The following is a 225,245-nucleotide window of genomic DNA, read 5'->3' on the forward strand; positions in this document are numbered from 1 at the left end:
TGGAGTGGGCGACCTCCTGCCCGCCGCCCCGCCACAACTTCGTGACCCTGCCCCGCATCCGTTCCGAGTCCCCGGCGTTCGACCTGCACCACCCCAACTCCGCAGCGCCCGAGCGGGAGTTGACCGCGCAGTGAGCGCCCACGACGAACGGGCCCTCGTCCAGGAGATCGAGGGCCACCTGCTGCTCGCCGCGACCCGGGAGGAGGGCCGCACGGCGGCGGCCCGCGTCGCCGCACACCTCGGCTGGCTCACCGACACCCAACGGGACGAGCTGGAGCGCCACTTCGAGGCGGAGTACCTCGCCCTGGCCCGCACCTCCTGGCACCGCACCGCCCACCGCGCAACGGAACTGCGACAGGCGTACGAGGCCCGCTACCGAATGCTCCGCCAGCGGCTCCTCGCCTGGTGCCTGCTCGCCGGCGCCCTGCCGGCGGCGGCGAGCCTGCTGCTGCTCGCCGCCGCCCGGTAGGGCCGCGTCGACGGGCGTCCCGTCACAGGCCCGCGGTGACGTTGGTGAACGTGCCGTCGGAGGGGTCGCCGGCTCCGTCAGCCGGTGCCGGTGAGGACCATGCGGAAGCGGGCTCTGCCGGAGAGCATCTTCCGGTAGGCCTCGTCCGCCTGGTCGAGGGGCACCGTCTCGGTCATCGGGCAGATGCCGTGCAGGGCGCTGAAGGCCATGGTGTCCTGCACGTCCTGCGCGGTGCCGGACGGGTGCCCGCGCACCACGCGGCCGCTCATCAGCAGCTGGGCCGGGTTGATGCCGAGCGGCGCGGTGTCGGCGCCGATGACCACCAGTTCCCCTCGGTGCGCCAGCCCGTCCACGGTCGCCGTGATGGCGTCGGAGTTGCCGGCGGTGGCCAGCACCACCTTGGCGCCGCCCAGGGACTGCAGCGCCTCGGCGACCGGCGTGCCGGAGGTGCTGTCGACGTAGTGGTGGGCGCCGAGCTGCTTGGCGAAGTCGGCCTTCTCGGCGCCGCGGGCGATCCCGACCGTCTCGAAGCCCATGGCGACCGCGTACTGCACCCCGAGGTGCCCGAGGCCCCCGAGACCCAGTACGGCGACGAGGTCTCCGGGCCGGGCGGAGCTGCGCCGCAGCCCGTTGTACGTGGTCACGCCGGCGCATGCCATGGGCCCGGCATCGCTCGCGGCCAGCGCGTCGGGGATCCGGGCCAGGGCGTCGGCGGGCGCGATCACCTGCTCGCCGAAGCCGCCGTCGTAGGCCCAGCCGGGCACCTTCAGGTTCCGGCACACGATGAAGTCGCCCTCCCGGCAGGGCCGGCAGTGGCCGCAGCTCCCGCCGAACCAGCCGACGGTCACCCGGTCGCCCACCTGCCGGCCGCGGCCCTCGGCACCCTCGCCCAGCTCCTCGATCCGCCCGGCGATCTCGTGCCCGGGGACCAGCGGGAACGACACGCCGGGCAGCGCCCCGCTCACGAACAGGGCGTCGCTGTGACAGATCCCGCACGCCTCCACGTCGATCCGCACGTGGCCGGGGCCGGCCGCGGCACCTCCCGCTCGGCCAGTTCGAACGTGCCGCCCGCTGCGGTCACCTGCGCGACTCGATACGTGCTCATGCGTTGCTCCGGAGAACGGGTGCGAAACAGTACGACACCCCCCGCACCAGCAGACCAGCTCCGGGCCGATCGCGCGCGCCGAACCCGCTCACCTGGCGCGACGTGCCCTGCTCAGGCTCCGGGACGCCAGCCCTGCGGGCGCAGGATGCCGAGGAGCTGACGGACGAGCTCGTCGACGACCTCGTCCAGGCTCGCGTCCACCCAGCCGGCGCTCCAGTCGTGCAGCAGGCCGTTGACGCTCCCGATGAAGGCCGTGGCCGCGAGCCGGTAGTCGCGCGGCGCCGCCTCTCCGCGCGCCGCGGCCGCGTCGGCCTCCGCGCGGATCAGGTCGACCCAGCGGGCCCGCCGGGCGAGCCGCTGCTCCTCCAGGCGGGGGCTGACCCCGATGATCTCCACGAAGGTGATCCGGATGCGGCGCGGGTCGCAGGTGACGTCCCGCGCGTAGGCGCGGAACAGCACGGCGACCCGTTCGGCCAGCGGCAGCCCCTCCGCCTCCGCGAGCGCGTCGAGCACCGCCCGCTCCGCCCAGCCGTTGACCTCCAGGTGCAGTGCGGCGAGGACGTCCTCGAGGGTGCGGAACTCCTCGTAGAACTGGCGGGTGGACAGGCCCGCGGCCTGGCTCAGCGCGGCGACGGTCGTCGCGCGGTAGCCGGGGCTGTCGCCGAACAGCTGGAGGGCGGCGGCCAGGAAGCGGCGGCGCCGCTCGGCCTGCCGCTCCTCGGCGGACCTGCCGCCGTAGCGGCCCGTCGGCGCCCTGAGCCTCCCCGTCACGCTTTCCCCCTCCGTCGCCCCACCGGTCTCCCAATCTTGTCGTGCACACATCTTGTCGAGAAGGCCACCCCCTCCTTACTTTTCAGTAAGTTCACTGTGAATGCACCCGTGTTCAGATTTCCCCGAGGAAGGAGAGCAGTCATGTCTGCCTCCAGATCCAGGCACCTTTGCTCCGTGGCCGCCGCCCTTGTCCTGACCGTCGCCGCCCCGGCGACGGCCGCCTCCGCCGCGTCCTCCGCGTCCGGGACCTCCGGTCTGCGGGAGGTGCTGTTCGTGGGCAACAACTGGGACGGCACCGCCGATGTCATCAAGTCCTCCGGAGACTTCGCAAAGATCGGCCGGATCAACGTCATCCCGGACAAGGACCAGCGGATGGCCGAGATCAACGCCGACCCGATCAAGTGGATCTACTTCCAGGCGATCCGCAACAGCGTCGGCGAGGGCCACGACCAGTTCGCCGACGACATGTACTCCACGCCGGACGGCAGGTCGGTGGTCGTCTCCCGGCCGAGCTTCGCGGACGTGGTCTCCATCGATCTGGCCACCGGAAAGATCAACTGGCGTTTCCCGGTGGCCGGTTACCGCGCCGACCACATGGCGGTCTCGCCGGACGGCACCCGCGTGGCCGTCTCCGCCTCGACGGCGAACACGGTGCACGTCCTGGACATCACCACAGGCAAGCAGCTCGGGTCGTTCGCGACCGGCGACAAGCCGCACGAGAACATCTTCACCAAGGACGGCAAGTACATCTGGAACATGTCCATCGGGGACGTCAACACCTCCCTGGACGACCCGGGCTGGGACTGGACCAAGGGCGACCGGCACATCACGGTCGTCGACGCGACGACGTACAAGCAGGTCAAGGTCATCGACATGCGGCAGCGGCTGGACGCGTTCGGTCTGAAGGACTTCTCCGACGCCGTCCGCCCGGCGGTCTTCTCCCCCGACGAGTCGAAGCTGTACTTCCAGGTGTCGTTCTTCAACGGCTTCCTCGAGTACGACGTCGCCGCCGACAAGATCACCCGGATGAAGACGCTGCCGAAGAACCCGGCGACCAGCGAGGACCGCACCACCTGGGTCAACGACTCGCGCCACCACGGCATCTCGATGAACCCCGAGGGCACCAAGCTGTGCGTCGCGGGCACCATGGACGACTACGCCACCGTGGTGGACCGCGCCGGCCTGCAGGAGGGTCCGCTGGTGCCGGCCTCCAAGCCGTACTGGGCCACGGTCAGCGGCGACGGCAAGGACTGCATCATCTCCGAGAGCGGCGCCGACCAGGTCACCGCGATCGACTTCGCCACCGGCAAGAAGGTCACGTCCGTCCCGGTGGGCGACCACCCGCAGCGCGTCCGGCTGGGGCATGTGCAGACCGACTGGACGGGCCCGTCGGGCAGTTGAGCGGTCGGGCAGTCGAGCCGTACGGCCTCCGGGAACGGTCCCCCGGAGGCCGTACTCCGGTTCAGAAGCGTGCCGCCGCCCACGCGGCCAGCTCGGACCCGGCCGCGCTCAGCAGGTCCGCGGAGGGTGCCGTGGCGCCGTTGGTCACCAGCGCGTAGTGCAGGACGCCGGAGTCGGTGTCGCTGAGCAGCAGCCGGCGGCTGCCGGTGCCGCCCGGCTCCGGAGCCACGCCGACCGGGGTCGAGGCGGAGTGGGCGGGCGGCCCGAAGACCGTGCCCAGGTCGGAGACGACGGTGGTCGCGGAGGTGGGGAACGAGGCCGGGAGGTGCAGGTCGGTCGGCGCGCCGCCGCTGCCGGAGCGCCACACCAGCAGCCCGTACTGCCCGGAGCCCACCAGGCGCGCCACGTTCGGCAGTGAGCTCGGCACCGGGTTCCAGGTCAGGGTGGTGGAGCCGTCGCGGGAGCGGTCCTCGTAGGTGAAGGCGAGGGGGGTGCCGGCGGTGGCGGCCGGGTAGATCCGGTCCAGCAGCCGCGCGTCCTGGCGCAGTGCGACCTTGCCCGAGCCGTCCAGGGCGACGGCGGACAGGTCCTCGTCGTTCCAGCCGTCGCCGCTGGTGAGGACCTTGTCGGGGTTGCCGTTCATCAGCTCGTGGTGACGGCCGTTGTAGAGGTCCCACTGCCACTGGGACCCGGACAGCACCGGACCGGAGGCGGCCGGGTTCGTCCACCAACGCGCGCCGGGAACACGGGAGTCGAGTGCCTGGTACATCGCCTTGAGGACCGTCGGCGCCTTGTCGGACACCGTGCCGGACAGGGGGTGCCCGAACTCGCTGACCATGGCCGCGGTTCCGGCGGCCGAGGCGCGGTCGCGGACGGCGCCGAAGTCGGAGGCGTACTGGCCGTCGGCCGCCTTGCCCCACATCAGGATGCCGGAGATGGCCTTCTGGTCGTAGAAGTGGGTGTTGAGGACATAGCCCGGGCCGAGCGTGCCCGCGTCCAGCAGGCCGCCCTCCTGCTTCTGGGTGGAGATGTTGGCGTTCCAGAAGAGGTTCGGCTCGACGAAGGCGGGCTTGTCCTGCCAGCCGGCGGCGTCCATGCGGGCACGGAACTTGACGTAGAACGGCCAGAGCAGGTCGCGTTCCCAGGTGCGTGAGGTCTGCCCGGAGTCGTAGCGGCCGGCGTACGGCTCGTTGTACGGGTCGAAGCCGACGACGCCCGCGAACTCGCTCTCGCCCAGGTGCTGCCGCAGGTAGGTCATAACGGACTGGGCGGTGGTGAGGAAGGCGTCCTGGACGCCGTGGGCGTTGTGCCAGAAGTCGTACTGGGCCTGCTGCACGGCCGCGTTCTGGGTGATGTTCTGGCCCCAGAACAGGCAGATGCCGCAGGACTCCTTGGGGTAGCTCCCGGCGTCCACGGCCCATGGGGGGGCGCCGTCCCCGGTGTACCAGCTTCCGCTGTTGAACAGGTAGCGGGAGTACAGGTCCTGGTGGAAGTCGGGGTAGACCCGGATGCCCGCGTCGAGAAAGGCGCGCATCTGCTCGGTGACGGCGGCCAGGTAGGCGGTGTCCACCTGACCGCGCGCGGGTTCGGCGTGCGCCCAGGAGAGCAGGAAGCGGACGGCGTTGCCGCCGCCGAGGGCGCGCAGCGCGGTCGCGGACTTCTGGGCGTCGGCGACCGAGGCGAAGGGCAGGCCGCCGTTCTCCTCCAGTTTGGTCTCGCCGGAGACGTTGTAGCCGCGCAGCACGACCTCGCGGCCCTGGCCGTCGAGGAAGCGGCCGCCGCGCACGGTGAGGGGGGTGTTGTCGAACCAGAGGGAGTCGGTGGGGGTGGCGGCGGTGGCGGGCCGGGCGCCCGCCACCGTCAGGAATCCGCAGAGGACGACCAGCGCGAGCAGCAATCGCGTCCTGATATTCGACATGTACACCACAGTCCGGCGATTTCCGGACAGCGTCAATACTTCTGACTCGCGAGTAAGTTGACTATGAGTCAGCTCAGTCGCCCCTGCGGCGCGTCACGTTCAGCAGGTACTCCTTCCGGTTGAGCGGGTTGTGGTCGGTGCGCGGCCGCTCGGGGACCGGGCCCCGGGTGACGGGCGCGTAGTGGTCGAAGGCGGTCTCCAGCTCGCCCTCGCCCCGGGTGAGCCCGGGCAGCCGCTGCTCCAGCTCATGGACCCGGGCGGCCGGCACGGCCCCCTCCAGGACACAGGCCGGGCCCTGCGCCGCGGTGGTCTCCGGTACGGCGCCCAGCCGGGCCAGCACCGGCAGCAGGGCGCCCAGGGTGTCCGCCGGGGCCTCGATGCGGAAGCGGTGCATCGGCTCGTGCACCCGGGTGCCCGCCCGGCGCAGCGCCTCGACCAGGACGAGCGGGGTCAGGCCGCGGAAGTCGTAGCCGGTGCTCGACATGCTCTTGTCGAAGCCCTGGTGGGCGTGGCTCTGCCGGGGCGAGTAGCCGGAGTGGGTCATGGTGACCGTGCAGTCGGGGATCGCCCAGCCGCGCAGCCCCTGGCCGAGGCTCTCGCGGACGGTGTCCTCGACGGCCTTGAAGAAGGCGTACGGCATGGAGCCCAGCTCCACCTCCAGGCGGAACGCGACGCCCGAGCCGGGCGGGGCCGGGTCGACCCGCAGACCGACGGTGGCGAGGAACGGGTTGGCGTCCTTCTTGTTGAACTCCACCGCCCGGCCGCTGCCGACGGGCCGTTCGATGCACAGGGTGGTGGTCTCCCGGAAGCCGACGTCCAGGCCGTAGTCGTCGGCGAGGGTGGCCTGGAGGACCTCCTTCTGCACCTCGCCGTAGAGGGAGACGGAGGTCTCGCCGCGCAGCTCGTCGTGGCGGACGCCGATCAGCGGGTCCTGCTCGGCGAGCTGGGTGAGCGCCAGGTGCAGGGAGCGCCGGTCGGTGCCGGGGCCGGGGACCACGACGGTCTCCAGGGTCGGCGGCGCGAAGTGGTGCTCGCAGGCCCTGCCCGGCGTGCCGAGCGCGTCGCCGACCCGGATGCCGCCGAGGCCCCACACCTTGGCGATGCGGCCCGCGCCGACGCTCTCCTGCCGGACGTCGGCGCCGTGGTCGAAGACGGCGAGCGCGGTGACCCTGCCCTCCTCGCGGCCGTCCCCGAACGGGATGCGGTCGCGCACGCGCAGGGTGCCGGTGAAGATCCGCGCGTAGGCGATCTTCTCCCCCGCGGGGCCCCGCTCCACCTTGAACACCGTGCCGGCCGGCGGGCCGTCCGGGTCGCCCTCGGCGGCGGGCAGCAGCCGTTCGATGCCGACGACCAGCTCGTCCACCCCGGCGCCGGTGAGGGCGGACCCGAAGTAGACCGGATGGACCAGGGCGCGGCGGGTCTGGGCGGCGAGGGCGGTGTGCAGGCGGTCGTCGCGGAGACGGCCGGCCACATAGGCGGCCAGCAGGTCGTCGTCGTGGTCCGCGAGCGCGTCGAGCGCCGCCGGGCCGAGCCCGGGGACGAAGCGGGCGTCGCGGGTGCCCAGCCCGGCCGCCGTCCCGGCCGGCACCAGCGGTACGGCCAGCCGGCGGGCCATCTCGGCCAGCAGGACGCGGTCCCGGGCGCCGCGCCGGTCGATCTTGTTGACGAAGACGAGGGTGGGGATGCGCAGCCGGCGCAGGGTGCGCATGAGGATCCGGGTCTGCGCCTGGACGCCCTCGACGGCCGAGACGACCAGGACGGCGCCGTCCAGCACGCCGAGGACCCGTTCCACCTCGGCGATGAAGTCCGGGTGACCGGGGGTGTCGATGAGGTTGACGGTCACCGTGTCGAGCGGGAACGACACGACGGCCGACTTGATGGTGATGCCGCGCTGCCGTTCCAGCGCGAGGGTGTCCGTCCGGGTGTTTCCGGCGTCCACGCTGCCGATCTCGTCGGTGACTCCGGCGGTGTGCAGCAGCCGTTCGGTCAGGCTGGTCTTACCTGCGTCGACGTGCGCGAGGATTCCCAGGTTGAGCAAGTGCACGAAGCGTCATGTCCTTGTGTGAGCGGGCGATTCCTTGCTGGATGGACATGAACGGTGCGCGCATGATCGCTCCTGGCTCTTTCCGGGGACTCGACCGGTGCAGTGCAGCAGAACGACGGCCGGCGCGCCAACGGATTAATGTTCAACTACCTGTCGCGGCAGGCGTGACCGAGGAGCGGACGATGCGTGAGATTCTCGCCGTGCTGGACCGGTGGTACGCCGCCCATGTGCCGTTCGCGCTGGCCACGGTGGTCGCGGTCAGCCGCAGCGCGCCCCGCGGGCCCGGCGCCGCGATGGCGGTCGGACCCGACGACGAGGTCGTCGGCAGCGTCTCCGGGGGCTGTGTGGAGGGCGCGGTGTTCGAGCTCGCCCTGGAGGTGCTCGCGAGCGGCGAGGCGCGGACGGCGACGTACGGCTACAGCGACGAGGACGCGTTCGCGGTGGGGCTGACCTGCGGCGGCGAGATCACCGTGCTGGTACGGCCGGTCACCCCGGCCCGGGATCCCGCCTTCGGGGCGGTCGCCGCCTCGGTGGCGGGCGGTGAGCCGGTCACCGTGGCGACCGTGGTGGACGGGCCGGCGCCGTGCGGGGCGACCCTGGCGGTGTGGCCGGGGGCGGCTGCCGGGGGGCTCGGCGCGCCGGGCCTGGACGCGGCGGTGGCCGCCGACGCGCGCGGGGAACTCGCCCTCGGAGCGACGGGTCTCAGGCACTACGGGCCGCACGGCGAGCGGCGCGAGGACGAGGTCGGCGTGTTCCTGCAGTCGTTCGCGCCGCCGCCGCGGATGCTGGTGTTCGGCGCGATCGACTACGCGGCCGCGGTGGCGCGCATCGGTGACTTCCTCGGCTACCGGGTGACCGTGTGCGACGCCCGCCCGGTGTTCGCCACGCCCCGGCGGTTTCCCGAGGGGGTCGAGGTCGTCGTGGACTGGCCGCACCGTTATCTGCGCGGGACGGAGACCGACGCGCGCACCGTCATCTGCGTGCTCACCCACGACCCGAAGTTCGACGTGCCGCTGCTGCGGGAGGCACTGCGGCGCCCGGCGGCGTACATCGGCGCGATGGGCAGCCGCCGCACCCACGAGGACCGGCTGCGCCGCCTGGCCGAGTCGGGCCTCACGCACCGCCAACTGGCCCGACTGCGCTCCCCCGTCGGCCTGGACCTCGGAGCCCGGACGCCCGAGGAGGTGGCGGTGTCGGTGGCGGCGGAGATCGTCGCCCTGCGCTGGGGAGGCAGCGGGGCGCCCCTGACGGAGACACACGGGGCGATTCACCCCCGGGGACGGTCCTGAGGGGCGGGGCGCGGGCATCTGCGGCGGCTGTGCCGGATGCCGGCCGCCGGCCCGCCCGGCCGTCTCCCGGGCGGCCCGTCCACGCCGACTGCTCACGGTCGTCGGCGCGGACGGTGCTCGGGCTGGGCCCTGTCATCCGCCTGGAAGCCTCCCGAGCCGGGCGCCGTCATCCGGGCGTAGAGTCCCCAGACGCCTCGCCCCACCCCTCGGCCACCGCCCTCCGCCATCCCCGACGGCAACCTCAGTCGGCCACCGCCCTCCGCCATCCCCGACGGCAACCCCAGTCGGCCACCGCCCCCAGCCGTCCCCGGCCAATCCCCTGGGCAGCCGCCCCCAGCCGTCCCCTGGCGAATCGACCTCCGCCAACCCCTCAGCCGTCCCCCGGGCGCCCCCCTGGGCCAACCCTCCAGCCCATCCTCGGACGCCGCCTCTCAGCCACCCCCGGCCGCCGCCCCAACCGTCCCCCGGGCTCCCCCCTGGGCCAACCCTCCAGCCCATCCTCGGACGCCGCCTCTCAGCCACCCCCGACCGCCGCCCCAACCCTCCCCCGGCCAATCCACTGGGCAGCCACCCCCAGCCGTCCCCTGGCGAATCGCCCTCCGCCAACCCCTCAGCCGTCCCCCGGGCTCCCCCCTGGGCAACCCTCCAGCCCATCCTCGGACGCCGCCTCTCAGCCACCCCCGACCGCCGCCCCAACCGTCTCCCCGGCGAATCGCCCTCGGCCAACCCCTCAGCCGTCCCCCGGCGCCCTCTCAGTCGCCGCCCCTCGACCACCCTCAGGCCGTCCCCGGAGCCCCCTCAGTCGCCGCCCCTCGACCAACCCCGGTCATCTCCCCCGGCCCCTCGGTCAACCACGTCGGCCGTCCCCCTCCGCCTCACACCCCCGTGGCCATCCGCCATGCCTCTCCCCTCCGCTCACACCCCCGTGCCCACCAGTGCGTGCAGATGCAGGTCGTGCCAGCCGTCTGTCTGGAGCTGGGCGCTGCGCAGGGTGCCCTCGTGGGAGAAGCCGGCCTTCTCGGCGACCCGGCAGGAGGCGGGGTTGGCGGTCGCGTGGTAGAGGCTCAGGCGGTGCAGGCCGAGGTCGTCCAGGGCCCACCGGGCAAGGCGCCGGGCCGCCGTGACGGCGATGCCGCTCCCCCGTGCCTCGGGCAGCACCCAGTAGACGACTTCCGCCGAGCCGCCCGCGAGGTCGACGTCGTTGAGGCCGGCGAGCCCGAGAGGCGCTCCGCCGGCCGGGGCGACGGCCCAGATGACGCCGGTCTCCGCGCGCCGGCGCGCGTGCAGGCGCTCGATCCGGGCGCGGGCCTCGTCCCGGCTGCTCACCGTGAAGAGGTTCCACCGGCTGATGGACGGGTCCTGCCCCGCGGCCAGCAGGGCGTCCGCGTCGGCGTCGTCCAGGCGCCAGGGCCGCAGCTCCAGCCCGCCGGTGAGGCCGAGTACGGGCTGGTGGCCCTCGGCGAGGCGGCCTGCGGGGACGACGTCGGGTATGCCGGAGCCGGAGATCATCCCGGCATCGTGCCACAGGCGCTATCGCCGGGGCAGGCGGTGCAGGGTCACCTCGGTGAGCGTGCCGTCGGTGAGGGTCGCCGTGAGGTAGGTGCAGTGGGGCTGTCGGCGGCGGTCGGTCGGGGAGCCGGGGTTGAGCAGGCGCAGCCCGCCGGGGGCGGTGGTGTCCCAGGGGATGTGGCTGTGGCCGAACACCAGCACGTCCAGGTCCGGGAAGCGGGCGGCGCAGCGCGCCTCGCGGCCCTGGGCGGGCCCGGTCTCGTGCACCACGCCGAACCGCAGGCCGCCCAGCTCGGCGTACGCCACCTCGGGGAGCCGGGCGCGCAGTTCGGGGCCGTCGTTGTTGCCGTACACCCCGACCAGCCGGCGGCTGCGGCTCTCCAGCAGATCGAGCGTCGCCGTGTCCACCCAGTCACCGGCGTGGAACACCACGTCCGCGCGCGGGAGTTCGGCGAGCAGCGCCTCCGGGAGCCGCTTGGCGCGCTTGGGCAGGTGGGTGTCGGACATCAGGAGCAGGCGCACTCCTCCAGCCTAGGCCGGTCAGGAGGCGAGCCGTCGGATGCCGCCGACGGCGCTGAGGACGGCGACGCCCGCGCCGACCGCCGTGGCCGCCGGGTGCCGGGCGAGGGTCTCCTGCCAGGAGCGGGCGTGGGCGCGGTCGTCGAAGGCCCCGTGGGCGCCGTGGTCGTCGGCGGGACCCCGGTCGACCGGCTCGAAGAGGTTGTCCAGGTCGGCGGGCGGGATCGCGTCGCTCTGCTGGGAGTCGTACCCGGTGCGGGCCAGGTAGCGGTCCAGCAGCGCGGGGAAGAAGCGGTTGGCCCAGATGGTGGCCATGGTGGTGGCGCCGACGTAGTACTGCTTGCGTCGCGGGTGGTCGGCCGCGTACGCCACGCCCCGCGCCGCCACCTCCGGCTGGTAGATCGGCGGCACCGGCATCGGGTGCTTGGACAGCCGGGAGCGCACCCAGTCGAACTGGGGGGTGTTGACCGCGGGCATCTGGGCGACCGTGACGTGCACGTTGCTGCCGCGGTGCAGAAGTTCCGTGCGCAGGGAGGAGGTGAAGCCGTTGATCGCGTGCTTGGCGCCGCAGTACGCCGACTGCAGCGGGATGGAGCGTTCGCCGAGCGCCGAGCCGACCTGGACGATCGTCCCCCGGTCCCGGGGCAGCATGCGCTTGAGGGCCGTGCGGGTGCCGTTGACGAAGCCCAGGTACGTCACCTCGGTGACCCGCTGGAACTCCTCGGCGGTGATCTCCTCGAACGGCGCGAACACCGTGGAGAACGCGCAGTTGATCCAGATGTCGATCGGCCCGAACTCCCGCTCGGCGACCTCGGCGACGGCCTCCACCTGGGCCGGGTCGGCCACGTCGGCGGGCTGCACCAGCGGGCGTCCGCCGAGGGCCGCGACCTCGTCGGCGGCCGCCCGCAGGCCGCCCTCCCCACGCGCGACCAGCACGACGTTCGCACCGCGGCGGCCGTACAGGCGGGCGGTGGCGCGGCCGATTCCGGCGCTGGCACCGGTGATGACGACGGTGGCGGGCATGTTCCTCTCCTCTTGGGACGTGTCGGCTTGCTCTTGTGGTGCTCGTGGTTGGTGGTGCTGGTGATTCCGTGGTTTCTCTTGGTTCTCGCTTCGCTGGTGCGGCCGGGCCTCAGGGCCTCCTGCGCAGCCGTAGCGCCGCGCCTGCCCCGGCCGCCGCGACGAGGGCCGCGGCGGAGGCGGTCGTCGTCCAGCGGGCGGTGCGGGTCGGCTCGGACGGGCGGGTGGCCAGGCGCTCCGGGTGGTCGCTGGGCAGGGTGCCGTCGAGCCCGAGCGCCAGGACCTCGGCGAGGTGCAGGGCGCGGCGGCCGGTGCCGCCCTCCTCGATCTGGGTACGGCAGCTGAAGCCGTCGGCGAGGACCAGGCTGTCGGGGGCGGCGCCCCGTACGGCGGGCAGTACGCCGTGCTCGGCGACGGCCATGGAGACCTCGTGGTGGCCGCGTTCGAAGCCGAAGTTGCCGGCCAGGCCGCAGCAGCCCTCGTCGAGGACCTCGGCGTCCAGGTGGGCGCGGCGCATCAGTTCGCGGTCGGCGTCGAACTTCATGATGGCGTGCTGGTGGCAGTGGGTCTGCACGGTCGCCTGCCGCGCGAGCTGCGGTGGCCGCCAGTCGTCGGGCGCGTGGTGGACCAGGTGCTCGGCGAAGGTGCGGAACTGTCCGGCGAGCCGCTGCACGTCCTGGTCGGCGGGCATCAGTTCGGGGGCGTCGGCCCGGAAGACGGCCGTGCAGGAGGGTTCGAGTCCGATCACCGGGGTGCCCGCCTCCAGGTAGGGCCGCAGCACGCCGAGGGTGCGGCGCAGCACCTTCTTCGCGACGGGCAGTTGACCGGTGGAGATCCAGGTCAGGCCGCAGCACACCGGCTTGGTGGGGACGGCCACGTGGAATCCGGCGTCCTCCAGGACCCGTACGGCGGAGATCGCGATGGACGGGTGGAAGTAGCTGCTGAAGGTGTCGGGCCACAGCACGACCGTGCGCGGGTCGGCCGGATCGGGCTCCTCGGTGCCGCGCTCCTGCCACCACTGGAGGAACGACTGCCCGGCGAACACCGGGGCGGAGCGGGCCTCGTCGATGCCGGCGAGGCGCTTGCCGAGGCGGGCGAGACCGGGCGCGTGGAGCGCGGAGTTGACCAGGGACGGAGCGACGCGGGACAGCCGCGCCCACACCGGGAGCCAGCCCATGGAGTAGTGCGCCATGGGGCGCATCCGGCCCTCGTAGTGATGGGACAGGAACTCCGCCTTGAGGGTCGCCATGTCGACCCCGGTCGGGCAGTCGGACTTGCAGCCCTTGCAGGCCAGGCACAGATCCAGCGCGTCGCGCACCTCGGTGGAGCGCCAGCCGTCCTTGACCGCCGAGTCCGCGTGCCCGTCGAGCATCTCGAACAGCAGCCGGGCCCGGCCCCGCGTCGAGTGCTCCTCCTCCATCGTGGCGCGGTACGAGGGGCACATCACGCCGCCGGAGTGGCCGCGGCAGTTGCCGATGCCGACGCAGCGCATCACCGCGCGGTTGAAGGAGTGCTCGTCCTCGGGGAACTGGAAGTGGGTCGCGGGGGTGTCCGGGGTCCAGCCGGGGCCGAGGCGGAGCTGGCCGTCCACGGGGTTGGGGTGGACGACCTTGCCGGGGTTCATCCGGTTGCCGGGGTCGAAGAGGGCCTTCAGCTCGCCGAAGGCGGTCACGAGCCGTTCGCCGAACATCCGGGTGAGCAGCTCGCCCCGCGACTGGCCGTCGCCGTGCTCGCCGGACAGGGAGCCGCCGTAGGAGGCGACGAGGTCGGCGGCGCGCTCCAGGAACCGCCGGAAGTCGGCGACGCCCTCGGCGGTCCTCAGCCCGAAGGGGATGCGGGTGTGCACACAGCCCTGCCCGAAGTGCCCGTACAGGGAGGGGTGGTCGTAGTCGAACTCCTGGAACAGGTTCTTCAGGTCGCGCAGATAGTCGCCGAGCCGCTCCGGCGGGACCGCGGAGTCCTCCCAGCCCTCCCAGGTCTCCCGGTCGTCCGGCGGGCGGGCGGTGACGCCGAGTCCGGCCTCGCGGGCCTTGAGCATCTTCTGCTCGCGCTCGGGGTCGTCGGAGAAGGTGACGTCGGCGTCCTTCTCGTGGCGGCCGACGGCGCGCAGCAGCGCGTGCGCCTGCTCGTCGACGTCCTCCTGGCTGTCGCCGCTGAACTGCACCATCAGCCAGCTGTCGCCCTCGGGCAGGACCTCGAGCGAGTCCAGGTAGGCGCCCTCCTCGCGCATCAGCTGAGCCATGCGCCCGTCCAGTGCCTCCAGTTGGCTCGGCGAGCAGTGCTCCAGCAGAGCGGACACGTCGTCGCCGGCCGCGCAGATGTCGTCGTAGCCGAGGACCAGCAGGGACTGGTACGGCGGCACCGGCACGAGGTCGAGTTCGGCGCGCAGGACGGTCACCAGGGTGCCCTCGCTGCCGACGAGCGCCCTGGCCACGTCGAAGCCGTTCTCGGGCAGCAGGGAGTCGAGGTTGTAGCCGGAGACGCGGCGCGGGATCTTCGGGTAGCCGCGGCGGATGTCGGCCAGGTACTCGGTGGCGATGCGGTCGAGGCCCGCGTACAGCTCGCCGAGCCGGCCGCCGCCCTCGATGATCCGGGCGCGTTCGCCGGGCGAGGTGGGGCCGACCCAGGCGCGTTGGCCGTCGTAGGTGAGGATCTCCAGGCGGCGTACGTTGTCGACGGTCTTGCCGTAGGCCTGGGCCGAGGAGCCGCAGGAGTTGTTGCCGATCATGCCACCGAGGGCGCAGTGGCTGTGCGTCGACGGCTTGGGCCCGAACTGCAGCTTGTGGACGGCGAGCCGGCGGTTGAGTTCGTCCAGGACGATGCCCGGTTCGACCACGCAGGTGCGCTGGTCGGGGTCGACGGACAGCAGCTTGGTGCAGTACTTGCTCCAGTCGATCACCACGGCCGTGTTGGTCGACTGGCCGGCGAGGCTGGTGCCGCCGCCCCGGGACAGCACCGGGGCGTCGAAGCGCGCGCACACGGACACGGCCCGCGCGCCCGCCTCCACCGTGCGGGGCACGACGACGCCGAGGGGGACCTGGCGGTAGTTGGAACCGTCCGTGGCGTAGGCGCCGCGGCTGCCCGCGTCGAAGCGGACCTCGCCGTCCACTTCGGCGCGCAGCGCCGCCTCCAGGCCGGACCTGTCCGGTGGGGTCATCTGCGCTCCCTGAGATCACCGACATCCTTGCTCTTCCAGGACCTGCGGGTACCCCTTCCTTGCTCTGTGCAACGGCGCCGAGGAGGGGAATTGCGGCCCCCGTAGACAGTTGAAACTGAACAGTTGCAACTGGACAGTTCCGGCTGCTGGTTCTAGGGTGGGCGCCATGCCCGAGATCTCCGAGTCCGCCGCCCGTGCGGCACGCGACCTGCGCGTGGTGTTCAGCCGGCTGCGGCGCCGTATCCGCGAGGTGGCGCAGGACGCCGATCTCACGCCGTCCCAGGAGTCGGCGCTGTCCCTGGTCGGCAAGCACGGTGCGGCCACGGCCAGCGCGCTGGCCGCCGAGGAGGGCGTACGGCCGCAGTCGATGGCGACGACGCTGGCCGCCCTGGAGCAGCACGGCCTGATCCGGCGCGCTCCCGACCCCGACGACGGCCGGCGCCAGCTGGTCACCCTCAGCGAGGCGGGCCGGGCCCGCGTCGAGGGCAACAAGCAGCTGCGCGAGGAATGGCTGGCCCGCGCCTTCGAGGACCGCTTCACCGAGGAGGAGCGGGCGGCCGTCCTGCGGGCGCTGGAGCTGATGGAACGGCTCTCGCGGCCGTGACCCGAGCGACTCCCCCACCGACGATTCCCTCGAAAGGCCTGACCGCATCATGGCGCTGACCACTCTCGACCCCCGTACCGCTCTCGTCGCGATCGACCTGCAGAACGGCATCGTGGGCATGCCCACCGAGCCGTACCCGGCGAAGGATGTCGTCTCGCGCACGGCCGAGCTCGCCGACGCGTTCCGCGCGCGCGGGCTGCCCGTGGTGCTGGTGCGGGTCTCCTTCGCGGCCGACTGGGCGGACGCCGTGCCCGGGCGCACCGAGCGCCAGGCGCGCGGACTCGCGTTCCCGGAGGGCTGGGACGTCCTGGTCGACGAGCTGTCCGGCCACCCCGGCGACATCCGTGTCACCAAGCACAACTGGAGCGCCTTCCACGGCACCGACCTCGACGTCCAGCTGCGCCGCCGCGGGGTCACCCAGATCGTGCTGACCGGCATCGCCACCAGCATCGGCGTGGAGTCCACCGCCCGCGACGCCTACGCCCACGGCTACCACGTCAGCCTGGCCACCGACGCCATGGCCGACAGCGACCCCGCGGCGCACGCGGGCAGCGTCGAGCGGATCTTCCCCCGGCTCGGCGAGTCCGGTACGACGACCGAGATCCTGGAACTGCTGGGCCCTACCCACTCCTGACGGACCGCGGCGGTCCCCGGACGGCACAACGGCCGCACCGGGGACCGCGTTAACATGCGGCCACGCGCACCGCGCCACCCAGGCTGCGGAAAGCGAACCAAGGGGGCTTGGAAACCGGATGCCGGTCAAGGTCAGCGTCGTCGTACCCGTCTACAACCCCGGGCCGTACATCGAGGACTGCATCGCCTCGCTGCTGCGGCAGTCGCTGCCCCCCGACGCGTACGAAGTGATCTTCGTCGACGACGGCTCCACCGACGCCACTCCCGCCCGCCTCGACGCGCTCGCCGCCGAGCATCCGCACATCAGGGTGGTCCACCAGGAGAACTCGGGCTGGTCGGGCAAGCCGCGCAACGTCGGCATCGAGGCCGCCCGGGGCGAGTACGTGATGTTCGTCGACAACGACGACCGGCTCGGCGACGAGGCCCTGGAACGGATGTACGCGTACGGCGTCGCGCACGGGGCCGACGTGGTCGTCGGGAAGATGGCGGGCAAGGGCCGCCCGGTGCCGGTGGAGCTGTTCCGCCGCAACCGCCCGCACGCCACGGTGGCGAACGCCCCGCTGATCGACAGCCTCACCCCGCACAAGATGGTCCGGCGCTCCTTCCTGGACCGCACCGGGCTGCGCTTCCCGGAGGGCCGGCGGCGCCTGGAGGACCACGTCTTCGTCACCGAGGCGTATCTGCGCGCCGACAACGTGTCCGTGCTCGCCGACTACGTCTGCTACTACCACGTGGCCCGAGAGGACGCCTCCAACGCCGGGTTCCAGCGCTTCGACCCGGTCGGCTACTTCAAGAACCTGCGCGAGGCCCTGGACGTCGTCGAGCGGTACACCGAGCCGGGCCCGCTGCGCGACCGGCTGCTGCGCCGCTGGCTGCGGGTGGAGATGGTCGAGCGGATGACCGGGCGCCGGCTGCTGGCGATGCCGGACGACTACCGGCGCGAGCTGTTCCGGGAGATGCACGCGGTGGTCGTGGAGCGCTTCGGCCCCGGCGTCGCCCCCGGGCTGCGCCCCGGCCAGCGGATCACCGCCGCGCTGATCCGGGAGGACCGCTACGAGGACCTCGTCGCCTACGCCGAGTGGGAGGCCGGTGTGCGGCCCCGGGCCACGCCGACGGGCGTCGACTGGCACGAGGGGGCGCTGCGCGTGCGGTTCGACGCCGAGTACCACGACACGGACGGTCCGCTGACGGTGGACCCGGCCGGCCCCCGTCCGCCCGCCGACGGCGCGCCCGCCGGCCCGGACGAGGCGGCCGCCTGGCTGGCCGGGGCCGCCGACGACGGTTTCGGGGACGCGACCTGCGACCTGGTGCTGCGCGACCGGGAGACCGGGGCGTCCTTCTTCCAGCCGGTCGAGGTCGCCCGGGAGCGGGTCCCGGCCGCGGACGGCCGGAACCGGCTGGTGCTGCGGGGCACGGCCACGGTCGACCCCGCCGTCGCGGCGGGCGGCGACCCGCTCTCCGGCGGACTGTGGGACGCCCACGTCCGGGTCGTGCTGGGCGGCTGGACGAAGGAGTGCCGCCTGGGTCCCGCCCCGGCGCCCGGCCCCGCCCTGCCGACCGCCGGGATCGTCGCGGGCCGCGTGGTGCTGCCGTACTGGACGAAACAGCACCGCAACCTGTCCCTGGACGTGGACCGGGCCGTGAAGTCCCTCGGCCTGCACCGGCTGACCCCGGCCGACGCGGCGGTCTCCGACAGCGAGGTGCTCACCGTCGCGCTGCCGCTGTACGTGGCGGACAGCACCGAGGTCACGCTGCGGCTGACCGGCACCGCCACCGGGCGGAGGCTCGACCGGGCGGCCGTCCTCACCCCCGTCGACGGCGCCCACGCGCTGCTGGAGGCGGCGGTGCCGCTGCGCGAGGTGCGCAACGCCGTCTGGCGCACGGAGCTGCGGCCGCCCGGTGACCGCGGTCTCGTGCTGCCGCTGCTGCTGACAGCGGGCCGGGCGGACGTCCAGGTGACCCGCGCGGCGCCGCGCGGACTGCTGCGCCGGCTGGCGGGCCGCGCCCGGCGTGCGCTCGCCACCGTGCTCGGACGGACCACGACGACCGGAAAGGCCTGAGACAATGCGGGAGTTGGAGATAGCCGGCGCCTGGGTGCTGGAGCCCAAGGTGTTCCCGGACGAGCGGGGCAGCTTCCACGAGTGGTACCGGGGAGCGGAGTTCCGCGAGGCCACCGGGTACGACCTGGCGCTCGCCCAGGCCAACTGCTCGGTGTCCCGGCGGGGCGTGCTGCGCGGCGTCCACTTCGCCGACGTACCGCCCGGGCAGGCCAAGTACGTCACCTGTGTGCGCGGTGCCGTGCTGGACGTGGTGGTGGACATCCGGGTCGGCTCCCCCACCTTCGGGCGGTGGGAGGCGGTGCGGCTGGACGACGACACCCGGCACGCGGTGTTCCTCGCCGAGGGCCTCGGGCACGCCTTCATGGCGCTGACCGACGACGCCACCGTGGTGTACCTGTGCTCGGCCGGCTACGCGCCGGGACGCGAGCACGGGGTGCACCCCCTCGACCCGGCGCTCGGCATCGCCTGGCCCGAGGGCATCGAGCCGGTGCTGTCGGAGAAGGACGCCGCGGCGCCCACGCTCGCCGAGGCGGAGCGGTCCGGGCTGCTGCCCACCCACGCGGACTGCTCCGCCCACTACGAGCGGCTGCGCGGCTGAACCCGCGCGGGTTCAGCGGCTGACGGCGTACGGGGCCACCGCGCGGCGCAGCGGCTCCCAGCCGCGTGCGCGCCCGGTGCCCCGGTTGCGGGCGGCGACCAGCGGCTTCCAGAAGCCGGCCGCCAGGAACTCCTCCGGCTTGACGGCCGTGGTGCGCTCCAGGACCGACTCGGGGACCTTCTGCGGGTCGGGCACCTCGAACTCCGCGACGACGTCGTCGTACCGGTCCTTCAGGACGGTGTTGTCCGGGTCGGCGCCGAACACCACCAGCTGTCCGGTGGGCGCGGTGTCGACCAGGACCAGCGACAGGTCGGGACGGTGCCGGCCGAGGATCTCGATCAGCTTGTAGACGTCGCCGGTCCAGGCGTTGGTGTGCCGGTCCCGGGCCGCCTCGTCGACGTTGCGCGGCAGCATGTCGTCGAAGACGACGACGCTCGCCCAGTCCGCGTGCTTCTCGATGTTGATGAAGTCCCGCAGCGCGTACTCGAAGAGGTGCATGCCGTCGATGAACGACAGGTCCAGGGTGGTGCGGCGCCAGTAGCCGAACGGGCTGCGGTTGCGGGCGAGGTTGCGCAGCGGGTGCCGACCGCCCCGGAGGTGGGCGAGGGGGTTCTCGCGGGCGAAGAAGTCGTCGCTGGTGGCCTTCGCGAGGTGCACGTCGCAGCGGATCTCCGTGACCACCTTGAACGCGGGGTCGATCGCGATGCTGGGCACCCGGGACAGCGTCAGGCTGCGGCCGTCGTTGACGCCGATCTCCAGGTAGTTGCGGTTCGCGGTGACCTTGTGGAGCTCCCGCAGGAACTCGTGCCGTTTCACTGGGACATCTCCTTGCGGATGTGAGGCAGTGCTTCGTACAGGGCGGAGCGCCAGTCCCTCGGGGGTGCCAGACCGGCCTCCCGCCAGCGGGCGTGCCCGAGGGCGCTGTAGGCGGGGCGGGGCGCGGGCCGCGGAAAGGAGCGGCTGTCGGTCGGGCGTACCCGGCCGGGGTCGGCGCCGGCCAGCCGGAACACCTCACGGGCCAGCTCGTACCAGCTCGCCTCGCCGGAGTTGGTGGCGTGCAGGACGCCGTGCGCCTCGGTGCTGCCGAGGGCGGCGATCCGGGCGGCCACGTCGGCGCTCCAGGTGGGCTGCCCGCGCTGGTCGTCGACGACGTCCACGGTGTCCCGGCGCATCTCCAGCTCCAGCATGGTGCGCACGAAGTTGCGGCCATGGGCGCCGTACAGCCAGGCGGTGCGCAGCACCAGCGCCGCGCCCGGGAGTTCGGCGAGGACGGCTTGCTCCCCGGCGAGTTTGGTGCGGCCGTAGGCGGTGCGCGGGGCGGGCGGGTGGTCCTCGGGGTAGGGGGTGGCGCGGGTCTCGCCGGAGAAGACGTAGTCGGTGGAGACGTGGATCAGGCGGGCGCCGCGTGCGGCGCAGGCGCGGGCCAGCAGCCGGGGGCCGTCGCCGTTGACACGCAGGGCGCGGGCCTCGTCGGTCTCGGCGTCGTCCACGGCCGTGTAGGCGGCGCAGTTGACGACGACGTCGGGGCGGTGGGTGTCGAACGCCCGCCGCACGGCGGTGGGTTCGGTGATGTCGAGCGTCGTCCGGTCCAGGCCGGTGACGTCCTCGCCGCGTCCCCGCAGTTCCTGGACGGTGTCGTGGCCGAGCATGCCGCCCGCGCCGGTGACCAGCCATCTCATCGCGCGCTCCGCCGCTTCAGGGGCTCCCACCAGTCCCGGTGGTCCCGGTACCAGGCGACCGTCTCGGCGAGCCCGGTGGCGAAGTCACGGCCGGGCCGGTAGCCCAGTTCGTCGCGGGCCTTGCTCCAGTCGACGGAGTAGCGCAGGTCGTGCCCCTTGCGGTCGGGCACGTACGCGACCCGGTCCCAGCCGGCCCCGCACGCCTCGAGCAGCAATCCGGTCAGTTCCTTGTTGCTCAGCTCGGTGCCGCCGCCGATGTTGTAGACCTCACCGGGGCGGCCCCCGGTGCGCACCAGCTCGATGCCCCGGCAGTGGTCGTCGACGTGCAGCCAGTCGCGGACGTTGCGCCCGTCGCCGTAGAGCGGGACCGTCAGGCCGTCGAGGAGGTTGGTGACGAAGAGCGGGATCACCTTCTCCGGGAACTGGTGCGGGCCGTAGTTGTTGGAGCAGCGGGTGACCCGGACGTCGAGGCCGTGGGTGCGGTGCTGGGCGAGGGCGAGCAGGTCGGAGGAGGCCTTCGAGGCGGAGTAGGGCGAGTTGGGCGCGAGGGGGTGGGTCTCGGGCCAGGAGCCGGACTCGATGGAGCCGTAGACCTCGTCGGTGGAGACGTGCACGAACGGGCCGACGCCGTGCCGCAGGGCCGCGTCCAGCAGGGTCTGGGTGCCGACGACATTGGTGCGGACGAACTCGCCGGCCCCGTCGATCGACCGGTCGACGTGCGACTCGGCGGCGAAGTGCACGACCTGGTCGGCGTCCGTCATCAGCTTGTCGACCAGGCCGGCGTCGCAGATGTCGCCGTGCACGAAGTCGAGCCGGGGATGGCTCGCGGGGAGGTTGGTGAGTGTGCCGGCGTAGGTCAGCCGGTCCAGCACGGTGATGCGGGGGGCGTCCGGTGAGTCGTCGGCGAGGAGCATGCGGACGTAGTGGGAGCCGATGAACCCGGCGGCGCCGGTGACGAGGAGATTCATGAACGGATCTGCACCTTGCTGTGGTCTCCGAGGACGAGGCGGTGGGCACTGGGAACTCCGGCCGCCGGGGTGACCTCGACGTGCCGGCCGATCAGCGAGGACTCGATCCGGCCCACCCCGGCGATCGAGGAGTCCCGCAGCACGATGGAGAACTCGAGTTCGCTGTCCGTGATCCGGCAGTTCTCCGCGATGGAGGTGAAGGGCCCGACGTAGGAGTCGGTGACGACCGTTCCGGCTCCGATGACGGCCGGTCCGACGATCCGGGAGCCCACGATCCGCGCGCCCTCCTCGACCACGACGCGGCCGACGGTCTCGGAGGTCTCGTCCACCTCGCCGTCGATGCGCCGCTGCATGCCTTCCAGGACGGTCCGGTTGACCTCCAGCATGTCGTCGACGTTGCCGGTGTCCTTCCAGTAGCCCTGGATGACCGTGGAGCGCACGTCGGCCCGGTGGTCGATGAGGTGCTGCAGGGCGTGGGTGATCTCCAGCTCGCCCCGCCAGGAGGGCCGGATGGCGCGTACGGCGCGGTGGACGGCGGGCGTGAACAGGTAGACGCCGACGAGCGCGAGGTCGCTCTTGGGGTGCTCGGGCTTCTCCTCCAGGCCGATCACCTGGCCGTCCGGGTCGAGTTCGGCGACGCCGAAGGCGCGCGGGTCGGGGACGCGGGTGAGCAGGATCTGGGCGTCGGGGCGGGTGGCGCGGAACTCCTCGACCAGGGTGCGGATGCCGCCGACGACGAAGTTGTCCCCGAGGTACATGACGAAGTCGTCGTCGCCGAGGAACTCGCGGGCGATCAGCACCGCGTGGGCGAGCCCGAGGGGGCGCTCCTGGGGTATGTAGGTGACGTCGAGGCCGAACTTGGAGCCGTCGCCGACGGCTTCCTCGATCTCCGCCGCGGTGTCGCCGACGATCATGCCGACCTCGGTGATGCCCGCGTCGGCGAGGGACTCCAAGCCGTAGAACAGCACGGGCTTGTTGGCCACCGGCACGAGCTGTTTCGCCGATGTGTGGGTGATCGGCCGCAGTCGGGTGCCGGAACCACCGGAGAGCACCAGAGCCTTCATTGGCCATACCTTAACGGCGATCGACCGGATCCGGCCCGGGTTTGTCATACCGGCTTGTTCATGCCGGTTTGTCACGCCGGTTCTTCACGGCGGCTCCGGGGTTCCGGCAGGCTCTGGTTCCCGGTTCACTCGCGGACGGTGTCGCTGTGCGGTTCCCCGCCGTTCAGTCCTCGCCCCGCACGATGTTGCCCTCCGGGTCCGCCCAGGCGTCCGGCTGGGCATCCCGGTCGAGTACGGCCGGCAGACAGGTGCGCATGCGCTTGCCCCGCCCTCGGGGAGCCTTCTCCCAGCCCGTCCCGGTGTGGGGCACGGCGGGCTTGTCGCTGGTCTGCGCGGTCACGGCGCTCATCTTCCTTCTGCTCCCCGGGGCCGGTCCGGCGGCTGCTGCGGCGCCTGTCGCGACCCGTGTCCGGTGTGTGCCTGCCCGGGTCCCCGCACCGCGGGGCACGCAAACCCGGGCACGGCGGGCGGGACCGCTCAGGTGCGGCCGCCGCCCCCGCCCCCGAAGGACCCGCTGGAACCGGGCGACCAGCGCGGGCGGCGCTGGTCGTCGGCCCGCTTGGTGCCGACGTTGCCGAGCTGGTGGGGGGTGAGCCGTTCGCTCTCGTCGGTGGCCCGGGGCACCTCGTGGGGCTCCCGGATCTCCTGGCTCTCGTGGACCGGGCCGGAGGGCGGCAGCTTCGGGTGCTCGTGGGGGCGGGGAGTCGCCGGTTCGCGCCCGCGCACCCGCATGCCCAGCCGGACCGCCCACACCAGGCCGGCGGTGATGGCGACGCCGGCGACGAGGATGAGGACGTATCCGAACACCTGACCGCCCGCGGCTGCTTCGTACATGGCAGTGTCCATGGTCGCCGGGTACCCGGGGGCACGCGGCGGATGCCTCACGGGCTCCGGTTCGGCCGATCGGCCGATCGGCGCAGCGGGCGGCGGGCCCGGGGTGGGCGTGCAGGGCGTGGCGCGGATGGGCCCGCGGCCGTACGGGGGTAGCGTCGCCCGCGATGACCGAAACACCCGACATGTCAGGGATCAGGGAGATCAGCGCCCGGTACACGACTCCTGCCCCACCGCCGGGCCGGGCCCTGCTGCGCTGGATCTCCACGACCGACCACAAGGTGATCGGGCGCCTCTACATGGTCACGGCGTTCTCCTTCTTCCTGCTGGCCGGGCTGCTGGCCATGGGCATGCGCGCCGAGCTGGCCCGGCCGGGGCTGCAGGTGCTGAGCAAGCACGGCTACGACCAGTTCGTCACCATCCACGGCACGATCATGATGCTGCTGTTCGCGACGCCGATGTTCGCCGGGTTCACCAACGCGGTCATGCCGCTGCAGATCGGCGCGCCGGACGTGGCCTTCCCGCGGCTGAACGCGCTGTCGTACTGGATGTACCTGTTCGGCGGGCTGATGGTGGTGTCCGGGTTCCTGGTTCCGGGCGGTGCGGCGGCCTTCGGCTGGTTCGCGTACGCGCCGCTGAACAGTGCCTACTACTCCCCCGGCGCGGGCGGTGACCTGTGGGTGATGGGGCTGGTGGTGACCGGTGTGTCGACGACGCTGGGCGCGGTCAACTTCATCGCGACCATCATGTGCCTGCGCGCGCCGGGCCTGACCATGTTCCGGATGCCGATCTTCACCTGGAACGTGCTGTTCACCTCGATCCTGGTCCTGCCGGCCTTCCCGGTGCTCGCGGCGGCCCTGCTGGCACTGGAGGCGGACAGGAAGTTCGGGGCACACGTGTTCGATGCGGCGAACGGCGGCGCGCTGCTGTGGCAGCACCTGTTCTGGTTCTTCGGGCATCCCGAGGTGTACATCGTGGCTCTGCCGTTCTTCGGGATCGTCTCGGAGATCCTGCCGGTGTTCTCCCGCAAGCCGCTCTGGGGCTATGTGCCGATGATCGGGGCGACGATCGCGATCACCATGCTGTCGGCGGTGGTGTGGGCGCACCACATGTTCGCGACCGGCGCGGTGCTGCTGCCGTTCTTCTCGATCATGTCGTTCCTGATCGCGGTGCCCACGGGCATCAAGTTCTTCGCGTGGATCGGGACGATGGTCAACGGGTCGCTGTCGTTCGAGACGCCGATGCTGTGGTCGATGGGCTTCCTGGTGTCGTTCCTGCTGGGCGGACTGAGCGGGGTGCTGATCGCCTCGCCGCCGCTGGACTTCCATCTGACCGACTCGTACTTCATCGTGGCGCACCTGCACTACGTGCTGTTCGGCACGGTGGTGTTCGCGATGTTCGCCGGGTTCTACTTCTGGTGGCCGAAGTTCACCGGGAAGATGCTCGACGAGCGGCTCGGCAAGGTGCACTTCTGGCTGCTGTTCCCCGCCTTCCAGCTGACCTTCCTGGTGCAGCACTGGCTCGGCGAGGAGGGCATGCCCCGCCGGTACGCGGACTACCTGCCCGCCGACGGCTTCACGCTGCTCAACACCCTGTCGTCGGTGGGCGCATTCCTGCTGGGCGCCTCCACCCTGCCGTTCCTCTACAACGTCTGGCGCACCCGCAGCAGGGGCGAGCGGGTCACCGAGGACGATCCGTGGGGGTGGGGGCGGGGTTTGGAGTGGGCGACGTCCTGCCCGCCGCCGCGGCACAACTTCGTGGCGCTGCCCCGGGTGCGGTCGGAATCGCCGGCCTTCGACCTGCACCATCCCGAGGTGGAGAGCCCGCCCGGGGAGGAGATCGTGCGATGAAGGCGGAAGCGATCCTGTTCGGCGGCGTGGCGCTGTTCTTCGCCGGGTCCGCCGCGCTGTACGGGGTGTGGTCGGGAGAGGAGGCGGGCACGGCCGCGCTGGTGGTCGCGTTCGCGATGGCGGCGCTGATCTCCTTCTTCTGCCTGATCCAGTACCGGCGCCGGGGCACCCGGGCCCAGGACCGCAGCGACGCGGAGATCGCGGACGCGGCCGGGCCCGTGGCGTTCTTCCCGGACGAGAGCGTGTGGCCGATCGTCACCGCGCTCGGTTTCGCGGTGACGGCCGGCGGCGTGGTCTACGGGCTGTGGCTGTTCCTCATCGGTCTGGCCGTTCTGGCGCGCGGGGTGTTCGGGATGGTGTTCCAGTTCGCGCACCGGTGAGCGGCCTGCGCGGGGCGCCCGGCCGGAACGACTCGACGGGCTCGTGATCGGTGTCGTAGCCGCCGGTGACGCTCTGTTTGATCTCGCCGGTGGGCACGCCCTCGGCGAGGCGCTCGTTCTCCGCCTCGGTCAGCGCCCGGCACACCCACCGGGTGACCAGGAAGGCCAGAAGGGGCGCCACGACGAACGCGACCCTCAGCACCCAGGTGATGGCGTTGACGGAGACGTGGAAGGTCTGGGCGAGGACGTCGTTGCCGCCGGCCAGCAGCAGGACGCCGTACCAGACCGTGCCCGCCACGCCGATGCCGGTGCGGACGGGGCGCTCGCGCGGCCGGTCGCACAGATGCTGCTCGCGCAGCCACTCCCCGGTCAGGCGCTGCTCGACGAACGGGTAGGCGTAGAGCACGGCGAACAGCAGGGCGGGCAGCACAACGGCCGGGAGCAGCGCGTTCCACATGAGGGTGTGCCCGGCGACGTTCGTCTCCCATGCCGGCATCAGCCGCAGCGAGCCCTCCAGGAAGCCGACGTACCAGTCGGGCTGGGAGGCGGTGGAGGCCTGGTCCGGGCGGTAGGGGCCGTACGTCCAGATCGGGTTGATCTGGGCGACGCCCGCGAGCAGCACCAGGACGCCGAAGACGGTGAGGGACAGGCCGACGGAGGAGGCGGTGAACTGCGGGAACAGGGGCTTGCCGACGACGTTGCGGTGGGTGCGGCCGGGGCCGCGCCACTGGGTGTGCTTGAGGTGGAACACCAGGAACAGGTGCACGGTGACCAGGGCGATGAGGGCGCCGGGCAGCAGCAGGATGTGCACCGGGTAGAGCCGGGTGATGATCTCGTGGCCCGGGTACTGGCCGCCGAAGACGAAGAAGGCGAGGTAGGTGCCCACCACCGGGATGGAGAGCATGATGCCCTGGGCGATGCGCAGCCCGGTCCCGGAGAGCAGGTCGTCGGGGAGCGAGTAGCCGGCGAAGCCCTCGGCGAGGGCGAGCGCGAAAAGGGTGACCCCGATGATCCAGTTGAGTTCGCGGGGGCGGCGGAAGGCGCCGGTGAAGAAGATCCGGAGCATGTGCAGGCCGATCGCGGCGACGAAGACCAGCGCGGCCCAGTGGTGGGTCTGGCGCATCAGCAGTCCGCCGCGCACGTCGAAGCTGATGCGCAGGGTGGAGTCGTAGGCCGCCGACACGCGGATGCCGCGCAGGGGGACGTAGGAGCCGTCGTAGACGACCTCGCCCATGTCCGGGCGGAAGAAGAAGGTCAGCCACACGCCGGTCAGGATCAGCAGGAGGAGGCTGTAGAGCGCGATCTCGCCCAGCAGGAAGGCCCAGTGCTCGGGGAACGCCTTGCGCAGCAGGGAGCCGGCCTCGGCGACCGGCAGCCGGGCGTCCAGGGTGTCGGCGGCCCTGGCGGCGCGGTGCCCCGCGGCGGAGCCGCCGTCGGCGGATGCCGCGTCCGGGTCACCCCGCCTCACGTGTCCTCCGGTCTCGCCGCCGCCCGTTCCACCTCGGACTCGATCTCGGCCCGGGGCCGCCCGGTCTCCTTGGCGTACTCGCTCACCGCCGTCTGCACGTCCCGGGCCAGGTCGCGCCAGGCGCGCAGGGCGGTCTCGTAGGTGCCCGACTGGGCGCCCGTCATCCGCCGATCGGCGGGCGGTCCGTAGGCGTCCCGCAGGTCCTCCACCGTGGTGTGGGCCGCGTCGGCCGCGCGCTGCTTCTGCACCAGTTCTTCGAAGGTGTGTGCCACATCAACCGACCCTAGGCACGGGCGCCCGGCCCCGCCTCTCCACACCGCCACGAAGCACCCGAGTGGAGGCCAAAGGACCGCTCCCACCTGCCCCGCCACGACGGCCACCGGACGACCCCGGCCACGCACCCCCGTCGGCGGCACACGAACGCGACCGCCGCCCGCCGGGCACCACCCGCAGGCCGCGCGCCACGGCCACCCACCGGCCCCACCGCACGCGCATGCCACGGACGAGCGGGCACCCGCCGCCGCCGCGAGGTGCGCGGGGGCGGCCGTCCGTCGGTCGGGAACCCACGGGGCGACCCGCCACGTCCGCACGGGCGGCCGGACGCGCCCCCCTCCCCCGCACAACTCCCGGCCGCCGCCCGCCGCGAAGCGCACTCAGGTGTGGGGGGTCAGTTCTGCCCAGACCTGTTTGCCGCCGCTGACCGGTACCGTTCCCCAGGCCGCCGACACCGCCTCGACCAGCAGGATTCCGCGGCCGCCGGTGGCCTCCCAGCCGATGTGGGTGGGCTTGAACGGGGTGCGGGGCGAGGCGTCGGCGACGGCGAGCCGCAGCCGGTGGTTGACCAGGCTGAGGTCGAGGCGGACCTGGCCGTCGGTGTGCACCAGGGCGTTGGTGACCAGCTCGGACACCACGAGCAGGGCCGCGTCGAGGGTGTCCTGCGGCACGCCCCAGGTGCGCAGGGTGCGCCGGGCGAAGCGGCGGGCGTGCCGGGCGGCCTCGGGCACCCGCCACACGGTCCAGCTCTCGCGCAGCGGCCGTACCGCCATACCGTCGTAGCGCACCAGCAGCAGCGCCACGTCGTCGCTGCGGTGCGCCCCGGTGAGCAGCGTGTCCGCGACCAGACCCAGGTGGCCGGGGTCGGCGGCGGCCAGCTCGCGGGCGAGGCGGTCCATGCCCACGTCGATGTCCTCGTCGGCGGACTCCACCAGCCCGTCGGTGGTGAGCGCGAGGACGGTGCCGGGCTGCAGCCGCAGCGGGGTCATCGGGAACTCGGCCCCGGTGAGCACGCCGAGCGGCGGACCGCCCTCGGTCGTGACGATCTCGGTGCTGCCGTCCGGATGGCGCAGCACCGGCGGCAGGTGCCCGGCGCGCACGCACCAGGCGGTGCCCTGCTCCATGTCCACGTCGACGTAGGCGCAGGTGGCGAAGAGGTCGGTCTCCATGTCGAGCAGCAGCCGGTTGGCGTGCGCGACGACGACGTCCGGCGCGTGGCCCTCGGCGGCGTACGCGCGCAGCGCGGTGCGCATCTGGCCCATGAGGGTGGCGGCGCCCGCGTTGTGGCCCTGCACGTCGCCGATGACGAAGGCCACGTGGTTGTCGGCGAGCTGGATCACGTCGTACCAGTCGCCGCCGACCTCGAGCCCGGCCGTGGTGGGCAGATAGCGGGCGACGGCGACCGCGCCGGGCAGCCGGGGCAGCCGGCGCGGCAGCAGGGTGCGCTGGAGCATGCCGACGAGTTCGTGCTCGGCGTCGAAGGCGTGGGCCCGGAGCAGCGCCTGTCCGGCGAGGGCCGCGCAGGCGGTGAGCAGGGCGCGCTCGTCGGGGGCGAACTCGTGCGGCTGGTCCCAGCCGATCAGGCAGGCCCCGGCCATGCGGCCGCCGGCGGGCAGCGGCAGCACGGCGAGGCCGCCGGGGCCGACCTCGGCGAGGGCGGGCTCCAGCGGGGTGCCGGCGGGCCAGATGCGGGAGCGGCCCTCGCGCAGGGCGGCACCGAGCGTGGGCATGGCGCGCACCGGCGCGTCGGGCCATTCGGTGCGCCACTCGCTGCGCCACAGCTCGGGCCACGCCTCGGGTTCGGGCGGGTCGAGGACGGTGACGACAAGGCGGTCGTTCTCCAGTTCGGCCAGGGCGATACGGTCGGCCCGCAGGGGTTTGCGCAGGGCGGCCACGACGGCCTGCCCGACGTCCTTGACGGTTCCGGCGGTGGCCAGGGCGGCGGCCAGGCGCTGGACGCGGGCCACGTCGGTGACGTCGGAGCGCAGCGTGGAGGCGTCGGCGACGGTGCCGACGAGCCGGGCCGGGCGGCCCTCCCCGCCGGGCAGCAGCCGGCCGCGCAGCCGCAGCCACTTGGGCGGGCCGGAGGGCTGCAGGATGCGGAACTCCAGTTCGCGGTCGCCGATGGACATGTGGTCGGCCTCGACCACCGACATCAGCGCGGGCAGGTCCTCGGGCACGGTGAGGCCGAGCAGCGTCTCCACCCGGCCGTCGAACTCCTCCCGGCCGATACCGAACAGCCGCAGGATGCCGTCGCCCACCTCGACCCGGCCGGTGTCCATGGCGAGGCTGAAGGCGTCGGGCGGCAGTTCCCCGGTGTCGGCGGCCGGGCCGGCCGGGGCGGGCACGTCGACCACCCGGGCGATCAGTTCCAGGCAGGCCCGGTCGTCGCTGCCGAAGCCGCCCGGGTGCTCGCTGACGGCGAGCAGGCAGCCGCGGCCGGGCGGGCCGAGCGGCAGGGCGGCCAGGGAGAAGTCCGGGGACGGCGTGCGGCGCGACTCGGGGCAGGCGGCCAGTTCCTGGGGGCTGCGCCACACCGCCCGCCCGGTGCGGTGCGCCTCGGCGACCGGGGAGCTGCTCGTCGCCGGGTAGCCGTCGCGCAGGCCGTACAGGGTGCGGGGCAGACCGGCCGACTCGGCCAGCCGCAGCACCCCGGGGTCGTCGCCGGGCGTGTACACCCCGGCGAACGCGGCTCCTGCGAACACGAGTGCCTGTTCCAGGACGCGGCGCAGCCGGTCGGGGGACGCGGGTGCGGCGGTCAGGGTCGCGAGGGCAACTTCGGCACGCTCCGTTCTCGTTCTGCGCACCGCAGCACCCTCACTGGCCACTTGGCCATTACAGCGCGTATGAGCCGCCCGCGCAGCCCCTGTGACGGCTCCGGGCGCGGCGCGGGGCCCCGCGGGCTCGAACGTTGCCGAACACATCTTTACGCGTGCGTTCCGCACGGTGTTCTCGTGACAGCCGTGACTGTCCGCACCCGTGCGCCTCCTGACAGTGTCGGGGTGGGCCACAGAGAGGGAGGGGCATGGACAAGCGGTACGAGGTGTACGCGCTCGCCGACGGGCACTTCTACGACACGCCCGACCGGCTCTCGGCGGACGGCGCCGAGCCGGCGCCGCTGTATCCGACGGCGCGCCGCACGGTTCCGGACGGCTGGCACGCGGCGCGCACCGGCGACTGGCTGACGCTGACCCCGCTGGGCGCGGACGGCGCGCCGCTGGAGTCGCCGGCCCAGGGCTGGAAGATCCACTCCTCGGCCACGGCGGACAACGCGGAGCGCATCGCGGGGATCGTGTGGGACTACTGCGTGCCGCGCCGCATTCCGTTCAAGTTCGTGCCCGGCCCGCACCTGCTGCACCTGCGGAACGCCAAGTACGCGGGCCGCGACACCAGCGGCAAGTTCGTCACCGTGTACCCGGCCGACGAGGAGCAGTTGCACCGGGTGCTGCGCGAACTCGGCGCGTTGCTCGAGGGGTTGGCGGGCCCGTACATCCTGACCGACCTGCGCTGGGGGGAGGGTCCGCTCTACGTCCGCTACGGCGCCTTCGCCCGCCGGTACGTCGTCGACGAGCGCGGCTCGCTGGTCCTGGCGGTGGCCGACGGCGAGGGGCGCCTGGTGCCGGACCGCAGGGACCCGTCGTTCCAGGTGCCGGAGTGGGTGACGCTGCCGGAGTTCCTCGAGCCGCACCTGCGGGCCCGCAACACCACGACGGTGGGCGACCTGCCGTACCGCATCGAGAAGGCGCTGCACTTCTCCAACGGCGGCGGGGTCTACGCCGGCACCGATCTGCGGGACGGGCGCCGGGTGGTGCTGAAGGAGGGGCGCCCGCACGCGGGGCTGGCCGCCGACGGGGCGGACGCGGTGGCCCGGCTGGAGCGGGAGAAGGCCGCCCTGGAGCGGGTCGCCGGCACCGGGGTGGTGCCCGAGGTGCGGGACTGGTTCACGCTGGGCGAGCACCGGTTCCTGGTGATGGACTTCCTGGAGGGCCGGACGCTCAACTCCTTCTTCGCCGAACGGCATCCGCTGCTCACCCCCGACCCCGACCCGGCGAAGGTGGCCGCGTACACCGCGTGGGCGCTGCGCATCCACCGGGCGGTGGAGCGCGCGGTGGAGGCGGTGCACGCGCGCGGGCTGGTCTTCAACGACCTGCACGTCTTCAACGTCATGGTCGCCCCTGACGAGGAGACGGTGCACCTCATCGACTTCGAGGCGGCCGCACCGGCGGCGGAGAACGGCCGGCAGACCGTCGCCCACCCCGGCTTCTTCGCCCCGCCGGACCGCAGGGGCAAGGACGTCGACCGGTACGCACTGGCCTGTCTGCGCCTGGCCCTGTTCCTGCCGGTGACCACGCTGTTCGTCGTGGACCGCGGGAAGGCCGCGCATCTGGCCGAGGTGATCGCCGAGCAGTTCCCGGACGTGCCGCGCGCCTTCCTGGACGAGGCGGTCGCCGAGATCACCCGGGACACCGCGGGCGGCCCGGCCCGGCGCGCGTCCGCGCCCCCGGTGGTGCCGGGCGACTGGCCCTACAGCCGGGACTCGATGGTCAAGGCGATCCTCGCCTCCGCGACTCCCGAGCGCGACGACCGGCTCTTCCCCGGCGACATCGCCCAGTTCTCCGACGGCGGCGGACTCGGCCTCGCGCACGGCGCCGCCGGAGTGCTCTACGCACTGGACGCCTGTGGCGCCGGCCGGTACGACGAGGGCGAACGCTGGCTGCTGCGCCACACCGTCCCGCCGCCCCCGGGCACCCCGCTCGGCCTGTACGACGGGCTCGCGGGCGTCGCCCTGGTCCTCGACCGGCTCGGCCACCGGCAGCGCGCCCTGGACCTGCTCGACGGCATCCTGCGGGAGAACTGGCACAGCCTGTCCTCCGACCTGCACGGCGGTCTCGCCGGACTGGGCCTGGTTCTGGACCACCTGGCGGCCACGACCGGCGAACCCCGGCTGCGCGAGTGCGCGGCGCAGGCCGCCGACATCCTCGTACGGCGTCTCGCCGAACCGGTCCCGGACACGACCCGGCGGCGGGCCGGGCTGCTGCGGGGCGCGAGCGGACCCGCGCTGTTCCTGCTGCGGCGCCACGCCGCGACGGGCGACGCCCGCATGGCCGTGGCCGCCGCCGAGGCACTCCGCCGGGACCTGGCCGCTTGCGTCGTGCAGGAGGCGGGCGGCGGCCTGGAGGTCGACGAGGGCTGGCGGACGCTGCCCTACCTCGGTGACGGCAGCGTGGGGATCGGGCTGGTCCTCGACGACTACCTGGCGCAGGCGGGTCCCGGCGGCGCGGCGTTCCGCGCGCTCGCCCGGGCGGCGGACGACGGCCGGGAGCCGGTGCTCCTCACGCACGCGGCCGACGCGGTACCGGAGTTCGAGCAGGCCCGCGCCGGTATCCTCACCGCCGCCACCTCCCGCTTCTACGCGCAGCCCGGCCTCTTCCAGGGTCGCGCCGGCATGGTCCTGCACCTGGCCCGCAGCGGCGCACCGGGCGCCGGGCGGGAGCGGCTGGAGCAGCAGATCGCCGGGCTCGGCTGGTTCGCGATGGCCTATCAGGGCCAACTCGCCTTCCCCGGGCACCAGATGATGCGGCTCTCCATGGACCTCGCCACCGGAACGGCAGGCTGCCTGCTCGCCCTCGCGGCGGCACTCGACGCCGAGGCCGGCGCTCACCTGCCCTTCCTCCCGCCGCCACCGGCGGCCCCCGCACGCGGCTCCGCGAACTGACGGAGTCGTGACTCAACCCCCGTCCCCAATCAAGGGAAAGGACAACATCACCATGGCACTTCTCGACCTGCAGACCCTCGAGTCCGACGAGCACACCCACACGGGCGCCAGCACCGCGAGCCTGCTGTCCTGCGTCTCGGCGGCGAGCGTTCTGCTCTGTCTCTGACCGAGCCGATGCGCTCACGGCTCCGGGCAGCCCTCTCCCTCGCGGGGAGGGGCTGTCCGGGGCCTTCCCGTTCGCTCCGACCGGGGCACCCCCATCCCGAGGCGAGGCCCGCTGCCGATGACGACTCGTTCCGACACCGCCCCCGAGGCCGTGGTGCCCCGCGGCCGTGACGCGCTGTCCCGGGCCGTGGTGCGGCACGGCGGGGTGCGCTGCGCCGTGCTGTGCGCCGTGAGCGCGGGTGCCACCGGCGCCGCGCTGCTGCTGCCCGCCGTGCTCGGCCGGACGCTGGACCTGCTGCTGGCGCGGGCCCCGGCGGGCCGCTGGGTGCTCGGCTGCGCGGGGCTGGTGCTGCTGCTGGCGGTGTTGGACGGCTGCGCGGGCGTCGTCACCGGGACGGTCGACGCGAGGTCCACGGCATGGCTGCGCCACCGGGTCGTCGGGCACGTGCTCGGCGTGGGCCCGCGCGCGGGCGCGCGGTTCGGCGCCGGGGATCTGGTGGCACGGCTGGTGGGCGGCGCGGCCCAGGCCGGGACCGCGCCGGGGGCGCGGGCCGCGCTGGTCGCGGCGCTGGCCGGGCCGGTGGGGGGTGTGGTGGCGCTCGGCCTCATCGATCCCTGGCTCGCCTCGGTGTTCCTGGCCGGGGCACCCGTGCTCGCGCTGCTGCTGCGGGCGTTCACCCGTGACACCTCGGCCTGTGCGGCCGACTACCAGCGGGTGCAGGGCCGTATCGCCGCCGCGCTCGCCGAGGCCGTCGGCGGCCACCGCACCGTCCGCGCGGCGGGCGCCGAGGAGCGGGAGACGGCACGTGTCCTCGCGCCGCTGCCCGAGCTGTCCCGGGCCGGGCACCGCATGTGGCGGGTGCAGGGCCGGGCCGCCGCGCAGGCGGTCACCGTGGCGCCGCTGCTGAATCTGGCCGTGGTCGCGGTGGCCGGGCTGCTGCTCGCCCGGCACCGGATCACGGTCGGCGAGGTGCTGGCCGCCTCCCGGTACGCGGTGCTCGCGGCCGGCGTCGGCGTGCTGGTCGGGCAGTTGGCGGCGCTCTCCCGGGCGCGCGCGGCGACCGGGCGGCTCGCCGAGGTGCTGGCCGAGCCGGCGCCCGCGTACGGCTCCCGGCCGCTGCCGCCCGGCCCCGGGCGGCTGGAGTTGCGGGGCGTGACGGCCCGGCGTGGCGGGCGGACCGTCCTGGACGGTGTCGACCTGGTCGTCCCCGGCGGCACGACCCTTGCCGTCGTCGGGCGGTCCGGCACCGGCAAGTCCCTGCTCGCTCAGGTGGCGGGCCGGCTGACCGACCCGGACGCGGGCGAGGTCCTCCTCGACGGCGTCCCGCTGCGCGAGCTCGGCCACGCCGATCTGCGTCGCGCGGTCGCCTACGCCTTCGAGCGGCCCGCCCTGCTCGGCGGCACCGTCGAGGGCACGATCGCGTTCGGTCTCGCCGCCCCCGCCGCCTCCCGCGTCCGGTCGGCCGCGCGCGCCGCGTGCGCCGACGCCTACGTCCGCCGGCTGCCCGACGGCTACGCCACCCGCTGTGCCGACGCGCCCCGCTCCGGCGGGGAGTCGCAGCGTCTGGGCCTGGCCCGCGCCTTCGCCCACGGCGGCCGGCTGCTGATCCTGGATGACGCCCTCTCCAGCCTGGACACGGTCACCGAGCACCAGATCACCGAGTCCCTGCTCGCCCCGGGCGCGGGCCCCACCCGCCTGCTCATCGCCCACCGCTCGGCCACCGCGGCCCGCGCCGACGCGGTCGCCTGGCTGGACGGCGGCCGCGTACGAGCGGTGGGCCGCCACGCCGACCTGTGGCGGGACCCCGAATACCGGGCGGTGTTCGGCGAAGCCCCCGAGCCCACGCCCCCGGCCGACAAGGAGGCCCGCCGGTGACACTGCGGATGCAGGCACCGCGGTTTCTGCGGGCCCGGTGGCGCATGCGGCCGGTGGGCCGCCACGCCGACCTGTGGCGGGACCCCGAATACCGGGCGGTGTTCGGCCAAGCTCCCGAGCCCACGCCCCCGGCCGACAAGGAGGCCCGCCGGTGACACTGCGAAGGCAGGGACCGCGGGCACGGCGGCCGGTGAGCCACGGCGGGACCCCGAGCGCCGGACGGTGCCCCGGGAAAGCGCCCCGAGCCCACGCCCCCGCCCAGAAGGAGGCCCGCCGGTGACACTGCGGAAGCAGGCGCTGCGGTTTCTGCGGGCCCGGTGGCGGGTGCTGCTGCGGCTCGGCGGCTGGTCGGTGCTGGAGGCGGGCCAGACCTTTCTGCTCGGTCACGCGCTCGCGCGGGCGCTGGACGCCGGGTTCCTGGCCGGCCGGACCGGCTCCGGGCTGCTGTGGCTGGGGGCGGCCGGACTGGCGGTGTGCGCGGGTGCGTACGGGACCGGGCGGGTGTACGGCGTGGTCGCCGCGCTGGTGGAGCCGGCCCGGGACCGGCTGGTGAAGCGGGTGGTCGCGCGCGGGGTGCGGGAGGCGGACGCCGGGACGCTGTCCGGGCTCACGCAGCAGGTGGAGCTCGCCCGGGACACCCTCGCCGGGCTCGTGCTGGTCTCCCGTTCCTTCCTGTTCACCACGGCCGGCGCACTGATCGGCCTGTTCTCGCTGTCCCCCGTCCTGCTGACGGTCGTCCTTCCGCCGCTGCTGGCCGGGGTGGGCCTGTTCGCGGCAACCCTGCCTCCACTGGCCCGGCGGCAGGAGGCCTTCCTCGCCGCCGACGAGGCGCTCGCCGAGGACCTGGGTGCGGTGTGCCCGGGGCTGCGGGACATCACGGCCGCCGGCGCCGAGGCCCAAGTGGCCGCCAGTACGGGGAAGTTGATCGCCGCAGAGGAGCGAGCGGCACGTGCCTCGGCTCGCTGGAGCGTGGCCCGGGTGGCCGCGCTGGCGGTGGGCGGCGAGTTGCCCGTGGTGCTGCTGCTCATCGCCGCGCCCCGGCTGCTCGACCACGGCGTCACCCCGGGCGCCCTGGTCGGCGCCCTCGCCTATGTCACGCAGTCCCTGCTCCCCGCCCTGCAGAACCTCATCCACGGCCTCGGCACCAGCGGCTCGCGGCTCACGGTGGTGCTGCGCCGCCTGTCCCCGCCGGCCACGCGGGCCGAGGCAGCCCCCAGCATGCCCGCAACCGCGCCCGCGCCGGCCCCGGCGTCCGCCCCCGCCCTCACCCTCTCCCGCGTCACCTTCGCCTACGGCCCCGCGAGCGAACCCGTCCTCGACGGGCTGAGCCTCACCGTGCCGGCGGGCACGCACCTCGCCGTCGTCGGCCCGAGCGGGATCGGCAAGTCGACGCTCACCGGGCTGGTCGCGGGGCTGCTGGAGCCGGCCCAGGGCGTGATCCGGGTGTACGGGCGGGACGTGCCCGGGCCGGAGGCGTCGGCCCTGCGGGTGCTGATCCCGCAGGAGGCATACGTCCATGGCGGCACCCTCGCCGAGAACCTGGGCCTCTTCCGCCGGGACCCGGTGCCCGAGGCGGAGCTGCTGGCCGCGGCGGAGGCGGTGGGGCTGAGCCCGCTGTTGGAGGCGCTGGGCGGGCCCGGCGGGCGGGTGGACCCGGCCGCGCTGTCGGCCGGCGAGCGGCAGCTCGTCGCGCTGGCCCGGGCCTGGCTGTCCCCCGCGCCGCTGGCCCTGCTCGACGAGGCGACCTGCCATCTCGACCCGGCGGCGGAGGCCCGGGCCGAGCGGGCCTTCGCGGCACGCCCCGGCGGCACCCTGGTGGTGGTCGCGCACCGCATCAGCTCCGCGCGCCGCGCCGACCGGGTGCTGGTGCTGGACGGGCCGCGCACCGCCTGCGGCACCCACGAGGAGCTGCTGCGGACCTCGGCCCTCTACCGGGACCTGGTCGGCGACTGGACGCCCCGGCCGGCCACGCCGGTGCGGTGAGCGGCGGTCACAGCCAGCCCTCGCCCCGGGAGATCCGGATCGCGTCGATGCGGTTGCGCGCCCCGGTCTTGCGGGTGATCGCCGCCATGTAGTTGCGCACCGTGCCGTGGGACAGGTGCAGGCGTCCGGCGATCTCCGCGACGGACGCCCCGTCGGCCGCCAAGGTCAGCACGCTCAGCTCGCGCCGGGTCAGCGGCATCTGCGCAGCCTTCAGGAAACCGAAGCCGAGCGAGGCATCGACGAAACGTTCCCTCTCGGCGACGGAGCGGATCGCGCGCACCAGACGGTCCGGTGAGCCGGCCTTGTCGACGAAGCCGAGCGCGCCCGCCTCGGCCGCCCGCTTCAGCAGGCCCGGCCTGCTGGCACTGGCGAGCACCACCAGCGCCGGCGGCCGGCCCCCGGTGCCGGGCGGGCACAGGTCGCCCAGTGGCGGCACCCCGGGCCCGTCACCTCGCTCCAGATCGGCCGCGCACACGTCCGGGCATAAGGAACGCACCCGTGCGGACGCGCCGCGCCACGGCGTGTCGTCCACGTGCAGACCGGGTTCCCGCCGCAGCCATTCGGCCAGTACCGATCTCACCAGACACGCGTCGTGCACCAGAAGTACCCGGATCACTGCCCGCCCCTCCCGTCGGCCGTCCGTCGCCGTGCATCGCCGTACCCCCGTCGGCCGGCCGCATCGCCGTGAGCCCCGTCAACAGGGTGTGCCGCCGTAGCCCCGCCACCGGGTGGTGAGCGCGTGCCCCATTCTTGGGCGCCGTCACCGCTCGCGGGCGCGAAGATCCGGCCATCAAGGTGCGCGGGGGCGCACACAGGGCGCCCGTACGCCGCCCCGCGCTTCCGGTGCGGGGGCATGGGACCGGCCGGACGGGGTATCCGTACGGTTTCGCCGCCACGGGACTCGTGCGCAGGTCAGCGGTGCCACCGGGCGCGCGGGAGCGGCCCTCGCCGTGCGCCGGGCGTCCCCACGAGGGAGCCTTGACCCCGGGATGCGACGCGCGGCCGTACGAGGAGGTGGTCGGCGTGTCAGACGGGGCAGGGTCCGGACAGGCGCCGGCGGCCGGCGCGGTGAGGGACGGCCTGCCGCTGCTGTCGCTGGCGCTGGCGGGCATGCTCGAGGAGGTGCACGCGCACTCCGGCGCGGTCTATCTGCTCCACCCCGAGGAGCCGGTCCTGGAGATGGCGGTGATGGCCGGCATGCCCCGGGCGTTCGCGGCACCCTGGGAGCGAGTGGGACTCAGCGCGCCGATCCCCGTCGCGGACGCGGCCCGGGAGCGGCGCCTGGTGTGGGTGGGCGGCGAGGAGGAGATGGCGCGCCGCTATCCGCGGATCGCGGTGGTGCTGCCGTACCCGTTCGCGCTGGCCGCGCTGCCGGTGGCGACGGCGGACACCGTGTACGGCGCCGTGTTCGTGACCTGGCCCGGCTCGCATCCGCCGGAGCTGTCGGACCGGGAGCGCGAGTGTCTGACGGCCGGCTGCGACCGGCTGGCGCTGCGGCTGGCGCGAGCCGCCAGGGAGAACCAGCCGCTGGGCCCCGAGGCCGACCTGCTGGCGGCGCCGGTGTCCGGCGTGTCGGGCACCCTGGGGTCGGTGGAGGCGGCGCGGATGGTGGCCCGGCTGCCCTACGGCCTGATCTCGCTGGACCTGCACGGCCGGATCGCCTTCGCCAACCCGGCTGCCGCCGAGCTGCTCGGCCGGCCCGCCGGGGAGCTGCTGGGCACGCTGCCGTGGGTGTCGGTGCCGTGGCTGAACGACCCGATGTACGAGGACCGGTACCGGGCCGCGCTGATCAGCCAGCACGTGACCTCGTTCGTGGCGCTGCGGCCGCCGGGCCAGTGGCTGTCGTTCCGGCTGTATCCGAGCACGACGGGGCTGAGCGTGCGGATCAGCCGGGCGCGGGCGGTGGCGGAGATGGGGCGGTCGGCGCCGCAGTCGGGGTCCGGGCCCTCGCGGCTGGTGACCATCTCGCAGGTGCTGAGCCTGGCCGGGGCGCTGACGGAGGCGGTGGGGGTGCAGGACGTGGTGCAGCTCGTCGCCGACGAGGTGGCCCCGGCGGTGGGCAGTCAGGGGCTGGTGATCCTCGGTTCCCGGGGCGGCCGGCTGCACGTGCTGGGGCACCGCGGGTATCCGGACCCGGAGCTGGTGGAGCGGTTCGACGGGCTGCCGCTGACCGAGCGCACGCCGGGTACGCATGCCCTGAACAGCGGGGTGCCGGCCTTCTTCGACTCGCGGGAGCAACTGGAGCGGCTGTATCCCGACCGGTTCTGGAACACGCCGTTCGCGGCCTGGGCGTATCTGCCGCTGATCGCGTCCGGGCGGCCGGTGGGCACGTGCGTGCTGGCCTACACGGAGCCGCATGTCTTCCCGGCCGACGAGCGGGCGGTGCTCACCAGCCTCGGCGGGCTGATCGCGCAGGCGCTGGAGCGGGCGCAGCTGTACGACGCCAAGCACGGGCTGGCGCAGGGGCTGCAGGAGTCGCTGCTGCCGCACTCGCTGGCGCCGCTGCCGGGCATCGAGGCGGCCGCCCGCTATCTGCCGGCGACTCAGGGGATGGAGATCGGCGGCGACTTCTACGACCTGGTGCCGAGCGGGCCGCTGGCGGCGGCGGTGATCGGGGACGTGCAGGGGCACAACGTGACGGCGGCGGCGCTGATGGGGCAGATCCGCACGGGAGTGCGGGCGTACACGACGGTGGGTCAGGCGCCGCAGGAGGTGATGCGCAGCACCAACCGGCTGCTCATCGACCTCGGCGCGGAGCTGTTCGCGAGCTGTCTGTACCTGCGGCTGGACCCGGCGCGGGGCCGGGCGGTGATGGCGCGCGCCGGGCACCCGCCGCCCCTGCTCCGCCGCCCGGACGGACGGGTGCGCGTCCTGGACCTGGCCGGTGGCCCCCTCCTGGGCATCGACGCGTCGGCCACGTACCCGACCACCGAGGTCTCCCTCGCCCCCGGCTCGGTCCTCGCCCTTTACACCGACGGCCTGGTGGAATCCCCCGGCATCGACATCGAGGATTCTTTGATCGACCTCGGCGCCCTCCTCGCGGAATCCGGCGACCAGCCCCTGGAAGCCCTCGCCGACGAACTCGTCCGCCACAGCGCGGCGGCCCGCGAGCGGGTGGACGACGTGGCGGTACTGCTGCTGCGGGCACGGGAGGAGGGGTGAGGTGCCGGGCCGGGACGGCGGATCGAGGGCAACGGCCGTGGTCCGGCCCTCCCGCCGGAGGGCCGGACCGTCCCTGCCGGCCGGAACCGCTGTGGGCCGGTCAGGGAGTCTCGGAGTGGGTGAACGCCGGGGAGCGGCCCGTCAGTTGGAGCCGTCGACCGAGGAGCCGTCGCCCGTGCCGGACTGGTCGCCCGTGCCCGCCTGGTCGCCGGCGCCGCTCTGGTCACCGGCCGTGGCGGACGGGTCGGCGGCGCCGCTCTGGTCACCCGCACCCGCCTGGTCACCCGCACCGGCACCCGACTGGTCGCCCGCGCCCGCCTGGTCACCCGCACCGGCACCCGACTGGTCGCCGGCACCCGCCTGGTCACCGGCGCCTGCGCCGGACTGGTCGCCGGCGCCGTTGCCTCCGTCGCCCAGGGTGGCGCCCGTGGCCTGGAGGGCGGCGGTGACCGGCTGGAAGAAGGTCTCGCCGCCGCTGGTGCAGTCGCCGCTGCCACCGGAGGTGAGGCCGACCGCGCCGCCGTCCTGGGTGAACAGCGAGCCGCCGCTGTCCCCGGCCTCGGCGCAGACGTTGGTCTGAATGAGGCCGTTGACGGTGTCGACGCCGTTCGGGTCGGTCTCGCTCTGGAAGTTGACGGTGGCGTCGAGGCCGGTCACCTGGCCGTTGTGGAGTCCGGTGGTGGAGCCCATCCGGAACACTGTCTCACCGACGGTGGCGTCCGCGGCCTGGGTGATCTGCACGGTCTGCCCGTTGCCGGCGTTGACCTCGCTCGGCGCCTGCGTGGTGGCGTCGTTGTACTTCACGAGGGAGAAGTCGCTGCCCGGGAAGGTGGCCTGGTCGACCGTGGCGATCGGCTGCCCGGTCTCGGAGTCGGACCAGTCCTTCGCGGCGACGCCGCAGTGACCGGCCGTCAGGAAGGCGGGGCTGCCGTCGGAGGCGGTGACGTTGAAGCCGAGGGAGCAGCGCACGCTGCCGCCCTGCACCTGGGAGAAGATGGCGTCGCCGCCGGAGACGAAGGTCTTGAAGGTACCGGCGGACTTCTTCAGCGTCGCCATGCCCGAGCCGAGGCCCTGCACCGTCGACTGCAGCCGGTTCCACTTGGCGCCGGTCACGGTGGAGTCGGCGCTGACCACGACCTTGTTGGTGCGCGGGTCGATGGCCCAGGCGGTGCCGGGGATGGTCGCCTTGGTCTTCAGCGTCTTCGCGGCGGCCTTGAGGTCGGCGGTGCTGTTCTTGACCTGGCGGACGGCCGCACCCGCCTTCTTCGCCTGCACGATCACATTGCTGTCACCGCTGACGACGTTCACGACCAGTTGCTGCCGCGAGCTGTCGTAGTACGACCCGGCGAGGGCGTCACCGAGCGCCTTCTGCAGCTGGGCGGCGAGGTCCGAGGCGTCCGCGGCCTTCAGGGTCTTCGCGGTGCCGGCGGCACCCGCGGCCTGGTCCTTGTCCTGGGACGCGTTGGCGTTGGGCAGCAGGAGGGCCGCCGCTCCGAGCGCCGCGACACCGCCCACCGCTATCGCGGCCTTGCGCTTGGGCATTCGCTTGTGACTCAACTTCTCGACCTCCTGGGTACGGGGGTCTGCCGCTGTCGGGCAGTCGTTGGGGGGCGCCTGGATGGCTGTAGGTACGGGAGGTTCAGGCGGTGCGTTCAATTCCGCTTGGCAACTTCCGCCGCACGACGGGGAATCGGCCAGGGGCGGTTCCTTTGCGCCAGAGTGCCGCCACGCCCCGCGGAACGCTCGACACGGTCAGCTACCGATCAGTAACGGTCGGTTCCCCACACGTACCGGAATCCTTGCTTCAGGGAATCTGCACATCGAATGCCCAAGCGGGTCACCGCCGCCCGCGGATCTGCACAACCGCGCGCCCCCCGGCACGCCTTTGGCGCCGAGTGCCGGATTTTCGCGGGCCCGGGCAAGGGTGCGGATGCGCCGATGCCGTGCGGCATGTGAAGGAGTCGCCGACATGCCGTGCGCACACCTGCACGGTTGCACCGGTGCGTGGACCAAATCGCCTGGTGAGAGGCCTGGTTGATTGGAAGCCCGCGCCGCGTGCGTGCTTTGATCCATCGCACCGCAGGGCTCGCCCCGGGGTCCCGGAGACGGGTGCCCGGCGCCCGCGGTCGCGGCCGTCCGTCTGTCCCCAGAGGGGGCCGCTCCCCCCTTGTGAATATCCATACGAAGGGAAGTTCCACCATGAACTCCACCCCCCAGGTCGAGACCGTCGAGATCTCGGACGCCGAGCTGGACAACGTCTCCGGCGGCCTCTCCCTGAACGCCCTCAACACCGTGACCGGTGCCGTCAACGGCGTCGCCCCGGTCTCCGGCCTGGCCGACACGGCCATCGGCACGGTCGAGGGTGTCACCGGCCTGAACACCCAGCCGGTCACCAACCTGGTCGCCGGTCTCTGATCGCACCGGCGTCGCCGACGAGTCCCGGAGCCGTCCCTCGGTTCCGGGACTCATCGATGCCCTGAACCACATGTGTCCGACCCCCAGGTGAGGGAAGTCCCGTGCAGTTCCGCCAACAGGCCCTCGCCAAGCTCCAGTCGCCGGAGGAGCTGGACCTTCCGGTGCGGCTCGCCCGCCCCCAGGGCTGGCTCGCGCTCGGGGTGACGGTCCTCGTGATGGCGGCCGCCTCCGTGTGGGCGGTGACCGGCTCGGTCGCCTCCACGGTCGACGCGCCCGCGATCCTCACGCACGACCAGGGCAGTTACGTGCTGCAGAGCCCCGTGGCCGGCCAGGTCACGACCGTGCTCGCCCGGCAGGGGCAACGGCTGCCGGCGGGGGCGCCCGTCCTCAAGGTGCGCACGGCGCAGGGCACTTCGGTGGTCCGCACGGTCGCCGCGGGCCGGGTCACCGCGCTCGCCGCCACCCTCGGGCAGATCGTGCAGACCGGCACGGACGTGGCCGCCGTGGAGAAGGCCGCCCACGCCACCGACCCGCTGTACGCGACGGTGTACGTCCCCGCCGAGAACGCCGCCGCCATCCCCGCGCACGCCGCCGTCGACCTGACCGTGTCCTCCGTACCCGCGCAGAAGTACGGCGTGCTGCGCGGCCGAGTGAAGTCGGTCGACCGCACCGCGCAGTCCGCCCGGTCGATCGCCGCGTTCCTCGGCGACAGCCAGCTCGGCGAGCAGTTCACCCGCAAGGGCCGCCCGGTGGCCGTCACCGTGGAGCTCGACCCGTCGACGGCCACGAAGAGCGGTTACCGGTGGTCCACCACCGACGGCCCGCCGTTCCGGCTCGACTCCATGACCCTCGCCTCCGCCTCGGTCCGGCTGGCCGGCCGGCGTCCCGTCGATTGGCTGCTGCCGTGAGCCCCACCGCACAGGAGACCCGCGGCCGCCGACGCGCCGCCCCCGCCAAGCGGCCGGTCCCCAAGTCCCGCACCGGCACGGTCCGTACGCCCACCGTGCTGCAGATGGAGGCCGTCGAGTGCGGCGCCGCCTCCCTCGCGATGGTCCTCGGCCACTACGGCCGGCACGTCCCGCTGGAGGAACTGCGCATCGCCTGCGGCGTCTCCCGCGACGGCTCGCGCGCCAGCAACCTGCTGAAGGCGGCCCGCAGCTACGGCCTGACCGCCAAGGGCATGCAGATGGACCTGGCCGCGCTCGCCGAGGTGCGGGCGCCCGCCGTCCTCTTCTGGGAGTTCAACCACTACGTCGTCTACGACGGCATGGGCCGCCGCTTCGGTCGCCGCGGGGTGTACGTCAACGACCCCGCCAAGGGCCGCCGGTTCGTGCCGATGGAGGAGTTCGACGGCAGCTTCACCGGGGTCGTGCTGGTGATGGAGCCCGGCGACGGTTTCACCCGGGGCGGCCGGAAGCCCGGCGTGCTCGGCGCGATGCCGGCCCGGCTGCGCGGCACCGCGGGCACCCTGCCCGCCGCCGTCCTGGCCAGCCTGCTGCTGGTGGCCGTCGGCGCGGCCGTGCCCGCGCTCAGCCGTACGTACATCGACATGTTCCTCATCGGCGGCCAGACCTCGCTGCTGGGCGTGCTGTTCGCGTCCATGGCGACCTGCGTGCTGCTGACCCTGGTGCTGACCTGGCTGCAGCAGGCCAACCTGCTGCACGGCCGGATCATCTCCTCCACCCTCTCCAGCGCCCGCTTCCTGCGCCATCTGCTACGACTGCCGGTCACCTTCTTCGCCCAGCGCTCCCCCGCCGACCTGGTGCAGCGGCTGCAGTCCAACGACCAGGTCGCCGAGACCCTGGCCCGTGACCTGGCGGCGGCGGGCGTGGACGCGATCGTGGTCGTGCTGTACGCCGTCCTGCTCTACACCTACGACCCGCAGCTCACGTTCCTCGGCATCGGCGTGGCCCTGCTCAACGTGGTCGCCATGCGGCTGGTCGTGCGGCTGCGCGCGACCCGCACCGCCAAGCTGCGCGCGGACACCGCGCGGCTCACCAACACGGCGTACACCGGCCTGCAGCTGATCGAGACCATGAAGGCGACCGGCGGCGAGGACGGCTACTTCCGCAAGTGGGCCGGGCAGCACGCCACCACGCTGGAGGAGCAGCAGCGCCTCGGGGTGCCGAGCGCCTGGCTCGGCGTGGTCGCGCCCACCCTCGCCACGTTCAACAGCGCGCTGATCCTGTGGATCGGCGGCCTGCGGGCGGTCGAGGGGCACCTCTCGGTCGGCCTGCTGGTCGCCTTCCAGGCGCTGGTCACCCGCTTCACCGCGCCGCTGACCCGGCTCAACGGCGTGGCGGGCCGGATCCAGGACTTCGCGGCCGACGTGGCTCGGCTGAAGGACGTCGAGAACTTCCAGGCCGACCCGCTCTACGCCCGCCCCGGCGCCGGAGATTCGACCCGCCGGCTGCACGGGCACGTCGAGCTGGAGAACGTCACCTTCGGCTACAGCCCGCTGGACCAGCCGCTGCTGACCGGCTTCGACCTGACGGTGGGTCCCGGGCAGCAGGTGGCGCTGGTCGGCGGCTCGGGCAGTGGCAAGTCGACGGTGTCCCGGCTGATCTCGGGCCTGTACGCGCCGTGGGACGGGGTGATCCGCATCGACGGCCGCCGCCTGGAGGACATCCCGCGCGGCGCGCTCGCCTCCTCCGTGTCCTTCGTGGACCAGGACGTGTTCCTCTTCGAGGGCTCGGTCCGCGACAACATCGCCCTGTGGGACCCGTCCATCCCGGACGAGGCCGTGGTGGAGGCGCTGAAGGACGCGGCGCTGTACGACGTGGTGATGCGCCGGCCCGGCGGCATCCACAGCAGGGTCGAGCAGGACGGCCGCAACTTCTCCGGTGGGCAGCGCCAACGGCTGGAGATCGCGAGGGCGCTGGTCCGCCGTCCGAGCATCCTCGTCCTCGACGAGGTGACCAGCGCGCTGGACGCGGAGACCGAGCTGGTCGTGATGGACAACCTGCGCCGGCGCGGCTGCGCCTGCGTGGTGATCGCCCACCGGCTGAGCACGGTCCGCGACAGCGACGAGATCGTCGTCCTGCAGCACGGCACGGTCGTCGAGCGCGGGCGGCACGAGGAGCTGGTGGCGCGCGGCGGCGCGTACGCCGCGCTGGTCAGGGAGCGGTGAGATGACGTCCGTACCGGAAGGCGACCTGGTCCTCGGGGCGCTCGGTTCGCTGGGCACGCGGGTGGACTGCGCCGGCTTCAACCGGCTGGACCTCGAGGATCCGCAGGTGCTGTGGCTGGTCGCGGCCGGTGCCCTGGACCTGTTCGCGGTGGACGCCGCGCAGCAGGGCCACTGGCACCACCTCGGCCGGCTGGAGGCGGGCACGCTGCTGCTCGGGCCGGTCGCCGGGCCCCAGCACACCCTGGTGGCGCGGCCGGTCCGGGACTGCGTGGTGCACCGCGTGGCGCTGCGCGAGCTGCATCAGCCGGCCCACACCCAGACCTGGTCCTACGACGCGTACGGCAACCCGCAGTACGTGCCACCCACGACCAGCCCCCTGGAGTACGCCGTCGCCCTGGGCGTCGGGCGCGGGCTGTCCGTGCTCTTCCAGGCGCCGATGGCCGAGGAGCGGCTCGCCGCGCCCGCCGACGACGACGTGTTCTGGATGCAGGTGCCACCGGGCAGCGTGCAGTACGGCTCCCTGTACGGCGCCGAGGCCGCCGCCGACCTGCTGATGGACCCCGCGCTGTGGCAGTCCCTGGTCGACCAGCAGTACCGGCTGCTGACCGCGCTGGACCGCTGGATCGAGCAGCTGGAGCGCACCCACGAGACACGTGCCGCCGCCGGTATCAAGGCCGGTGAGGCGGTGCGCGCCCAGGCCGACCAGACCCTGCTGGCCTCGATCGGCCGGCGCTCGGCGCGCCGTACGACGGCCGCCGACGCCGACGCCGGCTACGCGGCCTGCCGGCTGGTCGCCGAGGCGGCCGGGATCCGGCTGGCCGAGCCCGCGCAGAGCGGCACCGAGAGCGAACGCCTCGACCCGGTCGAGCGGGTGGCACTCGCCTCCCGCGTGCGCACCCGGGCGGTACGCCTGGAGGGCCGCTGGTGGCGGGAGGACGTGGGCCCGCTGGTCGGGCACCGGGCGCTGTCCGGGGCGCCGGTGGCGCTGCTGTGGCGGCGCGGCGGCTATGTGGCCGTGCACCCGGGCACCGGGCGGGAGACGCCGATCGAGAAGGCGAACGCGGAGGAGTTCGAGCCGCGCGCGGTGATGTTCTACCGGCCGCTGCCCGACAAGCGGCTGGGGCCGCTCGGACTGCTCCGCTTCAGCCTGCGCGGCACCCGCGGCGACCTGGTCAATCTGCTGCTGGCCGGGCTGGTGACGGTGGTGATCGGCGCGCTGGTGCCGGTCGCGACCGGCAAGGTGCTCGGCGAGTACGTGCCGCGGGCCGAGGAGGGCCTGATCGTCCAGGTGTGCCTGGCGGTGATGGTCAGCGGCGTGGTGGCGGCCGCGTTCACGCTGCTGGAGAACCTGACCATCCTGCGGCTGGAGGGCCGTATCGAGGCGGCGCTCCAGCCGGCCGTGTGGGACCGGTTGCTCAGGCTCCCGACCCGGTTCTTCACCCAGCGCTCCACCGGTGAACTGGCCAGCGCCGCCATGGGCATCAGCGCGATCCGGCGGCTGCTGGCCGGCGTCGGCCCGGTGGTCGCCCAGTCGGTCACCGTCGGCGCGATGAACCTCGGACTGCTGTTCTGGTACAGCGTGCCGATGGCGCTGGCGGCGATCGGCATGCTCGTCGTGATAGCGGGGGTGTTCCTGGGGCTCGGGCTGTGGCAGGTGCGCCGGCAGCGGCGGCTGGTGGTGCTCGGCAACAAGCTGAACAACCAGGCGTTCCAGACGCTGCGGGGCCTGCCGAAGCTGCGGGTGGCGGCGGCCGAGAACTACGCGTACGCCGCCTGGGCCCGGGAGTTCGCGCGCAGCCGGGAGCTCCAGCAGAAGGTGGGCCGCATCAAGAACCTCACCTCGGTGCTGGGCGCGGTCTACCTGCCGGTGTGCACGCTGCTGATGTTCATGCTGCTGGCGGGGCCGGCGAAGGGCGCGATGTCGGCGGCGGCCTTCCTGACCTTCAACACCTCGGTGACCATGGTGCTGACCTCGGTCACCCAGCTCACCGGGGCGTTCGTGTCGGCGGTGGCCGCGCTGCCGCTGTTCGAGGAGATCGGGCCGGTCCTGGACGCCACGCCCGAGGTGCGCACGGGCAGCACCCGCCCGGGGCCGCTGTCGGGCGCCCTGGAGGCACGCCGGCTGTCCTTCCGGTACGCCGACGACGGCCCGCTCGTCCTGGACGACGTGTCCTTCGCCGTCCGGCCGGGTGAGTTCGTGGCGGTCGTCGGCCCGAGCGGCTGCGGCAAGTCCACGCTGCTGCGCCTGCTCATCGGCTTCGACAAGCCGGTCTCCGGCAGTGTCCTGTACGACGGCCAGGACCTGGCGGCACTGGACCAGTCGGCGGTGCGCCGCCAGTGCGGTGTGGTGCTCCAGCACGCGCAGCCGTTCACCGGCTCTGTCCTGGACGTCATCTGCGGCACCGAGCCGTACACGCCGGAGGAGGCGATGGCGGCGGCCGAGATGGCGGGTCTCGCGGAGGACATCAGGCGGATGCCGATGGGGCTGCACACGATCGTGGCCGGCAACGGCGCGATCTCCGGCGGCCAGCGGCAGCGGCTGATGATCGCCCAGGCGCTGATCCGGCGCCCGCGCATCCTCTTCTTCGACGAGGCCACCAGCGCCCTGGACAACGACACCCAGCGCGTCGTCATCGAGAGCACCCGCAAGCTGAACGCGACCCGCGTCGTCATCGCCCACCGCCTGTCGACGGTGCTGGACGCGGACCGGGTGATCGTGATGGAGGACGGCAGGATCATCCAGCAGGGGCCGCCCGCGCAGCTCCTCGCGGACACGGGCGGCCGGCTGCACGAACTGGTGCGGCGGCAACTGGCGTAGGGAGCCGCGACACGGCCGCCGGGGCCGGCCGGGTTCCCCCGTTTACGGTGGGGGGCGGCGGAGAATCGGAATCCGTGCGAACTTCTGCGGGAGTGCCCCGGGGTGAGCGAGCGTCGACCGGCCGCCGGCGACGGATGCTGATCCTCAGCGCGAGCATGGGGGCCGGTCATGACGCCGTCGCCGCCGAACTGGCCCGGCGCGCCGAGGTCCACGGACTCGAGCCGCACCTCGCCGACGTCCTGGAGCTGCTGCCCCACGGCCTGGGCACGGGCCTGCGGCGCTTCTACCAGGCGTCGGTACGGCACGTCCCGTGGGTGTACGCCGGTCTGTACGGCGCGTTCATGCGCGGCGGCGCGGGGCCCCGGCCCAGTGGCGTGCCCCTGGCCCGGCTCGCCGGTGACCGGCTGACCGGCCTCGTGGACCGGCTCGGCGCCGATGTGGTGGTGTCCGTCTTCCACCTGGCCGCGCAGCTCACCGGCGATCTGAGGGCGCGGGGCGGGCTGCGGGTGCCCGCTTCCGTCTTCCTGCTCGACTTCGCGGTGCACCGGCAGTGGCTCCACCCGGGCAACGACCGCTACCTGTGCCTGACGGAGGCGGCGGCGCGCGAGGTCGGGCGCTCCCTGCCCACCCCGGTGGTGACGACCGGCCCGGTGGTGCCGCCCGGCTTCCTGGCGCCGGCCCCCGGAGCGGCTCACTGGCGGCAACGGTTCGCCGGGCACGCGCCCGGCCGGCCGCCGGTCCTGCTCTCCGCGGGCGCCTGGGGCGCGGCGTCCCGCCCGGCGGACACGGCCGGGCTGCTGCACGGCGCCGGTTATCTGCCGGTGCTGCTGTGCGGCCGCAACGAACGGCTCCTCGGCCGGATGTCCCGGGTGCCGGGTGCGCTGGCGCTGGGCTGGGTCGACGACGTGCCGGGGCTGATGGGCGCCGCGTACGCCCTGGTGGACAACGCCGCCGGGCAGACCGCCGTCCAGGCCCTCGGCGCGGGGCTTCCCGTGGTCGGCCACCGTCCCCTGCCCGGCCATGGTGCGGAGGGCGTCCGGCAGATGGCGGGCCTCGGCCTGTCGGAGTACGCCCCGGACGGCCCCGCCCTGCTGACGGCACTCGCCCGCCTCTCGGACTGCGGCCCGGAGCGCGCGGCCCGTGCGGCGCGGGGCCGCGCCCTGTTCCGAGGCGATGCGCTGGCCTGCGTGGCGGGACTCGCGGAGGGGGCCTCGTAGGACGCTGCGCCGGAGCGCGTGACCGCCCTGCACCTGACGGCCTCCGGTGGCCGACCGCACCCGCGGTGCACGGCTTGCCGCACCCGTACCGCCGACGGGCACGGCCGACTCGGCGGACAGCCGCCCTGCACCAGGGGCCGTCCGGCGAAGGCCCCGCTCCCCGGTGCGCGGCCCCTCCCCCACCGTGCCTCAGACGCCCAGCGGCTCCGGCGTCGGCCCGGCCGGCAGCACCGGCCCCGGGCCGTGTTCGCACAGGGGGCCGACCGTGAGGCCCGCCTCGTGGCAGCCGGCGACGATGCCGGGCAGGGCGGCGAGGGAGGCCCGCCAGCAGCCGGGGGCGGCGGCCCGGTCCGAGTCGTGCAGCAGGACGGTGCCGCCGCCGCGCAGGTCCGCCGCGACCCGGGCCCGTACGGAGGCCGCGGTGGCGTCGGGCGTCCAGTCCCGCCCCCACGCGGACCACAGCACCGGCCGCAGTCCGGCCCGGCGGGCGGCGATCCAGCGTCCCGAGGTGAGGATGCCGTACGGCGGCCGGTACCACAGGGGCCGCCGGCCGGCGGTGTCGTGGACGACGCGCACGGCGCGCCGTACCTCCGCCAGGTCACGGGCCGGGGCGGGACGCCACGGGCGGTCGTGGGTCCAGCCGTGCACCGCCGGTTCGTGCCCCCGCCGGACCAGTTCCCGGACCAGGTCGGGATGCCGGACCACCTCCGAGCCGAGCAGGAAGAACGTCGCCCTCACGCCCAGGCCGTCCAGCGCGTCGAGGAACAGCGGCGTCGACACGGGGTCCGGCCCGTCGTCGAAGGTCAGCGCGATGTGCCGGCGGTGACCGGTGCCGGAGAGCCGGGGGAACAGCAGGCGCCGTACGGTCGGCAGCCAGGTGGCCGCCGGTCCGATGTGCGCGCCGGCCGCGGTCAGCGGCAGCACGACGGCCGCGGTCCGCCATGGCCGGCCGGACGAGGACCCCATCGATGACTCGCCTCCTTGCTGAGACCGACACCTGCGTGGCACGAACGGAGCGCCGTCCGCTCACCCGAAGCGGGCGGCGAGCCGCCGGTAGAGTCCCGGCGCGGTCCCGCGCACCCGTGCGGGCAGCCGCAGCCAGCCGGGGACGTACACCTCGTCCCTGCCGTGCCGGACGGCGCTCCACACCGCGTCGGCCACCCGCTCGGGCGGCACGGCCCTGGGCCACGCCCGCCGGTAGGGGGCACCGCGCCGTTCGAAGAAGGGTGTGTCGACCACGCCCGGGACCACCAGGCTGACGCCCACGCCGGTGCCGCGCAGTTCGTACCGCAGGGCGTCGGCGAAGGCGGCCAGCGCGGCCTTCGCGGCGGAGTACACGGCCTCGCCGCGCACACCCACGCTGCCGGCGAGGGAGCCGATCAGCACCACGCGTCCGCCGCCGGCCGCGACCATGTGCGGCAGCAGGTCGCGCACCAGGTGCAGGGTGGCCAGCAGGTCGACGCCGACGACCTCGTCGATGCGGGAGCGGGGCATCGCGGTGAAGTCACCGGCCCAGCCGACGCCGGCCCCCGCCACCAGCAGACGGGGGCTGCCCACCTGCTCCAGGACGTGGCCGGTCAGCCGGCGGCCGGCGCCGGGGCGGCTGAGATCCGCGGGAAAGGCCGTGGCCGGCAACCGCGCGGCCATCTGCTCCAGCCGGGTGACGTCACGCCCGCTGAGCACCAGATGCCAGCCCCCCTCGGCGGCCAGCCGGCGGGCCACGGCCGCGCCGATGCCGGAGGAGGCACCCGTCACGAGGGCCGTGCGCCCGGGAACGGCCCGGGGCGCGGGGCCCGCTTCCGGGAGCGACGCCGTCCGGGGCAGACCGCGGCCGGGTGCTCCTGCGGGGCTGAGCGAAGAGGACGAAGCGGACATGGTCACCGACCTCACTGCGACGGTGGGCGCGGGCGGGTGACGTCCGGCGCCGTGGGTGCATGGAGTATCCATGGCGCCACAGGCTGAAACTCCGCGCACCCCGGGAAGCGGGCGTGCGGCCGCCCCGCGCCCGTCCCACCCTTCCAGAAAACGAAACGTTGCCGTTTCGCTCCAAGTCGTCTAGCCTCCAAGCGTACGAAACCGTTTCGTTTACGAGTTCGCCGGCGAACGTGAACGACTTCCCTGGAGTGGTTCCCATGTCCCAGAAGACCCTGGCCGAGGGCTCCCGCGCGGGGGCCGCCGAAAAGGCCGCCGCCGATGTCTCCGGCAAGCGCTGGTGGATCCTCGCGGTCATCGCCGTGGCCCAGCTGATGGTGGTGCTCGACGCCACCATCGTGAACATCGCCCTGCCCTCCGCCCAGGCCGACCTCGGCTTCTCCGACGGCAGCCGGCAGTGGATCGTGACCGCCTATGCGCTGGCGTTCGCCTCCCTGCTGCTGCTCGGCGGCCGCACAGCCGACCTGTTCGGCCGCAAGCCCGCCTTCCTCGCCGGCGTCGTCGGCTTCGCCGCGGCCTCCGCGCTCGGCGGTGCCGCGAACGGCTTCACCATGCTGGTCGCCGCACGCGCCCTGCAGGGTGCCTTCGGCGCGCTGCTCGCGCCGGCCGCCCTGTCGCTGCTCAACACGACGTTCACCGACGCCCGCGAGCGGGCCCGCGCGTTCAGCGTGTACGGAGCCATCGCCGGTGCCGGCGGCGCCGTCGGGCTGCTGCTCGGCGGTGTGCTGACCGACGCGCTGGACTGGCGCTGGACGCTCTACGTCAATGTGGCCATCGCCGTCGTCGCCTTCGCCGGCGGCTGGATCCTGCTGGGCAACCACCGCGACGCGGCGACCGCCAAGCTGGACGTGCCGGGCACGGTCCTGGTCGCCGCGGGTCTGTTCTCCCTGGTCTACGGCTTCTCCAACGCCGAGACGCACGACTGGGGTTCGCCGCTGACCTGGGGCTTCCTGCTCGCGGGCGGCCTGCTGCTGGCGGCCTTCGCCTGGTGGCAGACCCGCGCCGCGCACCCGCTGCTGCCGCTGCGCATTCTGCTCGACCGCGACCGCGGAGCCTCGTTCGTCGCGGTGCTGATCACCGGCGCGGGCATGTTCGGCGTCTTCCTCTTCCTGACCTACTACCTGCAGCTGAACCTCGGCTTCAGCCCGACGAGAACCGGTGTGGCGTTCCTGCCGATGGTCGGCGCCCTGATGGTCACCGCGCAGCTCGGCACCACCGTCCTGCTGCCGCGCATCGGCCCCAAGGCGGTGATCCCGCTCGGCTTCGCGATCGCCACGGCCGGTATGGCCTGGCTGACCGGCATCGGCCTGGGTTCGCACTACGCCGGTGATGTGCTGCCGCAGCTGATCGTGATCGGTGTGGGCCTCGGGCTGGTCATGCCGACCGCCATGCAGCTGGCCACCGGCGGGGTGGCGGCCGAGGACGCCGGTGTCGCCTCCGCGACCGTCAACGCCATGCAGCAGGTGGGCGGTTCGATCGGTACGGCGCTGCTGAACACCCTGGCCGCGAGCGCAGCCACCGACTACATCTCCGGCCGGGACGCCACCAGCAAGCTGGTGCGGGCCCAGGCGACGATCGAGAGCTACACCACCGCCTTCTGGTGGTCGGCGGGCTTCTTCGCCGCCGGCGCGGTCATCGCGTTCCTCCTTTACCGGCGCGGGGTGCCGCAGCAGGACGCCGGGGCCGCTCCGGTCGTCCACATGTGACCGACCCGCACCACCGAGCCGAAGGGGCCGCCGTCAGCAGGGAGACGGCGGCCCCTTCCCACTGTCCGTGCGGCACGCTTGAGATCGCTTGGGCGGGTAACCCGCGGTGGTCCGGACGACGACGGAAGGAGACGTCATGTCGGGCGCCGACGAGCGCGAGGAACGGCCCGAGACGGCCCTGGAGGAGGTGCTCCGGGAGATCGAGGACGCCGAGACGCACGAGGACCAGACGCACACGGAGGGCGAGGCGGGCGACGCCATCACCCCCAACACCGGGGCCCAGAAGCAGGCGGACGGCGAGTGAACGGCGACGGCCGCCCGCTGCGCCCACGGAACGCTCCGCCGGGACCCGGGCGGCCGGCGCCACCGGTGCCGTAGCACCGGCCTCGCTTCTCCTCCCGGCGGCGGAGCCCGGCCGCCCGAGGCCGGCATGCGCGCACGGCCGGGCCCGTTGCCTTCGCGCATCTGCGGGCGCCCCTCGCCCGCCGGCCGGTGACCTCGGTCGGCATCTCGCATGAGGTGCGGGCGGCCACGGGTGCTTTCGCCTCGGCTCCGGGTACCCGAGCCGCATGAACCACCACCTGCGAGGACCCGCGCTGCCCGCCGCGCGCGGGCCGCTCTCCGCTGCCGTCGCCGCGTATCTGCGCGGCACCGGCCCGCTGCCCCACCCCGCCGACGCCGAGGCGGCCGACCCCTACGGCGACGACCTCCAGCTCGCGCTGTACGTGTGCTACGAGCTGCACTACCGCGGCTTCGCGGGCGTGCCCCCCGAGCACGAGTGGGACCCGGAGCTGCTGCGGGTCCGGGGCGCGCTGGAGCGGCGGTTCCTGTCCGCGCTGCGCGCCGACACGCCCGGGCACGGCAGTGTCGACGACGCGCTCGGCGCCCTCCTGGTCGAGCCGGCCGAGGGCACGGGCGTCACGCACTTCCTGCGGGACGAGGGCGAGCTGTGGCAGCTGCGCGAGTACGCCGCGCAGCGCTCGCTGTACCACCTCAAGGAGGCCGACCCGCACGCCTGGGTGCTGCCGCGGCTGTGGGGCCGGGCGAAGGCGGCGATGGCGGCGGTGGAGTACGACGAGTTCGGCGGCGGTCGCGCCGAGCGGGTGCACGCCCGGCTGTTCGCGGACCTGATGACCGACCTCGGCCTGGACCCCACGTACGGGCGTCATCTCGACGCGGGCTGCGCCGAGATGCTCGCGGTCGTCAACCTGATGTCCCTGCTCGGGCTGCACCGTGAGCTGCGCGGGGCGCTGGTGGGTCACTTCGCCGACGTGGAGATCACCTCCTCCCCCGGATCCCGGCGGCTCGCCGAGGCGATGCGCCGCACCGGTGCCGGGCCGGCCGCGGAGTTCTTCTACGACGAGCACGTGGAGGCGGATGCGGTGCACGAGCAGGTGGTCCGGCACGAGGTGATCGGCGGGCTGCTCGAGGAGGAGCCGGAGCTGGCGGACGACATCGCGTTCGGCATCGACGCCACCGAGTTCCTGGAGGGCCGGCTGGCGCGGCACCTGCTCACCGAGTGGCGTGCGGGACGGTCGTCGCTGCACGCCCCGCTTGATGCCGTGATGACCCATACATCCTGAATGCCAGGGTACCCGCGCGATGTGATCGCTTTGGTGCTTCCGGGTGTCTACGCCCCTCAGGACGACACGGCTCTGCTGGCCGAGGCCCTCCGGGAGGAGGCGCCCCCGCCCGGCGCGCGCGTCCTGGACGTGGGCACCGGAAGCGGTGCGCTCGCGCTGGTGGCCGCCCGGTACGGCGCCGAGGTCACCGCGGTGGACGTGTCGCGGCGGGCGGTGTGGACCGCGCGGTTGAACGCGTGGCTGGCCCGGCTGCCGGTGCGGATCCGGCGCGGCAACCTCTTCGGCCCGGTGCGCGGCCGGTCGTACGACGTCATCCTCGCCAATCCGCCCTACGTCCCGGCGCCCGACGCGGGCCGCCGGCCGCACGGGCGGTCGCGGGCCTGGGACGCGGGCGGGGACGGGCGGCTGCTGCTGGACCGGATCTGCCGGGACGCGCCCCGGCTGCTGCGGCCCGGGGGTGTGCTGCTGGTCGTCCACTCGGCGCTGAGCGGTCCCGAGCGGAGCCTGGAACTGCTGCGCACGGCGGGCCTGAAGGCCGCGGTGGTCCGGCGGCGCTGGATCGCCTTCGGTCCGGTGCTGCGCTCCCGGGAGGGCTGGCTGCGGCAGCGCGGTCTGCTGTCGGCCGCCGACGACAAGGAAGAGCTGGTGGTCATCCGTGCCGAACGAGTTTGCTGACCGGCCGCGCCGGATCCGGATGCAGCGGCGGGGGCCGCTGCTCGTGGAGGGCCCCGTGGAGATCGAACTGGAGGACGGCACCACGGTGTCCTCCGACCGCTTCCGGGTCGCCCTGTGCACCTGCCGCCGCAGCCGCCGCTATCCCTGGTGCGACACGAGCCACCGCCGCAAGGCGTAGTTCGCTGGTTGAAACCGGTTGTTTTTCGCCGCTCCCCGGTCGGGCCCCCCACGGGCCTGTCCGGGGAGCGGCTGTGTGCCCGGGCCGGCGGGCGGCCCCACTCCGCCCGTCCGGTCCCGGTGCGAGATCGCAGATCCCCGCTGCAGGGGCCGCACTCCCCAGTTGCGAGCCTGATCCGGCGCTGCGGGGACCGTCTGCGATCCCGGTCCTAGAACGCGAAGACGCTGCTGTTCAGCGCGTCCTTCGCGCAGGAGTTGCCGAAGGTCTGTTCGTAGGAGACGCGCTTGCCCTGCCAGACGCCCTGGACCGTGACGACGACCGGGTCGTACAGCTTGGTGCACCAGACGTTGTCGCGGGGCTTGAAGGCGCCGAAGTCGCCACCGACGCCGCGCAGTTCGGCGCAGGCCTGGGCCGCGGCGGGGTGGGTGCCGGAGGCCGTCGGGGCGCAGTTCAGGGTGACGGCGCGCTCCGGAGTGGCCGTGGCCGCGTTGTCGCCGTGTCCGATGGTGAGGACCAGCGCCGAGGGGGCGTAGAGCGACGACGGGGCGGCGTCCGGTGCAGCGGCGGCGCCCCCGGTCAGGGGTCCGCAGACGGCGGCGGCCGAGAGGCCGAGGGTCGCTGCCCAGCGCGCGGTGTTCCGCATTGTGTGCATCCTTCCGCTCGAGAGACGAGCCGGCTCCGGCCGGTCGGCGCCGGAGCGGCGAGCGCCACTCTGCCGACTCCGCCGGGGAAACTCACATCGACCCCACGGCTTTCGGTAACCTTGCGTGTTGAATCAGTGGCGCGAAGTCACGGAATTTGAACAGGTCGGCCGTGCAACTGAGCGGTTCTTGATCGATTCAAGCGGCTGGATGGCCGAAAACCACCGCTTCGTTAATAGGCCTGAAACATTCCGCTCGTCGCGTTGCGAAGCACCGTGGCGGGCCCGCGGGACCCCGCGGAGGACCCCCGGCTACCCGTCGGTATGGTCGGGCCGCAGCGCGACGCGGCGCGACGACCGGTGGGAGGGACGGATGGCGAAGCACTGGGCCGACTTCCAGTACGAGATCTATCTGAACGGGATGACGGGTGTGGTCCCCCGGCTGCCCACCGACCTGACGCGGCTGGAGGAGCTGGCCGAGCACCGGCTCGGACCCGGCCCGGTGGGCTATGTGGCGGGGAGCGCGGGCGACGGCAGCACCGCGCGCGCCAACCGGGCGGCCCTCGCCCGGCACCGGATCGTGCCGCGCATGCTGCGCGACGTCCACGAGCGTGATCTGACGGTCGAGGTGCTGGGCCGGGTCCTGCCGGCGCCGCTGGCTCTGGCGCCGGTCGGCGTGCTGTCGATCATGCATCCGGACGCCGAGTGCGCGGCCGCCCGGGCCGCCGCCGCGCAGGGGGTGCCGTACATCCTGTCCTCGGCGTCCAGTACGCCCCTGGAGCAGGTCGCGGAGGCCATGGGGGACGCCGAGCGGTGGTTCCAGCTGTACTGGGGCAAGGACCGCGAGGTGACGCGGAGTTTCCTCGGCCGGGCGCGGGCGGCGGGGTTCTCGGTGCTGGTCGTCACCCTGGACACGCCGCTGCTGTCGTGGCGGCCGCGCGACCTGGACCAGGCGTACCTGCCGTTCCTGCGCGGGGTGGGCACCGCCAACTACTTCACCGATCCGGCGTTCCGGGCGGGTCTGGCCAAGCCGGTGCACGAGGACCCGAACGCGGCGGTGCTGCACTTCCTCGGCCTCTTCGGGGACGCGAGCCACACCTGGCCGGACCTGGCGTTCCTGCGCGAGCACTGGGACGGGCCGATCGTCCTCAAGGGCGTGCTGCACCCGGACGACGCCCGGCTCGCCGCGGACGCCGGGGTGGACGGGGTGGTGGTCTCCAACCACGGCGGCCGGCAGGTGGCGGGGTCCGTCGCGGCGGCCGACGCGCTGCCCCTGGTCGCCGACGCGGTCGGCGACCGGCTGACGGTGCTGTTCGACAGCGGGGTGCGCACGGGCGACGACGCGTTCAAGGCCCTCGCTCTCGGCGCCCGCGCGGTCCTGCTCGGCCGGCCCTACGTCTACGGCCTCGGCCTGGACGGGCAGCCCGGCGTGGAACACGTCGTCCGCTGCCTCCTCGCGGAACTCGACCTCACCCTCGCCCTCTCCGGCCACGCGACCCCCCACACCGTCAGCCGCTCCGACCTGCTGCCCGCCGAGGCCTGACCCCCGCCGCCGTCCGCGCCGCGGGGCCGAGGCCGGGGCCCGTTCTGCGCCCCGGCCAGGACGCCCCTACGTACCCTTGCCCGGGAGTCGGGCCGGGTGGGCGGAGGAGGTCTGGGTGCCCGCTATCGAGAGGGAGCCGGGGGTGGTGGGGGGTGGGTCGGTGAGCCAGCGCTGGGCGGTGGAGTGGTCGCGGACCTTGACGACGATGTCAGCGCCCGTGTCCTCGCCGGCCGAGGCGAGCGCGAGGGTGTCGTCCCAGCGGGGCAGCAACTCGCCCTGCACCGTGAAGTCGTAGCGCACGTCGTCGCCGCGCTTCGCGCCGGCGTCGGCACAGGTGCCGAGGATGACCACGCCCGCGTCGGCGTGCGAGTCCAGGCACAGGCCGGAGTCGGCCCCGCTGTGCAGCTGCCCGTCGGCGTCGTACGTCCACTGCTGGGAGGGCGCCGAGGAACAGGCGGCGAGGACCACGGCCGCGCCGGCCTCGGGGCTGCCCTTGACGTCCAGGCACAGCTCGGCGGCGGCGTTGCGCAGCCGGGTCGGCCGGCCGGCCGAGGGCAGGGCCGCGGTGCCCGGGGTCGTGGCGGAGACCGACGGCGACGGGCCTGCGGTGCCGGCGCCGGTGGAGGCGACCGGGGCCGTGCCGTCACCACCGTCCGGCAGCACACTGAGCACGAGCACGGTCGCGAGCAGCCCGGCCGAGGCCACGCCGACCCCGGTGAGCAGCGTCCGGGACGACCAGCCGGCGTCGGCCGCGCGGCGCACGGGCGCGGGCAGCGGGACCCGGGCCAGTGCACCCGGCTCGCCGCCGGCGCGCCGGCGGCCCCCGGTGCCGGCCGACCGGGAGAGCAGCCCGGGCCTTCCGCCGCCGCGGCTGCGGCCCCCGGAGCGCCGGGCAGCGGCGCGAGGGGTGGTGTCCGTTCGCCGGCGGCCCGGGCGCGACTCGAGGTAGCGGCGGGCGCCCCAGCCGAGGACCGCTTCGGCGAGCAGCACGCCCAGCCCTGCCTCGATCCGGCCCAGTTGCTCGGCGGCGTGCCGGCAGTAGGAGCAGCCGGCGAGGTGTTGCCGGACGTCCGGCAGCAGGGCGCCGCCCCGGCGGATCGGCACGTCCAGGAGGCGGTTGTAGTGCCGGCAGTCGGTACTGGGCGCCAGTTCCCGGTGGGCGCGGACACACCCTTCCCGGAATTTGTCGCGGGCCTGTTCGAGTGCGGCCGCCGCGCCGGCGGCGTCCATGCCGAGCAGCCCGGCCGGGATGTTTATCGGCTCGGCCTCGACCTCGACATGCCACAGCAACGCCTGTTCGAGCCGGGGAAGGCCATGGAATGAACGTTCGGAAAGAGCGCGGTTTTCCGGTATCAGGGTCTTCGCGTTGCGCATGCCGCGGCCCCCGGCGGGTTTCTGCAGTCCGGGCAGCACGACGGTTATCCGGTCCGTGGTGGACCAGTTCACGACCGTGTCCCGGACGGCCACCAGCAGCCGCGGCCGCAGCGCGTCCGCGGGCTCGCCGAGCGCGAGCCGGCCGAGGACCTGGTGGAAGGCGGTGGCGGTGACCATGTGCGCGAGGGGCCCGGGGGCGGCCAGGCAGATGACCGCGTAGTCCTGCGCCGGCTGCCAGTGCCGGGCCATCAGCAGGGCGGCGGACCGGGAGGCCTCCGCGTCCGAGCCGGCACGCAGGGGGCCGGTGAGGGACTCGTCGGACTCCCCTGGATCGCCGCCGGAGGGCGGGTAGGGAGGACGAGGAGGGTGGGGGGTGGGCACTGAGCGGATTCCTTTGGTGCGTGAATGGTGCGTTGGTGCCATTTCTGGGATGCGCGCGGGGAGCGGGAAATGTGGCGGTTCCGTACCGGCCCGGTTCCCCAACTGCCAAAGAAGCTCGGCGATTACCCCCCGCACGGGTGTTTCAACCCTTGCACAACTTCCACACATGCAACAAGGCGCTCGGGACACATCGACAGGTTTGAAAGAAAGTCAGAAAGCGGCCCTCCGGCCGGTTCCCCACGCCCTCTTTAGGTTTTCCGCGCGCCCCGTGTGAAGAGTGCGCACGCACCGGGCGGCCGCGCACGCTCCCGGGGTGCGCGGGGCGGTAGTGGACTGGGGTCCGGCCACCTCGGAAGGCCCCGCACAGGACGGCAGCTCTCCTGCGCGAAACCGGCCGCCGGCCCCGTTCCTCCTGCCCTCGGCCGGCGGCCCCGTCCGGAGGACTCCCCCGGCCGGCCGCCCCGGCTGCTTCCCCGCCGGCCGGGCGGTCAGAGCTGCCAGGAGCGGAGCCGGTCGGCCGCGCCGTACACGTCGGTCTTGCCGGAGATCAGGTCGCGGGCGAGGTCCACGAGCGCGCCGTAGGGCGGGTCGATGCCGACACCGCTGACGAACATGTAGGCGACGGCGGTCGCGCAGGCGAAGCGGGCGTTGGCGGCGGGCAGCGGCTTGAGCAGGGCCAGCGTGTGCAGCAGCGCGGCGGCCCGCCAGGCCGGGTCGGAGTCCACCCCGAGCCGGGGCGGGTCGACGCGGTGCCGGGCCACGGCGGCGACCAGCGCGGAGAAGTCGTCCACCGTGGGCTGGTCGGGGAGGAGCTCCTCGTGCCGCTGGAGCAGCCAGGGGACGTCGATATGGATGACGGAGGGCATCACTCAGGCGGCCTCGCCCTTGGCGGCGGGCTCGTCGTCGGGGAAGGCGGCCGCGAACTCCTCGGCGTGGGCGGTGAAGAAGCTCCGGAAGGCCTCGGCGCCCTCCTGCAGCGCCCGGTGCCGCGCGATGTCGGCGGCGGCGGCCTCCCGCACGAGGGCCTTCATCGACGTACCCCGCTCCTTGGCGATCTGCCGCAGGTCCTCTAGTTCGCGTTCGCTGAACTCCACGTTGAGAGCTGGCATGCCCTCACGGTACCGCGCGGGTACTCACGCGTAAATATCCGCAGGTCACCCGCCCATTCCTACGGTACCTACGGGGATGCGAGGCCGGGTCCGCGGCACCCGACACCAGCGGACGCGCCGCCCCAGATCCATCAGATATGAGCACAAAACGTGTCTTATTTCCTACATGCACACACCTTCGCGGCGTACTCTCCTCCGTGCTCCGATCGCTGCCGCCGGCGCGGGGCTGCTGGCTGCCTGCACCCGCGACGGCCCCCGTCCCTCCCCCGGCCCCGGGGCCACGACGACCGGCCAGGGCGGCTTCGTTCCCCCCGGCCCCAAGGGATATGTCGACCCGTCGGGCCCGGAGGTGCACGCCGCCGAGCGCCGGCGCGGCTCCGGGCGAGTGCACATGGCCCGGTTGACGGCCACCGAGTCCCTGGTGGACCTCGGCGGCCGGACCGTGCGCACGTGGACGTACCACGAGTCGGTGCCCGGCCCGCTGGTGCGCGTCACCGCCGGTGACGTCCTCAGCCTCACACTGGCCAACCGGCTGCCGGAGACCACCACGCTGCACTCCCACGGCGTGCGCCTGCGCTGCGACATGGACGGGGTGCCGGACCTCACCCAGCGCGGCATCGCGGCCGGGACCGACTTCACCTACCGGTTCACCGTCGCCCACCCCGGCACCTACTTCCTGCACTCCCACGTGGGAATGCAGCCGGACCGCGGCCTGTACGCCCCGCTCATCGTCGACGACCCGAAGGAGCCGCTCGCCTACGACAAGGAGTGGATCGTCCTCCTGGACGACTGGCTGGACGGCGTGCAGGGCTCCACCCCCGACCGGGTGCTCACCCAGCTGCTGCCGAAGGGCGGCTCCATGCAGATGACCGGCATGGCCATGGGACCCGAGCACGGCCGTCCGGACCCCGGCCGCACGGCGAGCCCGCACCCGACGGCCTCGCACCGGTCGGCCGGTCCGTCCCGGATCCTGCACGACTCCCACAGCCGTCTGCTGCACGGGGACGGCGGCAGCGTCGCCTATCCCTACTACCTCGTCAACGGCCGCCTGCCCGCCGCCCCCTCCACGTTCCGGTGCCGCCCCGGTGACCGGGTACGGCTGCGCATCATCAACGCCGGCTCCGAGACGGCCTTCCGGGTCGCGCTGGGCGGTCACACCATGACCGTCACGCACACCGACGGCTACCCGGTGAGACACCAGCGGACCGACGCCCTCCTCGTCGGCATGGCCGAGCGGTACGACGTGCTCGTCACCGCGAAGGACGGCGTCTTCCCGCTGGTCGCCCTCTCCGAGGGCAAGCCGGGCCGAGGTCTCGCCGTTCTGCGCACCGACAAGGGGCGGAGTCTTCCCGCTCCCGGCGTCCGCCCGGACGAACTCGACGGCCGGATCCTGCCCGCGCGCCGCCTCGTCCCGGACGACTCCGTGGCCCTGGACGACCGCAAGCCCGACAGGCAGCTGCGCATCAGGATCACCGGCAGCATGGAGAAGTACGACTGGGGCTTCGATCACCGTCCGTACGACGTGCGCCAACGCCACCCGGTCCGCGCCGGTGAGCGGGTACGGGTGACCATGATCAACGCGACCGACATGTGGCACCCCATCCACCTGCACGGCCACACCTTCGCCCTGACCGGGCTGGACGCGGTGGGGGCGCGCAAGGACACCTCCATCGTGCTCCCCCACCGCAAACTGGTCTTCGACTTCGACGCCGACAACCCCGGCCTGTGGATGCTGCACTGCCACAACCAGTACCACTCGGAGAGCGGCATGATGACCATCCTCGGGTACCGCAAGTGACCGGGGACGCCGAAGCCGGGCCCTACCCCTGGTCCGCCACGAAGGAGGCCATCCAGGCCAGCGCCGCGTTCCAGTTGACGGCCGTCTCGTTGGTGGACCAGGACTGGATGTCGTCGATGTAGCAGAACTGGCCCGTGCAGCCCTTGAGCCTGCTCTGCGCGTACGGGTCCTGGATGCTCGAGTTCGGTCCGCCGGCCAGCGTGCCCCGGGGCGGGTCCGGCAGGTTCGGGTCCAGCTCGTGGGCGTACCAACGGCTGTGCTGGTGGTGAGAACTGACCTCGCCGTAGCCGGTGACGTACGAGATGTTCAGCGCGTTGCGGCCGAGGACGTAGTCCATGGACTCGACGGCCCCGTCCCGGTACCTGGCCGCCCCGGTGAGGTCGTAGGCGGTGGCGATGACGTGCGCGTTGTTCAGGACCTGGGCGTTGGAGCCCCAGTCGTAGAGGTTGCCGTCGGGGGCGTACGGCATGCCGTAGGGCTGGGTGCCGGCGGTCGCGAGGTAGCGGTCGGCGGCCTTGATCACGGATCTGCGGACCTTGTCCCGGCCGGGCAGCTTGCTGGGCACGGTGGCGAGGTCGAGGCGGCCGGCCGCCGCCGTGCGGCCCCAGTCGAAGCCGAGGGGGCCGAAGATGTCGGCGGTGTGGACGGGTGAGGACAGGATGTGGTCGGCGAACTGCCGCTCCCCGGTGGTGAGGTACAGCTCCGCGGCCGCCCAGTAGAACTCGTCGGAGGCGTTGTCGTCGGGGTAGGCGCCGCCGCCGGTGCCGTCGTCCGGGTCGGGGTACAGCTCGGGGTGGGCCAGGGCGGCGGCCCAGGCCTTGCGGGCGGCCGTGAGGGCCCGGGCCGCGAACGCCCGGTCGTAGGGCCGGTACAGGCGGGCCGCCTGCGCGGCCGTCGCCGCCAGGTTCAGGGTGGCCTGGGTGGTCGGGGCGTGCAGCTCCCGCTTCTGCGGGTCGTCACTGGGCAGCAGCGGCAGGCCGGTCCACTGGGCGTCGTGCACCTTGCTGTGGGCCATGCCGGCCAGCGGCCGCCCGTCCGGCACCTGCATCTTCAGCAGGAACTCCAGCTCCCAGCGGGCCTCGTCGAGGACGTCGGGCACCTTGTTGCCGCTCTCGGGGAGGGCCAGGCTGCCGTCGCCGAGCCGCCCCGGCTCCCCGGTGCGGGCGAGCAGGGAGCGTTCGTAGGTGCTCAGCAGCTCCCAGGTAGAGATGCCGCCGTTGACGACGTACTTGCCGTGGTCGCCGGCGTCGTACCAGCCGCCGGTGACGTCCAGCGTGTAGTCGCACAGGCCCGGTTGGCACGGCACGTTCGCGTCGCCCTGGTTGGGGGCGGCGTCCAGGTGGCCGGCGGGCCTGCCGTAGCCGGGGCGCAGGTCGTCGCGGATCGCGATGCCGCTGCGCTGGGTGTAGTAGTACTTCAGCGAGTCCAGGCGCAGCTGCTCGTAGGCGCCGGTCCCGAGGGCGAAGGGGCGGCTGGTCTCGCCGTCGGCGACCAGGGTGTAGCCCGTGCCGCGGCCCCGGAAGGCGCCGAAGTCGATGGTGTGCACGTTCTGCCCGGAGGAGACGTCGGTGCCGCGCGGCACGGTCCGGCCGTGGGCGACCGTCCGGCCGGCGGCGTTCCTGAGCTGCCACGGCAGCGGCGTGGTGGCGTCCGTGACGAGGGTGGCGTTCTTGGGTCCGGCGGGCAGATAGCCGGCCTGGTTGACGCGGACCCGGGGGCCGGTGTCCGGCTCGTACACCTCGGGCGGGACGCCGCCGAGCAGCGACACGTCGTCCAGGCACAGCCGCCAGGGGTCGGCGGCGCCGCCCGCCTGGAAGGCGACCTGTGCCTGGGTGGTGTCGACGGGCGAGGTGAAGGTGTAGGCGTAGCTGTCCCCGGAGACGCTCAGCTCCGGGCTGACCTCGTACCAGGTGTCGTACGGCGCGGTCTGCAGCCCGACGATCGCCCGGACCACATGGCCCTGCGGGGAGCCGGAGGCCTTGAAGGAGAAGCGGTACGACTGCCCCTTCACCAGGGTCAGGTCGTTCTGCCCGACGGCCGCGTCCCAGCGGTTGGCGGTGCCGCCGGGCACGTCGGCGCACAGCCGCCCCTCGGACAGGCCCGCGGTCGTGTTGCCGGTCGTCCACCAGGGCTCGGTGGTGGTGTCGAAGGTGCCGTTCTTGACCTGTTCGACCTCGTCGGCCCCGGCGGGGGCGGCCGGCAGCGCGGTGAGCGCCGTGGCCAGCAGGGCGGTGAGGGACAGCACAGCGGTTCTGCGTCGTTTCACGTCTGGACTCCTCAGGGGGAGTTCGGGTGGCACTTCCTCGGCATGGGAGCGCTCCCAAGTGCGGACGCGCACCATGCTTGTTCCAAACATGACACCCCGTCAACGGTCCGGACGGGGATGCCTTGCGAGGCGTCCCCGTCCGGACCGCGCCGGACGCTCAGACGTCGAGCCGGCTGATGCGCACCGCCCCCCTGGCCTCGCCCGGGTGCGCGCTGGTGAGCGTCAGCCGCAGCCGCGAGCCGCGCACCGCGTCGAAGGTGATCACCGTGGGGCTGTCCGAGGCGGTGGCCCAGTCCACCGCGGCACCCGTCACCGGTACGTACCCGCGGCCGTCCCACACCGCCGCCTGCACGGCGGCGGGCAGGGTGTGCGTGCCGTCGACGGTGAACGAGACCGCCACCCGGTCGATGCCGCGCACCCGCCCGAAGTCGACGGACACCCAGTCCTCGGCGCGGGCCCCGCTGAAGGACGGCAGCAGGGCCGTGGCCGACTTGACGAAGGCGTTGGACCAGCCGGTGGCCGGGTCGCCGTCCAGCATCGCGGCCGGCAGGGTGTCCGGGCGGCCGGAGTAACTCGCGTCCGCGTACGGGTAGTGGGGCGGTGTCGGGTGGTCGGGCCGGAAGTCCGGCGCGGCGGTGGTGGCGGCGGAGCGCGTCGGGGTGGTGTGCACGCCGACCGTGCCCCGGCGCAGGCCGTCCGCCCTGGCGGTGACCTCGAGCGTGCCCGGCCTGGTACCGGCACGGACGATCGCGAGGGCCTTGCCGTGGAAGGCGGTGCGGGTGCTCGCCTGGTAGCGCTCGGCGCTCTCCTCGCGGCCGTTGTCGACCCCGGCCAGCGAGCCGCCGGTCACGTCGAACCGGATGAGGTGGTCCGCGTCGGGCACGACGACGCCGTGCGCGTCGACGACGTCGGCCGTGACGAACACCAGCGAACGGCCGTCGGCGGCGAGGGACCTGCGGTCGGCGGTCAGGCGCACGGCGTGCGGGGCGCCCGCGGTGCGCAGGACGTCGGTGGCGACCACCTTGCCGTCCCGCCGGGCCACCGCGCGCAGCTCGCCCGGCCGGTACGGCACCTTCCAGGTCAGGTGCAGCTTGCCCGCGCTGCCGTTGGGGCTGGTGTAGCTGCCCGGGTAGGGGCCGCCGGTGAAGGTCTTGTCGTCGCCGGTGGCCTCGGTGGTCTCCAGGTAGGTGCGGCCGTCGGTGGTCTTCTTGACGTCGAACTCCCTGACCCCGAGGGACTTCCCGTTGAGGAAGAGCTCGACCGAGGGCACGTTGGCGTAGGCCCAGACCTCGACCGTGTCGCCCTCCTGGTGGTTCCAGCTCATCGGCAGCAGATGGACCATGGGATCGCTCGTCCACTGGCTCTTGAACAGGTGGTACATGTCCTTCGGGAAGCCGGCCGTGTCGACCGCGCCGAAGAAGGACGCCTTCACCGGGAAGACGTCGTAGGGCGTCGGCTCGCCGATGTAGTCGATGCCGGACCACAGGAACTGCCCCGCGAACCACTTGCGGTCCCGGTCCTTCTTGTGACCGTACTCGCCGCTCATCGTCCAGGAGGCGAGGTTGTTGTCGTACGAGGAGACCTCCCGCCTGCCCGGTGTGTGGTTCTCCCCGGTGTTGAGGTGCTCGGGTTCCTGGTACGTGCCCCGGGTCGAGGTCTCGGAGGAGGACTCCGACTCGAAGAGGAACAGGTGCGGGTACGTGGCATGCAGGGCATCGACGGACTTGGCGGTGTTGTAGTTCAGGCCGAGGCCGTCGAGCTTGGCGAGCATCAGGTCGGCGGCGGACCCCGTCGCGGGCACCCCGTGGTACTTGTTGGAGCCGATGACCACCGGGCGGGTGGCGTCGGCCGCCTTGATGGCGCCGATGATCCGGTCGGCCATGGCGAGACCGGCGGTCGTGGTGGAGTCGGGGATCTCGTTGCCGATGGACCACAGGACGACGGCGGGCGAGTTGCGGGCGGCCAGCACCATCTCCGTGGCGTCCTTCTCGCACCACTCGTCGAAGAAGCGGCCGTAGTCGTACCTCGTCTTGCCGGTGCGCCAGCAGTCGAAGGCCTCCACCATCATCACGATGCCCAGTTCCTCGCAGACCTGGATCATCTGCGGGGAGGGCGGGTTGTGCGAGGTGCGGAAGGAGTTGACGCCCATCGACTTCATGAGGGTCATCTGCCGGCGCACCGCGTCGATGCTGACGGCCGCGCCGAGTGCGCCCTGGTCGTGGTGGAGGTCGACACCCTTGATCTTGGTGTGGGCGCCGTTGAGGGAGAAGCCCTCGTCCGGGTCGAAGCGGTAGGTGCGGATGCCGAACGGGGTGCGGCAGGTGTCGACGGTGCGGCCCCCGACGCGCAGCTCGGTGTGCAGGGTGTAGCGGTGCTCCGGGGTCGCGAAGTCCCACAGGCGGGGGTCGTCCACGGTCAGTTCGTGGGTCTCGGTGGCCTGCCCGGAGACGGCGACCGTGGTGGCCGTGCGGGCGGCCGTGCGGCCGTCGGGGCCGGTGATCCGGGAGACCACCCGCACGTCGGTGCCGGTGCCGGACTCGTTGACCACGGTCGTCGCGACCCGCACCAGCGCCCGGTCCGCGGAGACCTCCGGCGTGGTGACGTACGTCCCCCAGCGGGCCACGTGCACCGGCTCCGTGATCACCAGGCGGGCCTCGCGGTAGATGCCGCTGCCGGAGTACCAGCGGCTGCTCGGCAGCTGGTTGCGGACCTTGACGGCGAGGACGTTCTGGGTGCTGCCGTCGGTGTGCACGAAGTCGGTGAGGTCGAGGGCGAAGCCGGTGTAGCCGTAAGGGTGGCGGCCCGCCTGTGAGCCGTTGCAGTAGACGACGGAGTCCATGTAGACGCCGTCGAACTCCACCGAGACGCGCCGGCCGGCGCAGGCGGGCGGCAGCGTGAAGGAGAGCCGGTACCAGCCGAGGCCACCCGGGAAGAAGCCGGTGCCGCTGGTGGTGCCGTGCTCGGTCGTGGGGGTGTGCTCGATGCTCCAGTCGTGCGGGACGGCGACCTCGCGCCAGCCCGAGTCGTCGTACCCCGGCTCGGCGGCGTCCGCATAGGCGCCGGTGGGGTCGGTGATGCCGCCCGGGTCGACCAGCGCGAAGCGCCAGCCGTCCCGCAGCGGGACGGTGTGGCGCCCGGCCGGGGCGCCGGACGGACCTGCGGCCGGCGCGGCCGAGGCGTCCGGTGCGGCCAGGAGTGTTCCGGCCGCGGGCGCTGCCGTGGCTGCGACCAGAACCGATCTGCGCGTGACCGTCATGGCGACTCTCCCTCATCAGGGCCCATAAGTACTCACAACTGATCGTGAACAAACAGATTCTGACGGGCTGCCAGGCGCGATCGTCAAGGGTCCGGTACGGTCCGCCTGCCCGCGTCGCCACATCGGCCGGATTTCCCCCTTGACCGCGTTCGAGGGGCCGCCCGGCCACCGCCGGGGGCCGGGGTCCACGGAGGTGCGCGACGCACTACGCTGGACGCGAGTGGTGCCACCTGTTCACTGTGAGTGTGCGCTTGGGAGCGGCGACGATGAGCCGGGTCTATCCGTTCGACGACGCGGCGACGGCCCGGGCTGTCATCGACGACGACGGAACACTGCTGGAGTGGAGCGAGGGCGCGCGGCGCCTGCTCGGCCACCCGGCCGAGGCCGTGGTGGGCCGCCCGGCGGCCCGGCTGCTGGCCGGAGACGGCTTCCCGGAGGTGCCCGACGGCGTCCGCTGGGAGGGCACGCTGGGACTGCGCCACCGGGACGGCCGTACGGTCTCCGTGTGGCTGCTCGCCCACCGCAGGGCGCCGGGCGACGGCCACGGCTCCCACTGGCTGGTGGTCACCCCGCTGACCGGCCAGGATCCGGGCGTCGACGACGATCCGCTGAGCCGGGCGGGCCTGATCCAGTCGCCCTGCGCGGTGGCCGTGTACGACGACGCGCTGCGGCTGCGCCGGATGAACGCGGCGATGGCCGAGGTGATCGGCCTGCCCGAGGAGCGCGTCCGGGGCCTCAGACTCTCCGAGATCGGCGGCAAGCCGCAGAGCGAGGACCTGGAGCAGAGCATGCTGCAGGTCCTCACCTCGGGCAGGCCGCTGGACGTCCACACCTCCCTGCGCACCGGCGGCACGGAGCGCCGGCCGCGCGCCTGGCTGGCCCGGATGGCCCCCGTCACCGACGCCGAGGGCCGGGTGCGGGGCGTGTGCCTGGCCGCGCACGACGTCACCGACAACCACCGGGCCCGGGAGCGGCTGCAGCTCGTGAACGAGGCGAGCGTGCGCATCGGCTCCACCCTCGACGTCACCCGTACCGCGCAGGAGCTGGCCGACGTGTGCGTGCCCGCGCTGGCCGACTTCGTCACCATCGACCTGCTGGACCCGGAGGAGTACGGCGGCGAGCCCCCGGCGCGCATCACGGCGCCGGTCAATCTGCGCCGGGTCGCCCACCGGTCGATCCTGCCCGGCGTCCCGGAGGCGGTGGCCGAGCCGGGGCAGGTCGAGGTGTACCCGGGGTTCTCCCCGCAGGCCGACGCGCTGACCGCGGGCCGCACCATCCGGGCCACGACGGCCGCGGGCGACAGCGACCAGTGGCTGAACTGGAACGCCGCGCGCGGCGAGCGGGTGCGGGAGTTCGGCATCCACGCCTCGATGTCGGTGCCGATCCTGGCCCGCGGGCTGACCCTGGGCGTCGCGGTCCTCGCCCGGCACCGCCGCCCCGACCCGTTCACCACGGACGACATGCTGCTCGCCGAGGAGATCACCACCCGGGCCGCCGTCTGCATCGACAACGCCCGCCGCTACTCCCGCGAACGCGAGACCGCACTCGCGCTGCAGCGCAGCCTGCTGCCCCGCAACCTGCCGCGCACGGCCGCCGTGGAGGTCTCCTCGCGCTATCTCCCGGCGGCCCGGACGGGGGTGGGCGGCGACTGGTTCGACGTGATCCCGCTGTCCGGGATGCGGGTCGCCATGGTCGTCGGTGACGTCGTCGGGCACGGCATCCAGGCCTCGGCCACCATGGGCCGGCTGCGCACCGCCGTACGCACCCTGGCCGACATCGACCTGGCCCCGGACGAGCTGCTCACCCACCTCGACGACCTGGTGGTCCGGCTGTCGGAGGAATCCGGCGGCGACGGCGGCAGCCCCGGCGAGGTGGGCGCCACCTGCCTGTACGCCGTCTACGACCCGGTGTCCCGGCGGTGCACGCTGGCCCGGGCCGGGCACCCGCCGCCCGTGGTGCTGCCGCCGGGCGGCACGCCGCACCAGCTCGAGCTGCCGGCCGGTCCCCCGCTGGGCCTGGGCGGGCTGCCCTTCGAGTCGGCCGAGGTGGAGCTGACCGAGGGCACGGTCCTCGCCCTGTACACGGACGGTCTGGTGGCCTCCCGGGAACGCGGCGGGGACGCCGGCCGGGAGCTGCTGCACCGGGCGCTCGGCGGGGACGCGGGGCCACTGGAGGAGGCCTGCGACCGCGTGCTGCACGCGCTGCTGCCGCACGGCGGGGCCGCCGACGACGTGGCGCTGCTGCTGGCCCGGACCCGGGGCCTGCCCGCCTCCCAGGTCGCGACCTGGGACATCCCGGCCGACCCGGCGCTGGTCGCGCCGGTCCGCAAGCAGGTGGTGGAGCAGCTGGAGCGCTGGTCGCTGACCGGGGCCTCGTTCACGGCGGAGCTGGTGGTCAGCGAGCTGGTCACCAACGCCATCCGGTACGGCGCCCACCCGATCCGGCTGCGGCTGATCCACGGGGCGGCCGTGCTGATCGTGGAGGTGTCGGACACCAGCCACACCGCCCCGCACCTCAGGCGGGCCAAGACCTTCGACGAGGGCGGCCGCGGACTGCTGCTGGTCGCCCAGCTCACCCAGCGGTGGGGCAGCCGGCACACCGCGGAGGGCAAGACGATCTGGGCGGAGCTGACGGTCGCGGACGGTGGGCTGTAGGGCCGCTCGTCCGGATCCCGCAGGGGCCGGGTCAGTATCCGCGCAGCCAGGGGCGCACCTGCTTGCGGGCCTCGTGCAGGCGGGACTTGAGGGTGCCGAGGGGGATGCCGACGCGCTCGGCGACCTCGGCGTACTCGAGCTGGCAGATGTCCCGGTAGACCAGCGGCGCGACCAGGTGCGGGTGCTCGCGCTCCAGCCGGTCGAGGGCCTCCAGGAGGTCGATGCGGGAGCCGGCGATGACGCTGGTGGTGCGCGGGTCGATCTGCTCGGCGGGCTGGACGGCCACGGGCTGCTCGGCGGCGCGGCGCTTGAGCTCGCGGTACTTCTGCCGGCAGCAGTTGGCGACGACCGTGTAGAGCCAGGTGCTGAAGCGGCTGCGGCCCTCGAAGGCGGAGATGTGCCGGGCCACCTGGAGCAGCACGTCCTGGGCGGCCTCCTCGGCGTCCTCCCGGCACGGCAGGAAGCGCCCGCAGCGGCGCACGACCTCGGGCCGAATCACGCTCAGCAGCCGGTCCAGGGCGGCCCTGTCGCCCGTCGCGGCACGCCGCGCGAGCTCTTCGGCCGTCACCTCGTCCTGCACGTCAGGGTCCCCCTCGGAGTCGATCTCAGGGCAGGCATGATAGTCGTATGCACTCCCTGGAGCGGATCGGCCGCTACCGCCTCGAACGTCGCCTGGGCACCGGCGCCTTCGCCACGGTGTGGCTCGCCCACGACGACGAGCTCGACGCCCCGGTGGCGGTGAAGGTCCTCGCCGAGAACTGGGCGCACCGGCTCGACATCCGGGACCGGTTCCTGTCCGAGGCCCGGCTGCTGCGCCGGGCCGGCTCCAGCCGCGTGGTGCAGGTCTACGACATCGGGGAACTGCCCGACGGCAGGCCGTACTTCGTGATGGAGTACGCCGACGGCGGCACCCTGGCCGATCTGCTGGCGGCCGGCCCGCTGCCGGTGCCCCAGGCGCTGGTGCTGACGGCGCTGGCCGCGCGGAGCGCCGCCGCGCTGCACGAGGCGGGCATCGTGCACCGGGACATCAAACCGACCAACGTGCTGCTGCACACCGCGCCGGACGGCGAACGCCGGGTACTGCTGGCCGATCTGGGCCTGGCCAAGAGCCTGGCGCAGGCCTCGGTGCTCACCCTGGCCGCGGGCTCGGCGGGCTACCAGCCGCCGGAGCAGGCCGAGCCCGGCGAGGGCATCGACGCGCGCGCCGACGTCTACAGCCTGGGCGCGGTCGGCTACGAGCTGGTGACCGGGACCGTGCCCGGGCCGCCGGGGAAGGTCCTTCCGCCCGGGCGGCTCCGGCCCGACCTCGGGGAGCCGGTCGAGCGGGCGCTGCTGCGCGCCCTGGAGCCGGACCGGGAGCGGCGCTGGCCCGGCGCGCTGGCGTTCGCGGAGGAGCTGGACCGGCTCGTGGCGGCCTCCGGCGCGCGGCCGGAGCGGCGGCTCGACGGTGTGCGGGGCCGGCTCAACGGGGTGACGCTGGCCGTGGCGGCGCTGGTCACGGCGGCCGCCGCCGCGGTCACCGTGACGCTGGTCCTGAACCGGCCGAGCACGGCGGGCCCGGCCGTGGTGAAGGACTCCACCGGCCGGGTGGCGGTCCAGGTGCCGGCCGGCTGGGCGCGGGAGGTGCGCGACTCCGGCTGGGATCCGCACGCCCTCGGGCTGCCCGCCGGGCACGAGCCGGGTCTGGTGGTCGCCGACGACCTGGCGAACTGGTCCGATCTGAAGGCAGCCGTCGACGGCGTGTTCGTCGGGGTCGGCGAGCACGGCGACGTCACGGCCCGGGTGACCGCCCTCACCCACACCGGCTGCCACTACGCCGGCAGCCGGGCCTTCTCGAGCGGCGACTGGCGCGGCCGGATCCGGACCTGGAACTCCTGTCCGGACGGCGGCACGGTCACCGAGTCCGCGCTCGGTCCGGCGGACGGCGCGGCCGAGCCGCAGGTGTACGTACAGGTGCGCCAGCGTGGTGACGCCGGGGCCACCGAGGGCATACTGCGCTCACTGCGGGTCACGTGACCGACGTGCCCGGCGGCGGGTTCCGACGTTGCCCGAAAGGCAAATCGGGGAAAAGAACCCCGCGCGACCCGAACTTTTCCGGCGCCGGGGGCATCGGAGTGTGGTGACGGCGCAACCGGCGCCGACGGCACGCGCAGCGCTGCGTGCCCCGACCTTCCAGGAGTGTTGAGCGACATGGCGTACTCATCCCGGTCCGCGCAGCGCGGGGCCCTGCTCGCCGGCGCGGTCGCCGTACTGGGCCTCCTGGCCGGCTGCGGCGACCAGCACGACGTCCGGGTCGAGCCGGCGAAGACGGCCCCCGGTACGGCCGCTCCGGCGACCGAGACCGCGAAGGGCTCCTCCCCCACCCCCGGCACGACCACCCCGGCGCCGGCGGGCAAGCCGCCCGCCGCGGCGACGCCGAGCGCCTCCTCCGACGCGGGCACCGGCACCGGCGGGAAGACCAGCAGCGGCACCCGCTGCCACACCTCGGAGCTGCGCGCGTCCGTGGGGCGCAACGATCCGGGCGCGGGCCAGGAGAACTTCCCCGTCGTGCTCACCAACACGTCCGCCCGGACCTGCACCGTGCGCGGCTATCCGGGCGCGGCCTTCGTGAGCGCCTCCGGCAGCCAGCTCGGCCCGGACCCCGAGCGCGAGTCGGGCTCGCCGGTGACGGTCACGCTGAAGCCGGGGCAGAGCGCCTGGGCGGGACTGACCTTCTCCAACCCGCAGATCAGCGAGGCGAAGACGGCCACCCCGGCCGCCCTGCTGGTCACCCCGCCGAACGAGCGGGACCACCTGAAGGTGGCCTGGACGGCCGGTGCGGTGCCCGTCTCCGGGAACTCCTCCTCCGTCTTCCTGACGGTGCTGCGCCCCGGCACCGGCCCCTGACCGACCCCGTCCCGTGACCCCGCTGTCCGCCCCCGGGCAGCGGGGTTCGTCATGAGCCCGCCACAAGTGTCACAGGACGGCAACACGTCCCGGCCGCCGCGATCTTTCCCGATGCCGCCCTCATCGAACCCGTCGACCGCACAGCGAGCAGGCCCCGCGAAGGGGCCGTGACCAGGGAATCGGGGAGAAGATGAGCGGCATCTCACGCAGGCGTGTGCTGACGGCGGGGGCGGCGGCGGGCGCGCTGGGCGCCCTGTCCGCGTGCTCCTCCGGGACCGGACTGTCCGTCGACGGCAAGGTCGGCGACGGCCGGGGCACCGCGCAGGCCCGGCCGCTGAAGCTCATCGGCGACGGCTCCACCGCCGACACCGGCGCGCAGCCGCACCAGCCGAAGCCGGCGCGGCTGAAGCCCGGCCAGAAGCCGCCGCAGTTCGTGGTGTTCTCCTGGGACGGCGCGGGAGAGCTCAGCAACAGGCTGTTCTCCCGGTTCCGCAAGGTGGCCGCCGACCACGGCGCGAAGATGACGTTCTTCCTCAGCGGCATCTACACGCTGCCGGAGGCCAAGAAGAACCTCTACCGGCCGCCGCAGCACCCGGTCGGCGCGTCCGCGATCGGCTACCTCGCCGACCGGCACATCCACGCCACCCTCCAGCAGGTCCGCGCGGCCTGGCTGGAGGGCCACGAGATCGGCACCCACTTCAACGGGCACTTCTGCGGCGCGACCGGCGTGCGCAACTGGTCCCCGGCCGAGTGGCGCAGCGAGATCGAGCAGGCGGTGGACTTCGTGACGAAGTGGAAGACCAACACCGGCTTCACCGACCTCGAACCGCTCCCCTTCGACTACCGCAAGGAGCTGACCGGCGGCCGCACCCCCTGTCTGGAGGGCCAGGCCAACCTGCTGCCGACGGCCGCCGCGCTCGGCTGGACGTACGACGCCAGCTCCCCCGGCGGCCTGCAGATCTGGCCGGGCAAGGTGCAGGGCGGCAAGCTCTGGGACTTCCCGCTGCAGTCCATACCGTTCGCCGGCCACTCCTTCCAGGTGCTGTCGATGGACTACAACATGATGTTCAACCAGTCCGGCGGGAACCCCCTGGGCGACCACACCCGCTTCGACGCCTGGCGCACGCAGGCCCGGGACACCTATCTGGCCGGCTTCCGGCGCGCGTACGAGACGAACCGCGCCCCCTTCTTCATCGGCAACCACTTCGAGCGCTGGAACGGCGGCATCTACATGGACGCCGTCGAGGAGGCGATCGGGACGATGGCCGGCCACGACGACGTGCGGTTCGTGTCCTTCAAGCAGCTCGTCGCCTGGCTCGAGGCGCAGGACCCGGCGGTGCTGCGCACACTGCGCACGCTCACGCCGGGTCAGGCACCGGCGGGCGGCTGGGAGGAGTTCCTGGGCGCGGCGGGCACCCACTCCTCGTAGGGCGCTCAGGACCGTCTGCTTTCATGGGCGGGCCACACCTGCACGATTCTTAAGGAACCCGCACTGAACACCCCGCTCGCCGAGGCCCTGTCCGCCGTCCTGCTCGTCGCCGTGCTCGCCTGGGCCGTCGTACGGCCCTTCGGATGGCCGGAGGCCGTCATGGCCGTACCGGCCGCCGGTGTCGCCATCGCCACCGGGGCGATCTCCCTGGACCACGCCCGGGCCGAGGCGGCACGGCTGGGCCCGGTGGTGTGGTTCCTGGCGGCGGTGCTCGTGCTCGCCCATTTCTGCGACGTGGAGGGCCTGTTCCAGGCGTGCGGGGCATGGATGGCACGCTGGGCGGAGGGCCGGCCGGTACGGCTGCTGACGGCGGTGTTCGCGCTGGCGTCGGCGATCACGGCCGTCCTCAGCCTGGACGCCACCATCGTGCTGCTGACCCCCGTGGTCTTCGCCACGGCCGCGCGTACCGGCGTACGGCCCAAACCGCACGTCTACGCCTGCACGCATCTGTCCAACACGGCCTCGCTGCTGCTGCCGGTGTCCAATCTGACGAACCTGCTGGCGTTCGCGGCGAGCGGGCTGAGCTTCACCCGGTTCGCGGCGCTGATGGCGCTGCCGTGGCTGGTCGCGATCGGCGCCGAATACCTGGTGTTCCGTCGGTTCTTCGCCCGCGACCTCACGGCGGCGGCCCCGGTGGGCCAGGACACCGGACCGGCGCCGGAGCTGCCGCTGTTCGCGCTCGTGACGGTGGGGTGCACGCTGGCGGGGTTCGTGGTGGCGTCGGCGTTCGGGGTGGAGCCCGCCTGGGTCGCCACGGCGGGCGCGCTGGTGCTGGCCGGGCGGGCGCTGGTGCGGCGCAAGGCGACCCCGACGGCCGTCGTACGGGCGTCGGCACCGGCGTTCCTGGCGTTCGTGCTGGCGCTGGGCATCGTGGTCCGGGCGGTCGTGGACAACGGGCTCGCGGACGTCCTCGGGCAGGTGCTGCCGGGCGGCACCGGACTGCCGGCGCTGCTCGGCATCGCCGCGCTGGCCGCCGTGCTGGCGAACCTCATCAACAACCTGCCCGCGGTGCTGGTGCTGCTGCCGCTCGCCGCGCCCGCCGGTCCGGGTGCCGTACTCGCCGTGCTGCTCGGCGTGAACATCGGCCCGAACCTGACCTACGCCGGGTCGCTGGCCACCCTGCTGTGGCGGCGGATCGTGCACCAGCACGAGCACGGCGTGGACCTCGGGGAGTTCACCCGGCTCGGTCTGATCGCCGTGCCGTCCTCCCTCGCGGTCGCGGTGGTGGCACTGTGGGGATCGCTGCAGATGCTCTGACGGGGTGTCGTGAGGTCCGGGGAGGCCGACGGGATGCGCGTGATCGCCTGGCTCGTGGAGGGCACCTGGCCCGCCTGTGTGGACGCCGTGCGCGTGCATGCGCCCGCGGATGCCGAGGTGGTGCTGCTGCATGTGAGCGGCCCCGAGGTGCCCGGGGTTGCGCACGGCGCGTTCGCTGGGCTGCTGGGCCGGGGACACCCGGAGCGGGATCCGGGGGCCCGGCTCGAGGCGCTCGGCGGGAGTTCGGCGGCCGGGCTCCTCGCCGCGGCGGCCGAGCGGCTGGGCCGGCCCTGCGCCCGCGAGGAGCGCTCGGGCCGGGTGGAGCGGGAGGTGGTGGCCGCCGCGGAGGGGGCCGATCTGCTGGTGCTGGCCCGGGACGGCGACCGGTCGCGGCTCGGGCCGAAGAGCCTCGGTCCGGCGGCGCGGTTCGCCGTCGACCACGCGCCCTGCCCGGTCCTGCTGGTGTGGCCGGAGGCGGCCCCCGGCCTGGCGACGATGCCTCCCGCGCCGCCGCACCACGCCTGACGTCAGCGGTGCCGGCCTCCGTAGCCGCCGCCGTAGCCGCCGCCGTAGCCGCCGCCGTAGCCCCCACCGCCGTATCCGCCGCCCCAGTTGCAGTAGTCCGGGTGGGTCGTGCAGAAGTCGGTGCTGGGGTGGCCCGACGGCGTGGGGCCGGCCTCGGTCGCCGACGGGGTGGGGGTCGGGGACGGGGTCCGCGACGCCTTGGGCGCGGCCTTCACCGAGGGGAACGGCGTGGGCGACGGGGTGCTGTCGCTGTCCCAGTTGACGATCTGCATCTCCAGGTCGGGCTTGGCGGTGTCGACGGTCCAGCGCTGCGCGTTCGTGGTGGTGCGGTTCTTCAGCACGAGGGCGCCCGAGCCGTCGGTGGCGGCGGGGGTCAGCGCCAGGTCCTGGTCCGAGCGCGGAATGAGGGCGCCCTGCAGGGTGAAGTCGTACCGGATGCTGCGGGCGGCCTTCCCGGTGGCGCCGCAGGGCGCGAGCCGGACCGAGTAGCCGAGGCGCGAGTCCAGGCACAGGTCCGGCGCGGAGGCGTTGCGCAGCAGTCCGTCGGTCTCGTACGTCCACTGCTGGCTCGGTACGGCGGAGCAGGTGGCGAGTTCGGTCTCGGCGCCCTTGACGGCCTTCTTGCCGACCACGCCCACGCAGAGGCCGGAGGCGAGGTTGTGCAGCCGGCCGCGCAGCACCCCGTCGGCGGTGCGGCCGGCACCGGCCCAGGACGGTCCCCGTGTCGGGGAGTCCTTGCCCGGCGTCCGCGAGGGCGCGGCGCCGCCGGCCGGTGCCGGGTCGTCGCCGGAGCCGAGCACCGACCACAGGACCAGCGGCAGTACGACCAGTCCGCTGACGGTGGCGACGGCCAGGGCGAGGTTGCGCCGCCGCGCCCGCCGGGCGGCCCGCTGAGCGGAACGACGGGAGGTCCCGGGCGCGGTGGAGTCGGCGCCCGCGCCTCCCGGCCGCCCGTCGGCGCCCCGGGGGTTGCGCCTCGAACGTCCGGCGCCCGTGCCCGCGTCCGCACCTCGCGCGGCTCGCTTCCACCGCGCGGGGCCCTGCCCGGCGCCCGCCTCCCGTTCGCCTGTCGCCGACCGCGCGGAACCCGTGCCCGGGTCCGCGTCCCACGCGCCCGGCGCCGACGTCCCGGCACCCGCACCCGCCTCCGCACGGCGCGCGCCTCGCCTCGACCGAGCCGACCCGAGAGCCGCCTCGGCGTCCCAGGCGCCGGGCATGGACGGCCCGGCCCCCGTACCCGCCTCCGCGCCCGGCATCGGCGGCACGGCACCCGTGCCCGCGTCCCCGCCCCGCGTGCGCCTTCTCGAACCGGCCGCACCGGGGCCCGCCTCCGCGCCGGGCACGCCCGGCACGGCACCTGGACCCGCGTCCGCACCCCGCGTGCGCCTTCTCGGCCCCGGCGCCCCGCCGGTCGACGGCATGTCACCCGCGGGCGGTTGCGTCGGGCCCGTGGACGTGAACGGCTCACCGCCCGGCGGTGCCATGGGCGCCGGGGGCGCCGGGGGCGGCCCTGCGGGCTCCTCGGGGCGGGTCGCGCGGGACTCCACGTAGGCGCGGGCGCCCCAGCCGAGCACCGCCTCGGCGATGGCGAGGCCGAGCCCCGCGTTGAACTGGGCCAACTGGTCGGCGGTCTGGCTGCAGTGGCGGCAGCCCGACAGGTGCTGCTGCAGGTCCGGGTCGACATCGATGCCACCGCGCCGGAAGGTCACGTCCAGCATGCGCTGGTAGCGCCGGCACTCGGCTTCGGGGGCCAGTTCACGGTGGGCCTGAAGGCACTCCTCGCGCAGCCGTTCGACGGCGCGGCGGAGTTCGATCCGGGTGTCCTCCTCGTCCAGGCCCAGCAGCGCGGCGGGCACGGCGAGGGGCTCGGCCTCGACCTCGGCGTGCCACAGCACGGCCCGGGAGGACTGCGGCAGCCGCTGGAACGCGCGCGAGAGCAGCCGCCGGCCGGACGGCGGAAGCAGCCGGGCGGAGGCGCGCTGCCCGCTGCCGGAGTGGGAGCGCAGGCTGGGGTGGAGGAGTTCCTGGCGGCCGTCACCGTCCCACTCCGCGGCGATCCGCCGGACGGTGACCAGGAGATGGGGCCGCCAGGCGGCGGACGGTCCGGCCTGGCGGAGGGACTCGCCGAACAGCCGGGTGAAGGCGGCGGTGGTGAGCATGCCGGCGGCACGGGGACCGTCGGTGCACAGCCGGGCGTAGGCGAAGGCCGCTTCCCAGTGCCGGTCGAGGAGTTCACCGACCGGATGGAGGGCGGGCGCGGTTCCCGTCCACTTCTTCAGTTCGGCGCTCAGTTGCTCGTCCGAGACATCGAACCGGCGCGGGGTGGGGACGGAATCCGACGGACCTGCCTCATTCACGGCTGCATTCCTCCACACGCAACACTGAATTAGTCCATACCAAGGGGTATGGCACGGGATGCGGCACCTCGAACGTCCGCCTGGGGCAGCTCTTTTGAAGCGTGGGGGGCGAACGGGAGCGGCCTGTGGCGCATGCAGCGGGAAATGTAATGATCTGCACGCCGACAGCGCACACTTTTGCACAGCCCCCGCCGGGGAACAAGAGATCTTCTCAGTTTTAAACATCGCCTCCCGGGCGCTGCGTTTTGACATTCTGTCAATGCAGGCGATAGGCGTCCGGCGGCACTCCGTACCGCGCGCGGAAGACCCGGCACGGAGTTCGCCCCGCACGGATTGCACTGAGATCGCTCGCGCGGTGGACGTCAGTGCCCGCTGATCGCGTGCGGGGTGTAGGGCTGCTCCAGCTCCTCGATCTCCTTGGCGCTCAGCCGGAGTTCGACGGCGGCCACCGCGTCCTCGATGTGCTGTGGCTTGGCGGCCCCGACGATCGGCGCGGCCACCGTGTCCCGGTGCAGCAGCCAGGCCAGCGCCACCTGGGCGCGCGGGATGCCCCGGGCGCCGGCGATCCGGGTGACGGTCTCCACGATCGCGCGGTCGCCCTCCAGGTACAGCCGGCTGCCGAAGGTGTCGTTCGCGCTGCGCTCGGTCACGGTGCCCCAGTCCCGGGTGAGCCGGCCGCGGGCGAGCGGGCTCCACGGCAGCGTGCTCACGCCCTGGTCGGCGCAGAGCGGCAGCATCTCGCGCTCCTCCTCGCGGTAGAGCAGGTTGTAGTGGTTCTGCATGGAGACGAACCTGGTCCAGCCGTGCCGCTCGGCGGTGTACTGGGCCTTGGAGAACTCCCAGGCGTACATCGAACTCGCCCCGATGTAGCGCACCTTGCCCGCCTTGACCAGGTCGTGCAGCGCCTCCATCGTCTCCTCGACCGGCGTGTCGTGGTCGTAGCGGTGGATCTGGTAGAGGTCCACGTAGTCGGTGCCGAGGCGGCGCAGGCTGTGGTCGATCTCGGACAGGATGGCCTTGCGGGACAGGCCGCCGCCGTTGGGGCCGGGGCGCATCCGGCCGTGCACCTTGGTGGCCAGCACGATCTCGTCACGGTTGGCGAAGTCGCGCAGGGCCCGGCCGACGATCTCCTCGCTGGTGCCGTCGGAGTAGACGTTGGCGGTGTCGAAGAAGTTGATGCCGGCTTCGAGCGCCTGCCGGATCAGCGGGCGGGAGGCCGCCTCGTCGAGGGTCCACTCGTGGACGCCGCGGTCGGGCAGGCCGTAGGTCATGCAGCCCAGACAGATCCGCGACACGTCCAGGCCCGTCGAACCGAGCTTCACGTACTGCATCGTTGCTGCTCCCGCCTTCGACGACGATGGTCACTCAGGAGCGTACGTCCTGTTCCGCGGCCGTCCCGGCGACGACCGCGCGCGAGCGGTCGGATCTCGGGTCGTGCCACCGAGGGGTGTTGCCCGCGTCTCGGGCCCGGGGACTCTACACCGGCGGCATGCCGGGCTGCGGCTGACGTTCCAGCAGGTCGAGGGCGCTCGCCCAGGGGAACTCGGGCCGTGTGCCGTCCTCCAGGAGCGTCCCGGAGTACCGGGCGCCGAAGCGGACGCCCATGCCGCGCAGGCGGATCAGGCTGTCCTGGTAGGCGGGGTGGGCGGCCAGCGCGTCACCCACGCAGGGCAGCACGCCGACGGGGACGCCCAGCCCGGTGGCCTCGCACAGCGTGCCGAGAGCGAGGGTGTCGGCGATGCCGGCCGCCCACTTGTTGACGGTGTTGAAGGTGGCGGGGGCGACGACGACGGCGTCCGGCGGCGGGAACGGGCGCGGGTCGGCCGGGGACCGCCAGGCGGACCGTATCGGACGGCCCGTCCGTGTCCCGACGGCGGCGGCGTCGAAGAAGCCGTTCATGGCGACCGGCGTGGCGATCACGCCGACCTCCCAGTTCCGTTCCTGGGCCGCGGTGATCAGCTCGCCGACCCCGGCGGCGATCCCGGCCCCGCAGACGACGACGTAGAGGAAGGGCTTCCCGGCGTGTTCGGTCATCCGGGCACCCTACTGACGCGTCTGCGGCGGCCGGGCGCCGGCCTCAGGCCGGGGTCAGCCTGATGGCGCTCACCGGGCAGGCGCGGGCCGCCTCCCGGACCATGGGGTCGCCCGCGCCGTCCTCACGGCCGGGGATCAGGGTGCTGTAGCCGTCGTCGTCCTGGGTGAAGACCCCCGGCGCGGCGAGCGCGCACTGGCCCGCGCCGATGCAGACGTCCTTGTCGATGTCGATGTGCATGGCCTGAGCCTCTTACCAGGTCACGGGGAGTTCCAGCATCCCCTGGATCGTGTCGCCGGGTTTGAAGGGGATCTCCTGCGGCGGCGCGGCGAGCCGCAGACCGGGCAGCCGGCGCAGGAGGGTGCCGAGCGCGATCTCCAGTTCCGCCCGGGCCAGGTTCTGCCCCAGGCACTGGTGGATGCCGAAGCCGAAGGCGACGTGGTGGCGGGTGGGGCGGTGCAGGTCCAGGGTGTCGGGGTCGGCGTAGAGGGAGGTGTCCCGGTTGATGACCGAGGTCGCGAAGACGACGCCCTCGCCGGCCCGGATCGTGCCCCCGCCGGTCTCGATGTCCTCCAGGGCGACGCGCAGCAGACCGTCGGCGATCGACAGCATCCGCATCAGCTCCTCCACGGCGGCGGGCAGCAGTGCCGGGTCGGCGCGCAGCTCGGCCAGCCGGTCCGGATGCCGGAGCAGTGTGAAGGTGCCGAGGGAGATCATGTTGGCGGTCGTCTCGTGCCCGGCGACGAGCAGGATGACGGCCAGCGAGACCAGTTCCGTCCGGTCCAGGGCGCCCTCGCGCAGCTGGTGGTGCACGAGGTCGTCCAGGACGCCGTCGCCCGGCTCCGTCCGCCGGGCCTTGTCGTCGATCAGCCCACCGAGGTAGGTCTCCAGCCGCTCGCGCGCCTGTTCGGTGTCGGCTGCCGTGGGGCCGCGCAGCAGCCGGCGGGACTGCTCCTCGAAGAACTCGTGGTCGGCGTACGGCACTCCGAGCAGGCCGCAGATCACCATGGACGGCACGGGCAGGGCGAAGGCGGACACCAGCTCGGCCGGCGGGCCCTGCTCGGTCATCGCGTCCAGCAGCCCGTCGACGATCCGCTGGATCGTGGGCCTCATCCGGGTCGCGCGTTTCAGGGTGAAGGACGGGATCATCATCCGCCGCTGGGTCTGGTGCACCGGGTCGTCCTCGCCGAGCAGCGCCACCCGCCGGTCGCGGACGGCCGCGAAGCGGGCGGTGGGAGCGGGGAAGCCGGGGCGGCGGCGGTCGGTGGACAGGCGGGGGTCGGCGAGCAGCGCGCGGGCGGTGGCGTGGCCGGTGACCGCCCACACCTCGCGGCCGTCGTAGAGGGTGACGCGGGACAGGCCCCGCCCGTCGCGCAGCGGGTCGTATCCGGTGGGCGGGTGGTAGGGGCAGGTGCGGTCCTGCGGGAAGGCGACGGGGTCGGCCGGGGTCACCGGGCCGGTGGTGGCCGTCGGTTCCGTCGGGGCCGTCGGTTCCGTCAGTTCCGTCATGGAAAGACCTCGCAGACGAAGAGGTGCGTCGTACCGATCTTCATTAGATGCCCGAGGCACCTATGCGGCGACGTCAAGTTCGGCCAGATCGGCGATCGGCGTGATCTGGCCGACGACCGGGGGCACCAGGGGCGGGATCGCGCCGAAATCCGGTTGCCCGGACGAGGGCCGCAGCTCCAGGATCGGCCCATGTCACTCACTCATGCTCTCCTGCTGCCGACCACCGCCGCCACCGCCGTCCGTCCGGTGCGGGGTCAGCAGCAGCCCGGCCGTCCCCGAAGGCGCGATTCCGCGCGCCCGTGACGGCCGCGCTCGTCGCCGGCCTGCTGGCCGGCTACGGCATCGCCGTACCGGTCGGCGCGGTCGGGACCTACCTGGTCTCCCTCACCGCCCGCACCTCTCTGCGCACCGGCGCCGGGGCAGCGCTCGGCATCGCCACCGCCGACGGCCTCTACGCGCTGCTCGCCACCGTGGGCGGCTCCGCCCTCGCGGCGGCGCTGCGGCCGGTGCTGACCCCGCTGCGCTGGGCCTCCGCCCTGATCCTCGCCGTGCTCGCGGTGCGGGGCGCGGTCCTCGCCCTGCGCCAGTACCGCACCCACCGGCTCACCACCCGCGCCGAGCGGCCGGTTTCCGGCGCCGCACGCGCCTATCTCGGCCTCCTCGGGATCACGCTGCTCAACCCCGTCACGGTGATCTACTTCGCGGCCCTGGTGCTCGGCTCCAGCACGGCGCAGGCCGTACGACCGCTGGAGCAGACGGCGTTCGTCGCGGCGGCGTTCGCGGCCTCCGCGAGCTGGCAGCTGCTGCTCGCGGGCAGCGGCGCACTGCTCGGCCGCGCCCTCACCGGCCACCGGGGGCGGCTGCTGACCACGCTGCTGTCCAGCGGCGTGATCATGGTGCTCGCGGTGCGGATGACGGTGTCACCCGGGTGAGGCGGCGCGCCGCCCGCCCGGGGGAAGGCACGCGGGGTACGGATGATCCGGGCGGCCACCGGTGTTGTACCGGCCGCAACGTCAGCCTGATCGGACCGACGAAGGAGACGAACGTCCCATGCCACTTGAGGGCGAGTACGAGCCGAGCCCGACGCAGTGGGTGCGCGAGCAGGTCGAGCTGTACGAGAGTTCCGGCGGGACCGAGGGCACCACGCTGCGGGACACCGGGCTGCCGGTCGTCGTGCTGACCACCCTGGGTGCCCGCAGCGGGAAGATCCGCAAGACGCCGCTGATGCGGGTGGAGCACGCGGGCCGGTACGCCGTGGTCGCCTCGCAGGGCGGGGCGCCGAAGCACCCGGTCTGGTACTTCAACGTCAAGGCGCATCCCCGGGTCGAGCTGCAGGACGGGCCGGACAAGCGGGAGATGAGGGCCCGCGAGGTCACGGGTGCGGAGAAGGCCGAGTGGTGGGAGCGGGCCGTGGCCGCGTATCCGCCGTACGCCGAGTACCAGGAGAAGACCTCGCGGCAGATCCCGGTGTTCGTCCTGGAGCCCGAAGAGAGCTGATCCGGCCGGGCGTCGGATCCTTTCTGGAAAAATCTGCGCCGCCCGCGCATGAACCGGGCGGCGGGCGGGCACTGGTGCGTCAGGCCCCGCCGCGTTCCCCCGTCGCGGCGGGGCTTTCGTGTGCCTCGCCCGCGGGCCGGTCGGTCACATCGAGGAAGATCTGGTCGGTGTCGGGGAACATGCGGGCGATGGACCGTTTGATGCGGACGGCGACCTCCTCCACCCGCTCGCTGTCCAGGCCCGGCATCAGGTCGATGCGGGCGGCCACCAGCGTGGAGTTCAGACCCATCTTCATCGTGAGCAGCGCGACCACGCTGTCGATCTCCGGCTGGGCGCGCAGCAGGGCCCGGATCCGGCCGCTGAGCTCGGCGTCGGCGGCCTCGCCGATGAGCTGGTCGCGGGCGTCGCGGCCGAGCCGGTAGGCGACGTAGACCAGCAGCACGCCGATCGCCAGCGAGGCCGACGCCTCCCAGACGACCTGTCCGGTCACCATGTGCAGGGCCATGCCGATGAGGGCCAGGGTCACCCCGAGCACCGCGGTGCCGTCCTCGGCGACCACGGTGCGCAGCGCCGGGTCGCGCAGGGCGCTCAGCCCGCCGCCCTGCCGGCGCACCTGGTGCAGCGCCCGCAGCAGCGAGCCCGCCTCGGCGAGCAGGGCCACGCCCAGCACGATCAGGCCCGCCACATAGCCGCTGAACGTCTCCTCGGTGCCGCTGCTCAGCGCCTCGAAGCCCTGGAAGAAGGAGAAGCAGCCGCCCATCACGAAGATGCCGACGGCCGCGAGCAGGGACCAGAAGAACCGCTCCTTGCCGTAGCCGAAGGGGTGGCGCCGGTCGGCGGGGCGGCTGCTGCGGCGCAGCGCGGCCAGCAGGAAGACCTCGTTGAGGCTGTCGGCGACCGAGTGCGCGGCCTCCGACAGCAGCGCGGGCGACCCCGCGAACACCCCTCCGACGGCCTTGGCTACGGCGATCACCAGGTTCGCGGCCAGCGCCACGAGCACGGTGACCCGGGTGTGCCGGTCGGCCCCGGCGCCCCCCTTCGCCCCCGCCTCCGGCCCTGCCCCTGCCCCTGCCCGCTCACGGCCGCCCGGGCCGGCGGGCCCGGTGTCCGGCGGCCCCGCGTGCGTCTGTGCTGTCCTGCTGGTGCTGTCCTCGGCTGTCTGTCGTCGTGTCGGGCTCACCCTCGCCGACTGCCCCGGCCGGGGCCGATCACACGGTGCCGGCAGCGTGAAACGGGGAACGCGTCCCCGTGCAGGATCCGGTGCGCAAGGAGGAGAGACATGGGCGGCGACGGCAACCGCGCGTACGGCCACAAGACGTTCTCCCGGTCCCGCAGCCACTTCCGGGACCGGATCACCGCCGACGGCCGGGACGGCTGGCCGGTGGAGGCCGGACGGTACCGACTGGTGGTCTCCCGGGCCTGTCCGTGGGCGAGCCGTGCCGTGGTCTCGCGCCGGCTGCTGGGCCTGGAGGAGGCGCTGCCGATGGCGGTGGCCGATCCGATCCAGGACGACCGGAGCTGGCGGTTCACCCTGGACCCCGGCGGCCGGGACCCGGTGCTCGGCATCCGGTATCTCGCCGAGGCCTACGACCGGCGGGAGACGGATTACCCCGGCGGGGTGAGCGTGCCCGCGGTGGTGGACGTGCCGAGCGGCCGCCTGGTCACCAACGACTACCAGCAGCTCACCCTGGACCTGGCCACCGAGTGGACGGCCCTGCACCGCCCGGGTGCGCCCGATCTCTATCCGGCCGGTCGGCGTGAGGAGATCGACGAGGTGATGGCGGGGGTCTACGAGGACGTGAACAACGGCGTGTACCGGGCCGGGTTCGCCACGCGGCAGGAGGAGTACGAGCAGGCGTGCACGGCGGTGTTCCGGCGGCTGGAGCTGCTGGCCGAGCGGCTCGCGGGGCAGCGCTACCTGGTCGGCGACACGATTACCGAGGCGGACATCCGGCTGTTCACCACGCTGGTCCGGTTCGACGCGGTCTACCACGGCCACTTCAAGTGCAACCGGTGGAAGCTGGCGGAGAACCCGGTGCTGTGGGCGTACGCCCGGGACCTGTTCCAGACTCCCGGGTTCGGCGACACGGTCGACTTCGACCACATCAAGCGGCACTACTACCAGGTCCACACCGGCATCAACCCGACCGGCATCGTGCCGCTCGGGCCGGATGCGGGCGGCTGGCTCGCGCCGCACGGACGGGAGGAGCTCGGCGGCCGCCCGTTCGGGGACGGCACCGCGCCCGGTCCGGTGCCGCCGGGCGAACGGGTGGCAGCCGCGGGCCGCCCCGCATGAGGGCCGCTTGACGAGGAACAAGTCACCCATGGCGAAGAACAAGACGAAGAAGAAGAAGAAGCTCCCGCTCGCCTACCAGCCGGTCGGCTTCGTGCTCAGCTGGGCGAGCGGCGCGCTGGCGGGCATGGCCTTCCGCAAGGCGTGGAAGACCATCCGGCACGAGGACGACGCGCCGGACGCGCTGGACCCGGACCGCGGCTGGGGCGAGATCCTGCTCGCGGCAGCGGTCCAGGGTGCCATCTTCGCGGTCGTGCGCAGCGCCGTGGACCGTACGGGCGCGAAGGCGATCGCACGGTCCACGGGCCAGTGGCCGGTCGCCGACAAGGGCGGCCGGGACTGACGAGGCCCGTTCAGCCCTGCTTCGGTGCCGTCGGAGGGACGAGGCGCAGGGTGAAGGAGTGACCGGCGGGGTCGGCGTACCCGCGTTCCTCGTACGGCCCCGCCGGGTCCCGGGTCTCGATCGGCCTGCCGCCGAGGCCGACGATACGGCGCTCGGCCTCGTCCAAGTCCTCGACCAGGAAATCCAGATGGGCCTGGAGGGAGTTCTCGGGCCGGGGCCAGCTGGGCGGCGTGGCGTTGACGTCCCGGCGGAAGGCGAGCCGGACTCCGTCGGCGCCGCGGATCTCCACCAGGTTGGCGGAGGCGTCGATCTGCTCGCCCTCGAGCAACTGGAGGTAGAACTCGGCGAGTTTCTCGGGCTCCGCGCAGTCGAGCACCACGACGCCCGCTGTGACCAGTGGCATGTTTCCTCCCGGGGGATGTCCTTGCCTGTGCGGATATCCCCGTACCGGGGAATCAGTCGGCGACCAGCCACGCTCCGTCGCGCATCAACTCCCGTCCGTCCAGCTCGTTCGCCTCGCGCCAGGCCTGGACGCGCCGCGGGGTGATGGTGAAGTAGACGTAAGGGGTGGCCAGTTGGCGCGGATCGAAGCCGGTCTTTGCGGCGAAGACCTCGGCGTCCTCCTCGGGGAGGTCCGCGGCCGTCACGGCGCGGGCGGTGCCCTCGATCATGACGACGTCCCGGGTCGGCCCGAGGCCCAGGCGCGCGGTGCCGGTGGCCAGCAGATTGCGGCCGGTGCGGCTCGCGGCGGGGGTGGCGATCAGCAGGGCGGTGCCGTCCCAGACGTAGGACAGCGGGACGAGATGGGGGGCGCCGCCGTCCTCGCCCGCGGTGGCGACCCAGACGTCCACGTCGTGCTCCAGCCGGTGGAGGGTGTCCTTCTTGCGCTGCTCGGCGCTGCGGGCGGACTGCGGGCTCATGGGTGTACGGCCTCCTCGGGATCGGTTCCACGGGCATGACACGCGAACGGCGTCCAGTGTGACGGCAGGTCTTCGCTCCCCGCACGGAGGTGATCGAGGTGTGTCCTCGCAGGGGCGCCGTGCTTGTCACCGGTGCGCAATTCCCGGCCCCACAACTGTCCGCGGGTGATGAGCCGCCGCGGGTTACCCGCGGGTATCGTCACCGGCGTGCCGAAGAGAGCCGCAGCGGTGGGTGTCGACAAGGGCGGCCCGTTCAAGGCGTTGCCCGCCGAACTCCCCGACCGCCTCAGACCGTATGTCCCCGAGATCACCGAGGAGGTCGTCCGCGCGATCGGGACCGGGATCCCGGAGTACGCGCGCCCGATGGACGACACGTACATGCAGGGCGTGCACCGGGGTGTGGACCACGCGCTGCGCGGGTTGCTGGAGCGGATGACCCAGCCGGACACCGACTGGGAGCCGGTGAAGGAGACGTACGAGCGCATCGGGCGCGGGGAGGCCGAGGAGGGCCGCAGCCTCGACTCGTTCCAGTCGGCGCTGCGGCTCGGCGCGCGGGTGACCTGGCGCCGGGTCAACGCGCTGGTGGACGAGGGACTGCTGCCCCGCCATGTGCTGGGCGCCTTCGGTGAGGCGCTGTTCCTGCACCTGGACGGGATGGCGGCCGCGACGACCGCCGGGTACACCGAGGCGCGGCTGCACGCGGCCGGTGAACTCCAGCAGCGCAGGGCCCGGTTGGTGGACCTGCTGACCGCCGATCCGCCGGCCCCGGCGGGGGTGGTCGCCGACCTCGCGCACGCCGCGCGCTGGACGGTGCCGCGCGCGGTGGCGGTGGTGGCCGTGGACCTGGGGCCCGGTGCGGCGCCGATCGTGCCGCCCGAGTTCCTCACCCGGTTCGAGATGCAGCCGGCGCTGCTGGTGGTGCCCGACCCGGAGGGTCCGGGCCGGGCCAGGGCGGTGGCCGGGGCGCTGCAGGGGCTGCGCGCGGCGATGGGGCCCGCGGTGGCGCCGGCCCAGGGCGCGCGCTCCCTGCGCTGGGCCACGGAGGCGCTGGAACTCGTACGGCGCGGCGTGCTGCCCGGCACGGACCCGTCCGGCGGGGTGGTGCGCTGCCAGGACCACCTGTCGACGCTGCTGCTCCTGCGCGACGACGCGCTGCTGGACGCGATGGCTGAGCGGTGGCTGCGCCCGCTGGACCAGGTGCGCCCGCCGCAGCGGGAGCGGCTGGCGGAGACCCTGCTGAGCTGGCTGCGGTCCGGCCGGGGAGTGGCCGAGGTCGCTACCCGGCTCGCGGTGCATCCGCAGACCGTGCGCTACCGGATGCGGCAACTCGACGAGCTGTTCGGCGAGTTGCTGCACGACCCGGCGGCCCGCTTCGAGATGCAACTGGCGTTACGGGCGCGGGAGCTGCGCCGGGGGCTGGGGGCACCGGAGTGACCTCATGGACAGGTGTCCAGCTATCATGGACACCTGTCGAAGAAGGGGAGGGGTCACGATCATGGAGCTCGTGGCGGAGGTGCTGGTCGGGCTGGTGGCCGCGCTGCACGCGTACATCCTGGTGCTGGAGATGTTCCTGTGGCAGAAGAAGCCGGGACGGGGGCTGCACGGGTTCGGCCCGCAGATGGCCCGGGAGACCGCGCCGATGGCCGCCAATCAGGGCCTGTACAACGGCTTTCTGGCGGCGGGCCTGGTGTGGGGGCTCGTCGCGGCGGACCCGACGGGGTTCGCCGCGCAGGTGTTCTTCCTGTCGTGCGTGGTGGTGGCGGGCGTGTTCGGCGCGGTCACGGCCAACCGGCGCATCCTGTTCGCCCAGGCACTGCCGGGTGCGCTCGCCCTGGCCGCCGTCCTCGCCGCACGGTGATGGGGGCGCCCCGGATGGACCCACGGGCCGCGCGCACCCGCGCCCGGCTGCGCGCGGCCCTGCTCGCGGAGTGCGCCGAGCGCCCGCTGGAGGAGGTGGGCGTGGCTGCGCTGGTGCGCCGGGCGGGGGTCGCGCGGGCCACCTTCTACGTGCACTACGAGGGGCTGGAGGCGCTGGCGGTCGACGCCTGCGCGGACGTCGTACGGCAGGCGGTGGACGCTCTGCACGCCTGGCGGGGCCGGCCCGACCCGGTGCACGCGCCGCCCGCGCTGCACGCGTTCTTCGCGGGCCTCGCCCCGCACGCGGCCCTGTACCGCTCGCTGCTCGCGCCGGGCGGCGGCGGCCCGCTCGGTCGGGTGCTGCACCGGGACCTGCGCGCCCGCAGCCTGGCCGAGCGGGAGCTGGCGGGCGCGGCGGACGCCCCGCTGGTCGCCTCGGCGGTGGCGGCCACCTTCGCCGGGGTCCTCGCGGACTGGCTGCACGGGCTGCTGCAGGCCACGCCCGGCGAAGTCGCCGACCAGGTCTGGCAGTTGCTGGTCGCGCTGCACCGCAGCCGGTGAGCCGTCAGCCGCAGCCGACGCCGCGCCTGGTCAGCGGCCACGCCTCCACTCCGTCGACGGTGCGCACGTAGGCCGTCTCCCGGTCCTTGGTCAGCCACAGGTGCCAGTCGCCGTAGTGGTAGCCGGTGTCGCGGGCGCCGGCGGGTATCGGCACGTCGCCGCGGTACGGAGCCCGGAGCAGATCGTCGCGGCCGAGCACGCCCTCGGGATCGCGGACGTAGGTGCGGCCGTCCACGCCGAGGAAGTGGGTCGACTGCCAGCCACAGTGTTCGGGACCGACCGAGCTGCTGATGCTGCCGACCGGAACCCGCCTGCCGTGGGCGTCCTGCCAGATCTCCCACTCCAGCGAGTCGGTGAAGCCCTTGGGGAGTTCGGCCGGGTCGCAGGAGGCACTCGTCTCCGGCCCCCAGCCCGGCCGGTCCTTCTGGTCCTTGGCCACGACGACCGCGACCTTCGTACGGCCACCCACGTCGAAGGAGTACAGCACCCGGTCCTTCTCCCGGCGCTCGGCACGGTAGCCGTAGTCGGGGTCCTGGGGCTGGAACATGTCGAAGTAGAGGTCCAGCCCCTCCTCGGGCGTGCCCCCGCCGTCGGAGGCGCTCCAGCCGTCGGGCCCGGCGCCTTCGAAGATCTCCCCGTCGCACTCCAGGGCCCGGCCGGCCGCCCCCGAGGCCAGGCGCAGGGCCCGCGGGCCGCTCCCGTCCACGAGCTTCACGGGAACGTACAGCGGACCGCTGTACGGGGAGGCCGGCGGGGTGCCGCGCACCACCAGGTCCGGCCGGACCCCGTCGTCGCACCCTGCCACCGCCATGGCCGCCAGTGCCGTCACCGCCACAAGTCCTCCGCGCACGTCCCCGCTCCTCAGCCCCGGCCGTCCTGTCCGTGCTCCTACGACGCCGTCGCCGGGCGGAACGTTCAGCGGGCCTGCTGGAACGTGCGCCGGTAGGTCTGCGGGGACACACCGATCGAGGCGTGCAGGTGCTGCCGCAGCGAGGCGCCGGTCGCGAAGCCGACCTCGGCGGCGATCCGGTCCACGGGCAGGTCGCTGGCCTCCAGCAGGTGCCGGGCGCGGGCGACGCGCTGCTGGATCAGCCAGCGGCCGGGGCTGAGCCCGACCTCGTCGTTGAACCGGCGGGCGAAGGTGCGCAGGCTCATCCGGGCGTGCTGGGCGAGGTCGGTCAGGGTGAGCGGCTCGTCCAGGCGCTCCAGGGCCCATGCGCGGGTCCCGGCCGTGCTCGCGGCGCCGCTCTCGGGGACCGGCTGCTCGATGTACTGGGCCTGGCCGCCCTCCCGGAACGGCGGGACGACACAGCAGCGGGCGACGAAGTTGGCGAGGTCGCTGCCGTGGTCGCTGCGGACGAGGTGCAGGCAGATGTCGACGCCGGCGGCGGCCCCGGCCGAGGTGAGGATCCGGCCGTCCTCGACGAACAGCACGTCGGGGTCCAGGTCCACGTGCGGGAACCGGCGGCGGAACAGGTCGACGACGTGCCAGTGCGTGGTGGCCCGGCGGCCGTCGAGGAGTCCGGCCTCGGCCAGGACGAAGGCCGCGGTGCAGATGGAGACGATCCGCGCGTCCGGGCGGATGCGGGCGAGGGCCGCGGCGACCTCGTCGGGAAGGACGTCGGGGATCCGGGCGGTCGGCACGGAGGCGACGATCACCGTGTCGGCCGTTTCCAGGATCTCCGGTCCGTGCTCGACAGTGATGCTGAAGTCCGCGTTGGTGCGCACCGGGCCGCCGTCGACGGTGCAGGTCAGCACCTCGTAGTGACCGCCGGCCGCGCCGAGGATGCGGCTGGGGATACCCAGTTCGAAGGGGTAGACGCCGTCGAGAGCCAGGACGGCCACCCGCTCGGGGGCCGCCGTGCCGGCGGTGTCCGCTGTGCCACGCATGGCACGATCCTATCGGATGTTGGCCTTCATGCCATTTCCCGGCCGGGCGGGCCCGGGCAGGCTGGGTGACCATGAGCGATGTGAACACGATGCGTGCCATCAGCCAGGACGTCCTCGGCGGGCCCGAGGTCCTGAAGGAAGTACGGCTGGAGCGGCCCGCGCCGCGAGCGAACGAGGTACTGGTCCGGGTGCGGGCCGCCGGCGTCAACCCGACCGACTGGAAGCACCGGGCGACCGGCGGCTTCCTGGGCGAGCCCCCGTTCGTCCTCGGCTGGGACGTCTCCGGCGAGGTCGCCGCGACCGGGATCGGCGTGGCCGCCTTCCGGCCCGGCGACGAGGTCTTCGGCATGGTGCCCTACCCCTACGGCCACGGCTCGCACGCCGAGTACGTGACCGTCCCGGCCCGCGCCCTGACGCACAAGCCGGCCTCGATCGACCACACCCAGGCGGGCGCCCTGCCGCTCGTGTCCCTCACGGCGTGGCAGGCGCTGACCGAGCACGCCGGACTCCGGGCCGGGCAGCGGGTGCTGATCCACGCGGCGGCCGGCGGGGTCGGGCACGTGGCCGTGCAGATCGCCAAGGCGCTCGGGGCGTACGTGATCGGTACGGCGAGCGCGGGCAAGCACGACTTCCTGCGTGAGATCGGCGTGGACGAGCCGGTCGACTACCGGTCCACCGACTTCACCGAGGCGGTGCGGGACGTCGACGTGGTCCTGGACACGCTGGGCGGAGAGACCTCGGTGCGGTCGCTGCGGGTGCTGCGGCCGGGCGGGGTCGTGGTGTCGATCCTGCCGGTCGGCGGCGAGGACTTCCCCGAGGAGGCCGAACGGCTCGGGGTGCGGGCGGTGCGGATGCTGGTGGACGCCGACCGGTCCGGGATGGAGCAGGTCGCCCGGATGGCGGAGTCCGGGCAGCTCAGGGCGACGATCGCGGGAACCTTCCCGCTGGCCGATGCCGCCAAGGCGCACGAGCTGGGCGACACCGGCCGCACGACGGGCAAGCTGGTCCTGCTGGTGGACTGACGGGCTCAGAACGTGAGCACGGGCTTGATCGCCTTGCCCGTGGTCATGTCCCGCACCGCCCGGTCGATCTCCTCGAACGGGTAGGTGCTGATGAGGCGGTGCAGCGGGAGCCGGCCGTCCCGGACCAGCTGGACCAGGGCCGGGACGAAGGTCCGGGTCTCGCTGTCGCCGAGGGTCAGGCCGGTGATCCGCTTGCCGGCCAGCAACCCGTTGACGTCCAGCGCGACCTCGGTGCCGAACGGCGGGGCGCCCACGACGACCAGGGTGCCGCGGGCGGCGAGCGCGTCGACGCCCTGACGCAGCACGGTGACGTTGCCGGTGGTCTCCACGATGCCGTCGGCGCCCCGGCCGCCGGTGATCCGGGCGAGCGCGTCGGCGAGGCTCTCCGCACCCGCGTCGACGGTGTGCGTGGCGCCCAGTTCCCGCGCCAGCTCCAGGCGTTCGGCGACCCGGTCGACGGCGACGATCGTGGTGGCCGGGGTGAGGGCGGCGGCCATCACGGCGCTCAGGCCGACCGCGCCGGCGCCCAGCACGACGACCGTGCTGCCGGTGCCGGGTTCGAGCACCTTCCACACGGCGCCGGCGCCGGTCTGGACGCCGCAGCCGAGCGGTGCGAGGGAGCTGAGCGGCACGTCCGGGTCGACCCGGACCAGGCTGCGCTCGTCGACGAGGGCCCGCTCGGCGAACGAGGACTGGCCGAAGAAGTGGCCGCCGAGCGGGGTGCCGTCCCGGCTGACGGTGGCGGTGCCGTCGGCGCGCCGCCCGCCGATCAGATTGAGCGGCAGCCAGGTCGCGCAGTACGCGGGGTGTCCGCCGCGGCAGTTGCCGCAGTCCCCGCAGGAGGTGAAGGACAGCACCACATGGTCGCCGGGGGCGATCCCGGTCACCTGGGAGCCGACGGCCTCGACGACGCCGGCGCCCTCGTGCCCGAGCACGCCCGGCAGCGGGAAGGGCAGGGCGCCGCTCGCGACGCTGAGGTCGGTGTGGCACAGACCGGCCGCGGCCAGCCGGACGACCGCCTCGTGCGGCCCGGGGTCGGCGAGCTCGACGGCACTGAGGGTGAAGGGCGCCCCGCCGGACTCGACGACGGCGGCGCGGGTGGGGATGGGCATCACGGGGCTCCTGGGCCGGTGGTCTTCGGGACCGGGCCGGCGGCGGGCGAGGGAGCCTCGCGGCCGGCCCGGCAGGGTGCGACGGCGCTCAGTCGAGCGAGACGACGACGGACTTGACCTTGGTGTAGGCGGCCAGCGCCTCGGGGCCGTACTCGCGGCCGAAGCCGGAGTTCTTGACGCCGCCGAAGGGCACCGCGGGGTCGAGCATCGCCCAGTCGTTGATCCAGACGATGCCGGCCTGGAGGCGGGCGGCGATGCGGTGGGCGCGGGCGAGGTTGCCGGTCTGGACCCCCGAGGCGAGGCCGTACGGGGTGGAGTTGGCGAGGGCGACGGCCTCGTCCTCGGAGTCGAAGGGCTGCACGGTCAGGACGGGTCCGAAGATCTCCTCCTGGATCACCCGGGAGTCGTTCGGCAGGTCGGCCAGCACGGTGGGCCGATAGTAGAAGCCGCCGTTCAGCTCGAGGCGTTCGCCACCGCAGACCACGCGGCCGCCGTCCTTGCGGGCCAGTTCGACGTACTCCTCGACCTTGCGCAGATGCCGCTCCCCCGCCATCGGGCCGACGACGGTGGCCGCGTCGCGCGGGTCGCCGACCGGGACGCCGGGGACGGCCTCGGCGAGGATGCCGAGCAGGCTGGCGTAGACCGGGCGGGCGACCAGCAGGCGGGGGCCGCCCATGCAGAACTGGCCGGTGTTGAAGACGAAGCCCTTGATGATCGCGCCGACCGCCTTCTCCAGGTCGGCGTCCTCGAAGACGATGTGGGCGGCGTTGCCGCCGAGTTCCACGGTGACGGGCTTGAGGTCCTGGCCGGCGGCGGCCGCGACGTGCCGGCCGACGGCGGTCGACCCGGTGAAGGCGACCTTGTCCACGCCCGGGTGGCCGAGCAGGGCCTCCCCGGCCACCGGGCCGGAGCCGGTGACGACGTTCACGACACCCTCGGGGACACCGGCCTCGGTCAGCAGCCGGGCCATGTACAGCGCGCTGAGCGGGGTCTCATCGGCGGGCTTGTGGACGACGGTGTTGCCGGCCGCGAGGGCGGGGCCGAGCTTGGAACCGGCCAGGATCAGCGGGAAGTTGAACGGCGTGATGGCGGCGACCACGCCGAGCGGCTCGCGCCGGGTGTAGGCGAGGGCGTTGAGGGGGGTGTCGCGGGTGGCGCCGTCGAGGGTGAAGGCGAGGGAGGCGTAGTACTCGTAGTCGTTGGCGGCGTTGGTGACGTCGACGGCCCGGCACAGGGTGATCGGCTTGCCGACGTCGAGGCTCTCCAGGGCGGCCAGTTCCTCGGCGTTCTCCCGGATCAGCTGGGCGACGCGGTGCAGGACGCGGCCGCGCTCCCGGCCGCTCGGGCCGGACCACTCCCCCGCGTCGTAGGTCTCCCGGGCGGCGCGCACCGCGGCGTCGACGTCGGCGGCGGTCGCCTCGGCAACGGTGGTGACCGGCTGTCCGGTGGACGGGTCGATCACCTCCCGGCGGCCGCCGTCGGCGGCCTCGCGCCATCGTCCGCCGATGAACAGCTGTCCCGGACCGGTGTCGGCCGTGGTCGTCATTGCCCACTCCCCAGCGTAGGTCGCCAAGTTTTCAATAAACAGGAATCCTGTTGGTCCGCAGTGTGGTTTCAGACAGGATTCCTGTCAATGGTCTAGGGTGGGCGCATGGTCGGCACAAGGACAGGCCCGTCACTGCTGTACATGGTCAAGCAGGTGGAACTCGTCGTGCGCGCCCGGCTCGACGAGCTGGTCAAGCCCGCCGGGATCACGGCGCTGCAGTACACGGCACTCACGGTGCTGGAGCGGCACGACGGCCTGTCGGCGGCCCAGCTCGCCCGGGACTCCTTCGTCACGGCCCAGTCCATGGCCGATCTGGTCCGCTCACTGGAGGCGCGCGGACTGATCCGGCGCGAGCGCAATCCGCGCAACCGGCGGGAGCTGCTGATCCTGCTCACCGACGCCGGGCGCGAGCTGCTGGCGCGGTTCGCGGGACCGGTGCGGGAGCTGGAGGAACGCATGACCGAGGACCTCACGGCGCACCAGCGGGAGCAGTTCCGGCGGGCACTGTCCACGGCCTGGCACGCGCTGTCGTAGCCGCATCACCGGTATCACCCGGAACGCCAAGGGCAGCGACACGCGCGAAACTCGAAGACATATGTCAATCGAACATGCTCAAATTCCTTCTATCGAGGGTAACTTGGCGGTCAGGAAATGGTTTTCCGGGTGCGGGTGGGAGGTGGTGCCGTCGTGCGACCGGAGCCCCCGCCGCTCACCCGGCATCTGCGCATGCGCGAGGAGCGCGGGCACGTCGTGCTGGAGTTCCGCGGGGAGATCGACATCGCGGCGGCCACGGAGATCACTCCGGTCCTGGACCGGGTCACCGGCCGGCCCGGCGCCCGGATCGTCATCGACCTGCGGTCCGTGGAGTTCTTCGACTGCTCGGGGCTGCGCCTGCTGTACCGGGCCCGCAGCCGGGTACTGGAGCGCGGCGGACAACTGCACCTGGTCTGCACCCACCCGCTGACCCTGCGCGTCTTCCGCGTCACCGGCCTGTCCCGGCTGCTGCCCCCGCACCCGACACCGGCCGCGGCCCTGGAACACTCGGAGGCGGCCTCCGGCTCGCTGTGACAAGCGCTTGCCGGACCGCGCCGGCCTAGGCCCCCCGAGGTTCCTCGAAGAGGGCGCTGACCGATTCGCCGTTGTGGATGCGGCGTACGGCCTCGGCGAGAGCCGGGGCGATGGACAGCACACGCAGCTTGTCGGTGCGCTCGCCGGCCGGGACCGGCACGGTGTTGGTGCAGACGATCTCCAGTACGTCCGGCTGTTCGCTCAGCCGCGTGAGCGCGCCGGCCGCGAACAGCCCGTGCGTGCAGGCCACCCGGATCGACCGCGGGCCCCGCTCCCGCAGCCGGTCCAGGAGTTCCAGCACGGTGCTGCCCTTGGCGATCTCGTCGTCCAGGACGATCACGTCCCGGCCGGTGACGTCGCCGATCACGGAGTTGATCCGCACCCGGTCGTCGGCGAACCGCTGCTTGGCGCCGGCCGCCACCTGGGCGCCGATCAGCCGGGCGAAGGCGGCGGCCTCCTTGGCGTTGCCGAGGTCCGGGGAGACGACGGTGGTACACGTGAGGTCGTACTGCCGGAAGTGGGCGGCCAGTTCGCGCAGCGCGTGCAGATGGTCGACCGGCACCGAGAAGAAGCCGTGCACCTGCGGGGCGTGCAGGGTCATGGCGAGGACCCGGCTCGCGCCCGCCGCCACCAGCAGGTCGGCGACCAGCCGCCCGCCGAGCGAGATGCGGGGCGCGTCCTTCTTGTCGGAGCGGGCGTAGGAGTAGTGCGGCATGACCACCGTGATCCGGGCCGCCGAGGCGCCCCGCGCCGCGTCGCACATCATCAGCAGCTCCACCAGGTGCTCCTGCACCGGCCGCACCAGCGGCTGGACCAGGAAGACGTCCCGCTCCCGGCAGTTGTCCCTGAGCTGTACCTCCAGGCAGTCGTTGGCGAACCGGCTGACCCGGACCGGGCTGAGCGGCACGCCGAGGTGGGCGCAGACCTCCCCGGCCAGCTCGGGATGGGCACTGCCACTGAAGACGGCGATGTCTCGCACGATCCGCTCCTCGCATGATCAGCATGGGATGCCGCCGATCATGCTACTGGCGGGCACGGCTGCAGCCGCCCCGGCGCGGACCTCGGCGATGCCATCCGGTCAACTCGACGGTCTGACGGGGGCTTTGAGGGGGAATGCGGTCAGCAGGAAGGAGGGCCGTCGACATGACGACTCCCGTCAGGCGCCTGCCCCGCATGCCCGGCTGGGCCAAGGTGGTGACCGCGTTCGTGCTGGTCCTTGTGGTGCTGTTCGCCGGCATCCGGCTGGCCGTGCTCCCGGGCATCAAGGACTTCTTCGGCACCGAGTCGCACGACCGTTCCGGCCCGGCGCTGCTGAAGTCCATTCAGGACATGTCCCGCTACGACGCGGCGTCCGGCAACTTCCAGGTGGTCGTGGACCTGGAGAAGGACGCCAAGTACCTGCCCGACGCGATCCGCGGCACCCGCACCCTGTACGTCGGAGCGGGCACCGTCGACGCCTACGTCGACCTCGGCCGGGTCGGCGAGAAGGACGTGACGGTCAACGACGACCGCACCTCGGCCACGCTGCGGCTGCCGCACGCCCGGCTGGGCCGGCCGGCGCTGGACCCCGACCGCTCCTACGCCGTGTCCAAGCAGCGCGGCCTGCTCGACCGGCTCGGCGACCTGTTCTCGGACAACCCCAACGGCGAGCAGGCGGTGCAGAAGCTCGCGGTGAAGCACATCGGCGAGGCCGCGCGGGAGAGCGAACTGACCGCGCGGGCCGAGAGCAACACCACCGGGATGCTGCAGGGTCTGCTGCACTCGCTCGGCTTCACGGAGGTGCAGGTGTCCTACGGGTCCTGATCAGCTGCCCAGCCCGCCCGGCAGGGCGAGCGCCCCGAGGACCGTCACGCCGACCAGCAGCCAGGCCACGTAGTCCCCGACGTGCCCGGACTGCAGGCGGCGCAGCGGTGAGGCCCACTCGGGCGCTGCCGTCCAGTCCGGGCGGGTCACGGCGAGGGCGGCCAGGCCGGCGGCCAGCAGGGTGGAGGCCACGCCCAGCAGGACACCGTGCGCGGTCCAGTGCACGGACGCGTGCGCGCCGCCGGAGCCCGCCTCGTTGACCGAGCGAGCGACCAGTTCTCCGAAGCCGGGCACCACGCCGACCACGAGGGCGGCGGCCAGCAGCACGGCGGGCACGGTCCGCATGGTGTCCGGGACGCGCCTGAGCCGCTGCCCGGTCTCGGGTTGTTCGTCGGAGCCGGCGGTCTCGTCGTCGGCGTCCCTGGGGCGCGGCCCGAGGCCCAGGAACACGCGGGCGGTGACCCGCAGTACGGCGCCGGCGGTGATCGCGGAGGCGGCCACGTACACCACGGTGAGCGGACCGCCGACCGCCTCCTCCGAGACGGACTTGCCGAGCGCGGTGCCGAACGGGGGCAACCCGGCCAGGCCCAGCGCGCCGATCGCGAACATGACCGCGACTCCGCGCAGTTCGCGGGCCCTGCCGTGCAGCGCGTGCTCGTCGACGCTGCCGTACCGGGACAGCAGGATGCCCGCGCAGGCGAACAGCGCGGCCTTCACCCCGGCGTGCCCGAGGATGTACAGCGCGACCCCGTCGTCGCCCTCGGGGGTGAGCACGCCGAGCCCGAGGAGGAACATGCCGGTGTGCGCGACGGTGGAGTAGGCGAGCAGCCGCTTGATGTGCCGCTGGTACCAGCACATGACGGCACCGGTCGCCGCCGTGACCGCGCCGAGGGTGACCAGACCCCGTTCCAGGTCGGCGGCCGGGATGCCGCCGGGTCCGGAGAAGACGGTGCCGTAGACCCGCCAGACGCCGTAGGCGCCGAGTTCGACCATCACCCCGGACAGCAGCATGCACACCGGTGTGGGAGCGACGGCGTGCGCGTCCGGGAGCCAGAAGTGGAACGGGACGGCGGCGGCCTTCACCAGCAGCCCGGTCAGCACCAGGACGAAGGAGGCGAGGACGACGGCGTCCGGCCCTCCGCCGTGCGCGGCCGCCTGGTCCAGGCCGCGGCCGATCTTCGTCATCGCCAGCTCGCCGGTGCGGGCGTACAGCAGGCCGATGCCCATCAGCATGGCGTACGCGCCGAGCGAGTTGATCACGCCGAAGGTGAGCGCGCCCTGCACGGCCTTCGCCTCGTCGATCCGGTACCCGGTCAGCGCGTAGGCGACGACGCTCATCAGCTCGAAGAACACGAACGCGTTGAACAGGTCGCCGGCGATGGCGAATCCGCACATGGCGCCCTGGAAGACCAGCATCAGCGCGGGGAAGGAGCCGGCGTGGCCGCGCGGCGGCTCGTCGAAGTAGTGCCAGGAGTAGGCCAGGGCCGCCAGCGTCAGCAGCGAGACGGCGGCGGCCATGCCGAGCGCGGGACCGTCCCCCACCACTACGATGCCGACGCTCTCGCCGTTCCTGGGCTGCCAGGCGCCGACCCATTCCACCAGCGGTGGCGAGGAGTTGAGCAGCAGGACCAGGGCGAGGACGGCCGTGCCGGCGGAGACGACGCAGCCGACGGTCTCGGCGGCGAGGCGGGGCAGACGGCGGCCGGTGGCCACCAGCACGGCGGCGCCGAGCAGCGGCCCCGCGGCGAGCAGCGGGAGCAGATGGTGCATCAGCCGCGCAGCTCTCTCAGCTCGTCGGGGTCGACCGTGCCGTGCCGCTTGGCGATCTGCAGCACGAGCGCGAGCAGCAGGGCGGTGACGGTGGCCCCGACGACGATGTCGGTGAGCGTGAGGGCCTGCACGACCGGGTCGACCACCGGCCGGGAGCCGGGCTCGATGTCGGAGAAGACGGGCGCGGTGGCACCGTCGCGGTAGCCGACCGCGAGCAGCAGGACGTAGGTGGCCACCTGGCACACGGCCAGGCAGCCGACGGCGTGCACCAGGTTGCGGCTGGTGGCCATGCCGTAGCACCCGACCAGGAACACATAGGCGGCGACCAGGTAGGGCAGGACGTGCATCACGGCGCTCAACTCCCGTTCTCCTCCTCGATCTCGACGGCCTGGTCCAGGAACCCGGCGAGCAGTACGACGACGGCGCTCGCCACCTCCATGCCGATGGCCGCGTTCAGCAGGGGCACGGCGCCGCCGGAGGAGAGCGTGTTGAAGGTCCCGTACGGCAGCAGTGTGTTGGCGAGGAACGCGGTGCCCGCGAGCACCCCGGCGAGGCCGAGGACGATGAACGCCGAGACGGCGAGCGCGTCGGTGGCCTCGAACGTGCCGAGCGGGCGGACGCGTTCCAGCGCGGCGTAGTCGGCGCCGAGGTAGAGCAGGTGGATGGCGGTGGCGGCGACGACGCCGCCCTGGAAGCCGCCACCGGGGCTGAGCTGGCCGTGGGCGATGACGTAGAGCCCGGTGACCAGGGCGACGGGCAGCACGATCAGCGCGTAGCGGCGGACCGCCGCGCCGACTTCGGCGGGTTCGGGCCGGGCCCGGTGCTCGTCGTGGGCCTGGCGCAGCAGAACGGCGCAGCCCAGGACGGCGGCGAACATGATGCTCATCTCGCCGAAGGTGTCGTAGGCGCGCTGGTCGAAGTTGACGGAGGCGACGGTGTTGGCGGTGTGCCGGGCGAGGGCGGCGCGCACGGCCCGCTCGCCGTAGGGGTGGGAGCGGCCGCCGAAGGCGGGCAGGTGCAGACAGGCGGACACCAGCAGGGCGGCCAGGCCCGCGCCGCCCAGGGCCAGCAGCCACAGTCTGAGGCGCCGGCTCACCGCTCGTCGTCCTTGGCCCGCCCGGGCCGCCGGATCTTGCGCACCGACAGCATGATCAGCAGCGGGGTCAGGGCGGAGCCCACGGCCAGCTGCGACAGACCCACGTCCGGGGCCTGGAGCACCGTGAACAGCACGGCCAGGACGACACCGAGCACGCTCAGCACGAGTGCCTGCCGGGCCGGGTCACGGGCCGCCACGGCAGCCGTGGCACAGGCGGCCACCAGCAGCAGGGCGACGACGATCACGGCGTCAGCGGCCATGGAGCACCTCCCGTGTGTCGACGGCCGTGGGCGTCGGCGGCCGTGGAGAACCTCCCCGGCACCGGCGGGGCGCCCGGGCCCCCCGCCTCAGCCACCGCGCACCTCCCCGAACCCGCCGGACAGCGCACGGGAGGCGGTGAGGTTGCCGCCGATCAGCAGGGCGCCGATCACCAGCAGCTTCACCATCGCCCGGCTGGGACCGGTGGCCACGCACAGCGCGATCACGACCCCGGCGCCGAGGCCGGCGGCCGCCCAGGTGAGCCCCCAGGCGCCGGGCCGCTCGTCGTTCAGGTCGTCGGCGAGCAGCCGGGCGAAGACGAGGGTGCCGACCGGGCCCAGCAGGGCCATGAGCAGCGCGAGATCGACGTAGGAGGTGCGGCCGTAGCCCTGGGAGAGCAGCAGGAGGACCGGACACGCCACGGAGGTGGTCAGGTTCTGGGCGACGACCCGGCGCGGCAGCGGGCCGGTGGCCGCAGCCCACAGGGCGGCCGCCCCTCCTCCGGCCAGCACGGCGGTCGCCGCGACGATCCAGCCGTTCACCGCCAGTTCACCGCCCGGCGACCGGCCCGGGCCAGCAGCGCGCCGAGGGCGGCCGCGCCTGCGCCGACGACCCACTCCAGGGTGTAGACGGTCGAGATGAACACCAGCCACAGCACGACCAGTGCGGCCCACCACGCCAGCAGTTCGGCCACGGCGAGGAGGGCCGTGCGCGGGGCCGTACTCCGGGTCATCCGCCACCTCCTCGGTCCGCTGTGCAGAGTTGTGCGGCTTTCGTCCGATGCGTCGCTTGGGGCATCCAAGCATCGCCGGGCCCGTGACGGGCGGCGGCACGCGGGTCCGCCTGCACAGTGCCCCGGGAGCGTGAACGGAAACCGCCGGCGCGCCCCCGGCGCCGTCCCGGCGGCGGCATCGCGGGCCGCGACGCGGGTAACCGCCTGACGAAACGGGGACGTTGACGACTGGAGGACTTCATGGCCCGTACCGCCCCGCGTCTGCCCGCGGCCCTGCGCCTCCCCCGGAAGCGGCCGCCCGCCGAGCGTCCCGCCCGGCACGCGCTGCCCCTTCCGCTCCGCGTGCTGGCGATGCTGGTGGCGTTCGCGCTCATGGTGGCGTTCGCCGTCGTCCTGGCCCGGCTCACCCTGCAGCCGTCCCCCGCGTCGGTGCCGCTGACCCACAGCAATCTGCGTCCGGGAAGTTCCCTGCGGGCGTACGTGGAGTACGCGCAGGTGCGGGACGCGGTGCGGCAGATCGGCGGGAACGTGCTGCTCGGCGTTCCGTTCGGGGCGCTGGTGCCGGTCCTGGCGCCGCGTGCCCGGGGGATGCTGCAGGTGCTGGCGCTGACCGCGCTGGTGATGCTGATGGTGGAGCTGGCCCAGGGCGCGCTGGTCACCGGGCGGGCCTTCGACATCGACGACGTCATCCTCAACACGGCCGGGGCACTGCTCGGCTGGGTGGTGCTGGGGCGTCGGCTGGGGCGGGCCGTCCATCGCCGCGTGCGCCAGGACACGCCTGAGTGATCGTCAGCAACAGGTCCGGACCAGAGTATTGACGGCCCCTTATCTCACTTCTTAAATCAAGAGGCATCCGAGCCCCCCACGCCGAACGGAGAACCATGGCCTCCCCACGCCTGCTCCGCAGATGCCTCCTCGCCGCCCTGTCCGCCGCGCTCGTCGGCTCCGCCGCCGTACCGGCCCGGGCGGGAACCGCCGCCCCGGCGGCGGCCGTCACCGCCTTCTCCGACACCTTCGACGGACCCGCCGGCGCACCGGTCGACGCCTCGAAGTGGACGCTGGAGACGGGTGACAACGTCAACAACCACGAGCGGCAGTACTACACCTCGGGCACGAGGAACGCGGCCCTGGACGGCCAGGGCCATCTGGTGATCACCGCCCGGAAGGAGAACCCGGCGGGCTACCCGTGCTGGTACGGCAGCTGCCAGTACACCTCCGCCCGCCTGAACACGGCCGGGAAGTTCACGGCCCGGTACGGCCATGTCGAGGCCCGGATGAAGATCCCGCGCGGGCAGGGCATGTGGCCCGCGTTCTGGATGCTCGGCACGCCGGTGAACTGGCCGGACTCCGGCGAGATCGACGTCATGGAGAACGTCGGCTTCGAGCCCTCCACCGTGCACGGCACCATCCACGGCCCCGGCTACTCCGGCTCGGGCGGCATCGGTGCGGCCTACTCGCTGGCCGACGGCCAGGCCTTCGCGGACGCGTTCCACACCTTCGCCGTCGACTGGGCGCCGGGCTCGATCACCTGGTCGGTGGACGGGCACGTCTACGAGCGGCGCACGCCGGCCGACCTGGGCGGGAAGACCTGGGTGTTCGACAAGCCGTTCTTCCTGATCCTGAACCTGGCGGTCGGCGGCTACTGGCCGGGCGACCCGGACGGCTCCACGCAGTTCCCGCAGACTCTGGTCGTCGACTCGGTCTCGGTGACGACGGGCGACAGCGCGGCCGGGGTGGCCGTACGCGGCCTGGCGGGCAAGTGCGTCGACGTGGCGGGTGCCAACCCGGCGAACGGGACCCCCGTCCAGCTCTACGACTGCAACGGCACCGCGGCCCAGTCCTGGACGGTGGGTCCGGACGGCACGCTCAGGGCGCTCGGCAAGTGCCTGGACGTCACGGGCAACGGCACGGCGGACGGCTCGACCGTCCAGCTCTGGGACTGCACGGGCGGTGCCAACCAGAAGTGGGCCGTCTCGGCGGCGCACGACATCGTCAACCCGCAGGCGGACAAGTGCCTCGACGTCACCGGGAACAACGCGGCCAACGGCACCCGGCTGCAGATCTGGACCTGCTCGGGCGGTGCCAACCAGAAGTGGACGCTGGGCTGAGCCCGCGGCTCAGCGCAGCGTCCAGGTGTACTTGTCGCCACCCACCCAGCGGACCACGTCCGGGTCGTCCATGTCGTGGATGATGATGCCGTAGGAGGCGGCGGCCTCCAGCACGTCGGTGACGGTCCTGGCCTCACCGATCACCTGACCGTCGATCTCCATGATCCGGAAGGGCGGCTCGCCGTGCCGGCCCGGGCACACACCGAGCACCAGGATCCGCGGACGCGAGATGTGTGGAGCTGATTGTTCGGTCATGCAATAGAGCGTAGAACGCCGGACGCCCGGACGGCTTCCCCTCACGCGCCGTCCAGCAGCTCGAGAACCGCCGCCTCGACGGCCCCCTGCGTGGCCGGGCGGCCGAAGTCCCCGTGCTCCCCCAGCCGGGTGAGCGCGGGGGCGATCGTCACCTCCTGCTCGAACAGCTCGAACACCTTCGGGTCGATGTAGGAGGACCGGCACACCGCCGGGGTGTTGCCCAGGTAATGGCTGACCTCGCGGACGGCACGGGTGATCTGCCGGCGCCTGGCCGTCTCGGTCGCGCGGGCGGTGCCGTCGGTGACGGCCACCGCCACCGCGGCCAGCACCGTGGCGTGCCAGGTGCGGAAGTCCTTCGCCGTGACATCGGTCCCGGACAGCCGGCGCAGCGCCTCGTTCAGGTCGTCGCTGTGCAGGTCGTGCCAGGCGCCGCGGTCCCAGTAGGCGAGGAACCTCTCGCCGCCGCGCGGGCGGCGCAGCAGGGCCCGGGCGACGGCGTGCGCCTGCTCGTCCACCAGGGCGCGCACCCTCTCGGTGCCGCCCTTGGCCGGGTAGCAGAAGCCGATCTCGCCGCGGCCGCAGCTCACGTGCTCGCGGAGCATGGTCGTCAGGCCGTAGGTCTCGCTGTTCCGGGTGTGGCGGTCGCTGCCGATGCGGAAGAACCCCAGGTCGAGCAGGCGGACCGCGCAGGCGGTGACCCGGGGCCGGCTCAGCCCGCGGCCGGCCAGGTCGAGGGCCACCTTGGCGCGCAGTTCGGGCAGGGCCCGCGCCACCTGCCGCACGTGTTCGTGCTTGGCCTGGTCCTGTTGGGCCCGGAACTGCTCGTGGTACAGGTACTGGCGGCGTCCGGCGTCATCGGTCCCCACGGCCTGGAGATGGCCGTTGGGCCAGGGGCAGATCCACACGTCCCGCCAGGCCGGCGGGATGGTCAGGGCCCGGATCCGGGCCAGCGCCTCCGGGTCGGTGAGGGGCTCGCCGGTGACGTCGGCGTAGCGGAAGCCCCGGCCGCAGCGGATGCGCCGGTAGCCGGGGCCGTCACAGGAGCTGGTGCGCAGTCGCATGGCCTCAAGGACGACGCCAGTCGTCGCTCGTCAGATGGGAGCCGGCCTGCGGGCCCATGCGGAGCATGCCGCCGTCGACGCTCCAGGAGGCGCCGGTGACGTACGAGGCGTCCGGGCTCGCCAGGAACGCGATGACGGCGGCGACCTCCCGGGCGTCGCCGGGCCGCCCGAGGGGCACCCCGGGCCGGCGCTCGCTGTGCACGTCGATGTCCTCCTGGCCGGTCATGGGGGTGGCGATCTCGCCCGGCGCGACCGCGTTCACGGTGATGCCGTGCTCGGCGAGCTCCAGGGCCATCACCTGGGTGAGCAGACCTAGTCCGCCCTTGGCCGCGCAGTACGGCGCAGCGCCGACCCGTGGCTGGTGCTCGTGCACGGAGGTCACGTTGACGATCCGGCCGCCGTCGCCCTGCCGGATCATGTGCCGGGCGGCCTTCTGCCCGCACAGGAACGGGCCGGCGAGATCCACGTCGAGGACCCGGCGCACGTCCTCGTAGCCCAGGTCGAGGAAGGGCGTCATGGTGCCGGTACCGGCGTTGTTCACCAGCACGTCGAGGCGGCCGAGCTCGGCGCACAGCTCGTCGACGGTGTCGGCGGCCGCGGGCAGCCGGGTCAGGTCCAGCCGGGCCACGACCGCGCGCCGGCCATGGGCGCGGACCTCGTCCGCGGTCTCCTCGGCGCCCTTGTCGTCGGTGTGCCAGGTGATGCCGACGTCCAACCCCGCTTCGGCCAGCCGTACGGCGGTGGCGCGGCCGATGCCGGAGTCGGCGCCGGTGACGACGGCCGTGCGGCGCCCGGCGGCTGGACTGGACATGGGTGGGCCTCCTCCCGTGCGGGTCCGGTGAGCGCGTCACCGCCAGTACCCGGGGGCGCCGTCGGCAAACAAGGAGTGACGGCCCGGGGACCGTCGCCGTGCAGGGGGCGCACGCCTGGGAAACCCTGTACGCATGGATCCCGTCGCCGCCCTGGACCGCATCGCCTTCCTGCTGGAGCGGTCGCTGGCGCCCACCTACCGGGTGAAGGCCTTCCGTACGGCCGCCCGTGTGCTGTCCGCGCTGCCCGCCGACGACGTCGCCTCACGGTCGGCGGCGGGCACGCTCGAGTCGCTCAAGGGGGTGGGGCCGAAGACCGCCCAGGTGGTGCGGGAGGCACTGGCCGGGAAGGTGCCCGAATACTTGCGCCGGCTGGAGGCGGAGGCCGGCGAGCAGGACGGCACCGGCGCCGGGGCCCGGCTGCGCGAGCTGCTGCGCGGGGACTGTCACACGCACTCGGACTGGTCCGACGGCGGCAGCCCGATCGAGGAGATGGGGCGGGCCGCGGCGGCGCTCGGCCACGAGTGGACGGCCCTGACGGATCACTCGCCCCGGCTGACGGTGGCCCGGGGCCTGTCGCCGGAGCGGCTGCGCGAGCAACTGGAGGTGGTCGCGGGGCTGAACGCAGGCTGGGCGCCGTTCCGGCTGCTCACCGGCATCGAGTGCGACATCCTCGAGGACGGCTCGCTGGACCAGGAACCCGAGCTGCTGGAGAAGCTGGACGTGGTCGTGGTGTCCGTGCACTCCAAGCTGCGGATGGACGCCCGGTCGATGACCCGCCGGATGGTGGCCGCCGTACGCAATCCGCACGCGGACGTCCTCGGGCACTGCACCGGACGGCTGGTCACGGGGCGCGGGCGGCCGGAGTCGGAGTTCGACGCGGAGGAGGTGTTCGCGGCCTGCGCCGAGTCGGGCACGGCCGTGGAGATCAACAGCCGCCCCGAGCGGCTGGACCCGCCGCGGCGGCTGCTGCGCCAGGCGGTGGCGGCAGGGGTGCTGTTCTCCGTCGACACCGACGCGCACGCGCCGGGACAGCTCGACTGGCAGATCCTCGGCTGTGCCCGCGCCGAGGAGTGCGGGGTGAGTCCGGGTCGGGTGGTGACGACGTGGTCCGCCGACGAACTGCTGGCCTGGACCCGTGAGGGCCGTACGCCCGCACGCGTGGCGGATTCCTGACGTGGTACCCGACCCCTGCCGAGAGCAGCCACAGCGAGGACCAGAGCGAGGAAAGGAACCCCCGGATGGACCGTGCCGCCGTCTTCGACGTCGACGGGACCCTCGTCGACACCAACCACCTGCATGTCGTGACCTGGTGGGAGGCCTTCCGGCAGGCGGGCCACCAGGTGCCCATGCACGCGGTCCACCGCGCGGTGGGCCTCGGCTCCGACGACCTGATCGCGCATCTGCTCGGCGACGACCGCGACCGGGACCAGGACGCCGCTCTGAGCGCCGCGCACAAGGCCTTGTACGGCCAGTACTTCGACCGGCTGCCCGCCCTGCCGAAGGCCGGGGAGCTGCTGCGGCGGCTGCACGGGGAGGGCTGGACGGTCGTCCTCGCCACCTCCGCGAGCGGCGCCGAACTGGGCGCGCTGCGCCGGGCGATCGACGCGGACGACGCCATCACCGCCACCGCGAGCGCCGACGACGTGGAGCAGGGCAAGCCGGCCCCGGAGCCCGTGGAGCACGCCCTGGAGCTGGCCGGGGTGCCTGCCTCGCGGGCGGTGTTCGTCGGGGACACCGTGTGGGACATGCGGGCGGGGAGCAAGGCCGGGGTGCGCTGCGTGGGCGTGCTGTGCGGCGGGATCCCGCGCGCCGACCTGGAGGAGGCCGGGGCGCAGGAGGTGTACGCCGACCCCGCGGACCTGCTCGCGTCGCTGGCGCGCAGTCCGCTGGGCTGAGCGGCGCCGGTCGTGACGCAGGTCACGGCGGCGGGCGGAACACCAAGAAGTGGTTGCCCGTTGAACAAGCTGTGGGTGCGGATGGGACAGTGTCCCCGGGCCTCACCATTCGCCCACAGGGACGATCGTTCGGCTGAAGCCCTGTGGAGCCTTTCGCCGAGAGGCGACCGCCGTCCGCACCCACCACCCGGCCGCCCCGGTCGTGATTCCCCCGTCACGGCCGGGGCTTCTCTCAGGCCACGCTCGCCTGCGTCGAACCGGGCCGGCCGGCGTCGATGAACTCCCGCAGGTCCGCCGTCAGCCGGGCCGCGTGCGTCATGAACAGGCCGTGCCCGCCGTTCTCGTACACCTTCAGCGTGCCGTCCGGCACCAGCCGGGCGGTGCGCCCGCCGGTGAGAGCCAGGGGCGCGGAGGTGTCGTGGGTGCCGTGCACGACGAGCACCGGCACGCCGATCCGGGGCAGTTCGGCCGCGAGGTCGAGGGCGCCGACCACGGCCCGGACGCCGTTGGAGGCGCGGGGCGTGGCAGCCAGGCAGCGGTCGATCAGGTGGCGGACGTAGGCCGGGGAGACCTCGTTGCCGGGCAGGTGCGCGGCGAAGAAGTCGTCCGCCGCGGCGGTGAAGTACGCCGCCCGGTCCCGTCGGAACGCCTCGTCGTCGGCCCGTGCGAGCGCCGGGTCCAGCCCGTCCGGGGTGCCCGGCGAGCGGACGACGCCCGGGGCGACGCCGGCGACGAGCACGGCCCGGGCCACCCGGCCGGCGCCGGGCCGGGTCAGGCAGCGCACCACCTCGGCGGTGCCGACGGAGTGCCCGATCAGGGTGACCTCGCGCAGGTCCAGGTGGTCCAGGAGACCCCGCAGGTCGTCGGCGAGGGTGTCGAGGTCATAGCCGGCCCAGGTGTCCTCGGAGCGCCCGTGACCCCTCCGGTCCAGCCCCACGCACCGGTAACCGGCCTCCGCCAGCGGCAGCATCTGGTGCTCCCACATGTCGTGCCCGAGGTAGGCGCTGGCGACGAAGACGGCCACCGGCCCGGTGGCGGGGCCGTGGTCGACGTAGTGCAGACGGGCGCCGTCGACGGGGCTCTCGAAGTGCGGCATGGGGGCCTCCTCAGGTGTCCGGCTCGGGGCCGACGGGTCGGTGGGTCGGTGATCGATGGGTCGGTGGATCGGTGGGCGGATCGGGAAGGTCGGACGGAGAGGCCGACGGAAGGTCCGTCGGGACGGGATGTCCGGCCTCCTTGTGGTGCCGATCCTTCCGGGAGCCGCCCGCCGGGTCGATTACCTGCCACGTCATGCCGGGTGTGCGGACCGCGCGCCCGGGTACCCGGCCGGTCCCTCGAAGCCCCCGCCGAGAGGAGCCGAAGGTGAGCAGCGCAACGGGCAGCAGGGTCGTGGTGACGGGCGCCACCGGCAACGTCGGTACGAGTGTGGTGCGTGTGCTCTCGGAGGATCCCGGAATCAAGTCGGTGCGCGGCCTCGCCCGGCGGACGCCGGAGTGGAACCCGCCGAAGACGGAGTGGTCGGCGGTCGACCTGAGGTCGGAGACGGCCAACCTGGCCGAGCGGTTCGAGGGCGCCGACGCGGTGGTCCATCTCGCCTGGGCGTTCCAGCCGACGCACGATCCGGCGGCCACCTGGCGCACGAACGTGCTCGGCGGCATCCGGGTGTTCGAGGCGGTCGCGGCGGCCCGGGTGCCGGTGCTGGTGCACGCCTCCTCCGTGGGCGCGTACTCGCCGGGCCCGAAGGATTACGCGGTGGACGAGTCGTGGCCCACGCACGGCTGGCCGGACGCCGCGTACTGCCGGGAGAAGGCCTACCTGGAGCGCACGCTGGACATCTTCGAGCGCGACCACCCCGAGGTGCGCGTGGTGCGGATGCGGCCGGCTTTCCTGTTCAAGTGGGAGTCGGCGAGCGAGCAGCGCCGCATCTTCGGCGGGCGCTTCCTGCCCGGCCCGCTGGCGCGGCCCGACCTGCTGCCGTTCCTGCCGGACATCCCCGGGCTGCGCGTGCAGGCGCTGCACACCGACGACGCCGCCGAGGCCTACCGGCTCGCGGTGCACTCGGAGACCGCCCGGGGCGCCTACAACCTGGCCGCCGACCCGCCGGTCGACGCCGCGCTGCTGGGCGAGATGCTCGGCGCCCGCCCGGTCCGGCTGCCGCGTACGGCGGCCCGCTCGGCCATTGCCGCGGCGTGGGGCCTGCGGCTGCTCCCGGCCTCCCCGCACCTGTTCGACGCGGTGCTGCGGGTGCCGCTGATGGACTGCGCCCGGGCGCACACCGACCTGGGCTGGCACCCGCGCCGCTCGGCCGACGAGGTGATCCGGGAGTTCCTGGAGGGGCTCCAGAAGGGCGGCGGCATGGAGACGGAGCCGATGCGGGGACGGAAGGTCGGCTGAGGCCGACGGCAGCACACCGAGCCGCGCCGAGGTGGCCAGGACAGATTGAGGCCAGGAGAGAGCCATGACCGCACAGCCGAACCCCGAACCCGAGCACACCGGCCGTCCGATCCCGCGCGACATGCCCGACCAGCAGGCCCGGCCCGGCCAGGACCCGTGGGACGCCGCCCAGGGCCGGCCGCGCGACGAGAAGCCGGACGTACCCGACACCGACGAGGCCGGAACCGGCCCGCGCGGCGCGCCGAGCCCGGACACGGTGAACCCGGAGCAGCCGACCCCGGACGAGCCGCCGGCGTAGCGACTTGTCCCGGGTCAGCGCGGGATGCGCTCCTCCAGGGCGGTGCGCCAGGCCGGGTGCCGGGTCTCGGCCTCCGGTTCGGCGCGGCGGCCGCCGTGGGCGAAGAAGTCGGCGAGGGGGAGGATCGCGGCGCCGACGGTGACGGCGTCGGGGCCGAGCCGGCCGAGCTCGATGGTGACCCTGTCCGCCGGATGGCGCAGGGCGTACGTCGCCGCGTGCCGCCGTACGGCGGGCAGGAACCGGGCGCCGAGCTGGAGTCCGGCCCAGCCGCCGATCAGGATCCGTTCGGGCTGGAAGAGGTTGATCAGGTCGGACAGGCCTGCGCCCAGGTACTCGGCGGTCTCCTCCAGGACGGCGAGCGCGACGGGGTCGGGGTCGGTGCCCTCGGGCGGGTAGGCGGCGGCGAGCATCGCGGTGAGCGCGGTCTCCTCATCGACGTTTCCGGGCGGCCGGCCGCCCTCCTCGCGCCAGCGGTCCAGCAGCGACTCGGCGCCCGCGTAGGCCTCCAGACAGCCCGGGGCCCCGCACCGGCAGCGGCGCCCCCGGACCCGTACCGTCAGGTGGCCCCACTCGACGGCCCGCCCGTGCTCCACCTCGGGGGTGACGAGGCAGGCGCCGACCCCGGAGCCGAAGAGCACGACGACGGCGTTGCGCGCACCGCGCCCCGCGCCGAACCACATCTCGGCCTGGCCCAGGGTCTTGGCGCCGTTGTCGATGAAGTACCGGACGTGGTCGGGGAGTCGGGAACCGGAGCGGAGCAGTTCCTCCAGCGGGACGGCGTCCCAGCCGATGGTCTGCCCGTGGACGACGGCCCCCCGGTCCGCGGTGTGCTCGACGATGCCGGGCACGCCGACGCCGACGCCGAGCAGCCGCTCGGGCACGGCACCCTCGGCGGCGAGGACCTCGGCGATGCCGTCGCGGACGAGGCCGACGATGCCGTCGACGTCGTATCCGTGCGGGGTCAGCGGGCGTTCGGTGCGGGCGAGTTCGGTGAGCGCCAGGTCGAACAGCTCGACGCGGACGCGGGTCTCACCGATGTCGACGCCGATCATCTGCCCGCTGTGCGGGGCGACGCGCAGCAGCGTGCGGGGGCGGCCGCCGTCGGAGTCGACGCTGCCGGCCTCCTCGACCAGCCCGTCGGCGACCAGGTCCGCGACCACGTTGCTCACCGAGCCGGAGCTCAGCCCCGTCGCCGGTCCCAGCTCGAAGCGACTGAGGGGGCCGTCGAAGTACAGCCGCTGCAGCACGGCCGTGCGGTTGCCCCTCCTGAGGTCGCGTACCGTGCGCCCGTGCCGCGCCGCCATCTGGCTCCCTTCACACACCCTGCCCGACCTGCAACATACCCCTTCGGGCAGCCGGAAGCGACATTCTCCCAACCCTTATTTCACGCTATGAGCTAAGCGTGAGCCGGTCGATCTCGTCCAGGGCCGCGAGAAGCTCCGGCGCGACCGCCGCCTGGACCCGGTGGACACGGCCCGCGCCGGACGCCCGGGGGACGGTCTCGACCAGCGTCCAGCCGGGCGGGCGCGATGCCTGCGGCTCCGAGAGCCCGCCGGGCCCGCTCCCACGACCCCTGCTCACCCACCGCCGCCTCCCCCACCGTGACCGTATGAATGCCCACCGTACTGAGGCGCTGCTGAGTACGGTGGGCGTCGACGGTCACGCCGAGGGGGGACGGGTGGATCACGGCGGAATCGAAGTCAGTGAGGTGGACCACCGGTTGGTGATCTGTGTCGACGTCGTGCGCTCCGGGGAATACGACGACGTCGAACGGGAGCGGATGCGGTTCCTGCTCCGCCAGGTGCTGGAGCAGGAATTGCTGTACGCCTCGGTGGACCGGGACGCCCTGAACGTTGAGGACCGCGGCGACAGCGTGCTGGTGTCGGTAGCGAGCCGGGTCGCACCGAGCCTGCTGCTCGGATCCTGGATGATCGGGGTGCAGCTGCGACTGCGCAATGTGAACAGCCATGCGCGCATGCCCCTGCGGCTGCGGATCGGCATGCACCTCGGCCCGGTCCTGCACGACGCGATGGGCATCAGCGGACACACGGTCGTCCTGGCCTGCCGCCTGGCCGACTCCGCCGCCGTCCGGCAACTCCCCGACGCCGAGGGCGCGGACCTCGTGGTGGTGGTCTCCGAGTCCTTGTACGAGTTCGGCGGCAGCTTCGTCGGCCAGGAGCGCTACTCCCGGATCCGGCTGCAGCTCAAGGAGGGCGAGGTCGTCGCCTGGGTCCACGTGTCCGGCCGATCCGCGGTGTCCGGGCAGGAGCCCCACCTCGCACATGGCCAGTTCACCTTTCACGGTGACGTCTCCGCGTACGCCCTCAGCCGCGGAAGGCATCGGCCGGTGCAGCTCGGCCGGACCGGCGACCATGACGCCCGGCCGGCCGGAGCCGCCGACGTGCCTGTACCCGCGGACGTCACCGCAGCCGGGGCCCTGGACGCAGGCGTGGACGCGGACGGAGACGACGGGTCCTCCCCGGCGGACGACGCTTCGTCGTCCGCTGATCCCATGGAGCCCCGCCGGCTGGTCGCGGAGCTGGCCGAGCAGACCTCGCCGGGGCGGGAGGTGCCCCTGCACGTACAGATCGTCCGGGGCGGCGGGCAGGGCGGGGAGCTGCGCCCGTTCGCCGTCCCTGCAGGCGGAGCCCGTGTCCTGGTCACCCTCCACTCCCCCGGCCTCGTGGTCCTCGACGAGCTGCAGCAGGAACTGCACGTCGGGCCCGGCCGGGACTCCGACGTCCTGCTGTTCCGGCTGAAGGCCACCACGCCGGGGCTGCACCGGGTGACGGTCCGGGCGTTCCGGGGCGGCACCTACCTCGGAGAGGTCACCTGCCAGATCTCGGTGGGGCACGGCAGTGTCACGAGAGACGGCGTGCAGCGCCAGGCGTCGCTGCCCTCGATGGCGTTCGATCCCGGGGAGGTCACCCTGCAGGTCCTGCGGGACGAGGCGGCCGGCACGTACAGGTTCCAGCTCATCAGCGAGACGTTCTACGCCCCGATCAGCCACTTCGCCGGTGACCCCCGGCAGGCCACCGAGCAGATCTACGCCGAGCTGAGGAACGCGGCCCGGGGCGTCACCGCCGGCGGGGACGACCAGGACGGGCGGAGGCTGCGCGACCGCCTGCGCAACCTCGGTGTGCAGCTGTGGACCACGGCGGTTCCCCAGGCCGTGCAGGAGCAGTTCTGGAAGGAGGCCGAACGCATCTCCGCCTTCACCGTCCTCGGGGAGCAGAACGTCGTCCCCTGGGAGCTGCTGTATCCCCTGGACGGACGGCACGACGACCGGGGTTTTCTGGCCGAGTGGCTCCCCGTGGTGCGCCGGGTGTTCGGGCAGGACAGGGTCCGCAGTCTCAGTCTGCCGGGCGTGGCGTTCGTGGTGCCGCCGGGCTCCCCCGCCGACGCGGACGACGAAGTGGCCTCGCTGCGGACGCGGTTGGGTGGCGCGCGGGTGGCCGACGCCGGGGTGCTGACCGAGCGGGCGGCGCTGACCGCGCTGATCGAGGCGGGGCACGCGGGCCTGCTCCACTTCGCCTGCCACAACGCGTTCACGGGTACCGGTTCCTGCGTGACCATGGCCGACGGGCCCTTCGACCCCGTCGACCTGGCGTCGGCGGCCCAGTTGCGCACGCTGCGCGCGCATCACCCGCTCGTGTTCTTCAACGCCTGCCGCAGCGCCGGCGAGATCGACTGGTTCGGGGAGAGTCTGGGCTGGGCACCGCAGTTCCTCAACGCGGGCGCCGGCGCGTTCGTCGGCACGCTCTGGCCCGTGCGGTCCCGCTCCGCCCTGCGGTTCGCCGAGGCGTTCTACGACGAGTTGCTCACCCACGGAAAGCCGCTCGGCCCGGCCTCACTCGCGGCCCGGCAGACCGTCCGGGACCTGCACGGCGGCGATCCGACATGGCTGGCCTACGCCGTGTACGGCAGCCCCGCAGCGACCGTGCGCACCGTTGCAGCCCTGGAGTGACCCGGGCACCACCGCCGGCGCCGGGGCCTGCCCGGGCTCCCGGCAGGCCGTGCCCGCGCCCTCGGGCGGGCCGAAGCGGGCGAGGGTGTGCCAGACCATCTTCAGGTCCTGGAGCGCGTACCGCCCGGTGCGGGCCGCGTCGCCGATGATCCGCGGGTTGAGCAGGCCGCGCTCGGCGATCCGGGCCCCGAGGTCGGCGTACTCGGGGCCCCGGTAGTCGGCGTGGCGGCGCAGCCGCGCGACCGTGAGCCGGTAGCCGGGGTGCCAGGTGAGAGGGAAGGGCAGGCGACGGGCGGCCGTCTCCACGGGTGTGCCCCGGTAGCTCGCGTCGAGCACGAGCGCCTCGACGTCCCGGTCGAGCCGTACCCCGCCGTGCACATGGCTCTCCACGTAGTCGTTGAGGGCGTCCTGCTCGTCCGCCTCGGCGAGTGCGATGAGCGGCATCGCCGCGGCCACGCCGAAGTCGGTGGGCTCGCCCGCGCTGTCCGGGTAGCAGAAGGTGGCCCGGGCCAGGACCGGCCCGGCCAGCCGCAGGTGCGAGGAGCCGAAGCGCGGCGCCGCGCCGACCACCTGCCGGCGGAAGTTCAGCGCGCCGTACACCGGGCGCTCCGCCGGGCCGGCGTCGTCGTACGCACGGCCGAAGATGCGGCTCTCCCAGCGCCACCGGTCGCCACCCGGGTGGGCGGTCAGGCCGCCGTTGCTGGTGCCGGTGACGAACTGCGAGTGGTAGGCGCCGTCCCGGGCGAGTGCCTCGAGGAGGGGCAGTCCGGCGGAGAGCCGGTCGGGGTGGAAGTTGAGGGTGATGCGGGCACCCGGGTCGAGCGGCGGCCCCTGCGCACGTCCCGCCACATGGTCCACGGCCCTGCGGGCACGCGGCGGCAGTGCGGCCCGGAAATCCATTCGCCCACCTCCCCCTCGGCTGCCTAGGCTGACCCACCAAAACCTAGAGGCTCTAGGTTCCTGGCACCGATCACGGCACCGATCACGGCACCGATCACGGAAGGACACTCCCCCATGAGATCCCTCACCGAACAGGACATCCGCGACTCGTTCATCAACTGTTCCAAGGGAGAGGCCAAGCGGCTGAGCGTGCCCCGGGATCTCGCGGAACGCCCGTGGGACGACCTGGACTTCCTCGGGTGGCGTGATCCGGGCGCCCCGGACCGCAGTTATCTGGTCACCGAACGGGACGGCCGTCCCACCGGGGTCGCGCTGCGCTTCCCGCCCGCGCAGCGCGGGTTCCTGCACCGCAGCATGTGCTCGGTGTGCCTGACGACACATCCCGGCGGCGGGGTGTCGCTGATGACCGCCCGGAAGGCGGGAGCGGCCGGCCGAGAGGGCAACTCGGTGGGGCTGTACATGTGCACCGACCTGGCATGTTCGCTGTATGTGCGCGGCCGGAAGGTGCCGGAGTCCGGGTCCCGGTTCGAGGAGAGCCTGACCCTCGAGGAGCAGATCGCCCGGACGACCGGCAACCTGGCCGCCTTCATCGACAAGCTCTGCGCCTGAGCCCGACCGCCCGTCCCCGTTCGGGCACGTTCGACTCGCGCCAGGAACGGGAACAGGCCACTAATGCGCGACGTACGGAAGTGGACGGTGGAGCTGCGGCGCCTGGTGGGGCGCCGCCGGCAACCGGTGGTCGTCCAGACCCTGCGGTCGGCCACTGCGGCGACGATCGCCTACGTCATCGCGCTGCGCCTGAGCCCGGAACCGGCTCCGCTGACCGCGCCCCTCACCGCCCTGCTGGTCGTCCAGGTCACCTTCTACGCCACCCTCACCAACGGCATCCGCCGGGTGAACTCCGTGGTGGCGGGTGTCCTGGTCGCCATCGCGTTCAGCCTGCTGGTGGGGCTGACCTGGTGGAGCCTGGCGCTGCTGATCGTGGCGGCGCTGGCCGTGGGGCACCTGGTGCGGGTCGACGAGTACGTGGCCGAGGTCGCGATCAGCGCCATGCTGGTCCTCGGCGTCACCACCGTCGGCTTCACGGCCTGGGCGCGGATCGTGGAGACGCTGATCGGCGCGGTCGTCGGCATGGCCTGCAACCTGCTGCTGCCGCCCCCCGTGTGGGTGGACGAGGCCGGGCAGTCGATCGAGGACCTGGCCCGGCGGGTGCGGCAGCTCATGCTGCGGATGGGTGAGGAGGCCGCGGGCCGCATCCCCTGGGAGCGGGCGGCCGAGCGGCTGCACGAGGCGCGCCGCCTCGACCACGACATCATCCGGGTGGACGCGGCGCTGCGGCAGGCGGAGGACAGCCTGCGGCTCAACCCGCGGGTCAAGGAGGGCCTGCTGCACCGGGTGGTGCTGCGCACCGGCCTGGACACGCTGGAGATCTGCACGGTGGTCCTGCGGGTACTGGCCCGCTCCTTCACGGACCTGGCCAAGGCCCGCGGCGCGAAGGACCTCTTCCCGCCCCGGGTCGGGGCCGCCGTGGAGCAGCTGCTGTCCGAGATCGCCGACGCGATCGTCAGCTTCTCGGTGCTGGTCACCACCCATCTGAGCGAGAACGCCGAGTCGGCGGAGGAGCGCCTGACCGCCGAGCTGCACACCGCCGCCGGCACCCGCGACCGGCTCGCCGAGCTGCTGCGCGAGGAGATCCGCGATGACTGGGAGAACTGGCAGCTGATGGGCGCCGTGCTGACCGAGGTGGACCGGATCATCGCGGAGCTGGACACCGAGCACCGCACCGGCCGGCTGCTGGAGGAGCTGGACCGGGTGTCCCGGGAGCAGCGCGAGAAGCTGCCGCGGATGACCCGGATGCGCGAGCGGCTCGGGGTGCAGGACGAGCTGTGGCGGAACCGTACGGGGTTCGGCGAGCGTTCTGGGTGAGAGAGTGCCGCTCAGGGGCCGGCACCGCGAGGCGAGGGGGCGGGCCGATGGCCGACACCGGGGTACGGATCGACGGGAACGCACTGCGGCTTCCGGGCGGGGCGGTGGTGCGCTTCGTGCGCACGCTGCGGCTGCCCGAGACGGGCACGCATCAGCTGCCGCCCGGGCTGGGCGAGTTTCCGGTCCGCCGGGTGTCCGACTACGCCGACCGGGTGCCCGCGGAGTGGCGGGCGCGCGGTGGCGTGATGCTGCCGGTGTATCTGCGCGAGGCGATGTGGCTGAGTTTCGCCGGTACGGCGGAGCCGGTCGCGCTCCAGGTCGGCGTCGGCAAGGTGTGCGCCGTGTCCGGCAAGCCGTGGAGCGACCGGCTGGTCCGCAAGCCCCAGAACTATGTCGTACTGCCCCGGCAGCCCTGGCTGGACGGCATCAACTCCGGCAGGGGCACGGTCCGGCAGTTCGTGGCCGTGCCGCTGGGCCTCGGGGCGACCGTGGAGGGGCAGGTCACGGGTGAGGAGGTGTGGGGCGGCATCCAGCTGCAGACGTTCCCGCTGCGGGAGGACCTGCTGACCGCGTGGCGGCGCGAGGAGCGGGAGCGGCAGCGGCTGCGGTCGGTCGCACCGACCGGCGGCTTCGGGGCGGCCGCGCCGTCCGGCGGTTACGGCGGACCCGTCCCCATGGCGGCGGCCGCTCCCGGCGGCCCTCCGCCGGCGCCCTCGGCACCGGCGGGCGCGGCGCCCCCGCGGCGGGCGGCGGTCATGGGGCTGGGGGTCGGTGGGTCGATGCGCCAGGAGGTCTACCGGGACGACCGGCGGCTGAAGGACTGGTCGCCGACGCCCGCCGGCCGGGTCTTCGTCCACCTGGTCACGCCTCCGCAGTGGCGCCGCATCACGGGCGAGGCGCCGCCGCCCTCGCCGGTGGACCGGGCGGCGTACACACGCGCGGGGCTGCCCTGGTACGACTACTACGACGACGAGGCCGAGGATCTCGCCCCCGCCGACGCCCTGGAGACGGTCAAGCCGGTCGGCGACTGGATCGGGGACGATCCGGAGCCGTGGCAGCAGCCGTCGGCGGGCCAGGTGATCCCGCTCAAGGACGCGCCGGGGAAGCCGGTCGAGGACGGGGAGTGGTAGAGCCGGGGGAACGCCGATGACGCTCCTTGCCCCTGACGGTGGATCCACGCCAAGGTGGCTGTCACGACCGGGGCAACCGACCACCTGAGGAACGGCATGGGCACGCAGGGCCAGGGAGCGCGGGGCGGCTGGAGCAGGCGCCGGTTCGTCGGGGCCGTGGCGGGCGTGGGCGCCGTGGTGGCGGTACCCGCACCGGCGGCCCCGCCCGCGGACCGGGCTCCGGCCGCAGCCCCCGAGCGCGGGGCCGCCACGCCGCCCCGCGCGGAGGGCGGCCGCCCCCGCCCGCTCCACCTGGGCACCTACACCTCCGTCGAGGGCGGCGGCACCGGCATCGGCCTGGCCTCCTACGACCCGGCGACGGGCCGGATCACCGGCGGGGGCACGCTCACCGGAGTGCCGGACCCGTCGTACCTGGCCGTGCACCCGGACGGGCGCACGCTCTACGCGGTGGACGAGCGCGAGGAAGGTGCCGTCACCGCCGTACGTCTCGCCGACCGGCGGATCCTGGGCACCCGGAGCACCGGCGGCTCGGGACCCTGCCATCTCTCGGTGCACCCCGGCGGCCGCTGGCTGCTGAGTGCCAACTACGGTTCGGGCAGTGTCGCCGTGCACCCGGTGGACGACTCGGGCGCCCTCGGGGAGCGCACCGACCTGGTCACGCACTCCGCTCCGCCGCCCGGCCCGGGTCAACGGGGTCCGCACGCACACCAGTTCCTGACGGCTCCGGACGGCGGCCATGTCCTCGCCGTCGACCTCGGCACCGACACCGTCTACACCTACCGGCTCGACGAGGCGAAGGGCACGCTCACCGAGGCGTCCCGGGCGCACACCCGGCCCGGCGCGGGCCCGCGCCATCTGACCTTCCATCCGGGCGGCCGGTACGCGTACCTGGCCAACGAGGTGGACGACACGGTGTCCGTCTGCGCCTACGACCCGGCCACCGGCCGGCTGACGATCGGCGACCCGCAGTCCACCGGGTCGGGCGGAGGCACCAACTACCCGGCGCAGTTCCTGGTGACCGCGAACGGCGCGTACGCCTTCCTCGCCAACCGCGGCCACAACAGCCTCGCGCGCTACGCCGTCGAGGCCGGCGGCGCCCGGCTGCGGCTGCTCGGCACCACGCCCGTCGCCGGCGACTTCCCGCGCCAGATCGCCTTCTCCCCGGACGGCGGGCTGCTGTTCGCGGCCAACCAGCGCTCCGGCACGGTGAGCGTCTTCCAGGTGGACCCCGGCAGCGGCGAACTCCGCCTCGCCGGCGAGCCGTTCGCCTCACCCGTCGCCGTCTGCGCGCTGCCTCTGTAGGCCCCGTCGCCGACGGCCCGATTCGTCCGGGCCACCAGCAGCGTCCTCGCCCGGTCCACGAGCAGGGGCATCAGCCGGTCGCGCCACGTGTCGAGATCGATGTGTCCCGGCCGACGGGCCGGGGCCGGCGTTCACGGCCCGTCAGGCGCCGTGGCCACCCTGGGATCCGATCCGCCGGACGTGCCTCGGCGCCCGGGGGCAGGCGGCCGCGGTCGCCTGGGCCAGGAGAGCGTGCATGCGTTCGGTGAGCTGGGCGACGTCGTCGGCCGGCGTGTGGAAGGGCAGGCGGACGTCGCCGTGGGCGCGGGTGCGTTCGATGCGCAGGGTGAGGCCGTGGCGGTCGAGGGCGAGGGGTGCCACCCGGGTCGCGGCGTGCAGGCTCTCGGGCCGCACGAGCCGGGTGAGCCGTTCGACGGCGTCGGGGTGGGCGTCGTGGAGGTGCGTCAGCATCCTGGCCTCGGCGGCGGCCAGCGGGTCGGGCCGGGCGGCGGCGAACTCGTCGGGGTCGACGAGCACGGCACCGGACGGCTGCCGCAGCACCACCCGGGTGGGCCGGAAGAGCAGCGCGCCGCCGGTCGGCGTGAAGGAGCCGGCGAGCCGGAGCCGGGCGCGGATCCGCTCCCGTACCGGGACGGGGGCCACGTCGGCGACCTCCAGCACGGCGGACGGCGCCCCGCGCGGGGCGCACAGCGCGGCCGTGGACAGGGCGCTGTCCTCCGGCACATCGAACAGGATTCCGCCGTCGCCGGTCAGGGAGTGCGCGCCGACGTACTCCTCGCGGGCGCCTTCGGCGGTCACCGCGCACGACCATGCGGTGGCGAGCACCGATCGCGCCCGTTCCGCGGCTGCGGGCGCGGCCGCCCAGTCCTGCGTGTCACCCATCCCGAGACCTCCTTAGGTAAGCCTTGCCTAACCTATCGGAGATCCGGACGCACGCCAACCACACCCCACCGAAAGGGGGCGCCTTACGCGAGGACGCCCAGCAGGGCGCGTGCGCACAGGTCGCCGACCTGCTCGCGGGTCAACTCGCCCTCGCGCAGCCACTCCAGGCAGACAGCCGTGGTGAAGGCCAGCCAGCCGCGCACGGCCAGGCGCAGCTGCGGGGCACCCTGGAGGAGGGGCCCGAACTCCGGGTCCGCCGCGAGTGCGGCGAGGATCTGCTGCTCCTGGGCGGCCAGGGCCCGCCGGTAGACCCGGCGCACCGCCTGGTCCCCCGCCGCGTCCGCGCGATGGAAGGCGCGGAAGCCGTGGGCGTGGGCCTCGACATAGGCGAGATAGGTGTCGAGGCCCGCCGCCAGTTGTTCGCGCACCGGGACACCGGGCACGGCCGCCGTCATACGCAGCATCCGCTCGCTCTCGCGCTCCACGACGGCGGCGAAGAAGTCCCGTTTGGTCGGAAAGTAGTGGTACAGCAGCCCGCGGGAGACCCCGGCGATCTCGGCGACCTGCTCGATCCACACGTCGTCGTAGGGGCTCTCCGAGAACAGCCGCGCGCCGACCGACAGCAGCTGCTCACGGCGCTCCTCGGTGCTGAGTCTGCGCCGGGCGCGCTCCCCCTGGTTCGCGGGCATGGGCGTCACTTTACTTGAGCCGGTTCCTCTACTTGACGCCGGTTCAACAAGCGGCTCACACTGAACGCCGTTATTGAACTCACGTACAACACGCGCGTGTCGCAGCGGCAACCGTCCGCTGGATCGAGGGAGATCGCGTCATGGCGGAGACGACGGAGACGACGGAGACGACCCGGGGCGGCCTGCCGAAGGGGTTCCGGGGGGCCGAGCAGGGCTGGCCCGAGTTGCGTCGCATCCCGCATCCCCCGCGCCGGGTGCCGCTGCTCGGCGATGTGCTCGGCGTCGACCGGCGCCGCCCCGTCCAGGACTCGATGCGCTACGGGCGCGAGCTGGGCCCGATCTTCCGGCGCCGGGCGTTCGGGAACGAGTTCGTGTTCCTGTGGGGCTCCCGCCTGGCCGCCGACATCGCCGACGAGTCGCGGTTCGCCAAGCACGTGGGCCTCGGGGTCGCCAATCTGCGCCCGGTGGCCGGGGACGGGCTGTTCACGGCGTACAACCACGAGCCCAACTGGCAGCTCGCGCACGACGTCCTGGCGCCCGGTTTCAGCCGGGAGGCCATGGAGGGCTACCACGGGATGATGCTGTCGGCCGCCGGCCGGCTGACCGCGCACTGGGACCGCGAGCTGGCCGCCGGGCGCACGGTCGACGTGCCCGGCGACATGACGCGGCTGACCCTGGAGACCATCGCCCGCACCGGGTTCGGCCACGACTTCGGCTCCTTCGAGCGGGACCGGCCGCACCCCTTCGTGACGGCGATGGTCGGCACGCTCACCTACGCCCAGCGCCTGAACAGCGTTCCTCTCCCGCTCGCCCCGCTGCTGTTGCGCCGTGCCGTCCGGCGCAACGAGGCGGACATCGCCCACCTGAACCGCACCGTCGACGCCCTGGTCGCGGACCGGCGCCGGTCCGGCCGCGGGGACGGGGATTTGCTGGACCGGATGCTGGAGACGGCCCACCCGGAGACCGGGGAGCGGCTGTCGGACCGCAACGTCCGCAAGCAGGTGATCACGTTCCTGGTGGCGGGCCACGAGACGACCTCGGGCGCGCTGTCGTTCGCCCTGTACTACCTGGCCCGGCATCCGGAGGTCGCGGCCCTGGCCCGGGCCGAGGTGGACCGTGTCTGGGGCGGCGCCGAGCAGCCCGGCTACGAGCAGGTGGCCAAGCTGCGCTACGTCCGCCGGGTGCTGGACGAGTCGCTGCGGCTGTGGCCGACCGCGCCGGCCTTCGCCCGAGAGGCCCGTCAGGACACCGTGCTGGCCGGGGAGCATCCGATGCGGCGCGGTGCCTGGGCGCTGGTGCTGACGCCGATGCTGCACCGCGACCCCGAGGTGTGGGGCGAGGACGCCGAGCGGTTCGACCCGGACCGGTTCGACGCCCGGGCCGTACGGGCCCGTCCCCCGCACACCTTCAAGCCGTTCGGCACCGGGGCGCGGGCCTGCATCGGCCGTCAGTTCGCGCTGCACGAGGCGACGCTCGTCCTCGGCCTGCTGCTGCGCCGCTACGAACTGCACGCCGACCCGGACTACCGGCTGCGGGTCGTGGAGCGGCTGACCCTGATGCCGGAGGGCCTGCGGCTACGGCTCGAACGTCGCCCGGCACCCGCTCCCGTACCGGACGGCGCCTCGCACCGGCCGCTCCCGGTCGTCCCCGCGTCCCGATCGGCCGAGAGCTGCCCGGCACACCGGACGGACCACTGACCCCGTCAACAGCGTCCCGACGCTGCCGGACCCGCGTTCGACCGGGGCCGGGCGAGAGAACCACGCCCCGATCACCCGCCCCCTGCCCGGCACACCGGCGGACCACCGGCCCCGGCGACAGCGTCCCGACCCTGCCCGGCCCGCGTTCGACCGGGGCCGGGCGAGAGAACCACGCCCCGATCACCCGCCCCCCGCCCGGCACACCGGCGGACCACCGGCCCCGGCGACAGCGCCTGGTCGGGATCGCGCGAGCCACGGACGCCCGCGCCTCGCGGGCCGGCGGCCGCCCCCGCCGGCCGCGGGCCTCGGTCAGTCGCCCGTCGTCCAGTGCGTCGGGCGGGTGACCGACTCCGGGAGTCGGGTGCCGGCGCTGCCGCGGGCCGCGTTGAGCTGGGGCTGGGTGAGGAAGAAGGCGCCGGTGAGGTCCGCGTCGGTCAGGTCGGCGTCGCGCAGATCGGCGCCGATCATGTCCGCCCTGCGCAGGTCGGCGCCGGTGAGGTCGGCGGCGATCAGATAGGCGCCGCGCAGGCTGGCCCCGCACAGGTCGGCGCCGCGCAGCCGGGCCCCGATGAGGTCGGCACCGCGCCGGTCCTTGCCGCGGTCCTTCCCCCGGCTCCTTCCCCGGCCCTTTCCGCCGCCGCTGCCGCCCTTCCCGGCGATGCCGGCGCGAGCCAGTTCGCTGGTGCGCAGCAGGAGCACGTTGACCTCCTGGCGGTGGGCGGCCACGTCCAGCGCGGCCAGTTCCTCGGGGGTCTGCAGGGTGAGCCGCTCAGTGCGCTCCCGCATCCGGCGCAGGTCGGCGTGGACGGGCCGTGCGGCCTCCAGGCCCAGCGCCTCGGTGAGGTACCAGAGCAGCTCGTGCAGCTGGCGGACGACCGGGAACACCTCGAACATCCGCTGGGCGTGCTCCTTGCCGCCGGTACGCCAGTCCCGTCCGCCGAAGGTGACCTGCGAGACCTTCTGGCCGGCGCCGAAGCAGTCGTAGACGGTGCAGCCGGTGAAGCCGCGCGTGCGCAGGTCGGCGTGGATGCCGCAGCGGTGGTCGCCGCCGAGGTTGGGGCAGGGCCGGCCCGCGGGCTTGTCGAGTGCGAAGTCGGCGGAGGCGGCGAAGGGCAGGGCGACGCAGCACAGTCCGAAGCACTGGGCGCAGTCGGCGCGCAGGCCGGACGGGTCGGCTATCTGGTCGGGCATGACGACCAGCCTACTGACCTGGGCGGACCGCCCCGGTCAGCGGGCGCCGAGGCTCGAGCGGCGCACCACCAGTTCCGGCTGGAGCACCACGCGCCGGTGTTCGTGGGCGGTGGCCCCGCCCTCCGCCTCGGTCTCCTCCAGCAGGAGTTCCGCGGCGAGGGCGCCCATGGTGACGGCGGGCTGGCGCACGGAGGTGAGCGGGACGGCCGCCGCCGCGGCGAACTCGATGTCGTCGTAGCCGACCATGGCAAGGTCGTCCGGGACGGTGACGCCGGCGGCGTACATGGCCTGCAGGACGCCGAGCGCGAGCAGGTCGTTGGCGCAGAAGACGGCGGTGGGGCGGTCGGCGAGGCCGAGCAGGCGGGCGCCCGCGTCCCGGCCGGCCGCCACGTCGAGCCGCTCGGTGGGCAGTTCCCGCAGCGCGTCGGGGCCGAGCCCGGCCTCGGCGAGGGCATGGAGGGCGCCGGTGCGGCGGTCGCGGACCTGGTTGAGCCCGGGCGGGCCGCTGACGTAGGCGATGGAGCGGTGCCCGGCGTCCACCAGGTGCCGCACGGCGAGGGCGCCGCCGGCCACGTCGTCGACGGAGACCGAGCACTCGGTGGCGCCCTCGGCGACGCGGTCGACCAGCACGAAGGGGATGTTGTGCCGGCGGAAGGCGGCGATGTTGCGGCCGGTGGCGTCGGTCGGGGTGAGCAGCACGCCGCGCACCCGCTGCTCCGCGAAGAGCGAGAGGTACTCGGCCTCCTCCCCGACGCTCTGCGCGCTGTTGCAGACCATCACGCCGAGCCCGGCCTCGCGGGCCGCCCGCTCGGCGCCGCGGGCGACGTCCACGAAGAAGGGGTTGCCCATGTCGAGGACGAGCAGCCCCATGATCCGGCTGCGGCCCGCACGCAACTGGCGCGCGGACTCGCTGCGGACATAGCCGAGCCGGTCGATCGCGGACAGCACCCGCGCCCGGGTCTCGCCGGCGACGGTGTCCGGACGGTTGATGACGTTCGAGACCGTGCCCACCGACACTCCTGCGGCGCGGGCGACGTCCTTGATACCCACCGACTGGGCCATCGGACTTCAGACCTCCAGAAAGACGAGGGGCGGCGGGCGGCCTTCACACTACCGTCACCGCCCCGTGGGCCGACCGGCTAGGCGGGCAGCGCGAAGTCCACGACGTGCAGCGCCGAGGGCGTCGTGCCGCTGGACTTCTCCTGGTACATGAACGACAGGATGTTGTCCGCCTTCACCCGCATCTCGTCGATCACGACCTCGCCGAAGGCGTTCAGGCCGCTGCCGTCGTACAGCAGCGTCCAGTCCGTGTGGCCGGAGGCCTTCGAGGCGCCCGCGATCCGGCCGAAGGGGAAGACCGCGTAGGCGTTGTCGTACTTGTCGAGGACCAGCTTGGTGCGCTGGCTGGAGTTGAGCGGGACGGGGATCTCCGTCTTCTGCCACGCGCCGGAGGAGTTCTTGCGGACGTGGAAGGCGCGGCCGTTGGCGGTGCGGTCGGCGACGTAGTTCGTGGTGCACTGGCCGAAGCGGCCGGGGACGTAGCTGATGATCGCGTGCGGCAGGCCGGCCGAGTCGGTGAACTGGCTCTCCTGGTTCATCAGGGAGTGGTCCGGGTTCAGCGGGTCCACGACCAGCCCCGAGTCGGTCACGGCGACCTTGTCGGACCCGCCCGTGGTGCCGACCACCGCGCCCGCGTCGTTGCGCCAGGTGCGGCCGCGGTCGGTCGAGTGGACGTAGCCGGTGTCGTGGTTGGTGATGCCGCCGCTGTTGCACATCACCGCGCCGTTCTGCTCGCGCCAGGTGAAGAAGGCGTGCAGCCGGCCGTTCACGTCGTAGTCGATGCCGTGCAGGTACATGTTGCGGGCGGTCGAGGAGCCGTGCTCGCTGGTGTAGGTGCCGGTGGCGCTGCTCCACTCGCCCAGGTCGGTCCAGGACGTGCCGTCGTACTCGGCGAGCGCGTTGCGGCCGTTACCGGAGATGCCGACGCGGTAGCTGAGCTGGAGCTTGCCCTCGGGCGTGGAGATGAACTGCGGATAGGTGAACTGCGAGGTCAGCGCCAGCCCGTCCAGGGAGGTCTGGACGGCGCCGAAGACGGAGGAGGTCCAGGCCGTGGTGGCCGGGTTGTCCATCAGCCCGGCGACGGACTTCACGTAGAAGTAGCCGTCGCTGTGGGAGTCCATGTTGAGGTGCAGGCGGCCGTCCGTCTTCGAGACGCCCATGGAGATGACGTTGTGGGAGTCGTTCGTCTTGAGCTGGTGGGAGAGGGCGACGGTGGACCAGGTGGAGCCGCCGAGCGGCCGGCGCGCGACCACGGCGTTGCGGGCCGCGGTGTACCAGACGGCGTACTGGTAGCCCTTGTAGGTCAGCAGGCCGTTCTTCTGGAACGAGTTGTTGTTGACCAGGCCGTCGTAGGAGACGAAGAAGATGGCCTGGGAGTCGAGCGTGGTGGTGCCGGTCTTGGTCACGGAGGGTCCGGGATCGGCGGCCCGTGCGATGCCGGTGCCGAGGGCGGGTGCGGCCACGGCGCTGAACAGTGCGCCGGCCAGCAGAGTACGTCGTCTCATCGTCGCGGGGCTCCAGGGTCAGGCGAGGTGGAACACCTCGGTCAGGGGCTTCATCGCCTCGTCGGGCCGGGAGCCGTCGAGGGACTCGAAGAAGGGGGCCATCTCGGCCTGCCAGCGGGCGTTGACCTCGGTCGCCTCCATGCCGGCCCTGGCCGCCTCGAAGTCCTCGGTCTCCAGGTAGCCGACGAGCAGGCCGTCGTCACGCACGAACAGCGAGTAGTTGTGCCAGCCGGTGGCCGAGAGCGCCTCGCGCATCTCGGGCCACACGGCGGCGTGGCGTTCGCGGTACTCGGCCATGCGGTCCTTGCGGACCTTGAGCAGGAAACAGACGCGCTGCATGAAGTACCGCTCCGGGATCAGAAGTTGAACCGGTCGATGTTCTTGGCGTCGAACACGGTCGGCTTGCCGAGGTTGATCACGCCGTTCTTGCCGATGGTGTACGTGGTGGAGCCGGCCTTGAAGGTCTCGCCCTCCTTGCCGGAGATCTGCCCGGAGCTGAGGGCGACGGCGGTGCGGGCGGCCAGGTCGCCGAGCTTGGCCGGGTCCCACAGCTCGAAGGCGTCGACGGTGCCGTTCTTGACGTACTTGCGCATGTCGTTGGGCGTGCCCAGGCCGGTCAGCTTGACCTTGCCCTTGTACTTGGAGCCCGAGAGGTACTGGGCGGCGGCCTTGATGCCGACGGTGGTCGGGGAGATGATCCCCTTCAGGTTCGGGTGCTCCTGGAGCAGGCCCTGGGTCTGCTGGAAGGACTGCTGGGCGTCGTCGTTGCCGTAGGCGATCTTGACGAGCTTGATGTTCTTGTACTTGGGGTCCTTCAGCTCGTCCTTCATGTAGCCGATCCAGGTGTTCTGGTTCGTCGCGGTCTGCGCGGCCGACAGGATCGCGATCTCGCCCTTGTAGCCGATCTGCCGGGCCAGCAGCTGCACCTCGGTACGGCCCAGGTCCTCGGCGGAGGCCTGTGAGACGAAGGCGTTGCGGCAACCGGGGTTGGTGTCGGAGTCGTAGGTGACGACCTTGATGCCGTTGGTCATGGCCTGCTTCAGCGCGGTGCACAGCGCGCCCGGGTCCTGGGCGGAGACGGCGATCGCGTTCACCTGCTGCTGGGTGAGGGTGTTGACGTAGGAGACCTGGCCGGAGGTGTCGGTGGCGCTGCTCGGGCCCACCTCCTTGTACTTCGAGCCCAGCGCGGCCAGGGCCTTCTCGCCGCCCTTGTCGGCGCTGGTGAAGTACGGGTTGTTGACCTGCTTGGGCAGGAAGCCGACGGTCAGGCCCTTCTTGGTGCCGGCGTTCGGGTCGGCCTTGCCGGCCGAGGCGGCGGAGGCGGAGTCGTCCTTGACGTCGCTCTTGGTGGTGCCGCCGCAGGCGGTCGCGGCGAGTGCCAGGGAGGTGACGGCGACCAGGGCCGCGCAGCCGCGGCGGAGGGTGGACGTGCGCATGGCGGAGTTCCTTTACGAGGGTGAGCGGAAGGAGGGGTGGTGCGGGAGTTACGACGTCGGTGTCGAGGCAGCGGCCCTGCGGCCCACCCTCGCGACGGTGATCTGCCGTGCGACCCGGGGGCCGAGCACGGAGACGACGAGCAGCACACCGGTGACGACGATCTGCGACTGCGCGGAGACGTTCAGCAGGCTCATCACGTTCTGCAGCGCGCCCAGCAGGAACACGCCGGCGATCGCGCCGCCCAGCGTGCCCTTGCCGCCGTCGAAGTCGATGCCGCCCAGCAGCACCGCGGCGACGACGGAGAGTTCGAGTCCGGTGGCGTTGTCGTAGCGGGCGCTGGCGTAGTGCAGGGCCCAGAAGATGCCGGTGAGCGCGGACATGAATCCGGTGGTGACGAAGAGGATCAGCTTGGTGCGCCTCACCCGGATCCCGGCGAAGCGTGCCGCCTCCTCACTGGCGCCGATCGCGAACAGCGACCGGCCGAACGGGGTGGCGTGCAGGGCGACCACCGCGATGGCGAGCAGCACCAGGAAGGGCAGGAAGGCCTGCGGCAGGAAGGAGCCGCCGAGGCGGCCGGCCGCGAAGTTCAGGTACTGGGTGGGGAAGTCGGTCACCGCGTCGGAGCCGAGGACGATCTGGGCGATGCCCCGGTAGGCGGCGAGGGTGCCGATGGTGACGGCGAGGGACGGCAGCCCGAGCCGGGTCACCAGCAGGCCGTTGACCAGCCCGCACACCACGCCCAGCAGCAGGCACAGCGGGATGATCGTCTCGATGGCCATGCCGTCGTTCCACAGCTTGCCCATCACCGCGCCGGACAGTCCGGCGGTGGAGGCGACCGACAGGTCGATCTCGCCGGAGACGACCAGCAGGGTCATCGGCAGGGCGATCAGCGCGATCGGCAGGGTGTTGCCGATGAGGAAGGACAGGTTGAGCGCGTTGCCGAAGCCGTCGACGAAGCCGAAGGAGAGCAGCAACAGCACGATCAGGAGGGCTCCGACGACCGTGTCCCAGCGGACGGCGCGGGTCAGTGACTCAGGCACCGGCGTTCTCCTTCGTCGGGGCGGTCCGCCGCCGGGCGGACTTCTTCTTCAGGGCGGCGGCCACGCGCAGGGCGACGACCCGGTCGACCGCGATGGCGAGCAGCAGCAGGACACCGTTGATGGCGAGCACCCAGACGGAGCTGACGCCGAGCGCGGGCAGCACGCTGTTGATGGAGGTGAGCAGCAGGCCGCCGAGGGCGGCGCCGTAGACGCTGCCGGAGCCGCCGGTGAAGGCGACGCCGCCGACCACGACCGCGCTGACGACGGTGAGTTCGTAGCCGTTGCCGGTGCCGGAGTCGACGTTGCCGAACCGGGCCAGGTACATCGCGCCGGCGAGCCCGGCGAGCCCGCCGCAGACGGTGTAGGCGGCCAGGATCCGCTTGCGGACGGGGATGCCGGCCAGGCGGGCGGCCTCCGGGTTGGAGCCGAGGGCGTACAGTTCGCGTCCGCTGCCGTAGTGCTTGAGGTAGTAGGCGGTGGCGATCAGTACGGCGAGGGCGATGAGGGCCAGCCAGGGGATCGCCGAGATGCCGCCGGAGCCGAAGTCGACGAATCCGCCAGGGAGGTCGGCCGCGGTGATCTGCCGGGAGCCGACCCAGATGGAGTCGACGCCCCGGATGATGTAGAGGGTGCCGAGCGTGACGACGAGGGCGGGCACCTGGCCGAGGCTGACGAGCAGGCCGTTGAGGAGACCGAAGGCGACGCCGAGCGTCACGGCGAGGAGGACGGCGACGACCGGGTCGCCGCCGCTGTGCAGCCAGGTGCCGGCGGCGAAGGCGCTGATGCCGAGCGTGGAGCCGACCGACAGGTCGACGTTCCGTGTGATCACCACCAGGGACTGGCCGGTGGCGACCAGCACCAGGATCGTCGCGTTGAGCAGCAGGTCCTTGATGCCCTGCTCGGACAGGAACTCGCTGTTGCCGGCCTGGGTGACGCCGATCATCACCAGGAAGACGGCCAGGATGGCGAGTTCGCGCATCTTGAAGACGCGGTCCACCAGCCGGGCGCCGCCGGCCGGGGGCGCCTCGGCGAGCGGGGTCGGGTTCGGAGTGGTCACCGTCATGCGGCGGCCCTCCCGGTGGCAGCGGCCATCACGGTTTCCTCGGTGGCGTCGGAGCGGGGGATCTCGGCGGTGAGCCGGCCCTCGTGCATCACCAGCACGCGGTCGGCCATGCCGAGGATCTCGGGCAGGTCGGAGGAGATCATCAGGACCGCCACCCCGTCGGCGGCCAGCTGGGACAGCAGCCGGTGCACCTCGGCCTTGGTGCCGACGTCGATGCCGCGCGTGGGCTCGTCGACGATGAGCACCTTGGGGCCGGTGGCGAGCCACTTGGCGAGGACGACCTTCTGCTGGTTGCCGCCGGACAGGGTGGAGACGGCGTCGGCGATCCGGGCGTACTTGACCTGGAGCTTCACCGCCCAGTCCAGGGAGCGGCTGCGCTCGGCGCCGCGGTCCACGAGGCCCGCCCTCACCGTCGTGCGCAGGCCCGTCAGGCCGATGTTCCGCTCGATGGACATGTCCATCACCAGGCCCTGGGCGCGCCGGTCCTCCGGGACCAGGGCGAGGCCCGCGGACATGGCGGTGGAGGGTGCGCCGTTGGTGAGCCGGCACCCGTCGACCTCGACCTCCCCGGCGTCCCAGCGGTCGATGCCGAACACGGCCCGCGCGACCTCGGTACGGCCGGCGCCGACGAGTCCGGCGAGGCCGACGATCTCACCGCGCCGCACCTCGAAGGAGACGTCGGTGAAGACGCCCTCCCGGGTCAGCCGGCGCACGCTCAGGGCGACCTCGCCCGGGGTGACGTCCTGCTTCGGGTACAGCTCGTCCAGGTCGCGGCCGACCATGCGGCGGACCAGGTCGTCCTCGGTCATGCCCGCGAGCGGCTCGCTGGCGATCCAGGCGCCGTCCCGCAGGGTGGTGACACGCCGGCAGATCTCGAAGATCTCCTCCAGCCGGTGCGAGATGAACAGCACCGCCGCGCCCTGGTCGCGCAGGGTGCGCACGACGCCGAAGAGCCGGGCGACCTCACTGCCGGTCAGGGCGGCGGTCGGTTCGTCCATGATCAGGACCCGGGCGTCGAAGGAGAGCGCCTTGGCGATCTCCACGATCTGCTGGTCGGCGATGGACAGTCCGCGCGCCGGCCGGTCGGGGTCGAGGTCGACACCGAGGCGCTTCATCAGGGCGGCGGTCGCCGCGTGGGTGGCCTTGTGGTCGATGCGGCCGAGGGCCCGCTTGGGCCGGCGGCCCATGAAGATGTTCTCGGCGATGGACAGGTCCGGGAAGAGCGTCGGTTCCTGGTAGATCACCGCGATGCCGGCGTCCCGGGCGTCGCCGGGGCCGTGGAAGACGACGGGCTCGCCGTCGAGCAGCACCTGCCCGGCGTCCGGGCGGTGCACCCCGGCGAGGGTCTTGATCAGGGTCGACTTTCCCGCGCCGTTCTCACCGGCGAGGGCGTGCACCTCGCCGGGGAACAGCTCCAGGGAGACGCCTCGCAGGGCGCGTACGGCACCGAAGGACTTGGCGACGTCCCTCAGGGCCAGCACCGGGGCCGGTCCCGGGTCGGGCGGGTGGGTCATGGGAGCTCCTCGACGACACCGAAGGCTCCGCCACCGGTGTCGTGAAAGGTTTCAACTGGATGGCCGGGACGTTAGGCAGCTCGGCCATGTCACGTCAATGGGTTCGTGTCGAAAAGATTTCGCGAGTTGAAGGTCACGGAGGAGTCACAGAAAAGTGAGGGGATCCGAGCGCTTGACAGCCCCTCGGGAGGCTCATAGCTTGCCGTCCTGAATCGTTTCACTACCCCGTCTTCCGCTCAGTCTTTCCACCGGACACCACAGGAGCCCCCAGTGACCGACCTCGCCGCGGTGAAGGCCGCGCTCAGGACCCAGGCCGTCGAGACGCCTTCGTGGGCGTACGGCAACTCGGGGACGCGCTTCAAGGTGTTCGCCCAGGCCGGCGTGCCGCGCTCGCCGTGGGAGAAGCTCGAGGACGCGGCGAGGGTGCACGAGTTCACGGGCGTGGCCCCCACCGTCGCCCTGCACATCCCCTGGGACAGGGTCGAGGACTACGCGGCCCTGGCCAAGTACGCCGAGGAGCAGGGCGTGCGGCTCGGCGCCATCAACTCCAACACCTTCCAGGACGACGACTACAAGCTGGGCAGCATCTGCCATCCGGACGCCGCGGTGCGGCGCAAGGCCGTGGATCACCTGCTGGAGTGCGTCGACATCATGGACGCCACCGGTTCGCGTGACCTGAAGCTGTGGTTCGCGGACGGCACGAACTACCCCGGCCAGGACGATGTACGAGAGCGGCAGGACCGGCTGGCCGAGGGGCTGGCCGAGGTCTACGGGCGACTCGGCGAGGGGCAGCGGATGCTGCTGGAGTACAAGTTCTTCGAGCCGGCGTTCTACACGACCGACGTGCCCGACTGGGGCACGGCCTACGCGCACTGCCTGAAGCTCGGCCCGAAGGCGCAGGTCGTCGTCGACACCGGGCACCACGCGCCCGGGACCAACATCGAGTTCATCGTCGCCACGCTGCTGCGGGAGGGGAAGCTCGGAGGGTTCGACTTCAACTCGCGGTTCTACGCCGACGACGATCTGATGGTGGGCGCCGCCGACCCCTTCCAGCTCTTCCGGATCATGTACGAGGTGGTACGCGGGGGCGGGTTCAGCTCCGAGGTCGCCTTCATGCTCGACCAGTGCCACAACATCGAGGCGAAGATCCCGGCGATCATCCGGTCCGTGATGAACGTGCAGGAGGCCACGGCCAAGGCGCTGCTCGTCGACCGGGACGCGCTGGCCGCCGCGCAGAGGTCCGGGGATGTTCTCGGCGCCAATGCGGTGCTGATGGACGCGTACAACACCGACGTGCGGCCGCTGCTGCGTGAGGTGCGCCAGGAGATGGGGCTGGACCCCGAGCCGCTTGCCGCGTACGCGCGGTGCGGGTGGGCCGAGAAGATCGTCGCCGAGCGGGTCGGCGGGGAGCAGGCGGGGTGGGGGGCGTAGAGCGTCCGGCGGGCGGGCGCCGTCGCGGGGCGCGGGTCCGTTGTGGTGGCTCGCGCCCACGCGGCGCAGCCGCATGTCGACACAGCCCCGCGCCCCTGTGTCACCTCTCTCTTCTGAAAAGGAACCCATACTCATGACCACCCATCCCGAAGCCGCCGCTCTTCTCTCCCGGTCCCACCGGCTCGGCTCCGATCCCCGCAACACCAACTACGCCGGCGGCAACGCGTCCGCGAAGGGCACCGAGGTCGACCCCGTCACCGGCGGAGACGTCGAGCTGATGTGGGTGAAGGGGTCCGGCGGCGACCTCGGCACGCTCACCGAGAGCGGGCTCGCCGTGTTGCGGCTGGACCGGTTGCGGGCACTCGTCGGTGTGTATCCGGGGGTGGAGCGCGAGGACGAGATGGTCACCGCGTTCGACTACTGCCTGCACGGCAAGGGCGGAGCCGCGCCGTCGATCGACACCGCCATGCACGGTCTGGTCGACGCCCCGCACGTGGACCATCTGCACCCGGACTCGGGCATCGCTCTCGCGTGCGCCGCCGACGGGGAGAAGCTGACCGCCGAGTGCTTCGGGGACAGCGTGGTGTGGGTGCCGTGGCGGCGGCCCGGGTTCCAGCTGGGGCTGGACATCGCCGCCGTCAAGGAGGCCAACCCGCAGGCCGTCGGGTGCATCCTCGGCGGGCACGGGATCACCGCCTGGGGCGCGACCTCCGAGCAGTGCGAGCGGAACTCGCTGCACATCATCCGTACCGCCGAGGCGTTCCTCGCCGAGAAGGGGAAGGCCGAGCCCTTCGGTCCCGTCCTGGAGGGGTACGAGGCGCTGCCCGAGGACCGGCGCAGGGAGCGGGCCGCCGCGCTCGCGCCGTATGTGCGGGCCCTCGCCTCGGCGGACAAGCCGCAGGTCGGGCACTTCAACGACGCAGAGGCCGTGCTGGACTTCCTCGCCCGCGCCGAGCACCCGCGCCTCGCCGCGCTGGGCACCTCGTGCCCCGACCACTTCCTGCGCACCAAGGTGCGGCCGCTCGTGCTGGACCTGCCGCCGTCCGCGCCCCTCGAGCAGGCGATCGCCCGGCTGAAGGAGCTGCACACCGCGTACCGGGAGGAGTACGCCGCCTACTACGAGGCGCACGCCCTGCCCGACTCCCCCGCCATGCGCGGTGCCGACCCGGCGATCGTCCTCGTGCCGGGCGTGGGCATGTTCAGCTTCGGCAAGGACAAGCAGACCGCCCGGGTGGCCGGCGAGTTCTACGTCAACGCCATCAACGTGATGCGCGGCGCGGAGGCGGTGTCGACGTACGCGCCGATCGAGGAGGCGGAGAAGTTCCGCATCGAGTACTGGGCGCTGGAGGAGGCCAAGCTCCAGCGGATGCCGAGGCCCAAGCCGCTGGCCACCCGGGTCGCGCTGGTCACCGGGGCCGGCAGCGGGATCGGCAGGGCGATCGCCCGGCGGCTGGCGGCCGAGGGTGCCTGCGTCGTCGTCGCCGATCTCGACGCGGGCAACGCGGCCGCCGTCGCCGAGGAGCTGGGCGGGCCCGACAGGGCCGTCGCCGTCACCGTCGACGTCACCTCCGAGGACCAGATCGCTGCCGCCTTCAGGGCCGCGGCGCTCGCCTTCGGCGGTGTCGACCTGGTGGTCAACAACGCCGGCATCTCCATCTCCAAGCCGCTGCTGGAGACCTCCGCGATGGACTGGGACCTGCAGCACGACATCATGGCCCGCGGGTCGTTCCTGGTGTCGCGGGAGGCGGCCCGGGTGATGATCGCGCAGGGGCTGGGCGGTGACATCGTCTACATCGCCTCGAAGAACGCCGTGTTCGCCGGGCCGAACAACATCGCCTACTCCGCCACCAAGGCCGACCAGGCGCACCAGGTGCGGCTGCTGGCCGCCGAGCTGGGTGAGCACGGGATCCGGGTCAACGGGGTGAACCCCGACGGCGTGGTGCGCGGTTCCGGGATCTTCGCGGGCGGCTGGGGTGCCCAGCGGGCCGCCGTGTACGGGGTGCCCGAGGAGAAGCTCGGCGAGTTCTACGCCCAGCGGACCATCCTCAAGCGGGAGGTGCTGCCCGAGCACGTCGCGAACGCCGTCTTCGCGCTGACCGGCGGGGACCTCACCCACACCACCGGGCTGCACATCCCCGTCGACGCGGGCGTGGCGGCCGCGTTCCTGCGATGAGCGGGAGCGTGAAGTCGTACGCCGCCGTCGATCTGGGCGCGTCCAGCGGGCGGGTCATGGTCGGGCGGGTCGGGCACGACGCACTGGAGCTGACCGAGGCGCACCGGTTCCCGAACCGGCCGGTGCGCCTGCCCGAGGGGCTGCGCTGGGACGTCCTGGGCCTGTACGCCGGTGTCCTGGACGGGCTGCGGGCCGCGGGTCAGGTGGACTCCGTGGGCATCGACAGCTGGGCCGTCGACCACGGGCTGCTGGACGCCGACGGTGCCCTGCTCGGCAACCCGGTGCACTACCGCGACGCCCGTACCGACGGCATCGCGGAGAAGGTCTGGGCGACGGTGCCGGCCGCCGAGCTGTACGCGGCGACGGGCCTGCAGTACGCCCCCTTCAACACGCTGTACCAGCTGGTGGCCGCGCGTGCCGGCGCGCAGTTCGCCCATGCCGCGCGACTGCTGCTCGTCCCGGATCTGCTGACGTACTGGCTGACCGGGGAGCAGGGCACCGAGCTGACCAACGCCTCCACCACCCAGCTGATCGACCCGCGGACGCGGACCTGGGCGTACGACCTCGCGGACCGGCTCGGCATCGACCTCGGGCTGTTCGCGCCACTGCGGCAGCCGGGTGATCCGGCGGGTGTGCTGCGCCCCGAGGTGCTGGAGGAGACGGGCCTGTCCGGGCCGGTGCCGGTGACCACGGTCGGGTCGCACGACACCGCCTCGGCGGTCGCCGCCGTGCCCGCGAGCGGTGAGCGGTTCGCCTACATCTGCACCGGCACCTGGTCGCTGGCCGGGCTGGAGCTGGACGCGCCCGTGCTCACCGAGGAGAGCCGGGCGGCGAACTTCACCAACGAACTCGGTCTCGACGGCACCGTGCGCTACCTGCGCAACATCATGGGGTTGTGGCTGCTCCAGGAGTGCCAGCGGGCCTGGGACGAGCCCGACGTGGGGCTGCTGCTGCGGGAGGCGGCGGGGGTTCCGGCCCTGCGGTCGGTGGTGGACGCCGGGGACGAGGCGTTTCTCGCGCCCGGCCGGATGCCGGAGCGGATCGCCGAGGCCTGCCGGGCTTCGGGGCAGCCGGTGCCGCGGACGCGCGCCGAGGTCACCCGGTGCATCCTGGACTCGCTCGCGCTCGCCCACCGCGGGGCGGTGCGGGACGCGCAGCGGCTGGCCGACCGTCCGGTGGACGTCGTGTACGTCGTCGGCGGCGGCACCCGCAACGCCCTGCTGTGCCAGCTCACCGCCGACGCGTGCGGGCTGCCGGTGGTGGCGGGCGCGACGGAGGCGGCGGCTCTCGGCAATGTGCTGGTGCAGGCCCGGGCCCACGGGCTGGTCGGCGACCTCACCGAGATGCGCCGGCTGCTGACCCGCACCCAGCCGCTGACCCGGTACACGCCCCGGGGCGACATCGGGCCCTGGCGGGAGGCCGCGGCGCGGCTCGCCACGCGGTGAGCGATGACCTCCCCGGGCGGCGCCCTCCCCAGGGACGGTGTCCGCCCACTACTCTGCACTCATCCGATGACCGACCCAGAGGAGCCGCGATGCGTGTCGCCCTGTTCCTGACCTGTGTCAACGACACGCTCTACCCGGATACCGGCCGTGCCGTGGTGAAATTGCTGACCAGGCTGGGCGTGGAGGTCGACTTCCCGATGGCCCAGACCTGCTGCGGGCAGGCCCACTACAACACCGGCTACCGGCATGAGGCGGAGCCGCTGGCCCGGCAGTTCTCCGATGTCTTCGGGGAGTACGAGGCGATCGTCACCCCGTCCGGATCCTGCGGAGCGATGGTGCGCGAGCTGTACCCGCGCATGGGCGAGCGGGCCCGGGCCGAGGGGCGCGGGGACTCGCTGGCCCGGACGCTGGCGCCGGTGGTGCCGAAGACGTACGAGCTGACGGAGTTCCTGGTGGACGTGCTGGGCGTGACGGACGTGGGGGCGTACTACCCGCACAGGGTCACCTACCACCCGACCTGCCACGGCCTGCGCGGCCTCGGTCTCGGCGACCGGCCGCGCAGGCTCCTGCAGGCGGTCGAGGGGCTGGAGCTGGTGGAGCTGCCGGGTGCCGAGGAGTGCTGCGGGTTCGGCGGGACGTTCGCGGTGAAGAACGCCGAGGTGTCGGCGGCCATGGGTACGGACAAGATCCGCAACGCCGAGTCGACGGGCGCCGAGGTGCTGTGCGCGGCCGACAACTCCTGTCTGATGCACCTCGGCGGCACGATGACCCGGCTCGGCACCGGGATGCGGCCGGTGCACATCGCTCAGATCCTGGCGAGCACGGAGGAGGAACCGGCGGTATGAGCGGAACGTTCGTCGGCATGCCGGCCTTCCCGAAGGCCGCGCACGAAGCCGTCCACAATCCCACCCTGCGCGGCAACCTGCGGCACGCCACCCACACCATCCGCGGCAAGCGGGCGCGTGCGGTGGGCGAGCTGGCCGACTGGACCGAGCTGCGGGAGGCGGGGCGGCGCATCAAGGACCACACCCTGCGCCATCTCGACCGGTATCTGGAGCAGTTGGAGGAGTCGATCACCGCGGCCGGCGGCACGGTCCACTGGGCCGCCGACGCCGCGGAGGCCAACCGGATCGTCGCCCGGCTGGTGAAGGAGACGGGCGAGTCGGAGGTCGTCAAGGTCAAGTCGATGGCCACCCAGGAGATCGGGCTCAACGAGGCCCTCGCGGCCGAGGGCATCCGCGCCTACGAGACCGATCTCGCCGAACTGATCGTGCAGTTGGGCAACGACCGGCCCTCGCACATCCTGGTCCCGGCCATCCACCGCAACCGCGGCGAGATCCGGGACATCTTCCGCACCGAGATGGCCGCGTGGGGGCGCCCGGCCCCCGAGGGCCTGACCGACACGCCCGGCGAACTCGCCGAGGCCGCCCGGCTGCACCTGCGGGAGAAGTTCCTGCGGGCCAAGGTGGGCGTCTCCGGCGCCAACTTCATGGTCGCCGAGACCGGCACCCTCGTCGTCGTGGAGTCCGAGGGCAACGGCCGGATGTGCCTGACCCTGCCCGAGACGCTGATCTCGGTGGTCGGCATCGAGAAGATCGTCCCGTCGTGGCGGGACCTGGAGGTCTTTCTGCAGACCCTGCCCCGCTCCTCGACGGCCGAGCGCATGAACCCGTACACGAGCATGTGGACCGGGACGGCGGACGAGGACGGGCCCCGCACCTTCCATCTGGTGCTCCTCGACAACGGCCGCACCGACACCCTCGCCGACGAGGTCGGCCGGCAGGCGCTGCGCTGCATCCGCTGCTCGGCCTGCCTGAACGTGTGCCCGGTGTACGAGCGGGCGGGCGGGCACGCGTACGGCTCGGTCTATCCGGGCCCCATCGGCGCCATCCTCAGCCCCCAACTGCGCGGGACGGCGAGCGAGATCGACGCCTCACTGCCGTACGCGTCGAGCCTGTGCGGCGCCTGCTACGAGGTGTGCCCGGTCGCCATCGACATCCCCGAGGTGCTGGTGCACCTGCGGGAGCGGGTCGCCGAGGGCGGTACGACGGTCCGGGACGGCAACAAGGTGGTGCTCCGGCCCGCCAAGGGCCACGCCGCCGAGCGGGCGGCCATGCGGGCGGCGCGCTGGGCGTTCGCCCACCCCGGCGCCCTGCGCACCGGCCAGCGCCTCGCCTCCCGCACCCGCCGGCTGCACCCCCGTACGCTGCCGGGCCCGGGGCGGGCGTGGACCGGCACGCGCGACCTGCCGGCCGTACCCGCCGAACCCTTCCGGGACTGGTGGCAGCGCACCAACGGCGGAAAGGACGAGGCCAGGTGAGCAGCAGGGAACGGATTTTGGGCCGGGTGCGGCGCGCGCTGGCCGATGTGCCGCCGGACGAGACGCCGTACGAGGAGGCCGTCGCGCGGGACTATCTGCGCGTGCACGGCGACCGCACGGCGGAGCAGACCGTGGATCTGCTCGCCGAGAACCTGGCGGACTACCGGGCGCTGGTGCACCGCTGCACGGAAGCGGAACTCCCGTCCCTTCTCGCCCGGTTGCTGGTGGAGCGGAAGGCGGCGTCCGTCCTGGTGCCGCCGGGGCTGGAGCCGGGCTGGCTGGCGGAGGCGGACGTCACGCGGGTCGCCGACCGGGCGGAGAGCACGGCGCACGAGCTGGACCGGACCGACAGCGTCGTCACCGCCTGCGCGGTGGCGATCGCCGAGACGGGGACGATCGTGCTGGACGGCTCCCCGGATCAGGGCCGGCGGCGCATCTCGCTCATCCCCGACCATCACATCTGCGTGGTCCGTGTCCCGGACCAGGTCGTGTCCTCGGTGCCGCAGGCGCTGGAGCGCCTCGACCCCACGCGCCCCTTGACGTGGATCTCCGGGCCCTCGGCCACGAGCGACATCGAACTGGACCGGGTGGAGGGCGTGCACGGGCCGCGGACGCTGGAGGTCGTGCTGCTGGGCCGAGCGGACGGAGCGCCCGGGCGGGCGGAGTGACAGACGGGAGGCGAGGGCGGGAGGAGCGACAGAGGGGGAGGCCTGGGCAGGAGGAGTGACAGACGGGCTGAACAAGCGCTTAGATAGTGAGCGTCCCGTTCGCCGCCCGCCCTGCCGGAGGCCCCGTTGTTCACGTCCGTCGACGACGTCTCCGCCCGCCTCGCCGAGACGGGCTACCTGGCCTCGCCCGCCGTCGCCACCACCGTCTTCCTCGCCGCCCGGCTCGGCAAGCCGCTGCTGGTGGAGGGGCCCGCCGGGGTCGGCAAGACCGAGCTGGCCAAGGCCGTCGCCGCGGTCGCGGGGGCCCGGCTGGTACGGCTGCAGTGCTACGAGGGCGTCGACGAGTCCCGCGCGCTGTACGAGTGGAACCACGCCAAGCAGCTCCTGCGGATCAGCGCCGGGCGCGGGGAGAACTGGGACGAGACCCGCACCGACATCTTCAGCGAGGAGTTCCTGCTCCCCCGCCCCCTGCTGACCGCCATCCGCGGCGACGAGCCGACCGTGCTGCTCATCGACGAGACCGACAAGGCCGACGTGGAGATGGAGGGGCTGCTGCTGGAGGTGCTCAGCGACTTCCAGGTCACGGTGCCCGAGCTCGGCACGATCAGCGCCACCCGCCGCCCGTTCGTCGTCCTCACCTCCAACGCGGGCCGGGAGTTGTCCGAGGCGCTGCGCCGCCGCTGTCTGTTCCTGCACATCGGCTTCCCGGAGGAGGAACTGGAGCGGCGGATCGTACGGCTGAAGGTGCCGGGGCTCGGCGAGGCGCTGACGGAGTCCGTGGTGCGGGTGGTCGGGGCGCTGCGCGCGATGGACCTGCGGAAGGTGCCGTCGGTCGCCGAGACCATCGACTGGGCGCGCACCCTGCTGGCGCTGGGCGCCGACACGCTGGACGAGGCGGTCGTCCAGGACACCCTCGGTGTGATCCTCAAGCACCAGGACGATGTGCTGAAGGCCGCCGCCAAGCTGGACCTGGACTCCCTGTGAGCGGTGTCGACGGACGGATCACCGGCCTGGTCGGCGCACTGCGCGCGCACGGGATGCGGATCGGCACCGCGGAGACCGTCGACGCGGCGCGGGCGGTGGCGGCCCTGGGGCTGGCCGACCGCGTCCTGCTGCGGGAGGGGCTGGCCGCGACGCTGCTGCACGGGCCGGGGCAGCGGGCGGTGTTCGACCCGGTCTTCGACCTGTACTTCCCGCGCGGCGTGGGCGGCCCCGACGAGGATGCCCCGGACCGCGAGACCCTGCGCGACCGGCTCGCGGACGCCCTGGCCGCCGACGACCGCGCCCTGATGGCCCGGCTGGCGGCCGAGGCCGTGGACGGCTTCGGCGGATACGGGAGTTCACCGGGGTCGGACGGCTGGTCGGCGTACCAGACCCTGGACCGGCTGCGCCCCCAGACCCTGCTGGCCCGGGTCCGGGCCGACGTCCGGGGCCGGGACGGGGGCGGGGGCGGGGGCGGGGGGTTCGCCGACCGGCTGCTGGACGACGAGATCCGGCGCCGTATCGAGGTGTTCCGGCGGCTGGTGGCGGCCGAGGCGCGGCGCCGGGTCGCCGAGCGGCGCGGCCGGGACGAGATCGCCCGGCGGGCCGTCGCCCCGACCGCCGACCGGGTGGACTTCCTCTACGCCGGCCGGGACCAGCTCGCCGAGCTGCGCAGGACGGTGCAGCCGCTGGCCCGCAAGCTGGCGACCCGGCTGGCCGCCCGACGGCGCCGGGCCGCGCGCGGCACCGTCGACCTGCGCCGCACCCTGCGTTCCTCGCTGTCCACGGGTGGGGTGCCGATGCGGCCGGTGCTGCGCAGGCGGCGCCCGGTCAGGCCCGAACTGGTGCTGCTGTGCGACGTGTCGGGCTCGGTGTCGGGCTTCTCGGACTTCACGATGCTGCTGGTGCAGGCGCTGCACGACCAGTTCAGCAAGATCCGCGTGTTCGCCTTCGTCAACCGCCTCGACGAGGTGACCGGCCTGCTCCGGCACGGCCACGCCGACCCGGACGGGCTCGGCGCCCGGATCCGTGCGGAGGCCACGCTCACCGGCTGGCACGGCAGCAGCGACTACGGCGTCGCGCTCGGCGAGTTCACCGAACGGTACGGCGGCGCGGTCGGCCCCCGCACGACGGTCTTCGTGCTGGGCGACGCCCGGACGAACATGAGCGACCCGAACCTGGCCGCCGTCCGTGAACTGGCCCGCGCCGCCCGGCGCGTCTACTGGCTGAACCCCGAGCCGCGCGCCCGGTGGGGCACCGGCGACTCCGCCGCGCCCGAGTACGCCGAGCTGGTGGAGATGCACGAGTGCCGCACGGCGCGGCAGCTCAGCGCGCTCATCGCCCGGCTGCTGCCGGTGTGAGGGTGCGGGACAGGGCGCCGGGCCGCTCGGCGCGGCCCGGCGTTGCGGTGGGGCGCTGCGGTGGGGCGGCCCGCCTCCGCCGCGCTACGACCCCTTGGCGTACTCGTTCGCCATGGTTCCGGCGAAGTCGAGCACCACGGCCTGGTCGTCGCCGACCACCCAGGCGTCGTGGCCGGGCGGGCACACGAAGACGTCGCCGGGGCCGACCTCGCTCTCGCCGCCGTCGTCCATGCGCAGGTGCATCCTGCCCTGCATCACATAACCGTTGTGGTGGACCATGCAGCTCTTGGTGCCCGCGATCGGCCCCACGCACTCCGACCAGCGCCAGCCCGGTTCGAAGGTGCCCACCGCGAAGTCGAGCCCGGTCAGGTGGAGGGCTTCGAGGTGGCCGCGGGGGAAGTCGCGCCGCTCGTCGGGCTTGTCGACCGTCTTCACTTCCAGCATGACGGTGTCCTCCCTTCCGGCCGCTCACCACGGCCGGGGCCGGCCACCGTCCCCCGGCGGCCTCGGACGGCACCGGCGCTCGCGGCGGCGGCCGTGCCCCACGCCTCCATCGTGGTCCCGGCCGGTCGGCGCCGCCATTCGAGGTGCCGGACAACGATGTCGGCCGACCCGCGGCCAGGGCCGCGGGGCGCCCCTGCCCCGAGAGGCCCTAGTGCTGGAGGGCGGTGTCCTGAGCGGCCGGCCGGTCCCCGGCGGCCTGGGCCCGCCCCACGGCGAACACGGCGTACAGATAGGCGAGGTCGAGCAGGAAGCAGCCGATGTAGAGGTAGTACATGAGCGCGCTGTCGTAGCGGGGCGCCCGGTCGGGGTCGGTGAGCATCGACAGGGACGCGCAGGCGGTGCCGAGCAGCTTGGCCAGGGCGATGCCCACGGACTGGCCGCGCGTCCCCCGGCGGGCGGCGAGCATCGCCAGGAACATCCCGGACATCGCCAGGTTGCTGCCGAACGCGGTGATGGTACCGACGCCCGCGTCGAACTGCTCGGAGGCGTAGTTCATCCCCGGGTAGGCGAGGGCCAGCAGCAGCACCAGCGCCGGCAGGAACGACCGGGCCGGCAGGTACGGGAATTCGGACCGGCCGAAGCGTACGACGGTGTAGCCGATGGCCAGGTCGAAGCAGAACCAGACGATGTTGATCACGTGCATGACCCCGGACGGCGGCCGCACGAAGGCGAACATGAACTCCCAGCTGATGTTGGTGGCGAACGCGACGACCGGCATCCCGAACGTGCGCTCCCGCAGCCCCGTCCGGATGAGCAGCACGTAGGCGACGGTCCAGAAGAGCCCCGTCCCGAGCAGGAACGCCGTGTGCACTGCCGCCATGGGAGTCCTTTCGTCATCAACGGCCGGGAGAACGCCGGTGATTACTCTGGCACGGTGAGAGCCTTGAGTGCAGTGTCGATTGCGACGGACCCCATCGACGATCCACCGCTGCGCCCCCTTCCCGACCGGGCGACCGCACTGCTGGCCCGGGTCGACGCCCCGCCCCGGCTGGTCGCCCACCTGAGAGCGGTGCACGACGTGGCGGCACAGCTCGCCGACTGGGCCCACGGGCACTGTCCGCGGCTGGAGTTCGACGCGGACGCGGTGCTGTTCGGCGCCGCCACGCACGACATCGGCAAGGCGCTGCATCCGGTCGAACTGTCCGGTCCGGGCACGCGACACGAGGAGGCGGGGCGGGAGTTGCTGCTGAGCCACGGCGTGGAGCCCGGCCTCGCCCGGTTCGCCGGGACCCACGGCTCCTGGGGCGCTGACGGGAACGGTGTGGAGGATCTGCTGGTGAGCCTCGCCGACAAGGTGTGGAAGAACCGGCGCGTCGCGGAGCTGGAGGACCTGGTGGTCGGCCGGCTGGCCGGTGCCGACGGGCGGCCGGTGTGGCAGTGGTTCATGGAGCTGGACGAGGTTCTCACGACGATCGGTACGGATGCCGACCGGCGGCTGGCGTACCAGATGTCCTGTCCGATCACCCGGAGGTGATCCGGACAGCCGGGTCCGGGGCAGGGATCCGGCGGGCCGCCGTGCGGACGTGCGGGACCCGCGGGCGAATGCTGCAATGACTGGAGGGGCTCGCACAGTCCGACGCTCGACAACGCACGATCCCCGGCTGACACGGAAGGAACGGTGCCGTGACGCGGTCGGATCCACCCCCTGCCGGAACGCAGCCGGAAGAGGCGGACACGCTGCGGGAGCTGTTGCGCAACCGTGGCTATCAAAAGGCGCTCGTGTTCTCGGCGGTCATCGGTGTCCCGGTCTCGCTGGCCGCCTTCTGGTTCCTCGCCGGACTCCACGAGCTGGAACATCTGCTGTGGGAGCGGCTGCCGGCCGGGGTGGGCCTGAGTTCACCGCCCTGGTGGTGGCCACTGCCCCTGCTGACGCTCGCCGGTCTCGTCGTGGGTCTCGTCGTCAGGCATCTGCCGGGAGCGGGCGGGCACGTCCCCGCCACGGGCCTGCACGCCGCGGGGATGGCTCCTGCCGCCCTCCCCGGAGTGATTCTCGCGGCCGCGGCAAGCCTGCCGCTCGGCGCGACGCTCGGCCCGGAGGCCCCGCTGATCGCGCTCGGTGGCGGTCTGGCCCTGTGGTTCAGGAACCTGGCCCGTGTCCGCCCCACAGCGCAGAGCACCGTCCTGCTGGGCGCGGCCGGTGCCGCGGCGGCCCTCTCGGCGATCTTCGGCAATCCACTGGTCGGAGCGGTGATCCTGATCGAAGTGGCCGGTGTCGGCGGCCCGCAGCTGTTCGCCGTCATGCTGCCCGCGCTGCTGTCCAGCGGCATCGGCTCTCTGGTCTTCACCGGGCTCGGCCGCTGGACCGGCCTGCCGACCGGAAGCCTCTCGGTGAAGGTGGGCGCCCCGTTCCCCCGCCTCGATCCGGGCGACGTGCTCTGGTCCGTCGTGCTGGGCGTCGGTATCGCCGTCGCCGTTCACCTGATGCTGGCCGGGGGGCGCGGGTGCGCCGTGTTCGTGGCCGGCGGTCCGGTGCTTCGCACGGCCCTGTGCGCGCTCGCGGCCGGGGGGTGCGCCGCGGTCTACTCCCTGGCCGTCGACCGGTCGCCGGCGGATGTGGCCTCGTCGGGCCAGGCCGTGCTGCAGCGGCTGGCCGCGGATCCGCACGCCTGGGGAGTGAGCGCCCTGATCGCCGTCCTGCTGTGCAAGGGCGCGGCGTACGCGCTCTGCCTCGGCAGCCTGCGGGGCGGCCCGGTCTTCCCGTCGCTGTTCCTCGGCGCCGCGGTGGGCGTTCTGCTCGCGCCGCTGCCCGGCCTCGGCGTCGTCCCGGGCATGGCGGCGGGCATGGCAGCCGCGACGGCGGCCTCGCTGCGCCTCCCGGTCAGCAGTGTGCTGCTGGTCGTCCTGGTGCTCGGCAGCGGGGCGATGATCCCCGTGGCGATCCTCGCCGCCGTCGTCGCCTTCGTGACCGTGGAACTGCTGCCGCCCGGGCGCACCGTGCCGCCGCTGGGCAAGCCGGCCGGCCCGCCGCAGGCCCGGCCCGCCGCAGGCCAGGACGACAGCGCCGAGGCCCGGCCCGGGTCGGCGCACAGGAGCTGACGATGACCTCGCACCGACCGCATGCGCCTTCGGAGTCCGCGGCACCGCGGCCGCGTCCGCCGGCGCCGCGCCCCCTGTCCGAAGCGGCCTTCCGTGGCCTGTACGACCGGCTGCGGGCCCACGCGGCACAGGGCGGCGCGCATCCGCGGGGCGCGCTGGACCGGATCACGCCGGAACGGCTCGTGGCGGCCGCCGCCGAGGTCCGCTACGGACGGGCGGTGTCGCTGGCCGCTCCCGTCGAGACCCGGTCCGCCCCGGACAGTCCCGAGCCCGCGACCCACCGGATGACCGCGCCGACACACCGGGAGACCGACGAGCCGGGCCTGCATTTCGCCCGTGACCGGATCGCCATGAACGTGCACGGGGACGTCGACAGCCACCTCGACGCGCTGTGCCACGTGATGTTCGACGGCGAGTTGTACGGCGGTGTCCCGGCGAGCACGGTGACACCGGACGGCGCCGGTGCGCTCACGCTCGACCTGGCCCGTGACGGCATCGTCGGCCGCGGCGTGCTCCTGGACATCCCGCGGCTGCGCGGTGTGCCGTGGCTGGAACCGGGGGAACAGGTGACGGCCCAGGACCTGGCCGCCGCCGAGACCGCACAGCGGGCGACGGTGGGGCCGGGCGATCTGCTGCTCGTGCGGGTGGGGCACCGACTGCGGCGCCGGACCCTCGGTGCCTGGGACGTGACACGGGAGCGGGCGGGTCTGCACCCTGCGGCCATGGACTTCCTGGCCGAGCGGCAGGTGTCCGTCCTGGGGTCGGACGGCAACAGCGACGCGGCCCCGAGCCCCGTGGCGGAGGTCCCGTTCCCCGTGCATGTGCTGGCCGTCAACGCCATGGGGCTGCACCTGTTGGACTGGCTGGACCTCGAGGAGCTGGTCACGGCGTGCGAGGAGCACGGCCGCCGGCACTTCCTGTGCGTGGTCGCCCCCTTGCGGCTGCCCGCGGCGACCGGCTCCCCGGTGAACCCGATCGCCGTTCTGTGACGGGCGGATGCCGGGCCGGGGCCGCTGCGGGTGCCGCACGACCGCACTGCGCGTACGTTCGTAGAAGGGAGGGCCGGCAACAGTCCCAGACCGCATCGAACAAGGACGGTGGTTGCCGTGGGCACCCTTCCCTCCTACGACGTGATTGTCATCGGCACCGGCGCGGGCGGCGGCACGCTGGCCCACCGTCTCGCTCCGTCGGGCAAGCGGGTGCTCGTCCTCGAACGCGGTGACTACCTGCCGCGCGAACGCGACAACTGGGAGTCCACGGCCGTGTTCGTCAAGGCCAAGTACCGGGCCCCGGAGTTCTGGCTGGACCGGCACGGCAACGAGTTCCCGCCCGAGGTGAACTACTACGTCGGCGGCAACACCAAGTTCTACGGCGCCGCGCTGTTCCGGTTGCGCCCGGAGGACTTCGGCGAACTGCGCCACCACGACGGCATCTCCCCCGCCTGGCCCATCGGTTACCAGGACCTGGAGCCGTACTACACCCAGGCCGAGCACCTGTACCTGGTGCACGGCCGGCACGGCGAGGATCCCTGGGAAGGCCCGAGCAGCGCCCAGTACGCCTATCCACCGGTCGAACACGAGCCCCGCATCGAGCAGTTGAGCCAGGACCTGGAGAAGCAGGGCCTGCACCCCTTCCACCTGCCGATCGGGGTGAACCTCACCCAGGACGAGCTGGGCAGGGCCACCCACGCCAGTGCGTGCATCCGCTGCAACCGCGTCGACGGCTTCCCGTGTCTGGTGCGCGCCAAGTCCGACGCCCAGGTGATCTGTGTGGAGCCGGCGCTGGGGCACCCGAACGTGGAGATGGTCACCAACGCCCGGGTGACAAGGCTGGAGACGGATCCGACCGGACGCAGTGTCACCACCGTGGTCGCCCAGCTCCCGGGCGACGAGGAGGCCCGGTTCTCGGCGGACGTCGTGGTGGTGGCCTGCGGTGCCGTCAACTCCGCGGCGCTGCTGCTCGCTTCGGCCGACGACTGGCACCCGGACGGGCTGGCGAACAGCTCGGGCGTCGTCGGCCGGTACTACATGCGCCACAACAACCTCGCTCTGATGGCCCTTTCGAAGGAGCCCAACGACACCCAGTTCCAGAAGACGCTCGCCCTGCACGACTGGTATCTGGGCGCCGACGACTGGGAGTACCCGCTCGGCGGCATCCAGATGCTCGGCAAGTCGGACGCCGAGCAGATCCACGGCCAGGCTCCCCGCTGGGCGGGTGCGGTGACGCCTGACATGCCGTTCGAGGTGATGGCGCACCACGCCGTCGACTTCTGGCTGTGCGGAGAGGACCTGCCTCAGCCGGGCAACCGGGTGACCCTGGAGAAGGACGGCCGCATCCGGCTCACGCTCGACGAGGACAACAACATCGCCGGTCTCAGGCGCCTGCGGCACAAGCTGCAGCACATGCTCGGCCGCCTCGGCATGCACGAGCACCACCTGCTGTCCCGCAGCATCTATCTGCACAAGGGCATGCCCATCGGGGCCACCGCCCACCAGGCCGGCACGGTGCGCTTCGGGACCGACCCGGCGTCCTCCGCCCTGGACGTCCACTGCAAGGCCCACGACCTGGACAACCTCTACGTGGTCGACACGAGCTTCTTCCCGAGCATCGGCGCGGTCAACCCGTCCCTGACGGCCATCGCGAACGCCCTTCGGGTGGGCGACCACCTGCTGGAGCGCCTGAGCTGACACACGGCCACGCCCGGGCCGCCGAGCGGGCGAAGATCATCAGCCGGGAGGCCCAACGCCGTCCGTCCCGGCGTGCCGACGCACCACCGCGATGCTTGTCTGACGGCTGAATGCGCCGGGCCGCGCCCGGCGGCCCGGGCAGGGAGTGGAGGAGCAGAGCATCGTGAGTTCCACCGAGGGCGCACCGCGGAACGTGGTTCCGGCGCAGCTGCTGGCGGGTCAGAAGGCGCTGGTCACCGGCGCGAACTCCGGAATCGGCAGGGCGACGGCCGTCGCCCTGGGCCGGGCCGGTGCCGATGTCGTGGTGAACTACGTGGCCGGCCGCGAGGAGGCGGAGCAGGTGGTCGAGGAGATCACCGCCTTCGGGGTGAAGGCCGCCGCCTACGAGGCGGACGTCTCGAAGGAGGACCAGGTCGTCGCCATGACGGACCGGATGGTCCAGGAGTTCGGCACGATCGACATCCTCGTCGCCAACGCGGGACTGCAGCGCGACGCCCTCCTCACCGACATGACCCTCGCCCAGTGGCAGAAGGTCATCGACGTCAACCTCACGGGGCAGTTCCTCTGCGCCCGTGAGGCGGCCAAGGAGTTCCTGCGCCGCGGAGTCGTCCCGGAGGTGTCCCGCGCGGCCGGGAAGATCATCTGTATGAGTTCGGTGCACCAGCTCATCCCCTGGACCGGTCACGTGAACTACGCCTCCTCCAAGGGCGGCGTGCAGATGATGATGGCGACCCTCGCGCAGGAACTCGCCCCGAAGAAGATCAGGGTGAACGCGGTCGCCCCCGGAGCCATCAAGACCCCCATCAACCGCGACGCGTGGGAGACCCCCGAGGCGCAGCAGGACCTCCTGCGGCTGATCCCCTACGACCGGATCGGCGAACCCGAGGACATCGCGCACGCCGTCGTCGGCCTGGCTTCCGACCTCATGGACTACGTCGTGGGCACGACGTTGTACGTCGACGGAGGCATGACCCTCTTCCCCGGCTTCGCCACCGGCGGCTGACCCGCCTCGGCCGCATCGGCTCCCGGAAAGGCTCACATGCACACCGTCCTGATGCTGGCGGACCCACCCGCACAAACCCTCCCGGCCCGATCGATGATGGCCTTCACCCTCGCCTCGCACATCATCCTGGTGCCCCTGGGCGTCGCCCTGCCGCTGATCACGCTCATCATGCACGGCTACGGTCTGCGCCGTGGCGACGCGACGGCCCTGCTGCTGGCACGGCGGTGGTCGGCCGTCATGGCGGTCCAGTTCGCGATCGGGGTCGTCACCGGCACCGTTCTGTCCTTCGAGTTCGGGCTGCTGTGGCCGGGCATGCTGGGCCGCTGGGGCGACGTCTTCGGCATCGGGTTCGGGGTCGAGGCCTGGGCCTTCTTCCTGGAGGCCGTCCTGATCGCCATCTACCTCTACGGCTGGCGACGGCTCCCTTCGCGGACCCACTTCCTGCTCGGGCTGCCCCTGCCGCTCGCGGCCCTGCTCGGCGCCTTCGGCATCCTGGCCGCCAACGCGTGGATGAACACCCCGCGGGGCTTCACCCTCGACTCCGCCGGCAACCCGGTCGACGTGAAGATCTGGAAGGCGGTCTTCACGCCGATGTTCGGCCCGCAGTACTGGCACTTCGTCGTGGCGATGTTCGTGACGGCGGGCTACGTGGTGGCCGGCGTCTACGCCGTGGGCCTGCTGCGGGGCCGCCGGGACCGGTACCACCGGCTCGGTTTCACGATTCCGTTCACGCTGGCGGCGGTGTGCACGCCGGTGCAGTTCGTGCTCGGTGACTCCATCGCCCGGCAGGTCTTCCACAAGCAGCCGGTGAAATTCGCCGCCATGGAGATCGTCTGGAAGACCGACACGCACCAGCCGGAGTACCTCTTCGGCCGGCTCCATCCCGACGGCAGCATCTCCGGCGGCATCCGGATCCCCCAACTCGACTCCATCCTGGCCGGTTTCCACGCGGACACCAAGGTGACCGGCCTGACCTCGGTGCCCGCGAGCGACCGGCCGACGGCGACCCAGGCCACCATCGCCCACTGGGCGTTCGACATCATGGTCGGGATCGGCTCCCTGCTGGTGCTGCTCGCGCTCTGGTACGCCGCGGTGTGGCTGCTGCGCCGCAGGATGCCCGCCTCACCCTGGTTCTTCCGGGGTGCCGCCCTGGCCGGCCTCGCGTCCGTCGTCGCCGTCGAATGCGGCTGGATCGCCACCGAGGTGGGCCGCCAGCCTTGGATCGTGTACCAGAACATGCGCGTCGCCGAAGCGGTGACGTCGACGCGCGCCGGCAGCCTGTGGCTCATGTTCGCCCTGGTGATCGCGGTGTACGTCTTCGTCTTCGGCTCGTTCCTGGTGGTCCTGCTGAAGATGCGCTCGCGCTGGCGGGAGGCCGACGCGGCGGGCGGACCGCGGCCGCCGCTGAAGACGCCGGAGACCGACACCCCGTACGGGCCGCGCTCCGCGGGGAGCCGGTCGTGATCGCCGGGGTCATCGCCGTCGTCCTGCTGCTCGCCGTCGCGGCCTACGCCTGCGGCGGCGGCACCGACTACGGAGCCGGTTTCTGGGACCTGACCGCGGGCGGAGCCGAGCGCGGCAAGCGCCCGCGATGGCTGATCGACCATGCGATGGCTCCCGTCTGGGAGGTCAACAACGTCTGGCTGATCTTCGTACTCGTCATCATGTGGACGGGGTTCCCCACCTTCTTCCAACAGGTGTTCGTCACCCTGTGGCTGCCCCTGGCGCTGGCCGCCGTGGGCACGGTGCTGCGCGGCGCCGGCTTCGCGCTGCGCAAGCCCGCCCGCAGGCTGGCCGGCCGGCGTCTGTACGGGGCCGTCTTCGCCGTCGCCTCGCTCCTGACCCCGTTCTTCCTGGGCGCCGCGGCCGGTGGAGTCGCCTCGGGCCGGGTGACCTCAAGGACGACGGCGTCGACGGACGCGTGGGCCAATCCCACCTCGTTGCTGTTCGGGCTGCTCGCGATCGCGGCCACGGCGGTGCTCGGCGCCGTCTTCCTCGCCGCGGACGCCCGGCGCTTCGACGCGCCGGACCTGGCCGGGTACTTCCGGCGCCGGGCGCTGGGCGCACTGGCCTGCCTCGCGGTCCTCGCCGTCATCACCCTGATCGTCACCCACGGCGACGCGCCTCATGTGTGGCACGGGCTCACGCACGGCGTCGGCCTGTTCTTCGTCGTCGTCGCCGCGCTGTGCACCGCCGCCACCGCCTGGCTGCTGACCCGCTCCTCCGGAGCCTGGTCCCGGGTCACGGCGGTCGGCACGGTCGCCTCGGCCGTCATCGCCTGGGGCATGGCACAGCGCCCGTACCTCGTCCCGACGTCGCTGACCGTCGCCGAGGGCGCCGGCGCGCACTCCACGCTGCGCTGGCTGGGCTTCGTCACCCTCGTCGCCTTCGTCCTCGTCGTCCCCGCGGTCGCCCTGCTCTACTGGCTGGACACCCATGGCGAGCTGGAGAGCCTCACCGATGCCGACCTGCAGCGCGCCGCCACCGCTGACGAGGGCTGACCCGATGGCGGACCCGCACGTCCCCGGCCGGCCCGCGAGGGTGGGAACCGGGTGACCGAGGACGACATCCTGCTGGGCATCGGGCTGACCGTGTCCCTGGCCGTCGGATGCCAGGTCCTCGCTAGCCGGTTGCGGATCCCCGCCCTGATCCTGCTGCTGCCCGCCGGATTCGCCGCCGGAGCCCTGACCGAGGACGTCCACCCCGACCGGCTCCTCGGCCCGGCGTTCTCCCCGCTCGTCTCGGTGTCGGTCGCGATCATCCTGTACGACGCCGGGCTGGGCCTGGACCTGCGTCGCCTCACGGGCGCCACACGCAACGTCGTCGTCCGGCTCATGGTGCTCGGCGTGCTGCTCACCTGGGGGACCGTGGTGGGCACGGCGCCGGCCCTCCTCGGTGTGCCGGTGGCCGTGGCCAGCATGATCGGCGTCATTCTCGTGGTCTCCGGGCCGACCGTCGTGGGGCCCCTGCTGGAGCATGTGCGGCCCTCGGACCAGGTGCGCCGGGTGCTGATGTGGGAGGGCTCCCTGATCGACCCCGTCGGGGGCATCCTCGGCGCCGTCGTCTTCCACTCCATCGTCTCCGGGGGACTGCAGAGCGGCCATTTCCGCTTCGGCGCGTTCTTCGCCGGCATCGCCGTCGGACTCGCCGGCGGGGCGATCGGTGCCGCGCTGCTCTGGTGCGTGCTGCGGCGGCTCCGGCTCGGCGAGACGCTGGGTACGCTCGCCCAGTTGGCCACCGTCGTCGCGGTGGCCGCCGGCTGCGACATGGCGTACGACGACACCGGGCTCATCGCGGCGATCGTCACCGGACTCACCGTAGCGAACCTGCCCCAACTGGACATGCCCGCCCGCAGGCCGTTCTTCGAGACGCTGGTCCAGTTGATCATCGGGCTGCTTTTCGTCTCCATCTCGGCGACCGTCACACCGAAGTCCCTCCTGCCGGTGCTGCTGCCCACCCTGGCGCTCGTCGGCGTGCTGGTCGTGGTGGTCAGGCCCCTGGTGGCCCTGCTGTCGACCTTTCGCACCGAACTCGCCGCGGGTGAGCGCACCTTCATCGGCTGGATGGCCCCGCGGGGCATCGTGGCCGCGTCCACCGCGACGACGTTCTCCGCCTCGCTCGCCTCCGCCGGGCTGCGGGGCGCCGGGAAGATCCTGCCCGTCACCTTCCTGGTGATCGTGGGAACCGTCCTGCTCTACGCGCTCACGGCGAAACCGGTCGCCCGCACAGTGGGCGTCACGCGCCCGGGGCGGGCGCGACCGCTGCTGGTGGGCGGCGATCCCTGGGTCGTCGATCTGGCCCGGACGCTGCGCACCGCCGGGGTCGATGTGCTGATGTGGGCGGGCGGCGCACACGAGAGGAGGCAGATCGAGGAAGCGGGCATCGAACTGGTCAGCGGGGAGCTGATGGCCGCGGCCACCGATCCGCAGGCCAGGCTGGAAGGGGTCACGTCGGTCTTCCTGCTCACCCCCGACGACGACTTCAACGCGCTCGCCTCGATCGTCATGGAGGACAGCGTCGAGGGACCGGTCTACCGTGTCGGCCCACCCCCCGGCAGCGAAGGCGTCGTCGCCCCCTACACCGCCGGCCGCACCCTCTTCGGCCCGCGGCTGGTCCGTCATACCGTGGCGGACCGCCACGAGCGGGGCGCCCGGTTCCGCCTCCAGCCGGCGTCGGCGCCCCGCCCGCCCGGCTGCGACGCGCTGTTCGTCGTCGGGTCGGACGGCCGGCTGGAGCCGGTCACCGAAGGCCCGCCGCCCGCCACCGCGGCGCAGGGCGACAGGATCGTGCTCCTCGGTCCCGCGCCGCCGGCCGGTTGAACAGCGCGCGGACTACCGCCCCTCCAGGGCGTCGTTCAGGGTGAGCGCCGCGTCGATGAGGGCGAGATGGGTGAACGCCTGCGGGAAGTTGCCCAGTTGACGTCCCGTCGGGTCGATCTCCTCCGAGTACAGGCCGACGTGGTTGGCGTACCCCAGCATCTTCTCGAACACCAGCCGTGCCTGGTTGGTCCGTCCCGCACGCGCCAGGGCGTCGACGTACATGAAGGTGCACAGCGAGAAGGTGCCCTCGGAGCCGCGCAGGCCGTCGGGCGAGGCCTCCGGGTTGTAGCGGTAGACCAGGCTGTCGCTGACGAGTTCCTGCTCCATGGCGTCCAGGGTCGACTCCCACATCGGATCCCCCGGCGTGAGGAACCCGACCGTCGCCATGCGCAGCAGCGAGGAGTCCAGCACGTCACTGCCGTAGTGCTGGACGAAGGCCCGCCGTTCCTCGTTCCATCCCTTGGCCATGACCTGCTCGTAGACGGCGTCCCGCTCGGCCTGCCAGCGTCCGGCCGCGGCCGGCCAGCCCTTCGACTGGGCCAACCGCAAGGCCCGGTCGAACGCCACCCACGACATCACCCGGCCGTACGTGAAGTTCTGGCGGCCGCCGCGGGTCTCCCAGATGCCCTCCTCCGCCTGGTCCCAGTGCTCGGCCAGCCAGTCCAGGTCCGTGCGCAGCGAGGTCCATCCCCCGTGCCCGACCTGGAGTCCGTGCCGGTGCGCGAAGTAGATGCTGTCCAGTGCCTCGCCGAAGATGTCCAGTTGGAGCTGCGTGGCGGCGCCGTTGCCGATCCGCACCGGCGCCGAACCCGCATAGCCCTCCCAGTGGTCGAGGAGCTGCTCGTCCAGGTCGGAGGAACCGTCGACCTTGTACATGATGTTGAGCGGTCCGGAGTCCCCGACGCTGCCGATTCGCTCGTTGACCCGGTCGCTCAGCCAGCGGATGAACGCCTTGGCCTCGTTGGTGAAGCCCAGTCCCAGCAGGGCGTACACGGAGAAGGAGGCGTCACGGATCCACGTGAAGCGGTAGTCCCAGTTGCGCTCGCCGCCCAGTTGCTCGGGGAGGGCCGCCGTCGGCGCGGCCACCACGGCTCCGCTGGGGGCGAAGGTCATGAGCTTCAGCGTGATCGCTGAACGCTCCACCACCTCCCGCCAGCGCCCGGTGTAGCGCGACTGCGCCAGCCAGGTGCGCCAGAACGCCACGGTCTCCTCGAAGAGCCTCTGGTATTCCTCGAGGCGGATCTCCGCGGGCGGGTCCTCGCCGCCCATCTCGAGGACCAGCCCGCGTTGCTGGCCGGCCCGCAGGCTCAGGGAGAGGTGCAGGTCGGCATCCCGGTCCGTGAGGACGTCCGCGAGCCGCTCGTCCTGCGGTTCGCGGATGGGGTGGACGGTCAGTTCCGTGCCGTCCTCCGCGACGAACACCGCTCCGTGCTCGGTGATGCGCAACTGGTGGGTCCTGCGCCCGTAGTCGAACCTTGGGGCGATCTCCACGTCGAACGACATGCTGCCGCGTACACAGCGCACCAGGCGGACCAGCCGGTGACGGGGGGTGACCGTGGTACCGGTCACGGGCATGAAGTCGACCACCTCACCGGCGCCCGCCTCGGTCATGAACCGGGTCACCAGGATCGCCGTGTCGGGAAGATACAGCTGCTTGGTCGCGTGGGTCGGGTGCGCCGGCCGGACTGTGCAGTGCCCGCCCTTCCCCTTGTCCAGAAGCGCACCGAACACACTCGGCGAGTCGAATCGCGGCGAACAGAACCAGTCGATCGCCCCGTCCGTGGTCACCAGCGCCGCTGTCTGCAGATCGCCGAGCAGACCGTGGTTCTCGATCAGCGGGTAGTCGTCCATCGGGGTACCCCTTCCGGTACGCGATTCACCCGGACGCACCCCCTCGATCAGCGTAAGCCGCGGATCCGGCCCCGGCTCGTCGTGTCCGGCCCGCGCGTCCTGGCCTGCGCTCAGCGCTGCGGGCGGGTGCCGGCACGGCGGGCCGCGCGGCGCCACAGGCGTCGTTGCAGACGCAGGGTGAGGACGCCGACGATCACGAGGACGACCACGTTCAGCAGCAACTGCAGCAGGGAGCCCCACGCCTGGCTTCCGTCGGCGAAGGCGAGCGACACGGCGACGTCCGAGGCGGCGGGAATCGTGGTCACGGAGATGAAGACCCCGAGCAGGGCGCTGCCGCGTGCCTCGGTGAGCGAGACGATCCCGACGATGCCGGCGAGCACGGCCACGGCCACGGAGAAGAAGTCCGGCGTGTCGATGAGGTGGGACACGGGCCGCAGACCCAGTTCGAACGCGGCGGACTGCAGGCCGAACGCGCGCACCAGAGCGGCGAAACCCAGAGTGACCACGATGGCCAGCAGGAAGCCGGCCGTCAGCGCACGCATCCCCTCCCGGACCCTGCGGCGGTGGTGGCGGTCCAGACCGAGGGCGATGCTGGTGATCGCGCTGTACTCCGGGCCGACCACCATGGCCGCCACGATGAGGATCTGCGAGTTGGTCACGATGCCGACGCAGCCGATGAGTCCGGCGATGACGAGGAACAGGTAGAAGGAGGGCGGATAGGTTCCCTCCTTGCGGATGTGAGCCTCGAGCGCGGCCCACAGCGGCGCGTGGACCAGCGCGCGGGGCTGGTCCCGCTCCATCTGCTCGGCGTGGTGCGAGAACATCGTCTCGACGTCGTCCACGGCGATCGATCCCCCGCGGTCGACGCCCAGCTTGCGCAGATCGCCCAGCAGGCCGTTCGCGGCGCCCCTGAGCACGTCGCACTCCACGGCGTCACCGCCCGGCACGTGAGCCGCTCGTACGACGACCAGGTTGAGGACGCGGTCGTGCGAGGTGAGCAGGTCGACGGCCGGCTGGGTGAGGGCGGGCGGCACGACCATGCGGAAGTGGATCAGGTCCATTCCGAACCCTCCTGTGAGCGGGAGCCGGTCCGCTGCGGTGGTCTCAGGAGTGCCGTCCCCCTGGGAACCGTCGGCCGGTCCGGCCGACAGGCCGCTGCGCGGGGACGGTGGAACACTGGTACGTGTCCACTATCGCCCGGCGGCACGGAACGCGCCGCCTGCGGACGTCCCGGGCAGCTCCCCCACCCCCTGGCACAGGAGGCACGATGCCCGCTTCACGATCCACGGCCGCGCTCATCGGCATCGCCGTGCTCTGCCTCGGTCTCAGCGGTTGCGAGGAACAGGCCAACGGCCAGATCGTCGCGCACCACGGCGTCAGGCACGTGGAGACCCTCTCGAACCTGGTGATGGGCGGATGCCACCGCTTCCCCGAGGGCGTGACCCGCGTCGCCAACTACACGACGAGCAGCCTGATCATGTATACGACCCCCAACTGCACGATTCCGCGCGGCGGGGAGAGCGTCTACCTGGACGGACCGTCGTCCGCCGAGGCGGTCAGGTCCACCGGCCTGTGGCGCAGCTTCTCGTTCGCGAACGAGTGAGCCACCGCTTCACCCGTGTTCCAGCCCGTCGTCGTCGCGAAGCCTTCGCCAGAGGTGGGTGCGGTGCAGCACGTACAGGGCGACGCACAGGACGGCCACCTGCAGCCCGACGGCCAGCAGCCAGAAGACGGCCCTGCCGGCCATCTCCCCCGTCAGATAGGCGAAGTTCATCCCGAAGTATCCGGTCAGGAACGTCAGCGGCAGGAAGATGGTCGACACGATGGCCAGGCGGTTGATCACGCCGTTCTGCTCGCCCGACACGAGGGAGGAGTAGCTGGCGAAAGCCCGCCGGGTGGCCTCCTGCAGGGACTCGATGTCCGTGAGCACCAGCCGGCCGGTGTGCTGGAACTCCCGGGCCAGACGGTGACGGTCCTCCGGGAAGTCCCGGTTCAGCATCCTGCGCATCAACAGCTCGTCCGTTGCCTGGAGATAAGGAAGCAGGTGGTGGTGCAGCAGCGCGGCCCTCCGCCGCAGCCGGGCCAGACGATAGACCTGTTCGGGGTGTCGTCGCTCGAACATCTCGTCCTCGAGTTCCTCCACCACCAGCAGGTCCGCCACCGCGGCCCGGCGAAAGGTGTCCAGGGCCTCCTCCAGGAGGAGGAACAGCACGGCCACGGTGTCGGGAGGGCCTTCCTGCCCGAGTCTGAGCAGGAGACTCTCCGGCGGCTCGGTCGGCCCCCAGTGGACCGTGATCAGGTGCCGCTCCGTGACCAGGGCATGGACGTGGACGACTCGGCCGTCCTCGACGACGGGTACGACGAAACCGGCGCTGTCGCCGAGGAACTGGGCCCGCGCCGGCTCACCCGCGGTGCCGAACCAGGCCGGAGTCCCGGCGCCCAGACCCAGACCGCCGACCACCCGCCGCCGGTCGGCCGCCTGGCCGTCGGGCAGTTGGACGTCGACGAGCAGGAAATCGGATACGACGAGGCGCTCCCCTGCCTCCTCCAGGCCCGTACGCGTGGTGGTCCCTTCGGGCATCGACACCACCGATACGATCATCAGCCCTCACCGTCCTGCCGTCTCCGCACTCGCACGTTGCGCACACTCGGGCGTCCGCGACACGGACACACGCAGGCGCAGCGACGAGTGCCTCGAACGGGTGAGCACGGCGAAGAGGTCGGCCGAAGGCCCGGCCCGACCAGGTCCGCGGCTCCCTGGTGCGCCTCGCGGCGCTGCTGGTCGACGAGCTGAACGGAAGCCCGCCAGGTGCTGCGCCGGCGCAGTACCGTACGGGCGCACACCCCCCGAAGGGGAGCAGCACGCGCCCGCCCCGGTACAGGACGTCCTGCTGCACGCGGACCACCGCGAGGTGCCGGCGGCGCTGCGGACGCCGACCTCGCGGCAGCGCGAGGTACTGGTCCGGCGCCGCTGGTCGCACCCGACCGAGGCCCGGATCACGGCGACGCCGGGGCTGTCGCGGGGCACCGTCACGTCCAGGGCCGGCGGGGCCCTGGGCGCGCTCGGCCGACGTCCGGAGGGCCTGCAGAGTCCTTCGGACCGGCCGATCTGCGCTCTGCGGCCACCGGCCGGGCCGGTCCGCCCGGGGCGCGGCGGGTCTGCTCGGCCCGGCGGCACCGGCCGCCCCGGCGTTCTTCACCGTCCTCGGCACCGAGCCCCACCCCGCCCGGCCGGCCCGCTCCCCAGGTCCGGCCCGTCCCTCCGCGGCCGAGCCGCCCCCCAGCTCACCGCCCCCGTGACCCGGGCTCCCGGGCGCCCGGCGCGGGCCGGGCCGCCCGCCGTGCGCAACGCTTCGTCGTTCGTCCCCTGCAACCCGGTCGGGGTCCCGCTAGGTTGTGCGGCATGAGCAACCTTGACCGCGCGCCCGTGCCGAGCGTGTGCGGCGGACGCGGATTCGTCGTCGCCGAGCCCGTCCGCGAGCTGCTGAGCCCCCGCCGGGTCCGGCTCGGCGAGTCCACCGAGGTGCGCCGGCTGCTGCCGAACCTCGGCCGGCGCATGATCGGCGCCTGGGCGTTCGTCGACCACTACGGCCCCGACGACATCGCCGACGAGCCCGGCATGCAGGTCCCGCCGCATCCGCACATCGGGTTGCAGACGGTCAGCTGGCTGCACGAGGGCGAGGTGCTGCACCGCGACTCCACCGGCAGCCTGCAGACGATCCGGCCGAGGCAACTGGGCCTGATGACCTCGGGCCGGGCGATCAGCCACTCCGAGGAGAGCCCGAAGTCCCACGCCCGTTTCCTGCACGGCGCCCAACTCTGGGTCGCCCTGCCGGACGAACACCGCCACACCGCGCCGAAGTTCGAGTTCCACCCGGAGCTGCCCACGGTCACGGCGCCCGGGCTGACGGCGACCGTGATCCTCGGCGGCCTCGACGGCGCCTCCTCACCCGGTACGGCGTTCACCCCGATCGTCGGCGCCGACCTCGCCCTCACCCGGGGCGCCGACGTCCGCCTCCCCCTGGAGCCCGACTTCGAGTACGGCGTGCTGGCCATGTCCGGCGAGGTGCACGTGGACGGTGTACCTGTGCTGCCGGGCTCGATGCTCTATCTGGGCTGCGGCCGCACCGAGCTCCCCCTGCGCGCCGAGTCGGACGCCGGCCTCGTGCTGCTGGGCGGCGAGCCGTTCGCCGAGGAGCTCCTCATGTGGTGGAACTTCATCGGACGTACGCAGGAGGAGATCGAACAGGCCCGCGAGGACTGGATGAAGGGGACGCGTTTCGGCGAGGTGAAGGGTTACGACGGGGCTCCGCTGCCCGCGCCGGCACTGCCGGCGGTCCCCCTGAAACCGCGGGGAAGGGTGCGCTGACCTGGCGAACTGCGGACTTGCCTCGGTGATGCCAGTACGGGGCAGGCCGGTGTCGGTCCTGCCCCGCGCCGGGACTCACTACGTAAGGGTCAGGGCAGCTTCACCAGGGAGCCACACGTCGATGAGCCCTCCGTCGGTGGTGGAGTTGTTCCAGACGTCGAGCCGGTAGCCGTCCAGGCGGGACTCGATCGTGCAGCTGCCTTTGTCGGTCGGGGCGATCTGCCGCTCCGCCCAGCGGCGGGCCGGGACGGCGGGGGTGCGGTCGAGGCGCGGATCACCAGGTCGACCGGTGGTTCACTGGCCGGCACGGGGGGCGCGTCGGGGTTCTCGATGGAGTGCACGAGGCGTTTGAGCCCCTCCTGCGCCACGGTAGGCAAACATCGCGGTCAGGTCGCCGTCGGCGGCCAGTTCACGGCCCGCCGTGCAGCCGCCCCCTGCTCGATGAGCGAATCGACGGCCCCGGCGACGCCGGTCGGGTCGCCTTCCACGGTGTTGACCACGCGGAGGGCGTAGCGGCCCCATGAGCGACGACAGGCCGACGACCAGTATGTACAAGGGAAAATCCAGTTCATCAGTCCGCAAACCGGTCGCTGGATCGGTGTAATCGGCACCCATGTCGTGCCGCGGAGAGATCTAGCGTCGGAGATGCACGGGGCCGCACGGACCAGAAAGACATTGAGGCACTCATGCCCATCCCGAACACCGATGTCATGCTCGGAACAGATCTGTCCCTCTCCACCTCTCCCGGCTCGGGCCAGCCCGCCGACGGACTCCTTCTGCCGATCGACGAGTTGCCCGCAGGCGAATCGTCGCCGGAACTGGCCTCCCGCCGCGTACGCGACGAGCTGATGCTCGACGGGAACGCGCGGCTCAACCTGGCCACCTTCGTGACGACATGGATGGAGCCGCAGGCACGGCAGCTCATGGCGGAGACCGCGGAGAAGAATCTCGCGGACCGCGCCGAGTACCCGCAGATCGCCGCCATGGAGGAGCGCTGTGTCCGGATGCTCGCCCGGCTCTGGCACGCACCACGTCCGGAGCAGGTGCGCGGGTGCTCCACCACCGGTTCGAGCGAGGCGGCCATGCTCGGCGGTCTCGCACTCAAGCGGCGCTGGCAGGACCGCCGGCGCTCCCAGGGCAAGGACATCGCACGCCCGAACCTCGTGATGGGCGCCAACGTCCAGGTGTGCTGGAAGAAGTTCGCCAACTACTTCGAGGTGGAACCGCGTTACGTCCCGATGGAACCGGGCCGCTACCACCTCACGCCCGAGACGCTCACCGCCTACTGCGACGACAACACCATCGGCGTCGTGACCGTGCTCGGATCCACGTTCGACGGCTCCTACGAACCCGTCGCGGACATCTGCCTGGCTCTGGACGGATACCAGGCCGCCACGGGAATCGACATCCCGGTGCACGTCGACGGCGCGTCCGGCGCCCTGGTCGCTCCCTTCCTCGACGCCGACCTCATGTGGGACTTCCAGCTCGAACGGGTCGCCTCCATCAACACCTCGGGGCACAAGTTCGGACACGTCTTCCCGGGCCTCGGCTGGGCCCTGTGGCGCAACGCCGAAGCGCTTCCCGAAGACCTGGTGTTCGAGGTCGACTATCTCGGCGGTTGCTCCCCCAGCTTCACGCTCAACTTCTCGCGTCCGGGAGCGCACGTCGTCGCGCAGTACTACAGCTTCCTGCGGTACGGCTTCGAGGGGCTGCGGAACTTGGCGGCCCAGTCCCGTGCGACGGCCCGTGCGCTGGCCACGCGCATCAAGGGCATCCCCCCCTACGAGTTGATCACCGACGGCTCCGAACTCCCGGCGTTCGCCTTCCGCCTGGCGCCGGACACGGCGGGATTCACGGTCTTCGACGTCTCGCGGGCCATGCGGGCCCGGGGCTGGCACCTGCCGGCGTACACCTTCCCCGCTCCCTGCCAAGACGTCTCCGTCCTGCGTCTGGTGGTGCGCACCGGGTTCACGGCCGAGCTCGCGGGGATGTTCATCAGCGACTTGACCGAGGTCACCAGGCAACTCCACATGTGGAGTTGCACGCCATCACCCCGTGACGTGGCGCTCGCCGCGGGCGACTGAGGCCGGCCCATCCGGTGCGCGCGGCTGGAAAACTTCCTTTGCATCATGCAAGACTTGCCCCGGGGTCCGAGTCGGCCGTCGGACGTCGCACGGCGCCATGGTGTGAAGCCCGCGAGCAGGGCGACGCCGGCCGCCGACAGGCCCCCGCCACCCCCCACGCACGGGGGCGTCGCACCGACGATTCCGCGCGCCGGCCTCCCTTCGGCGACCTCGACACGGTCAGGCGATCGGGTCGGCCGGGATGGCCTGCTCGGTCCAGATGATCTTGCCGCCGGCGGTGTAACGGGTGCCCCATCTGTGGGCGAGCTGGGCGACGATCAGCAGGCCCCGCCCGCCCTCGTCGGTGGTCCGTGCGTGGCGCAGGCGTGGTGAGGTGCTGCTGGCATCGGAGACCTCGCAGATCAGGCCTCGGTCCCGGATCAGCCGCAGGCCGACCGGCCCGGTCGCGTGGCGGATGGCGTTGGTGACCAGTTCGCTGACGATGAGTTCCGTGGTGAATGTGAGGTCGGGGACACCCCATTCCGTCAGCTGCCGGGCGGCGAGGGTGCGGGCGTGCGCGACGGCGGCGGGATCGCTGGGCAGACTCCAGAAGGTCACCTGGTCCGGGGCCAGTATGCGGGTGCGGGCGAGGAGCAGGGCCGCGTCGTCGGCCGGTGGACCGGTCAGGAGCGTGTCGATCACTTTGCGGCCGGTCTCCTCCAGGGTGGGCAGAGGCGACGTGAGGGCATCGCCCAGCCGGGAGAGCCCGATGTCGATGTCCCGGTCGACGGACTCGATGAGGCCGTCGGTGTAGAGGGCGACGAGGCTGCCTTCGGCCAGCTCGATCTCGATGGCCTGGAAGGGCAGGTAGCCGAGACCGAGTGGCGGCCCGGCGGGCATGTCCAGGATGTCGGCGCCGCCATCGGGTCGGACGATCATCGGTGGCAGGTGACCCGCCCGGGCCATGGTGCACCGCCCGGTGACCGGGTCGTAGACGGCGTACAGACAGGTGGCGCCCAGGAACGCGGTGCCCGTCGCCTCGCCCTCGGCCGCGGTCGGAGCATCGGTGTGGGCTCCCATGAGGCCGATGACCAGGTCGTCCAGATGGGCCAGCAGTTCGTCCGGCGAGAGGTCGAGGTTGGCGAGTGTGCGTACGGCGACGCGCAGGCGCCCCATGGTCGCCGCCGCATTGATACCGTGCCCGGCCACATCTCCGACGACCAGGGCAACGCGCGCTCCGGACAGCGGGATCACGTCGAACCAGTCGCCACCCACACCACTGGGAGCATCCGCCGGGAGGTACCAGGAGGCCGCCTCCAGAGCGGATCCTCCGGTCAGATCCTGCGGGAGCAGGTAGCGCTGCATGGACCGGGCCGCAGTGCGCTCACGCGTGAAACGGCGTGCGTTGTCGATGCACACCGCCGCACGGGAAACGAGTTCCTCGGCCAGACGTGCGTCGTCCTCGTCGAAGGGCCCGAGCCGCCGGGAGCGGGCGAACGTCGCCGCGCCTAGAGTGACTCCCCGTGCCCGCACAGGGACCACCATCACCGAGCGGACGTCGTGGTCGAGGAGCGTGGCGCCCAGCGTCTCCTCCGCGGTCACCCACGGACTGTCGGTGCGGTCCAGGACCGGTTCGACCAGGGTCTTGCTCTCCATCAGACAGCGGGTCACGGGCGACGAAGGAGCGCGCCGTACCGTCTCCCCCACGGCCAGGGACGCCTCGGGACAGCCCTCGCGTACCGACTGCTGCGCCGCCCGTCGGATGACGGGCGCCATGCCGACCGGCCCGGGCGCCGGTTCCTCGCCCCGCATGACGGAGTCCAGCAGGTCGACGGCGACGAAGTCGGCGACGGCCGGCACGGCGTCGTCGGCCAGTTCCTGCGCGGTCCGCGTCACGTCCAGGGTGCTGCCGATGCGGGCAGCGGCATCGTTGAGCAAGGCCAGGCGTTCCTGAGCCCGCCGTCGCTCGGTGATGTCGATGATCATGTACCAGACGCCCACGTTCCGGTCGTGACGGTCCTTCATCGCGAAGAAGGAGGCGGAGACCGCCCGGCTTCGGTCGGGGTCCGCATGGTCCACCCCGTGGTATTCGTGGTCCATCACCGGAGCGCCGGTCTCCAGGACGCGGCGCATCTGCTCCTCGAAGGCCTCCGCCTCGGCCTTCGGCAGGAGGTCCGCCATCCGCCGGCCCAGCCGCTGCTTCAGCGGGATCTGGCGTTCCAGCGCTTCGTTCACCCAGACATACCGCAGGTCCGTGTCGAGGACGGCGATACCGACCGGCGCATGGGCGAGGAAGGGAGTGAGCGTCAGCTGGCTCACCCCACCGCCTGGCATCCGCCAGAAGGCGCGTTTCGGGGGCCGGCCGACGAACCTGCCGAAGACCAGCGCGGCGGCCGTGGCGACCAGGACGCCCGGAAGCATCTCGTAGACCCCTGACCAGGGGGGACCGAGCAGCGGATTGACCTGCTTCCACAGGAGCACCGTGGCCGCGCCGGAGACGATCCCGGCCATGGCGCCGGCCCAGGTCATGCGCGGCCAGTAGAGCGAGAGCACGACGACCGGGCCGAAGGCGGCGCCGAAGCCCGCCCAGGCGTAGCCCACGATGCTCAGCAGCCCGCCGCCTCTGAGCGCGAGCAGAGAAGCCACCAGCGTCACGACGACGACGGCGGCGCGTCCCACCCACACCAGTGCCTGGTCCGAGGCGCGCCGGTTGAGGAACGCGCGGTAGAAGTCCTCGGTGAGGGCGACGGAGGAGACGAGGAGCTGACTGTCGGCGGTCGAGATGATGGCCGCGAGGACCGCGATCAGCATCACCCCGGCACCCCACGGGCTGAACAGGATGCGGCTCAGGTTGATGTACACCGTCTGCGGGTCGTGCAGCGGCGTGCCGGACTGCGCGACGCCCAGCAGACCGACGAACGTGCCACCGGCGAGGACGACGGTGACCCATCCCGTTCCGATGCGCCGGGCTGCCGGCAGGGCCTTCGTGCTGCGAATACCCATGAAGCGGGCCAGGATGTGCGGCTGGCCGAAGTAGCCGAGACCCCAGGAAAGCAGCGAGATCACCGCGACGGCGCCGAGTGATCCGCCGGCCGCCGACCACCGTCCGTCCGTGAAGTCGACCTTGGCATCCATGTCCAGCAGGCCGGGTGTCTTGCTGTTGAGGGAGTCGCGAAGCGTCCCGAAGCCGCCGAGCGTCGCGATACCGACCACGGGAACCACGAGCAGGGCGAGGAACATCAGCGTGGCCTGCAGGACGTGGGTCAGACTCACGGCCAGGAATCCGCCCAGACACGAGTAGACGACGATGACCAGAGCGGTCAGGGAGATTCCGAGCCGGAATCCGGCACCGAAGATGTGCCCGAACAACAGTCCGCCGGCCACGAGCCCACTGGCGACGTAGACGGTGAAGAACACCAGGGTCACCGTCGCCGAGACCATCCGCAGCATCCGGGTGCGGTCCTCGAACCGCTCCTCCAGATAGGCCGACAGGCTCACGGCGTTCCCGGCGCGCTCGGTGTAGGTGCGCAGCCTCGGCGCGACGAACAGCCAGTTCAGATAGGTGCAGACCACCAGGCCGACCGCGATCCAGCTCGCCCCGACACCGGCCGCGTACACGGCCCCGGGAAAGGCCAGGAACAGCCAGCCGGACATGTCGCTGGCCCCTGCGGACAGGGCCGCGACGAACGCCGGCAGCCGACGGCCGCCCAGAGCGAAGTCGGCAAAGGTGTGCGTACGGCCGTAGGCCCAGACGCCGGTTCCGATCATCACGGCCACGTAAACGAGGAACGTGGCCAGGATCGGCGCACTCAGGTCGGACATAGTGCCTCGCCTGCGAGGTTCATGAGCACGGGCGCGGCCGTCGCATGTCGGACAGCCGTGGGACCTACTGACCAAATCTACCGATTTTGGCCGCCATCGGCCGACGGGGACGTTCGCGCCTGCGCGGACGGCAGGCCGCGGCGGCCTTCTGCGTCCCGTTCGGGCAACCCCACGAGGAGCAGCGTGACGTCGTCGTCATGCGCCTCCGTGTCCGGAATGAGGGTTCTGACCAGACAGGTCGCCGCCTGCTCGAGCCGCTGCCGATCCGCTTTGAGCTCGAGGGCGAGAGTGCGGGCGAGAACGTCGATCTGCGCCTCGATGTCGGTGCCGGGTCTCTCGACCAGGCCGTCGGTGTAGAGCGCGAGAGTGCTGCCCGACGGCAGCGGCTGGGTCGTCTGCCGGAAGGGCACCCCGGTGCCGCCGGGATCATTGACGCCGAGGGGGACTCCGACCGGTGTCCACAGCCGCCGAGCGGGTCCGTCCGGGGGGAGGACGATGACGGGGAGGTGTCCCGCGGAGCACAGGGTGACTTCTTGGGCGCTCTGATCCACCACCAGATAGACGCAGGTGACGAGCTGGTCCGCCAGATCGGCGACGAACGCGTCCAGCCCGGCCATGAGCCGGCTGGGCGGTACTCCCGTGCGGGCCAGCGCGTGGGAGGCCGCGCGCATCTGGCCCATGACGGCCGCCGCCTCCAGCCCCCGTCCCATCACATCGCCCACGACGATCCCGGTACGGTCCCGGTCCAGCGGAACGATGTCGAACCAGTCACCGCCCACTCCGGGGTCCCGGACGGATGCCAGGTACCGGTGAGCGCTGGGCAGGTGGGGAAGACGGGCCGGATCACCCATGAGGCTGTGCTGCAGGGTGTAGGCGATGTGCCGGTGCTCCTCGTAGCGCTCGGCGCGCTCGGCCTCGACCTGCCTGCGTTCGGTGATGTCCCGTACGGTCAGGAACACCCGGGTCTCCTCTTCGGCCCGGAGGCTGCTGAGACTCACCTCGACGGGGAACTCGGCGCCGTCGCTGCGCAGCCCGTACAGGCCCCGGTCCACGACGATCGGCTTCGGGTCCGTCTGGCGCAGGTAGGCGCGGAGCAGAGCGCGGTGCCTCGCACGCCGGGCGGCGGGCACCAGGTCGACGACCGTGGTGCCCAGGAGGTCGGACGGCGCATGGCCGAACATCTTCTGCACCTGCGCGTTGGCCATGACGATGACGCCCTGACCGTCCGTGATCAGCAGGGCGTCGGGGGCCGATTCCAGCAGCGCGAGGAAGCGCCGGTTGGCCCGCCGGACCTCGCGTTGGGCCGCGACGCGATCAGTGATGTCGATGACCACACCGCACACGGCGTAGGGCGTGCCGGACGAGGTCTTGAGCGGGAACAGACTGGTGAGGAAGTCTCGTGGACCTCCCGGCAGAGCGAGCAGCTCCTCTCGCTGGATGGGGCCGCCCTCGGCCAGCATGGCGAGGTCGGTGGCCCGCGCCTGACGCGCGAGGTCGGCCGGCATGACATCCAGGTCCCGGCGGCCCAGCACCCGTTCGCGGGGCAGGCCCAGACTCTCCTCGAACGTCGTGTTGACCGCCAGGAAGCGCCCGTCCAGGTCCTTGATGAACACCACCGCGGGCGTGTGGTCGATGAACGCCTGCAGCAGTTGGTTCTGCCGCACCTGCCATTCGGCACGGGCGTGGGCCACCTCGACGCGGCGGCCCACGGCCAGGGCCGAGAAGATGATCGCGGCGCACACGGTCACGCACCCGCACACCAGCAGCGCGGTGCCCAGACGCGTTCCGAACAGTCCCGCGTCCTCACCGGCGAGGACGAGGCCGCCCAGCAGCGGCGGCACCACCAGGACAGTGGCGAACAGCCGGCGCCCCAGCGCACCCGTGGTGCCCGCGTTCATCAGGAGCCCGGCAGGCCCCCGGGCCGGCCGGGCGAAGAAGGCCGCGATCCCCAGCAGCACCAGAGCCACCCCGGTGTACACGGCCATCCCGTTGTACGCCCCGAACCGTTCCAGTTCGGGCACGGCGTACGCGAACCCGTAGAGCCGCAGCATCCCCAGCGTGAGGACGGCCAGGCCCGGGACCTGGCTCGTCCAGGCGGGCAGCCGGGGCGTGCTCGCGCACAGGGCCGCCACGCCCCCGACCACGAGTGCCGCCGCCGTGTTCGGCGCCATCCGGCCGGGCGTCCCTGAGGCCATCACGGTGTGGTCCGCGAAGAGCAGTTGATCGATGCCCAGGCCCGCCCCGGTCCCGTACTCCACCAGGGTGAGTCCGCCGAGAACCAGGGCCGGCGCGGCGGTCACACGGGCCGTGGTGATCGCCCAGCGGGCGACCCGGCGGCGAGCCGGCAGGAACAGGGCGACACCCAGGGTCAGCAGAGCCACGGCGGTGTTCGCGGCCATGACCGCATCGGCGCCGGGCACGTGCCTCAGGATGTCGACGCCGAAGATCCAGCCGGCAAGACCCGACGCCCCCAGCGCGGCGGCCAGCAGAGCGGCAGCCTGGGCCACGGCGCGAGCAGCATCGAGAGCGGACTGCTGGTACGGCAGATCCGCGGCCTGCCCCGCTCCGAGTACGCCGGGCAACTCGGGCGCCTGCTCTTTCACCACCGGAGGCTCACCTTTTATGGACAAATAACCAAATCCACCTTCATACCCTAAGCACTTCGCCACCACCCGCGCTCCGCCTCCTGCACCATGCAATCTTTGCCTGGAGCAAAGGTTTTCTTGCGCCTGAGAGGCGCCTCTCGGCACTTGCACCGGTTGCCGCCTGCGGCCCCATTGTGTTGAGCCTTGCGCCCCTTTACTGTTCGGCTTTGCCTGAGTCTGTTTGATACTGATTGCTCGGGCGGTATGGAGGCCGCAGTGCGGAGTATTCCGATCGGTTCAGAGGCTGCAAGACCCGGTCGCCGTCGGTGGTGGAGAGCGGGGCTCGCGACAGCCGCGGCCCTCGCCCTGGCCGCGGGCATGGCCGCGCCCGCCGCGGCGCAGAACGCCGGCGGGCAGGCACCCGCCGGCGTGTCGGGGGCCAGTCCGGGCGCACACACGGTGAGTCTCGACGGCTACTCGTTCCTCGTCGACGGCAAGCGGACCTATCTGTGGTCCGGCGAGTTCCACTACTTCCGGCTCCCGAGCCCGGACCTGTGGCGCGACATCTTCCAGAAGATGAAGGCCGCCGGGTTCAACTCCACCTCTCTGTACTTCGACTGGGGGTACCACTCGCCGAAGCCGGGTGTGTACGACTTCAGCGGAGTCCGAGACGTCGACAAGCTGCTCGACATGGCCCAGGAGGCCGGGCTCTACGTGATCGCCCGCCCGGCGCCGTACATCAACGCGGAGGTCGACAGCGGCGGCCTGCCCGGCTGGATGACCACCAAGGCCGGGCACAACCGCAGTGACGACCCGCAGTTCCTGAAGTACGCCGACGAGTGGCTGACGCAGATCGACCGGATCATCGCCCGTCACCAACTGACCAACGGCACCGGCTCCGTCATCGCCTACCAGGTCGAGAACGAGTACTACAACGGCTCGTCAGCCGGCCGCTCGTACATGAAGCACCTGGAGGACAAGGCCCGCGCCGACGGCATCACGGTGCCGCTGACCGGCAACAACAACGGCACCTTCAACTCCGGTACCGGCGCCCTGGACGTCGACGGACCGGACTCCTACCCGCAGGGCTTCAACTGCTCGAACCCCTCGAAGTGGAACGGTGTCCCCGACATCAGCTACGACCACCCGAACGGTAAGCCGCTGTACTCACCGGAGTTCCAGGGCGGCGCCTTCGACCCCTGGGGCGGGCCGGGCTACGACAAGTGCGCCCAGCTGATCAACGACCAGTTCGCGAACGTGTTCTACAAGCAGAACATAGCCGTCGGCGCCACCGCGCAGAGCTTCTACATGACCTACGGCGGCACCAACTGGGGCTGGCTGGGCATGCCGGAGAACTACACGTCCTACGACTACGGTGCCGCGATCCGCGAGAACCGCCAGTTGGACCCGAAGTACTACGAGGACAAGCTGATCGGGTACCTCACGCAGTCGGTCGCCCCGCTGACCAAGACCGAGGCGATCAGGGCCACGCCGCCGGACGACTCCGCGGTCGTCGACACCGCCCGGATGAACCCCGACAGCAAGACGCAGTTCCACGTCCTGCGACACGGGAACTCCACGTCCACGGCGGTCGACAAGACCCACATCTCGCTGGACTTCAACGCCCGGCCGTCCGGGGACACCACCTACACCTGGGACGACCCCGACTCCGCGCTGCAGTACACCGGTTCGTGGTCGCACGTGGCCGACCAGAGCTACACCGGAGGCGACTACAAGCACACCGAGTCGTTCTCCGACAAGGCCGGTGACTCGGTCACCGTCCCCTTCGACGGCACGGCGATCCGCTGGATCGGCTCGAAGACCGACAACCACGGCAACGCCGACGTCTACCTCGACGGCACCAAGGTCGCGACGGTCGACGACTCCGGCAACGAGAACCAGGCGGTGGTCTTCCAGAAGACCGGCCTGTCGTCCGGGGCACACACGCTGAAGATCGTCGTCAACGGGAACCACGGCTCGGGGTCGACGGACAACTACGTGTCCATCGACGCCATCGACGTGCCGACGGGCGCCGCCGCCGCGGAGCCGACCTACCCGGTCGTACCGCAGCAGCCGGGCACAGCGATCACCCTCGACGGCCGCGACTCGCACGTGATCGTGGCGAACTACCGGCTCGGGGACGCGCAGTTGCAGTACTCGACGTCGGAGATCATGACGCACGCCGCCATCGGCAACCGGGACGTCGCCGTGCTCTACGGCGACCCGGGCAGCGACGGCGAGACCGTGCTGCGCTACTCCTCCAAGCCCACCGTGACCAGCAGCGGCGGCACGGTCACGACCACGTGGGACGCGGCCACCGGTGACCTGCGGCTGAACTACACGCACAAGGGCCTGATCCGCATCGCCATCAGCGGCGGCGGAGCGCGCCCGCTGCAACTGCTCGTCGGCGACAAGGACACGGCGAAGACCTTCTGGCGGCAGGACACGGCGGCCGGCCCGGTGCTCGTGCGCGGCACCCACCTGCTGCGGACGGCGACCAGCCGGGACGGCGGCCGCACCGTGGCGCTCACCGGCGACAACGCCGACGACAAGAACATCGAGGTGTTCACCTCCGCCGCCCACGTCACCTGGAACGGCAGGGAACTGAAGACCCGGGCCACCGACACGGGAAGCCTCACCGGGAAGATACCGGTGGCCGCCGCGATACACCTGCCGGCCCTCACGAACTGGAAGCACGCCGAGGAATCTCCCGAAGCCGCCCCCGATTTCGACGACTCGAGCTGGCAGGTGGCCGACAAGACCACCACCAACAGCGTCTCCGGCGTCAACTCGCTGCCGGTGCTCTACGCGGACGACTACGGCTTCCACACCGGCAACACCTGGTACCGCGGCCGCTTCCGCGCCTCCGGCAAGGAGTCGGGCATCCACCTGGTGTCGGACTCCGGCGGCAAGGCGCAGGCGTTCTCCGCCTGGCTGAACGGCTCCTTCCTGGGCAGCTCCACCACCGGCAGCGCCGACTTCGCCTTCCCGGACGGTTCGGTGAAGTCGAAGGGCGACAACGTGATCTCCGTGCTCACGGTGAACATGGGGCACGAGGAGGACTACAACTCCACCAACGGCAACACGACCGCACGTGGTCTGACCAGTGCCTCCCTCGTCGGGGCGCCGCTCACGTCCGTCACCTGGCGGCTGCAGGGCGTGCGAGGGGGCGAGGACCCGCAGGACACGGTGCGCGGCCCGCTCTCCACGGGCGGTCTGTACGGCGACCGGGCCGGCTGGTCCCTGCCGGGCCTTCCGGACAAGAACTGGGACCCGGTGTCCCTGCCGACGACCGACAAGCGCCCCGGGGTCTCCTGGTACCGCACCGACGTGAACCTGAACCTGCCGCACGGCCAGGACACCTCGCTCGGGCTGACGTTCACCGACGACCCGTCACGCAAGTACCGCGCCACGATCTTCGTGAACGGCTGGCAGGTCGGCAACTACGTCAACTACCTCGGCCCGCAGAGCACGTTCCCGGTCCCCAACGGGATCCTGAACCCGAACGGCCGGAACAGCGTCGCCATCGCCGTGTGGAACCTGGACGGCAGCACCGGCGGGCTGGGCAAGGTCTCGCTGACCGACTACGGCAGCTACGCCTCGTCCCTGCGCGTCGCGCAGAACGACAGCCCCCGCTACGACGACGAGAAGTACGCGATGCCGAAGCGTCCGGGAGCCGATGTCACCCTGGACGTGCCGGACACCGCCCAGTCGGCGCAGGCCTTCACGGCCGAGGCGACGGTGCGGGTGCCCGAGGACCGGCCGACCGCGTCCCGGCTGACGGCCTCGCTGTCCGCGCCGGACGGCTGGAGCGTCAGTGCCACCAGCCCCACGGAGGTCAAGCGCGTGCCGTCCGGCGGATCGGCCACCTTCACCTGGAAGGTCCAGCCGCCGGCCGGGAAGCTGCCGTCCGCCTCGGCCCTCACCGCCACCGTGCACTACCAGCAGAAGGGACGGCAGGCCACCGGGGGTGACGAGCGCGTCGTCCGCGGCATCCCTCCGGCTCCGCCGGCCGGGAAGAGCGCGGTGAGCGACCTGCCGTTCCTGTCGTCCACCAACGGGTGGGGTCCGGTGGAACGTGACAGCAGCGTCGGCGAACAGGCCGCCGGGGACGGCCGTGCGATCCGTGTCGCCGGTGTCGGCTACGCCAAGGGCCTGGGCACCAACGCGGTCAGCGACGTCCAGCTCTACCTCGGCGGGAAGTGCTCCCGGTTGACGGCGAACGTCGGCGTCGACGACGAGACGGGCGGTGCGGGAACGGTGACGTTCTCCGTGACCGCCGACGGCAAGACCCTGGTGACCACGCCGACGCTCCGCGGCAAACAGGCCGCGGTGCCGATCGACGTCGACGTCAGCGGCGCCCAGGTGGTCGACCTCGAGGTCGGTGACGCCGGCGACGGAAACGGCAACGACCACGGTGACTGGGCGATGCCGACGCTGACGTGCGGTGAGGCCTCCGGCTGACGGCCGCCCGTGACAGGGGAGTTCGTTCCCCTGTCACGGGCGTCAGCGTTCGAAGGCACCGAGGTCGGGCGCCGAACCCTGGAGGCACGTCGCACCTGCCGAGACGTGCGACACGCTCAGTTCTGGTACACCTCGAGCCGACCGCACATCCCGGGCTTCCCCCGGGCAGCGGGCTGCTCCGACCTCACAGCAGCGTCCACGAGGTGGGGGAATTCCCCCCGCTCCAGCGAGTCGAGTTGTACGCCGGTGGCTGCGGCGGCGGCCTCGGCACCCTGCCGCCACCGCTCGCGCCACTCGGCGATGCGCGGCCGTACGAGTGCGGCGGCGGCCCGGTGGAACTCGGCCAGCGCCTCAGGTCCCTCGGCCTCGCGCAGTGCCCGGTACCCCTCCAGGGCGAGATCCCGCCGGGCCCGCGCCAGGCGCTCCTGCTCCTCCCCGGGTGCGCCGGCGGGGATGACGGTGGCGCGTGCGTACGTCTCGGGATCGGTCAGGTACTCCGGGGGCAGGGTGAGGACGGCGTCCCCCGCCTCCGGCAGCCCGCTGTTCTGCATCAGCACGGTGATGCGCAGATCTCCCTCATTGACCAGCCGGTGGATGGTGCCGGGCGTGAACCAGGCGACCGTGCCGGCCTGGAGCGGGGTGACCGCGTACCCGGACGCGGTCAGCGTCTGCACGGCACCCCGGCCACCAGTGACGACATAGGCCTCCGAGCACGCCAGGTGCATATGAGGGGTACCTCCGCACGCCCCGTCAGGGGCAGGCCAGTCGTACACCGACAGATGCGAGAGGGCGACACCGCCGGGCAACCCGGTGTTCTTCGCAGTCATGAGCGGCAGCACTCCATTTCGCAGGCCGGCGTGGTGTACGGACACGAGTATCCGCTCAGTCGTGCGCGGGGCGGGAGCGCGTGTGCCCGGCCTCCTGGAGGCCGGGCACACCGCACCATGTCGTCAGAGGTGAGTCCGGCAGCGTGCACCCGCCGTGGTCGGGGTCAGGCGGGCTGCGGGACGGGCGTCGCCGGAGCGGCCGCGACCTTGCGGGTCTCGCGCATCATCAGCAGGCCGGTGCCCAGCATCAGCGTCGCGGTCAGGCCGTGGACTCCGAGCGCGGTGGCCACGGAGCCGTGGTGGGCCAGCACGGTGGTCATGTCGCCGTACGCGGCGAGGGCCTCCACCATCAGCACCCAGCCCAGCGCCCGACGGTGGCCCGTCACCAGCAGGATGCCCAGGACCAGGGCCAGGACGACGTCGCGGATGCCCTTGATGATCAGGAAGCCGCCGCCGTCGCCGGACGGCCGGCTCGGCAGACCGAAGCCCGCCGCCGCCGTCTCCGGGCTGAGGATGAACTCCGTCCCGAACCAGAGGATGAAGAGGACGAAGGCGGTGACCAGGACGGTGTTGATCTTCTTCAGGGGCACTGTTCTTCTCCTTGCGAGTCTTGGTGGGCTTGCAGTTGCGGGCGGCCGGGCGGATGGGCCCGCGGGCTCAGGTGAGGGCGGCGACCAGCAGGGCGAAGGCGGCGATGATGACGGCGACGCGGACGTAGTGGAAGCGGCCCCAACGGTTCAGCTGCTGCTTCCAGTCGGCGGGCCGGTTGTCAGGGGTCCACGTCTTGTTCCGGTTGTTGATCGGGACGAGCAGCAGGATCGACATGATCACGCTGAGGATCAGCAGCGCACCGGCGGTGACGACGAGGCCCGTGCCGTGGTGGTGCCGTCCGGCGATGGCCCAGACCGCGACGAGGGCGAGCGAGCCGATGTACCAGACCGGCATCACCGCGCCGAGCATCCGGCCCCCGTGGGCGTGACCGAGTTGGCCACTGTCCTCGGGCAGTGCGTCGAGGATCGGGCCGATGACGAAGGCGACGGAGAACTCCACCCCCACCATCACGCCGACGACCACCGTGGTGACGACCTCGAGTGCGTTGAGCATGATGACCCCCTGGACATCTAGCGTTGCTAGCTGATGAGGCAACGCTAGTACTGCTGCCGCTCTCTTGTCTAGCGGTGCTAGAATCGAATCATGTCGGTACAGGAACGCAAGCAGCGGGAACGGGCGGAGCGCGAGCGCCTCATCGTGGCGACGGCCCGTGAACTCGCCGAGCGGCAGGGCTGGGACGCGGTCACCACCCGTCGGCTCGCCGAAAGCATCGAATACAGCCAGCCCGTCCTCTACAGCCATTTCCGCGGCAAGCGCGAGATCATCGGCGCCGTCGCCCTGCAGGGCGCCACCGAGCTGGCCGTGGCGGTGCGGACCGCGACCGCCGCCGTGGACGGCCCGCGCGAGCGGGTCGCCGCCCTCGCGCGCGCCTATCTCGACTTCGCCGAACGCAACCCGGCGGTCTACGACGCCATCTTCCAGCTCGACGGCGGTCTCGCCTACGCGCAGGAGGACACCCCGGAACCTCTTAAGGACGCCTTCGCCGCGCTGCTGGAGTGCCTCGGCGAGGTCACCGGGGACGGCGTCGACGCGGGGCTGTTCACCGAGGTGTTCTGGGCGTCCCTGCACGGGGTGGCGACCCTGACCCGGTCGGGACGGCTGCCCCCGGAGTACACCGAGCAGAGGGTGGAGTTGCTGGTGGACCGGCTCGCCGTGGTCTGACACCCCCTCCCGGCGGGCACACAGCCGGCACGTGCCCGGCCGTGGACGTCGTCCTGCGGGACAGCACGCCTCGCTTGTTACGAAGAGCTGACGGGTCTCCCCCGCGCTGGAATCCCGGTGGTCCCATACGCCACTCTGCTCTCACCTGAACTTGCCGCGGCACAAGGAAGCGGCCGTCGCGGCAGGGGCGCCCCGGGAGCAGCTGCTCCCGGGGCGTCGTCGTCTCCGGACGGCGAGGTTCCGCCACGAGATGTTCCCCGGCGTGCCGCGGGCCCCGGTGCGCAGGCCGGGGCCGCCTGGGTCTACCGTCCCGCTGTGAGGTTGCGGCGACTCGCCCGATGAGCCCCGGAGAAAGGCGATCTGCATGGTTGGTTACGCGGTGACCGCATCGGCAGGACCGCTCGCGGAACTGACCGGTGGACGGCTGCTGTCCTCGTGGCGGCTGGACGTCCCCGCGCTGCTGCTGGTGCTCGTCCTGGGTGTGCTCTACGGCTGGGGGGTGGCCCGGCTGCGCGGGCGCGGGGAACCCTGGCCGCCCGCCCGTGTCGCCGCCTTCGTGCTGATCGGGCTCGGGGGTCTGGTCGCGGCCACGATGTCCGGGCTCGCCGTGTACGACCATGTGCTGTTCTGGCCGGCCGCCGTGCAGAACATCCTTCTCGATCTGGTCGCACCCCTGGGCCTGGCCCTCGGCGATCCGCTGCGGCTGGCCGTCGAAGCGCTGCCGGAGAGGGCCGCGGGACGGGTCCGGCGGGCCATGACGAGCCGGGTGGTGCGTACGCTGACGTTCCCCATGGTGAGTACGGCCCTGGTCCTGGGCACCGAACTGACGGTCTACTTCACGCCGTACTTCGCCACCGCCCTGCGCATGGGCTGGCTGCACGAGCTGATGTACCTGCACCTGCTGGCGGCCGGCTGCCTGGTCGTCGTACCGGTGCTGACGCACGAGGAGGCGCTGCCGTCGTGGTGCACGCATCCGGTACGGGCGGCGCTGGTCTTCCTCGACGGCATCGTCGACGCGATTCCGGGCGTCGTCGTGATGACGCACGGCACGCTCATCGCGGGTGCCTGGTATCTGCACCACGCGCCGTCCTGGTCGCCGGACGTCCAGCACGACCAGCAGCTCGGCGGCGGCGCGATGCTCAGCATCGCCGAGCTGGTCGCGTTGCCGTTCCTGCTGGCGATCCTGGTCCAGTGGTACCGCGCGGAGCGCGTCCAGAACGCGGCCCTGGACCGGCGTCTGGACGCGGAGCTCACCGTCGTCCCGGCACCGGCGGCCGACCACGGTCCGGGCCCGGACCCGGCTCCCACCCCCGAGCGCGTACGTCCCTGGTGGGAGACGGAGCAGAACGACGTGGCCGCCAGGATCCGCCGCCAGCGCGGCAACGACTGACCCGCACCCCGGAGCGATTTCGTCCGACAAGTGCGTTTGTGTCCTGTTCTGCGGTCTACACAAGGACCGTGACTGACAACTCTCCCCCTCCGGAGAGCGGCCCGGCCTGCCGGGTCGAGTGGGTGCACAGGGTGGTGGCGGAGCCCCGGCTGGGCGCCGGTCCGGAGGGCGTGGCGGTCGACGCGGGGGCGCGCCGCGCGTACGTGGCGTGCTCGCGGGACGACGCGGTCGTCGCCGTGGATCTCGACCGTGCGGTTCCCGTCTGGCGGGCCGAGGTGGGCACGGAACCGATCCCCGTCGTCCTGGATCTGCCCAGCAGGTGGTTGTTCACGGCCGATGCCCGATCCGACACGGTCACCGTGCTCGACGCGGACAGCGCCGCGCCCGTCGCCCGGATCCCCGTCGGTCGGGACGCCTACCCGGCCGGCCTCGGGCACGATCCGTTACGGCGGCGCGTCTTCTGCGGCAACACCGCGGCCGGCACGATCACCGCGATCGACGCCGACCGCCTGGAGGTGATCGGCACCGTCCCCGCCGAGCTCGGGGCGGGGAGCATCGCCGTGGACGGCGAGCGCGGGCGCGGATACTGCGCGAACTTCATGGCCGGCTCACTGACCGTGTTCGACACGGAGACGCTGCGCCCGGTTCGCCGGATCTCCGTCCCCGAGGGACCGTGCAAGGCGGTCGCCGACGCCGTGACCGGCCACCTGTACGTGGCCGGGTCCCTGCACGGCACGGTGCTGCGGCTGTCCCTCGCCACGGGGCGGCCCGTGGACGAGCTGCGGGTGGAGCGGGCCCCGGTCGGCATGGGTGTCTCGCCGGACGGTTCACGGTTGTACGTGTGCAACCGGGGAGCGGGGACCGTGAGCGTCCTCGACACGGCCGGCGGTGCGGAGAGGCACCGCATCACCGTCGGTCTCGGGCCCGGGGACTGCCAGGTCGACCCCGTGTCCGGACGGCTGCTGGTCTCCAACGCCGGAAGCGGCACGCTCACCGTGGTGGACCGGCCCTGGCTGCCGGGCCCCGGGCGTCCGCGGACGCATCCGGCGGTCGGCCGCCGCGTCCCGGAGTTCGCGCTGCCCGACGCCCGCACCGGTCGGGTGCGCACCACGCGGGAGTGGGCGGAGCGCAAGTACGTGATCAACTTCTTCGCCAGTTGGTGAGGCCCCTGCAACGCGGAGGCGCCGGTCCTGGAGCGGCGGCGCCGCCGTACCGCCCGGTCCGGGCTGGACATCGTTCTGATCAACGTGTGGGAAACCCGCCGTGCGCGGGAGGAGGCGCTGGGCTTCGCCGGCGTGTGGGGTGTCGACGGCCCGGTCCTGCTGGACGAGACGGGGGACTACGCGGCCTCGCTCGGCATCACCGGCGTCCCCACGAACGTCCTGGTCGATGCCCGGGGGATCGTCCGGGCGGTGGGCGCGGTGACACCGGCCGAGCTGGAGCATGCCGTGGCCGAGCTGCTGGCGGAGTGAGGTCAGGGCTCGTCGGGGGGTTTCTGGTCGCGTGGCTTCGGTGGCTGGTCGAAGTGGACCCGGACCTTCTGGAAGCCCTTGAAGGCCTCCGTGGCGGCATACGACTGGTAGGCGCGGCGGTCTCCGGCGCTCAGGTGCACCCGGTCCGTGAACGGCGTCAGCAGGCTCCGCGGCCACAGCCGCATGTCCCGTACGGCCGCCACCTGGGCCGCCGTGAGGAAGATGAGCGCGCCGACGTAGAGCCAGGCGAACAGGCCCAGGACGATGCCGAACATGCCGTACGTGGCCGTGGCGCCGCGCAGGACGTGACTGACGTAGTAGGAGCCCACCCACTGCAGCGCCTGCCACGCGAAGGCGGCACCCACCGCGACGCCGGCCAGCGGCCGCAGGGGCAGTGCCCGATGCGTCAGCAGCCGGTAACTCGCGACGAGCAGGGCGGCGTTGAGGCACAGCGATCCGGCCGTGGCGGCGATCCGGGTGCTGCCCTGCAGCCGCTCGCCGAACAGGTACGTCTGTGAGGCCGCCACGGACAGCAGGGTGAAGGCGCACAGCGCGAGTCCGAGGAGGAGCAGGAAGAGCAGGCCCTTGAGCCGCGAGTGGAAGGGGTCCGGCCGGGCGTGGCGCGGGACCGCCCAGATCTTGTTGAGGGCGTACTGCGCCGCCTGGGCCACACCGAGGGAGCCGTAGAGGCTGCCCGCGATACCCACGGCGAGGGCGGCACCGCTGCTGTGGAAGGAGTGGATGTTCTCCCCCAGCTGGTCGCCGATCACCGGGAACTCGCCCAGCGCCGAGTCCAGGACGCGCTGCTGCAGGCCGGGATCGTTGCTGAGCAGGGTGCTCAGGACGACGACGAGGATGAGCAGCAGCGGGAAGAGCGAGAGAAATCCGTAGTAGGTCAGGAGGGCCGCGAGATACAGGGTCTGGTCGTCGTAGAACTTGTAGAGCACGGCCAGCGGCAGTCCCACCCAGCGGTGGCGCCTCTGATAGCCGTCCACACGCGCAACGAATCTCATGGCTGCCGCCTTCTGCCGGCCGACGCAGAGCCGCCTGCGAGCTCGATACCAGCCATGTGCTTCGAAGTACCTCTCCCGGGGCCGTTCACACGCAGCCGTGGCGTCGGCGGTGCTGGGGTGGGGTGCTCAAGCGGCAGCGAGCCCTGGCGCAGCGGGTGTCGGCCGTCAGGGTGTTTGCGGCGGGCGAGCTGTGCCGCAGCCGCCGCGACGACCGCCCGGCCAGCAGGATGGAGGCGCCGCGCCCCCTCCAGGGCACGGTGGTACGACCCGATGAGAGGCGAACCCGTGACCACCTCCGCACCGACCCCGGACGCACCGCCCGCCCGCTACGACGACCTGCGCGCCCTCGTCGTCAACTGCACGCTGAAGCGGTCGCCGGAGCGCAGCAACACGCAGGGGCTCATCGACCGCAGCGTACGCATCATGGAATCGCAGGGCGTGCGGGTCGAGGTCGTACGCGCGGTCGACCACGACATCGCCACGGGCGTCTGGCCGGACATGACCGAGCACGGCTGGCGGTCGGACGCGTGGCCGGCACTGTACGAGGGCAAGGTCATGACGGCGGACATCCTCGTCCTGGCCGGGCCGATCTGGCTCGGTGACAACAGCTCGGTGATGAAGCAGGTCGTCGAGCGCCTCTACGCCTGCTCCAGCCTGCTCAACGACGCGGGTCAGTACGCGTACTACGGCCGCGTCGGCGGCTGTCTGATCACCGGCAACGAGGACGGCGTCAAACACTGCGCGATGAACGTCCTCTACAGCCTCCAGCACCTGGGCTACACCATCCCCCCGCAGGCCGACGCGGGCTGGATCGGTGAGGCGGGTCCCGGCCCGTCCTATCTCGATCCCGGTTCCGGCGGCCCCGAGAACGACTTCACCAACCGCAACACCACCTTCATGACGTGGAACCTGCTCCACCTCGCGCGGCTCCTCAAGGACGCCGGTGGCGTTCCCGCCTACGGCAACCAGCGCACCGCGTGGGACGCCGGCTGCCGCCACGACTACGAGAACCCCGAGCACCGCTAGCCCTCAGGCGCGGGTGGTCGGGTCCTCGCGATCGTGGACGTCACCCGTACCGTCCGGCCGCCTGGTCGGCCCTGCCTCCGGGGCCGAGCAGGCCGCTCGGTGCGAGGGCCTGCTCGGCCTCCAGGCGGGGCAGGTGCCGGCGGGTCACGCGCAGGACCAGGGGCGGCAGGACGGCTCGGACCGGCTGGACGAGCCGCAGCCAGGGCGGTGCGTACACCGCGGTGCGCCGGCGTTCCAGGCCGTGCACGATCCGGGGGACGACGTCCTCGACGCCGGACATCCGGCCGGCGGGGCCCGGCATGTGGCCGCGCAGCGCGCGCAGGGCGACCTGGTGGCCGGGGTCGCGCAGCATGTCGGTGTCGGTCCAGTTCAGGTAGGCGATGCCCACGGCGATCCCGTGGGCGGCCACCTCGGCGCGCAGCGCGTGGGCGAAGGCCTCCACGCCCGCCTTGGACGCGCAGTAGGCACTCATCAGCGGGGCGGCGCCGAGGGCGGCCAGGGAGGCGATCTGCAGGTAGTAGCCGCCGGTGGCCCCCAGGTCCGGCAGGAACGCCCGGGCGGTCTGGGCACTGCCGGTGAGGTTGACGTCGATCACCCGGCGCCAGTCGGCCGGGTCGGTGGCCGCGAACGGGCCGCTCTCGGCCACGCCGGCGTTGGCGATCACGACGGACGGCGGCCCGAGCCGGTGCCGTACCGTGTGCGCGGCCCGCTGCAGGGCCGGCAGGTCGGTCACGTCCGTCTCCAGCGCGAGCGCCGGTGTCGGCATCCGCGCGGCGAGGTCGTCCAGCAAATCCTTCTCGTGCCCGAGGAGCGCGGGCCGGGCGCCGCGCCGGGCGACCTCGTGGGCGAGGGCGGCGCCCACCCCGCGTGCCGCGCCCGTGACCACCACCGTGCGGTTCTCCAGGGGGCTGCGGTGCACCTACTTCGCCTCTCAGTGCTTGCGGCCGACGCGGTCCCGCCCGCTGAGCAGGCGTTGGGCGCCGGCGAGACCGGGGGCCCGGTGGGCGCGCAGGGCGGCGCGGGCGGCGTTGGCGCCGGGACCGCCGTGGACGCCTCCACCGGGATGGGCGCCGGCCGAGGCGAGGTAGAGGCCCGCGACGGGCGTCTCCGGGCGCCCCGTGCCGGGTACGGGCCGGAAGACCAGCTGCTGGTGGAGGGCGGTGGTGCCACCGTTGATGGCGCCGTCGACGAGGTTGGCGTCGAGCGTCTGGAGTGTGGCGGGCGCCAGGATGCGGCGGGCGCGGATGAGGGAGCGGAAGCCCGGGGCGAAGTGCTCGACCTGCCGTTCCACTCGGTCGGCCATGCGCTGCTGGTCCGCCGGGCCCCAGGCGCCGGTGATGCCCTCGTCGCCGGCGTCGCCCCGGATGTCGTGCGGGACGTGGGTGTAGGCCCAGGCCGACTCGGTGCCCCGGGGGGACCGGGTGGGGTCGGCCGTGGTCATCTGGCCGAACAGGGCGAAGGGCCGGTCGGGCACCTGGTGCATGGCGATCTGCGCGGCGAACCGGGTCAGTTCGTCCATGCCGTCGGCGAGGTGGACGGTCCCGGCCCGGCCCGCCTGCTCGGCCTGCCAGGGCACGGGCCCGTCGAGCGCCCAGTCCACCTTGAACGTGGCGAAGTCCCACTGGAAGCGCCGCAGGTCCTCCAGCAGTTGTGCGGGCAGGTGGTCGGGGCCGACGAGTTCCCGGTAGAGCACGGGCACGGCCACGTCGGCGAGGACGGCGCGTGCCGCCTCCACCGTCTCGCCGTCGCCGGTGCGCACTCCGACGGCGCGCCCGTCGCGGACGGTGACCGTCTGCACCCGCCGGCCGCAGTGGAGTTCCCCGCCGCGCAGGCGCAGCCGTCGCACGAGGGCCGCCGTCAGGGCGCCGGATCCGCCGACCGGGACGGGGAAGCCGTAGGTCTGGCCGAGCATGGACATCAGCCAGCCGAAGCCGCCGCTGCCGGCCGATTCGGGGGCGAGGTCGGCGTGCAGGGCGTTGCCCGCCAGCAGCAGCCGGCCGCCCTCGCCCCGGAACTCCTCCTCCCCCAGCCGGCGCACCGGCAGAACCAGGGAGCGGGCCGCGTGCAGGCCGCCCGACGCCCGCAGGGTGCGAAGCAGCCGGAGCGAGGCCATGACCGGCGGGAACGGGGTGAACAGGGCGCCCAGCAGATGGGGGTGCAGCGTCTGCCAGAACGCGCACAGGCGCCGCCAGGCCGCTCCGTCGCCGGGCGCAAAGGCCTCGACGGAGGCGGCCGTGGAGTCGATCCGCCGGTCCAGCACGGCGCACCGGCCGTCGCTCAGCGGATGGGCCAGCACCTGGGGGGCGTGACTCCAGCGCAGGCCGTGGTCCTCCAGGCGGAGGGCGGACAGGACGGGCGAGGCGGCGGCCAGGGGGAAGAACGAGCTGAAGAGGTCGTTGACGAAGTCGGGGTGGACGCCCCGGTCGTGGCGGACGGCGCCGCCCGGCTCGGGTTGTTCCTCGAGGACCCGCACGCTCCAGCCGGCGTCCGCGAGCACGTTGGCGGCCACCAGCCCGTTGGGTCCGGCGCCGATCACCACGGCGTCAGGCATGACCGGGTCCGCCTCCGGCAGCGACCGGCTCCCGGCGTCCGCGCGCCCCGTCCTCGCAGCACCGGGCCAGCCGGGAGAGCATGGCGCGGTGGCGCACCTGGATCAGCGCCTCCACGCCGAAGTTGTGCAGCGAGGCTCCGGCGCCCTGCAGCGGGTGCTCGTCGACGATGACGAGACAGTGCTCGCCCCACTCCCGCAGCTCGATGAAGAAGCGGGCCGTGCCGAGGAAACCCGCGTCGATCTCCAGGTCCAGCTCGGTGCCCTCCCGGCAGCGCCGTACGACCGTCTCGTTGCCCGCGTGCAACGGGCCCAGCCGGATCTCGTAGGCGATCGAGGAGTCCACCTGCGGCCACTGCCCCTGCTTGGGCCGGGAGACGCCGGTGCCCACGACCCACTCGGCGTACCGGTTGCCGTCGGCGAGGACCTCCCACACCGCCGCCGGGTCGGCCTTGATCAGACGATGACGAACCGCCATGCGCACCTCCGGAGTACGAGCTGCCGACGGGCCTCACCGGGTTCCCGCACACCCGGCCACCGAACCGGGCAAATGCGCACAAACTGCCGCCGCGTCTCCCGCGCCCGGTCTTCGCTCGGCGCCTCAGTCCTCGCTCAGCGCCTTGTCGATGTCCCCGAGCAGGCCGGTCAGCCGGGTGTAGTCCTCGGGTGACACCGGGGCGACGAAGTACCGCTCCACGACCTGCGCATGGACGGCGGCGGCGGCCAGAAACCTCTCACGGCCCCGATCGGTCGGTTCGACCCGCACGCTCCTGCGGTCCTCGGGCGACGGCACGCGGCGGACCAGACCGGCCTCCTCCATGCGGTCGATCAGGCGGGTGACGCCGCTGCTGGTGAGGGTGAGGTCGGCGGCGAGGGTGCGCTGGGTGACCGCCTCGTCCGGGTCCCGGCAGAGCCTGATGAGCACCTCGAACATCGTGTGCCCGATGCCGCACTCCCGGCGGAGCGCGGTGTCGATGCGCTGCTCCAGGCGGGTCGCGGCCCGGATCAGCAGTCCGAAGTCCTGGACGAGCCGGCTGCCGGCCGCCCGGGCGGCCGGATCACCCTGCCGAGTCGAGGCACCCACCGGCCCACGTCCTTCCGTCCAGCCGTTCGCGTCCTGCTGCGGGGCGAGTCTACTGCGACGTCAATCACCGACTTCTCAATTACTGAACACTCAATTGCTGACTCCTCAATTAATTCTCTATGCTGTGCCGTCCCGGCACCCGGTCGGCGAGGGAGAGAGGGCGATCGATGGATCTGCAGCACTGGCTCGGCCGGGCCACGGACGCGATACAGCGGTGGGCCGACACCTTCGGTCCCTACGAGCGGCACCCCTCGCTCCTCGTCGACGAGGACCGTCTCGCCACCGCCTTCGAGGAGTTCACAGGACGGCTGAAGGACAACTATCCGTTCTTCCACCCGCACTACGCGGGACAGATGCTCAAGCCCCCGCACCCGGCGGCCGTGCTCGGGCACTTCACCGCCATGCTGATCAACCCCAACAACCACGCCCTGGACGGCGGCCCCGCCACCGCCCGCATGGAGCGCGAGGCGGTCGCCGCGCTCGCCGCGATGTTCGGGTACGACACCCATCTCGGCCACCTCACCACCAGCGGCACCATCGCCAACCTGGAGGCGCTGTTCGTCGCCCGGGAGCTGCACCCCGGCCGGGGCATCGCCCACAGCGCCGACGCGCACTACACCCACGGGCGCATGTGCCACGTCCTCGGCGTGAGCAGCTACCCGATCCGCACCGACGACCGCGGCCGCATGGACCTCGACGCGCTGGAGGAGGTGCTGCGGACCGGGGAGGTGGGCACGGTGGTGCTCACCACCGGTACGACCGGCCTCGGGGCCGTCGACCCGCTCGACACCGCCCTCGCCCTGCGCGAGCGCCACGGTGTCCGCATCCATGTCGACGCGGCCTACGGCGGCTTCTTCACCCTGCTGGCCGGCGCCGAGGGGCCGGAGGGCCTGCCCCCGGAGCCCTGGCGGGCGATCGCCGGGTGCGACTCCGTCGTGGTCGACCCGCACAAGCACGGGCTCCAGCCCTACGGATGCGGCGCCGTCCTCTTCCGCGACCCCGAGGTGGGCCGCTTCTACCTGCACGACTCGCCGTACACGTACTTCACCTCCGGCGACCTCCACCTCGGCGAGATCAGCCTGGAGTGCTCCCGGGCCGGCGCGGCCGCCGCCGCGCTGTGGTTCACCTTCCAGCTCGTCCCGCCGACGCCCGCCGGACTCGGCCGGGTGCTGGCGGCCGGCCGGCGTGCCGCCCTGCGCTGGTCGGACCTGATCACCGCGTCCGACGTGCTGGAGCTGTACCAGAGGCCGGAGCTGGACATCGTGAGCTACTTCCCGGCCGTGGAACCGGCCACGCTGAGCGGCATCGACGCGGCCTCGGCACGGATCCTGGCGGACGGCATGGACAGCGCCGACCCGGTGTACCTGAGCACCCTCAGGGCCGGCCGCGAGGCGTTCACGGCACGCCATCCGGGGATCATCGCGGACACCGACGGCGCCCGTGTCCTGCGCAGCGTCCTGATGAAACCGGAGTCCGAGGACCACGTGGAGCACCTGCACCAGCGGGTCGAGGAGCTCGCACGGACGCCGTGAAAGACACTGCGGGGCGCATCAACGCCGAAAGTCTTTCCCAACCGAGAAATTTCCCCGCCTCGTCCCGTCCGTGAACCCGCATGCCGGTGTCGCTGCCGGACAGGCAGATCCGTCCACGGCGAAGGCGCCGAAGGCGTTGGCGGGGTGATCCCGGGGCCGTCGGCTCACCTCTTGCCGCCGCCGGTGTGGTCGCGCAGGACGGTCAGGCGGCGCCGGTACTCGTCCTCGTCGATCTCGCCGCGGGCGAAGCGTTCGGCGAGCAGTTGCTCGGCGGTGGCCCGGGCCGGGGCCGACGCGCCGTGGGTGCCGGAGGCGCCGGGGCGGGACAGGCCCCGGAAGAGCAGTACGCCGACGATGACGACCGCCGCCCAGAACAGCAGCATGCCGACCGACATGGCGAACCAGCCCCACGCGCCGGGGCCGTGGTGGTACCAGAACATCGCGGTCACATCCCTCGTGGCAGGGCCGCCGGAACGCGGGTACTGAGGGCCCGCCCCGGACCGTCCCTCCGACAAGCGTGCGACGGACGAGGGACGAGCGGCCACTGCTGCCGGTCCGCGTACGCCCGCGCGGCCGGGATCGGGGCCGGCAGACCCCTGGCAGCCCGGCGGTTCGTGTGGTGTGCTGGTGGTGACGGGAAGGACACGTTGGGAGACGCGGGGAAGCGGCTCACAGCCGCGCACCGCGCAATCCGGATCCGCGAGAAGCGGGTGGCCCTTCCCGTCCTTCATGCCGTGGCGCCCGCTCACGGCGGCCGGTCAACGGCAGCGGTTGCGCTCAGCCCCGACCGCCGCTGTAGTTCCGCCACTCGGGTCCGACCTGCTTCCACTCCGCGTCCCATTCGGCCAGGCGCCGCCGCATCAGCCGGGTGCGGACCGCCCAGCCCGCGGCCCACAGCGCCGCGCCGGCCGACGGGGCGACGAGGGCGCCGGTCAGGAGGGTCTGGAGTGTCGCCTCGGTGCCCCGGACGGGAGCGGACACCACGCGGCCGGCGCGGTCCGTCCAGACGGTGACCCGGGTTCCGGCGTGGGCGCCGGCGTACACCTTCGCCTGGCCGGTGCGGGGCATGCCGTTCTCGTCCGTCCAGCGCACGGCGGCCCAGACCCGGCCGTGCTCCACCCCGGTGGCGGCGGGCGGGGTCTTCGCGGCGTCGTCGGTGAGCACGGCGGACACGGCGTGCACCTGGGCCCGGCGCGCGGTGAACGCCGCGTCCGTGGCCTCGGCCGCCGCCGCACCCGCGAACAGTCCGCCGAGCAGCGCGAGCACCCAGGTCGCGAGCACGATCCAGGCCTCCACGAGGTCGCTGCGCCGCCTGAGCGGGTTGCGCCGCCAGCGCCACAGCCGTACCCGGGTCGTGCGTGTGGCCCGTGTCTTCCGGCTCGGAGTGCCGTCCATGGCGTCCTCCCGGGGCTGGGATGCCGTGCTGCACTCCCTCAGCCTGCGCCGACGAACCGGCGAGCGGTAGGGGCCGGGCGGCCCGTTCGTCGGCCCGCCCCCTCAGCCGTGTGCCACGATGGCGACGGGTGCCGTGACGTGGTGCAGAACGGCGTGGGTGACATGGCCGATGTGGACGCCGAGACGCCCGGTGCGGATACGTCGGCCGACAACGACCAGGGAGGCGTCGCGGGCGGCGTGGACGAGGGCCGGCGCTGCGTTGTCGCAGCGACTGGCCTCGGTCACCCGGACGTCCGGGAACCTCTGCCGCCACGGGCGCAGCACCTCGGTCAGGACGGCCGCCTCGTGCCGCGCCAGGGAGCCCTGGGGGTCGAGGCCGGCGGACGTGCCGTACAGGTGAGTGGGCGGCGGGCTCCAGCCGTGGACGACCCGCAGCGGGGCGGACCGGCGGGCGGCGGCGTCGAAGGCGAACTCCAGCAGCGCCTCGTCCGGCGCGCCGGTGTCGAGGCCGAGGACCACGGGCCGGAAGGGCGTCGCGGCGGACGGGATGCCCGCGGGGTCCGACCGGTGCTCGTCGGCGGCCTGCGCGCCCGCCCGGATCAGCACCACGGGCCGCACGGTGTGGGCGACCACGCGCAGGCTGACCGAGCCGACCAGGAACCCGCCGATCCCGCCGAGACCGCGTGAGCCGAGGACCATCAGTTCCGAGCCGTCCGCCGCCTCGGCCAGCGCCCCGGCCGCGTCTGCGGTGACCTGGTCGGTGATCACCTCGACGCCGGGGTGGCGCAGCCGGAGGCCCTCCGCGGCGTCGCGCGGGATGCGGTCGCTCCGCGGTCGGCCGGCCATGGGTTCGGGCACGGGATCCCACACATGGAGGAGTTTGAGGGGCAGGCCGCGCATCCGTGCCTCACGCGCCGCCCATTCGGCGGCGGCCCGGCTCTCCGGTGAACCGTCGAGGCCCACGGTGATGGTCCGCGTCATGATGTCCGCCTCCCGGAGTGCCGTGCGTGTTCACGGCTGCCTCCGGACCGCACTGCGTCGGGATGCCACCGTCCCCAACCGGCGCCCGGTCAGTGCTCCTCCGAGCGGACGATCACGACGGGGCAGTGCGCGTGCTGCGACACGTGCTGGCTGACGGAGCCGAGCAGGGCGCGCGCGAACCCGCCTCTTCCCCGGCTGCCGACGACCACGGCCTCGGCTCCCTCCGCGGCGCGCAGCAGCACGTCGGCGGCGTTGCCGTGCACCACGCGGGTGCGCACCGAGCCTGCCGCGTCCTCGCCGAGCACGTCGGTCAGTTCCTGCCGCATCCGCTGGCGGGTCTCCTCCTTGTCGACGTCCATGTCCACGGCGGGCGCCGACCAGCCGTACAGGCCGGGCAGCTCCCACACGGCGACCGCCTCGACGACGCCGCCGACGAGGCCCGCGTACCGCACGGCCCAGCGCAGGGCCGCGTACGAGGAGGGCGATCCGTCGACGCCGACGACGATCCGCGGTTCGGAGACATCCCTGTCCATGCGTTCCACCTCTCCCGTGGCGAAGTACGCCCGGCGCGCCGGAGGTTCCCTCGCGGCACAGCACCACTTTCAGGGCTCCCGCGGCGGGGCCGTGAGCGAACGCCTCGTGGGCGTCTTTCATCCGGTCGAGACCGCAGGTGCGGTGACTCCCTCACCCTCCACGGTCACCCCCGCTCCGCCTGCCGGGCAACACAGGTTGCCCCGCTCCGTGGGTCCGGTCTCGGTGCCTCCCGTCGTCGGCCTGCCCGGTCGCCGTCGTTCCCGAGCCGGTCCGAGGCGCATGCGTCACCCGCCCCGGTCAGCGCGTCGGCGGCCCCCGGTGGGCGTTGTGCCAGGCGATGGCGCGTCTGATGTCCGGTGCGTGGAGACCGGTCCGGCACTCCAGTTCCACGAGGGTGAGGACGGGCGGGCCGGTGGTCAGAGCACGGGTGATCTTCGCCGCCCAGAGCTCCTCCTGGAGGAAGGGTCGGTGCCGGTAGATCTCTTGGAGGATCGCGAAGTGGTCCTCTGTGCACGCCGTGAGGAGGCGGAGGCCGTCGAACCAGTCCTTGCCGGTGCTGACGCAGGAGGAGTCGGGCACATGGCCGCGCACCGACCGGTCCGCGGGGAAGGTGGCCGCGCACAGGTCGCACAGCTCCAGCGGGACCGCCCCCGCCGCCTTCCGCTTTGTCTTCCTCTTCCACCTCATCTCGGTGATGAGGTGGCTCCGCGCACCCCGCGCCGAAACGGACGGACCGGTTCTTCACCCGGATGCTACGGGCGGCGCAGGAGGGGTACCCGCGACGGCTGAGACCGCGAGTGAGGAGGGATCATGGGCACCCTGACCAAGCTGGCCGCACAGGGCACGGCGGCCAAGCCGATGCTCGCAGCCAAGGCGACGGCCGCGGCCGCGACGGCCGCGGGCAAGGCGTCGGCCGCGGCGGCGACGGTCGCCGGGAAGGCGCCGGCCGCGGCGGCCACCACCGCCCCCGGCTGGTCCCTGCGGGTGATGCGCGCGCTCGGCGGTGAAGACGTCGTCGACGTGCTCACCCGGCAGCACCGGCAGATCAAGCTGGGCTTCGTGCGGGCCGCGCTGCCCGGGCCGTGGCGCCGCCGGAACTTCGACCGGCTGATGCGGCTGCTCGCCCTGCACGAGGCGGCCGAGGAAGCGCACGTCCACCCGGCCGCGCGCCGTGCGCTGCAGCACGGACGCGAGCTGGCCGCCCGCCGCCGCACCGAGGAGAAGGAGGCCAAGGAGCTGCTGATCGCGCTGTGGCACACCGGACCGGACGGGGCCGGGTATCTCCGGCGCCTGAACGAGGTGCGGCGTGCGATCACCAGGCACGCCGGGCGGGAGGAGCGCGAGGAGTTCCAGGCGCTGCGCAGTGCCGTCAGCCCGACCCGGCTGCGCATGCTGGGCGCCGAGGTCAAGCTCACCCAGGCCTACGCGCCGACCCGGCCGCACCGCTGGGTCAACAACGAGGCCGCGAACAAGTTGGCCGCGCCGCTCCTGGGCCCGGTCGACCGGGCGATGGACGCCGTTCGGCACCGGATGGCCTCCTGACACAGGGCGAGAGCCGGCCCGGGGGCCGAAGCCGCCGCAGTCGGAGACACCTTAGTAGCCATGTACGGTATCCGGCATGAGCAGCGAGGCGCCCGAGGGCGCGACCCCCGGTTTCCTGGTGTGGCGGCTGTCGATGAAGTGGCGGGTCGCCGTCGACCGGGCGGTGGCCCCGCTGGGGCTCACGCACGCCCAGTACGCGCTGGTGGCGTCGCTGTACGGCATGCAGCGCTCGGGCGAGCGGCCCAGCCAGCGGCGGCTGGCCGACCACACGGGGCTGGAGCCGCTGTACGTCTCGAAGCTGGCCCGCGGCCTGGAGTCGGCCGGGCTCCTGGAGCGGGCCAGGGACCCGCGCGATCCGCGTGCTGTACAGCTCGCGCTCACCGAGGAGGGGCGCGCGACCACCCGGCGGGCGATCGGGGTGGTGCAGGGCCTGCTGGGCCAGCTGCTGGAGCCGCTCGGCGGGCGGGACAGCGCACGGACCCGGGAGCTGACCCGTGACCTGACGATCCTGCTCGCCACGCCCCTGGACCCGGCAGCCGCCGGCCCGCCGACGAGCGGCGAAGAGTAGTGGAATATTGAACAACTGCACTCCGTTGTCGCCCCCGAAAAGGAGGCAACAGTGGAGACGCAGGCGCAGAGCACGCAGACGACCCCGCAGACCACGTACTACGACCAGGGCACGCCCGCCGAGCGCTGGGAGCGGGCGCGGCTGTTCTTCGGCGCCAAGGACTACGCCGGCGTCGCGCGGGTGCTGGCCGGGCTGGTCGAGGAGGTGCCGGAGCAGACCGGACCCCGGCTGCTGCTGGCCCGCGCCTACTACCACTCCGCTCAACTGCGCCGCGCCGAGGCCGAGTTGCGGCGCATCGTGGAGCGGGACCCGGTGGAGCACTACGCCCGGCTGATGCTGGGCCGCACGCTCCAGCGCCAGGCCCGCCACGACGAGGCGGAGCGGCACCTGCGCATCGCCGCCGCCCTGGCCGGTGACTTCCCCGAGGAGTGACCGGCCGAGGCACGGCTTCCGGTGTGCCTTCTGGTGGACACCGGCGCGGCCCCCGTAGCTGCGGCGGCCGCGCCGGTGGGCGATCTCGCCGAGGACGACGTCGAAGGCGAGGAAGGCGGTCAGCGGGATGCCGAGCAGGGGTACGAAGCAGCCGAGGGCGGCGATGACGGCCAGCGCGGGGACCAGGACGTACGGCGGCACCTGGGCCCAGGCGCCGCGCGGGACCGGCCGGCCGAAGGAGGAGCCCGCGTACAGCAGCCCGGTGAAGGCGGCGACCAGCAGGAAGGGGGCGACGAGCAGGCCGGCGTAGAAGTGCAGGCGCAGGATCAGGGGCCGCAGCGGGGCCCAGCGGCCGGCGGCCCGCGCCGGGGCGGGTGCCTCGTCCTCGGTGTCCTTGGCGTCCTTGGTGTCCTCGGTCGGCGAGGGAGCATGGGTCATCGGCGGGCTTCTTTCGGGGACCGGTCGTGAGCGGTGGTGCTGTAGTGGGTCGGACCGCGAAACGGCTGAGTTCCCCGGGGTGTTGGTGAGCTGCGCCACATGGAGTGCCCGGCGCGCATGGCATGCTGACGCGATGGCACCTCCCCCTGATCACGTCCCGCTGACCGAGCGGGTCGAGGAACTCCTCGCCGCCGGCGGCCCCTTGCCCATCGTCGCGGCCGGCCGGCCGGTCCTGCGACGCGGCACCGAGCGCTACGAGGGCCAGCTCGGCCCCGCGCTGCTGGCCCGTTTCGTCGAGGCGCTGCGCGTCACCATGCACGCGGCCCCGGGCGTCGGGCTCGCCGCCCCGCAGGTGGGGATCCCGCTGCGGATCGCGGTCGTCGAGGACCCGGCGCCGGTGCCCGAGGAGGTGGCGGTGGCCCGGGGCCGGGTGCCGCAGCCGTTCCGGGTCCTGGTCAACCCGTCGTACGAGCCGGTCGGCACCGCCCGTGCCGCGTTCTTCGAGGGCTGCCTCAGCGTGCCGGGCTGGCAGGCGGTGGTGGCCCGGCACGCCGAGGTGCGGCTGCGCGGCGAGGACGAGCACGGCCGCGCGCTGGACGAGGTCTTCACGGGCTGGCCCGCCCGTATCGTCCAGCACGAGACGGACCACCTCGACGGCGTCCTGTACCTCGACCGCGCCGAACCGCGCTCCCTGTCCACGAACGAGGCGGCCGCGGCCCTGTGGGCGCAGCCGACCCCGCGGGCGGCGGCCGAGCAGCTCGGCTTCGAACTGCCCTAGAGGGTCCGCCCCCCTGGGCCGTCGGGGTCAGTTGTCGCGGTAGGCCTCCAGCAGCCGCAGCCACACCTCGCTGAGGGTCGGGTACGACGGGACCGCGTGCCACAGGCGGTCGACCGGGACCCGGCCGACGACCGCGACGGTCGCGGAGTGGATCAGCTCGCCGACGCCGGGGCCGACGAAGGTGACGCCGCGCAGGATCTCCTCCTCCAGGTCGACCACCATGCGCGCGCGGCCCTTGTAGCCGTCGCCGTACAGTCCGGCGCCCGCGACCGAGGAGAACTCGACGTCGACGGCGCGGACCCGGTGGCCGGCCTGTTCGGCCTCGGCGAGGGAGAGGCCGACGGCGGCGGCCTCGGGGTCGGTGAAGACGACCTGGGGTACGGCGTCGTGGTCGGCGGTGGCGGCGTGCGCGCCCCAGGGTTCCTCCAGCGGGGTGTCACCGGCCGCCCGTGCGGCGATGGCGGCGCCCGCGATGCGTGCCTGGTACTTGCCCTGGTGGGTGAGGAGTGCCCGGTGGTTGACGTCGCCCACCGCGTAGAGCCAGTCGGTGCCGGTGACGCGGAGACTGTCGTCGACGCTGAGCCACGAGCCGGGCTCCAGGCCGACGGTGTCCAGGCCGATGTCGTCGGTGTGCGGGACGCGGCCGGTGGCGAAGAGGATCTCGTCGCCCTCGACCCGGTCTCCGGCGGAGGTGACGGCGACCACGGTGCCGTTCTCCCGGGTGACGGACTCGAGGGAGGTGCCGGTGCGCACGTCCACGCCCGCCTCGGTGAGGGCCTCGGCGACCAGTTCCCCGGCGAACGGCTCCATGCGGTTCAGCAGGCCCTTGCCGCGCACCAGCAGGGTGACCCGGGAGCCGAGGGCCTGCCAGGCGGTGGCCATCTCGGTGGCGACGACACCGCCGCCCACGACGATCAGCCGTCCGGGGGCCGCCTTGCCGCTGGTCGCCTCACGGCTGGTCCAGGGCCTGACCTCGGCGAGCCCGGGCAGGTCGGGGAGCTGGGCGCGGGTGCCGGTGGCGACGGCGACGGCGTGCCGGGCGGTGAGCGTGGTGACCGTGCCGTCGGCAGCGGTCACGGTGACCGTACGGGGGCCGGCGAGGCGCCCCTGGCCCCGGTGGAGGTCGGCTCCGATGCCGTCCAGCCAGGCGACCTGGCCGTCGTCCTCCCAGTGCGAGGTGTAGTCGTCCCGGCGGGCGAGCACGGCCGGGGTGTCGAGGGGGCCCTGGACGGCCCGGGCCAGTCCGGGCAGGCGGCGGGCGTCCGCCTGGGCGATGACCGGCCTGAGCAGCGCCTTGCTGGGCATGCAGGCCCAGTACGAGCACTCGCCCCCGACCAGCTCGCTCTCCACGACCGCGGTGGTGAGGCCGGCCGCGCGGGTGCGGTCGGCGACGTTCTCCCCCACGGGTCCGGCTCCGAGCACCACGACGTCGTACGCGATGGATTCCGTTTCCGTCATGGGGTCAGTCTGGTGGGTGGTTGGCGCGTCGGCCACATGGGTACGCGCGCGGGACACGACCGTGCGCGTACGGAATAGGCGACCGGGTCATCGCGTTGGCGCCGTCGGCACAACCCCCACACCAGGAAGAGGGAATCACGCCATGAGCAGCACTGTGGAGCTGACCAAGGAGAACTTCGACGAGACGGTCACCGGGAACGAGTTCGTGCTCATCGACTTCTGGGCGTCCTGGTGCGGTCCGTGCCGTCAGTTCGCTCCGGTCTACGAGAAGGCGGCGCAGGACAACCCGGACATGGTGTTCGGGAAGGTGGACACCGAGGCCCAGCCCGAGCTGGCGCAGGCCTTCGGCATCCAGTCGATCCCCACGCTGATGATCGTCCGGGACCAGGTTGCGGTCTTCGCCCAGCCGGGCGCCCTGCCCGAGGCCGCCCTCGCGGACGTCATCGGCCAGGCGCGCAGGCTGGACATGGACGAGGTCCGCAAGAGCATCGCCGCCCAGGAGAGCAACGGCCAGTAGCGGCCGCCGCCGGCCGGCCGCGCGCCGTCAGCTCGACCCGCGGTGCACGAGCGAGGCGCCCAGCACCTCGCGCACCTCGCTCTCGCCTCCGGGGGCGCGCACCGCGCGGTCGACCAGCTCGGCGAGATCGCGGCCCGAGGGCAGCCGGATGTGGACGGTGCTGAGCCGGGGCCGCAGCAGCCGGCCAAGCATGAGGTCGTCGGCCCCGACCACGGCCACGTCCTGCGGGATGCGGACGCCCTCGTCCTGCAGGGCGCACATCAGCAGCATCGCGTACTCGTCGTTGTAGGCGAACACCGCGTCCAGGCCCAACTCGCGCCACCGGGCGGCTAGTTGGGCCGCCGCGTGTTCGGTGTACGCAAGCGGCAGCTCGGTCACCGCCGCGTCCGTGCCGTGCAGGGCCCGGCGCACGCCCGCGAGCCGGGGCCGGGAGAACGCCTCCAGGCCGGGTTCCTCCGGGACGACCACCCCGATGCGGCGCCGGCCGCGGGCGTACAGGTGGTCGCCGGCGCAGTGGCCGACGGTGCTGTGGTCCATGAGCAGGGCGTGCGCGCCCTCGACGCGCTCGGGGGCGAGGGTCACCACCGCACGGGCGCCGGCCCGCTTGAGCACCGCCACGCCCCGCGGACCGATGTCCCCGCCGGGCACCAGGACGGCGACCGGCCGCAACTCCGCCCAGGCACGGGCGGCTTCGTCGCCGCGCAGACCGACGCTGCCGTACTGCACGACGGTGTAGTCGAGCCGGCCGAGGGCCGACTGCAGCTCGTTCAGGAACTGGCTGTACAGGGGGCCCACCGGGATCGACGGGGCGGGCATCAGGACCATGCGGCTGTGTCCGGCACGCAGGGAGCGGGCGGCCGCGTGGGGCACGTACCCCAGCTCCTGAGCGGCCTCCTGGACCCGGCGGCGGGTCGGCTCACTGATCCGTACGGCGCTGGTGTTGTTGAGGACGTAGGAGACGGTCGCGCGCGAGACGCCGGCCAGCCGGGCCACGTCGGCACTCGTGGGAACCGAGTGCGGTGCGGGCGCCGGGGACGGGGGCGTGTTCGGTATCTGCACCATGACAGACCGCATCTTGGCAGAGGGGCCGGGGGCGGGGGCGGGCGGGGGAACGTGGTTCATCACTGAACGAAGCTCGGATCACAGGCGCCAGGAGTTCGACGGCCGGCACGAGAGCCTGACGGCGCTGGTGAAGGACGCCGACGGCCCGCTGGTGCCGCGCCGCATCCACGCCCTGCCGGCCGGCCACCGCCGGCCCCGGGTGCCCGGCGTGACGCTGCTCGGCGACGCCGCGCACCTGATGTCGCCGTTCCCCGGCGAGGGCGCCGACCTCGCGCTGCTCGACGGCGCCGAACTGGGCCTGGCGCTGGCGACGGAGTCCGCGCGCAGCGGCGCGATGCTGTTTCGTCCCGACGCACCGCAGGGGCTGGTCAACATGTTCACGTCGACCGGGCAGCCGGCCTAGCGCGGCGGCTGCGTGCCCGTCGTGCGGGCCACGAGGTCGGTCCAGCCGGTCTCCACGCGCTCCATGGGCATCCCGCACTGCCGGGTGAGGTGGTGGATCAGGCCGGGGTCGAGATACGCCATCAGCGTGTGGGACAGCAGGTCGCAGTCGGCGCCGGGCAGGAGCTGCCGCAGCAGCACCGTGATGTGCGTGCGCCGCGCCTGGTACGCGGGATGGGAGAACCGGCGGGTCGGCTCCGGCTGGGCGGCCAGCTGCAGCTCCAGCTGCTCGGCCGAGCGGTAGAGCACCGCGACACCGAACGCCCGCAGCCGCTCCAGGGGCGGCGCGCCCGGGCCCAGCGGCGGGGGCCCGCCCATGAAGTCGGCCTGCAGCTGCCGGTCGGAGTGGTCGAGCAGCGCCATGAGCAGGCCGGTGCGGTCGCCGAAGCGGCGGAACACGGTGCCCTTGCCGACCTGGGCCGCCGCGGCCACGGCCTCCATCGTGACGCCGGCCACCCCGTGCTCGGCGATGAGCCGCGCGGCGGCCTCCAGCAGCCGGGCCCGGTTGCGGGCCGCGTCGGCGCGCAGGCACGGCTCGACGGGGCCCGACTCCACCTCCAGCAGCCGAGGCGGGTTCAGGGGCTCCTGGGGTGAGGGGAAGGGCGGCAGGGCGCTGGACATGAAGACAGCGTAAAGCATCGGGAACAAAACTGGACCCCGGTCCGCTTAGCCTGATACAACGTGCTGGGAGCCAAAACGGACCCCGGTCCGGATCGTAACCGCTTTGTTTCAGGCCTCTTGGAGTACACCCATGTCTGTCCGTATCCTCGCGCTCGTCGGCAGCCTCCGCGCCGGTTCGCACAACCGCCAGCTCGCCGAGGCGGCCGTCAAGCTCGCCCCCGAGGGTGCCGAGGTCGTCCTCTTCGACGGCCTGGCCGAGGTGCCCTTCTACAACGAGGACATCGACGTCGCGGGCAGCGTCCCGGCCGCAGCCGCCCGGCTGCGGGAGGCCGCCCAGGCCGCCGACGCCTTCCTGCTCTTCTCCCCCGAGTACAACGGCACCATCCCGGCCGTCCTGAAGAACGCCATCGACTGGCTGTCCCGCCCGTACGGCGCCGGCGCCTTCGCAGGCAAGCCCGTCGCCGTGGTCGGCACCGCCTTCGGCCAGTACGGCGGCGTGTGGGCGCAGGACGACACCCGCAAGGCCGTGGGCATCGCCGGCGGCAAGGTGATCGAGGACATCAAGCTGTCCATCCCCGGCTCCGTGACCCGCTTCGCCGAGACCCACCCGGTCGACGACGCCGAGGTCGCCGCCCAGCTCACCGAGGTCGTCGCCCGTCTGCACGGCAACGTGGGCGAGGCCGCGGCCGCCTGAGCCGTCGCCGACTGCGGGAAGGGGCCGGAGTTTCCGGCCCCTTTCGCGTGTCGCCGAGCCTCGCGTGGCCGGCCCTCGCGTGACCGGCCACGCCTCTCGAGGCCCGGTGCGATGCGGTGCGGTGTCGCGCCGGGCACCCGCCGTACGGCGGGGAGCTTGCGCCGTCTGTCGGCATCCCTGCGTGTGGGGGTACGCGGATCATGGCCGTACGAGCCGCACCGCATGTGAGGAGACATCATGCCCCCGGTCCCGACCCCGCCCCCGTTCGACCCGGAACTCGCCGCCGCGCTGGAGCTGGTCAAGGACGTGATCTCGCCCGGGCTCACCCCGGACGACATCCCCACCGCCCGGTCGGGCGAGGGCATCGAGCTGCTCGGCCTGGTCGACGTCACCCTGGACGGCGCCTTCGAGGCGGAGGACCGTACGGTGCCGGGGCCCGAGGGCGCCCCCGACGTCTCCCTCCTCGTCTGCCGCCCCACGTTCACCGACCCCGCCGCCCTGCTGCCGGTGATCTACCACGTGCACGGCGGCGGCATGGTCCTCGGCAACAACCGCGCCGGCGTGGACGTCGCGCTGGCCTGGGCGCGCGACGTCGGCGCGGTCGTCGTGTCGGTCGAGTACCGTCTCGCGCCCGAGCACCCGCACCCGGCGCCCGTCGACGACGTGTACGCCGGCCTGCTGTGGACCGCCGAGCACGCCAAGGAGATCGGCGGCGACCCGGACCGGATCGTCATCGCGGGCGCCAGCGCGGGCGGAGGCCTCACCGCCGCCCTCGCCCTGCTCCTGCGGGACCGCCAGGGACCACCGGTCATCGGCCAGCTCCTGATGTACCCGATGCTGGACGACCGCAACGAGACGTTCTCCAGCCACCAGATGGCCGGGGTCGGCGTCTGGGACCGCACCGCCAACGAGACCGGCTGGACGGCGCTGCTCGGCGAGCGGCGCGGCGGGCCCGACGTCTCCCCCTACGCCGCCCCGGCCCGCGCGACCGACCTGTCCGGCCTTCCCCCGGCCTTCCTCGACGTCGGCTCGGCGGAGACCTTCCGGGACGAGGTCGTCGACTACGCCTCGCGCATCTGGCAGGCGGGGGGCGTGGCCGAGCTCCACGTCTGGCCGGGCGGCTTCCACGGCTTCGACGGTTTCGCCCCGCAGGCGGCCCTGTCCCAGTCGGCCCGCGCGGCCCACCTGGACTGGCTGCGCCGACTGCTGGCACGGTGACGACCGACTCCCGTCGAGGGCGGCTTCCTGACGGGCCGGGAGTTGCCGGCTGTTCTCGAACTCCCCCGCTCCTGGGCCGCCGCCCGGCATGCCCTGCGGTTCACGGCCGAGGGTGGGGATCGGGATCCGGGGGGGGCGCGGTCGTGCACGCCGATGAGCTGGGTTGGATCGCGCTGCCGGCCGATCTCGTCATACGAGAGGCGGAGCCGCACCCGGACGTGCGGGCGCTGGAGGCGGCCGCTGTGGACGCCCCCTGGATGCTGGGACCCTGCAGGTGTGCACCACCTCCACCCTCCGGGACCGCCTCGCCCACGCCGAGCACCTGCCGGGCCGGCCGGTGCGCACCCCGCAGGGGCGGTTCCGTCTCCGACTCGCCCTCACGCTGAGGAATTCGACCCGCAGCCCCCAGGGAGATGCACGAAACCCGTACGGCACCGGCCGCCCAGAGGTTACCGTTCGGTAGACATCGCGCTCCCGGAGGTGCTCCCGTCATGACGCCCGACCGTGCCGCAGGCCTCGCGGAGTCCGCCCGTGCGCTCGCCGACGGCGAGGTGACCTCCCGCACCCTGGTGGAGCAGGCGCTGGCCCGGATCGAGGCCACCCAGCCGACCCTGAACGCCTTCCGGGTGGTGCGCGCCGAGGCCGCGCTCGCCGAAGCGGACGCCGCCGACCGGGAGTTGGCCGCAGGCGGACGGCGTCCGCTGCTCGGGGTGCCGGTGGCGGTGAAGGACGACATGGACGTCGCCGGGGAGCCCACCGCGTTCGGCTGCCGGGGCGACTTCCCGCCGGTCGCGCAGGACGGCGAGGCGGTACGGCGGCTGCGTGCGGCCGGTGCCGTCGTCGTCGGCAAGACCAACACCTGTGAGCTGGGGCAGTGGCCGTTCACCGAGGGGCCGGCCTTCGGCGAGACCCGCAACCCGTGGCACACCGGCCACACCCCCGGCGGCTCCTCCGGGGGCTCGGCCGCCGCCGTGGCCGCCGGCCTGGTCCCCGCCGCGCTCGGGTCGGACGGCGCCGGTTCGGTGCGCATCCCGGCCTCCTGGACGCATCTCGTCGGCATCAAGCCGCAGCGCGGCCGCATCTCCACCTGGCCGCGCGGCGAGTCGTTCCAGGGCATCACCGTCAACGGCACGCTGGCCCGCACGGTCGCCGACGCGGCCCTGCTGCTGGACGCGGCGAGCGGCAACCACGACCGGGACCCGCACCGCCCGCCGGCGCTCACGGTCGCGGAGGCGGCCGGCCGCGACCCCGGCCGGCTGCGCGTCGCCCTGTCGCTGAAGCCGCCCTTCACGGCCGTACCCGCGCGGCTGCGGCCGGAGGTCCGGGGCCGGGTGCTCGAACTCGCCGAGAGGCTCGCCGGGTTGGGGCACAGCGTGGAGGAGGCGGATCCGCCCTACGGCCGGATCGGGCTGACCTTCGTCCCGCGCGCCACCGCGGGGATCGCCGAGTGGGTCCGGGAAGCTCCCGACCCGGCGCTGCTCGACCCGCGCACCCGGGACGCGGCCCGGCTCGGACGGCTGCTCGGCGGCGCCCCGCTGCGGGCGGCGCGGCGCGCCGAGGCGGTGCTGCACCGGCGCATCGGCGCGTTCTTCACCTCGTACGACGTGATCCTCGCTCCGACGACGGCCGCTCCCCCGCCCGCGATCGGCGCCCTGTACCGGCTGCGCGGACTGGCCACCGACCGCGCGATGATCGCCGCGTGCCCGTACGCCTGGCCCTGGAACGTCCTCGGCTGGCCCGGCGTCAACGTGCCCGCCGGCTTCGTCGGCGACGGCCTCCCCGTGGGCGCCCAACTCCTCGGCCCCGCGCACAGCGAGCCGCTGCTGGTCTCGCTCGCCGCCCAGCTGGAGGCGGAGCTGCGCTGGCACGAACTGTGGCCGCCGCAGCAGAAGGACGCGAACTCCCGGGCGGCCTGAGCGCGTTCGGCCCGTACCCTGTGGCCATGGACGATGCGTCGATGGTCGGGCTCGTGGGACGGGTGACGGGGACGATCGGGCCCGGGCTGGTCGGCGAGGTGATCGTCCGGGTGCGCGGCGGCGCGGAGCACTTCCTCGCCTACGCCGCCGACGGCACCTCCCGCATCGAGCGGGGAACGGTGGTGATGGTGGTGGAACACCTGCCGCCGAGGACGGTCCACGTGACCGCCGCGTACGACAGTTGAGCATGCTCCGCCCCAGGTGAGGGGCGTGTGCGTCAAGATTGCAACAAGGATTCGCCGCACTCTTCCGAGCCGGTCCGCGCAGGCGCACACTCCCTTCGTTCGGTGCCGAGAGGGCACCATCCAAAGGGGGCGTATGCCGATGGTTGTCGGCGTCGTTGCGGGGGCGGTCGTCGTTGCCCTCCTGATACTGATCGGTCTCTTCAAGGCGATGTGGCGCGTCGCCGAGCCCAATGAGGCGCTCATCATCTCCGGGTCCAAGCACCGCACCGAGGGCCTGGAGGAGGGCATGGGCTTCCGCATCGTCACCGGGCGCGGCACCCTGGTGCTGCCCGGCGTGCAGGCGGTGCGCAAGCTGTCCCTCGACCTGAACGAGACCGAGCTGCACGTGGACTGCGTGACCCAGCAGGGCATCCCGCTGAAGGTGCGGGGCGTGGTCATCTTCAAGGTGGGCGACGACTTCGTGTCGATCGCGAACGCGGCCCGGCGTTTCCTGGACCAGCAGAAGCTGATGTCGGAGCGGGTGCACAACGTCTTCGCCGGTCATCTGCGCTCCATCGTGGGCGGGTTGACGGTGGAGGACATGATCCGGGACCGGGAGAAGCTGACCGGGCAGACCCGGGCGGCCTGCGGTACGGAGATGGAGAAGCTCGGCCTGATCGTCGACTCGCTGCAGATCCACGAGATCGAGGACCCGACCGGGTACATCCAGAATCTGGCGATGCCGCACGCGGCGGCCGTCCAGCGGGACGCGCGCATCGCGCAGGCGGAGGCCAACCGGCTCGCCACCGAGGCCGAACAGCAGTCGTTCGCGCGGATGGCGGAGGCCACCCGGGACAGTGAGATCCTGCAGGCCGGCTACCAGGCCGAGCGCGACAAGGCGGCGGCCAAGGCGCGCCAGGCCGGTCCGCTCGCCGACGCCGCGGCCCGGCAGGAGGTCGTCGTCCAGGAGACCCGGGTCGCCGAACTGGAGGCGAACCGCAGGGAACAGCAGCTCCAGGCGGACGTGCGCAAGCCGGCCGACGCCAAGGCCTACGAGAAGCGCACGCTGGCCGAGGCCGAGCGCGACGCCCGGATCTCGGCGGCCCAGGCGAAGGCGAAGGAGACGGAGCTGGCCGCGGCGGCGGAGGCGACCCGGGTCAAGACGGCCGCGGGCGCCGAGGCCGAGGCGACCAAGACCCGGGGTACGGCCACGGCGGCGGCGACCCGGGCCACCGGTGAGGCGGAGGCGGCGGCCGCGCAGGCCAGGGGTCTGGCCGAGGCCGAGGCGACCAAGGCGCGGGGTCTCGCCGAGGCGGAGGCCATCAAGGCCCGGGCCGCCGCCCTGGCCGAGAACCAGGAGGCGGTCGTCGCGCAGCAACTCGCAGAGAACTGGCCGGAGATCGTACGGGCCGGTGCGTCGGCCTTCGGCAACGTCGACAACATGGTGCTGCTCAACGGTGCCGACGGCATGGCCGAGTTGTTCGCCAAGGCGCTCACCATGGGCGGCACCGGTCTCGGTCTCGCCCGGCAACTGCTCGCCTCGATGAACCCGAACGGCCAGGACGGCCGGCCGGCGAACGGCACCGCGCCGTCGCTGAACGGTGCGGTGACACCGCCGCCGCAGCCGCCGTCGCAGAAGGTGCCGGTGGAGCCGGAGGCCTGAGCGGCCGACGCGCCGGGCGGCCGGTGTCCCGCGCCAGGGACCCGGCCGCCCGGCGTCGGTGTGGGCGCGGCTCAGGCCGTGAGCAGGCCGATTCCGAGGGCGATCAGGGCCACGACCTTGACGAGTTCCAGCGCCACGTACCACAGGTGGCCGCGGGAGCGGGGCAGGTCCTCGCCGGCGAGGACGCGGTCCGACCTGCGGTTGAGCCGGGGGCGGACGACGGCGAGCTGGGCGGCGAGCAGCAGGGCGACGGCCGCGGTCAGCCCGGTGATCCCGGTCGACGGGCCGCCCACGGCGACGGCGACGATCACGACGGCGGCCAGGGCGGCCTCGACCGCGTTCAGCGCGCGGAACACCAGCCGCCCGATGCCCAGCCCGATGGGTATGGTCACGCCCGGCGCGCGGAACTTCAGCGGCGCCTCCAGGAAGGAGATCGCCAGCACCATTCCGAGCCAGACGAAGATGAGCGCGCTCGCGGTGGCGGCCGACGTCGGGTTCATCGGGGCTGCCTTTCTGTGCCGCCCGGTGCGGCGGCGGTCGGGGAAGGGGCGGGCGTCCCGGCGAGGTGGGCCAGGCAGGAGTCGGGTTCGGCGAACGGCTCCAGGGCGGTGGCCGTCAGCGGCGCGTCGAGCGCGTCCAGCGCGCCGCGCATCAGGCCGAGGTGCAGCGGGCAGACCAGCGCGCCGTGTTCCTCGGCGAGTTCCAGGAAGGGGCAGTGCCGCAGCCGGATCCGGCGCGGAGCTCCGCCCGCCGGGTCCGCGCCCTCGGGGGCGGGAGAGAAGCCCAGGTCGTCCAGGAGGGCGACGAGCCGGTCCGCGGAGCGCTCGGGCGTCGGCGGTGCGGACGGCGGCAGCGGGTCCACCAGGAAGCGGCCCCAGGCGCGGCCGGCCTCCTCGGCCTCCGCACGCGCCTCGGCCGGGTCGGCGGATGCCCACCGGCTGAGCAGCATGCGCGCCAGCATCTGGTAGCCGCGGGTGCCGCCGCGGTCCATCCCGCGGCGCGCGCTGTGCACGGTGCGTGGCCGGCCGGGCCCCGAGGGGGCGGCGAGGCTGCGCTCGACGCGGCCGTCGGCCACCAGGGCGTCCAGGTGGAAGCGGACGGTGTTGGGGTGGACGCCCAGCCGCTCGGCCGTCTCGGCGACCCCGAGCGGCTCGGGGGCGGCCCGCAGCACGTCCAGGACCTCCTGGCGGCGCGAACTCTCCCGCGTGGTCATGCCGGATCACCCCTTTCACCTGGGCGTATTTTTCACCGTTTCCCTTTGTAGTAATTGTAGGGTGGGCAGGAGAAGCCGAGGAACGAGGGGCACCCCATGACGTCGTCGTCCGCGAGCGGCACCGGGCCGGCCGAGCCGGCGGGCCCCGATCCGCGCGTCCTGTGCGACACCCGGGCGCTGGCCGAGGCACCGCCGGTGCCGGCCGGCGCGCTGTGGAAGCTGGCCGAGAGCGGGCGCCAGCTGGACGCCAACGTGATCCGGCTGGCCCCGGGCGGACGCATCGCGACCCACACGGAGCCGCTGCTGGACGTGCTGTTGCTGGTGATCTCCGGGGACGGCGTGCTCGGCAAGGGCGCGGCGCAGGAGCCGGTGGCGCTCACCGAGGGCACCCTGCTGTGGCTGCCGCACGGCTCCACGCGCAGCATCGCCGCCGGGGAGTCCGGCCTGGCGTACCTGACCGTGCACCGCCGCCGCCCCGGCATGCAGATCCGCTCGCAAGCCGAGGTCTCACCGGCGTAACCGGCACCGGCCGGGCGCCCGTTGCACGTCCGGAGGGGACCACTAGGGTGCCTGCGTGAGCACAGTCACCGATGGACATGTCCCCGGCCGCTCCGGCCGCCACGCCACCACCGAGGCCGACCCGCACGAGGTCGGCCGGGTGCGCACCGAGTATTCCCCCGCCCACGACGGCGACCCGGACCCGGGTGAGATCGTGTGGACCTGGGTGCCGTTCGAGGAGAACGACGGCCGGGGCAAGGACCGGCCGGTGCTGGTCGTCGCCCGCGAGGCGGCGGGTACCTTCCTCGCCGTCCAGCTCTCCAGCAAGCGGCACGACGGCGACCGGGAGTGGGTCGCCATCGGCAGCGGGCCCTGGGACCGGTCGGGGCGTGACTCCTGGGTGGACGTCGACCGCGTGCTGCGCCTGCACGAGGAGGGCATGCGCCGGGAGGCGTGCGCGCTGGACCGCATGCGGTTCAACCTCGTCAGGCAGCGCCTCCACGAGCGCTACGGCTGGACCTGACAGCAGCGGCTCCGCCCGGGACCGTCGGCCCGCACGCCGGGAACGCCCGTACGAAGGCCTCCCGGGTCGCCGCGTCCCGGGTGCGGTCCAGGACGCCGAACACCACGTGCTCGAACCTGTCCGCGAACCGTCCGCCGGGTCCGAGAAGGCCCCGGAAGGCGCCCGCGACCTGCGCCGGGTCGTTCTGGAAGACGCCGCAGCCCCAGGCGCCGAGCACCAGCCGGCGGTAGCCCTGGGCGGCGGCGGTCTCCAGGACGCGCTCGGCCCGCCGGGAGAGGGCGGCCGGCAGTCCGGCGGCGCGCTCGGGCGCGGTACGCCGGACGACGCCCGCGTTGGGTGCGGCCGCCGTCAGGAAGCCCACGGGATACGGCCGCGGCAGCAGAGCACCCTTGTCGTCGCGGAAGACCGGCACGGCCGGGCTGTGGATCACCCGGTCGGAGTAGAACGGGTCCCGGTGGGCGCGGTGGTGGTCGTAGAAGCCGCGGGCCTCGAGCAGGCAGGTGTACAGCGCGGAGGCGCGGCACAGCGCCTCCTCCTGGGCCTGCGCGCCGTTGAGGTAGCCCCCGCCGGGATTGCGGGCCGAGGCGAAGTTCAGCACGGCGACCGGAACGGCGCCGACGAGCCGGCGGGCGGCCTCCAGGCTGCTCTCGCCCGTCACCTCGATCACGGTGCCCGCGGTGACGGGTTCGGCCTCCGAGGGCGACGGCAAGGGCACCGGCCCCGGGCCGTACATCCGCGTGCCCGCCCGGGCGACGCCGAGAGCGGCGTCCAGCGACACCGTCCGGCCGTCCGGCGCGCGGTACGCGCCCGCCGCCACGATCTCCTCGGTCTGCGCGGCGATCCCGCGCAGGCGCGCGCTCATGGCGCCACCCCCGTGGGCGCCACGACCGCGGCCCGCGCGGTCTCCCCCGTCGTGCTCATGCACGCATCCTGGGCGATCCTGGTATGCGGTGCAACGGAGTTTCCCGGGTCCGAAGAGGCCGGAAACGCTCGAGAAAACGGAGGTGACCGATCCGGAACGTCCCGCTGGGCACTCTTGTGCGAACCCGCCCGAGGGTCTTGGGTGGGACGAGTGCCGCCCCGGCTCACCGAATGGCCGGGCCGGTGACATGGTGGAATCTCAGGAGGATCCCGACATGTCCGACTCACATAGTGATGGTGGCGACTGTACGGAGCACCGCACCGCCGTCACCGAGGCCGAGGTGGAGGCCCTGGTCCGGGGCATCTGCTTCAAGACAGGGCCGCCCCGCACCGTCGGGGTCGAGGTGGAATGGCTCGTCCACGAGCTGCGCCGGCCGCAGCTCCCCGTGACACCCGAACGACTCGAAGCGGCCTACGCGGCACTGCGCACCGTGCCGCTGTGCTCGCCGCTCACCGTGGAACCCGGCGGCCAGCTGGAGCTGAGTTCGCCGCCCGCCGCCTCCCTGATGGAGTGCGTCGGCATCGTCTCCGCCGACCTGGACACCGTCCGCGCCGTCCTCGCCGAGGACGGCCTGGGACTCGTCGGTGTCGGCCACGATCCCTGGCACAGGCCGCGCCGGTTCCTGCGCGAACCGCGCTACGACGCCATGGAGGCCTGTCTCGATCGCACCGGCACGGCCGGCCGGCACATGATGTGCACCTCGGCCTCCGTCCAGGTCTGCCTGGACGCCGGACACGAGGAGCCGGGCCCGCTGGGGCACGAACGGCGCTGGTGGCTGGCGCACCACCTGGGCGCCGTCCTGGTGGCCGCGTTCGCGAACTCCCCGCTGGTGGACGGACGGCCCACGGGCTGGAAGTCCACCCGGCAGCTGCTGTGGACGGAGATCGGCGCCGGCCGGGCGGGCGCTCCCCCGCCGGGCGGCGAGCCGCGCGCCGCCTGGGCCCGGCACGTGCTGGACGCGCCGGTGATGTGCGTGCGCCGCGACGGCGGCCCCTGGGACGTGCCGGAGGGCCTGACCTTCCGGGAGTGGACCCGCTCGCGCGTGCCCCGGCCGCCCAGCCGGGCGGATCTCGACTACCACCTGACCACCCTGTTCCCGCCGGTCCGGCCGCGCGGTCATCTGGAACTGCGCATGATCGACGCGCAGCCCGGCGACGACGGCTGGATCGTGCCGCTGGCGGTGACGACCGCGCTGTTCGACGACCCGGAGGGCGCGGAGTCCGCGTACCGGGCGGTGCAGCCGCTCGCCGAGCGGGCCCTGAAGCTGCCCGCCCCGCACAACCCGCTGTGGATCGACGCGGCGCGGCACGGGCTCGCCGATCCCGAGTTGCGGGAGGTGGCCGAGGCCTGCTTCGCGGCGGCGCTGGAGGCCCTGCCCCGGCTCGGCGCGACGCCCGCGGTGGTGGGCGCCGTGGCCGCGTACCGGGACCGCCACGTCCTGCGCGGCCGCTGCCCGGCCGACGATCTGCTCGACCTGCTCGACCGCGTGGACGGCACGCCGCTGCGCGCCCACGGGAGGAAGGACATCCCCACATGACCGCCCCGGAGACCGACACCGAGACCATGAGCGACACCGAGTCCCTGCGCGACCGGGCGCTGGCCTCCCTCACCACCGCCCGCGAGCGCACCACCCTGCTGACGACGTGCGTGGAGGAGACGGACCTCACCGCGCAGCACTCCCCACTGATGTCGCCGCTGGTGTGGGACCTCGCGCACATCGGCAACCAGGAGGAGCAGTGGCTGCTGCGGGCGGTCGGCGGCCGGGAGGCGATGCGGCCGGAGATAGACAGCCTGTACGACGCCTTCGAGCATCCGCGTGCCGAGCGGCCCTCGCTGCCGCTGCTGCCGCCCGCCGAGGCCCGCCGCTACGCGGCCGAGGTGCGCGGACGTGCGCTGGACCTGCTGGAGACGGCCGACTTCCACGGCACCCGGCTGACCGAGGCGGGGTTCGCCTTCGGGATGATCGCCCAGCACGAACAGCAGCACGACGAGACGATGCTGATCACCCATCAGCTGCGCCGGGGCCCGCAGGCCCTGACCGCACCCGACCCGGAACCGGCGCCCCTGTTCACCGGTCCGGCCGAAGTCCTCGTCCCCGGCGGCGCGTTCACCATGGGCACCTCCGGTGAGCCGTGGGCGCTGGACAACGAACGCCCGGCGCACCCGGTGGACGTGGCGCCGTTCTGGATCGACACGACGCCGGTGACGAACGCGGCGTACCAGGCGTTCATCGAGGACGGCGGTTACGGCACCGAGCGCTGGTGGACGCCGGAGGGCTGGGCGCACGTCCGGCGGCACGGGCTGACCGCGCCGCTGTTCTGGCGGCGGGACGGCGGCCAGTGGCTGCGGCGCCGCTTCGGGATCACCGAGGCGGTGCCGCCCGAGGAGCCGGTGCTGCACGTGTGCTGGTACGAGGCGGACGCCTACGCCCGCTGGGCCGGGCGCCGGCTGCCCTCCGAGGCCGAGTGGGAGAAGGCCGCCCGGTACGACCCGGCCACCGGCCGCTCGACCCGGTACCCGTGGGGCGACGCCGACCCTGCGCCCGAGCACGCCAACCTGGGTCAGCGGCATCTGCGTCCGGCCACCGCCGGCAGCTACCCGGCCGGTGCCTCGCCGCTCGGCGTCCGGCAGCTGATCGGGGACGTGTGGGAGTGGACGGCGAGCGACTTCCTGCCCTACCCGGGGTTCACCGCGTTCCCGTACAAGGAGTACTCGGAGGTGTTCTTCGGCTCCGACTACAAGGTGCTGCGCGGCGGTTCGTTCGCGGTGGACCCGGTGGCCTGCCGGGGCACCTTCCGCAACTGGGACCACCCGATCCGCCGGCAGATCTTCTCCGGGTTCCGCACCGCCCGCTCGGAGGCCGTCTGATGTGCCGCCACCTCGCCTACCTGGGGCCGCAGGCGCCGCTGGGCCAGGTCCTGGTGGAACCCGAGCACAGCCTGTTCCGCCAGTCGTGGGCGCCCCGCCGCCAGCGGTACGGAACGGTGAACGCCGACGGTTTCGGGGTGGGCTGGTACGCCCCCGACGACCCGGCACCGGCCCGCTACCGGCGGGCCGGGCCGATCTGGGCGGACTTGTCCTTCGCCGACCTGGCCCGGGTGGTGCGCTCGGGTGCCGTGCTCGCCGCGGTGCGCGACGCGACGCTCGCGGGTGCGGACGCCGAGGCCGCGGCGGCGCCCTTCGCCGCCGGGCGGTGGCTGTTCAGCCACAACGGCGCGATCGGGGGCTGGCCGGACTCGGCGGCGCCCCTGGTGTCCGCGCTGCCCCCGGTCGAGATGCTGTCGCTGCAGGCGCGCACCGACTCGGCGTTCGTGTGGGCGCTGGTCCTGCACCGGCTGCGCTCGGGCGACGAGCCGGAGCAGGCCCTCGGTGACACGGTGCGCCTGATGGCCCGCGCGGCCCCCGCCTCCCGCCTCAACCTGCTGCTGACCGACGGTGCCACGATCACCGCCACCGCCTGGGGCGACACCCTCTGGTACCGCACCGAGCCCGGTCTGGCCACGGTCGTCGCCTCCGAGCCGTACGACGACGATCCGCTCTGGCAGGAGGCCCCCGACCGCACCGTCCTCACCGCGAGCCGCGCCGGCGTGCTGCTCGCCCCGCTGGCGGACCCGGCGGACGTACCTGCCGTACCACCGAAGGAGCCCTGCACGTGAGTCCCCTGCACGTCACCCGCACCCTCCCCGAGGACGCCACGGACGCAGCGCTGCGTGCCGACGTCCTGCACGGCCTCACCGTCACCCCCAAGTGGCTGCCGCCGAAGTGGTTCTACGACGCGCGCGGCAGTGAGCTGTTCGAGCAGATCACCGAGTTGCCCGAGTACTACCCGACGCGCGCCGAGCGCGAGATCCTCGCCACTCGCAGCGGTGAGATCGCCGCCGCGAGCGGGGCCCGCACCCTGGTCGAACTGGGCTCCGGCTCCTCGGAGAAGACCCGTTACCTGATCGACGCGCTCACCTCGCTGGAGGCGTACGTCCCGGTCGACGTCAGCGAGAGCGCCCTCACCCAGGCCGGCGAGGCGCTCATCGCGGAGCGGCCGGGCCTCGCGGTGCACGCGCTGATCGCCGACTTCACCGCCCCGCTGACGCTGCCCGAGACGCCCGGGCCCCGGCTGCTGGCCTTCCTCGGCGGCACGATCGGCAACCTGCTGCCCGAGGAGCGGGCGAAGTTCCTGACGTCGGTGCGCGGCCTGCTGGCGCCGGGTGACAGCCTGCTGCTGGGCACGGACCTGGTCAAGGACGAGCGGGTGCTGGTCCGGGCGTACGACGACGCGGCCGGAGTGACGGCCGCGTTCAACAAGAACGTCCTGGCCGTCGTCGACCGGGAGCTGGGCGCCGACTTCGACCTCGACGCCTTCGACCATGTGGCGCTGTGGGACGCGCGGGAGGAGTGGATCGAGATGCGGCTGCGCTCCCGTGCCGCGCAGACCGTCAAGGTGCCCGCGCTGGACCTCGCCGTGGACTTCGCGGCGGGCGAGGAGCTGCGCACCGAGGTGTCGGCGAAGTTCCGCAAGGAGGGCGTGACCGGCGAACTGGACGCCGCCGGGTTGGAGTTGACCCACTGGTGGACGGACGCCGAGGGCCGGTTCGCGCTGTCGCTCAGCAGGGCGCGGTGAGTCATCCCAGGTTCGGGGTGAGTTCCTCGGTGATCCTCCGGCTGGCGCGGCGCGCCTCGGTGAGCGGGTCCGCGCCGCGCAGCACCCGGGTCATGTAGCCCTTGATCGGGTTGTCGGCCTCGACGGCGGCCCACTCGGGGGTGCTGGGGGTCGCCCGGCCGTGCGCGGCGCCCGCCGCCATGGCGGCGACCCCCTCCTCACCCGCGACCGCGCCGGCCAGGGTGGTCTTGTTGGGCACGTAGTTCATGGTGCGGGCCAGCTCGGTGTCCCACTTGGCCCCGGCGAGCGCACCGACGACGGCGGTCGCGGCGAACTGGTCGTCGGTGTTCTGCGGAACGACGAGGTCGGAGCCGCCGGTGAAGACGGTACCGGGGCGCGCGGCGGTCCGGCCCGGCACCGGGAAGAAGCCGAGCTTGCCCTTGAGCCCGGGGTTGCGCTGCACGATCGACTCGGCGAGGCCGGGTACGGCGATGATCTGCGCCACCTTGCCGCCCGCGAACACCCCGGCCTGCGGCGGGTGTTCCTCGTCGGCGGCCACGGGCCCGTCGCCGAGCGCCTGGAGCTGCCGGTAGAAGGCCATTCCGCGCAGGGCGGCCGGGGTGTCCAGGGCGCCCTTCCACGCGTAGTCCCGCTGCCGGGCGAGCTCGCCGCCCTCGTCCCAGACGAAGCCGGCGAGGGTGTACCAGTCCTGTCCGGCGAGGTAGATGCCCTGGCGCCCGCCGGAGTTGAGCTTCGCGGTGTCCGCGAGCCACTGGGCACGGGTCTTCGGCGGCTCGGTGATGCCGGCGCCGGCGAAGAGGTCCTTGCGGTAGATGACGACCCGGCTGGCGGCGTACCAGGGCACGCCGTACTGCTTGGTGCCGTCCCTGCCCGGCTCGGCGAGGCCGCGCAGCCAGTGCTCCTTGCCCCAGTCGCGCATCGACTCCAGTGTCAGGTCGGCGAGCCGGCCGTCCTCGACGTACAGCGGGACCTGGGTGTTGCCCACCTCGATGACGTCCGGGGCGTCCTCGGCGTCGCTGCGGAGCGCCGCGCGGACCTTGTCCACGATGCCGGTCCACTGCTGGATGCGGATGTCGAGGCGCAGGTCCGGGTGGGTGCGTTCGAAGTCCGCGGTGAAGCGGCGCAGGAAGTCCCGGGAGGCGCTGTCCTTCATCAGCCACACGGTGACGGTGTGCCGGTCGTGGCCACCGGGCAGGAGGCCGCAGCCGCTGACGAGGGAGCCGGTCATGCAGGCGGTCGCGCAGAGAAGAGCGAGCGGACGAGGTCTCACGAGGGTCCTGTTCTGTCTGGCCTTGCGGTGCGGACAGGGAAGGGGGCCCGACGTGGGGGGACGAACGCAGGCGTTCGCACGGGTGTGCTGGATTTTGGTATGGACCAATGCGAAGGTCAAGCGCTACCGGGGGTACGGACCCGACGCCTCGCGCGCCGGCCGGGGATGGGGCACCGTGGAGTGAGCCGTGACGTGTGTCCGGAGAGGAGCACTCGCATGACGAACCACACCTACCGGGTCACCGAGATCGTCGGCACCTCGCACGAGGGCGTCGACCAGGCCATCCGCAACGGCATCGCACGCGCCGGCCAGACCCTGCGCAACCTCGACTGGTTCGAGGTGACCCAGGTCCGCGGCCAGATCGAGGAGGGGCGGATCGAGCACTACCAGGTGGGCCTGAAGGTGGGCTTCCGCATCGAGGACACCGACGAGGGCGCCTAGAGGTCGGGGCGCCGACGGGCGGAACACCGGCGGGATCAGGTGCGCCCCTCGTGTTCCTGGGCGTCCTCGAGAGCCGCGGAGCGCTCGGCCCAGCGGGCGCGTACGACGGTGAATCCGGCGCGCTCGGCGTCGTCGCACACGAGCTCGTCGTCGTCGACGAGAACCCGGATCTCACGGTTGCGGGCGAGCCGGCGCAGGATCTCCAGCTTGGTGAACCGGGCCGGCCTGCGGTCGGCGTTGCCCCGCATGTGGATCCGCCCCTGGGGCAGACCGTGGGCGGCGAGCCAGTCCACCGTGTCGCGCCGGCACCGCTCGGGCCGCCCGGTGAGATACACGATCTCGCACTCGGCCGCCTGTGCCCGGGCCAGCGCCACCCCCTCGGCGAGCGGCGGATCCTCGGGCGCGGCCGCGAAGAACGCGTCCCAGTTCCGCGGCCGCCCCTCCAGGAAGTGCTGGCGGTGCGCGGTGTCGGCCAGGGTGTTGTCGAGGTCGAACACGGCGACCGGGCGCTCATGGGTGTCTGCCACCCGCCCACCCTAGCCACCCCGGCACCAGGTCGGGACCGAGCCGCCGGTACCGTTCGGCGCCGGCTGGATGGGTACCTCGAAGATGTGGCCGGTGGAGCGACGGTTTCCGGGATGGAGGGACGATGAGCAGGCGCAAGCGCACCCGTGGCGACCGGCGGGCCGACAGCGCCCGCTGCGGCGCCCCGCTGCCGACGACGCGCAAGGCCCGGCAGCGGGCCGCGCGGCCGGCGCCCGGCTCGAGCCGGCTGCGGGCTCGCGGCGCGTCCGGCGACTGGATCCTGCTGCCCGACGGCACCTGGCGGCGCGTCGAGACCATCCGGGTGCGGAACCTGTTCGGCTGACAGCGAGGGCCCGCCTCCTCAGCCCTCCACGCCGGCCGGCCGGCCGGCGCGGACGACGACCGTCCCGTCCGCCGCGTCCACCACCGCCCGCTCGCCGGGGCCCAGCCCGCCGGACAGGAGCAGGTCGGCGAGGCGGTCGTCCACCTCGCGCTGGATGGTGCGGCGCAGCGGGCGGGCGCCGAAGTCCGGCTGGTGGCCGAGGTCGGCGAGCACATCGGCGGCGGCGTCGGTGACCTCCAGGGAGACGTCCTGCGCGTGCAGCCGGCGCCGGGTGTGCTCCAGCAGCAGGTCCACGATCCGGCGCAGCCGGCCGCGGTCCAGGCCGCGGAAGACGATGATCTCGTCGATGCGGTTGAGGAACTCGGGCCGGAAATGGTCGTGCAGCACCGGCACGACCGATTCGCGGACCTTGGCGCAGTCCTCGGTTCCGGCGGCCAGGATGCGGTCGGCGCCGATGTTCGACGTCATGATCACCACGGTGTTCTTGAAGTCGACGGTGCGCCCCTGGGCGTCGGTGAGCCGGCCGTCGTCCAGGAGCTGCAGCAGGGTGTTGAGGACGTCGGGGTGCGCCTTCTCCACCTCGTCCAGCAGCAGCACGGCGTACGGCTGCCTGCGCACCGCCTCGGTGAGCCGGCCGGCCTCCTCGTGGCCGACGTATCCGGGCGGGGCGCCGACCAGCCGGGAGACGGTGTGCCGCTCCTGGAACTCGCTCATGTCGAGGCGGATCATGCGCCCCTCGTCGCCGAACAGGGCGGCGGCCAGCGCGCGGGCCAGTTCGGTCTTGCCGACGCCGGTCGGGCCGAGGAAGAGGAAGCTGCCGATGGGGCGGTTCGGGTCGCTCATGCCGGCCCGGGCGCGCCGTACCGCGCGGGCGACGGCGGTGATCGCCTCGTCCTGGCCGACGACCCGCTCGTGCAGGTGCTCCTCCAGCTTCAGCAGCCGTTCCCGCTCCTCCTCGGTGAGCCGGGACACCGGGATGCCGGTGGTGCGCGAGACGACCTGGGCGATGTCCTCGGCGGTGACCTTCGGCGCCCGGTCCTCGGCCCGGCCGGCCTGCGCCAGTTCGGCCTCCGCGTCCCTGACGCGGTCGCGCAGGTCCTTGGCGCGCTCGTACTCCTCGTCGGCGACCGCCTGGTCCTTCTCCCGGTTCAGGGCGGCGATGCGGTCCTCGATCTCCCGGGCGTCGGCGAGCGGGGTCTTGGCGCGCAGCCGTACCCGGGCGGCGGCCTGGTCCATCAGGTCGATGGCCTTGTCGGGCAGGAAGCGGGAGGTGATGTACCGGTCGGACAACTCGGCCGCGGCGACGACCGCCTCGTCGGTGATCCGGACCTGGTGGTGGGCCTCGTACCGGTCGCGCAGCCCGCGCAGGATCTCGATGGTGTCGTCCACGCCGGGCTCGCCGACCAGGATGGGCGCGAAGCGGCGCTCCAGGGCGGCGTCCTTCTCGATGTGCCTGCGGTACTCGTCGACGGTGGTGGCGCCGATGAGGTGCAACTCGCCGCGGGCCAAAGCGGGTTTGAGCATGTTGCCGGCGTCCATGGCACCCTCGCCGCCCCCGCCGGCGCCGACCACGGTGTGCATCTCGTCCAGGAACAGCAGGAGTTCGTCGCCGTGCTCGTGGACCTCGTCCAGCAGTTTCTTCAGCCGTTCCTCGAACTCGCCCCGGTACTTGGTGCCGGCCACCATGCCGGCCAGGTCCAGGGAGACCAGCCGCTTGCCGGCGATGGTCCTCGGCACGTCGCCGGCGGCGATCCGCTGGGCGATGCCCTCGACGACGGCCGTCTTGCCGACGCCGGGGTCGCCGATGAGCACGGGGTTGTTCTTGCTGCGCCGGGAGAGGACCTCGATGGTCTGCTCGACCTCCTCGTCCCGGCCGATCACCGGGTCCAGCCTGCCGCTGCGGGCGTCCTCGGTGAGGTCGCGGCCGTACTCGTCGACGGTGGGCGTGCTGCTCGGCCGCCTGCGCTCGGGCGTGCCCTCGACGGGCAGCCGGGCGGGCTCCCAGCCGCCGTCGCCGAGCGCCTGCCCGGCGGCCGACTCGGGGTTCGCGGCGAGGGCGCGCAGCAGGTGGCCTGGGCCGATGTACGAGGCGCCGTCGGCCCGGGAGATCTGGTAGGCGTCGAGCAGGGCGCGCTTGGCGGCCGGGGTGAGTGTGCTGGGCTCGCTCTTCTCGGCGGCGCCGGCGGGGACGCCGAGGCGCTCGCGGATCCGGTCGGGGTCCGCGCCGGCCTCGGCGAGCAGGCGACGGGTGGAGTCGTTGCCGGTGGCGGCGGCCAGCAGATGCCGGGCGTCGAGTTCCTCGCTGCCCTCGGCGGCGGCGATGTCCCGGGCCTCGGCGACCAGGTCTCGGGCCCGCTCGGACAGCAGACTGCCGATGTCGACCCGCTGCGGGCGCCGGACGGAGGCGGCCGGGCCGCCCGCGCCGAAGAACCGGGACATCAGCTCGTCGAACTCCTCGAACGGGCTGCGACCGAAACCGAAACCGGGGGTGTTCATGGGCGGCCCTTTCTGCGACGGCGGACGCCGTCGGACGTACGACAGGCATACCTTTTCAGCGCCATACCTTTAATGCCATAAATGACATGCGTCCCTTAAAGTCGCATATATGCCGCAGGTCCGCACGAGGGCGCCCCGAGATGCGCTCCCGGGCCGGGCCGGTGACGCTGGGGGTGGAAGCCTCGAGCGAACAAGGAGGGCTGCCATGTCCTTCATGGACAAGATCAAGGGCATGCTCAAGGGCCATGAGGACATGGCCGACAAGGGCGTCGACAAGGGCGGCGACTACATCGACCAGCGGACCGGCAACAAGTACCAGTCCCAGGTCGACACCGCCCAGGACAGGATGAGGGACGAGTTCGGCAGGCCTGAGGACCGGCCCCCGCAGTCCTGAGGACCGGGGCGGACCACCATCGCCCCGGTGCCCAGCCCTCATGATCCCTACGTCCGCGTACGCGGCGCCCGCGAGCACAACCTCAAGGGCGTTGACGTGGACGTCCCGCGGGACGTACTGGCCGTGTTCACCGGTGTGTCCGGCTCGGGGAAGTCCTCGCTCGCGTTCGGCACCGTCTATGCCGAGGCGCAGCGACGCTACTTCGAGTCGGTCGCGCCGTACGCGCGCAGACTGATCCATCAGGTGGGGGCGCCCAAGGTCGCTGAGATCACCGGGCTGCCGCCCGCCGTCTCGCTCCAGCAGCGCCGCGCGGCCCCCACCTCGCGCTCCTCGGTGGGCACGGTCACCAACCTCTCCAACTCCCTGCGGATGCTGTTCTCCCGCGCCGGCGACTATCCGCCGGGGGCCGAACGGCTCGACTCCGACGCGTTCTCGCCGAACACGGCGGCCGGCGCCTGCCCCTCCTGCCACGGCCTCGGGCGGGTGCACACCACCAGCGAGGAGCTGCTGGTCCCCGATCCCTCGCTGTCCGTGCGCGAGGGGGCGATCGCCGCGTGGCCGGGCGCCTGGCAGGGCAAGAACCTGCGCGACATCCTCGACACGCTCGGGTACGACGTGGACCGGCCCTGGCGCGAGCTGCCCGCCGAGCAGCGCGAGTGGATCCTGTTCACCGACGAGCAGCCGGTGGTCACCGTCCACCCGGTGCGGGACGCCGACCGGATCCAGCGGCCGTACCGGGGCACGTACATGAGCGCCCGGCGGTATGTGCTGAAGACGTTCTCCGACACCAAGTCCCCGACGCTGCGGGCGAAGGCGGAGCGCTTCCTGACCAGTGCGCCCTGCCCGGCGTGCGGGGGCAGCAGGCTGCGGCCCGAGGCGCTGGCGGTGACCTTCGGCGGCCGGACCATCGCCGAACTGGCCGCACTGCCCCTGACCGGCCTGGCGGGACTGCTGCACGGGGCGACCGAGACGGCCCGGGTGCTCACCGAGGACCTGAGGGCGCGGATCGCACCGGTGGTGGAACTGGGCCTCGGCTATCTCAGCCTGGACCGGGCCACGCCCACCCTCTCCGCCGGCGAGCTGCAGCGGCTGCGGCTCGCCACGCAGTTGCGCTCCGGGCTGTTCGGCGTGGTGTACGTCCTGGACGAGCCGTCGGCGGGACTGCACCCGGCGGACACCGAGGCGCTGCTCGCGGTGCTGGACCGGCTGAAGGCGGCCGGCAACTCGGTGTTCGTCGTGGAGCACCACCTGGAGGTGGTGCGCAGCGCGGACTGGCTGGTGGACGTGGGGCCCGGCGCGGGCGAGCACGGCGGACGGGTGCTGTACAGCGGGCCCGTGGCGGAGCTGGCGTCGGTGGCGGAGTCGGCCACGGCCCGCTATCTCTTCGACGAGGCGCCGGGACCGGCCCGCGAGGTCCGCGAGCCGCGCGGCTGGCTGCGGGTCGGGCCGGTGTCCCGGCACAACCTGCGCGCGGTGACGGCGGAGTTCCCGCTCGGCGCGTTCACTGCCGTGACCGGTGTCTCGGGATCGGGGAAGTCCACGCTGATCGGGGAACTGACGGAGGATCTGGCGGGCGTGGGGCGGCTGGTCCGGGTGGACCAGAGGCCGATCGGGCGCACCCCGAGATCCAACCTGGCGACCTACACGGGCCTGTTCGACGTCGTCCGCAAGGTGTTCGCGGGCACCGGGGCCGCCCGGGAACGCGGGTACGGCGTCGGCCGGTTCTCCTTCAACGTGGCGGGAGGGCGCTGCGAGACCTGCCAGGGCGAGGGGTTCGTCAGCGTCGAGCTGCTGTTCCTGCCGAGCACGTACGCGCCCTGCCCGGACTGCGGGGGCGCCCGCTACAACCCCGAGACGCTGGAGGTGACGTACCGGGGACGCAGTATCGCCGAGGTGCTGGACCTGACGGTGGAGGGCGCGGCGGAGTTCTTCGCGGACGTCCCCGCGGCGGCCCGCGCCCTCGGCACGCTGCTGGACGTCGGCCTCGGCTATCTCCGGCTCGGCCAGCCCGCCACCGAGCTGTCGGGCGGCGAGGCCCAGCGGATCAAGCTGGCGAGCGAGCTGCAGCGGGGCCGGCGCGGCCACACCCTCTACCTCCTGGACGAGCCGACCACCGGTCTGCACCCGGCCGACGTCGAGGTTCTGATGGACCGGCTGCACGGACTCGTCGACGCCGGGAACACGGTCGTCGTCGTCGAACACGACATGACCGTCGTCGCGGAGGCCGACTGGGTGATCGACCTCGGCCCGGGCGGCGGCACCCACGGCGGCCGCGTCGTCGCCGCGGGCCCACCCGAGCAGGTCGCCCGGGCGCAGGACAGCGTCACGGCACCGTACCTGGCACGGGTGATGCCGTGAGGGGGACGCCCTGCGCGGGAGCGACGGGACATGCACGGGCCCGGCGCACAGCCGCGGCCGGCGGCGCAACCCCGAGCCGGCAAGAAGCAGGTGTCCCGCCCAGGGCCCGTGGCCGGGTCCTGAGTCGCGAAACGTCGGGGTGGCGGGGAAGGCGGAAGCGGCCGGGGCCACGGCCTGCGGAGTCGCCGTGGCACCGGGAGTGGCCGCGGTGCGCACCGGGCCACGGGAGGGCCGGAAACCAGTGCCCGGGACCAGGAGCCGGCCGGGCTCACGCCTTGGGGCCGGTCACCGGCGGAGGTGGCAGAGCACGGTGGTGCTGCGGGCCGGAACGGACAGCGGGTCCGGCACCTGCAGCGGGCCCCCCGCAGACGGCAGGTGGCCCATGACGGGCCCGGGGACCGTCTGCCGGGCCGCAGTGGCCAGGGAGCGGCGATCGGTGTGGGCGCCGGGGGGTATCACGGGACCCACGTCCACCTCGGCCGGCAGGTCCCGGGCCCGGGCGACCCGCCAGAGGGAGGCCAGGAAGATGTCGTCGCCGACGAAGGCCGCGTGACCTGTGCCGGGAGAGTGGATGTGGGAATGCTGAACGGCGTGATCCCGGCCCGTCAGTCCTGCTCGGTCGTGCAGCCGGCGAGCAGTCGCCCGGCCTCCTCCGGCTCGAGCACCCGCTCCAGGACGAGGTCGCCCGTCATGTTCGGGAAGAACCGCCCGGCGGGCCAGCTGCGTTCGTACGGTGGCGGGTCGAGCACGAGGAGGCGGACGCCGTCGACGACCGGGATGTCCGAGGGGGTGCCCTCGTTCCACACCCACACGCCGGTGGAGGTGACGAGGTTGAAGGAGCCGGTGGTGTGCACCTGGCCGGGTTGGTCCCGGCAGACGGCCGCCTCCTGCGCGGAGGGCGCCCGGCCGGGCAGATGGCCGCCGCCGATCAGGACGTCGGCGAGCAGGGTGTGCAGCTGGAAGGTGTCGCCGATGCCACTCATCCGCATCGCGTAGCCGGTGCCGGTCGGCCGGTCGAGGACGACCAGCGGTTCGTCGTCCAGGACGAGCAGGGCGTCCGTCAGGCACTTGAACTCGTGCCCGGACGCCTCCTGCACGGCGTGCAGCGTCCGCAGCAGCCCGGCGCGCCGGCCGGCGTCCAGGGCGGTGCGGCCGGCGGCGTGGCTGAGCACGGCGACGGAGGCCATCTCCCACTGCGGCAGCGTCAGCCAGGCCATGGCCGCCCCCGGCCCGACCCGGTCGAAGAGCGCCGGGTCCTGCCCGGCGTCCGGGTCCGGGAACTCGCCGCCGCCGGTCTGCGCCCAGCGCTCGCAGAACCGCTCGACTCCGGTGAGGGTCCCGGCGAGGCCGTCGAACACGTACGGCGCGCAGACGGCCGGGTCGGCGCCGCGCTCCACGCAGGCGCCGACGGCCACGGCGATCGCCCCGTCCGGCCCCGGCGGCACCTCGGGCAGCAGCGCGGCGAGCCGCGGCCCGGCCTGCGCGACTTCGCCCTCCCCCGCTTCCTCGAAGTGCCGGTACAGCTCCTGGTGCGCCTGCTGCGCACGGTCACCGTCCCGCTGACGGACAGCGGCCTCGAACCCGGCGACGGCCTCGAGGAACCGCTCCCTCCCCTTGCTTTCGAAGATCATGGACGGAAAGGGTAGCGAGCGCCCGGAGACCAGACGGGGCCGGGATGAGCACCCTCCCCGGCCCCGCCCGCTCGCCCTGTGCGGCGAACGTCCACTGAAGCGCCCCGCGGCCGCTACCTCTTGCCCGCCTTCCGGGCGGCCCGCAGCCACTCCTTGTTCATGCCGGTGATGGAGACCAGCGGGATGCCCTTGGGGCAGGCGGTCGCGCACTCCCCCGTCAGCGTGCACCCGCCGAACCCCTCCGCGTCCATCTGCGCCACCATGTCCAGCACCCGCGTCTCGCGCTCGGGTGCGCCCTGCGGCAGCACGTTGAGATGGTTGACCTTGGCGGAGGTGAACAGCATCGCGGCCCCGTTGGGACACGCGGCCACGCAGGCCCCGCACCCGATGCACTCGGCGTGCTCGAAGGCGAAGTCGGCGTCCGGCTTCGGCACCGGCGTCGCGTGCGCCTCGGGGGCGGACCCGGTCGGCGCGGTGATGTAGCCGCCGGCCTGGATGATCCGGTCGAACGCCGACCGGTCCACCACCAGATCCTTGATCACCGGGAACGCGGACGCCCGCCACGGCTCGATGTCGATCGTGTCGCCGTCCTGGAACGACCGCATGTGCAGCTGGCAGGTGGTCGTGCGCTCGGGTCCGTGCGCGTGGCCGTTGATGACGAGCGAGCACGCGCCGCAGATGCCCTCGCGGCAGTCGTGGTCGAAGGCGACCGGCTCCTCCCCCGCGAGGATGAGCCGTTCGTTGAGGACGTCCAGCATCTCCAGGAAGGACATGTCGGACGAGATGCCGTCCACCTCGTACGTGGACATCGCTCCTTCGGCGTCGGCGTTCTTCTGCCGCCAGACGCGCAGGGTGAGCTTCATGCGTAGCTCCGCTGGGTGGGGTGGACGTACTCGAAGACCAGGTCTTCCTTGTGCAGGGCCGGGGCTGCGCCCGTACCCGTGAACTCCCAGGCGGCCGCGTAGCCGAACTCCTCGTCCCTGCGGGCCGCTTCGCCGTCGGGGGTCTGGGACTCCTCGCGGAAGTGGCCGCCGCAGGACTCGGTGCGGTGCAGCGCGTCGAGGCACATCAGCTCGGCGAGTTCCAGATAGTCGACGATGCGGTTGGCCTTCTCCAGGGACTGGTTGAACTCCTCGCCGGTGCCCGGGACCTTGATGCGGCGCCAGAACTCCTGCCGGATCTGCGGGATGCGCTCCAGCGCCTTGCGCAGCCCCGCGTCGGTGCGGGCCATGCCGCAGAACTCCCACATGAGCTCACCGAGTTCGCGGTGGAAGGAGTCGGGGGTGCGGTCGCCGTCGACGGCGAGGAGCCGGTTCAGCCGGTCCTCGGTCTCGGCCAGCACCTCCTGCACGACCGGGTGGTCGTCGGCGACCGGCTCCTGGTGCGGGTTGCGGGCCAGGTAGTCGTTGATGGTGGCCGGGAGGACGAAGTAGCCGTCGGCCAGGCCCTGCATCAGCGCGGAGGCGCCGAGGCGGTTGGCGCCGTGGTCGGAGAAGTTGGCCTCGCCGATCGCGAACAGGCCGGGGATCGTGGTCTGCAGGTCGTAGTCGACCCACAGGCCGCCCATCGTGTAGTGCACGGCGGGGTAGATCCGCATCGGCACCTCGTAGGGGTTCTCCGCGGTGATCCGCTCGTACATGTCGAAGAGGTTGCCGTACTTCTCCTCGACCTTCCCGCGTCCCATCCGCTGGATGGCGTCCGCGAAGTCGAGGTAGACGCCCTGGCCTCCGGGGCCCACTCCCCTGCCCTCGTCGCAGACGTGCTTCGCGGCGCGGGAGGCGATGTCGCGGGGCACGAGGTTGCCGAAGGAGGGGTAGATGCGCTCCAGGTAGTAGTCGCGCTCCTCCTCGGGGATCTCGTTCGGCGGGCGGGTGTCGCCCTTCGCCTTCGGCACCCAGATGCGGCCGTCGTTGCGCAGCGACTCGCTCATCAGGGTGAGCTTGGACTGGTGGTCGCCGGTGCGCGGGATGCAGGTGGGGTGGATCTGCGTGAAGCAGGGGTTGGCGAAGTAGGCGCCGCGCCGGTGCGCCCGCCAGATGGCGGTCGCGTTGGAGTTCATGGCGTTGGTCGACAGGTAGAAGACGTTGCCGTAGCCGCCGCTCGCCAGGACGACGGCGTCGGCGACGTACGTGTCGATCTTCCCGGTGATCAGGTCGCGGGCCACGATGCCGCGCGCCCGGCCGTCGACGACGATCAGGTCGAGCATCTCGGTGCGCGGGTGCATCTCGACGTTGCCGGCGGCGATCTGCCGGGAGAGCGCCTGGTAGGCGCCGAGCAGGAGCTGCTGGCCCGTCTGACCGCGGGCGTAGAAGGTGCGGGAGACCTGGACGCCGCCGAAGGAGCGGGTGTCGAGCAGGCCGCCGTACTCGCGGGCGAAGGGCACGCCCTGGGCCACGCACTGGTCGATGATCTCCACAGAGATCTGGGCGAGGCGGTGGACGTTGGACTCGCGGGAGCGGAAGTCGCCGCCCTTGACGGTGTCGTAGAACAGGCGGTGGACGGAGTCGCCGTCGTTGCGGTAGTTCTTGGCGGCATTGATGCCGCCCTGCGCGGCGATGGAGTGGGCGCGGCGCGGGGAGTCCTGGTAGCAGAACTGGACGACGCGGTAGCCCTGTTCGGCGAGGGTGGCGCCGGCGGAGCCGCCCGCGAGGCCGGTGCCGACGACGATGATCGTCTGCTTGCGCCGGTTGGCCGGGTTGACCAGCTTGGCCTCGAAGCGGCGTTTGTCCCAGCGCTCGTTGATCGGGCCGGAGGGGGCCTTGGTGTCGGCGACGGGCTCGCCGGTCGTGTAGTCGGCGTAGGGGATCATGTCAGCTCACCACTCCGGTCATGACGCCCACGGGTACGGCGACGAAGCCGGCCGTGAGCAGCAGCGCGAGGACGTTGGCGGCGGTCTTCAGGGCGCGGTCGCGGGCCCTGCTGCCGACGCCGAGGGTCTGGGCGGCGCTCCAGAAGCCGTGCCGGATGTGCAGGCCGAGCGCGAGCATCGCGACGATGTAGATCACGTCGCCGTACCAGGTGGAGAAGGTGTCCACCACGTTCTGGTAGGGGTGGCCCTCCTGGAAGCCGCCGGAGTGCACGGTGCCGGTGGTCAGGTCCAGGATGTGCCAGACGATGAACAGGCCGAGGATGATCCCGCCCCAGCGCATGGTGCGGGTGGCGTAGCTCGCCCGGGGCCGGGAGTGCACGTACTTGCTGGGCCGCGCCCTGATGTCCCGGCGGCTGAGCTGGTAGGCGGACGTGGCGTGGGCGGCCACGGCGACGACGAGGACGATCCGGATGAGCCAGAGCGTCCACTCGTAGTGCATGAAGGGTTCGCCGACGGTGCGCAGCCAGTGGGCGTAGTGGTTGAACTCGCCCGCCCCGAAGTAGATCTTCAGGTTGCCGATCATGTGCGCGACCAGGTAGAGCAGCATGATCAACCCGCTGACCGCCATGACGGTCTTCTTGCCGACGGTGGAGTCCCACACGGTGCGCGCCATGGACGGCCGTCGGTCCGTCCGCGTTGCCAGTGCCATGTCTCAGCACGCTAGGGCCGAAGGTACCGATCGGTCCAAGACATGGTCCGGCTTGATTCGATAGGCAGGGTCTATTCTGAAACATATGCAGTTCCAGCAGCTCCAGTACTTCGTGGCGGTGGCCGAGACCCGGCACTTCACCCGGGCCGCCGAGCAGGTCCATGTCGCCCAGCCGTCGCTGTCCCAGCAGATCAAGGCACTGGAGCGGGAGCTGGGCGCCGACCTGTTCCTGCGCGCCCGGGGCAACATCACGCTCACCGACGCGGGCGAGGCCCTGCTGCCGCTGGCCCGGCGCATCCTCGCGGACGCGGACACGGCCCGGTACGAGGTGCAGGAGCTGGTGCAGCTGCGGCGGGGCCGGGTGCGGCTGGGGGCGACGCCGAGCCTGTGCACCGGCCTGCTGCCGGACGTGCTTCGGGCCTTCCACGACCGGTATCCGGGGATCCGGCTGCTGATCGAGGAGGGCGGCTCGCACGACCTGGTGCGCGAGCTGGCCCGCGGGGCACTGGACCTGGCGCTGATCGTGCTGCCCCTGCCGACGCCGGCGCCCGCGCTGACCACGGTGGAGCTGCTGCGCGAGGACCTCGTCGTCGTGTCCTCACCGGAGGGGGCGGCGCCGGGGCGGGGCGGCCGGGTGATCGACATCGCCGACCTGGAGGGCGAGCGGCTGGTGATGTTCCGGCACGGGTACGACCTGCGGGAGCTGACCGTCGCGGCGTGCCGCTCCGCCGGGTTCGAGCCGGATTTCGCCGTGGAGGGCGGCGAGATGGACGCGGTGCTGGGGTTCGTGCGGGCGGGGCTGGGCGTGGCGGTGGTGCCGCGGATGGTGGCGGCCCGGGCGGGGCGGGGGCTGCGGGTCACTGCGCTGGCCCGGCCGGGGTTGCAGCGGACGATCGCGTTGGCGCATCGCAGTGATGTGGCTCCGCCTCGGGCCGCTCGGGAGTTGCAGCGGATGTTGCTCGAGCGGTGAGGCCGCGCTCCGGCGGATCCGTCTGCCGGGTGCGCTGCGATTCGGGGCGCGGGTCCGCTGTGGTCGATCGCACAGTTCCCCGCGCCCCTGCGGGGCGCTTCAGCCCGTGGCGTCCGCCAGGGCCAGGTCGTGGAGCCTCTCCGGTGGGCCCGGTCGGGCGTAG

Annotated in this window: 199 protein-coding genes and 5 pseudogenes (1 of these 204 running past the window's edge); 104 read left to right on the forward strand and 100 right to left on the reverse strand. The window is 73.0% G+C overall.

Annotation, left to right across the window (positions count from 1 at the left end):
• Positions 1–130: 130 nt before the first annotated feature.
• A complete protein-coding gene (locus ACZ404_RS00005) occupies positions 131–469 on the forward strand; it encodes a hypothetical protein (protein ID WP_468434963.1) in 339 nt (112 codons plus the stop codon).
• A 77-nt stretch (positions 470–546) separates the two neighbouring features.
• Here ACZ404_RS00005 and ACZ404_RS00010 read toward each other — a convergent pair.
• Together ACZ404_RS00010 and ACZ404_RS00015 are read right to left on the reverse strand one after the other, a co-directional pair.
• Positions 547–1,574: pseudogene (locus tag ACZ404_RS00010) on the reverse strand (alcohol dehydrogenase catalytic domain-containing protein).
• 111 nt (positions 1,575–1,685) lie between these two features.
• On the reverse strand, positions 1,686–2,345 hold the full coding sequence (locus ACZ404_RS00015) for a TetR/AcrR family transcriptional regulator (protein ID WP_468434964.1): 660 nt from the start codon (positions 2,343–2,345) through the stop codon (positions 1,686–1,688).
• A gap of 141 nt (positions 2,346–2,486) precedes the next feature.
• Between ACZ404_RS00015 and ACZ404_RS00020 the strand changes: the two genes are divergently transcribed.
• Positions 2,487–3,746, forward strand: a complete 1,260-nt coding sequence (locus tag ACZ404_RS00020; protein ID WP_468434965.1) for a YncE family protein — start codon at positions 2,487–2,489, stop codon at positions 3,744–3,746.
• A 61-nt stretch (positions 3,747–3,807) separates the two neighbouring features.
• Here ACZ404_RS00020 and ACZ404_RS00025 read toward each other — a convergent pair whose 3' ends face one another.
• Positions 3,808–5,664, reverse strand: a complete 1,857-nt coding sequence (locus ACZ404_RS00025; RefSeq protein WP_468434966.1) for a cellulase family glycosylhydrolase — start codon at positions 5,662–5,664, stop codon at positions 3,808–3,810.
• A 73-nt stretch (positions 5,665–5,737) separates the two neighbouring features.
• The gene (locus ACZ404_RS00030) at positions 5,738–7,708 is read right to left on the reverse strand and encodes a GTP-binding protein (RefSeq protein ID WP_468434967.1); all 1,971 of its coding nucleotides are present in this window, start codon (positions 7,706–7,708) and stop codon (positions 5,738–5,740) included.
• 182 nt (positions 7,709–7,890) lie between these two features.
• On the opposite strand from ACZ404_RS00030, the gene ACZ404_RS00035 reads away from it, so the two are divergent.
• Positions 7,891–8,997 carry an XdhC family protein gene (locus ACZ404_RS00035; protein ID WP_468434968.1) on the forward strand — a complete coding sequence of 369 codons (1,107 nt, stop codon included), beginning with the start codon at positions 7,891–7,893 and terminating at the stop codon, positions 8,995–8,997.
• A gap of 915 nt (positions 8,998–9,912) precedes the next feature.
• Here ACZ404_RS00035 and ACZ404_RS00040 read toward each other — a convergent pair.
• The 4 genes from ACZ404_RS00040 to ACZ404_RS00055 all read right to left on the reverse strand — a co-directional run bounded on the left by ACZ404_RS00040 (position 9,913) and on the right by ACZ404_RS00055 (position 15,202).
• A complete protein-coding gene (locus tag ACZ404_RS00040) occupies positions 9,913–10,506 on the reverse strand; it encodes a GNAT family N-acetyltransferase (RefSeq protein WP_468434969.1) in 594 nt (197 codons plus the stop codon).
• Between the two features lie 21 nt (positions 10,507–10,527).
• On the reverse strand, positions 10,528–11,028 hold the full coding sequence (locus tag ACZ404_RS00045) for a metallophosphoesterase family protein (protein WP_468434970.1): 501 nt from the start codon (positions 11,026–11,028) through the stop codon (positions 10,528–10,530).
• Between the two features lie 18 nt (positions 11,029–11,046).
• On the reverse strand, positions 11,047–12,048 hold the full coding sequence (locus tag ACZ404_RS00050; protein ID WP_468434971.1) for an SDR family oxidoreductase: 1,002 nt from the start codon (positions 12,046–12,048) through the stop codon (positions 11,047–11,049).
• 109 nt (positions 12,049–12,157) lie between these two features.
• Positions 12,158–15,202, reverse strand: coding sequence for an FAD-binding and (Fe-S)-binding domain-containing protein (locus tag ACZ404_RS00055; protein WP_468434972.1), 3,045 nt, complete (start codon positions 15,200–15,202; stop codon positions 12,158–12,160).
• 166 nt (positions 15,203–15,368) lie between these two features.
• Here ACZ404_RS00055 and ACZ404_RS00060 point away from each other — a divergent pair, with 166 nt between their 5' ends.
• From ACZ404_RS00060 to rfbC, 4 genes are all read left to right on the forward strand, one after another.
• Positions 15,369–15,806 (forward strand): MarR family winged helix-turn-helix transcriptional regulator, encoded by a 438-nt coding sequence (locus ACZ404_RS00060; protein WP_468434973.1) that lies wholly within the window; start codon positions 15,369–15,371, stop codon positions 15,804–15,806.
• 49 nt (positions 15,807–15,855) lie between these two features.
• Positions 15,856–16,440, forward strand: coding sequence for a hydrolase (locus tag ACZ404_RS00065; protein ID WP_468434974.1), 585 nt, complete (start codon positions 15,856–15,858; stop codon positions 16,438–16,440).
• A 118-nt stretch (positions 16,441–16,558) separates the two neighbouring features.
• The gene (locus tag ACZ404_RS00070; RefSeq protein WP_468434975.1) at positions 16,559–18,499 is read left to right on the forward strand and encodes a glycosyltransferase family 2 protein; all 1,941 of its coding nucleotides are present in this window, start codon (positions 16,559–16,561) and stop codon (positions 18,497–18,499) included.
• 4 nt (positions 18,500–18,503) lie between these two features.
• Entirely contained in the window at positions 18,504–19,097 is a 594-nt protein-coding gene (gene rfbC / locus ACZ404_RS00075) for a dTDP-4-dehydrorhamnose 3,5-epimerase (protein ID WP_468434976.1), read from the forward strand.
• Positions 19,098–19,109: 12 nt separating this feature from the next.
• Here the strand turns inward: rfbC and ACZ404_RS00080 are convergent, their stop codons facing one another.
• From ACZ404_RS00080 to ACZ404_RS00105, 6 genes are all read right to left on the reverse strand, one after another.
• On the reverse strand, positions 19,110–19,913 hold the full coding sequence (locus ACZ404_RS00080) for a class I SAM-dependent methyltransferase (protein ID WP_468434977.1): 804 nt from the start codon (positions 19,911–19,913) through the stop codon (positions 19,110–19,112).
• Positions 19,910–20,776 carry a dTDP-4-dehydrorhamnose reductase gene (gene rfbD, locus ACZ404_RS00085; protein ID WP_468434978.1) on the reverse strand — a complete coding sequence of 289 codons (867 nt, stop codon included), beginning with the start codon at positions 20,774–20,776 and terminating at the stop codon, positions 19,910–19,912. Before rfbD ends, ACZ404_RS00080 begins: the two co-directional genes overlap by 4 nt.
• The gene (gene rfbB / locus ACZ404_RS00090) at positions 20,773–21,744 is read right to left on the reverse strand and encodes a dTDP-glucose 4,6-dehydratase (protein WP_468434979.1); all 972 of its coding nucleotides are present in this window, start codon (positions 21,742–21,744) and stop codon (positions 20,773–20,775) included. Before rfbB ends, rfbD begins: the two co-directional genes overlap by 4 nt.
• A complete protein-coding gene (locus ACZ404_RS00095; RefSeq protein WP_468434980.1) occupies positions 21,741–22,808 on the reverse strand; it encodes a glucose-1-phosphate thymidylyltransferase in 1,068 nt (355 codons plus the stop codon). Before ACZ404_RS00095 ends, rfbB begins: the two co-directional genes overlap by 4 nt.
• A 163-nt stretch (positions 22,809–22,971) precedes the next feature.
• A complete protein-coding gene (locus ACZ404_RS00100) occupies positions 22,972–23,157 on the reverse strand; it encodes a hypothetical protein (RefSeq protein WP_468434981.1) in 186 nt (61 codons plus the stop codon).
• Positions 23,158–23,285: 128 nt separating this feature from the next.
• A complete protein-coding gene (locus ACZ404_RS00105; protein ID WP_468434982.1) occupies positions 23,286–23,642 on the reverse strand; it encodes a DUF6479 family protein in 357 nt (118 codons plus the stop codon).
• A 182-nt stretch (positions 23,643–23,824) separates the two neighbouring features.
• Between ACZ404_RS00105 and ctaD the strand changes: the two genes are divergently transcribed.
• Complete coding sequence (gene ctaD, locus ACZ404_RS00110; RefSeq protein WP_468435797.1) at positions 23,825–25,489, forward strand: aa3-type cytochrome oxidase subunit I; 1,665 nt, start codon at positions 23,825–23,827, stop codon at positions 25,487–25,489.
• Positions 25,486–25,869, forward strand: coding sequence for an aa3-type cytochrome oxidase subunit IV (gene ctaF, locus ACZ404_RS00115; protein WP_468434983.1), 384 nt, complete (start codon positions 25,486–25,488; stop codon positions 25,867–25,869). The genes ctaD and ctaF overlap by 4 nt, the downstream gene beginning before the upstream one ends.
• Here the strand turns inward: ctaF and qcrB are convergent.
• The 3 genes from qcrB to ACZ404_RS00130 all read right to left on the reverse strand — a co-directional run bounded on the left by qcrB (position 25,805) and on the right by ACZ404_RS00130 (position 30,438).
• Positions 25,805–27,337, reverse strand: coding sequence for a cytochrome bc1 complex cytochrome b subunit (qcrB, locus tag ACZ404_RS00120; RefSeq protein WP_468434984.1), 1,533 nt, complete (start codon positions 27,335–27,337; stop codon positions 25,805–25,807). The two genes, ctaF and qcrB, sit on opposite strands and share 65 nt — an antisense overlap.
• Positions 27,334–27,609, reverse strand: a complete 276-nt coding sequence (locus ACZ404_RS00125) for a hypothetical protein (RefSeq protein WP_468434985.1) — start codon at positions 27,607–27,609, stop codon at positions 27,334–27,336. Before ACZ404_RS00125 ends, qcrB begins: the two co-directional genes overlap by 4 nt.
• A 381-nt stretch (positions 27,610–27,990) precedes the next feature.
• Positions 27,991–30,438 (reverse strand): SpoIIE family protein phosphatase, encoded by a 2,448-nt coding sequence (locus ACZ404_RS00130; RefSeq protein ID WP_468434986.1) that lies wholly within the window; start codon positions 30,436–30,438, stop codon positions 27,991–27,993.
• 197 nt (positions 30,439–30,635) lie between these two features.
• Here ACZ404_RS00130 and lanKC point away from each other — a divergent pair, with 197 nt between their 5' ends.
• The 5 genes from lanKC (at position 30,636) to ACZ404_RS00155 (ending at position 37,350) form a co-directional block, all read left to right on the forward strand.
• Complete coding sequence (gene lanKC, locus ACZ404_RS00135) at positions 30,636–33,326, forward strand: class III lanthionine synthetase LanKC (protein WP_468434987.1); 2,691 nt, start codon at positions 30,636–30,638, stop codon at positions 33,324–33,326.
• 52 nt (positions 33,327–33,378) lie between these two features.
• A complete protein-coding gene (locus ACZ404_RS00140; protein WP_391319395.1) occupies positions 33,379–33,492 on the forward strand; it encodes a SapB/AmfS family lanthipeptide in 114 nt (37 codons plus the stop codon).
• 117 nt (positions 33,493–33,609) lie between these two features.
• The gene (locus tag ACZ404_RS00145; RefSeq protein ID WP_468434988.1) at positions 33,610–35,367 is read left to right on the forward strand and encodes an ABC transporter ATP-binding protein; all 1,758 of its coding nucleotides are present in this window, start codon (positions 33,610–33,612) and stop codon (positions 35,365–35,367) included.
• The gene (locus ACZ404_RS00150) at positions 35,364–35,522 is read left to right on the forward strand and encodes a hypothetical protein (protein WP_468434989.1); all 159 of its coding nucleotides are present in this window, start codon (positions 35,364–35,366) and stop codon (positions 35,520–35,522) included. Before ACZ404_RS00145 ends, ACZ404_RS00150 begins: the two co-directional genes overlap by 4 nt.
• Before the next feature lie 121 nt (positions 35,523–35,643).
• On the forward strand, positions 35,644–37,350 hold the full coding sequence (locus tag ACZ404_RS00155; protein ID WP_468434990.1) for an ATP-binding cassette domain-containing protein: 1,707 nt from the start codon (positions 35,644–35,646) through the stop codon (positions 37,348–37,350).
• 7 nt (positions 37,351–37,357) lie between these two features.
• Here ACZ404_RS00155 and ACZ404_RS00160 read toward each other — a convergent pair whose 3' ends face one another.
• Positions 37,358–37,966 (reverse strand): LuxR C-terminal-related transcriptional regulator, encoded by a 609-nt coding sequence (locus ACZ404_RS00160; protein WP_468434991.1) that lies wholly within the window; start codon positions 37,964–37,966, stop codon positions 37,358–37,360.
• A gap of 398 nt (positions 37,967–38,364) precedes the next feature.
• Here ACZ404_RS00160 and ACZ404_RS00165 point away from each other — a divergent pair, with 398 nt between their 5' ends.
• A complete protein-coding gene (locus tag ACZ404_RS00165; RefSeq protein ID WP_468435799.1) occupies positions 38,365–40,512 on the forward strand; it encodes a SpoIIE family protein phosphatase in 2,148 nt (715 codons plus the stop codon).
• 141 nt (positions 40,513–40,653) lie between these two features.
• Here ACZ404_RS00165 and ACZ404_RS00170 read toward each other — a convergent pair whose 3' ends face one another.
• Positions 40,654–42,054, reverse strand: coding sequence for a S1 family peptidase (locus ACZ404_RS00170; RefSeq protein WP_468435801.1), 1,401 nt, complete (start codon positions 42,052–42,054; stop codon positions 40,654–40,656).
• Positions 42,055–42,711: 657 nt separating this feature from the next.
• Here ACZ404_RS00170 and ACZ404_RS00175 point away from each other — a divergent pair.
• From ACZ404_RS00175 to ACZ404_RS00195, 5 genes are all read left to right on the forward strand, one after another.
• Positions 42,712–42,927 (forward strand): type A2 lantipeptide, encoded by a 216-nt coding sequence (locus tag ACZ404_RS00175; protein ID WP_468434992.1) that lies wholly within the window; start codon positions 42,712–42,714, stop codon positions 42,925–42,927.
• 101 nt (positions 42,928–43,028) lie between these two features.
• Positions 43,029–43,835 carry a hypothetical protein gene (locus ACZ404_RS00180; RefSeq protein ID WP_468434993.1) on the forward strand — a complete coding sequence of 269 codons (807 nt, stop codon included), beginning with the start codon at positions 43,029–43,031 and terminating at the stop codon, positions 43,833–43,835.
• Positions 43,836–43,939: 104 nt separating this feature from the next.
• Positions 43,940–46,057 (forward strand): NHLP family bacteriocin export ABC transporter peptidase/permease/ATPase subunit, encoded by a 2,118-nt coding sequence (locus ACZ404_RS00185; RefSeq protein ID WP_468435803.1) that lies wholly within the window; start codon positions 43,940–43,942, stop codon positions 46,055–46,057.
• 1 nt (position 46,058) lies between these two features.
• Positions 46,059–48,875, forward strand: a complete 2,817-nt coding sequence (locus ACZ404_RS00190; RefSeq protein ID WP_468434994.1) for an NHLP bacteriocin export ABC transporter permease/ATPase subunit — start codon at positions 46,059–46,061, stop codon at positions 48,873–48,875.
• A 155-nt stretch (positions 48,876–49,030) separates the two neighbouring features.
• Positions 49,031–50,092, forward strand: a complete 1,062-nt coding sequence (locus ACZ404_RS00195; RefSeq protein ID WP_468434995.1) for an MGDG synthase family glycosyltransferase — start codon at positions 49,031–49,033, stop codon at positions 50,090–50,092.
• A 189-nt stretch (positions 50,093–50,281) separates the two neighbouring features.
• On the opposite strand, the gene ACZ404_RS00200 is transcribed toward ACZ404_RS00195, so the two are convergent.
• Both ACZ404_RS00200 and ACZ404_RS00205 read right to left on the reverse strand, forming a co-directional pair.
• Positions 50,282–51,058 (reverse strand): polysaccharide deacetylase family protein, encoded by a 777-nt coding sequence (locus tag ACZ404_RS00200; protein ID WP_468434996.1) that lies wholly within the window; start codon positions 51,056–51,058, stop codon positions 50,282–50,284.
• Positions 51,059–51,118: 60 nt separating this feature from the next.
• On the reverse strand, positions 51,119–51,967 hold the full coding sequence (locus ACZ404_RS00205) for an SDR family NAD(P)-dependent oxidoreductase (RefSeq protein WP_468434997.1): 849 nt from the start codon (positions 51,965–51,967) through the stop codon (positions 51,119–51,121).
• Positions 51,968–52,224: 257 nt separating this feature from the next.
• On the opposite strand from ACZ404_RS00205, the gene ACZ404_RS00210 reads away from it, so the two are divergent.
• The 5 genes from ACZ404_RS00210 to ACZ404_RS00230 all read left to right on the forward strand — a co-directional run bounded on the left by ACZ404_RS00210 (position 52,225) and on the right by ACZ404_RS00230 (position 56,166).
• Positions 52,225–53,730 carry an MFS transporter gene (locus ACZ404_RS00210; RefSeq protein WP_468434998.1) on the forward strand — a complete coding sequence of 502 codons (1,506 nt, stop codon included), beginning with the start codon at positions 52,225–52,227 and terminating at the stop codon, positions 53,728–53,730.
• A 136-nt stretch (positions 53,731–53,866) separates the two neighbouring features.
• The gene (locus tag ACZ404_RS00215; protein ID WP_468434999.1) at positions 53,867–54,034 is read left to right on the forward strand and encodes a hypothetical protein; all 168 of its coding nucleotides are present in this window, start codon (positions 53,867–53,869) and stop codon (positions 54,032–54,034) included.
• 265 nt (positions 54,035–54,299) lie between these two features.
• Positions 54,300–55,313 (forward strand): iron-containing redox enzyme family protein, encoded by a 1,014-nt coding sequence (locus ACZ404_RS00220; protein WP_468435000.1) that lies wholly within the window; start codon positions 54,300–54,302, stop codon positions 55,311–55,313.
• Positions 55,314–55,988, forward strand: coding sequence for a HemK2/MTQ2 family protein methyltransferase (locus ACZ404_RS00225; RefSeq protein WP_468435001.1), 675 nt, complete (start codon positions 55,314–55,316; stop codon positions 55,986–55,988). It abuts the gene before it with no gap.
• A complete protein-coding gene (locus ACZ404_RS00230; protein ID WP_468435002.1) occupies positions 55,969–56,166 on the forward strand; it encodes a CDGSH iron-sulfur domain-containing protein in 198 nt (65 codons plus the stop codon). The genes ACZ404_RS00225 and ACZ404_RS00230 overlap by 20 nt, the downstream gene beginning before the upstream one ends.
• Before the next feature lie 208 nt (positions 56,167–56,374).
• Here ACZ404_RS00230 and ACZ404_RS00235 read toward each other — a convergent pair whose 3' ends face one another.
• Positions 56,375–56,809, reverse strand: a complete 435-nt coding sequence (locus ACZ404_RS00235) for a protease inhibitor (RefSeq protein ID WP_468435003.1) — start codon at positions 56,807–56,809, stop codon at positions 56,375–56,377.
• A 370-nt stretch (positions 56,810–57,179) separates the two neighbouring features.
• Here ACZ404_RS00235 and ACZ404_RS00240 point away from each other — a divergent pair, with 370 nt between their 5' ends.
• A complete protein-coding gene (locus tag ACZ404_RS00240; RefSeq protein WP_468435004.1) occupies positions 57,180–58,349 on the forward strand; it encodes a lactate 2-monooxygenase in 1,170 nt (389 codons plus the stop codon).
• A gap of 66 nt (positions 58,350–58,415) precedes the next feature.
• Here ACZ404_RS00240 and ACZ404_RS00245 read toward each other — a convergent pair whose 3' ends face one another.
• From ACZ404_RS00245 to ACZ404_RS00255, 3 genes are all read right to left on the reverse strand, one after another.
• Positions 58,416–60,104 carry an RICIN domain-containing protein gene (locus ACZ404_RS00245; protein WP_468435005.1) on the reverse strand — a complete coding sequence of 563 codons (1,689 nt, stop codon included), beginning with the start codon at positions 60,102–60,104 and terminating at the stop codon, positions 58,416–58,418.
• Positions 60,105–60,592: 488 nt separating this feature from the next.
• Positions 60,593–60,970 carry a toxin Doc gene (locus tag ACZ404_RS00250; protein WP_468435006.1) on the reverse strand — a complete coding sequence of 126 codons (378 nt, stop codon included), beginning with the start codon at positions 60,968–60,970 and terminating at the stop codon, positions 60,593–60,595.
• A gap of 3 nt (positions 60,971–60,973) precedes the next feature.
• Positions 60,974–61,213 carry a hypothetical protein gene (locus ACZ404_RS00255; protein WP_468435007.1) on the reverse strand — a complete coding sequence of 80 codons (240 nt, stop codon included), beginning with the start codon at positions 61,211–61,213 and terminating at the stop codon, positions 60,974–60,976.
• A gap of 166 nt (positions 61,214–61,379) precedes the next feature.
• On the opposite strand from ACZ404_RS00255, the gene ACZ404_RS00260 reads away from it, so the two are divergent.
• Positions 61,380–63,011, forward strand: a complete 1,632-nt coding sequence (locus ACZ404_RS00260) for a multicopper oxidase family protein (protein WP_468435008.1) — start codon at positions 61,380–61,382, stop codon at positions 63,009–63,011.
• A 22-nt stretch (positions 63,012–63,033) separates the two neighbouring features.
• Here the strand turns inward: ACZ404_RS00260 and ACZ404_RS00265 are convergent, their stop codons facing one another.
• A complete protein-coding gene (locus ACZ404_RS00265; protein WP_468435009.1) occupies positions 63,034–65,277 on the reverse strand; it encodes a glycoside hydrolase family 9 protein in 2,244 nt (747 codons plus the stop codon).
• Positions 65,278–65,434: 157 nt separating this feature from the next.
• Positions 65,435–68,533, reverse strand: a complete 3,099-nt coding sequence (locus ACZ404_RS00270) for a glycoside hydrolase family 2 TIM barrel-domain containing protein (RefSeq protein ID WP_468435010.1) — start codon at positions 68,531–68,533, stop codon at positions 65,435–65,437.
• Positions 68,534–68,799: 266 nt separating this feature from the next.
• Here ACZ404_RS00270 and ACZ404_RS00275 point away from each other — a divergent pair, with 266 nt between their 5' ends.
• Positions 68,800–71,187, forward strand: a complete 2,388-nt coding sequence (locus ACZ404_RS00275; RefSeq protein ID WP_468435011.1) for a SpoIIE family protein phosphatase — start codon at positions 68,800–68,802, stop codon at positions 71,185–71,187.
• A 31-nt stretch (positions 71,188–71,218) separates the two neighbouring features.
• Here ACZ404_RS00275 and ACZ404_RS00280 read toward each other — a convergent pair whose 3' ends face one another.
• Positions 71,219–71,767 (reverse strand): RNA polymerase sigma factor, encoded by a 549-nt coding sequence (locus ACZ404_RS00280; RefSeq protein WP_468435012.1) that lies wholly within the window; start codon positions 71,765–71,767, stop codon positions 71,219–71,221.
• Positions 71,768–71,814: 47 nt separating this feature from the next.
• Here ACZ404_RS00280 and ACZ404_RS00285 point away from each other — a divergent pair, with 47 nt between their 5' ends.
• The 5 genes from ACZ404_RS00285 (at position 71,815) to ACZ404_RS00305 (ending at position 77,344) form a co-directional block, all read left to right on the forward strand.
• Positions 71,815–73,203: a serine/threonine-protein kinase gene (locus tag ACZ404_RS00285; RefSeq protein ID WP_468435013.1), complete on the forward strand. Its 1,389-nt coding sequence runs from the start codon at positions 71,815–71,817 to the stop codon at positions 73,201–73,203.
• A gap of 174 nt (positions 73,204–73,377) precedes the next feature.
• On the forward strand, positions 73,378–74,073 hold the full coding sequence (locus ACZ404_RS00290) for a DUF4232 domain-containing protein (RefSeq protein ID WP_468435014.1): 696 nt from the start codon (positions 73,378–73,380) through the stop codon (positions 74,071–74,073).
• Positions 74,074–74,263: 190 nt separating this feature from the next.
• Complete coding sequence (locus tag ACZ404_RS00295; RefSeq protein WP_468435015.1) at positions 74,264–75,502, forward strand: polysaccharide deacetylase family protein; 1,239 nt, start codon at positions 74,264–74,266, stop codon at positions 75,500–75,502.
• A 45-nt stretch (positions 75,503–75,547) separates the two neighbouring features.
• Positions 75,548–76,819, forward strand: coding sequence for an arsenic transporter (locus tag ACZ404_RS00300; protein WP_468435805.1), 1,272 nt, complete (start codon positions 75,548–75,550; stop codon positions 76,817–76,819).
• Positions 76,820–76,852: 33 nt separating this feature from the next.
• The gene (locus ACZ404_RS00305) at positions 76,853–77,344 is read left to right on the forward strand and encodes a universal stress protein (RefSeq protein WP_468435016.1); all 492 of its coding nucleotides are present in this window, start codon (positions 76,853–76,855) and stop codon (positions 77,342–77,344) included.
• Between the two features lie 2 nt (positions 77,345–77,346).
• On the opposite strand, the gene ACZ404_RS00310 is transcribed toward ACZ404_RS00305, so the two are convergent.
• From ACZ404_RS00310 to ACZ404_RS00330, 5 genes are all read right to left on the reverse strand, one after another.
• Entirely contained in the window at positions 77,347–79,701 is a 2,355-nt protein-coding gene (locus ACZ404_RS00310; protein ID WP_468435017.1) for a ricin-type beta-trefoil lectin domain protein, read from the reverse strand.
• A gap of 362 nt (positions 79,702–80,063) precedes the next feature.
• Positions 80,064–81,032, reverse strand: a complete 969-nt coding sequence (locus ACZ404_RS00315) for an aldo/keto reductase (RefSeq protein WP_468435018.1) — start codon at positions 81,030–81,032, stop codon at positions 80,064–80,066.
• 145 nt (positions 81,033–81,177) lie between these two features.
• The gene (locus tag ACZ404_RS00320; protein WP_468435019.1) at positions 81,178–81,735 is read right to left on the reverse strand and encodes a flavoprotein; all 558 of its coding nucleotides are present in this window, start codon (positions 81,733–81,735) and stop codon (positions 81,178–81,180) included.
• Positions 81,736–81,778: 43 nt separating this feature from the next.
• The gene (locus ACZ404_RS00325) at positions 81,779–81,973 is read right to left on the reverse strand and encodes a ferredoxin (protein WP_468435020.1); all 195 of its coding nucleotides are present in this window, start codon (positions 81,971–81,973) and stop codon (positions 81,779–81,781) included.
• Positions 81,974–81,985: 12 nt separating this feature from the next.
• Positions 81,986–83,242 carry a cytochrome P450 gene (locus ACZ404_RS00330; RefSeq protein ID WP_468435021.1) on the reverse strand — a complete coding sequence of 419 codons (1,257 nt, stop codon included), beginning with the start codon at positions 83,240–83,242 and terminating at the stop codon, positions 81,986–81,988.
• Between the two features lie 299 nt (positions 83,243–83,541).
• Between ACZ404_RS00330 and ACZ404_RS00335 the strand changes: the two genes are divergently transcribed.
• Together ACZ404_RS00335 and ACZ404_RS00340 are read left to right on the forward strand one after the other, a co-directional pair.
• Positions 83,542–84,174 carry a LysE family transporter gene (locus tag ACZ404_RS00335; RefSeq protein WP_468435022.1) on the forward strand — a complete coding sequence of 211 codons (633 nt, stop codon included), beginning with the start codon at positions 83,542–83,544 and terminating at the stop codon, positions 84,172–84,174.
• A 118-nt stretch (positions 84,175–84,292) separates the two neighbouring features.
• Positions 84,293–84,739, forward strand: a complete 447-nt coding sequence (locus tag ACZ404_RS00340; RefSeq protein ID WP_468435023.1) for a nitroreductase family deazaflavin-dependent oxidoreductase — start codon at positions 84,293–84,295, stop codon at positions 84,737–84,739.
• Between the two features lie 79 nt (positions 84,740–84,818).
• Here ACZ404_RS00340 and ACZ404_RS00345 read toward each other — a convergent pair whose 3' ends face one another.
• The gene (locus ACZ404_RS00345) at positions 84,819–85,739 is read right to left on the reverse strand and encodes a cation diffusion facilitator family transporter (RefSeq protein ID WP_468435024.1); all 921 of its coding nucleotides are present in this window, start codon (positions 85,737–85,739) and stop codon (positions 84,819–84,821) included.
• 279 nt (positions 85,740–86,018) lie between these two features.
• On the opposite strand from ACZ404_RS00345, the gene ACZ404_RS00350 reads away from it, so the two are divergent.
• Positions 86,019–87,035 (forward strand): glutathione S-transferase family protein, encoded by a 1,017-nt coding sequence (locus ACZ404_RS00350; RefSeq protein WP_468435025.1) that lies wholly within the window; start codon positions 86,019–86,021, stop codon positions 87,033–87,035.
• Positions 87,036–87,063: 28 nt separating this feature from the next.
• Entirely contained in the window at positions 87,064–87,375 is a 312-nt protein-coding gene (locus ACZ404_RS00355; protein ID WP_468435026.1) for a DUF4235 domain-containing protein, read from the forward strand.
• 10 nt (positions 87,376–87,385) lie between these two features.
• Here ACZ404_RS00355 and ACZ404_RS00360 read toward each other — a convergent pair whose 3' ends face one another.
• Both ACZ404_RS00360 and ACZ404_RS00365 read right to left on the reverse strand, forming a co-directional pair.
• Entirely contained in the window at positions 87,386–87,778 is a 393-nt protein-coding gene (locus ACZ404_RS00360) for a VOC family protein (protein ID WP_468435027.1), read from the reverse strand.
• Between the two features lie 52 nt (positions 87,779–87,830).
• A complete protein-coding gene (locus ACZ404_RS00365) occupies positions 87,831–88,295 on the reverse strand; it encodes a pyridoxamine 5'-phosphate oxidase family protein (protein WP_468435028.1) in 465 nt (154 codons plus the stop codon).
• 207 nt (positions 88,296–88,502) lie between these two features.
• Between ACZ404_RS00365 and ACZ404_RS00370 the strand changes: the two genes are divergently transcribed.
• The 3 genes from ACZ404_RS00370 (at position 88,503) to ACZ404_RS00380 (ending at position 90,713) form a co-directional block, all read left to right on the forward strand.
• On the forward strand, positions 88,503–89,729 hold the full coding sequence (locus tag ACZ404_RS00370; protein WP_468435029.1) for a PucR-like N-terminal domain-containing protein: 1,227 nt from the start codon (positions 88,503–88,505) through the stop codon (positions 89,727–89,729).
• 61 nt (positions 89,730–89,790) lie between these two features.
• Positions 89,791–90,153: a DUF1304 domain-containing protein gene (locus ACZ404_RS00375; RefSeq protein WP_468435030.1), complete on the forward strand. Its 363-nt coding sequence runs from the start codon at positions 89,791–89,793 to the stop codon at positions 90,151–90,153.
• 14 nt (positions 90,154–90,167) lie between these two features.
• Positions 90,168–90,713, forward strand: a complete 546-nt coding sequence (locus ACZ404_RS00380) for a TetR/AcrR family transcriptional regulator (protein WP_468435031.1) — start codon at positions 90,168–90,170, stop codon at positions 90,711–90,713.
• Between the two features lie 4 nt (positions 90,714–90,717).
• On the opposite strand, the gene ACZ404_RS00385 is transcribed toward ACZ404_RS00380, so the two are convergent.
• On the reverse strand, positions 90,718–91,563 hold the full coding sequence (locus ACZ404_RS00385; protein WP_468435032.1) for a hypothetical protein: 846 nt from the start codon (positions 91,561–91,563) through the stop codon (positions 90,718–90,720).
• Between the two features lie 65 nt (positions 91,564–91,628).
• Positions 91,629–92,603: a GlxA family transcriptional regulator gene (locus tag ACZ404_RS00390; RefSeq protein WP_468435033.1), complete on the reverse strand. Its 975-nt coding sequence runs from the start codon at positions 92,601–92,603 to the stop codon at positions 91,629–91,631.
• A gap of 71 nt (positions 92,604–92,674) precedes the next feature.
• Between ACZ404_RS00390 and ACZ404_RS00395 the strand changes: the two genes are divergently transcribed.
• The gene (locus ACZ404_RS00395) at positions 92,675–93,625 is read left to right on the forward strand and encodes an NADP-dependent oxidoreductase (protein ID WP_468435034.1); all 951 of its coding nucleotides are present in this window, start codon (positions 92,675–92,677) and stop codon (positions 93,623–93,625) included.
• Between the two features lie 5 nt (positions 93,626–93,630).
• Here the strand turns inward: ACZ404_RS00395 and ACZ404_RS00400 are convergent, their stop codons facing one another.
• Together ACZ404_RS00400 and ACZ404_RS00405 are read right to left on the reverse strand one after the other, a co-directional pair.
• Positions 93,631–94,737 carry an NAD(P)-dependent alcohol dehydrogenase gene (locus ACZ404_RS00400; RefSeq protein ID WP_468435035.1) on the reverse strand — a complete coding sequence of 369 codons (1,107 nt, stop codon included), beginning with the start codon at positions 94,735–94,737 and terminating at the stop codon, positions 93,631–93,633.
• An 88-nt stretch (positions 94,738–94,825) separates the two neighbouring features.
• Positions 94,826–96,283 carry an aldehyde dehydrogenase family protein gene (locus ACZ404_RS00405; protein ID WP_468435036.1) on the reverse strand — a complete coding sequence of 486 codons (1,458 nt, stop codon included), beginning with the start codon at positions 96,281–96,283 and terminating at the stop codon, positions 94,826–94,828.
• A 105-nt stretch (positions 96,284–96,388) separates the two neighbouring features.
• On the opposite strand from ACZ404_RS00405, the gene ACZ404_RS00410 reads away from it, so the two are divergent.
• Both ACZ404_RS00410 and ACZ404_RS00415 read left to right on the forward strand, forming a co-directional pair.
• On the forward strand, positions 96,389–96,817 hold the full coding sequence (locus ACZ404_RS00410) for a MarR family winged helix-turn-helix transcriptional regulator (protein ID WP_468435037.1): 429 nt from the start codon (positions 96,389–96,391) through the stop codon (positions 96,815–96,817).
• A 117-nt stretch (positions 96,818–96,934) separates the two neighbouring features.
• Positions 96,935–97,351 (forward strand): anti-sigma factor antagonist, encoded by a 417-nt coding sequence (locus tag ACZ404_RS00415; RefSeq protein ID WP_468435038.1) that lies wholly within the window; start codon positions 96,935–96,937, stop codon positions 97,349–97,351.
• Positions 97,352–97,376: 25 nt separating this feature from the next.
• Here ACZ404_RS00415 and ACZ404_RS00420 read toward each other — a convergent pair whose 3' ends face one another.
• Complete coding sequence (locus ACZ404_RS00420; RefSeq protein WP_468435039.1) at positions 97,377–98,330, reverse strand: ribose-phosphate diphosphokinase; 954 nt, start codon at positions 98,328–98,330, stop codon at positions 97,377–97,379.
• Positions 98,331–98,494: 164 nt separating this feature from the next.
• Here ACZ404_RS00420 and ACZ404_RS00425 point away from each other — a divergent pair, with 164 nt between their 5' ends.
• Positions 98,495–99,154 carry a DUF4230 domain-containing protein gene (locus ACZ404_RS00425; protein WP_468435040.1) on the forward strand — a complete coding sequence of 220 codons (660 nt, stop codon included), beginning with the start codon at positions 98,495–98,497 and terminating at the stop codon, positions 99,152–99,154.
• On the opposite strand, the gene ACZ404_RS00430 is transcribed toward ACZ404_RS00425, so the two are convergent.
• The 6 genes from ACZ404_RS00430 to ACZ404_RS00455 all read right to left on the reverse strand — a co-directional run bounded on the left by ACZ404_RS00430 (position 99,155) and on the right by ACZ404_RS00455 (position 103,011).
• Positions 99,155–100,924, reverse strand: coding sequence for a complex I subunit 5 family protein (locus tag ACZ404_RS00430; protein ID WP_468435041.1), 1,770 nt, complete (start codon positions 100,922–100,924; stop codon positions 99,155–99,157). It lies immediately after the preceding gene.
• Positions 100,924–101,271 (reverse strand): sodium:proton antiporter, encoded by a 348-nt coding sequence (locus ACZ404_RS00435; protein ID WP_468435806.1) that lies wholly within the window; start codon positions 101,269–101,271, stop codon positions 100,924–100,926. Before ACZ404_RS00435 ends, ACZ404_RS00430 begins: the two co-directional genes overlap by 1 nt.
• An 8-nt stretch (positions 101,272–101,279) precedes the next feature.
• A complete protein-coding gene (locus ACZ404_RS00440; protein WP_468435042.1) occupies positions 101,280–102,020 on the reverse strand; it encodes an MnhB domain-containing protein in 741 nt (246 codons plus the stop codon).
• Positions 102,017–102,280 carry a Na(+)/H(+) antiporter subunit B gene (locus ACZ404_RS00445; RefSeq protein WP_468435043.1) on the reverse strand — a complete coding sequence of 88 codons (264 nt, stop codon included), beginning with the start codon at positions 102,278–102,280 and terminating at the stop codon, positions 102,017–102,019. Before ACZ404_RS00445 ends, ACZ404_RS00440 begins: the two co-directional genes overlap by 4 nt.
• 87 nt (positions 102,281–102,367) lie before the next feature.
• Complete coding sequence (locus ACZ404_RS00450) at positions 102,368–102,820, reverse strand: MrpF/PhaF family protein (protein WP_468435044.1); 453 nt, start codon at positions 102,818–102,820, stop codon at positions 102,368–102,370.
• Positions 102,817–103,011 carry a hypothetical protein gene (locus tag ACZ404_RS00455; RefSeq protein WP_468435045.1) on the reverse strand — a complete coding sequence of 65 codons (195 nt, stop codon included), beginning with the start codon at positions 103,009–103,011 and terminating at the stop codon, positions 102,817–102,819. Before ACZ404_RS00455 ends, ACZ404_RS00450 begins: the two co-directional genes overlap by 4 nt.
• Positions 103,012–103,251: 240 nt before the next feature.
• Here ACZ404_RS00455 and ACZ404_RS00460 point away from each other — a divergent pair, with 240 nt between their 5' ends.
• Both ACZ404_RS00460 and ACZ404_RS00465 read left to right on the forward strand, forming a co-directional pair.
• Positions 103,252–103,797 (forward strand): VanZ family protein, encoded by a 546-nt coding sequence (locus tag ACZ404_RS00460; RefSeq protein ID WP_468435046.1) that lies wholly within the window; start codon positions 103,252–103,254, stop codon positions 103,795–103,797.
• 95 nt (positions 103,798–103,892) lie between these two features.
• The gene (locus tag ACZ404_RS00465; RefSeq protein WP_468435047.1) at positions 103,893–105,119 is read left to right on the forward strand and encodes a ricin-type beta-trefoil lectin domain protein; all 1,227 of its coding nucleotides are present in this window, start codon (positions 103,893–103,895) and stop codon (positions 105,117–105,119) included.
• 9 nt (positions 105,120–105,128) lie between these two features.
• Here ACZ404_RS00465 and ACZ404_RS00470 read toward each other — a convergent pair whose 3' ends face one another.
• The 3 genes from ACZ404_RS00470 to ACZ404_RS00480 are packed head-to-tail and all read right to left on the reverse strand — an operon-like array spanning position 105,129 to position 107,246.
• Positions 105,129–105,374, reverse strand: a complete 246-nt coding sequence (locus ACZ404_RS00470; RefSeq protein WP_468435048.1) for a hypothetical protein — start codon at positions 105,372–105,374, stop codon at positions 105,129–105,131.
• 41 nt (positions 105,375–105,415) lie between these two features.
• Positions 105,416–106,435 (reverse strand): DNA topoisomerase IB, encoded by a 1,020-nt coding sequence (locus ACZ404_RS00475; RefSeq protein ID WP_468435049.1) that lies wholly within the window; start codon positions 106,433–106,435, stop codon positions 105,416–105,418.
• A 4-nt stretch (positions 106,436–106,439) separates the two neighbouring features.
• Positions 106,440–107,246, reverse strand: a complete 807-nt coding sequence (locus tag ACZ404_RS00480; RefSeq protein WP_468435050.1) for an SDR family oxidoreductase — start codon at positions 107,244–107,246, stop codon at positions 106,440–106,442.
• Positions 107,247–107,379: 133 nt separating this feature from the next.
• Here ACZ404_RS00480 and ACZ404_RS00485 point away from each other — a divergent pair, with 133 nt between their 5' ends.
• A complete protein-coding gene (locus ACZ404_RS00485) occupies positions 107,380–108,420 on the forward strand; it encodes a PHP domain-containing protein (protein ID WP_468435051.1) in 1,041 nt (346 codons plus the stop codon).
• Between the two features lie 65 nt (positions 108,421–108,485).
• On the forward strand, positions 108,486–109,142 hold the full coding sequence (locus ACZ404_RS00490) for an HAD family hydrolase (RefSeq protein WP_468435052.1): 657 nt from the start codon (positions 108,486–108,488) through the stop codon (positions 109,140–109,142).
• A 232-nt stretch (positions 109,143–109,374) separates the two neighbouring features.
• On the opposite strand, the gene ACZ404_RS00495 is transcribed toward ACZ404_RS00490, so the two are convergent.
• Positions 109,375–110,238, reverse strand: a complete 864-nt coding sequence (locus tag ACZ404_RS00495; protein WP_468435053.1) for an alpha/beta fold hydrolase — start codon at positions 110,236–110,238, stop codon at positions 109,375–109,377.
• 266 nt (positions 110,239–110,504) lie between these two features.
• Here ACZ404_RS00495 and ACZ404_RS00500 point away from each other — a divergent pair, with 266 nt between their 5' ends.
• Both ACZ404_RS00500 and ACZ404_RS00505 read left to right on the forward strand, forming a co-directional pair.
• Positions 110,505–111,536 (forward strand): SDR family oxidoreductase, encoded by a 1,032-nt coding sequence (locus ACZ404_RS00500; RefSeq protein WP_468435054.1) that lies wholly within the window; start codon positions 110,505–110,507, stop codon positions 111,534–111,536.
• Between the two features lie 64 nt (positions 111,537–111,600).
• Positions 111,601–111,834: a hypothetical protein gene (locus tag ACZ404_RS00505; RefSeq protein WP_468435055.1), complete on the forward strand. Its 234-nt coding sequence runs from the start codon at positions 111,601–111,603 to the stop codon at positions 111,832–111,834.
• Positions 111,835–111,848: 14 nt separating this feature from the next.
• Here ACZ404_RS00505 and ACZ404_RS00510 read toward each other — a convergent pair whose 3' ends face one another.
• On the reverse strand, positions 111,849–113,138 hold the full coding sequence (locus tag ACZ404_RS00510; RefSeq protein ID WP_468435056.1) for an ROK family transcriptional regulator: 1,290 nt from the start codon (positions 113,136–113,138) through the stop codon (positions 111,849–111,851).
• A gap of 305 nt (positions 113,139–113,443) precedes the next feature.
• Between ACZ404_RS00510 and ACZ404_RS00515 the strand changes: the two genes are divergently transcribed.
• Entirely contained in the window at positions 113,444–115,801 is a 2,358-nt protein-coding gene (locus ACZ404_RS00515) for a CHAT domain-containing protein (protein ID WP_468435057.1), read from the forward strand.
• On the opposite strand, the gene ACZ404_RS00520 is transcribed toward ACZ404_RS00515, so the two are convergent.
• Entirely contained in the window at positions 115,685–116,701 is a 1,017-nt protein-coding gene (locus tag ACZ404_RS00520; protein WP_468435058.1) for a DUF3626 domain-containing protein, read from the reverse strand. The genes ACZ404_RS00515 and ACZ404_RS00520 overlap by 117 nt on opposite strands.
• Positions 116,702–116,815: 114 nt before the next feature.
• Here ACZ404_RS00520 and ACZ404_RS00525 point away from each other — a divergent pair, with 114 nt between their 5' ends.
• The 4 genes from ACZ404_RS00525 (at position 116,816) to ACZ404_RS00540 (ending at position 121,059) form a co-directional block, all read left to right on the forward strand.
• Positions 116,816–117,310, forward strand: a complete 495-nt coding sequence (locus ACZ404_RS00525) for an FBP domain-containing protein (RefSeq protein WP_468435059.1) — start codon at positions 116,816–116,818, stop codon at positions 117,308–117,310.
• Between the two features lie 63 nt (positions 117,311–117,373).
• Positions 117,374–118,627 carry an FUSC family protein gene (locus tag ACZ404_RS00530; RefSeq protein ID WP_468435060.1) on the forward strand — a complete coding sequence of 418 codons (1,254 nt, stop codon included), beginning with the start codon at positions 117,374–117,376 and terminating at the stop codon, positions 118,625–118,627.
• A 47-nt stretch (positions 118,628–118,674) separates the two neighbouring features.
• Positions 118,675–119,757: a hypothetical protein gene (locus tag ACZ404_RS00535; protein WP_468435061.1), complete on the forward strand. Its 1,083-nt coding sequence runs from the start codon at positions 118,675–118,677 to the stop codon at positions 119,755–119,757.
• Between the two features lie 96 nt (positions 119,758–119,853).
• Complete coding sequence (locus tag ACZ404_RS00540) at positions 119,854–121,059, forward strand: lactonase family protein (protein WP_468435808.1); 1,206 nt, start codon at positions 119,854–119,856, stop codon at positions 121,057–121,059.
• Positions 121,060–121,200: 141 nt separating this feature from the next.
• Here the strand turns inward: ACZ404_RS00540 and ACZ404_RS00545 are convergent, their stop codons facing one another.
• Positions 121,201–121,941 (reverse strand): DUF2470 domain-containing protein, encoded by a 741-nt coding sequence (locus ACZ404_RS00545; protein WP_468435062.1) that lies wholly within the window; start codon positions 121,939–121,941, stop codon positions 121,201–121,203.
• Positions 121,942–122,024: 83 nt separating this feature from the next.
• On the reverse strand, positions 122,025–122,630 hold the full coding sequence (locus ACZ404_RS00550; protein ID WP_468435063.1) for a TetR/AcrR family transcriptional regulator: 606 nt from the start codon (positions 122,628–122,630) through the stop codon (positions 122,025–122,027).
• A 140-nt stretch (positions 122,631–122,770) separates the two neighbouring features.
• On the opposite strand from ACZ404_RS00550, the gene ACZ404_RS00555 reads away from it, so the two are divergent.
• Positions 122,771–124,327, forward strand: a complete 1,557-nt coding sequence (locus ACZ404_RS00555) for a cytochrome P450 (RefSeq protein WP_468435064.1) — start codon at positions 122,771–122,773, stop codon at positions 124,325–124,327.
• A gap of 309 nt (positions 124,328–124,636) precedes the next feature.
• Here ACZ404_RS00555 and ACZ404_RS00560 read toward each other — a convergent pair whose 3' ends face one another.
• The 8 genes from ACZ404_RS00560 to ACZ404_RS00595 form a co-directional block, all read right to left on the reverse strand.
• Complete coding sequence (locus ACZ404_RS00560) at positions 124,637–125,518, reverse strand: pentapeptide repeat-containing protein (RefSeq protein ID WP_468435065.1); 882 nt, start codon at positions 125,516–125,518, stop codon at positions 124,637–124,639.
• A 36-nt stretch (positions 125,519–125,554) separates the two neighbouring features.
• Entirely contained in the window at positions 125,555–126,580 is a 1,026-nt protein-coding gene (locus ACZ404_RS00565) for a LacI family DNA-binding transcriptional regulator (RefSeq protein ID WP_468435066.1), read from the reverse strand.
• A 77-nt stretch (positions 126,581–126,657) separates the two neighbouring features.
• On the reverse strand, positions 126,658–128,082 hold the full coding sequence (locus tag ACZ404_RS00570; protein WP_468435067.1) for a BNR repeat-containing protein: 1,425 nt from the start codon (positions 128,080–128,082) through the stop codon (positions 126,658–126,660).
• A gap of 18 nt (positions 128,083–128,100) precedes the next feature.
• Positions 128,101–128,421 (reverse strand): L-rhamnose mutarotase, encoded by a 321-nt coding sequence (locus ACZ404_RS00575; protein ID WP_468435068.1) that lies wholly within the window; start codon positions 128,419–128,421, stop codon positions 128,101–128,103.
• Positions 128,422–128,438: 17 nt separating this feature from the next.
• Positions 128,439–129,518: a rhamnose ABC transporter substrate-binding protein gene (gene rhaS / locus ACZ404_RS00580; RefSeq protein WP_468435069.1), complete on the reverse strand. Its 1,080-nt coding sequence runs from the start codon at positions 129,516–129,518 to the stop codon at positions 128,439–128,441.
• 48 nt (positions 129,519–129,566) lie between these two features.
• Positions 129,567–130,559: an ABC transporter permease gene (locus ACZ404_RS00585; RefSeq protein ID WP_468435070.1), complete on the reverse strand. Its 993-nt coding sequence runs from the start codon at positions 130,557–130,559 to the stop codon at positions 129,567–129,569.
• Positions 130,552–131,622 (reverse strand): ABC transporter permease, encoded by a 1,071-nt coding sequence (locus ACZ404_RS00590; RefSeq protein WP_468435071.1) that lies wholly within the window; start codon positions 131,620–131,622, stop codon positions 130,552–130,554. The genes ACZ404_RS00585 and ACZ404_RS00590 overlap by 8 nt, the downstream gene beginning before the upstream one ends.
• The gene (locus ACZ404_RS00595) at positions 131,619–133,136 is read right to left on the reverse strand and encodes a sugar ABC transporter ATP-binding protein (protein ID WP_468435072.1); all 1,518 of its coding nucleotides are present in this window, start codon (positions 133,134–133,136) and stop codon (positions 131,619–131,621) included. Before ACZ404_RS00595 ends, ACZ404_RS00590 begins: the two co-directional genes overlap by 4 nt.
• Before the next feature lie 270 nt (positions 133,137–133,406).
• On the opposite strand from ACZ404_RS00595, the gene rhaI reads away from it, so the two are divergent.
• The 8 genes from rhaI (at position 133,407) to ACZ404_RS00635 (ending at position 143,515) form a co-directional block, all read left to right on the forward strand.
• Entirely contained in the window at positions 133,407–134,567 is a 1,161-nt protein-coding gene (gene rhaI / locus ACZ404_RS00600) for an L-rhamnose isomerase (RefSeq protein ID WP_468435073.1), read from the forward strand.
• 133 nt (positions 134,568–134,700) lie between these two features.
• Positions 134,701–136,740 (forward strand): bifunctional aldolase/short-chain dehydrogenase, encoded by a 2,040-nt coding sequence (locus ACZ404_RS00605; RefSeq protein WP_468435074.1) that lies wholly within the window; start codon positions 134,701–134,703, stop codon positions 136,738–136,740.
• Positions 136,737–138,185: a rhamnulokinase gene (locus ACZ404_RS00610; RefSeq protein WP_468435075.1), complete on the forward strand. Its 1,449-nt coding sequence runs from the start codon at positions 136,737–136,739 to the stop codon at positions 138,183–138,185. Before ACZ404_RS00605 ends, ACZ404_RS00610 begins: the two co-directional genes overlap by 4 nt.
• 89 nt (positions 138,186–138,274) lie before the next feature.
• On the forward strand, positions 138,275–139,030 hold the full coding sequence (locus tag ACZ404_RS00615) for a (Fe-S)-binding protein (RefSeq protein ID WP_468435076.1): 756 nt from the start codon (positions 138,275–138,277) through the stop codon (positions 139,028–139,030).
• Positions 139,027–140,505 (forward strand): LutB/LldF family L-lactate oxidation iron-sulfur protein, encoded by a 1,479-nt coding sequence (locus ACZ404_RS00620; RefSeq protein WP_468435077.1) that lies wholly within the window; start codon positions 139,027–139,029, stop codon positions 140,503–140,505. Before ACZ404_RS00615 ends, ACZ404_RS00620 begins: the two co-directional genes overlap by 4 nt.
• Positions 140,502–141,173, forward strand: a complete 672-nt coding sequence (locus ACZ404_RS00625) for a LutC/YkgG family protein (RefSeq protein WP_468435078.1) — start codon at positions 140,502–140,504, stop codon at positions 141,171–141,173. The genes ACZ404_RS00620 and ACZ404_RS00625 overlap by 4 nt, the downstream gene beginning before the upstream one ends.
• Positions 141,174–141,299: 126 nt before the next feature.
• Positions 141,300–142,157 (forward strand): AAA family ATPase, encoded by an 858-nt coding sequence (locus ACZ404_RS00630; RefSeq protein WP_468435079.1) that lies wholly within the window; start codon positions 141,300–141,302, stop codon positions 142,155–142,157.
• A 53-nt stretch (positions 142,158–142,210) separates the two neighbouring features.
• The gene (locus ACZ404_RS00635; RefSeq protein WP_468435810.1) at positions 142,211–143,515 is read left to right on the forward strand and encodes a VWA domain-containing protein; all 1,305 of its coding nucleotides are present in this window, start codon (positions 142,211–142,213) and stop codon (positions 143,513–143,515) included.
• Between the two features lie 84 nt (positions 143,516–143,599).
• Here the strand turns inward: ACZ404_RS00635 and ACZ404_RS00640 are convergent, their stop codons facing one another.
• Entirely contained in the window at positions 143,600–143,959 is a 360-nt protein-coding gene (locus tag ACZ404_RS00640; RefSeq protein WP_468435080.1) for a cupin domain-containing protein, read from the reverse strand.
• Positions 143,960–144,167: 208 nt separating this feature from the next.
• Positions 144,168–144,839 carry a transmembrane-type terpene cyclase gene (locus tag ACZ404_RS00645; RefSeq protein WP_468435081.1) on the reverse strand — a complete coding sequence of 224 codons (672 nt, stop codon included), beginning with the start codon at positions 144,837–144,839 and terminating at the stop codon, positions 144,168–144,170.
• Positions 144,840–144,911: 72 nt separating this feature from the next.
• Here ACZ404_RS00645 and ACZ404_RS00650 point away from each other — a divergent pair, with 72 nt between their 5' ends.
• The 8 genes from ACZ404_RS00650 to ACZ404_RS00685 all read left to right on the forward strand — a co-directional run bounded on the left by ACZ404_RS00650 (position 144,912) and on the right by ACZ404_RS00685 (position 155,064).
• Positions 144,912–145,493 (forward strand): HD domain-containing protein, encoded by a 582-nt coding sequence (locus tag ACZ404_RS00650; RefSeq protein ID WP_468435082.1) that lies wholly within the window; start codon positions 144,912–144,914, stop codon positions 145,491–145,493.
• A gap of 149 nt (positions 145,494–145,642) precedes the next feature.
• Complete coding sequence (locus ACZ404_RS00655) at positions 145,643–147,055, forward strand: chloride channel protein (RefSeq protein WP_468435083.1); 1,413 nt, start codon at positions 145,643–145,645, stop codon at positions 147,053–147,055.
• Positions 147,056–147,129: 74 nt separating this feature from the next.
• The gene (locus ACZ404_RS00660) at positions 147,130–148,044 is read left to right on the forward strand and encodes a cyclase family protein (protein WP_468435812.1); all 915 of its coding nucleotides are present in this window, start codon (positions 147,130–147,132) and stop codon (positions 148,042–148,044) included.
• Positions 148,045–148,152: 108 nt separating this feature from the next.
• Positions 148,153–149,742, forward strand: a complete 1,590-nt coding sequence (locus tag ACZ404_RS00665) for a GMC oxidoreductase (protein WP_468435084.1) — start codon at positions 148,153–148,155, stop codon at positions 149,740–149,742.
• Between the two features lie 163 nt (positions 149,743–149,905).
• The gene (locus tag ACZ404_RS00670) at positions 149,906–150,745 is read left to right on the forward strand and encodes an SDR family oxidoreductase (protein WP_468435085.1); all 840 of its coding nucleotides are present in this window, start codon (positions 149,906–149,908) and stop codon (positions 150,743–150,745) included.
• Positions 150,746–150,781: 36 nt separating this feature from the next.
• Positions 150,782–152,209 (forward strand): cytochrome ubiquinol oxidase subunit I, encoded by a 1,428-nt coding sequence (locus ACZ404_RS00675; RefSeq protein ID WP_468435086.1) that lies wholly within the window; start codon positions 150,782–150,784, stop codon positions 152,207–152,209.
• Positions 152,206–153,246, forward strand: coding sequence for a cytochrome d ubiquinol oxidase subunit II (locus tag ACZ404_RS00680; protein ID WP_468435087.1), 1,041 nt, complete (start codon positions 152,206–152,208; stop codon positions 153,244–153,246). The genes ACZ404_RS00675 and ACZ404_RS00680 overlap by 4 nt, the downstream gene beginning before the upstream one ends.
• Positions 153,247–153,297: 51 nt before the next feature.
• Positions 153,298–155,064, forward strand: coding sequence for a cation:proton antiporter (locus ACZ404_RS00685; RefSeq protein WP_468435088.1), 1,767 nt, complete (start codon positions 153,298–153,300; stop codon positions 155,062–155,064).
• 12 nt (positions 155,065–155,076) lie between these two features.
• Here ACZ404_RS00685 and ACZ404_RS00690 read toward each other — a convergent pair whose 3' ends face one another.
• On the reverse strand, positions 155,077–156,915 hold the full coding sequence (locus ACZ404_RS00690) for a glycoside hydrolase family 15 protein (protein WP_468435089.1): 1,839 nt from the start codon (positions 156,913–156,915) through the stop codon (positions 155,077–155,079).
• A 110-nt stretch (positions 156,916–157,025) separates the two neighbouring features.
• Positions 157,026–157,976, reverse strand: coding sequence for a DUF389 domain-containing protein (locus ACZ404_RS00695; protein ID WP_468435090.1), 951 nt, complete (start codon positions 157,974–157,976; stop codon positions 157,026–157,028).
• A gap of 206 nt (positions 157,977–158,182) precedes the next feature.
• On the opposite strand from ACZ404_RS00695, the gene ACZ404_RS00700 reads away from it, so the two are divergent.
• Positions 158,183–158,518: a hypothetical protein gene (locus ACZ404_RS00700; RefSeq protein ID WP_468435091.1), complete on the forward strand. Its 336-nt coding sequence runs from the start codon at positions 158,183–158,185 to the stop codon at positions 158,516–158,518.
• Between the two features lie 9 nt (positions 158,519–158,527).
• Here the strand turns inward: ACZ404_RS00700 and ACZ404_RS00705 are convergent, their stop codons facing one another.
• Entirely contained in the window at positions 158,528–159,517 is a 990-nt protein-coding gene (locus tag ACZ404_RS00705; protein WP_468435092.1) for a CorA family divalent cation transporter, read from the reverse strand.
• An 801-nt stretch (positions 159,518–160,318) separates the two neighbouring features.
• Between ACZ404_RS00705 and ACZ404_RS00710 the strand changes: the two genes are divergently transcribed.
• Complete coding sequence (locus tag ACZ404_RS00710) at positions 160,319–161,284, forward strand: pirin family protein (protein WP_468435093.1); 966 nt, start codon at positions 160,319–160,321, stop codon at positions 161,282–161,284.
• Positions 161,285–161,373: 89 nt separating this feature from the next.
• Here ACZ404_RS00710 and ACZ404_RS00715 read toward each other — a convergent pair.
• Positions 161,374–161,652: pseudogene (locus ACZ404_RS00715) on the reverse strand (hypothetical protein); the annotation flags it as partial.
• Positions 161,653–161,970: 318 nt separating this feature from the next.
• Here ACZ404_RS00715 and ACZ404_RS00720 point away from each other — a divergent pair.
• Positions 161,971–163,368: a glutamate decarboxylase gene (locus ACZ404_RS00720; protein ID WP_468435094.1), complete on the forward strand. Its 1,398-nt coding sequence runs from the start codon at positions 161,971–161,973 to the stop codon at positions 163,366–163,368.
• A gap of 219 nt (positions 163,369–163,587) precedes the next feature.
• On the opposite strand, the gene putP is transcribed toward ACZ404_RS00720, so the two are convergent.
• Complete coding sequence (gene putP / locus ACZ404_RS00725; RefSeq protein ID WP_468435095.1) at positions 163,588–167,169, reverse strand: sodium/proline symporter PutP; 3,582 nt, start codon at positions 167,167–167,169, stop codon at positions 163,588–163,590.
• Between the two features lie 77 nt (positions 167,170–167,246).
• A complete protein-coding gene (locus ACZ404_RS00730; protein WP_468435096.1) occupies positions 167,247–169,775 on the reverse strand; it encodes a PP2C family protein-serine/threonine phosphatase in 2,529 nt (842 codons plus the stop codon).
• A 357-nt stretch (positions 169,776–170,132) separates the two neighbouring features.
• On the opposite strand from ACZ404_RS00730, the gene ACZ404_RS00735 reads away from it, so the two are divergent.
• Positions 170,133–174,218 carry a beta-galactosidase gene (locus ACZ404_RS00735; protein WP_468435097.1) on the forward strand — a complete coding sequence of 1,362 codons (4,086 nt, stop codon included), beginning with the start codon at positions 170,133–170,135 and terminating at the stop codon, positions 174,216–174,218.
• A 116-nt stretch (positions 174,219–174,334) separates the two neighbouring features.
• On the opposite strand, the gene ACZ404_RS00740 is transcribed toward ACZ404_RS00735, so the two are convergent.
• The 3 genes from ACZ404_RS00740 to ACZ404_RS00750 form a co-directional block, all read right to left on the reverse strand.
• Positions 174,335–175,045 (reverse strand): cupin domain-containing protein, encoded by a 711-nt coding sequence (locus tag ACZ404_RS00740; protein ID WP_468435098.1) that lies wholly within the window; start codon positions 175,043–175,045, stop codon positions 174,335–174,337.
• Between the two features lie 164 nt (positions 175,046–175,209).
• Complete coding sequence (locus tag ACZ404_RS00745) at positions 175,210–175,635, reverse strand: DUF4267 domain-containing protein (RefSeq protein WP_468435099.1); 426 nt, start codon at positions 175,633–175,635, stop codon at positions 175,210–175,212.
• A 67-nt stretch (positions 175,636–175,702) separates the two neighbouring features.
• A complete protein-coding gene (locus ACZ404_RS00750; RefSeq protein WP_468435100.1) occupies positions 175,703–176,149 on the reverse strand; it encodes an anthrone oxygenase family protein in 447 nt (148 codons plus the stop codon).
• A gap of 90 nt (positions 176,150–176,239) precedes the next feature.
• Here ACZ404_RS00750 and ACZ404_RS00755 point away from each other — a divergent pair, with 90 nt between their 5' ends.
• The 4 genes from ACZ404_RS00755 (at position 176,240) to ACZ404_RS00770 (ending at position 179,680) form a co-directional block, all read left to right on the forward strand.
• A complete protein-coding gene (locus ACZ404_RS00755; RefSeq protein ID WP_468435101.1) occupies positions 176,240–176,818 on the forward strand; it encodes a TetR/AcrR family transcriptional regulator in 579 nt (192 codons plus the stop codon).
• A 364-nt stretch (positions 176,819–177,182) separates the two neighbouring features.
• Positions 177,183–178,208: a cytochrome c oxidase assembly protein gene (locus tag ACZ404_RS00760; RefSeq protein ID WP_468435102.1), complete on the forward strand. Its 1,026-nt coding sequence runs from the start codon at positions 177,183–177,185 to the stop codon at positions 178,206–178,208.
• A 68-nt stretch (positions 178,209–178,276) separates the two neighbouring features.
• On the forward strand, positions 178,277–179,371 hold the full coding sequence (locus tag ACZ404_RS00765; protein WP_468435103.1) for a YncE family protein: 1,095 nt from the start codon (positions 178,277–178,279) through the stop codon (positions 179,369–179,371).
• A gap of 27 nt (positions 179,372–179,398) precedes the next feature.
• Positions 179,399–179,680 (forward strand): TlpA family protein disulfide reductase, encoded by a 282-nt coding sequence (locus ACZ404_RS00770; protein ID WP_468435814.1) that lies wholly within the window; start codon positions 179,399–179,401, stop codon positions 179,678–179,680.
• Between the two features lie 2 nt (positions 179,681–179,682).
• Here the strand turns inward: ACZ404_RS00770 and ACZ404_RS00775 are convergent, their stop codons facing one another.
• Positions 179,683–180,693 (reverse strand): YihY/virulence factor BrkB family protein, encoded by a 1,011-nt coding sequence (locus tag ACZ404_RS00775; RefSeq protein ID WP_468435104.1) that lies wholly within the window; start codon positions 180,691–180,693, stop codon positions 179,683–179,685.
• Positions 180,694–180,963: 270 nt separating this feature from the next.
• Here ACZ404_RS00775 and ACZ404_RS00780 point away from each other — a divergent pair, with 270 nt between their 5' ends.
• Positions 180,964–181,719, forward strand: a complete 756-nt coding sequence (locus tag ACZ404_RS00780; RefSeq protein ID WP_468435105.1) for a flavodoxin family protein — start codon at positions 180,964–180,966, stop codon at positions 181,717–181,719.
• Between the two features lie 40 nt (positions 181,720–181,759).
• Here ACZ404_RS00780 and ACZ404_RS00785 read toward each other — a convergent pair whose 3' ends face one another.
• From ACZ404_RS00785 to ACZ404_RS00800, 4 genes are all read right to left on the reverse strand, one after another.
• Positions 181,760–182,638: an SDR family oxidoreductase gene (locus ACZ404_RS00785; RefSeq protein ID WP_468435106.1), complete on the reverse strand. Its 879-nt coding sequence runs from the start codon at positions 182,636–182,638 to the stop codon at positions 181,760–181,762.
• Between the two features lie 12 nt (positions 182,639–182,650).
• Positions 182,651–184,270, reverse strand: coding sequence for a phytoene desaturase family protein (locus ACZ404_RS00790; RefSeq protein WP_468435107.1), 1,620 nt, complete (start codon positions 184,268–184,270; stop codon positions 182,651–182,653).
• Positions 184,263–184,745: an SRPBCC family protein gene (locus ACZ404_RS00795; protein ID WP_468435108.1), complete on the reverse strand. Its 483-nt coding sequence runs from the start codon at positions 184,743–184,745 to the stop codon at positions 184,263–184,265. The genes ACZ404_RS00790 and ACZ404_RS00795 overlap by 8 nt, the downstream gene beginning before the upstream one ends.
• 123 nt (positions 184,746–184,868) lie before the next feature.
• The gene (locus ACZ404_RS00800; protein ID WP_468435109.1) at positions 184,869–185,351 is read right to left on the reverse strand and encodes a MarR family winged helix-turn-helix transcriptional regulator; all 483 of its coding nucleotides are present in this window, start codon (positions 185,349–185,351) and stop codon (positions 184,869–184,871) included.
• Between the two features lie 167 nt (positions 185,352–185,518).
• Here ACZ404_RS00800 and ACZ404_RS00805 point away from each other — a divergent pair, with 167 nt between their 5' ends.
• Positions 185,519–186,883 carry a pyridoxal phosphate-dependent decarboxylase family protein gene (locus ACZ404_RS00805; RefSeq protein ID WP_468435110.1) on the forward strand — a complete coding sequence of 455 codons (1,365 nt, stop codon included), beginning with the start codon at positions 185,519–185,521 and terminating at the stop codon, positions 186,881–186,883.
• A gap of 164 nt (positions 186,884–187,047) precedes the next feature.
• Here the strand turns inward: ACZ404_RS00805 and ACZ404_RS00810 are convergent, their stop codons facing one another.
• The 5 genes from ACZ404_RS00810 to ACZ404_RS00830 form a co-directional block, all read right to left on the reverse strand.
• A complete protein-coding gene (locus ACZ404_RS00810) occupies positions 187,048–187,323 on the reverse strand; it encodes an SHOCT domain-containing protein (RefSeq protein ID WP_468435111.1) in 276 nt (91 codons plus the stop codon).
• A 337-nt stretch (positions 187,324–187,660) separates the two neighbouring features.
• Positions 187,661–188,278, reverse strand: coding sequence for an Rv1733c family protein (locus tag ACZ404_RS00815; protein ID WP_468435112.1), 618 nt, complete (start codon positions 188,276–188,278; stop codon positions 187,661–187,663).
• 102 nt (positions 188,279–188,380) lie between these two features.
• The gene (locus tag ACZ404_RS00820) at positions 188,381–189,259 is read right to left on the reverse strand and encodes a universal stress protein (RefSeq protein ID WP_468435113.1); all 879 of its coding nucleotides are present in this window, start codon (positions 189,257–189,259) and stop codon (positions 188,381–188,383) included.
• 89 nt (positions 189,260–189,348) lie between these two features.
• On the reverse strand, positions 189,349–189,792 hold the full coding sequence (locus tag ACZ404_RS00825) for a universal stress protein (protein WP_468435114.1): 444 nt from the start codon (positions 189,790–189,792) through the stop codon (positions 189,349–189,351).
• A gap of 298 nt (positions 189,793–190,090) precedes the next feature.
• A complete protein-coding gene (locus ACZ404_RS00830) occupies positions 190,091–190,480 on the reverse strand; it encodes a hypothetical protein (protein WP_468435115.1) in 390 nt (129 codons plus the stop codon).
• A 123-nt stretch (positions 190,481–190,603) separates the two neighbouring features.
• On the opposite strand from ACZ404_RS00830, the gene ACZ404_RS00835 reads away from it, so the two are divergent.
• The 3 genes from ACZ404_RS00835 to ACZ404_RS00845 all read left to right on the forward strand — a co-directional run bounded on the left by ACZ404_RS00835 (position 190,604) and on the right by ACZ404_RS00845 (position 192,335).
• On the forward strand, positions 190,604–191,335 hold the full coding sequence (locus ACZ404_RS00835; RefSeq protein ID WP_468435116.1) for a hemerythrin domain-containing protein: 732 nt from the start codon (positions 190,604–190,606) through the stop codon (positions 191,333–191,335).
• Positions 191,336–191,411: 76 nt separating this feature from the next.
• Positions 191,412–191,903, forward strand: coding sequence for a MarR family winged helix-turn-helix transcriptional regulator (locus tag ACZ404_RS00840; RefSeq protein WP_468435117.1), 492 nt, complete (start codon positions 191,412–191,414; stop codon positions 191,901–191,903).
• A 51-nt stretch (positions 191,904–191,954) separates the two neighbouring features.
• A complete protein-coding gene (locus ACZ404_RS00845; RefSeq protein ID WP_468435118.1) occupies positions 191,955–192,335 on the forward strand; it encodes a tetratricopeptide repeat protein in 381 nt (126 codons plus the stop codon).
• 51 nt (positions 192,336–192,386) lie between these two features.
• Here the strand turns inward: ACZ404_RS00845 and ACZ404_RS00850 are convergent.
• Together ACZ404_RS00850 and ACZ404_RS00855 are read right to left on the reverse strand one after the other, a co-directional pair.
• Positions 192,387–192,581 (reverse strand): annotated as a pseudogene (locus ACZ404_RS00850) (PepSY domain-containing protein); the annotation flags it as partial.
• A pseudogene (locus ACZ404_RS00855) lies at positions 192,576–192,773 on the reverse strand (PepSY domain-containing protein); the annotation flags it as partial. The pseudogenes ACZ404_RS00850 and ACZ404_RS00855, both read right to left, overlap by 6 nt.
• A 133-nt stretch (positions 192,774–192,906) precedes the next feature.
• On the opposite strand from ACZ404_RS00855, the gene ACZ404_RS00860 reads away from it, so the two are divergent.
• The gene (locus ACZ404_RS00860; RefSeq protein WP_468435119.1) at positions 192,907–193,551 is read left to right on the forward strand and encodes a peptide deformylase; all 645 of its coding nucleotides are present in this window, start codon (positions 192,907–192,909) and stop codon (positions 193,549–193,551) included.
• A 27-nt stretch (positions 193,552–193,578) separates the two neighbouring features.
• Here the strand turns inward: ACZ404_RS00860 and ACZ404_RS00865 are convergent, their stop codons facing one another.
• A complete protein-coding gene (locus tag ACZ404_RS00865) occupies positions 193,579–195,009 on the reverse strand; it encodes a dihydrolipoyl dehydrogenase family protein (protein ID WP_468435120.1) in 1,431 nt (476 codons plus the stop codon).
• Positions 195,010–195,151: 142 nt separating this feature from the next.
• Here ACZ404_RS00865 and trxA point away from each other — a divergent pair, with 142 nt between their 5' ends.
• Positions 195,152–195,526, forward strand: coding sequence for a thioredoxin (trxA, locus tag ACZ404_RS00870; RefSeq protein WP_468435121.1), 375 nt, complete (start codon positions 195,152–195,154; stop codon positions 195,524–195,526).
• A gap of 27 nt (positions 195,527–195,553) precedes the next feature.
• On the opposite strand, the gene ACZ404_RS00875 is transcribed toward trxA, so the two are convergent.
• On the reverse strand, positions 195,554–196,600 hold the full coding sequence (locus ACZ404_RS00875; protein WP_468435122.1) for a LacI family DNA-binding transcriptional regulator: 1,047 nt from the start codon (positions 196,598–196,600) through the stop codon (positions 195,554–195,556).
• Between the two features lie 76 nt (positions 196,601–196,676).
• On the opposite strand from ACZ404_RS00875, the pseudogene ACZ404_RS00880 reads away from it, so the two are divergent.
• A pseudogene (locus ACZ404_RS00880) lies at positions 196,677–196,991 on the forward strand (FAD-dependent monooxygenase); the annotation flags it as partial.
• Here the strand turns inward: ACZ404_RS00880 and ACZ404_RS00885 are convergent.
• A complete protein-coding gene (locus ACZ404_RS00885) occupies positions 196,988–197,668 on the reverse strand; it encodes a TetR/AcrR family transcriptional regulator (protein WP_468435123.1) in 681 nt (226 codons plus the stop codon). The pseudogene ACZ404_RS00880 and the gene ACZ404_RS00885 sit on opposite strands and share 4 nt — an antisense overlap.
• A 112-nt stretch (positions 197,669–197,780) precedes the next feature.
• On the opposite strand from ACZ404_RS00885, the gene ACZ404_RS00890 reads away from it, so the two are divergent.
• The 5 genes from ACZ404_RS00890 to ACZ404_RS00910 all read left to right on the forward strand — a co-directional run bounded on the left by ACZ404_RS00890 (position 197,781) and on the right by ACZ404_RS00910 (position 203,365).
• Entirely contained in the window at positions 197,781–198,344 is a 564-nt protein-coding gene (locus tag ACZ404_RS00890) for an NAD(P)H-dependent oxidoreductase (protein ID WP_468435124.1), read from the forward strand.
• Positions 198,345–198,581: 237 nt separating this feature from the next.
• A complete protein-coding gene (locus ACZ404_RS00895; protein ID WP_468435125.1) occupies positions 198,582–199,562 on the forward strand; it encodes an alpha/beta hydrolase in 981 nt (326 codons plus the stop codon).
• A gap of 491 nt (positions 199,563–200,053) precedes the next feature.
• Positions 200,054–201,478 (forward strand): amidase, encoded by a 1,425-nt coding sequence (locus ACZ404_RS00900; RefSeq protein WP_468435126.1) that lies wholly within the window; start codon positions 200,054–200,056, stop codon positions 201,476–201,478.
• A 26-nt stretch (positions 201,479–201,504) separates the two neighbouring features.
• Entirely contained in the window at positions 201,505–201,723 is a 219-nt protein-coding gene (locus ACZ404_RS00905; RefSeq protein ID WP_468435127.1) for a hypothetical protein, read from the forward strand.
• A gap of 133 nt (positions 201,724–201,856) precedes the next feature.
• Entirely contained in the window at positions 201,857–203,365 is a 1,509-nt protein-coding gene (locus ACZ404_RS00910; protein ID WP_468435128.1) for a flotillin family protein, read from the forward strand.
• Positions 203,366–203,436: 71 nt separating this feature from the next.
• Here the strand turns inward: ACZ404_RS00910 and ACZ404_RS00915 are convergent, their stop codons facing one another.
• Positions 203,437–203,865, reverse strand: a complete 429-nt coding sequence (locus tag ACZ404_RS00915) for a hypothetical protein (protein WP_468435129.1) — start codon at positions 203,863–203,865, stop codon at positions 203,437–203,439.
• Positions 203,862–204,578, reverse strand: a complete 717-nt coding sequence (locus ACZ404_RS00920) for a helix-turn-helix transcriptional regulator (RefSeq protein ID WP_468435130.1) — start codon at positions 204,576–204,578, stop codon at positions 203,862–203,864. The genes ACZ404_RS00915 and ACZ404_RS00920 overlap by 4 nt, the downstream gene beginning before the upstream one ends.
• 96 nt (positions 204,579–204,674) lie before the next feature.
• On the opposite strand from ACZ404_RS00920, the gene ACZ404_RS00925 reads away from it, so the two are divergent.
• Both ACZ404_RS00925 and ACZ404_RS00930 read left to right on the forward strand, forming a co-directional pair.
• On the forward strand, positions 204,675–205,097 hold the full coding sequence (locus ACZ404_RS00925) for a cupin domain-containing protein (RefSeq protein ID WP_468435131.1): 423 nt from the start codon (positions 204,675–204,677) through the stop codon (positions 205,095–205,097).
• Positions 205,098–205,152: 55 nt separating this feature from the next.
• Positions 205,153–205,599 carry a type II toxin-antitoxin system PemK/MazF family toxin gene (locus tag ACZ404_RS00930; RefSeq protein WP_468435132.1) on the forward strand — a complete coding sequence of 149 codons (447 nt, stop codon included), beginning with the start codon at positions 205,153–205,155 and terminating at the stop codon, positions 205,597–205,599.
• Here ACZ404_RS00930 and ACZ404_RS00935 read toward each other — a convergent pair.
• Complete coding sequence (locus ACZ404_RS00935) at positions 205,562–206,461, reverse strand: TIGR02452 family protein (protein WP_468435133.1); 900 nt, start codon at positions 206,459–206,461, stop codon at positions 205,562–205,564. The genes ACZ404_RS00930 and ACZ404_RS00935 overlap by 38 nt on opposite strands.
• Positions 206,462–206,735: 274 nt before the next feature.
• Here ACZ404_RS00935 and egtA point away from each other — a divergent pair, with 274 nt between their 5' ends.
• From egtA to egtD, 4 genes are read left to right on the forward strand one after another with little or no spacing between them, the layout of a single operon-like run.
• Positions 206,736–208,058, forward strand: a complete 1,323-nt coding sequence (gene egtA / locus ACZ404_RS00940; protein ID WP_468435134.1) for an ergothioneine biosynthesis glutamate--cysteine ligase EgtA — start codon at positions 206,736–206,738, stop codon at positions 208,056–208,058.
• Complete coding sequence (gene egtB / locus ACZ404_RS00945) at positions 208,055–209,389, forward strand: ergothioneine biosynthesis protein EgtB (RefSeq protein WP_468435135.1); 1,335 nt, start codon at positions 208,055–208,057, stop codon at positions 209,387–209,389. The genes egtA and egtB overlap by 4 nt, the downstream gene beginning before the upstream one ends.
• Entirely contained in the window at positions 209,389–210,177 is a 789-nt protein-coding gene (gene egtC, locus ACZ404_RS00950) for an ergothioneine biosynthesis protein EgtC (RefSeq protein WP_468435136.1), read from the forward strand. The genes egtB and egtC overlap by 1 nt, the downstream gene beginning before the upstream one ends.
• Positions 210,174–211,136, forward strand: coding sequence for an L-histidine N(alpha)-methyltransferase (gene egtD, locus ACZ404_RS00955; RefSeq protein ID WP_468435137.1), 963 nt, complete (start codon positions 210,174–210,176; stop codon positions 211,134–211,136). The genes egtC and egtD overlap by 4 nt, the downstream gene beginning before the upstream one ends.
• A gap of 1 nt (position 211,137) precedes the next feature.
• On the opposite strand, the gene ACZ404_RS00960 is transcribed toward egtD, so the two are convergent.
• Positions 211,138–212,406 carry an extracellular solute-binding protein gene (locus ACZ404_RS00960; RefSeq protein ID WP_468435138.1) on the reverse strand — a complete coding sequence of 423 codons (1,269 nt, stop codon included), beginning with the start codon at positions 212,404–212,406 and terminating at the stop codon, positions 211,138–211,140.
• Between the two features lie 216 nt (positions 212,407–212,622).
• On the opposite strand from ACZ404_RS00960, the gene ACZ404_RS00965 reads away from it, so the two are divergent.
• The gene (locus tag ACZ404_RS00965) at positions 212,623–212,847 is read left to right on the forward strand and encodes a dodecin (protein ID WP_468435139.1); all 225 of its coding nucleotides are present in this window, start codon (positions 212,623–212,625) and stop codon (positions 212,845–212,847) included.
• Between the two features lie 35 nt (positions 212,848–212,882).
• On the opposite strand, the gene ACZ404_RS00970 is transcribed toward ACZ404_RS00965, so the two are convergent.
• Complete coding sequence (locus ACZ404_RS00970) at positions 212,883–213,374, reverse strand: phosphatase domain-containing protein (protein ID WP_468435140.1); 492 nt, start codon at positions 213,372–213,374, stop codon at positions 212,883–212,885.
• 122 nt (positions 213,375–213,496) lie between these two features.
• On the opposite strand from ACZ404_RS00970, the gene ACZ404_RS00975 reads away from it, so the two are divergent.
• Complete coding sequence (locus ACZ404_RS00975; protein WP_468435141.1) at positions 213,497–213,715, forward strand: hypothetical protein; 219 nt, start codon at positions 213,497–213,499, stop codon at positions 213,713–213,715.
• Positions 213,716–213,733: 18 nt separating this feature from the next.
• On the opposite strand, the gene ACZ404_RS00980 is transcribed toward ACZ404_RS00975, so the two are convergent.
• The gene (locus tag ACZ404_RS00980; protein ID WP_468435142.1) at positions 213,734–216,211 is read right to left on the reverse strand and encodes an ATP-dependent Clp protease ATP-binding subunit; all 2,478 of its coding nucleotides are present in this window, start codon (positions 216,209–216,211) and stop codon (positions 213,734–213,736) included.
• A 205-nt stretch (positions 216,212–216,416) separates the two neighbouring features.
• Between ACZ404_RS00980 and ACZ404_RS00985 the strand changes: the two genes are divergently transcribed.
• Positions 216,417–216,605 (forward strand): antitoxin, encoded by a 189-nt coding sequence (locus ACZ404_RS00985; RefSeq protein WP_468435143.1) that lies wholly within the window; start codon positions 216,417–216,419, stop codon positions 216,603–216,605.
• A 27-nt stretch (positions 216,606–216,632) separates the two neighbouring features.
• On the forward strand, positions 216,633–218,963 hold the full coding sequence (locus ACZ404_RS00990) for an ATP-binding cassette domain-containing protein (RefSeq protein ID WP_468435144.1): 2,331 nt from the start codon (positions 216,633–216,635) through the stop codon (positions 218,961–218,963).
• Between the two features lie 605 nt (positions 218,964–219,568).
• On the opposite strand, the gene ACZ404_RS00995 is transcribed toward ACZ404_RS00990, so the two are convergent.
• The 4 genes from ACZ404_RS00995 to ACZ404_RS01010 all read right to left on the reverse strand — a co-directional run bounded on the left by ACZ404_RS00995 (position 219,569) and on the right by ACZ404_RS01010 (position 224,076).
• Complete coding sequence (locus ACZ404_RS00995) at positions 219,569–220,594, reverse strand: hypothetical protein (protein WP_468435145.1); 1,026 nt, start codon at positions 220,592–220,594, stop codon at positions 219,569–219,571.
• Between the two features lie 113 nt (positions 220,595–220,707).
• Positions 220,708–221,457 (reverse strand): succinate dehydrogenase/fumarate reductase iron-sulfur subunit, encoded by a 750-nt coding sequence (locus ACZ404_RS01000; RefSeq protein ID WP_468435146.1) that lies wholly within the window; start codon positions 221,455–221,457, stop codon positions 220,708–220,710.
• Positions 221,454–223,403: a fumarate reductase/succinate dehydrogenase flavoprotein subunit gene (locus ACZ404_RS01005; RefSeq protein ID WP_468435147.1), complete on the reverse strand. Its 1,950-nt coding sequence runs from the start codon at positions 223,401–223,403 to the stop codon at positions 221,454–221,456. The genes ACZ404_RS01000 and ACZ404_RS01005 overlap by 4 nt, the downstream gene beginning before the upstream one ends.
• 1 nt (position 223,404) lies before the next feature.
• Positions 223,405–224,076, reverse strand: a complete 672-nt coding sequence (locus ACZ404_RS01010) for a succinate dehydrogenase (protein WP_468435815.1) — start codon at positions 224,074–224,076, stop codon at positions 223,405–223,407.
• A gap of 121 nt (positions 224,077–224,197) precedes the next feature.
• On the opposite strand from ACZ404_RS01010, the gene ACZ404_RS01015 reads away from it, so the two are divergent.
• Positions 224,198–225,082: a LysR family transcriptional regulator gene (locus ACZ404_RS01015; RefSeq protein ID WP_468435148.1), complete on the forward strand. Its 885-nt coding sequence runs from the start codon at positions 224,198–224,200 to the stop codon at positions 225,080–225,082.
• Positions 225,083–225,181: 99 nt separating this feature from the next.
• On the opposite strand, the gene ACZ404_RS01020 is transcribed toward ACZ404_RS01015, so the two are convergent.
• On the reverse strand, positions 225,182–225,245 hold the 3' portion of the coding sequence (locus ACZ404_RS01020) for a putative bifunctional diguanylate cyclase/phosphodiesterase (protein ID WP_468435149.1). Its footprint extends 2,081 nt past the window's final position; 64 of the gene's 2,145 nt are visible here — the last part of the coding sequence; the start codon falls outside the window, past its right edge; it ends in the stop codon at positions 225,182–225,184.

The organism is Streptomyces sp. NPDC030798, assembly GCF_055572275.1.

Bases quoted from the DNA above. Each gene is read 5' to 3' on its own strand.
- ACZ404_RS00020 (WP_468434965.1), top strand. From the start codon at position 2,487: ATGTCTGCCTCCAGATCCAGGCACCTTTGCTCCGTGGCCGCCGCCCTT.
- ACZ404_RS00025 (WP_468434966.1), bottom strand. From the start codon at position 5,664: ATGTCGAATATCAGGACGCGATTGCTGCTCGCGCTGGTCGTCCTCTGC.
- ACZ404_RS00035 (WP_468434968.1), top strand. From the start codon at position 7,891: ATGCGTGAGATTCTCGCCGTGCTGGACCGGTGGTACGCCGCCCATGTG.
- ACZ404_RS00040 (WP_468434969.1), bottom strand. From the start codon at position 10,506: ATGATCTCCGGCTCCGGCATACCCGACGTCGTCCCCGCAGGCCGCCTC.
- ACZ404_RS00050 (WP_468434971.1), bottom strand. From the start codon at position 12,048: ATGCCCGCCACCGTCGTCATCACCGGTGCCAGCGCCGGAATCGGCCGC.
- ACZ404_RS00055 (WP_468434972.1), bottom strand. From the start codon at position 15,202: ATGACCCCACCGGACAGGTCCGGCCTGGAGGCGGCGCTGCGCGCCGAA.
- ACZ404_RS00060 (WP_468434973.1), top strand. From the start codon at position 15,369: ATGCCCGAGATCTCCGAGTCCGCCGCCCGTGCGGCACGCGACCTGCGC.
- ACZ404_RS00065 (WP_468434974.1), top strand. From the start codon at position 15,856: ATGGCGCTGACCACTCTCGACCCCCGTACCGCTCTCGTCGCGATCGAC.
- ACZ404_RS00070 (WP_468434975.1), top strand. From the start codon at position 16,559: ATGCCGGTCAAGGTCAGCGTCGTCGTACCCGTCTACAACCCCGGGCCG.
- rfbC (WP_468434976.1), top strand. From the start codon at position 18,504: ATGCGGGAGTTGGAGATAGCCGGCGCCTGGGTGCTGGAGCCCAAGGTG.
- rfbD (WP_468434978.1), bottom strand. From the start codon at position 20,776: ATGAGATGGCTGGTCACCGGCGCGGGCGGCATGCTCGGCCACGACACC.
- rfbB (WP_468434979.1), bottom strand. From the start codon at position 21,744: ATGAATCTCCTCGTCACCGGCGCCGCCGGGTTCATCGGCTCCCACTAC.
- ACZ404_RS00095 (WP_468434980.1), bottom strand. From the start codon at position 22,808: ATGAAGGCTCTGGTGCTCTCCGGTGGTTCCGGCACCCGACTGCGGCCG.
- ACZ404_RS00100 (WP_468434981.1), bottom strand. From the start codon at position 23,157: ATGAGCGCCGTGACCGCGCAGACCAGCGACAAGCCCGCCGTGCCCCAC.
- ACZ404_RS00105 (WP_468434982.1), bottom strand. From the start codon at position 23,642: ATGTACGAAGCAGCCGCGGGCGGTCAGGTGTTCGGATACGTCCTCATC.
- ctaD (WP_468435797.1), top strand. From the start codon at position 23,825: ATGTCAGGGATCAGGGAGATCAGCGCCCGGTACACGACTCCTGCCCCA.
- ctaF (WP_468434983.1), top strand. From the start codon at position 25,486: ATGAAGGCGGAAGCGATCCTGTTCGGCGGCGTGGCGCTGTTCTTCGCC.
- lanKC (WP_468434987.1), top strand. From the start codon at position 30,636: ATGGACAAGCGGTACGAGGTGTACGCGCTCGCCGACGGGCACTTCTAC.
- ACZ404_RS00140 (WP_391319395.1), top strand. From the start codon at position 33,379: ATGGCACTTCTCGACCTGCAGACCCTCGAGTCCGACGAGCACACCCAC.
- ACZ404_RS00145 (WP_468434988.1), top strand. From the start codon at position 33,610: ATGACGACTCGTTCCGACACCGCCCCCGAGGCCGTGGTGCCCCGCGGC.
- ACZ404_RS00170 (WP_468435801.1), bottom strand. From the start codon at position 42,054: ATGCCCAAGCGCAAGGCCGCGATAGCGGTGGGCGGTGTCGCGGCGCTC.
- ACZ404_RS00175 (WP_468434992.1), top strand. From the start codon at position 42,712: ATGAACTCCACCCCCCAGGTCGAGACCGTCGAGATCTCGGACGCCGAG.
- ACZ404_RS00185 (WP_468435803.1), top strand. From the start codon at position 43,940: ATGGAGGCCGTCGAGTGCGGCGCCGCCTCCCTCGCGATGGTCCTCGGC.
- ACZ404_RS00190 (WP_468434994.1), top strand. From the start codon at position 46,059: ATGACGTCCGTACCGGAAGGCGACCTGGTCCTCGGGGCGCTCGGTTCG.
- ACZ404_RS00195 (WP_468434995.1), top strand. From the start codon at position 49,031: ATGGGGGCCGGTCATGACGCCGTCGCCGCCGAACTGGCCCGGCGCGCC.
- ACZ404_RS00200 (WP_468434996.1), bottom strand. From the start codon at position 51,058: ATGGGGTCCTCGTCCGGCCGGCCATGGCGGACCGCGGCCGTCGTGCTG.
- ACZ404_RS00205 (WP_468434997.1), bottom strand. From the start codon at position 51,967: ATGTCCGCTTCGTCCTCTTCGCTCAGCCCCGCAGGAGCACCCGGCCGC.
- ACZ404_RS00210 (WP_468434998.1), top strand. From the start codon at position 52,225: ATGTCCCAGAAGACCCTGGCCGAGGGCTCCCGCGCGGGGGCCGCCGAA.
- ACZ404_RS00215 (WP_468434999.1), top strand. From the start codon at position 53,867: ATGTCGGGCGCCGACGAGCGCGAGGAACGGCCCGAGACGGCCCTGGAG.
- ACZ404_RS00220 (WP_468435000.1), top strand. From the start codon at position 54,300: ATGAACCACCACCTGCGAGGACCCGCGCTGCCCGCCGCGCGCGGGCCG.
- ACZ404_RS00225 (WP_468435001.1), top strand. From the start codon at position 55,314: ATGCCAGGGTACCCGCGCGATGTGATCGCTTTGGTGCTTCCGGGTGTC.
- ACZ404_RS00235 (WP_468435003.1), bottom strand. From the start codon at position 56,809: ATGCGGAACACCGCGCGCTGGGCAGCGACCCTCGGCCTCTCGGCCGCC.
- ACZ404_RS00240 (WP_468435004.1), top strand. From the start codon at position 57,180: ATGGCGAAGCACTGGGCCGACTTCCAGTACGAGATCTATCTGAACGGG.
- ACZ404_RS00250 (WP_468435006.1), bottom strand. From the start codon at position 60,970: ATGCCCTCCGTCATCCATATCGACGTCCCCTGGCTGCTCCAGCGGCAC.
- ACZ404_RS00255 (WP_468435007.1), bottom strand. From the start codon at position 61,213: ATGCCAGCTCTCAACGTGGAGTTCAGCGAACGCGAACTAGAGGACCTG.
- ACZ404_RS00260 (WP_468435008.1), top strand. From the start codon at position 61,380: ATGCACACACCTTCGCGGCGTACTCTCCTCCGTGCTCCGATCGCTGCC.
- ACZ404_RS00270 (WP_468435010.1), bottom strand. From the start codon at position 68,533: ATGACGGTCACGCGCAGATCGGTTCTGGTCGCAGCCACGGCAGCGCCC.
- ACZ404_RS00275 (WP_468435011.1), top strand. From the start codon at position 68,800: ATGAGCCGGGTCTATCCGTTCGACGACGCGGCGACGGCCCGGGCTGTC.
- ACZ404_RS00285 (WP_468435013.1), top strand. From the start codon at position 71,815: ATGCACTCCCTGGAGCGGATCGGCCGCTACCGCCTCGAACGTCGCCTG.
- ACZ404_RS00290 (WP_468435014.1), top strand. From the start codon at position 73,378: ATGGCGTACTCATCCCGGTCCGCGCAGCGCGGGGCCCTGCTCGCCGGC.
- ACZ404_RS00295 (WP_468435015.1), top strand. From the start codon at position 74,264: ATGAGCGGCATCTCACGCAGGCGTGTGCTGACGGCGGGGGCGGCGGCG.
- ACZ404_RS00305 (WP_468435016.1), top strand. From the start codon at position 76,853: ATGCGCGTGATCGCCTGGCTCGTGGAGGGCACCTGGCCCGCCTGTGTG.
- ACZ404_RS00315 (WP_468435018.1), bottom strand. From the start codon at position 81,032: ATGCAGTACGTGAAGCTCGGTTCGACGGGCCTGGACGTGTCGCGGATC.
- ACZ404_RS00320 (WP_468435019.1), bottom strand. From the start codon at position 81,735: ATGACCGAACACGCCGGGAAGCCCTTCCTCTACGTCGTCGTCTGCGGG.
- ACZ404_RS00325 (WP_468435020.1), bottom strand. From the start codon at position 81,973: ATGCACATCGACATCGACAAGGACGTCTGCATCGGCGCGGGCCAGTGC.
- ACZ404_RS00330 (WP_468435021.1), bottom strand. From the start codon at position 83,242: ATGACGGAACTGACGGAACCGACGGCCCCGACGGAACCGACGGCCACC.
- ACZ404_RS00340 (WP_468435023.1), top strand. From the start codon at position 84,293: ATGCCACTTGAGGGCGAGTACGAGCCGAGCCCGACGCAGTGGGTGCGC.
- ACZ404_RS00350 (WP_468435025.1), top strand. From the start codon at position 86,019: ATGGGCGGCGACGGCAACCGCGCGTACGGCCACAAGACGTTCTCCCGG.
- ACZ404_RS00355 (WP_468435026.1), top strand. From the start codon at position 87,064: ATGGCGAAGAACAAGACGAAGAAGAAGAAGAAGCTCCCGCTCGCCTAC.
- ACZ404_RS00360 (WP_468435027.1), bottom strand. From the start codon at position 87,778: ATGCCACTGGTCACAGCGGGCGTCGTGGTGCTCGACTGCGCGGAGCCC.
- ACZ404_RS00365 (WP_468435028.1), bottom strand. From the start codon at position 88,295: ATGAGCCCGCAGTCCGCCCGCAGCGCCGAGCAGCGCAAGAAGGACACC.
- ACZ404_RS00375 (WP_468435030.1), top strand. From the start codon at position 89,791: ATGGAGCTCGTGGCGGAGGTGCTGGTCGGGCTGGTGGCCGCGCTGCAC.
- ACZ404_RS00380 (WP_468435031.1), top strand. From the start codon at position 90,168: ATGGACCCACGGGCCGCGCGCACCCGCGCCCGGCTGCGCGCGGCCCTG.
- ACZ404_RS00390 (WP_468435033.1), bottom strand. From the start codon at position 92,603: ATGCGTGGCACAGCGGACACCGCCGGCACGGCGGCCCCCGAGCGGGTG.
- ACZ404_RS00395 (WP_468435034.1), top strand. From the start codon at position 92,675: ATGAGCGATGTGAACACGATGCGTGCCATCAGCCAGGACGTCCTCGGC.
- ACZ404_RS00400 (WP_468435035.1), bottom strand. From the start codon at position 94,737: ATGCCCATCCCCACCCGCGCCGCCGTCGTCGAGTCCGGCGGGGCGCCC.
- ACZ404_RS00405 (WP_468435036.1), bottom strand. From the start codon at position 96,283: ATGACGACCACGGCCGACACCGGTCCGGGACAGCTGTTCATCGGCGGA.
- ACZ404_RS00410 (WP_468435037.1), top strand. From the start codon at position 96,389: ATGGTCGGCACAAGGACAGGCCCGTCACTGCTGTACATGGTCAAGCAG.
- ACZ404_RS00415 (WP_468435038.1), top strand. From the start codon at position 96,935: ATGGTTTTCCGGGTGCGGGTGGGAGGTGGTGCCGTCGTGCGACCGGAG.
- ACZ404_RS00425 (WP_468435040.1), top strand. From the start codon at position 98,495: ATGACGACTCCCGTCAGGCGCCTGCCCCGCATGCCCGGCTGGGCCAAG.
- ACZ404_RS00430 (WP_468435041.1), bottom strand. From the start codon at position 100,924: ATGCACCATCTGCTCCCGCTGCTCGCCGCGGGGCCGCTGCTCGGCGCC.
- ACZ404_RS00435 (WP_468435806.1), bottom strand. From the start codon at position 101,271: ATGCACGTCCTGCCCTACCTGGTCGCCGCCTATGTGTTCCTGGTCGGG.
- ACZ404_RS00445 (WP_468435043.1), bottom strand. From the start codon at position 102,280: ATGGCCGCTGACGCCGTGATCGTCGTCGCCCTGCTGCTGGTGGCCGCC.
- ACZ404_RS00455 (WP_468435045.1), bottom strand. From the start codon at position 103,011: ATGACCCGGAGTACGGCCCCGCGCACGGCCCTCCTCGCCGTGGCCGAA.
- ACZ404_RS00460 (WP_468435046.1), top strand. From the start codon at position 103,252: ATGGCCCGTACCGCCCCGCGTCTGCCCGCGGCCCTGCGCCTCCCCCGG.
- ACZ404_RS00465 (WP_468435047.1), top strand. From the start codon at position 103,893: ATGGCCTCCCCACGCCTGCTCCGCAGATGCCTCCTCGCCGCCCTGTCC.
- ACZ404_RS00470 (WP_468435048.1), bottom strand. From the start codon at position 105,374: ATGACCGAACAATCAGCTCCACACATCTCGCGTCCGCGGATCCTGGTG.
- ACZ404_RS00475 (WP_468435049.1), bottom strand. From the start codon at position 106,435: ATGCGACTGCGCACCAGCTCCTGTGACGGCCCCGGCTACCGGCGCATC.
- ACZ404_RS00480 (WP_468435050.1), bottom strand. From the start codon at position 107,246: ATGTCCAGTCCAGCCGCCGGGCGCCGCACGGCCGTCGTCACCGGCGCC.
- ACZ404_RS00485 (WP_468435051.1), top strand. From the start codon at position 107,380: ATGGATCCCGTCGCCGCCCTGGACCGCATCGCCTTCCTGCTGGAGCGG.
- ACZ404_RS00490 (WP_468435052.1), top strand. From the start codon at position 108,486: ATGGACCGTGCCGCCGTCTTCGACGTCGACGGGACCCTCGTCGACACC.
- ACZ404_RS00495 (WP_468435053.1), bottom strand. From the start codon at position 110,238: ATGCCGCACTTCGAGAGCCCCGTCGACGGCGCCCGTCTGCACTACGTC.
- ACZ404_RS00505 (WP_468435055.1), top strand. From the start codon at position 111,601: ATGACCGCACAGCCGAACCCCGAACCCGAGCACACCGGCCGTCCGATC.
- ACZ404_RS00510 (WP_468435056.1), bottom strand. From the start codon at position 113,138: ATGGCGGCGCGGCACGGGCGCACGGTACGCGACCTCAGGAGGGGCAAC.
- ACZ404_RS00515 (WP_468435057.1), top strand. From the start codon at position 113,444: ATGAATGCCCACCGTACTGAGGCGCTGCTGAGTACGGTGGGCGTCGAC.
- ACZ404_RS00520 (WP_468435058.1), bottom strand. From the start codon at position 116,701: ATGGATTTCCGGGCCGCACTGCCGCCGCGTGCCCGCAGGGCCGTGGAC.
- ACZ404_RS00525 (WP_468435059.1), top strand. From the start codon at position 116,816: ATGAGATCCCTCACCGAACAGGACATCCGCGACTCGTTCATCAACTGT.
- ACZ404_RS00530 (WP_468435060.1), top strand. From the start codon at position 117,374: ATGCGCGACGTACGGAAGTGGACGGTGGAGCTGCGGCGCCTGGTGGGG.
- ACZ404_RS00535 (WP_468435061.1), top strand. From the start codon at position 118,675: ATGGCCGACACCGGGGTACGGATCGACGGGAACGCACTGCGGCTTCCG.
- ACZ404_RS00540 (WP_468435808.1), top strand. From the start codon at position 119,854: ATGGGCACGCAGGGCCAGGGAGCGCGGGGCGGCTGGAGCAGGCGCCGG.
- ACZ404_RS00545 (WP_468435062.1), bottom strand. From the start codon at position 121,941: ATGGGTGACACGCAGGACTGGGCGGCCGCGCCCGCAGCCGCGGAACGG.
- ACZ404_RS00550 (WP_468435063.1), bottom strand. From the start codon at position 122,630: ATGCCCGCGAACCAGGGGGAGCGCGCCCGGCGCAGACTCAGCACCGAG.
- ACZ404_RS00555 (WP_468435064.1), top strand. From the start codon at position 122,771: ATGGCGGAGACGACGGAGACGACGGAGACGACCCGGGGCGGCCTGCCG.
- ACZ404_RS00560 (WP_468435065.1), bottom strand. From the start codon at position 125,518: ATGCCCGACCAGATAGCCGACCCGTCCGGCCTGCGCGCCGACTGCGCC.
- ACZ404_RS00565 (WP_468435066.1), bottom strand. From the start codon at position 126,580: ATGGCCCAGTCGGTGGGTATCAAGGACGTCGCCCGCGCCGCAGGAGTG.
- ACZ404_RS00570 (WP_468435067.1), bottom strand. From the start codon at position 128,082: ATGAGACGACGTACTCTGCTGGCCGGCGCACTGTTCAGCGCCGTGGCC.
- ACZ404_RS00575 (WP_468435068.1), bottom strand. From the start codon at position 128,421: ATGCAGCGCGTCTGTTTCCTGCTCAAGGTCCGCAAGGACCGCATGGCC.
- rhaS (WP_468435069.1), bottom strand. From the start codon at position 129,518: ATGCGCACGTCCACCCTCCGCCGCGGCTGCGCGGCCCTGGTCGCCGTC.
- ACZ404_RS00590 (WP_468435071.1), bottom strand. From the start codon at position 131,622: ATGACGGTGACCACTCCGAACCCGACCCCGCTCGCCGAGGCGCCCCCG.
- ACZ404_RS00595 (WP_468435072.1), bottom strand. From the start codon at position 133,136: ATGACCCACCCGCCCGACCCGGGACCGGCCCCGGTGCTGGCCCTGAGG.
- ACZ404_RS00605 (WP_468435074.1), top strand. From the start codon at position 134,701: ATGACCACCCATCCCGAAGCCGCCGCTCTTCTCTCCCGGTCCCACCGG.
- ACZ404_RS00610 (WP_468435075.1), top strand. From the start codon at position 136,737: ATGAGCGGGAGCGTGAAGTCGTACGCCGCCGTCGATCTGGGCGCGTCC.
- ACZ404_RS00615 (WP_468435076.1), top strand. From the start codon at position 138,275: ATGCGTGTCGCCCTGTTCCTGACCTGTGTCAACGACACGCTCTACCCG.
- ACZ404_RS00620 (WP_468435077.1), top strand. From the start codon at position 139,027: ATGAGCGGAACGTTCGTCGGCATGCCGGCCTTCCCGAAGGCCGCGCAC.
- ACZ404_RS00635 (WP_468435810.1), top strand. From the start codon at position 142,211: ATGCGGATCGGCACCGCGGAGACCGTCGACGCGGCGCGGGCGGTGGCG.
- ACZ404_RS00640 (WP_468435080.1), bottom strand. From the start codon at position 143,959: ATGCTGGAAGTGAAGACGGTCGACAAGCCCGACGAGCGGCGCGACTTC.
- ACZ404_RS00645 (WP_468435081.1), bottom strand. From the start codon at position 144,839: ATGGCGGCAGTGCACACGGCGTTCCTGCTCGGGACGGGGCTCTTCTGG.
- ACZ404_RS00675 (WP_468435086.1), top strand. From the start codon at position 150,782: ATGCACACCGTCCTGATGCTGGCGGACCCACCCGCACAAACCCTCCCG.
- ACZ404_RS00690 (WP_468435089.1), bottom strand. From the start codon at position 156,915: ATGGACGACTACCCGCTGATCGAGAACCACGGTCTGCTCGGCGATCTG.
- ACZ404_RS00695 (WP_468435090.1), bottom strand. From the start codon at position 157,976: ATGGACCTGATCCACTTCCGCATGGTCGTGCCGCCCGCCCTCACCCAG.
- ACZ404_RS00700 (WP_468435091.1), top strand. From the start codon at position 158,183: ATGCCCGCTTCACGATCCACGGCCGCGCTCATCGGCATCGCCGTGCTC.
- ACZ404_RS00705 (WP_468435092.1), bottom strand. From the start codon at position 159,517: ATGATCGTATCGGTGGTGTCGATGCCCGAAGGGACCACCACGCGTACG.
- ACZ404_RS00710 (WP_468435093.1), top strand. From the start codon at position 160,319: ATGAGCAACCTTGACCGCGCGCCCGTGCCGAGCGTGTGCGGCGGACGC.
- ACZ404_RS00720 (WP_468435094.1), top strand. From the start codon at position 161,971: ATGCCCATCCCGAACACCGATGTCATGCTCGGAACAGATCTGTCCCTC.
- putP (WP_468435095.1), bottom strand. From the start codon at position 167,169: ATGTCCGACCTGAGTGCGCCGATCCTGGCCACGTTCCTCGTTTACGTG.
- ACZ404_RS00735 (WP_468435097.1), top strand. From the start codon at position 170,133: ATGGCCGCGCCCGCCGCGGCGCAGAACGCCGGCGGGCAGGCACCCGCC.
- ACZ404_RS00740 (WP_468435098.1), bottom strand. From the start codon at position 175,045: ATGACTGCGAAGAACACCGGGTTGCCCGGCGGTGTCGCCCTCTCGCAT.
- ACZ404_RS00750 (WP_468435100.1), bottom strand. From the start codon at position 176,149: ATGCTCAACGCACTCGAGGTCGTCACCACGGTGGTCGTCGGCGTGATG.
- ACZ404_RS00755 (WP_468435101.1), top strand. From the start codon at position 176,240: ATGTCGGTACAGGAACGCAAGCAGCGGGAACGGGCGGAGCGCGAGCGC.
- ACZ404_RS00760 (WP_468435102.1), top strand. From the start codon at position 177,183: ATGGTTGGTTACGCGGTGACCGCATCGGCAGGACCGCTCGCGGAACTG.
- ACZ404_RS00775 (WP_468435104.1), bottom strand. From the start codon at position 180,693: ATGAGATTCGTTGCGCGTGTGGACGGCTATCAGAGGCGCCACCGCTGG.
- ACZ404_RS00780 (WP_468435105.1), top strand. From the start codon at position 180,964: ATGAGAGGCGAACCCGTGACCACCTCCGCACCGACCCCGGACGCACCG.
- ACZ404_RS00790 (WP_468435107.1), bottom strand. From the start codon at position 184,270: ATGCCTGACGCCGTGGTGATCGGCGCCGGACCCAACGGGCTGGTGGCC.
- ACZ404_RS00795 (WP_468435108.1), bottom strand. From the start codon at position 184,745: ATGGCGGTTCGTCATCGTCTGATCAAGGCCGACCCGGCGGCGGTGTGG.
- ACZ404_RS00805 (WP_468435110.1), top strand. From the start codon at position 185,519: ATGGATCTGCAGCACTGGCTCGGCCGGGCCACGGACGCGATACAGCGG.
- ACZ404_RS00810 (WP_468435111.1), bottom strand. From the start codon at position 187,323: ATGTTCTGGTACCACCACGGCCCCGGCGCGTGGGGCTGGTTCGCCATG.
- ACZ404_RS00815 (WP_468435112.1), bottom strand. From the start codon at position 188,278: ATGGACGGCACTCCGAGCCGGAAGACACGGGCCACACGCACGACCCGG.
- ACZ404_RS00820 (WP_468435113.1), bottom strand. From the start codon at position 189,259: ATGACGCGGACCATCACCGTGGGCCTCGACGGTTCACCGGAGAGCCGG.
- ACZ404_RS00825 (WP_468435114.1), bottom strand. From the start codon at position 189,792: ATGGACAGGGATGTCTCCGAACCGCGGATCGTCGTCGGCGTCGACGGA.
- ACZ404_RS00830 (WP_468435115.1), bottom strand. From the start codon at position 190,480: ATGAGGTGGAAGAGGAAGACAAAGCGGAAGGCGGCGGGGGCGGTCCCG.
- ACZ404_RS00835 (WP_468435116.1), top strand. From the start codon at position 190,604: ATGGGCACCCTGACCAAGCTGGCCGCACAGGGCACGGCGGCCAAGCCG.
- ACZ404_RS00840 (WP_468435117.1), top strand. From the start codon at position 191,412: ATGAGCAGCGAGGCGCCCGAGGGCGCGACCCCCGGTTTCCTGGTGTGG.
- ACZ404_RS00860 (WP_468435119.1), top strand. From the start codon at position 192,907: ATGGCACCTCCCCCTGATCACGTCCCGCTGACCGAGCGGGTCGAGGAA.
- ACZ404_RS00865 (WP_468435120.1), bottom strand. From the start codon at position 195,009: ATGACGGAAACGGAATCCATCGCGTACGACGTCGTGGTGCTCGGAGCC.
- trxA (WP_468435121.1), top strand. From the start codon at position 195,152: ATGAGCAGCACTGTGGAGCTGACCAAGGAGAACTTCGACGAGACGGTC.
- ACZ404_RS00875 (WP_468435122.1), bottom strand. From the start codon at position 196,600: ATGCGGTCTGTCATGGTGCAGATACCGAACACGCCCCCGTCCCCGGCG.
- ACZ404_RS00885 (WP_468435123.1), bottom strand. From the start codon at position 197,668: ATGCTTTACGCTGTCTTCATGTCCAGCGCCCTGCCGCCCTTCCCCTCA.
- ACZ404_RS00890 (WP_468435124.1), top strand. From the start codon at position 197,781: ATGTCTGTCCGTATCCTCGCGCTCGTCGGCAGCCTCCGCGCCGGTTCG.
- ACZ404_RS00895 (WP_468435125.1), top strand. From the start codon at position 198,582: ATGCCCCCGGTCCCGACCCCGCCCCCGTTCGACCCGGAACTCGCCGCC.
- ACZ404_RS00900 (WP_468435126.1), top strand. From the start codon at position 200,054: ATGACGCCCGACCGTGCCGCAGGCCTCGCGGAGTCCGCCCGTGCGCTC.
- ACZ404_RS00905 (WP_468435127.1), top strand. From the start codon at position 201,505: ATGGACGATGCGTCGATGGTCGGGCTCGTGGGACGGGTGACGGGGACG.
- ACZ404_RS00910 (WP_468435128.1), top strand. From the start codon at position 201,857: ATGCCGATGGTTGTCGGCGTCGTTGCGGGGGCGGTCGTCGTTGCCCTC.
- ACZ404_RS00915 (WP_468435129.1), bottom strand. From the start codon at position 203,865: ATGAACCCGACGTCGGCCGCCACCGCGAGCGCGCTCATCTTCGTCTGG.
- ACZ404_RS00920 (WP_468435130.1), bottom strand. From the start codon at position 204,578: ATGACCACGCGGGAGAGTTCGCGCCGCCAGGAGGTCCTGGACGTGCTG.
- ACZ404_RS00925 (WP_468435131.1), top strand. From the start codon at position 204,675: ATGACGTCGTCGTCCGCGAGCGGCACCGGGCCGGCCGAGCCGGCGGGC.
- ACZ404_RS00935 (WP_468435133.1), bottom strand. From the start codon at position 206,461: ATGAGCGCGCGCCTGCGCGGGATCGCCGCGCAGACCGAGGAGATCGTG.
- egtA (WP_468435134.1), top strand. From the start codon at position 206,736: ATGTCCGACTCACATAGTGATGGTGGCGACTGTACGGAGCACCGCACC.
- egtB (WP_468435135.1), top strand. From the start codon at position 208,055: ATGACCGCCCCGGAGACCGACACCGAGACCATGAGCGACACCGAGTCC.
- egtC (WP_468435136.1), top strand. From the start codon at position 209,389: ATGTGCCGCCACCTCGCCTACCTGGGGCCGCAGGCGCCGCTGGGCCAG.
- ACZ404_RS00965 (WP_468435139.1), top strand. From the start codon at position 212,623: ATGACGAACCACACCTACCGGGTCACCGAGATCGTCGGCACCTCGCAC.
- ACZ404_RS00975 (WP_468435141.1), top strand. From the start codon at position 213,497: ATGAGCAGGCGCAAGCGCACCCGTGGCGACCGGCGGGCCGACAGCGCC.
- ACZ404_RS00980 (WP_468435142.1), bottom strand. From the start codon at position 216,211: ATGAACACCCCCGGTTTCGGTTTCGGTCGCAGCCCGTTCGAGGAGTTC.
- ACZ404_RS00985 (WP_468435143.1), top strand. From the start codon at position 216,417: ATGTCCTTCATGGACAAGATCAAGGGCATGCTCAAGGGCCATGAGGAC.
- ACZ404_RS00995 (WP_468435145.1), bottom strand. From the start codon at position 220,594: ATGATCTTCGAAAGCAAGGGGAGGGAGCGGTTCCTCGAGGCCGTCGCC.
- ACZ404_RS01000 (WP_468435146.1), bottom strand. From the start codon at position 221,457: ATGAAGCTCACCCTGCGCGTCTGGCGGCAGAAGAACGCCGACGCCGAA.
- ACZ404_RS01005 (WP_468435147.1), bottom strand. From the start codon at position 223,403: ATGATCCCCTACGCCGACTACACGACCGGCGAGCCCGTCGCCGACACC.
- ACZ404_RS01010 (WP_468435815.1), bottom strand. From the start codon at position 224,076: ATGGCGCGCACCGTGTGGGACTCCACCGTCGGCAAGAAGACCGTCATG.
- ACZ404_RS01015 (WP_468435148.1), top strand. From the start codon at position 224,198: ATGCAGTTCCAGCAGCTCCAGTACTTCGTGGCGGTGGCCGAGACCCGG.